We start from the raw sequence: 174,875 nt of genomic DNA on the forward strand, positions 1-174,875 counted from the left end.
GCAACCACTTCCAGAATCCATGCCGCAGTAAAAATAGCACCGAATTATTCGGGCCCTGCTATCCACGTACTCGATGCTTCCAGAAGTGTGACCGTTTGCAGTACCCTGATGAACGCAGAAACCCGCGGAGGTTATATTGATAATATCAGGCAGGAATATGATAAAGCGCGCGAAGCACATTTGAACAAACGTAACGATAAACGTTTCAAATCTATCGAAGAAGCAAGGACAGATAAGTTTACAATTGACCCTGCCCTTGTTGCACCTGCGCCTAAATTTATCGGCACCAAAACATTCGAAGATTACCCACTGGAAACTCTTGTTCCTTATATTGACTGGACTCCTTTTTTCCACACCTGGGAATTAAGAGGCAGTTATCCAAAGATATTCAACGACAAATCGGTTGGTGTAGAGGCGAAAAAATTATATGATGATGCCCGTGCACTGTTGCAAAAAATCGTTGAGGAGAAATTACTGACTGCCAAAGCGGTGATCGGCTTCTGGCCAGCACATGCCAAGGGCGATGATATTGTATTGGACGTAGAAGGTAAGCCAGTAACTATTCATACCCTGCGTCAGCAGGCGGAGAAAATGGCCGGAGAACCTTACTACGCTTTATCAGATTTTGTGGCGACCGAAGAAGACGGAGTTCAGGACTACTTTGGTGGTTTTGCCGTAACTACAGGTATTGGCTGTGATGAAATGGTTGCTGAATTTGAAGCTAACTATGACGATTACAACAGTATCATGGCAAAAGCGCTGGCAGACCGTCTTGCGGAAGCATTCGCAGAACACTTGCATGAATTAGTCCGTAAAGATTACTGGGGCTATGCAAAGGACGAGCAGTTAACAAATGAAGATCTGATCAAAGAAGAGTATGCAGGTATTCGTCCGGCACCAGGTTATCCTGCCTGTCCGGACCACACCGAAAAAGAAACCCTGTTTGAGTTATTGGGCGCAGAACAAAAAATCGGGCTTCGTTTAACAGAAAGTTTCGCGATGTACCCAACCGCAGCAGTTAGCGGGTTTTACTTCTCGCACCCTCAATCCAGATACTTCGGCCTTGGAAAAATAACCAAAGACCAGGTAGAAGAATACGCAGTCAGAAAAAACATGTCACTTGAAGATACCGAAAGATGGCTTAGCCCGAATTTAGCCTATTAACCTCACAACAAAACTTAAATGAAGATCACCGACCACGTCACCAACGCCAAGGGTAAAACCTTGTTTTCTTTTGAGCTGCTGCCGCCAGTTAAAGGAAAAAGCATCACTGATATTTATGATGCCATAGACCCTTTGATGGAATTTAACCCACCCTTTATTGATGTGACCTATCATAGAGAAGATTATATCTACAAACAACATGACAACGGTTTACTGGAAAAGGTTTCTTATCGTAAACGTCCGGGCACTGTAGCGATCTGTGCTGCGATCATGAACAAATACAAAGTAGATGCTGTTCCGCACTTAATCTGTGGTGGTTTTACCAAAGAAGAAACTGAAAATGCACTGATTGACCTTCAGTTTTTAGGAATTGATAACGTACTGGTTTTACGCGGAGACGCAAGACACGCAGATTCCACCTTTATCCCTACCCCCGGCGGCCATGCTTATGCGACTGATCTGTTAGGTCAGGTTAACGACATGAATAACGGGAAATATCTTTTTGAAGATCACTCAGCCTTCCAGACAGATTTCTGTATTGGTGTAGCCGGCTATCCGGAAAAACATTTTGAAGCCCCTAACTTAAAGGCTGACTTTAAATACCTGAAGCAAAAAGTAGATATGGGCGCAGAATTTATTGTGACCCAAATGTTTTTCGATAATGCTAAATACTGTGATTTTGTAGCGCAATGCAGAACAAATGGGATAAATGTCCCCATAATTCCCGGACTTAAACCCATTACTTCGTCTAAACAACTGATCAGTTTACCAAAAATATTCCATATCGATCTGCCCGAAGACTTGACAGAGGCCGTGCAGGAATGTAAAAATGAGAAGGACGTAAAAGAGGTAGGAATTGAATGGATGATCCAGCAGTGCAAAGAGTTAATTAAAGTTGGTGCTCCTGTACTTCATTTTTATACGATGAGTAACCCTGAACCAACGAAAAGAATTGCCCGCGCAGTTTTCTAATTTGGAGGTCAGATTCTGCTCCTGATGAATATTTGGCAGATTCTTTGTATATTTCGTTCTCTACAAAGAACGATATGAAAAGGACGACATTGATGGTACTTACAGTTATTGGCACTTTAACTTCCTGTAATGCCTTAAAGAATACGGTAGAAGCAAGTTCAGATTTATCCAAACTTGGAGGAACCTGGGAACTGAATTATATCTCAGGCCCAAGAATTGCCTTCAATGGTTTGTATCCAGGCAAAAAGCCAACCTTGGTTTTTGACCTTGCAGATAAAAAGGTAAGCGGTAACAGCAGCTGTAACTCTTTCTCAGGAAAGCTGAATGCAGATGATACGTCCATTAACTTTAACCAGCCAATGGCAGTTACAAAAATGGCCTGTCCTGGTGAAGGAGAAACTGTTTTCTTTGAAACCCTGAAAAAGGTAAACAAATACTCCATTAAAGGAGATACGATACTGAATTTTATGATGGGTGATATTGCTATCATGCGATTTAAAAAGATAAAATAAAAAAAGCCTGTTTAATTTAATTAAACAGGCTTTTTATTGCAATATAACCGTCCAGCTAACCTAGTTCGCCGTTAACAAAAACCGCTTAAAAACATCAAAGTTTACTGCCATCGCTGTCGCTGCTTTCTCTTTTTCCCGCAGTGCATTCACCTGTTCAGGAACATTGATCTGCGCGGCAATTTCAGCAGGGAATATATCCGGGAACTTACAAGGATGTGCTGTGGATAAGAATACAAAAGTATCATCAGCCGAAGCCTGTTGTTTTTGATATTCCTGTACCGCTAACCACGCAATCGCCGTATGCGGGCAAGCCACATAGTTAAACTGCTGGTAAATATCAGCGATCGCCTGAACAGTCTGCTCATCAGTATAGCGGAAACTCTTCACGATCTCTTTCACCTTCTCCCGCTCCTCATTAAATAAAGCCATAATCCTCACCCAGTTACTCGGTGCCCCCACATCCATCGCATTTGCATAAGTCTGTACAGAAGGCCTGGTTTCATAAACCCCTGTTTCCAGGAAGCGCGGAACCGTATCATTCACGTTCGTAGCCGCAATAAACTGCTTCACAGGCAAGCCCATTTTATAGGCCAGTAAACCTGCAGCAATATTTCCGAAATTACCACTGGGCACCGCAAAAACCACCTCTCTTTTGCCCTTTCTAAAGAGCTGGGCTACCGCATTAAAATAATAAAAAGTCTGTGGAATTAAACGGGCAATATTGATCGAATTCGCAGAAGTAAGCCTCATTTTATTATTCAGCTCATCATCAGCAAAAGCTTGTTTCACCAAATGCTGACAATCATCAAAAGTCCCGTCTATTTCTATTGCACGGATATTTTGCCCATTGCTGCACAACTGCAACTCCTGAATTTCACTCACTTTTCCCTTAGGATATAAAATCGTCACCCTGGTATCTGGTACACCTAAAAATCCAAGCGCTACCGCTCCGCCCGTATCCCCCGAAGTCGCCACCAAAACATCCAGTAACTGTTCATTATCTTTTAGAAAATAAGCCATTACCCTGCTCATAAACCTCGCCCCAAAATCCTTAAAAGCCAGTGAAGGGCCATGAAACAACTCTAACACATAAGTATCCTCATCCAGCGGATGCAAAGGAGCTTCAAAATTAATCGCATCGTCAATGATTGCTTTTAAATCATTTGCTGGAATATCGTCCTGCAACAAAGCAGAACTCACCTTATAAGCAATCTCGCGCAGCGTATAGCGGTCAAGATGCTGAATAAAATCCTGGTCCAGCGCAGGGATTTCCACAGGCATATATAAACCTTTATCCTGTGGCATACTATTGAAAACAGCAGATTGGAAATCTATTTTCAGGTCGTGGTTATTCGTACTGTATAATTTCATGTTCGCGTTTTTTAATCAAGTATAACCGGGCCTTTTTTATTGACCGATGATACAAATGAAAGACTGTTAATCTGAATGGATTTTAATTGTTTTTGCAATGCCTGTGTAATTAAATGTGCCGTATCCTGATCTTTGGTCAGGGCGAAAACAGAAGGTCCCGAACCGGAAATCCCGAAACTGACCGCACCCATTTCCATCGCTATACTTCTCATTTTATAGAAATCAGGGATTAAAATAGACCGCGTAGGCTCTACCAATACATCCACCATACTGCGGCCAATCAAATCATAATCATTTGTAAAAAGCCCCGTTACCAAACCCGCTACATTTCCCCATTGCTTCACCGCATCCTTCAATAAAACTTTAGAACGGATCATTTGCCGCGCATCCTTAGTCGGTACATCTACCTCCGGATAAACAATTGCCGCGCACATATCCTGCGGAAAAGGCAAGCTGATCACATCTAAAGGCTCATAACTTCTTACCAGGACAAAACCACCCAGCAAAGCAGGCGCTACATTGTCTGCATGCCCATAACCACAAGCCAGTTCCTCGCCTTTCATCGCAAAAGGAACCAGTTCTTTATTACTCAATTGATTGTCAAACAAAGTATTGATCGCAAATAACCCAGCTACTGTACTTGCTGAACTTGATCCTAAACCACTTCCGATAGGCATCTTTTTATGCAGCTCAATATCAATTCCAATATCTGTACGGTCAATATGTTTCAGGTAATCCTGCACACTCGCACTCACTGTATTTTTTGATGGGTTAAGCGGCAATCTGCCCTCATCCCCTGTAATTTTAGAGATAATTACTCCCGGCTTATCTGTAACCCGCATCACTACCTCATCACCCGGCGCATTCACAGCAAAACCTAAAACATCAAACCCGCAAACTACATTCGCTACGGTTGCCGGAGCGAAAACTTTTACTGTATTTCTCATTTCTTGCCCACATTTATGATGTCCGCAAATACACCAGCAGCAGTTACTTCTGCACCCGCACCAGGTCCTTTAATCACTAAAGGACGATCTTTGTACCGGTCAGTCGTGAAAGAAATAATATTATCACTGCCAGAAAGCATGTAAAAAGGATGGTTATCATCAACCATTTGCAGGTTAATCGTCACCTTTCCTTCTTCCAGTTTTCCGATATACCGCAATACTTTGTTTTCAGCCACCGCTTTGCTTTTCAGCTCTTCAAAGTAAGCCGCATTATTTTTAAGTTCCTGATAAAAATCATCCACACTATCCGCAGCCATACAAGCCGGAGGCAGCATACTTTCCAACTGCACATCTGCTTCTTCCAATGGATAACCCGCGTCTCTGGCCAAAATCAGCATCTTACGCATAAAATCCTTTCCATTTAAATCATCACGCGGATCTGGTTCAGTATACCCCTTATCCTGTGCCTCTTTTACGATTTCGTGGAAAAGCACGTCCTCTTTAAAATTATTAAAGATGAAAGAAATAGTACCCGAAAGAATCGCTTCAATACTAAAGATATTATCCCCGCTCAACATCAGATCTTTCAGTGTCCGGATGATCGGAAGGCCCGCACCCACATTCGTCTCATAATGAAAATCTACCCCATAGGTACGTGCAGCTGTTTTAAAAGCAGCATATTGCTCATATTCGGCAGAATTCCCAATCTTATTACAAGTAACCAGGGAAATACTTGACTCCAGTATTTCCTGGTAAAAATTAACCGGGTTGCCACTTGCCGTATTGTCTACAAAAACACAGTTTGGTAAATTCATCGCTTTCATCTGTTTGACGAAGGAAGCTAAATCTGCCTTTTCCGCATTTTTACTCAGCTCATTTTCCCAATCCGCCAGGTTCAGCGCGGTTTTGCTCAGGTACATTTCGCGTGAATTGCTGATGCCCATCACCTTTACTTCCAGGTCATTGTTCTGAGCAAGCAACGGACTTTGAACCAATAACTGGCGGAATAAAGTTTTACCAATATTTCCCGTACCCAGGCAAAATACATGCAGTGTTTTCTTCAGGTTTTCAAAGAAAGCCTCATGCACCGCATTCACAGCTTTTGACAAATCTGTTTTCGATAAAATAACTGATATATTATATTCTGAAGATCCCTGTGCAATCGCGCGCACATTGACCCCGTTTCTACCTAAAGCGTGGAACAGCTTACCAGACATACCCGGTGTATGTTTCATATTCTCCCCCACTATAGCCAGTACAGCCAATCCATTCTCCACTTCCGGATATTCCAGTTTTTTAGCCTGTAATTCCAGTTCAAATTCTTTACTGATGATGGCCAGCGCGCTTAAAGCATCCGCAGGTTTCACGGCAAAAGTGATACTATGTTCAGAAGAAGATTGCGTAATCAAAACCACGTTGATCTGCTCTCTGGATAAAAGAGAGAATAACCGGCCGCTGAAACCCGCTTTCCCTACCATTCCGCTGCCAGACAAATTCAGGATACTGATTTCATCAATAGAAGAAATCCCTTTGATTGGAAAAGTTGAAGTATTTACCCCATGACGGATATAAGTGCCCTTAAAATTTGTATTGAAAGTATTCTTAATGACAATCGGTATTTTCTTTAAAAAAGCAGGGGTCATCGTTGGCGGATAAATCACTTTTGCACCAAAATAAGAAAGCTCCATTGCCTCTGTATAACTCAGTTCTGGTAAAGAAAATGCTTTTTCCACGATCCTTGGATCAGCAGTCAGCATCCCATCCACATCAGTCCAGATTTCAATCTCTTTTGCATTCAGGGCAGAACCCCATATTGCAGCTGTAAAATCACTGCCGCCGCGTCCCAAAGTTGTGGTTCTTCCTTCGGTATTGCTGGCTATAAATCCGGTAACAAATAATAGTTTATCTCTATTCGCTTCATAAAAGTCCTGGATCAGCAATTCAGTTAAAGGCGTATTTACTTTTGCCTGTCCAAAATTACTATCAGTTTTAATCAGTTCGGCCCCGTCTGCACATTGCGCATTCGGAAAATCCTGTTTAGCAATATGACTAATCATAAAAGCAGAACAGCGCTCCCCGAAACTCAGGATTAAATCTTTGGTCTGAGGGCTTAATTCCTTTAAATGATAAACCGATTGCAAAACGTCTTCCAGCTCATTGAAGTAAATCTTCAGCCGTGTAAATACTGGATTTTGTGCAGCTGCAGGAAGCAAGGTTCTCACGACTTCGAAGTGTTTTTCTTCGATTTCTTTGAGCTCTGCGGCATACTCTTCTGCCACCTGTGCTTTTTCTGCCATTGCCAGGAGCAGATTGGTTACCCCGCTCATTGCTGAAAGTACAACTACTGGATAATCACCCTGTTCCCTTTCTTTTAGGATGCCGATCAGGGTTCGGATACCTGATGCTGACCCTACTGAAGTACCGCCGAATTTTAGAATGTTCATAGTTTTAATTGTTAATCTATTGTTTTTTATAGGTATTGGGTTAACCTGGACTCCCGGACATTTCAGCCGCGGATAAGCTCAGGCAGGTTTAGGTTCTGGTTCAAAAAAAAAGCGCCTTCCGGTTTAGAGGAAGGCGCTTTTTTATGGTTTTTTATTATTCTTATTATACCAATATACACCCGCCTCCGGCTTTCCCGGTGGTGGTAATAATAATGGATGTAAGTGTTGAATTATTTATCATATGTCCATAACAATATTGCTTCGGTATTGCTATACCCTAAAGTAAAGTTATATTTTCCTAATAAGCAAGAGAATATGAAAAAAAATTATCAGCAAATAAATAGAAAAGACTAAAATTAATTCATCACAGTCAAAAAGCACCCTCCTGTTTTTTACTTACCTTTACTGCGTAAATTATGCAAGGACTAGTAATAAAATCAACAGGGAGCTGGTATTTGGTTCATGGAGAAGATGACCGTGATTATCAATGCAGGATTAAAGGGAAATTCCGGATCAAAGGAATTCAGACCACCAATCCTGTTGCAGTTGGAGATCAGGTAGACTTCGAAATGGAGCCTAATTCTGAAAATGGAGTTATTTATAAACTTCATCCCCGGAAAAACTATATCATCAGAAAATCAATTAACTTATCAAAACAGGCGCAGATTATAGCAGCCAATATAGATGAGGCCTTTCTGGTGGTTACACTCGCCTCTCCACGTACTTCACTGGGTTTTATAGACCGCTTTTTAGTAACCGCAGAAGCTTATAGCATTCCTTCGGTATTAATCTTCAATAAACTCGACTTATACAATGAAGACGGGCTGGAAGTATTGGCAGAATATAAAAACATCTATGAAAATCTGGGTTATCCATGTTATGAAGTTTCTGCGACCGAAGGAACTAATATGCCTTTGATAGAAAGTTTATTAAAAGATAAAACAACCCTGTTTTCAGGGCACTCAGGCGTAGGAAAATCAAGTCTGATCAATGTACTGCTACCAGACCGTCATATCAAAACAGGCGAGATCTCTGAATCCAGTGATAAAGGGCAGCATACCACGACCTTTGCTGAAATGCACACCCTGCCTTTTGGTGGATACCTGATCGATAGCCCCGGCATCAGAGAACTGGGAATCTATGATATTAAACCAGAAGAACTGAGCCATTACTTCAGAGAAATGCGCGATCTGATGCACAAATGTAAATTTCACAATTGCCGTCACATCAACGAACCTAGCTGCGCCGTTTTAGATGCCGTTAAAACCGGAGAGATCGAAAGCAGCCGTTACGAAAGTTACCTGAGTATGTACCATGGCAATGAAACAAGGGCTTAAACATTCATGAGAGCAGTTATACAAAGAGTTACACAGGCCAGCTGCCAGGTAAATGAAACGATAACCGGTTCCATTGAAAACGGATTGCTCGTTTTATTAGGTATTGAAGAAGCCGACGGACAGGAAGACCTGGAATGGCTTGCTGCCAAAATATTCAATATCCGGATCTTTAGCGATGAACAAGGTCTGATGAATAAATCACTTGCAGACCTGGATGGAAATATTTTACTGATCAGTCAGTTTACCTTATTTGCAGCAACTAAAAAAGGGAACAGGCCCGGATTTACCAGAGCTGCAAGATCAGATCAGGCTATTCCGCTCTATGAGGCCATGATTAAACAACTCAGCACTTTATCGGGCAAAGCTATACAAACAGGGATTTTTGGGGCAGACATGAAAATCAATTTGGTTAATGACGGGCCGGTAACGATATTAATTGATACTAAAAACAAAGAATAAATGACGATACAGGAAGCACAGGATACCGTTGATCAATGGATCAATACTACCGGAATCCGTTATTTCAACGAATTGACCAATACGGCCATATTAATGGAAGAAGTGGGTGAAGTAGCCCGTATTATGTCACGCAAGTACGGCGAGCAATCTTTCAAGAAAAGTGATGAAGCAGTAGACCTTGGCGATGAAATGGCCGATGTCTTATTTGTGCTGATCTGCCTGGCTAACCAAACTGGTATTAACCTGACTGAAGCTATGGAGAAAAACCTGGTGAAAAAGAGTATCAGGGATGCCGACAGGCATAAAAATAATGAGAAGCTGAAATAAGCAACAGAGCCAGTTAAAACTGGCTCTTATCTTTTTATAACTGTGCTTTAATTTTCTGAGCTGCTTCCTGCAGCTCTTCCTGCGTAGGATTTAACTTCGCTTTACTAAAGTTCATATCCCCCACTGCGTTCATAGGGATCAAATGGATATGTACATGAGGTACTTCCAGACCAATAACGGCCATTCCTACTTTTACACATGGAAAAGCTTTCTTTAGCGCTACCGCTACAATCTTTGCAAATAAGGTAAGTCCGAAATAACTTTCTTCGTCCATATCAAATATATAATCAATTTCCTTTTTAGGGATTACCAGTACATGCCCCATCGTTAAAGGACTAACATCTAAAAACGCCATAAATTCTGTCGTTTCGGCTACTACATGTGCGGGAATTTCTCCGGCTACGATCTTGGAAAATATACTTGACATATAAAATGATTATCTGGTGATTTCTAATATTTCAAATTCGATTTTACCTGCAGGAACTTCAATCTCAGTTTTGTCCCCTACCGATTTACCTAATAAACCTTGTGCAATCGGAGACTTCACAGAGATCTTTCCGATTTTAAGATCAGCTTCAGTTTCCGCAACCAGCTGGTAGCTCATTGTTGCACCGTTTTTTAAGTTCTTTATTTTAACGATCGATAAAGCCAGCACTTTAGTCAGGTCTAATTTCGATTCATCAATTAATCTTGCTGATGCAAGCGTAGTTTTTAATTTAGATATTTTTGCTTCATGCAGACCTTGTGCTTCCTTAGCAGCATCGTACTCCGCATTTTCAGATAGATCGCCTTTATCTCTTGCTTCAGCTATAGCTTTAGAGATCAATTGTCTCCCTGTAGTCGTTAAGTAATGTACTTCTTCTTTTAGCTTATCCAACCCTTCCTGAGTGTAGTATGTTACCTCTGTCATAGCTTAATTTATTATTTGTAAAACCTTTAAAATACAAACAAGACTATACTGGCAATAAGCCCACATAGTCTTGCTTCAATTAAAACGAAGATAACAGGCAATTCTTACAAAAGCAAATCTTTTGATTTGAATTGTTTGCAAAGGCCTTAAAGCCCCCTTTAATATTTAGCTAATAACTTGTTTACAGGGTGAAAACGATTACTTTTGAAAATCTGCCTGAATTCAGCTATCTGGCTCAACCCTGTTTAAATTTGGAAAATAAAATTCAAACAGGTCTTAAAACAGGGGAGTAACTGAATTCAGACAGGTATTGAACGAATTATAAAAAAATATGATGCACAAAAACATTTTCAAGATAGCTACGCTATTTTTATTGGGAGCCGTTACTACGCAGGCCCAGGAACTGTACATGCCACGGAATATCAAAGCAGCGTTCGCTAACGGCACACGTGCGCTGGATGGCAAACCTGGAAAAAACTACTGGCAGAATAAAGGGAAGTACGATATGACGATCACGGTCACGCCAAATGACAAATTAGTCAAAGGAACGGAAACCATTACCTATACGAACCATAGTCCGGATACACTGAAGAAAATAACGATGAGGTTTGTTAATAACATGCACAAACCAGAAGCCCCAAGAGCAGGTTATGTCAGCAAAGACTATTTAACCACAGGACTGGACATCAGTTTATTTACGGTGGATGGCCAGAGTTACAACGTGGACAGTAAAGACTGGGGCACGACCTCAGACATTAAACTGAAAAGCGCTTTAGGCCCGGGCAAAACGGCAACTTTTAAAATCAACTGGAGTTATCCTTTGTCAAAAGTAAGCGGCAGAGAAGGCCAGATCGATAGTACTACTTTTTTCGTAGCCTATGCTTTCCCAAGAGTTTCAGTTTATGATGATTACAATGGATGGGATAAAATTCCGCATACCGACAGAACTGAATTCTATAATGATTTCAATGATTACCTGTTAACGGTGAAAGCGCCTAAAAACTACGTAGTATGGGCCACGGGCGATTTAAAAAACCCGAACGAGGTGTTACAAACTAAATTCGCAGAGAAGCTTAAAAAGTCTTATACTAGTGAAGAAGTTGTGTCTATTGCGAAGGCGCAGGAAATGGCAAATGGTGAAGTGACTAAACAGAACGAATGGAATTCATGGAAATTTTCTGCAGATCATATTACCGATGTAACCTTTGCCCTGAGCAATCATTATTTGTGGGATGCAGGAAGCGTAGTCGTGGACAAAAAAACCGGCAGAAGAACAAGTGTACAATCTGCTTATGATAGCAAGGCGGAAGATTTTTCTCATGCCGCAACCTGGACTAAACTGGCTTTAGACTGGTTTTCAAATAACTGGCCGGGTGTTCCTTACCCATTCTCAAAAATGACAGCGGTACAGGGTTTTGCGGATATGGAGTTCCCGATGATGGTGAATGACAGCAGCACACCAGATATGGAATTCAGCCAGTTTGTACTGAACCATGAAATTGCGCATACTTATTTCCCTTTTTACATGGGCACGAATGAAACCCGTTATGCACACATGGATGAAGGCTGGGCAACGACTTTAGAATACCTGATCGGTCAGCAGCAACTTGGCAAAGAGAAAGCAGATCAGAATTACAAGAAATTCAGAGTAGAAAGATGGATTAAAGACCCTTCTACAGAAGAGGATCAGCCAATTATTACTTTATCTACCCAGGTATCAGGTTCAGGTTACGGCAATAACGCTTACGTGAAGCCTTCGCTGGCTTACCTGGCTTTAAAAGATATGTTCGGGGATGTATTGTTCAAGAAATACCTGCATGCTTATATGGATCGCTGGAATGGAAAACACCCTATTCCATGGGATTTTTTCAATACGATCAATGACGTTTCCAAGCAAGACTTAAACTGGTTCTGGAACAATTGGTTCTTCAGCAATAACTATATTGATCTGGCGATTGATAAAGTAACGATCAAAGGAATGACTTATAATATCTCTATTCAAAACAATGGTGGTTTTGCAATACCTTTTGATATTAAAGTTACCTATGCAGACGGAACAACTCATGTGATACATGAAACTCCGGCTGTGTGGAAATTCAACCAGAAAGCGATTAATATTCAATTTACTGCAGACAAACCAGTGACCTCCATGGTGCTGGATGGTGGTATTTATATGGATGCTAAACCATCAGACAATAGCTGGAATAAATAAATTACTTAGCATAAAGCCCTGCTACCAGCGTAGCAGGGCTTTTTATATTTTATCTCTTTTGCTTACTTCCTGCGTCATTCTGAATGTCAGGAAACCCAGTAAAGCAGCCACCACAATGATTGCCGCCCAGATAACCCAGCCCGGAATGCCAGCTGCTTTTACCACCTTACTTTTCTCTGGTATCTTTTGATACAAAGGATTTGCAGAAATCAACTGATAATTCAGCGGTTTTAACTCCTGTTGTAAACTATCCCCAAAAAACTTCAAATCATAATCTGGCGCATTTGCTTTTGCATCCCCGAATAAAATCGCATAGTCCTGTCCTTTTTCAAGGTAACTGATCAGACTCTGACTCAGCTGATAGCCATTAACTTTATTCAACACTAAAGGTGGATTGTCGCCATTTACAATTTCAAGTTCTAAATGGTTTGTTTTAGCTGACAAGTACAGATTAGGAATCGCCGGGGTACTAATAAAAGTATCTGCAACCAATGTTTTCTCTTTTTGATGTACTGCATATACCCTGATGTTCCGTTTATAATACTTTTGTCCGGCAATTTCCAGGTGCAGTTTATTCAATTGATAAGGTACATTAAAACGTACCGTTATATAGCTTACCTGTGCACTATCCCGCTGCTGAATCAAAGGCTTTTTAAGTTGAACATAAACAGGCGGGATACTTTGCTGCCTGTAAATACCTGCCTGAAGTATCGCTACCGGTTCTTTATTTTCATTGTTAATCTGTATCCGGAGATACCGGTAAGAACTGGAAGGAAAATTCAGCTGCTGCCGATAAGTCCCATTTCCCGGCTCATCAGTAACAGCTTCTTCTAAAGATATGTTCTCTTTGATCGCATACCATTTTTTAAGATCGTCGCTCCCTGATAAGTTCACGTTTCTTTTCACAGAAGCATTGCGCAACTGTAAACTCAACTGGTTAATGGTCAGGTGAGCCGCGTTCTCCACAATAAAGGTGGTCACCGTATCTATTTCCGCCAATGCTTTTAACCTCGGAAAGGCGATGAAACTCCGCTGATCTTTAAAAACCAATTGATTTCCAAAAATATAAGGGGAAAACTGTTTCTTCTGATTCAGTATCCGGACATCACCAAGATTTGCCTGGGCACCAGCAATTAGTTCAGGGCTTAAATCAACCCTGTAAAATCCATCCGCTTCTACTTTTGGCAATACCGCCTGGTACTTGAATGTTTGCTGTGCGAATACACAGGAAACACTCAGTAAAAGGGTTAATGTTAAAAAAAACTGTTTATTCATCTTTATGGGGTTCATCTGCGGCAATAATTTTTTTAACCTTTTGGTACATAAATGAAATGATCAGCAGTATTACACCCAGGAAGAAGAATGCTGCTATTTTACCTGCAGGCGGGATATTGCTGATGTCAAATATAAATAGCTTCAGTAAAGTAAGTGCAAACAGACTTAATGAAATAATCCTGAGGGTAAGGTACTTGTAACGCATCCCCAGCCACATCATCGCAAATGATAATAATCCCCATAATACAGGAAGACCTGTTTTGATATAAATCGTCTCTACATGGCTGATTGGATTGGTAGCTGAATAAAACAACCTGTTACTGATTAAGCTGACTTCCAGACTTAAGAACAGGACAATTGAACCTGCTAAAGCCCAGGTTGCCATTTTCCTCAGCGTTTCTGGCAGTAAGGTTCTGGCGATCTGAATCAGCTTAAAGAATAACAGCCCGATAAATACCGCGCAGACCCAATGGGCTATAAAATGAAATGGCGCAATCTCCTGCTGCACAAGGATAGCTTCCTGCAGATCGAAAAATCCGACCATAAAAAACAGATAGATTACGATACAGGTGCTGATCAGGACAGTGCTTATCCTCCAGTCTAACCGGAGCGCTTCTAGTTTTTTAGCTAAGAACAGATACAGATAAAGGAATACGGAGACATATAAAATTACGTACAAACTGTTCAAAGAAGTTTGCGGGAACCGGTTGGAGAACTGATGGTTAACTTCCAGCAGTCCGCTTAAAAACAGCAGTATTATAGCTGCATATTTAATAAATACCGGATTTAGGATGTCATCCTTAGGAGTTTCTCCTTCAACCTCTGGTTTTTGATAAAGAGCGTATAACAGATAAGAACTGAGTGCAGCAAATAGTGTCGTAATAAATCCTTTGTTGATCAGTACAGGAACTGATATTTTCGAATCCCCATAAATTGTTGCCCAGTCCATGAACAGACTTAAGAGCATTAATGCCCAGATGATTTGTGAGGCCAGCTGCATTAAATAGATATGTGATTTTTTATAAAGCCAGTAAAGCAGTACGGTTTCCGCTGCCCAGAATAACGTGATATAATGACCATGCAATTGAATTGGCCCGGCAACGGATATAAAGGTGAGGGTAATCCCAATCAGCAGGTAAAGTACGTTGGTATCCACTTTTTTATTCCTGAACAGCAGGTAAGATAATAGCAGGTTGATTACCGCTAAACTTATTGCAAAAAGCCCTCTGAATTGTTCCTGGTGCATTCCTGTGAGCAGGAATAGCCCTGCACCAAAGTATAATGCTGTATTACACAACAGGATGGTAAAATCAGAGCCGATAAATGTTTTATTTTCCCTGACGTTATAGGCTACATTGATCCCAAAGAATAGCAGGTATAAAATGCTGGCGTATAAAAATCCAATCCCATAACTTGCAACTGGCATGCTGAACAGACTTGCTGAAAACATGAGTATGGTGAGTACAAAGGTTGAAACATTGAGGAAACGCCACGATTTACGGTAAGCAATCACCAGCAGCCCTGCATTCAGGATCACCAGGTAAATAAATAAACCGTGATAATTGGCGTGCCCGGTGCTCACCATTAATGGACTGGTTAAACCGCCCACTAATGCAATAACAGCCACTTCCTGCCGATCGTAGAGCAGCGAAAGGGCGACGGCAAAACAGGTTATTCCAATCAGGATAATAAAGGATGTGGTTTGATTAAACAGCTGAAACTGGTGAAAGGCGAGCGTAATGGTAAAGTATAAAACAGCGATCCCTCCGCCAACTAAAACAGAGCTGAATGCTTTGTAAGAATTACGGAGCCAGTGGGCGATGCCGATTAAGATCCCTCCACAAAGTACGCCAATACCAACGCGGCCTACCGGACCGATCCAGTTGCTGTCAATAGCAAATTTCACAAAGTAACCGATAGCGAGTACCAGTATGGCAATCCCGATTTTGTTGATTAAATTCTCTCCAATGAATTTCTCCAGATCTGGGTGTTTTTCAAAGAAGGAAAGCTCCGGTTCTGCAGGTTCGCGGTGAATAGTTTGCTGAATTGACTGAGGGGCATTTTCTTCGGCTAAAAGTTCAAAAACATTAACCTGTGTATCGTCAATAACTTCTGGTCTTGTCGTTTCTTCTGGAACAATTGCTTCCGTAGATTCTTCTTTAACGGGCTCAGGGATGGAGTCGCGTACAGGATCAGGGTTAAGATCTTTCGTAGTTTTATAGGGTGGCGGAACAAATGGAATTGCTGGTGCCTGAAATTGCGTTGTCCCCCAGTCTACCGGCCGCATTTCTTGTGGTTCTGGCTCTGCGGCTGTATTTTCTGGTGGAACATAACCGGGTCTGCTTTGCTTTAACAGCTCCTGAAATTCAAAAATCCGGTATTCAAGCCGCCCGACTCTATCGTTCAGACTGCTTTTAGTGGTGGCAATCATTATAATGATAACAACCAGTAAGATGATGTAAAGAAACTCCATGAATGATGCGTTTGTTGATAAAGATAATTTTAATTTCTGTTCGCAGGCATAAACAACGCGTAATCAGCAGAGAAATAAGTGATTGTTAAAGTTTAGTTACTATAAAAGCATGAACTATGTTCCTATAAAATACCTAAGTTTAGAAGTAAATTATTAAATAATGGAGAGTCCGGATACCTACTATGCCAGTCTATTTCAGTTGTTCAATTCCATTCACTTAATCAGCGGGGAATTTAAAGAAGCTATAATCAGTAATAGTGAAGTCATTCCTGTAAAAAAGAAAACAATATTACTTGAAGCAGGAAACCGGAGCAACAGGATTTATTTTGTTGCGAAGGGAATGGCGCGGGTATATTACCTGGATAAAGAAGGGAAAGAAACGACCACCTGGATTTTAGTGGAGAATGAATTGCTAATTTCCGTTTTTAGCTTTTTTACCGGACAACCAAGTTTTGAATATATAGAAACATTAGAAGATTGTATTCTTATCGAATTACAAAGAGAAAAAGTTGATCAATTGTATGAGCGATTTATGGAGTTCAATTTTATTGGCCGTAAGCTTACGGAGCACTATTATATCCGCAATGAAATACAAGCTAATAATCTCAGGATGTTAAGTGCAAAACAACGTTATGAGCAATTGATAACCCATCACCCAACTCTAATCAATAGAGTACCACTCGGGTATATAGCGTCTTATTTAGGTATATCACAAGAAACATTAAGCCGGATCAGAAAGTAAAGCTGATTTTTTGATAAATGTCAAAAATATATCAGGCATGACATTTTAGTTTTACTAAGTAATTAAAACTAAGATATGCCATGAAATTACAATCATTTACTTTTCGCCTCTTAATGTTTATGCTTCTTTGCACAGCATTGAATGCTTGTAAAAAAGAGCTCCCGGTATCGGTTGAAGCTCAACCAACTTCAGAGATAACTGTTCAGGATGCCAGGTCCTGGTTAAAGGACAACAAGCCTGATCTGAACTTGGGCAGTAACTGGAATAATCCTGTTATGCTCGATGTCAAAAATGGAAATAAAATATTAAAGGTTCGTCTGAACGAAACGTTGTATCAAAAGAAAACCTGGGTGTTAAGAGATGTCTTATTTCAAAGAGACTCCTTAGGGAAAATTCAGGCTGTGGGATACAAAATTTTTGTTGACACTTCCTACTTCACTAATAAAAGGGGAGCAAATCAACCTTTAGCAGATAAACGATCTTATATCAATGATGCAGATTTTACGGGTAAAGTTGTGGTTTACACATTAGATAATCAGGCTATAGCGGGATGGAAATATTTTGATGGAAAGGTTCAATCGAACTTAGTACTTAACGTTAATAGATCTGGACAGGGAGCAGTGGCAATTAAACATCCAGACGCAGAGCCAATATGTGAGGGAGGAGGCTTGGATGATGTGGTAACTTGTAATCCTACTGGTGGCGATGAGCCGGTTCCATTTGATGGTGGTCAAAACGGTCACCCTTTAAACGAAGTACCAATTGTTTCAACACCTGTTGTTCCTGCATGGACTTATTTACCGACTAATCCAGCAATTAATACTCCTCCTGGGTCAATTCCTGTGGGTAACCCATCATCAGGTGGAGGGAATAGTGGCGGTAACGGATCACCTCAAATATCTAATAGCGACATTGCAAACTCTATTCTCGTAAATGATGGAAAACCTAAAATTAGTGACATCAAAAAATACACTAAATGTTTTAATGACGGAAAAGTGGCCAAGAGTTTTACAATGACCATTTATGTTGATCAGCCAGTTGCAGGACAAGCCAATTGGGCGAGAATAACAATGCCCCAGCCAGGTGTCTCTACTAATAATCCATATGGATTACCTACAGGAATAAATTGGACGACTCCCGGAGGAAAAACTTTTGATGTAGGACATACCTTTGTTTGTTTTGAGAAAAACAATACAGACGGTACGAGTGTGAGACAAACGTTAGGATTTTATCCTGCTGGTGGTTCTCCTTATGATAGTGGTGCTATAAAAGATGATAGTGGTCATGATTATGACGTAAGTTTAAAAATCAATGTGACGTTAGACAAATTTAACTCCGCATTAAGTAAAGTTGAAAGTGATTTCAACAATGCACAATATAATCTTACTCCCAGACCAGGTTTTATTGAGTACAATTGTAGTGATGCGGCTATAAGCTGGATGAATGCAGCAGGAGCAGGTTTGTCAACATCAGGTACATACCCTTTTACTTGTACTCCCGGAGAATTTGGTCAGGCACTACGAAGTAAAAATGGCGCAACTCAAGATACTGGTTCTTCTATTATCGGTAAAGGTCCTTGCAATTAATTATATGGATTTAGTGAAAAATTGAATCATTAACTTCTCATTTACCATAAACAACTTATTTAATATAAAAATCTAATGAAAAAATTAATCTTTTTCCTAATCCTAATGAGTTTAAGTAGTCTATTTATGGGAATCTCTATAAATGGAGTAATGGGACATATCTATGATTTTGAATTTATTGGGTTTCCAAGATCAGAATTGACTTCCTCAACAAAACATTATCTTCTTATTATTTTATGGCTAATAGCCATTATAAGTCATATTTTCATATTCATGTTGCCTATTTTAATTAAGAAGCCATATTTTACTAAGGCTTTAATCTTTGCACCATTGACCTATTTCGCATTGATGGGAATTATAAATCCTGTCTACAGCCTCTTATTGGTTCCAGCATTAATCATCTGGTTAATATGTCTTTGGATCAATAAAAATTTGAATACGCAGAAGGCTCATCTTATTTGAAAAAATTTTTCTGATACTTAAATTTTACTTTCAACAGTTACGGTTGCAAGATTATTTTAGTGGCAAGGTATAGAGGGAAAAATGCTACACTTTGTCACTAAATTCAGATATGATGTAAAAAGATATTGTTAACCACCAGCAATTAGAACATAGTCTTTTATGGATAGATTTATTAATCAAAGAATATGATCAAACTATTTAGCTGGCAAACTACAATTGTTTACCCTATTAACAGCGATTTCATTTTTATTGATAACCCAGTTATACGCATTTGGCTCAGTGCTGAATGGTCAGTTTAAAGAATCCAGTGATATTGACCTGATCGTGAGTTTTGATAAGGCTAAAATTGATGATTACGCCAGTAACTATTACAAACTGAAATTTTCTCTGGAAGACGCTTTTAAGCGACCTGTCGATTTATTAGAGGAAAAGGCTTTAAAAAATCCTTATTTCAAGAAAATTGCAGAAAAATAAAGGCAACTGTTATATAGGTGAGAGCGTATAAACAAAGTCTTTAGAATTTCTCTAAAGGCTTTGTAATTTTGTTTAAACTCTTAAACCTGCTCCAGTTTATCTGCAAGCACCTCAGAAATTTTCCTGTACGAATCAAAAGTCCATCCGCCAACATGTGGGGTCAGGATAACCTTCTCAGATTCCTTCAGTTCAGTAAACCAGTCTTGTTCTGCCAATGCCGGGAACTTTTCAACTTCCAGTACATCCAGCCCTGCGCCTAATATCTTACCAGATTTAATCGCTGCCAATACCGCTTTCGTATTCACAATCTCACCTCTGGCCGTATTAATGAAAAATATGTTCTTTTTGAAATGGTACAAATATTCCTCATCCACCATTTGCCTGGTTTCCGAAGTCAGCGGAATATGTAAACTCAGCACATCACTATGTTTAACAATTTCTTCCATGCTGCATTCCTGCGCATAAGCATCAGAAAAGCCCGTTTTATACTTATCATAAGCAAGCACCTTCACCTCAAAACCCGAAAGCTTCCTGGCCATACTGCTCCCCATAAAACCATAACCGATAATCCCGACAGTTTTGCCTTTCAGCTCCCATCCACGGTTACCTTCACGATCCCAGATTCCGTTTCTGATCTCCAGATCAGCCTTGCGGTGCGTATTGATCAGAGAAAGCAACATCCCCATCGCATGCTCCCCTACTGCATCCCTGTTCCCTTCCGGTGCATTCAGCAACTTAATATTTTTCTCCTTCGCATAAGCCTCGTCGATATTATCCAACCCTGCCCCCGCTCTGGCTACAAATTTAAGCCCCGGTGCAGCTTCCATCAGCTCCCTGTCTATCTTAAACTTCGTCCGTACTGCAATACCGTCATATTCTGAAATCACCGCCAGCGTTTCTGCCCTGGTGATTAAAGGACGATCGTCTACTTCATAACCTAATTGTTCTGCCCTGCTTTTGAATACAGGATGTAAATCATCAACAATTAAAATTTTACCGTTCATCTGTCTTATAATTATAACGCCAGCTTAGTAACCAGCTGCGTAAGGGTAATAAAATCTTCTACGCTCAATTGCTCTGCTCTTTTTTCAAAATAGATGTTGTCATCCATTTTAGCCTTAGGCAATACGCCTGACAAAGCATTTCTTAACGTTTTTCTACGCTGATTAAATCCGGCTTTAACCACAATCCAGAATAATTTCTCATCGCAATCTAAAGTCACTCTCTCGTTTCTGCTCAAACGGATTACACCCGAGTTTACTTTAGGAGGTGGATTAAAAGTTCCTGGTTTTACAGAAAATAAATAATCAATATTATAATAAGCCTGGATCAGCACACTTAGAATCCCGTAATCTTTAGTCCCGCTTTTAGAAGCACAACGTTCTGCTACCTCTTTCTGGAACATCCCTACCATTTCCACTACATTTTCTCTATGTTCAAGCACCTTAAATAAGATCTGTGAAGAAATATTATACGGGAAATTACCTATGATGGCGTATTTACCGGAAAATACTTTTTTCAGGTCCATTTTCAAAAAATCCCCGTTAATTAACCTTTCGCCCATTTGCGGGTACTTATCCTTTAAAAAATTATAAGATTCCACATCAATATCGATCATAAAGGTTTCCAGGTCTTCTCTTTCCAGCAGAATGTCCGAAAGGATACCCATACCCGGCCCTACTTCAAGCACCTGACTGTATTGATCGGTATGGACAAGACCGTCTACAATTTTAGCTGCTATTTTTTTATCGGTCAAAAAATGTTGCCCTAAATGTTTTTTCGCCCTTACCAAACTCATATGATTGCTGTTATAATTTATTAATCGAAAGAAGCCGAAACTTCTAAAAGGTGCAAAATAACTAAAGTTTACGAGTTCAGCCTAATTATTAGCAATGAAGCGTTAGCTAAAAACAACTAATCAACATAGCCAGTTACCTTGCCATTCAGCCTTTATTCAACTACTCATCCATAATTACCTGCGCCTACAGCCCGAATAGCTATAATTACCCATTCTAAACAGATCGCCCTTAAAAACAGCACGTTTTCTAATGAATTTCTGTATTTTGCGCAAATTTTCATTTGAGCATGAGCAATAAAATCAAAATAGGTATCAGTATAGGTGATGTAAACGGGATAGGTTTAGAAGTGATTCTGAAAACTTTAGCCAATAACAGTATCCTGGATTACTGCACCCCTATCGTTTATGGACATACAAAAGTAGCCTCTTACCATAGAAAAGCACTGGGTTTAGGTGATTTCAGTTTCAATGTGATCAATGACGCTGAAGCCGCTAATCCTAAAAAAGCAAATATGATCAACTGCTGGGAAGAGGATGTAAAGATCGAACTCGGTGTAGCCAATGAAATTGGTGGAAAATATGCCTTGTTATCTTTAGAAAGAGCAACAGAAGACCTGATCAAAGGAAATATTGACGCTTTAGTCACTGCCCCGATCAATAAACATACCATACAAGCAGAGAATTTTAAATTCCCTGGTCATACAGAATACCTGCAGGAACGTACCGGCAGCCCTGATGTACTGATGTTTTTATTGAGTGAAGATGTTCGCGTAGGGGTAGTTACAGGTCATATTCCTGTTTCTAAAGTTGCAGAAAGTATCACGAAAGAAAGTATTGTTAAAAAACTTTTGCTGATCAATAAGAGCCTGAAAAGAGATTTCTGGATTGAGAAACCAAGAATTGCCGTATTAGGGTTAAATCCTCATGCTGGTGACAATGGTTTGCTTGGCAGTGAAGAACAGGATATTATTATGCCTGCGATTCAGGAAGCGTTTGATTCAGGTGTAATTTGCTTTGGCCCTTATCCTGCGGATGGATTTTTTGGCAAAGGTGCTTATAAACAATTCGATGCGGTACTGGCGATGTATCATGACCAGGGCTTAATCCCTTTCAAAACCATCGCTTTCGGAACTGGCGTAAACTTTACTGCAGGAATGAAATATGTACGTACCTCTCCTGATCATGGTACAGGGTTCGATATTGCCGGAAAAGACCTGGCAGATCCGTCTTCTTTTATAGAAGCACTTTTTGCTGCGACACACATTGTAAAACACAGACGTGAACAGGACGAACTGTTAAGCAACCAGTTAAGAAGCGGCGGAAAAATTATAGAAACTGCGGCAGATGTGAAGGATGATGCAAATTAACGACAATAATATTTCTAAAACATTTCAGAAGTATCAAATTAATTCATACATTTGCGGGCTAAAATTTTGTTACAATTGAAACCTTTAAAACAATTTTCGATCCCGTTTACTGGCTTAAAAATTGGCAAGCATCAATTTGATTTTGAGATTGATAACAGCTTTTTTGACGCATTTGAATACTCTTTGGTAAAAAAGGGGGATTTAAAAGTTACGGTAGAATTGGATAAACAGGAGACAATGCTGATTTTGAAAATTCGCATTGCCGGAACAATAAAGCTTGATTGTGATAAATGTTTAGCTGAATTTGATGCCCCTCTGGATATTTCAGAAAGGCAGATTGTAAAATTCGCTGAAGATGAACTGGAGAGTGATGATTTAGAAATCATCGTATTGAATAAAAAAGAAAGTAGCATTGATATTGCAGAGATTCTTTATGAATTTATCACAGTATCAGTACCCTATATAAAAATTTGTGAGCAGAACGGCAATGGTGCCAAATGCGACAAAGAGATGATTGAAAGACTGGAAAGTCTGGCTAATCCTTCTCAACAAGAAGAAAATACAACAAGTGCTGACCCGCGTTGGGAAGCATTAAAAAAATTAAAATAATAATTAAATAAATCAGCAATGGCACATCCAAAACGCAAGATCTCTAAAAGTAGAAGAGATAAAAGAAGAACACACTATAAAGCGGTAGCTCCTTCTTTATCTACTTGTCAAACTACAGGTGCAATCCACATTCCTCACCATGCATACAATGTTGACGGGAATTTGTACTACAACGGTAAACTGGTTATTGAAAACACCTCTATAGGTTAATTTTTCGGAGAAATTGTTTGTGTTTTCAGCTTCATTAAGTTTAACTTAGGCGCTTGAAAAAAAAGGCAATAATGCTTTATTCACAAACTGATTTTTTACTATGAAAATAGGTCTCGATATAATGGGCGGAGACTATGCTCCCAAAGCAAACGTTTTGGGAGCAATAGCTGCTCATGAATTACTAGCGCCAAATGAGCATTTAGTGCTAATCGGCGATACTCAGCAAATTAAGCCTTTGCTCGCTGACAGCGGGTTCAATCCCGATCACTTTGAATATGTTCATACCGAAGAGGTAATTGGTATGGGCGAACATCCCACAAGAGCAATTGCTCAAAAACCAAACTCAAGTATTTCTCTGGGTTTCTCTATGTTAAAAAAAGGAGAAATCGACGCATTTGTCGGCGCAGGTAACTCTGGCGCGATGATGGTTGGTGCTGTTTTTAGTGTAAAAACTGTTCCTGGCATTATCAGACCTTGTCTGTGCACGATCGTACCCAAACTTGACGGAGGAAGAGGTTTAATGCTGGACGTTGGCGCGAATGCTGACTGTAAGCCTGATACTCTGCTCCAATTCGGCGTTCTGGGTAGTTTATATGCTGAAAATGTGATGCAGATAAACACTCCTAAAGTCGGCCTGATCAATATTGGCGAAGAAGATGAAAAAGGAAATATGCTGAGTCTGGCCACTTTTCCACTGATGAAAGAATGTAACCTCTTTAATTTTATTGGAAATATTGAGGGACGTGATTTATTCAATGAAAAAGCAGATGTAATTGTATGTGACGGGTTTACCGGAAACATTATGCTTAAATTGGCTGAATCGTTTTACATAATGACTATCAAGAAAGGACTTAAAGATGAGTTCTTCGACAGGTTTAATTATGAAAATTACGGTGGAAGTCCGGTTCTTGGAGTAAATGCACCTGTGATCATAGGTCATGGAATCTCCTCGCCTACCGCTGTAAAAAACATGATCTTTCAAGCGAGAGACATGATTACTACAGGTCTGGTTGGAAAAATACAAGATGCATTTAAATAAAATCTGACAACAAATGAGTAAAATTCACGCTGCTATTACTGCGGTTCAAGGTTATGTTCCTGATTATATCCTTTCTAATAAAGAGTTAGAGACGATAGTTGATACAACAGATGAATGGATAACCTCACGAACGGGTATAAAAGAGCGAAGAATATTAAAAGGTGAAGGATTAGGTACCTCCGACATGGCCGTTCACGCGGTTAATGGACTTTTAAAGAAAAGAGGTATTACTGCAGAAGAAATCGACCTGATTATCTTTTGCACCACAACTCCCGACATGCCTTTCCCAGCCACTGCAAATATTTTAGCTGATAAAATCGGCGCAAAAAACGCATGGGGTTTTGATTTACAGGCTGCCTGTTCTGGATTTATCTATGGGATTTCTACTGCTTCGCAATTTATCCAGTCTGGAAAACATCAAAAGGTTTTGGTAGTGGGCGGCGACAAAATGTCGTCTATCATTGATTATACGGACAGAACAACCTGCATCATTTTTGGTGATGGCTGTGGTGCTGTATTATTGGAACCTAATGATGAAGGTAATGGGATCATTGATTCTGTTTTAAAATCGGACGGTGCCGGAAGACAATTCCTGCATCAGAAAGCGGGTGGATCTGTTAAACCAGCTTCACACGAAACGATTGACCAGAGAGAACATTTTGTTTACCAGGAAGGAAAAGCTGTCTTTAAATTTGCAGTAACCAATATGGCAGATGTAGCGGCAGAAATCATGGAACGTAACCAGCTGAATGCTGAAGATGTGAAATGGTTAGTCCCGCACCAGGCGAATAAAAGAATTATTGATGCCACGGCTTCAAGAATGGGCATAGGGGCTGAAAAAGTAATGATCAATATAGAACGTTACGGCAATACCACCAATGGAACCATCCCGCTTTGTTTGTGGGAATGGGAAGACAAACTAAAAAAAGGAGACAATATTATTCTTGCTGCTTTTGGGGGTGGATTTACCTGGGGATCAGTATATATAAAGTGGGCTTACTAAATTTTATTACAAATAAAAATATTAACTTTGAGTCTTTAAAAGACCAATATCTTTTCAACAAAATACCTAAAAATGGATATCAAACAAATTCAGGAACTCATTAAATTTGTTTCTCGTTCGGGCGTCAATGAAGTTGCAATAGAACAAAAGGACTTCAAAATTACTATCAAAACTAACCAGGCCCCAACAGTTATTACGACGACAGTTCCTGCTCAGGCAGTAGCACCTCAGGTGTTACCTTCTGCTCCGGCGGTACAACCTGTTGCTGTAACAGCGAACAACGCATCTGCTGCTGCAGAAGCTGATGATTCTAAATATATTACTGTAAAATCTCCAATGATCGGAACTTTCTACCGTTCGTCGAGCCCTGACAAACCTTCATTCGCAAATGTTGGTGATGAAATCGCTCCGGGTAAAGTTATCTGTATCATTGAGGCAATGAAATTATTCAACGAAATTGAAAGTGAAGTTTCTGGAAGAATCGTTAAAGTATTGGTTGATAACTCATCACCTGTAGAATACGACCAACCATTATTTTTAGTAGAACCTATGTAATATTTGCTTCTGGCAAATTATCATCTTATCAATTATATGTTTAAAAAAATACTAATTGCCAACAGGGGCGAAATTGCGTTGCGTATTATTCGTACCTGTAAGGAAATGGGCATTAAAACTGTGGCAGTTTATTCAACTGCTGACAGGGAAAGTCTCCATGTTCGTTTCGCGGATGAAGCTGTTTGTATAGGCCCGCCTCCGAGTAAAGATTCTTACTTAAGTATCCCTAATATTATCTCAGCTGCTGAATTAACCAATGCAGATGCGATTCATCCAGGCTACGGCTTTTTATCTGAGAACGCTAAGTTCTCTTCTGTTTGCAGAGACTACGGAATTAAGTTCATTGGTGCTACACCTGAGCAGATCAATTCTATGGGAGATAAAGCTTCCGCTAAAGAAACGATGAAAAAAGCGGGTGTACCTACTATCCCTGGTTCTCAGGGTTTGCTGGAAAGCGTAAAAGAAGGTATTGTCTTAGCGAATGAAATCGGTTACCCTGTAATTCTGAAAGCAACTGCCGGTGGTGGTGGCCGTGGAATGCGTGTGGTATGGAAAGATGAAGACTTCGAAAATGCGTGGGACAGTGCGAGACAGGAATCTGGTGCTGCTTTTGGAAATGATGGTTTATATTTAGAAAAATATATCGAAGATCCACGCCACATTGAAATCCAGATTATTGGTGATCAATATGGTAAAGCTTGTCACTTATCTGAGCGTGACTGTTCTATTCAGCGTCGTCACCAGAAATTGGTTGAAGAAGCTCCGTCTCCTTTCATGACTCCGGAATTGAGAGAACGTATGGGTGAGGCTGCAATTAAAGGGGCTACTGCTGTCTCTTATGAAGGTGCCGGAACAATCGAATTCTTAGTTGACAAACACCGTAACTTCTACTTCATGGAAATGAATACACGTATCCAGGTAGAGCATCCTGTTACAGAAGAAGTCATCAACTATGATTTAATTAAAGAACAGATTAAGGTAGCTTCTGGCGTTCCTATTTCTGGTAAAAACTATCTTCCGAACATGCACGCTATTGAATGCAGGATCAATGCGGAAGATCCGTTTAATAACTTCAGACCTTGTCCTGGAAAAATCACTAATTTCCATTCTCCGGGCGGACATGGGGTGAGGGTTGACACGCATGTTTATGCAGGTTATCAGATTCCTTCTAACTATGATTCGATGATCGCTAAACTGATCTGTGTTGCACAAACACGTGAAGAAGCAATCAGTACCATGGAGCGTGCTTTAAGTGAGTTTGTAATTGAGGGTGTAAAAACTACCATTCCTTTCCACTTGCAATTGATGAAAGATCCGAACTTCAGAGCAGGAAATTTCACCACTAAGTTCATGGAAACATTTGTTTTTTCTGAATAAATCCGAATAAAGACATCTAATTATTATATTTAAAACGTAAATACCATTCTAATAAAATAGAATGGTATTTTTGTTTTACAAATAACGTACATGAGTGATAATAAAGCGCAGGACCTTATAGGGGCCATTAAGAATAAAGGAAAGAATCTGGAGTCTGAAATGTCTTTCTTTGACCATATTGATGTATTAAGAAAACACTTGCTCAGGGCATTATTGGCGATCGTAATTTTTACTGGTTTAGCCTTTTGGTATTACGATTTCCTGTTTAACACGATTATAATGGGCCCTAAGAGTGCCAATTTCTGGACTTACCGGATGATGTGTAAGCTGGTACAGGTTTTCCCTTCACTGGGATCAGACTTTTGTATTACCGATATTAAGGGTAAAATTATCAACACGGAAATGGCGGGCCAGTTCACGTTACAGATTAATTCCTGTATCATGACGGGTATCGTTTTTGGGATTCCGTATATTCTTTTTGAACTCTGGTTATTCATCAAACCTGCCCTTCATGAGAAAGAAAGGAAGGCTGCAAGGGGATTTGTCTTCTTTGCCTCTGTATTATTTCTGATAGGTGTTTTATTCGGTTACTACATCATCTGTCCATTATCAATTAACTTCCTGACGAATTTCTCAGTGAGCCCGATGATCGAAAATACGTTCACTATTGATTCGTATTTATCCTCTGTCTCTACTTTAACAATTGGTACAGGTATTATATTTGAATTACCTGTTGTCATTTATATCCTCTCTATATTCGGTATCATGACCCCTGCATTTATGCGGGCCAGCCGGAGATATGCAATTGTAATCATCCTGATCATTGCGGCAGTAGTTACCCCTACTCCAGATATGATGACGATGCTTGTTGTAGCTTTCCCGCTATTCATTTTATATGAGTTGAGTATATTCATTTCTGCAAAAATTGAACGCAGAAAGAACAAAGAACTTTACGGTACAACTAAAGGTAACAACGCTTAAAAACATGTCCGCAAAACAAAAAATCGCCATTGGTGCTGACCACGCTGGTTTCGCTTACAAAGAGTTATTACGTGACTTTCTAAAGGATTTCCAGGTGCAGGATTTCGGGGCTTATAACGCCGGCTCTGTAGACTATCCTGATTTTGCACATCCTGTAGCTTCGGCTGTAGAAAGCGGGGAATTTCCTTTTGGGATCCTGATCTGCGGAAGTGCCAACGGAATTGCGATTGCTGCCAACAAACACCAGGGGATCAGAGCTGCGATTTGCTGGGAAAATGAAATAGCTTCCTTAGTGAGGCAGCATAACGATGCGAATATCATTTGTATCCCTGCAAGATTTGTCTCAGAAGAACTGGCTAAAGAAATGGTCATGACCTTTCTGAATACAGCATTTGAAGGCGGCAGACATGCTGCACGTGTGGCTAAAATATCCTGCTAACTGCAAGGCTTAGCTTCCTCAACAATTGGCCCGTCATGCTGTAGTATGACGGGCCAATTCTGCTTCCGGCTATGCTGTAACATAATAGTGACTCCCTGAAAAATCGGCGGAGTATCCCTAAAAGGGATAGTTAATTTCCTATATTAAGACCCTTTAAAGGTTAAAGTAATTCATCCGGAAAAATAAGAAAACAGCATAAAATTAAATAATGAACAAACACATTTTAAGTATAAGCGCGGCTTTATTGCTTTGCTTAGGTGCATGTGCACAAAGTCAAACCCCTGCTCCGAACCAAACAGCGGTAAAGTTTAGTGCAAGCATCAATAAGGCAAATGCTTACAAACATCTTTCTGTCCTTGCATCTGATGAATACGAAGGCAGGGAAACTGGTAAAAAGGGTGCCTGGATGGCAGCGGATTATATCAAAAACTATTTCAACAGTATTGGCTTAAAGGGCCCTGTTCAGGGTGATTATTTTCAGCCGATAGACATGGTCACTTATCAGCTGGGTCAGCCTGCTTTTACGATTGGCGGCCAGGCTAAAGTATACAACCGGGACTTCGTTGTTCCTGCGTCGAATGTATCGCTGGAAGGCTTTACTTTCAACACGAAAGAGGTTATTTTTGCTGGTTACGGCCTGGATACTGACGGTTACAATGACTATAAGAACATTGATGTTACTGGTAAAGTGATCCTGATCTTTGCTTCCGGCAATCCGTCGCAAAAAACAGAAGCTACTCCGGCCGACCGTGCTGCAAGAAGAAAAGCAGTGGCGGCGAAAAGAGAAAAGGTTCAATACCTGGCCAACCATAAAGCATTGGCAGTAATTCAAATAGATCCTTCACTGGATAGCTTAAATGAAGAAACAAAATTGACGTTTGCAGGTTCAGGACAGCTTACTTTGAAAAGTGAAGAGAATACGGCAAGGATGGCAAAGATGAAAAATTTTCCTACCATTAATATCAATACAGCGACTGCAAATGAACTTTTAAAGGCGGCAGGTACTACTGTGGAAGCTTTACAGCAAAAGATCAGTGCGACAGGCAAGCCGGCTTCACAGGTTATTAAAATTGAGTTATCGGGCAGTGCTAAAAAGGAAGAAGTAAAAGTAAGAGCTGAAAACGTTCTGGGTTTTCTGGAAGGATCAGATCCTGTGTTAAAGAAGGAAATTCTGGTGATCACTGGTCACTATGATCACATCGGTTTAACGACTTCGGGCACGGATAAAGTGAACAATGGTGCGGATGATGATGGTTCCGGAACTACAGGTGTATTATTGATTGCTGATGCTTTTACTAAAGCTAAAGCAGCCGGTAAAGGGCCTAAAAGAAGTATCCTGTTTATGACCGTAGTTGGAGAAGAAAAAGGGTTGTTAGGGTCTGAATGGTACTCTGAACACCCGGTATTGCCTTTAGAGAATACCATTACCAACTTAAATATTGATATGATTGGCCGTGTTGACAAAGAACATGAGAACAAGGAAGATTATATCTATATCATTGGTTCTGATATGTTAAGTTCTGAGCTGAATGCTGCCGGAATTAATGCAAATGAACAATACTTGAAAATGAACCTGGACATGAAATACAATAACAGAACTGATCCAAACCAGTTTTATTACCGTTCTGATCATTATAATTTCGCTAAACATGGTATCCCGGTCATCTTTTATTTTAACGGGGTGCATGAAGATTACCATCAGCCGGGCGATGAAGTGAGCAAGATCAAGTTTGACTTACTGGCGCGGCGTGCACAATTAGTCTATTATACGGCCTGGGACCTGGCAAACCGCCCTACCCGGCCTGCAGTAGATAAGAATGAAGACGGTACACCAAAGAAATAATTTTAAAAACCTGCATAACCTGCAGGTTTTTTCGTTTTATTAAGAGCTTGTTAATTTTAGCCCCTAAATTTAAACAGGCTCTCAAACATTTATTTATATTTGAACATGACGAAGATTGCGGAAGAGTTTTTGGTGAAGGCAGATGAGAAGGCATTTGATGTAGATCATCGTAACACAATCAACCACAACATAGGAAAGTACAATGATGCGGTTGCAAGGGGTTTAACGAAGTTTGAGAATTTAGAAAACTCAAAAAAGAAGGCGCATGTCATCAAGTGGAGAGTGATGGAAAACCTGGACAAGTTCTTACCGGAATTTGAAGCCAATTTCCAGCGCCGTGGCGGAAAAGTAATCTGGGCAAACGACGCAGAAGAAGCACAAAAAGAAATATTAAATATAATTCATAAAAGTGGTGGAAAATCGGTTATTAAATCGAAATCCATGACTACTGAAGAAATTCATCTGAATGATTTCCTGGAAAAGAACGGGATCTCTTCCTTAGAAAGCGACCTGGGCGAGTTTATCGTGCAGTTGTTAGGGCAGGCACCTTACCATATTGTAACCCCTGCCATGCACCTGACCAAGGAGGACATTGCGAAATTATTTCATGAGAAATTCGGTACTCCGATAGACTTCACCCCTGAACAGCTAACCCAAAAAGCAAGGGAACTTTTAAGGGAGAAATATCTGAGTGCAGATATAGGGATTACGGGCGGAAATTTCCTGATTGCAGATACAGGCAGCGTTGCGCTAACTGAAAACGAAGGAAATGCGCGTTTAAGTACCACCTTCCCAAAAATACATATTGCGATTGTCGGAATTGAGAAAATCATTCCTTCGATGGCAGATCTTGACCTTTTCTGGCCTTTATTGTCCAGTCATGGAACAGGTCAGAATTTAACGGTTTACAACTCTATTTTAAGCGGGCCAAGACAGGCGCATGAAACGGACGGCCCGGAAGAAATGTATGTGATCCTACTGGATAACGGACGTACAAACCTGCTGGCACAAAAAGAGCAGCGCCAGGCTTTATATTGTATCCGCTGCGGCGCTTGTCTGAATGCCTGCCCTGTTTATAAAAACATAGGTGGTCATACTTACAATACGACTTACAGCGGCCCTATTGGCTCTATTATTACGCCGCATTTACAGGGGATGAAAGATTTCAAGCACCTGAGTTATGCGTCAAGCCTTTGCGGTAAATGTTCTGAAGTTTGCCCGGTAAAGATTGATATTCATAAAATGCTGCTGCTGAACAGAAGGGACGCAGTTGAACAGCATCAAAACACAAAAACTGAAGATATTGGCTGGAAGATCTGGAATTCGGGCATGTCCACAAGAACAAAAATGGACTTGTTTGGCGGAAAGATCAAGAATTTTTTCATGAAGCTGATCTTCAAAAAAATGTGGGGCAAGTACCGTGCTATGCCGGAGGTGGCCCCAAAATCCTTCGCCAGACAGTGGGAAGAAAAATCAAAAAATAAACCGCAAACCTAACCTATATGCAATTCGACCGGAAAGAAAAAGACGATGAAACTTTGTTGTCGCTTTATAAGCGTCTGCTTTATCCCAGAATGGTCGAAGAAAAAATGCTGATCCTGCTTAGACAGGGACAAATAGGTAAATGGTTTTCTGGCATAGGTCAGGAAGCCATCGCAGTGGGCGCTGCTTTAGCGATGAATGCGGAAGAATATATCCTGCCGATGCACAGGAACCTGGGTGTCTTTACTTCCAGAGACATTCCGCTGCGTAATTTAATGGCGCAGTGGCAGGGAAAAATGACGGGTTTTACCAAAGGCAGGGACCGGTCTTTTCACTTCGGCACACAGGAATTTAAAATTATTGGGATGATTTCTCACCTTGGCCCGCAACTGGCTTTGGCTGACGGAATTGCCCTGGCCGATCTGATTGCCGGAAAAAAACAGGCTACCCTTGTTTTTACAGGAGAAGGCGCAACCAGTGAGGGTGATTTTCATGAAGCGGTCAACGTGGCTTCAGTATGGAATTTACCAGTCATCTTTCTGGTTGAGAACAATGGTTACGGCCTCTCTACCCCTATCAATGAGCAGTTCAATTGTAATGACATCGTAGACAAGGCTATTGGTTATGGTATTGAAGGCATTCAGATTGATGGAAATAATGTGCTGGAGGTTTTTGATGCGATTACTGAGATTACAAAAAATATCCGTGCCAATCCGCGGCCAGTTTTACTGGAATGCCTCACTTTCAGAATGAGGGGCCATGAAGAAGCTTCGGGTACAAAATATGTTCCGCCTCATTTGTTTGAACAGTGGGCGGAGAAAGATCCGGTTAAGAATTTCGAGCACTATCTTTTTGAACAGCGCATCTTAACGGATGAACTGCTTCAGGAAATTAAAGCAGGTTTTAAAACGGAACTGGATCAGGAAATTGAGCAGGCTTTTAAAGATGCTGACCCTGAGCCTTCTGCGGCCACAGAACTTACGGATATGTATTATCCTTACACACAACAGGTAGTCTCTCCTGCTGAACCTTCTACTGAAATCCGTTACCTGGATGCGATCAGCGATGGTCTGAGAATCGGTATGCAGCAACATCCCAACCTGGTGATTATGGGACAGGATATTGCTGAATACGGGGGAGCTTTTAAAATTACAGCAGGTTTCGTAGAAGAATTCGGTAAGGCCAGGGTCCGCAATACACCGATTTGTGAATCTGCCATTGTTGGTGCCGGGCTTGGTTTATCCATCAATGGTTATAAAGCGGTAGTAGAAATGCAGTTTGCTGATTTCGTAACCTGCGGCTTTAACCAGATCATCAATAACCTGGCGAAAACACATTACCGCTGGGGAGAAAAAGCAGATGTAGTGGTGCGGATGCCTACGGGCGCGGGAACTGGTGCAGGCCCTTTTCACTCTCAGAGTAACGAGGCCTGGTTTACCAAGACTCCGGGTCTTAAAATAGTGTATCCTGCTTTTCCTCACGATGCTAAAGGTTTATTGCTTGCAGCTATTGAAGATCCTAATCCTGTGATTTATTTTGAACATAAGCTTTTATACAGAAGTTTAAGCGGACTGGTTCCTGCTGGTCACTATACCATTGAAATTGGCAAGGCCAACTGGCTGAGAAAAGGACAGCAGTTCACGATCATTACTTATGGTCTGGGTGTCCACTGGTCGCTTTCTTATCTTTATGATCATCCTGAATTATCAGTGAACCTGATTGATTTGTGCAGTTTACAGCCCTGGGACAAGGAAACTGTTGCGGCGGCCGTAAAAGTTACAGGCCGGGTAATTATCCTTCATGAGGATACCTTAAGCAGTGGTTTTGGTGCTGAAATTGCCGCCTGGATTGGGGAACATTGTTTCTCTGCTTTAGATGCGCCTGTTATGCGCTGCGCAAGTCTGGATACTGCTATTCCGATGAGCAAAATGTTAGAGGATCAGTTTCTGGCTAAAAGCCGCCTGCATGAAACTGTTCAGAAATTGATGGCTTACTAAGGCCTTGGCACGATAATGGCCTGCTGATAACAAGACCATTACTTACCGGAGCGCGCTATGAAAACCATTTATCTACTTTGTTTAGGAGTATTACTGTTTACGCTTCCGGGTTGTCAATATTTTAAGTCAACACATCCGCAAGCTGGTTTACCTGAGGAAGGTACCACAAATATGACTGATAAATCCATCTTAAACTATAGTGCTGCAATTGACCGGACGCTGAAAGATTATAAGAAAGAATATAGCCTGATCTATTTATCGGGTGATTTATCTGTGTACGCAGAAAAGTACAGTGCGCATAACGATGGGATGTTATATAGAACTTATACCTCAAACGGGCCGATCAGCAATAATGTAAAAAGTTATTATTTCAAGAATGACAGCCTGATCCTGGTTAAAGAGCGGATTAAGCTTATGAATGAGGAAGGGAGCGTGTTTAAGGACGTGCGGACTTATATGCGGAACAACGTGATCTTTAAAATAGATAGCCGCACAGCAAGCTCCGCTGAGGCTTTACGCACTTTACCATATTTAGCTGTACAGGCCGTGGACAATAAGTTTCCTGAGGAGAATTACGCTTCGGATGTCAAGGGAATCAATGATGCGATTAACGGAACAGATAAGTTTGAAATGGTGTTTGATAATATTTCCACTTATCCCGATGCGCTTTATATCATGCTTAAGAGTAAGAGACAGCCGACTTATAAGTCCAGCATTTTAGTCAAAACTAAAGATGCTTATATCGATAGTTTACTGAATTTCCCTTCGTTATTTAAGGATGATCAATTAAATTTCAAATGGAAAATAGAGGATAATACGTCTATTTATGTACCTGTGGCAGATACAACGACTTCGGCTAAAGGACTAAATAAATAGATATTGCCGTTATCCAGGCATTCACATCTGAACCGTTTCCGGAGCTTCTCTCCTTTTTTAAACCTGCGGCCGTCTTTAATAGTGAATACTGCGTGCTGGGGGAGTTCTTCTAATCTGGAATGATCCAATGTGCCATCATACTTTTTAAGTGCCCTGGACAGGCTTAAGTCGGTACAGCTGGATGCGGAAGGGTTAGTCAAATAAGTACTGATTGCCTTTTGCAGATCTTCAGGAAAAACCTGCTGTTCCAGAAAAGGGGTCATCATCCTTTTGAAGTTGTGTTTCCATTCTCCGCCGTGTGGCTTCACCTTATTTTTATGATCGTTCCAGGTTAACAGGTGTGCAAATTCATGCACTGTAGTTACCAGAAAGGCATAACGGTTCAGGTTATTGTTGACAGAGATCTTATGTCCGAGTTCTTTAAAAGGATGCCTGTAATCACCGAGTTTGGTAGCCCTGCTTTTGGAGATCTTAAATTCACATTGAAAATAGTCGATCCATTTAGCAATTACGGGAGCCGCCTCGGGGGGCATATACTGTGCTAAAACATCAACTTTTTCCACAGCTCTAAGATAAAGAATTTACTTCAAAAACTGATAGGCGATTAAACTGGCTACATAGGCCATAGCGGTCATATATACGGTTTGAATCAGCGGCCATTTCCATGATTTCGTCTCGCGGTAAACAACTGCGACAGTACTCATACATTGCATGGCGAAGGCGTAAAACAGCATCAGAGAAAATCCCGTGGCAAAGGTAAAGATGGGCAGCCCGGTTTCCGGATTGGTCGCTTCTCTCATTTTGTCCCGTATCGTACCTGTGTTTTCTTCTCCGTTGTCAACGCTGTAAATCGTAGCCATGGTTCCTACAAAGGCTTCACGGGCGGCAAATGAGGTAATCAGTGCAATACCAATCTTCCAGTCAAAGCCTAAAGGTTTGATAACCGGCTCAATACTTCTGCCCAGAATTCCTGCGTAGGAATTTTCCAGCTTTTCAGCAGATTTATCTCTTTCCAGTGTACTGATCTGCACACTGTCTTTTTGCATTTCAATTTTAGCGTATTTCGTTTCTATCTGCTCGAATTTCTCTGACGGGCCGTAAGTTGCCATCACCCATAAAACTATGGATATGGCAATAATCACCTTACCTGCTTCAAATACGAAGGTTTTAGATTTCTCATACATGGTGAACAGTACGTTACTCCATCTTGGCATCCTGTAAACAGGCAGCTCCATAATAAAGTAAGACTTTTCTGTGGCCTTAATCATGAATTTCATCACGAAGGCTACGGTCACCGCAGCAATGATGCTGATCAGGTACATGCCCATCAGGGCTAATGCCTGCATGCTGATAAAGCCGAATAGTTTGGTATCCGGAATAATCAGGGAAATCAATAGGGTATAAACCGGAAGTCTTGCGGAGCAGCTGACCAATGGGGAAACCATGATAGTAATGATCCTGTCTTTCCAGTTTTCAATGTTCCGGGCGCTCATAATAGAAGGAACGGCACAGGCGAAACTACCGATCATCGGTACGACTGATTTTCCGCTCATTCCGAATTTACGCATGATCTTATCCATCATAAAGGTCACCCTGGCCATATACCCGGTATCCTCTAAAATGGAGATCAGTGCAAAGAGGATAGCAATCTGAGGGATAAACACAATAATCCCACCTAGTCCGGCAACCACACCGTCTAAGAGAAGGTTGGTTAACATGCCGTCGGGAAGGTATTGGTGCCCTTTTTTCGCAATCCAGCCAAATGCACCTTCGATCAGGCTCATCGGGTATTCAGACCACGAGAAAATTGCGTTAAAGATAAAGAACAGGATAAACAGGAAGATAAAGAATCCCCAGAAGCGGTTGGTTAAAACCGAATCGATCTTATCGCTGAATGCAAATTTCTTTAATGCGCCGGTGTCTTCGATCACGCCGGTTAATACGGTACTTAAATATCTGTAACGGGCAATAGTTTCTGCTGCCTGTAGTTTGGAGGATTCGAATTGGTGTGCCTTTTTAATCTGCTCAAAATTTGCGTGTTGCTGAGCGGTATAAATTTCAAGGTGCTCATGCTGATGCAGAATTTGCAGGGCGAAGTAGTCATTATCGGTCGCAAGAATGGCTTTAGCTTCATCAATGGCTGCCGCAGCGAATACATTAACGTCTGTTCCGTTTACTTGTGTCGGGATAGTGGTGGTATTGGCAATAGCTTGTTTTAATGCGTCAAGGCCAGTTTTACTTCTGGCAGAGATGGCAACAACCTGGATGCCGAGGCGTTTGGAGAGTTCATCAATATTGATATTGATTCCTTCTTTATTGGCCATATCTGTCATATTCAATGCGAGTACAACTGGAATACGTAAGTCTGCTACTTGTGAGTAGAGGAGCAGGTTCCTGCGCAGGTTAGTGGCATCGGCAACTAAGACAATAAGGTCTGGGTGGCTTGAGTTTTTTTTGTCTGCAAGTACCTGGAATACTATACTTTCGTCCCTGCTTTTTGGGTATAAGCTGTAGGTTCCTGGTAAATCGACTATTTCGGCCTGTTGTTTGGCGGAGAGTTTGCAGAAACCAGTTTTCTTATCAACGGTAATACCGGGGAAGTTACCTATCTTCTGGTTTAACCCGGTGAGTAAGTTAAATAGTGTTGATTTTCCTGTATTGGGATTACCAACTAACGCAATTTTCAGTGTAGTAGCCAAGATTGATCTAAGAGATTATAATAACAGAAGCTTCGTTTTTACGTAAACATAATTGGTATCCGGCAACACGTATTGCCATTGGATCACCTAGTGGTGCAAAACGCTCAACCTCCACAACTTCTCCAGGCAAACAGCCCATTTCCATTAATTTTACTGACATTTCTAAATCTGTAAAGGCTACGATAGTGCCACGTTCTCCTGGATTTAACTGCGAAAGGTTCATATCTTTAATTAGGCCGCAATGTAGCCTTTATCAATAATAAATCCAAATAAAGCCCCCGTTGTGACACCATTAATACATAAAAACAAAGGAAACTTATGTTCGGGCGACATTGCCTTCGCCGAAGAGGCTCGGAACGCATGCCCTTTACATTAAGTTTCCTTTGTTTTTATCCAATCCACGCTGGAGAGGTGTTATAGACGAGAAGCTTTAAAATAGTTATTTGTAGATGCCTGAGGATTGTTATTGGTTAGCACTTTAAGAATTGTTACTGGTTGGCGCGCTAAGGATTGTTATTGGTTAACGCCTTAGAGATATAATTTGTGAGTAACCTTAAGTGCCTGTTTAAGACACCTAAGGCTTATTATTTTATTGTATTGATTCAATAAGTATTAGAAGTTGTATTTAACACTGATTCTTCCATTTCTAGGTACTTCATAGATGTAAGTATAATAAGAAACTGAGGTTGCTGTTTCTTTTGCTACTTTAGTATAAGAACCTTGGGTAAACAGTTTTTTGTCCAATAAGTTACTTACTAAACCTGTGATCGAGAATTTACCCTTTACGTAGGATATACCTGCGTCGAAACGGATATAATCTGCAAATGGTGTTTGAGTAGTTCCTGATCCTGCGTAACGGTTTAATAGCATTTGGTAACCGCCGGAGAATCCAATTCCGTTAAATATGGAGTTTGCATTTCTGTAACGGTACGATAACCATCCGTTAGTGATGTGTTTAGCTGTATTGGCAAGGTAAGTTCCGGTAGCATTTTTTGCCGGATCTTTGTTCTCATCTCTGGTTACTTTTGGATCTGTGTAAGCATAGTTCAGGGTTAAGTTTAAGCCTTCTGCAACTTCACCTACCAAGTCAAATTCGATACCTTTAGATTGAACTTCACCTAATTGTACCATGAAGTTATTTGGATCTCCAAGAGGGTATGCAGGGTCAGGAGTTAACACATTTTTCTTTGTAATTTTATACATAGAGAATGTAGAATTCCATTTTCCGCCGAACCAGTCTTTCTTCAATCCGAATTCAATGTTATTACCAGTTACGGGTTTAAAAACGTCTCCGGTTGCTGATCTCGAAGCTTGTGATTGTGGAATAAAGCTCTGGTCGTATAAGGTATAAGCAGAGAAATCTTTGGTGATAGAATAACTTAAGCCTACTCTTGGGGTAACTGCATTATCTGACATTTGTGTCGCATTGGTTTTACCAACAGTTTCTGCATGGGTAAAACGACCTGCCAAGGTTAAACGTAGTTTCTCATCCAGAAAACGTAATTCGTCTTGTAAGTATACTCCTGTATAAGTAGAGTTGGTTGCATAAGTATTTGCGCCTGATCTTACCTGGATGCTTCTTGACCTGTCAAATACAGGGATGTTAGCAGCTGGTATGCCATACACAGGATTGTAAATATTAAATGTGGCACTATTAGCCAGTAGAAGATCTGGTTGTGACGTACTTGAAAAGTCACCCCAGGTTTTTAGGTTACCCATATCCAGGCCTCCTAAAACTCTGTGTACAATCTGTCCTGTTTTGAACTGGCCTTGCAAACTCAATTGTATATTTTTATTGATAGCCAATTCTTCACTGATATTCAGTCCTCTTTTCATGTCACCATTAGCGGCAATCATAGAAGGCCATATCGAATTTCCCACCAGGGAATAGTTCAAATAGGCAGCTTGTGCATTAAATGTCCAGTCCTTATTGAATTTATGGTTGAGATAAAGGGTAAGATTATGGTCATTCAGCTTATTTGGGTCTAATGAAGGATCGCCAACAAAGAAGCTGGGATCAGTATCACCAAATCCTTTCGGAGAGAATCCGTAGTTACCTAATGCTAATGCTTCTACGTGCTGGTGTGTATATTCAGCAGTAACTTTAGTATTGCTGTCAATCTGATAGCTGATTACCGGTGCAATTACATACTTATCATTGTAATTGAACTTATTGAAACTGCCTTTAGTCTGCGCAGCTACGTTTAAACGAAATAACAATTTACCATCAGCAGAAAGCTTGGTATCCAGATCTACCGCAGCACGTGCAAGATTATATCCACCAGCACTCAGACTAACAGAACTTTGATTCGTGCCCGTAGGTTTTTTAGTAACGATATTGTAAAGACCACCCGGTTCACCGTTCGCCATCATAAAGCCAGCAGGCCCTTTTACGAATTCGATCCGGTCAATTGTAGCAGCATCATCTGCAAGCGGGCCCCATGGAGTTTTTAAATTCATCCCGTTACGGAATCCTGGAATAGAGAAACCACGCATGTAAATGTTTGCGTATTGCGCATCCCAGTGCCCAACCCTTACCGCGCCACTTACGTTTCTGGTTACACCGTCTACAACATCAAAAGCCATCTGGTCTGCCATCAATTGACTCGTAACCACTTTAATGTTTTGAGGTAATTCTAATAGCTTTGTTTGTAAACGTAAAGAAGAAGATACTTTTTCTACCTTATATTTTTTATTGGTAGAAATCTGTACATCTTTCAGCTGCGACTTATTCTCATTCAGAGAGAAGTCAGCTATTACAGTTTCTTTGGTCACTGTAATTTGTTTTTCTTTAGGATAAAGGCCAATAGCAGAAACAATGATAGTATACTGTCCCGCTGGCACTTTTCTTATGGAGTAAGAACCATTCTCCTCAGTAATTGCACCGAAAGTGGTACCTTTTAACTTTACAGTTACTCCATCAGCAACTGTTCCATCCGAAGTAGTAATTCTACCCTTGATGTTTCCATTATGCTGTGCATATAGGCTTGTACTTAGAAATAAAATAAAAAATAATGAAAGTAATTGTTTTGGCATAATATTATTTAGATTGATTATAATTTCGGCGCAAAGTAAGTGGAAATTTACCATGTATTCAAAATTATTTTAAATCAGTCTAAATAATAGCTTCTTACGCAGAATATTGTCTATTCATTCAATAAATTGTTTTAGCAAAATAATTACCTGCTTAATTATCAAGCATAATCATACAAAGCGATTTATTACTTAGTAAGTCAGCTCAGTATAATCAATACTATCCATGGAGTAACCCTTCAAGCCTATCAAATAGTAACTAACAAGAGTTCTGTCATTAATAATCCTTATTTCTCCAAAAATAAATACAATTCGTGGGGATACCCCATTAAGTTCCCCAACCGGTTGGAATTAAAAAAAAACAAATATACTAATGTGAGGACATGCGTTCCGAGCCCCTTCAGGCGAAGGCAATGTCGGCCGAACATAGTATGTTTGTTTTTTTTAATATTACATATCCCCCCCACTTCTTCTACCATAACCTCTTCCACTACCCCCGCCCATACCCGGCATTGGCACATCATTCTGCATAGTTTTCCCGCCCATTCTGCTTAACGAATAAGTAAACGAGAACATATAATATCTTTTCAGCACATTATACCTTAAATCGGTAATTGTGTTATTGCTGGAAGTTCTTGAAATTCCCTGATTCTGATTCAGCGCATCATTTACAGCAACCTTAAACGTTCCCCTGTTTTTGAAAAACTGCTTACTGATATACCCATTCATGATCGTAAAATTAGTATTGTACTCCTGCCCTCTACCCGTATTCTGGAAATAATCCACATTCACCGCAAGGCGAATATTTCCAGGAAACATATAACTCACATCAATTGCCGGGTTCAGCGTATAATAAGTAGTATTTGCAGCAGGCTGAGCAGAATAAGTAGCACGGTTAACAGATCCCGCTACACTTGCAGTCAGGTCCAGTTTATCCATAGAAGAAACCAACCTGTATTTATTGGTAATCGAAAGATCATTCGTAATGTTCTGCAGAGAATTCGTGAAATTGACCCCTCTTGCATAAGTACCCCCTAAATCTATATTCAAATTCAACTTATTCTCCTTGATAATAGGTAAGCCCAGAGAAGAACCCAAAGTCCCCTGATAAACCCCATTCACATTGACAGGAACAACCGCAAGCTTACCAAAATTAGGATCAGAAGGCGCATCAATCAATCTGCTATCATTTCCAAAAGCATTAAAAGTCTGGCTGATGTTCGCAAAGATAAACAGCGAACGAAACTTTGCGAAGTCGAAATTATTATACAACACAGTCAGGTTATTCGTGAAAGAAGGCTTCAAACCTGGATTACCAATTGGAATACTCTGCGCATTCGTATTGTCAGGAATAGGCTGAATCTGAGTAATTGAAGGCTGCTGCGTATTTCCGCGGTATCTGATCACTAACCTTTTGCTCTTGCTGAATTTATAACGCAATTGCGCCGTAGGCACGATATTATAAAAATTCTGATTGATAATATTACCAGTAGTCAGATTCTCATTTCTCCTGTCCGTATTCTGTACCCCCACTCCTATATTCCAATTTAACTTCTCTGTATTCTTATTCAAACTTGCCCCAACCGCATTAGTCAGCGTCTTATTCTCATAAGTATTCGTGTAAGTCAGATCAGGTATATCATACTGAGAAGTTACCGGGTTAAAGTTATAATTGAAACGCTCACTATTGTTAAAACTATAAGTATTCTGATAATTCACCTCCAGGTTCAGTGTTTTGGAAATCGGCTCCGTATAAACCAATCTTGAAGTATTCGTGATCGAATGTGAATTCTGGTTGTTCAGCTGGTTAATCACTGAATTGCTTACAGAATCACTCTGCGTAGTTACATTGTTAATATCATTATATATTTTGGAGTCATTATCATTGATACTCGTATTGATATTCAAAGATAAAGTTCGTCCCTTTTTAGCGAACTTCTTCCTCAATAAAATATTGTTACCAATTACCGGAGACGTAGAATTGGTATTATAACCCTGCGTACCCACTGTCTGATACTTATCATAAGTATTCACATAATTAGTATGCTGAGCCAATCCCGTTTCTGTATAAGTAACACTAGGCTGTACACGGATTGACATGGTTGAATCAATCTTCGTATCTATTAAAAAGTTAAAACGGTGATTTTTACTATCCGTATTGCTCGTCAGATTCTGATTAAACAGCGTCCTGCTATCCCCTAACAAATTCTCTCTTGAACTGGTCTGCTCATTAAACAAAGAAGTCTTATTGAAAAAATAACTCGCAGTAATCTTAGTCTGGTCCGTATAAACATCAGCAAAGTTAATCCCGAAAGCATTCGTATTCGTGATCCCTTGTGGCGGAGCACCAGATGCCGCACTAAAACGACCACCGCCACCGCCTCCTCCTCCGCCACCACCATTACCCAGGCCGCCACCGCCGCCAAAGTTCTGCTTGTTGACATTGTTGAACTGGCCGATCACAGAGAACTGCTGCTCCTTATTAAACTTATTCACATTCAGGTTCACATCATAACGATCATCCGTACCATAACCAACACTTGAATTTCCGAAATAACCATTCTTCTTATCCTTTTTGGTCGTGATGTTAATAATTTTCTCCCTGTTTCCATCATCCACACCCGTAAACTGGGCCTGATCCGACAGCAAATCAATTACCTGGATCTTATCAATCATATCAGCAGGCAAATTCTTGGTCGCTAATAAAGGATCATTTCCAAAGAAATCTTTACCATCCACACGAACACGCGTAATAGTCTCTCCCTGTGCTTTGATAGAACCATCCTTGGCTACATCAACACCAGGCAACTTCTTCAGTACATCCTCCACAACAGCATTCTCCCTTACCTTATAAGCACCCGCACTATACTCTACCGTATCAGTTTTGACCACTACCGGGGTTACTACCCCTTTAATCACTACTGTATTTAAATTCAGCCCCGTATTCTCCATCGCCAGTGTCCCTAAATTGACAACAGGTGAAGCAGCAGAAACAGTAAACTCTTTATTCACATTATTTAAACCGAGATAAGCTACCGTAAGTCTGTAAGGCCCCGGAGCAAGTCCTTTGAGTACAAAAGAACCATCAGTTTCTGTATTGATCACACCAGCCACACTGGAATCTTTCAGGCTTTTGACTGCTACAGAAGCATAGTCTACAGGAAAACGGTCTTTCGCATTGACGACCTTTCCGCTAACGGAGCCGTTTTTTAATTGAGCATACGAAGAAAAGCTGAAAAGGAGGAATACAATCAGCAGGAGATTTTTAGTAAAAGTCGTCATGGAAAAAGCTTGATATTTTCAATTATATCCTTGTCTGACTCTAAGAAAGGTAAATGGTTTGTTTTTATTTATTAAAAACCGGGTAATATTTTAAATACATCCGTTTATTCAGCTTAAGGGGCTGATAAAATGTTTTAATAACAGGTAGAATACCTAAGAATTCAGCTTGTTTTTCTGCGCCGCAGGAACCGAATAGCTAACTTTCGGGCAATGGCAACCTGGTTTAAAAATACGGCAGCTGCTCAGCAGTCCTATGGCCAACAAAAACAAAATACTAGCTTTCCTTTTCATAGTTAGATTTATTTAATAACACATATGCAAATATTGCCATAAATACACCAATCATATCACTGCCAAGATCCCACCACTCCGCAGAACGGTAAGTGAAAAACTTAAACTGGATCAGCTCAATAAAACCACCTAAAGCAAAGGTGAGCATCAGGATCTTAAAGATAGTTAAGATTCCGAAATTATGTCTGCGCTGACTTTTCGTTTCACCGTAAAACAGTAAAATAGTCAGGACGAAGAAAAAACCCAGATGTACCATCTTATCAAACCCTGTAAAGAAAAAGCCTGATTCACCAACGGAATCAGGCATTTTCATGGTACAAAGAATCAAGATAAACACCGTCCATAAAAGGGCCAGGCGCTGATGTAAGAATACTTTGAATTTATTCATTTTTAAGCACCCACTAAAGCCTGGTATGCAGCAGCATCCAATAATTCAGCTACCTGGGCAGCATCACTTAAAGTTACTTTAACCATCCAGCCTTGTCCATAAGGATCAGAATTCACTAATTCCGGGCTATCGTTTAATGCAGCATTAATTTCTAATACAGTAGCAGTAACCGGCATAAATAAGTCAGATACAGTCTTAACAGCTTCAACGCTACCGAAAACCTCATCCTTACCTACTTCCTCACCTACAGTATTCACATCGATATAAACGATGTCACCTAACTCGCGTTGTGCGAAATCAGTTATACCAATAAAGGCTTCATTACCTTCAACTCTAACCCATTCGTGGTCTTTAGTGTACTTTAGTTCTGATGGAAAATTCATTTTTTATTCGATTTGATTGCTCAAAGGTAATTAATATATACTTTATACAAAACGTTAGAGCTTGTTTAAATTTAGATGATAAAATTGTTTACAGCTTATTTTTAAGCGAAACGAGTCCTATTTATTTCTGGTAGCCTTCCTACCGGAAATGAATAGGACGAAGTTGCAGCTAAAAATAAGCATAAACAAATTATCAGATGAAGTTTAAACATGCTCGTAGTTTCCCTAATTAAGTGTGATCCTCAAACTAAATCCAAAATTGCTGAATGAAGTATTGAACGATTGCGAAGTATACGGCTTGGTAATGTTCGAATCATAGAAAAGCTTAATGTTAAAACGCTGGTTCAATATATAGTCAACGCTTGGTCTGTAGGTAATATTTTTAGCACCCGAAGAAATTTCTGCCGCAGACACATCAGCCCTGTAAATCACAGTCTTGTTATCCCGGATAGAAATGTCCAGCTTGAAGTCCATATTGTTATCCATTTTCATTTGTTTGAACAAGCCAAAAGGGAACCTGAACTTCGTAGTACGATACCCCAAACCAAAGACCATATTGTTCTCCGACAACTGTGCCAGCTGACTATTCGCTAAACTCAGACCCAATAACCGCGTTCTGCCCATCTCAAAATTAGCAGTCAGGTTATTTTTCAAACGGGTATCAATTCCAATCAGTGGTGCAAATTGTTCTGCAATGGTTACCTGTGAATACTGATAGAAAGGAAGGAAATTCTGGTTGTCATCCCTGCTGCTCACGTATCCATCAGTTTCCTGGTAACGGGCCAGTGTATTAAATCCGTTCACACTATATATCGAGCGATAGGAATGTCTTAAATCAATCGACTTGAAGTAATCACCCAAAAAGTCCCACCGTGTTAACCCACCATAATTGATGCGCCAGTTTGGCAGAGGTATCTTAGGGAGAGAGTTCAAACTTACCTTAGAAGCATCCTTGCCAGTGTAGGCAGCCATGAACGCAGAGATCAGCACATCCTGTGAGTTTTTATCATACCCATCAGCAAAGCCGCCCGAGATCCCACGGGAATTCGTATTGATCCCACCTAAACGCTCAGAAATAACTGACCTGTTTGCCATAAACTGATTGAACAGCTTGGAAACTGTACTGCCTGGATTCTCAGAAAAGGCAGTTCCCAAAGAGATAAATGAAATACTATAATCACCAGTTGTAGACGGGCTCAGGTTACGGAAAGCCTGGCTGGTATTGTCATACCTGAAATTACTTGAATAATTCATCGTCCTGTTTTTATTCGCGGTCAGGGTAATCCTGAAATCGCGGAAAGGCTCAATCACACTCGTAATACTTAAGTCCTCTCTCATCGTATTGATATACAATTGAGTCTGCAGCGTATCGTGTGTAAGCCAATTATTTCTCATCGCCATGTCCCGGATGTCACGCTGACTACCGAATACAAATCCCCATCCCGGTGCTCCGGAAAACTTGTCAATTCCAAAGTAATCTGTTGTCGGTGTATAGCCGGGCAGGAATATCCCCTTGGTCTGCGTATAAGCAGCATTGATATTTTTAATACTCGTTAACAACCCAAGCAGAATTCCAGGCCCCCCGTCTGCATTTTTCGCCCGCTTTAAGAAACCGAACTTATTGTATAAACTCGTGAAGTTAAAAGTCGGATTGATCTGGATAGTCCTTGCATTCTGAATCGTATTTCCCAGGTTGATCAGCGGATCTCTCAAAGTAGAAAGCGGTTCCGTGTTCCAGGTGAAATTCGTACCATATCTTGTCGCCACATTAATCCAGTCCAGCCCCGGGATCTTATTGATCGGCAGCGCATAGGTAATATTCATGTTGTGGCTATAGTCTGTAGTACGTCCCAACCTAAGCAAATTCTGCCAGACCGTATCGCGTTTCAGCCCATTGATTCTACCCTCCGGCTCATCAATGATGGAATAATTTGTCGCATCAAAATCCAGGGTAAGTGATTTGGTCAGGTTCCACGAAATCGCATATACCCGCGTGATCAGGAAGTTTTTATTGAAAGTTGTATTAATAGGTATTGAATTTCCCGGATCATTGTTCCGCAAACTGTTCTCAGAATAATAACGGTTCACATCAACCCTGAAATTGATCGCTGTTGGCATTGGACTGATATTAATATCCTTTAAAATCGTCAGCAAGTTCGACTTGATCAGTTTATCAAATGGTCTGTAGTTCTTTGACTGTCCCGAGTAATTATAAGCAAGGGAACCGAAATAGGTTTTCTGTATAGAACTCTCATTGATAAAATCGTGGTGCAGGATCTTCGTATAAGAGTAGGTTCCGCTAAAGTTTTCTACATCCCAAAGCTTAGGCGCTTTGTTCATATTTGTCCGCTCTTTGTGGACATTGGTAAAGTTAATACTGTTACGTGTGGTATAATCCTGTGAATATTCCAGGATAGTTTTCCGCTCTTCTGCAGACGCTCCTTTTAAGGAAGTCTTCAGCTCTATATCCGGCATCCTCGGATCATACTGAGGCGTACTTACCTGCTTAGAGTAACTGATGTAAGTTGGAATCTTGATCCCCGATTTCTTAGGAAAGAACTTACCCAATTCCATACTCGATGAAATATCAAAAGAGGTATTGTCAGACCTGTTTCTTTCGCTCACTCTTTTGTCCAGTGAACCAAAACCAATAGTAGACTTACTTCCTGAAACATTAACTTCCGCAAAATCAGCCAGCTGCGCATTCATTCTTGCTGCCGCTGCCCATCCGCCACGTTCATCAAATTCAGTTAACCTCAGCTCATTAAACCAGATCTGCCCGCTTTTTTCCAGTCCGTCATCCCCGCCAGGGTTCGAAGCCAGCTTTAATGGATTTTTCACCCCAAGCATGTATACCTTAACCTGGCTCATATCAGGCTGCCCTTTAATAGTTACCGTTTTACCATCTATCACATAAGAGAAAGGTTTGGTAATATCCCAGATTGCCCCATTAGCCATGGTAGCCCGGTTACGTGCCAGTTTAATATCCTGGAACAGCGACAGTTGTATATCTATTTTATTGGCATCCGGCCAGATCGCATATGGATCGCTTGTATTCGGCTGGGTAACCACCAAAGGCTGTGAATACTCATAATAGTTATCCTGGTTATCTGATCCGATCCTGATAAACGCACTCAGGTCGCCATTGTTAACTACGGTATTTCCTAAAGCCTCCAGATGGACAAACATTTCCAACCTTTTGTAAGACCTGAAATCGTTAAGTGCAGTCTTGAAAGTTGCACGGCCATAACCATCACGCAGGTTCCGCACAATAAAAGAAAGAGATTGTTCGTTTAGTCTTGTATTGGTCCTGTAGTTATTGAAATCCAGCTCTCTTTGAATTCCCGGCGGCACAACATAAGGAATAGGGGTACGTTTTCCATTCTCCTCAATATTTACCGTACTCACCTCAATTGTTGAATTATCTGGTGTAACCGTATTGTTTAATCCAGGGTCAGTGATTAACTGTGTCCCGATATTCTGGTCGTTATATTTTCTCCACTCCCCTCTAACGAGTTGAATTTTAGCGAACCTTAAGATCGTTGTGTCCGAAAAGTTGGTCAGGAACATCCTGAAGAAACGGATCGATTTAAAATCCTGGATATTCCCTACTTTCTGCTGATAATCTGCCAAAGGAATACGGATCTGATACCAGGTAACCGGTTGTGTTTGTCCGTTGGCCAATTTCACCTGTGAAGTCACCGCATCGGTTACGTAGTTCTTTCCAACTTCCAGGTCCCCTTTACGCATCGACACTTTGTACTGGAAATACTCATCCGACTGGGTCATGTTGTTATCCCTGTTTACATCTTCCCCATCTGGCAAAGAAGTAGACGCAGAATTGTCAATTCCTAAATCTTCCAGCGATTGCTGAGAGGTCTTTGAGTTTCCATCTGTTCCGTTGTATTTCTCATAACGCTTCAGGATACCTGCATTCTCCTGATCCAGCTGCGGACCCCTGAAATACGCATAGTTATCCGAACTCGGGTCACCCTGCATTTCGCTGGCTGCTGCCGGACTTAACCGGGGAACGATCTGACTCAAAACAGGCGCAAATTTGGTCTTCTCATCGTTATCTCCTAACCCGTCTAAACCTACATCCTGTGCTTTACGTGAAGCTGGATCATTATCAAAAGCCTGCACTACGGGTTGTAACTTAGGCACTCTGCCCCAGTTCGTTTCATCGAACTTGGTCGGATCTCCATCAGGAGGCAGTCCATTCTCCAATGACTTCCTGCCGTCTTTCAGAATATCCTCAGAGATATTACCAATGTTAAAATATAAATCCCCACCTCCGGAATTCGTGTTGTAAATATTTGGGTCCATCACCCACAGTTCTATATATTCAACATTTAAAGCCTGGAAATCATTGGTTTCAATTTTCCTGAACATTCCACCCCAACGTGATTTAGGATTCATTAAATCACCATTATTGTTAAAACCAGTAGGTGTATAATTGTAAGGTCCGCGTTTAGTCGGATAAAAAGCCACATTCAGTGTTGGCAAAGAAACCGCTTGTCCTGTCGGCGTTTCTTTGAAAGGAAAAACTTCCTGCTCAATAATTTCCCTCACGAAGTGATTGGATAACTCGGTTTTGTTGTTCCTTAAGTTTGCAGGAATATTCGAGGCCGTTCTGTTATAAAATGTAGGATCAATATTATAGAAAGCAAGTCTTGCTCTATTGTACCCATAAGCAAGATCATTGGTTAACGCCGCTTCCTGAAAAAGCTGTGGCGTACCAGAAATCTGCCAGGCAACTGCACTTTTTAAATCAATCACCGAACGTGAAGCCTCAAAATCATCCAGGTAACTTGTACCGCCTTTATCCCCTAAACTATTGATGGCACTTGGATGTCCGGGAACCAGCTGGGCAAACTCTCCCGAGAAAGAGAACTTTGAAGGTGCTTTCGTAGAAATGAAAGGCAGCTTATCCACCATTTTAGTCAGGAACCGGGAAGAAGTACTGTAATTCAAATCCATTCCCCAGATGGTATTCGAGATCGGCTCTTCTCCGATATTAACTTTTGGCGTAAGCGGCTTCTCTGAAAGGTTCATGTAAGTTGCCCCTAAATTCAGCTTGTTATTCACTTTATAATCCAGCCTGGTCCCAAACAGCGAACGCTGCTGTAAACCGAATAACTCATTGTTTTCCGTTGTAATCCTGATCGCCTGACCAGAAAGTAACACCCCGGTATTGATGATACTTACTCTTCCACCCTGGTAATCCACTGTAAAATCGACACCTTCCTGCAAAGGAATAGTTCCGGAAAATACTTTCACAGATCCTTCCGGAACGTTGATGGAGTTCAGACTGAATTCTGAAGCCACCTGAGACTGATAGCCCCCTTTAATGATGTACCTGTTTTGTTTGGTAAAAAGTTGCTGCGCCACTACTTTCGTAGAGTCATACAAAGCAGTATAAGTATATTTATCAATCAGGTTCTGCTCTCCGGGGTTAAACTGTATTGCCAGATCTCTACCGAAAGGCTCAACCACCGGGAATATAATACGTCCGTTTAAAGGATCAATCGTAATATAACCTTTACTCATATTCGTAGAAAATGCCCCAAGCCCGTTGTTGCTGCCTGTCCCGCCAGTTCCTGCGGTTCCGCCAATATTACCTATAGGAGGAGGCATGGCAGAGTTAGTCGGGTTTGAAAAAGGTTTATCTTCTGCCAGGAAGTCAAATACCCCATCCGGCTTACGGTCATTCTGCTGATTTAACCTGTCCAGACCGGTTAAGTTAATCCACAGCTTGTTTGTAGTATTGACCCCTTCAGACATGACCGGTCTCTCAATACCACTATCATTATCCAAACGGAAGATGTCCAGTTTAAAATTCTGCTGACTGATCTGATAACCCCCAATAGAATAGATGTTTTTCATCATCAGGTTCCAGGTCGGAAGATTGGTTTTGGTCGTCTCGTTCTTCAGTAATTTTGCGAATAACACTTTTGGCGTATTCGGATCAAAAGGCACATCAGTAGAAAATTCACCCACCTGGTACTCTACCCCATTGTAAGTATAGCGGAAAACTACCGCCAGTACTTCATCTGAATTCAAAGCATTGTTTAACGAGATATACCCCAATTGAGAATGGAAAGTATATTCCCGGTCTGCAAGCTTACGCGCATAAGTCAGCTTGGCGTAGTTATCTGTTCCTTTGTTGGCCTGGAAGTAAGAAATTACATCATTCGAATTCGTAAACCTTGCACCCGCAGGTAATTTAGTCAACATATCGTTGGATTGTCTTATCCCCTGAAGCGCGAAGCCAGACGGTGCCTGTGAAAAAGCGGGGCCACCAGTGAACATGGCGTTATAAGGCTGATTCTCTCCAAGATCCATCAAACCTAAAATGTCCCTTGAATCTTGTGTATTTCCAGTTTTATTGGTAATCCAGACCTCCACCTTCGTGATATTTACACCCGATAACAAATTAGGTGCATTCGCCATCGCCTTATTGTAATTATCCCTGAAGAATTTGGCCAGGAAATAATGTTTGTTGGCTTCATAACTATCACCGGTTATCCGGAAATCATTGTGCTGCGCCCCATTACTGATCTGCAATTCTCTGGACTGTGATTTCTGCTGGGTAAACACAGTAGTCACATTCAGTTTCCCGAATTGCAATTGGGTCTTAATCCCGAACAGTGCCTGTGTACCCGTAATCAGCGAAGTGCTTAAGGGTAAACTTACGTTACCCGCTTCAATTTTCTTGATGATGTCATCTTCCCCGCCCGTATAATCCAGCTTGATCTGATTCTCAAAATCAAACTGCGCTTCGGTATTGTAGTTCATGTTCAGTTTCAATTTCGTTCCGATATTACCAACCAGGTCCATCTGAATCCGCTGGTTGAAATCGAAATTGCTCTGTACCCTTTGCTGTTCATTGAACAGCGGGTTTTCGTTCTTGTTTATCCGTCCTAAAAAGGTAAGCTCTGCTTCGCCCCGTGGCTGGATACTAATTTGATTGCCGCCAAATATCTTTTCAAATGCCGGGTTGTTGACTGTCAGGCTCGGAATAACACCTGTTCTTCTGATTTCATCTGCTTCTGCATTGGAAATCGTGCGCCAGTTATCTCTTTTCATTTCAGAATTGACCAGGCGCTGGTATTCCTCTATAGTCAGGAATTGAGGAGGACCAAAAAACCTCCCCCCTATTCTTTCCCTGATGATATAACGTTTATTGGCCGCATCAAACTCTACCTCTCTTTTGATATTATCTGGTTGCGGCGTAAATGAATTAAATGGCTGACGGATACCCAGACGTTGTTTTTCTTTCAGCCCAAAGTTGTTTCTGGTGGTATCCTGATAACGGTCCTCCTGATTTATCTGCGAGAAAGCTTGTTGTCCCCAAAGGGAAAAAATCAATAAAATGATTAAAGTAAAAGTGTTTCTCAAAGGCTCGAAATTTATTGTAGGTATTTTTTTATTATAAGTTCTTTAAAGCTATTTTAATCATCTGTTCAACAGTTAAATCCAGTCCGCCATTTTTGATTGCGTTATCTATTGCTTTCTCCGCTGGCGCTTTTGCAAATCCAAGCATCGTTAAGGCTGATAATGCCTCTTCTCTGACCGTATGGTTTAAAGGCGCGGCAATTAACGACCCGGTACCTTCTTTTTTCAATTTATCCTGCAGCTCTAAAACTATGCGCTGTGCACCCTTCGCGCCAATACCTTTGATACGTTGTATCAAAGGTAAATCAGCATTCACTATAGCAGTTTGAATTTCGGCTGGTGTAATAGAAGAGAGCATCATGCGCCCGGTATTCGGCCCGATACCAGAAACTGAAATCAGGTGTAAAAATAACCGGCGTTCTCCTTCATCTATAAATCCATATAAGGTATGTGCATCTTCTTTCACATGCAGCCATACATAGATTTTACAGCGCTCAGCAGTGCCCAGACTGCTATAAGTATTCAATGATATATTGATGTGGTATCCTATACCACCCGCCTCTACCACAATATAAGCAGGACATTTAAAAGTCAGTCTGCCATCAATATAATCAAACATAATATTTTATACTTTACTCGTTTTTTTTAATAATCCTGTTTTTTTAGGCTTCTCGCCTGCTTGTTTACCCTGTACATCCAATACTGCGATCGTTACCATATTCACAATTTCACGCACTGAACTTCCGAGCTGTACTACATGTACTGGTTTTTTTAAGCCTAATAATATCGGGCCTACAGCTTCCGTTTCTCCTAATTCCTGCAGCAGTTTATAGGCAATATTTCCCGACTCCAAGTTTGGGAAAATCAGCGTATTTGCCGGGCTTTCTGCTAATCTACTAAAAGGAAAGTTATCTTTTAACAAAGAATTGCTAATTGCAAAATTAGCCTGCATTTCTCCATCTACTAAAATCTCAGGATGTTTATCGTGTAATATTTTTACTGCCTGTCTTACTTTTTGAGGAACGACACCATCATTCGACCCAAAGTTAGAATAAGAAAGTAAAGCAATTCTTGGTTGTATATTAAATTTAGCTACCGCGCGCTCCAATAATAAGGTCAGATCAACCAGTTCCTGTACTGTAGGATCAACATTTACAGTGGTGTCGCCAAAGAAAACAGGCCCTTTTTTGGTCATCATCATATACATCCCTGCAACTCTGTTTACCCCGGGTGCCGTTCCGATAATCTGCAATGCCGGTTTGATCGTTGAAGCGTAGTTTCTTGTCAACCCGGAAATCATTGCATCAGCCTCTCCGAATTCTACCATCGAGGAACCAAAGTAGTTCCTGTTCCGCATTAATTTAGTGGCTTCAAAAAGCGTAACCCCTTTACGTTGTCTTTTCTGATAAAGCGATTCTGAATACCTCGCCATACGTTCAGGGTCCTGAAGAGGATCGATAATCAATACACCTTCCAGATCCAGTGCCGTTTCTGCGATAATCTGTTGAATCACCTCTTTATTTCCCAGTAAAATAGGAATAGCGATGTTCTCATCCTTCACAATTTGTGCGGCCTTTAAAATCTTATAATTATCGGCCTCGGCAAAAACAACACGTTTAGGATCAGATTTAGCTTTATTGGTGATGGCACGCATGATTGCATCATCCCCGCCAATTCTTTGTTTTAATTCTTCTGCATAAGCATCCCAGTCTGTAATGATTTTACGGGCAATACCAGAATCAATCGCTGCTTTTGCTACCGCAATCGAAACGTTGGTAATTAAACGGGAGTCCATTGGTTTTGGAATGATATACTCCTTACCAAATTTTATATTTCTTTCGTTATAAGCCATATTAACGGCTTCAGGAACAGATTTTTTAGCCAGTTCAGCAATCGCACGTACCGCTGCAATTTTCATTGGCTCGTTGATCCCTGTAGCCCTTACGTCTAATGCACCTCTGAATATATAAGGGAAACCCAATACATTGTTCACCTGGTTAGGATAATCAGAACGGCCAGTAGCCATAATTAAGTCTTTGCGGGAACCAATAGCCAGTTCATAAGCAATTTCCGGATTAGGGTTAGCCATCGCAAACACAATCGGATTGCGCGCCATTGACTTTAACATGTCTGCTGTGACACAGTCGGCCGATGACAAACCAATAAATACATCTGCATCTTTCAATGCTTCTGCAAGCGTCGAAAGGTTTCTTGCAGTTGCAAATTCAGCTTTCGTCGGATCGAGGTTTTCCCTGGTATTACGGATCACGCCCGAGCGGTCACACATCACCAGGTTTTCTTTTTTGGCCCCTAAGGAAATATACAGCCGGCTGCAGGATATAGCAGCTGCACCCGCACCGTTAACCACAATTTTAATCTTCTCTATTTTTTTCTTTTGCAGTTCGCAGGCGTTCAATAATGCTGCAGCAGAAATAATTGCCGTTCCATGCTGATCGTCGTGCATCACCGGAATGTTCATTACCTCTTTAAGACGGCGTTCAATTTCAAAACATTCTGGTGCTTTAATATCTTCCAGGTTAACACCCCCGAAAGTAGGTTCAAGCGCTTTAACGATCTTGACGAAATCGTCCACATTCGTGGTGTCGAGTTCCAGGTCAAAAACATCAATATCAGCGAATATTTTAAACAGCAAACCTTTACCTTCCATCACTGGTTTAGAGGCTTCCGGGCCAATATTACCAAGCCCCAGAACAGCTGTTCCATTACTAATTACTGCAACCAGGTTACCTTTAGCAGTGTATTTATAAACATCTTCAGTATTTTCAGCAATTCTTAAACAAGGTTCGGCTACCCCTGGGGAATAAGCCAATGCTAAGTCTCTTTGTGAATTGGTCGGTTTGGTAGGAATGACTTCTATCTTGCCCGGCCGGCCTTGTGAATGGTAATCTAATGCATCTTGCTTCCTGTTAATTTTGCTCATACGTTTGTTTTGGATAAAAGATTCAAAGTTACAATTCTTTTAATACGCACTAAAATAAAAACACATCGGTCTACATAAATTTAACGCAGGTTTAAAACTTGCGTACAAGCCATTTAAACCCGCCAAAAAGCAAAATTAAATAGGGTTAACAGTGATTTTCAAAAAAAATGCACAAAACGAATATGGAGAAATATTTTAGTAAAAAGATACCTCAACAAGGAATGAACAAAAAGAACAAAGCCGATTTTACAGCCTGTCTGTTATTCTTGATCCGGATTTTCCCTTAGCTTTATAAGAGATATATTTTTTGCCTGATCTGGCTTCAGTTTCACGGGTGTGAGCTGATTTCTGCGCAACTATTAAACGCTGCCCGGGAACGATAGTACTCCCTTTCAGTTTATTCCATACGCGCAGGTCCTGCACTTCAACATTATATTGATTAGCAATTGCAATTAAATTCTGGCCTGCACCAACTTTGTGGTATCTGACCTGGGCACTGCTCTGAGCAGCTTCTTTATGTTTTTTATGCAGTCTCCGGTCATCATTTGAGGCCAGGATAACCCGCGTACTGGTTTCTACGACATTGTTGTTCAGTACTTCATAAATACCTGCAAAATTTGCAAGGCTTACTTTGGGCACAATAATTCTCTTGGGCTGATCCTCTGACCCGTTCACTATTTTCTTTTTATACGAAGGGTTCAAAGTACACAGATCGCTTTCTTCCATCGCCAATGCTTCCGCCAGTTCTGGCAAAGAAACAAAACGGTTCACCTGTATGGTATCCGTTTTAATGGCAAACAGTGATTTCTGCGCTTTAATCTGGTGTTTATCCGGGCAGTTCATCACATAGATTGCTGCAATAAAAGCAGGCACATAATTGCGTGTTTCTTGTGGTAAAAAAGGTCTGATTGCCCAGAAATCTCTTGAATGTGCTTTCGCAATCGCCCTGTTTACATTTCCTGTTCCGCAGTTGTAAGCCGCAATAGCCAGCAACCAGTCACCTAAGTTCTTGTACGCATCCTTGAAATAAGCTGCCGCAGCGTAACTCGCCTGGATAGGATCTTTACGTTCATCCACGAAATTGTCCATGCCCAGTCCATAATCTTTGGCTGTAGAAAACATAAACTGCCATAAACCTGTTGCACCAACTCTGGAAATCGCATGTGAATTCATCGAAGATTCTATGATCGGCAAAAACTTAAGTTCCATAGGAACATCATAAGCTTTCAGTGCATTTTCAAAAATCGGGAAGTAATATTCAGAAAGGCCCAGCATTTTGCCCATCATATCTTTTCTGGCGCTGTAGATGTCGATATAACGCTGAACGGATTCATTATATGTCAACGGGATCTCTTTTTGGATAGAGTCCAGACGTTTTTTATAAGTGAAATTGTAATTGTAAAATAGCGGGTTTTCTAAAACTTCGGGTACTGCGGTGGTATCACCAGTATAAGTAGTAGAAAGGAAGCTGATCGGAGAAATAGAATCCAGCTTGTTGATCTTTTGCTGCGCGCTGCTGTTAAAAGCTGCAAGGATAAATACACAAAATGAGAGGATAAGTACATTTCTTTTCATAGGCGGTCCTTGCAATGCTGCAATTGTAATTTTTGGTTTATGATTTAGGTGGAGCTTAAATAAGTAAAACTTTTGGACAGGGAAAGTAACGCCCCTTCTTCAAAGTGTTTACCCATTAACTGTAGACTTAACGGTAAACCTAGCTTATTATTGCCCAGAGGGATAGCTATTGCCGGAACCCCTGTCAGCGAAGCCAGTACGGTAAAAATATCAGCCATATACATCACCAGCGGATCTTGTATATTTTCACCTATTTTAAATGGCGGTGTAGGTGCAACAGGTGTCAGGATCACATCAAAATCAACCAGTAAGGCTTCAATTTTATCTCTGATCAAACGTCTTACCTGCTGTGCTTTCTGGTAGTAAGCATCATAATATCCCGAGCTCAGTACAAAAGTACCCAGTAAAATCCTTCTTTTCACTTCTTCCCCAAAACCTTCAGCTCTGGATTTCTTGTATAAGCTATTCAGATTCTCTGCCTGCAGATTACGGTATCCATAATGTACCCCGTCATATCTGGAAAGGTTAGAAGAAGCTTCTGCAGCTGTTAATACATAATAAGCAGGAACCAGATAGTCGAGCAAATCGAAAGATACATACTCAATGGTATGTCCTTCTGCTTTAAACTGATCGATAGCTTGCAGAATTGCAGCTTTAATATCCGGATCAAGCGCTTCACTTTCCAGGGTTTCTTTGAGCACGGCAATCTTCTTTGGAGAAGTATCATCCAGTGCAGCCAGGTAATCCGGAACAGGTATGCGGGATACTGTACTGTCATTTTCATCAGCACCAGCGAGTACTTCTAAAAGTAAGGCCGCATCGCTGACCGAGGAAGTAATTGGCCCTACCTGATCAAAAGAAGAGGCATAGGCAATGACACCATATCTTGAAATACGTCCATAGGTTGGTTTTAATCCATAGCAACCACAAAATGCGGCAGGCTGACGGACTGAACCACCTGTATCGGTACCCAGCGCAGACAGGCACATATCGGCTTGTACAGCGACAGCAGAACCTCCCGAGGAACCACCAGCTACTCTTTCTGTATCTGCGGCATTTCGTACAGTGCCGTAATAAGATGTTTCATTGGAACCTCCCATGGCAAATTCATCACAGTTTGTTCTGCCGATGATAATTGCATCTTCCTGAAGCAGCCGTATAACGACCGTAGAAGAATAAGGAGAAATAAATCCTTCGAGCATTTTTGAAGAGGCAGTTGTGATATGATCTTTATACAGGATATTATCCTTGATACCAATCACCATGCCCGCCAGCTTACCGGCAGTACCCTTGTCTATTTTTTGCTGAACGCTGACTGCCTGCTTTTTCGCAGAATCGACAAACACCTCATTGAATACATTGAGGTGTTGCTGTGTTTCTATTTGCGTAAAATAATAGTCGAGTAAATCAGGGAGAACAAGCTTTTTTTGTGCAATAAGCGTTTGTATCTCTGATAGAGAGTTATACTTCTTCAATTATACCAGGTCTAATAAGGATTAAAAATTCAACTAAACCTATTGTGGTTTATGGGTGCTGTTGGAATCAACGTGATCATTATCTGCGCCGTCTTTACCGTCTTTGAATTCTTTAACGCCTTTACCAAGTCCACGCATTAGTTCTGGAATTTTCTTACCGCCAAAAAGCAGCAAAACAACTACCAAAATAATAATGATCTCTGGTGTACCCAGTGCTGCTAATATTGTTGTGTTTAACATGGTTATTGAGTTAAATTTTGTTTTTTTCTATTTCTGATGGTGCTGTTGATGCGTGTGTTTCTGCCGCTGGCGTTTCCGCTACAGGTGTAACATGTGTTTCCACCACAGGCGTAACGTGTGCTGCTGCAGGTGTTACATGTATTTCTGTTGCTGCAGGCGTAACATGTACTTCTGCGACAGGTGCTACGTGCGCTTCCGCTGCTACAGGTGTTTCAGCAACTGTTGCTGTAGGTGCTGACGGATCAACATGAACAGCGTTATTTGCATCATACGCTGCTGTTCCACTTACCGGGTAAGCAGCATCTGTTGCCTTGATTTCATCATCGATGTCCATCGCGTTGATATTGCGGTGAATTTCGCGTTTCACTCCTTCTGAGGCATCTTTAAAATCCCTGATTCCTTTTCCTAATCCTCTTGCGAGTTCCGGTAATTTTTTACCCCCGAATAACAACAGTACTACGGCCAGGATCAGCATAATTTCGCTGCCACCCATATTTAAAAATTCTAATACTACTCCAGTATACATATCAATTAAATTATTAGACTAACAAATATAAACATTTTTCATGCGCACCTTTTGTATTTTCTTGCAGTTCTAATGGCTTTCTAATGTCATTAAACTGATACACTAGCGATCCGCTATGAAAATGCCCCGTTAATTTATTTTGCAATCCATGCCTCAGGATTCAGTTTTGCCTGTCCCCTCATAATTTCAAAATGCAGTACCGCCCCATCAGAAGTTGTCGCTACCGTACCAATACTCTGGCGGGTTTCTACTTTTTCTCCTTTGGATACACTTGGTGATTTCAGATTCTGATAAATCGTGAAATACTCCCCATGACGTATAGCAACTACATAAATCCCCTGGATTACCGTTACAAATAACACTTCTCCACCAAATACAGCACGGACCGTAGCGCCCTCACTGGTCATAATATTTACCCCGTCATTGGTATACCCGGCCTGACCTTCAGTATGTCTTCCAAAACCTTCAGTGATCGATCCTGAAGCCACTGGCCAAGGTAAACGTCCTCTGTTGGTTTCAAATCCTGCAGATAACCTTGCTGCCTCCGGCGTTGCCGTCAGATAGTTACCACTTTTTGGTTTTGGTTTCTCTGCCGGAGCAGGTTTACTTTCTGCTTTTGCTTTCGCTGCGGCAATCCTTGCCTCTTCTTCCGCTCTTTTTCTGGCTAAAGCAATTTCCCTGTTGATCGCATTTCTGATCTCGCGGTCAATTGCTGCCTGTTGTTTTTTTCTTTTGGCTATATCCCGGCCAAATTGTTTTTCCTGTTTGCTGAACTGGTTCAGTACAGTAGCCTGTTCATTTTTATTCTTAGCCAGCTTTCCCTGCTCACTTTCCTGTTCCTTTAATAAACTGCTCTTTGCCTTTAAGCTTTTATCCAGTACTACAATTTTATAGTTCAGGTTCTTTTCAGTTCCCTGGATGTAGTCCGCTTGTTTTTTACGGTACTGTCCAAACTGCTGTAAATATTTTATTCTTTTATAAGCCTGGTTAAAATCACGTGCCGCAAAAATAAACATCATCTTATCGTATGAATTTCTATTGCGCTGTGCAAACCTGATCATTCCGGCATATTCTTTTTTAAGCTGTGCCAGCTGACCCTGCAATGAATGTACGGTGTTTTTATTCTCATGGATCTCATTGTCCAGATTTTTTATTTCTGAGTTGATAACCGTGATTTTACTTTGCATCAAGCTAATTTTCGTACTTAACGCACGTATCTCACTTAAAGTAAGCTTCTTACCCTGAGCTGCCTTATTCAGGTTTTTCTGTAAAAGTTCAATCTCACGCTGGATGGCTTCCTTCTTCCGCTTTAACTGAGAGCTGCTCTGGGCAAAGGCTGCCGGCGCAAACGCGATAAAAAGAAGAAATAAAAGTAATTTGTGTAGCTTCATTGCATCAAAAGTATAAAAAAAATTAGTTTATTATCTCAAACCTTTTAGGAAGAGTGAACGGATAATCCAGTTGAACATTGCGTTCTATTTTTGAAAAGTCAAAAGCCAGATTGGTTTTCTTAGCCCCTGACACAGAATTGATTTTAATCACCGAAGGAAATAAAGCGTCCGTTACCTGCTGATAATCCGAATAAACAACCTTCAGCGCTTTCGCTGCCCTCACCTCGTTCATATTCAGCTCACCCGTCTTCAGCAGCGTATTAAACAAGACCCTGAAGGCCAGTTCCCCCTGCGTTCCGCTGGCAGTAAACACGCCCCCGCTGGAATTCAGTTCCGCCTGATCATTTGTAAATTCGGCAATCGTATTTCCCGTCAGTATAGCTTGCAGCATTTTGAAAGTCACCTGTTTATTGGTAAAACTGTTCAAATAGCTGAAAGGCTTTTTAACCGCCAGTGACTGTAAATTGTTACGTAAAAGGACGCTATCCGGTGTAATCAATGCCCTGGCAACTTCAATTCCTGCAATGGCTGTTACGCTGGCCCATATTTTCTGATCCTTCTGAATCCTGATTGTGATGTTCACATTGTTGACGTTCCCATTCATATCCAGGTTCACTTTCCCTTTCATCGCTAAGGTATTAAAAGGAATATCTTTTCCTTTCAGCAACACCAGGTTTTCCGCCTTCTTGCGGTTAGCCACAGGCACTACGGCAGTATCCGGAGTTTTAACAATAACTTTTTTGGTCTTACACGCCAGTACAGTGCTTAACAGCAAAAGAACCAGCAGACTATTTCGTAAGGTACTTCTTCTCATTTATTTTTCGTTTTAACAGCGGCGAATCATTGCCTGCATCCCTGGATTTCTTCCATTGTATCAATGCCTCGTCCGGCGTTCCGGTATGGAATAAAATATCCCCATAATGCTCCAGATACACGCTATTTTCAGCTTCATTATGCTGAAGGGATTTCTCTATCCATGTTTTGGCCAGCTCATATTTTCCCTTTTTCAGTAAGATAAACGCGTAAGTATCCGCCACAGAAGCATCCCTTGGCAGTGCATTGGCGGCAACAGCGATCAATCCTTCTGCCTTATCCAGGTTTTCATTCCTTAACGCCAGGTAGTACGCATAATTGTTCATAATCAGAAAATTCTGCGGGTCCAGGCTTACTGCTTTCTCAAAAGCCTGATCTGCCGCCGACACTTTCCCCTGATCAATTAATATCTCTGCCTGCAACGCGGAAATCAGTGCCTGAAGCTCCTTATTTTCCCCATCCAGTGCCATCGCAGACTTAATATGTTCCAGTGCCTCTTTATTCTGATCCTCCCGGTGCAGGGCGAAGGCCATGTAATAATATAAAATAGCCTGGTTGGGATAGACCGCCAGCGCAGCTTCACCAACCCCGATCATCTGCTTATATTGTCCCATCAGAATGGAAATATTGAGTACTTTTTCCCAAACCCCATACAACTGGTCCGTCAATTTCAATGCCTTTTTATAATGCTCCAATGCAGCTGGCAAATTTCCTGTTTCATATAAAACGTCTCCATAAAGCGCCAGGAACAGCGGATCATCCTGATGTGTGCCGGCAATATTTTCTAATACTCTGGAGGCTGCCATAAATTTCTTTTGAGAGAGGAACAGCGTAGCTGCTGCCATCGCCTCGGTTGCATTTGCATTTGCAGGCGCAACCACCTCCGCCGGCCCGCCGATTATCCGCTGACGTGCTCTGGTGAGCGCTTCTGAAGGGCCAAATTTCTTTTCTACCAGTGCATAAGCGGCCAGCGCCTCCTCCTTTCTCCCGGAGATAGCAATTGCATTGGCACGGTCAAACTGGTAGCTCTGCTGTTCCGGAGCAAGCCGGATCAGCTGATCAAAAACCGGGATCAGGCGGTCCATACTCCCGGTACTCTTATAAAGCTCGGCCATCAACTTCCAGTACCACGGATTATTCTTGTCAATATTCACTGCCGTTGTGATGGCTGTTTCAGCTTCAGGCATTTTATTTTGTCTGAAGTTCAGCAAAGCGATCTCATACCAGGCAGCGGCACTACCAGCATCGATAGCTGTTATTTTCGTAAAGTTCTCATTGCTCCTTACGTAGTTCTCTTTGAGCTTATCACTCAAACCCGCAAAAAAAAGTTGTTTAATGCGTATACTATCCCTGGCCGAAACGGGCAGCCGCTGGGCAACTGACGATAGGGTCAGGAATAGCATACCGCATAAAACAACGATCCTGTTCATTTATTTAAGGTTTATTTACCTGTATGTCCATAACCACCTTCACCACGTGCAGTATCACTTAATTCTTCTGCACTTTCCCAGCTGATAGTTTCATGTTTAGAGATTACCATCTGGGCAATTCTGTCTCCATTATTCACTACAAAATCAGTATCAGAAAGATTGATCAGCAATACTTTGATCTCTCCGCGGTAATCTGCATCAATAGTTCCCGGAGAATTAACGATGCTGATCCCATGCTTATAAGCCAAACCACTGCGCGGGCGGATTTGCGCTTCATAGCCCACAGGCAATTCGATATGCAAACCTGTAGGTACCAGTGTGCGCTGCATAGGTTTGATTACGATCTCTTCCGTTACAAAAGCTCTCATGTCCATTCCTGCTGCATGAACTGTTTCATATTGAGGCAATGCCAATCCTGATTTGTTGATAATATTAATCTTCATCTTTTTCTATTTATTTAGTAGTAAAACCCTGTTAAACAGGCTTCTGTTATTTTCAATATCTATTTCCGCTACAAGCCTTGTGAATTGTTTATCTCTTGCCTAAAAGCACCTTTAGCTCATCCTTTTCCACATAGAAGATCCCTGCGAAGAACAGCACTAACAATCCATTCCCAATATAGATATTCCTGTGAAATACCCAGAAAGACAAAATCACAATAACCACTGAGCTCACCAGGTAAACCAAGATCCGTTTCAGGTTATACGGGATCGGATAATATTTCTGTCCCAGAATATAAGACATCACCATCATCACAAAATAAGCCAGCATTGAAACCCAGGCAGACCCCATATAACTATATCTTGGGATCAGTATAAAGTTAAATATGATTGTAATAATTGCTCCTGCTACTGAAAGGTACAAACCAAAACGCGTCTGATCTGACAACCTGTACCAGATAGAAAGGTTCATATAAATACCCAGGCAGACATAACCAAACAACAAGTAAGGCACAGCTGGCAGTCCTGACCAGTATTGAGCGGTATGTGCTGCGTCCCCTTTGATGAAATATTTAAGGATCTCAATATTTGCGACCAGGGCGACGAACAGCAACGAAAGTGCAATCACAAAATAATGCAGAATCGTTGCATAGGTTTTCCTTGCATTTTCATGTTTCGCATGACTAAAAAAGAACGGTTCCGCTCCCAGTCTGAAAGCTGTAATAAAAATACTTAAGAAAATTGCAATTTTACAAACCGCGCCATAAATCCCGACATCGATGTCTGCCACAGCCTTTGGCAATAATTTACTCAGTACAATCTTGTCCAGGTTCTCATTGATAATAAAAGACAAGTTGGCCACTAAAATAGGCCAGCTGTAAGAGATCATCTTCAGGAACATTTCTTTATCAAACTTAAATCTGATCTGAAGGAATTCAGGCAACAGCAATAAAAACGTAAGGATACTGGCAGCCAGGTTGGAGATAAAAACATAGCCCACCCACTGATAATGATACCAGCTCTCAAACCACGATGCCAGTGGCCAGTTGTGCTTAATAATCAGAGGGATCACAAAGATAAAGAACAGGTTTAGACCAACAAAACTCCCGATATTCAGGAATTTAATCACGCTATACCTGAACGCTTTATTATCTGCCCTGATTTTGGCAAAAGGGATCACGCAGATCGCATCTACAAATAAGATCCCCACAAAGTACTTCACATATCTTTGATAATCCAGCGCCTGCGCCTGCTCTCCATTATTGATCCAGGAGGCGATTGAATCGGCAAAAACGGAGCCTGTAATCAAAAATAGCCCTGCAATAAAGGCTATACAGATAAATGAATTGTTGTATACCGCATCCTTTTTATCCTCATGCTTATTCAGGTACCTGAAATAGGTACTTTCCATTCCGAAAGCGAGCACCGCATTGATCAGCGATGCGTAGCTGAAAAGTTTGGTCAAAATACCAAATGTGCCGGGCAGATAAGCCTTGACATAAATTGGGGTTAATATAAAATTGAGTAGTCTGGAAAGTATGGTACTTACCCCATAAACTGCCGTCTGACCTAAAAACTTCTTTAAAACTGACACCTGATCTGATTAACGGATAATAAAGCGGACTTATTTCTTAATGATCTCAAAATTACGATAGTTTTTCAGTTCGCCCGGTGTGATCTCCACCTTTTCTATCTTGGCACGGTCCGGCCCTTCATTGCACCATTCCTCAAAAATATCCAGCAAAGTATCGTCTCCTTCCGCCTCAATGTACAAACTTCCGTCCTTCTCATTCTTGATGATCCCGCGGACCCCCATCTGGTCTGCGACTACTTTCGTGGTATATCTGAACCCCACCCCCTGTACTGTTCCTGTTATTCTGATTATAATTTGCTTCATCTGTTTATATTACTTCCTTAAAACTTACTAACCCTATCTTTCTCTTTCAAAAACCCCTGCCATATCTCCTTTAAAATATCCGCAGCAGGCCTGATCTCTTTCAGTAATGCCGAAACCTGGCCAATCTCTAATTCGCCTTCCTCTAAATTGCCCTCAAACATACCTAATTTTGATCTTGCGCGTCCTAACAAGCCCCTTAATGTTTCGGCATCTGCTCCCTGCGCTTCCGCTGTTGCAATACTCAGCTCAAAAGGATTTTTCAGTAACCTGACCGGAACCAGCTTCTGCAACCTTAATTTGGTATCCCCTTCCACAGCGCCGATTACCCGCTCCTTAAAAGAAACATGTGCCGAAGACTCCTGCGCAACCGCAAAAGCAGAACCTATTTGCACGCCCTCAGCTCCCAGCGCCATAGCTGCCAGCATACTGCGCCCTGAGGAAATCCCTCCCGCTGCAATAACCGGAATACGCACTGCATCAGAAATCATCGGGATCAGACACATCGTGGTAGTTTCCTCCCTTCCATTGTGTCCGCCCGCTTCAAAGCCTTCCGCAACAACCGCATCCACTCCGCAAGCCTCAGCCTTTAAAGCGAACTTTGTGTTGGAAACCACATGCACTACCGTAATCTGTGCCGCTTTCAAAAAATCAGTCCACGCCGCCGGGTTACCTGCTGAAGTAAAAACAATCTTTACTCCCTCAGCAACCAAAATCTGCATAATCTCTTCCACATTCGGATAGATCATTGGCACATTCACTGCAAAAGGCAAAGCAGTGGCCTTTTTAATTTTCCGGATATGTTCCCTTAAAACCTCAGGGTACATAGAACCCGCCCCGATAATCCCTAAACCACCGGCATTTGAAACCGCTGCAGCAAGCTTCCAGCCACTGCACCAGATCATGCCCGCCTGGATAATCGGGTATTGAATTTTAAACAAAGCGGTAATACGATTTGACATATACTTTTCCTTAAATTATTCCTTATATTATTCTTTCGATAGAAGTTTCGGCCGTAATCAGCTCTCCCTTCAAACCCTTAATCAGATTTAGCCCCGGTTTCTTTCCCTTTTCCAAACTCCCGAACTTCGCTTCAACCCCCAGGAAAGCTGCCCCGTTCAGCGTTGCCCAGGAAAGTAATTCCTCAAAGGGAACTCCCTTTTGCGCTTGCAAAATCTTCATTTCCGCTAAAATGCTCAACTGATGATTGCTCGCTAAACTATCCGTTCCTAAAGTAATCCTTACCCCGGCCTCCCTTAACAAGTCTACATCCGGCAACCTATTCTCAATATATAAATTCGCACCCGGGCACAAACACCAATAAAGGTGCTGATGCTGTAATTGCGCAAACACGACATCTGCTCTGCTCGTCAAAGTATTGTGAACCAGCAGCGTTTTCGCATCCCCCGATAAAAACGGCAAATAACTCTGTAAAGAAGTCTTTCCTTTCGCTTCAAAAAAGCCAATATCCAGCCCAAGGAATTCATACAACTTCAGAAAATGCCCCTCTTTCGACTCAAAAAACAAATTCTCATCCAAAGTTTCCTGATTGTGAATAGAAACCGACTCATGCGCATCACCTGAAACCTTTTTAATCTCTCCAAACAACTCTGCTGAAACCGAATAAGGCGCATGAGGGACAATCGTGGCCCTCAAAGGCAAAAACTCATCCCTTGTCGCTATAGCCTTCTGAATAATCTCATCCGCTCTTACCGGATTAAAACCCATCGCCTCCACAAAAGTATGGTAGTAAATTTTGCTCTTAAGTTTTACCTCTCTGGAATAAATCTGGTTGGAAATATCGCCTGTTGCAACAATACCAAGCCTGTACATTTCCGAATCCGCGAGTTCCATCGCCTTCTGAATTTCAGCCTCAGAAGCCGCTCTCTGCTGCATCACCTGCTGTACAAACCCCGGTAATCCCGTATGTTCCGCTATTTTCCCGGCAAGGTGTGATAACTCCAAATGACAATGCGTATTCACCAAACCCGGCACCAACACCCCATCATAATATTTTATCCCCTTAATATTTAGTGCTTCTCCCTGCTCTGCAGTCCATACATCTGTAACAGTGCCATCATCACTAACAGCAACTATTCCATTCCGTAAAGGTGCAGTACTAACCGGATAAACCCATGTTGCCGACAAATAAGAACTCATATTTACAAAGTACGGTTATTCTGCCCAAACGCTAAAAAAATCCAGAGAATTTATCGCCATTAAAAACCAAACACAATAAACAAGAACCTAAACAACAACCTGTTAACACCCTGTACTGTAAAGTATTAGAAAGTCCTTGAAATGACATTGGAATGAGGTTGGAATGACTGTGGTCATTGCAAGGTCATTCCAACGTCATTCCAACCTCATCCCAAGGTCATTCCAAGGCACTATTCAACCCCTTCTCAACACCTGTTCTTGAGGGCGAGGCCATGTTTTGGGTTTTTAAACTTTGCCAGTTAACACCAGTAACAGACACTTTGTCAAGTGAAACCAAGAATACAAACTCTCTCAAACCAGCTGCAATGCGTATATCAAATTTGTAAAGCGATCAAATATTCCTCCTTGCTATCCATATTATATGTATGGAGGGACCTGGTGAAATTTCAAAAAAACAGTTGCTAATTTCGCAGCCTGTTTCATTCTTCAATGAAATCGAGCAAGAAATAGCAACTGTTTTTTTGAAATCCCATTATTTTCATAGCATATATGAGTATAAATTGATTACTTTGTAAAAAGAAATACTATTATGTCCGATTCTACCACCCGATTAAATAAATACATTAGTGAAAGCGGCATGTGCTCGCGCAGAGCAGCAGACAGATACATTGAACAGGGAAATGTGTTTATTAATGGCAGAAAGGCCAAAGTTGGCGACCAGGTTTACTTCGGTGACCTGATTACGGTAAACGGACAAACCATTGAACCAAAAGAAGTAGACAACTCTATTCTGCTTGCATTTAACAAACCCGTAGGTGTAACCAGTACTACAGAAGCTGGCGTAAAAAGCAATATTGTTGATTACGTAAACCATAGCGAGAGAGTCTTCCCAATTGGAAGACTGGACAAAGACTCCCAAGGATTGATCTTCATGACCAATAACGGAGACCTGGTTAACAAAATCCTTCGTGCCGGAAACAACCATGAAAAAGAATACCTGGTTACCGTTAATAAACCATTAACCGACCAGTTTATTACTAACATGGGAAAAGGCGTACCCGTATTAGGGGTAATGACTAAAAAATGTAAAGTAACTAAAGAAAGTCCTTTCATCTTCAAAATCACTTTAATTCAAGGTCTGAACAGACAAATCAGACGCATGTGTGAACACTTCGGATTTGAAGTTACCAAATTGGAGCGTATTCGTATTATGAATATCAACCTTAAAGGTCTTCCAGTTGGAGAATGGAGAGAATTCACTCCGGAAGAACTGACAGAAATCCATAACATGATTGCAAAATCAAGCTCTGTCGAACATGCCGCTGCAAAAAGAGTAGTTAAAAAAGCAAAAACAACTACTGTTGCACCAGAAGAAGCTAACGTAACTCCCGCAAAAGCATTCAGAGCAAGACCAGCAGGCCCATCCAAAGGAAAACCAAGACCAACAACCCCAAGAGGCGAAAGAAGCGAGCGCGGAGGAGAGAGAAGTGAAAGAGAAGAAAAACCACCAAGAGGCTCCAGAGCAAAACCGGCATCATCATTCAAAGCACCAGCTGCGACTAGTGACTGGAACAAAAGCAATGGCCCAAGCAGAAGATCAGTGAAACCAACAAAAGGAAGATCAGGATCAGCACCAGCAAAAACAAGAAGTCCAAAACGCTAAACATCAACAACTTAGCACATCATAAAATATCTTCAATTTGCATGACCCTAATTATCATTAAGGTCATGCAAATTTCATAACTTACTAAAAACAAGTAAGTTCCAATGAAAAATTGGGAGGCTTATTATTTTTAGGTAACTTTGCATCAAATGCTAGTAACAACTAAAACTGATATACGTTCTCTGAGTCTTATCCAGCTTCAGCAGCACTTTACTGAAATGAAAGAACCCGCTTACCGTGCCAAACAGGTTTACCAATGGCTATGGGAGAAATCTGCGCGTTCTTTTGAAGAAATGAGTAACCTGTCTAAAGACCTGAGAAAAAAACTGGACGAGAACTATACTATCAATGCAGTTGAGGTCAATAACACCCAATTCAGTAACGACCAAACCATTAAAAACACCTTTCGTTTATTCGACGGAAACATTGTAGAAGGCGTGCTGATTCCAATGGAAGAGCGCATGACCGCCTGTGTAAGCTCCCAGGTAGGCTGCAGTTTATCCTGTAAATTCTGTGCAACAGGCTACATGGACAGAAAACGTAACCTGAATGCCGATGAAATCTACGACCAGGTAGTTCTGATTGATCAGCAGGCCAAAAAGAATTACAATGCCCCCTTAACCAATATCGTGTATATGGGTATGGGAGAGCCTCTTTTAAACTATGCAAATGTCATGAAATCAATAGAGCGCATTACAGCTCCCGATGGATTGAACATGTCTTATAAGAGAATTACTGTCTCTACAGCAGGTATCGCTAAAATGATCAGGAAACTCGCAGACGATGGCGCTAAATTTAACCTTGCCTTATCCCTGCACGCCGCAGATGACAAGAAGAGAAACGAAATTATGCCTATCAATGAGCAAAACACTTTAAAAGTACTCGCTGAAGCCTTAAAATACTACTTCGCTAAAACAAAAAACCCTGTTACCTACGAATATATCGTCTTCAATAACTTTAACGACGAGCTTCAGGATGCTATAGATCTGGCTAAATTCTGTAAACACGTACCCTGTAAAGTGAACCTGATTGAGTACAACCCAATTCAGTTTGCAGACTTTATCAATGCAGAAGGAGATAAAATTGATGCCTTCTCCAACTATCTGAAAAGTCAGGGTGTGAATACCAATATCAGACGCAGCCGTGGTAAAGACATTGATGCTGCCTGCGGACAGCTTGCGGTAAAAAACCAGCCAGAGGAAGCCGTATAAGTTAACTAATCCCGGCAAATCAGGGGTACATTGCACAGATGTCCCTGATTCAACAAATTTTTGCTGACCTTTTCCACCTGCTCTTTCCAAAGAAGTGCAATGGCTGTGGCAACACGCTATTTAATGGAGAAAAAACGATCTGCATCAAATGCCTGCATGACCTTCCCTTTACAGATTTTCATTTATATCCTGAAAATCCTGCAGCCAGGTTATTCTGGGGCAGACTACCCATCCACCAGGTCAACGCCCTCTTATATTTTAAAAAAGGCACCAAAGTCCAGCAACTGATCCATCAATTAAAATACCAGGGCCAAACAGACATCGGCTTCCTGTTAGGTAAAATGATGGGCGAAAAAATGCTGCTATCAGAACAAAGGCCCGATTTAATCGTCCCCATCCCGCTTCATCAGAAAAAACAACGCAGCAGAGGCTATAACCAAAGTTTATCTATTGCAGAAGGAATAGCCCATATTTTACAATGCCCCATCAATACCTACCTGCTTGTAAGAAAAATCAACACCACCACACAAACAAAGAAAAGCAGGTATGAACGTTTTGAAAACTTAAAAGCCGCATTTGAACTCCAACAATCCTTTAATTTAAACAATCTCCATATCTTGCTTGTTGATGACCTCCTTACTACCGGAGCCACATTAGAAGCCTGCGGCAAGCTATTACTGGATAACGGGTTAAATAAACTCTCCATAGCCACCCTTGCTTACACCAAATAAAAAAATACGCACTCAGCATAACATTTATATTTTATGCTCGTTTATATATTCGAGAGCGTTAATTTAGATGGTAAGGGTCGATATTTTCTTCATAGAAATATCGGCCCTTTATCTTTTCAGCAATCTTCAGTCTTTTTCAAAAAAAACAATTTATCAAAAACAATATGCCAGCTTAATCGTTTATATATACGAGAGCGTTAATTTAGGAGTCGGAATTTCAGAAATGGAGTTCCGGCTCTTTTTTTGGAGGCCGGTTAAGGAGCTAATTTTGCTATTCCTTTTCGCGCGAAAGGAAACCAAACAGCAGTTGTTTAATCTCTTCGGGATTAAACGGTTTTAATACATGGCCATTCATGCCACATTCATTAAATTTATAATGGTCATTTTTAAGCGTAGAAGCAGTCAGTGCAATGATAGGAACCTGTTTATAATAAGCCCCGCTAATATCCCTGATAATCCCTGTAGTTTCGAAACCATCTATCCCCGGCATTTTAATATCCATAAAGATCAGATCAAAACTCTCGGTCATAATCTTCTCTATCGCTTCATACCCATTCACCGCAGCTTCAATTTCTAGTCCCCATTTGCTCAGAATACGCTTGGCAATTAAGATATTAATTTCATTATCATCGACAACCAATATCCTTTTACCTACAAAAACACTCATTTCCGTACTATTGCCCGGCGCGGCAGATATTTCGGCTGTTTTACTAAAGGCAATTTCAAAAGAAAACGTTGTGCCCTCTCCCTCAGTACTGTCTACAATAATATCAGAATTGAACATCTGCAGCAACTTTTTCGTAATCGCCAGTCCCAGTCCTGTACCTCCATATTTTCTGGAAATATCTGTTTTAGCCTGTGTAAAAGTCTCAAAAATATAACTCTGCTTATCTTTAGGTATACCTATCCCATTATCTGTAATCTCGAACCTGATAATCGACTCTTTTTCATTCTGTCCGGCAAGGGTCAGAATCAGCTGCACCTGTCCATTCTCCGTAAACTTAATGGCATTCCCTAAAAAGTTCATCAAGATCTGGTAAAGCCTGTTTTTATCCCCTGAAATCAGGGAAGGAATAGCAGGATCAAAAACAAGATTTAACTGATTGCCCTTCTTCCTGACATTAACTTGCAGCGAATTGATAATATCATTTGCCAGCGTTTTAAGATTGAATGGAAATACTTCCAGTTCCATCTTACCGGTTTCCATCTTTGTGAAATCAAGGATGTCGTTAATGATATGCAATAAGTTCTCCCCGGAAAATTTAAGAATATTTAAATCATCGATCTGTGAGATCTTAGGGTCATTGTCCAGTAACAAATGCGTCATGCCAATCACGGCATTCAAAGGAGTCCGGATTTCATGGCTCATCACCGAAAGAAACATTTCCTTTGCTTCACTCAGCTTTAAGGCCTGTTCTTTCGCTTCGATCATTTCTTTCTCAATCTGCTTACGCTGTGTGATGTCAGAGATCAGATCTATTTGCCGCTCTACTTTGCCCTTACTATTAATAATGGGTGTATTCGACACAGAAAGCCAGACCGTAGAGCCATTTTTCTTCTCTGCCAGTACCTCTATCGTATAAGATTGGTTGTTTTTGCTTTTATCGCGCGAGGTGGATATTAATTCCTGATCATAAAAATTAGGAGAAAGAATATTTCCTAAATGATGTCCATAGAGTTCTTCTTTCTTATAACCGGTCAGCTTTTCCAGAGATTGATTGACCCAGGTGGTAATCCCTTCATTATCCTGGATATTCACGCCCGTATTCGTTTTACTGGCTACCATGGACAGCACCTGTAATTCTTCTTCCGCTCTTTTTTTATCAGTAATATCAATGATAATCTCAACTTCGATTTCTACATTACCCCTGTCATCCAGGACTACTGTATTGTAAACGGAAAGCCAGATTTCCTTTTTATCTTTTCGATAAGCCAGCATATCAATCGTAAAAGACTGCCTTTGTTTGGTCAGTCTTCTGACTTCATCAATCAGCTCCAGATCTGTATTAGGGCCAACGATCAGATCTCCGAGCCGTTTTCCTTTGACATCCTCCAGGCAAAACCCGGTAATTTTCTCAAAAGCTGCATTTACCCAGGTCACATGATTATCTGCATCATTAATGACCACTGCATTATTTACTTTGCTGGCCACAAATGATAGTTTCATCAAATCACTTTCTACCTTTTTATTGTCGGTAATGTCTCTTCCATAGGTATACCAGCGCCTGTTTTTGGAAACCAGCGACCAGCTGATCCAGCGGATAACATCATCCCGGCCAATGACTCTGAAGTCAATATGAAGTTCTTTGTAATTATTCCCCAGCCCATCTGCTATACTTTTCATCACCCGGGGAATATCTTCCGGGTAACAAACATCTAAAAGGCCAAGTTCCATAGCTTCTGCCACAGTATAACCTAATAAACGGGTAACGGCTCCGTTCACAAACAAGACCTTACCCCTGAAGTCAAGAATACAATGGATTTCGGGAGAAACCCCTGTAATATCCAGAAGTTCCTGGCAGCGGGTCACACTGGAACGAATCTGTTCATCTTTTTTCCTCAGCACCAGGTGCACCACGACTTCCTGCGCAATTCCTTTCAGGATCTCTTTCTGACTGTCCGTAAATTGACGGGGAACCAAATCAAATACGCAGAGTGTGCCCAGTACAAAACCATTATCATCAATTAATGGAGCGCCGGCATAATACCTGATGTAGGGTTCGGAAACGACCACCGGATAATCGGTAAAGCGACTGTCTTTCAGTGTATCGCAGATTTCGAAAACTGTATTTCCCTGGATAGTATATTCGCAAAAAGACTGTTTGCGGGGAAATTCCTTTAGCTCAACGCCAACGGAAGATTTAACCCATTGCCTCTCTTTGTCTAACAGAGAAATCAAGGCAATGGGTATATTAAATATTTGCGTCGCAAGCTTCGTTAGGTTATCAAAGCTTTTTTCAACAGGGGTATCAAGGATATGATATGCGTATAAGGCACATAATCTCTCTTTTTCACTAGGTGACAATACTCCTGTATTTATTGGCATAATTGATTAACCCGTATTTTTACTTGTACAATGGAAAACCAGCAACTAATGCAGTTACTTGTTTTCTCACTTCAATCAAATGGGCATCATCCTCTGGATTAGTTAAAACCTGATCTATTAAATCAACAATTTTCTCCATGTCCTGTTCTTTGAATCCTCTGCTGCTAATTGCAGCTGTTCCTACACGGATACCAGAAGTTACAAAAGGAGATTTATCGTCAAACGGCACCATATTCTTGTTCACGGTAATATCTGCTTTTTCAAGCGCATTTTCTGCAACTTTTCCAGTTATATTTTTGTTGCGTAAGTCAATCAGCATTAAGTGATTGTCTGTACCGCCTGAAATTATACCATAACCTCTGCTCATAAAAGCTTTCGCCATAGCCTGCGCATTGGCTTGTACTTGTTTAATATAAACCAGGTATTCATCGCTCAGTGCTTCACCAAATGCAATTGCTTTTGCTGCAATAATATGTTCTAACGGACCGCCCTGAGTACCTGGAAAAACCGCCATATCCAATACAGATGACATCATCCTGGTTTCTCCTTTAGGCGTTTTAATACCAAATGGGTTTTCAAAATCTTTACCCATCATGATCAGTCCGCCACGTGGTCCGCGTAATGTTTTGTGTGTAGTTGTAGTCACAATATGGCAATGAGGAAGCGGATTTGCTAATAAGCCTCTTGCAATCAGACCTGCAGGGTGAGAAATATCGGCAAGCACAAGTGCACCGATTTTGTCAGCTACACTACGGATAAAAGCGTAATCCCATTCTCTGGAATAAGCAGATGCACCGCAGATAATTAATTTTGGACGTTCTGCTAAGGCTACTTCTTCCAGTTTTGCATAATCAATCAGTCCGTCTTCTTTTTTAACACCATAGAAGAAAGGCTTGTATAATTTACCTGAAAAATTTACCGGAGAACCGTGAGTTAAGTGTCCTCCATGAGACAGATCAAATCCAAGGATTTTGTCTCCTGGCTGTATTACAGCCAGCATCACAGCTGCATTAGCCTGTGCACCAGAGTGAGGTTGAACATTTACCCATTCCGCACCAAATAGTTTTTTCGCACGTTCAATGGCAATATTCTCTATCTCATCAACTACCTGACATCCGCCATAATAACGTTTGCCCGGTAAGCCTTCAGCATATTTGTTTGTTAATACTGAACCCGCAGCTTCCATCACCTGTTTGCTTACAAAATTCTCCGAAGCAATCAGCTCAAGGCCGTTTTCCTGACGGTCTAATTCCCTGTCAATCAAATCAAAAATTAAAGTATCTCGTTCCATTTATCAAAGTATATTTTTGTAAAAATAATCATTTTCGTTAGAATCCAATTGTTTTTTAACGGTGACGAAGCTATCATGATCTTGTATCCACTTCGTTATCAAATTTGTAAGATCATGATGGTTTCACCAGAAGCTGTTGAAATTTAGATGCTCAAATTGTTTATAGTTTATTTTTAGGTGAAACAAGTCAGATTTATGTCTGGTAGCCTTCCTACCTGACATGAATCTGGCGCAGTTGCAGCCAAAAAGAAACATAAACAAATGAGCAGATGAATTTTTAACTGCTTCAGAGAATCCAATTGTTTTTTAACGGTAACGAAGCTATCATGATCTTGTGTCCGCTTCGTCGCTAAAGCATACGGATACGACTTCATGCAAACGATTTTAAACACCTACTCAGAACATATTTGTTTTTTCAACTGTTGTAAGCCTGAACACGTATTCGTTTTGTTTTTGAAATGACTATTATTTTGCGGTTATCTTAACTAAAATCCCGTACTTTGTATATTGTTGTCTATTAAACCCTGCATGGAAAACTTCAACACTCCATTATTACCTAACATAAACTATCCTGCTGATTTAAAGCAGTATACAGAAGATGATCTGGAACAAATCAGCCAGGAATTACGTCAGTATATTATTGATACTGTCAGTGTAAATGGCGGTCATTTTTCTTCTAGTCTTGGTGTTGTAGAGCTCACTGTAGCTTTACATTACGTTTTGAACACTCCTTATGATAAATTAGTCTGGGATGTGGGCCACCAGGCGTACGGCCATAAAATTTTAACCGGAAGAAAATCTGTTTTTCATACCAACCGCCTGTTAAACGGCATCAGTGGTTTCCCGAATATCAGCGAAAGTGAATATGATACGATGGGTGTAGGTCACTCTTCTACTTCAATTTCTGCGGCATTGGGTATGGCTGTGGCTTCACAGCTGAAAGGAGAGAAAGATCGTCAGCACGTTGCCGTAATTGGCGATGGTGCAATGACTGCCGGACTTGCTTTTGAAGGACTAAACCACGCCGGAATTGAAAATTCAAACCTGCTGGTTATTCTGAATGATAACTGTATGTCTATTGATCCGAATGTTGGTGCACTTAAAGAATACCTGACCAATATCACGACTTCCAAGTCTTATAACCGTTTCAGGGATGATATTTCAAGCGTACTGATTAAACTTTCTGAGCTTGGGCCTAATGCGCATAAATTCGTTAAAAAGATAGAAAAGAGTATCAAAGGCACTTTATTGAATCAAAGCAACCTTTTTGAAGCTTTAAATTTCAGGTATTTCGGCCCTGTTGATGGTCATGACGTAAAAAAGTTAGCCGCTGTTTTGAGAGATCTTAAAGATATTCCCGGCCCTAAACTTCTGCATTGTGTAACGGTTAAAGGAAAAGGCTTCGCATTAGCGGAAAAGGATCAAACGAAATGGCATGCTCCGGGTCTTTTTGATAAGATTACCGGTGAAATTAAAAAATCAGTAAATGATAAACCACAGCCGCCAAAGTATCAGGATGTTTTCGGACATACCCTGGTTGAGCTTGCTGAGGCTAATAAAAATATTGTAGGAATTACTCCTGCCATGCCTTCAGGATCATCAATGAATATCATGATGAAAGCTATGCCTGACCGTGCATTTGATGTAGGTATTGCTGAACAGCATGCGGTTACTTTCTCTGCCGGACTGGCCACGCAAGGTATGCTGCCTTTCTGTAATATTTATTCAAGTTTTATGCAGCGTGCTTATGATCAGGTGATTCATGATGTAGCTATACAGAACTTAAACGTAGTTTTCTGTCTGGACCGAGCAGGTTTTGCCGGTAGTGATGGCGCAACCCACCATGGTGCTTATGACCTGGCTTACATGCGCTGTATTCCAAACATGACTGTTGCTGCACCCATGAATGAGGAAGAACTCAGAAACCTGATGTACACGGCACAACTGGAAAACATGGGCCCTTTTTCTATCCGTTATCCGAGAGGAAACGGGGTGATGGCAGACTGGAAACGTCCTTTCAAAGCCATTGAGGTCGGAAAAGGAAGGAAAATCTGTGATGGAGAAGAAGTAGCTATCCTGACGATCGGAAACGTCGGTAACTTCGCTGTTGAGGCTTGTAAAGAATTAAATACGGAGGGTATTCACCCTGCACATTATGATATGCGTTTTGTTAAACCTATAGATGAGGTTTTATTACATGATGTTTTTTCACGTTATAAAAAGATAATTACTGTAGAAGACGGCTGCCTGCAAGGCGGAATGGGCTCTGCAGTGCTGGAATTTATGGCTGACCATAACTACCAGGCCAATGTAATCCGTTTGGGTATTCCTGACGAGGTGGTTGACCATGGAGAACAAAATGAACTGTGGGCGATCTGCGGTTATGATAAAGCTGGTATTATAGAAACTGTTAAAAAGATTACGGTTGGCAGAACTACTGCAACAATTGCTTCTTAACTAAACTCCCTGAACGGGAATAGATAGCATAAAAAAAGCTACTCCAAAACGGAGCAGCTTTTTTTATATCCTGTTATTTGCTGTTTATTCTACAGTCACAGATTTAGCCAGATTTCTTGGCTGATCTACGTTGCAACCTCTTAACAAAGCAATGTGATAAGAAAGTAACTGTAAAGGTATAGTCGCTAATAATGGAAGGAATGCCTCACTTGCATCAGGAATTTCAATGCAGTAATCAGCCATTTTACGAACTTCAGTATCACCTTCGGTAACGATAGCCAATACAATTCCTTTTCTTGCTTTTACTTCCTGAATATTACTGATTACCTTCTCGTAAGAAGAGTTTTTGGTCGCAATAACCACTACTGGCATTTCCTCATCAATCAGTGCAATAGGACCGTGCTTCATTTCTGCCGCAGGATAACCTTCTGCATGGATATAAGAGATCTCTTTTAATTTCAATGCACCTTCTAAGGCTACAGGGAAACCGCTTCCTCTACCTAAAAACAGGCAGTTTCTTGAATCTTTAAATTTATGCGCAATCTCTTTAATCAGGTCATTGGACTCTAAAGCCTTAGTGATCTTTTCAGGGATACAGTCCAGTTCAGTTAACAGCTCCACTAATTTAGCCTGCGTTAAAGTACCTTTCTGCTGTGCCATATAAAAGGCCATCAGTGTCAGTACGGTTACTTGTGCTGTAAATGCTTTAGTAGAAGCTACGCCGATTTCAGGTCCTGCATGGGTATAAACTCCTGCATGTGTTAAACGCGGGATCGATGAACCTACTACGTTACAAACACCGAAAATAGTTGCCCCTTTTTCTTTGGCCATTTCAATCGCCGCCATAGTATCTGCCGTTTCTCCGGATTGAGAGATCGCGATCACCACATCTTTTTCTGTAATAATCGGATTTCTGTAACGGAATTCTGAAGCATATTCTACTTCTACAGGTATACGTGCATATTCTTCAATTAAATATTCACCTACTAATCCCGCATGCCATGAAGTTCCGCAAGCGACAATAATAATACGGTCAATATTCTTTAGTTTATCGGCATACTCTTTAATCCCGCCTAACTGTACTCTACCCTCATTCGGATAAATACGGCCTCTCATACAGTCTCTGATCGATCTTGCTTGTTCAAAGATCTCTTTTAACATGAAATGTTCGTAACCACCTTTTTCAAGCATTTCCAGTTTAAGCTCCAGTTCCTGGATATAGGGGGTTTGTACAACGTTGTCTAATCTTTTGATTAATAATTCATCACGTTTTAAAAATGCGATTTCATTATCATTCAGATAAATTACGTTTTTAGTGTACTCAATGATCGGTGTAGCATCCGAAGCAATAAAGTATTCTCCTGCGCCTACCCCAATAACCATCGGACTACCTTTTCTGGCTGCAATTAATTGATCTGGCTGGTCATTGTCCATGATCACGATAGCATAAGCTCCGCTAACCTGGTGTAATGCCAAACGTACTGCTTCCAATAAGTCTGTGTTTTCCTTTTTATAGATCTCCTCTACTAAATGGATCAGTACCTCTGTATCTGTATCACTGTTGAAAACGTGACCTCTTGATAACAGCTCTTCTTTCAGGGTCGCATAGTTCTCTATAATCCCATTGTGGATGATAGTTAATTTGCCATCGTTAGAAGTGTGCGGGTGTGAATTTCTGTCTGAAGGTTCACCGTGGGTTGCCCAACGGGTATGTCCCATTCCAATCGTTCCGGTTTTATCTTTTCCCTCACTGAAATTTTCAAGCTCCTGAACCTTTCCGGCTTTTTTATATAATTTTAATCCGCTTTGGTTAATCAATGCAATACCTGCACTGTCATACCCACGGTATTCTAACCTTTTTAAGCCTTTCAGCACAATTGGCCAAGCTTCTCTATAACCTATATATCCTACTATTCCACACATATTATTCTAGTATAAAGGTGTAAATCTAGTCAATTAATGATTTAATTAAAGTAAAATAAAATATACTCTCCTTCTTTTGGGACAAATGTCCGCCGCAAGGGATGCCTGAAGCTTGCTGTTTTTTTTCGGCGTTAAGCAGCATTGAAACTATATTTAATTCGTTTTAGCAAATTATAATATAACAATTGATTATCCTGGCATCAAAGTGTGGAATTTCTCTACACTAAATAAACGAACACAAAAACATAATTAACTAACTAACAGCATTTTAATACACTAAAACGTTATTGGCATTATTATGTAACCTACCTGAATACGAATCATCGTATAAAAAAAACATATTTAAAAATATAACATATGAAAAATTTAATCTTAGGTGCAGCCATCTTAGCATTTGCAGGTGTCTCAACCGTTAAAGCAAACGATATTAAAACACCAGTTACTATAGTAATGCAACAAGACAGCACCACTAAAACTCCGGTTAAAATTGAAGAATTACCTGATGCCGTAAAAGCAACATTGTCATCAGACAAATATAAAGACTGGGCTCCGATTGCAGCGTTCAAAATCACAGACGCAAGCAAAGCTGAATACTACCAGGTTGATGCTAAAAAAGGAGAAGAAACTGCTTCACTTAAAATTGGCAAAGACGGAGTTGTAGTTCAATAACCAACACACATCATGAAGAACAGAAACCTGCCTTTGAAAAAGGGTGGGTTTTTTCACGCCTGAGTTATCCACATTTCGATGTGAATAACTCCAGTAAATGGGGATAACCCTGCAACGTTCCAGCATTTCCATTATACCTGTTTAAAGAAATTCCACAGCAACATTACACTGTATTACAGGTATATATGTAATTACGGAATATTAAATAACATATCTTAACGCCGAACTAAGTTATTGACAGTTATAAACACCCTCTCCTGAATTCAAAACTTTGTTTCTGTATTTTACACAGCCGTAATTTAGGAGAACAATGACAATTTAAGATTGTTATGTCACAACAAGTTTAAATTACGCAGTTATGGAACGAGAAGAAAGTCAGCATCATCTTAAAAATTTAACAGAATTAAATACCAGTACTTATGCGGTCAGAGCCGGACAACCGAGCCTGACTAACTGGACAGTTGTAAATTCTGCCAGGCAATTTATCGGAACTGTCAGAGATCTGCTGATTGATGATCAGCCACGGGCACGTTACCTTATTCTGAACCTCACGGGAAATATATGGAATATTGAAGAACGCGAAGTTTTAATTCCTATCAGTGCCGCAGAATTGCACAGGCACACGCAAGAGGTTATGCTCCCCAACATTACTTCACAGCAAATTTCAGCTTTACCTGATTATATCCAGGGAAATGTAATCATATCCACAGATTCTGAAATATATGGCCATAAAGATACTGACCAGGCCAGCGCAGTTGCAAAAGAAGCACATGGCAGCTATCCGGAACATATCCCCTTTCAGGTGATTACAAGAGTGTATCAGGAAGAAGCTGAGGCAGAAAATGCTTTTAAATTACTGCTCAAAAGAGGCTTCTCAGAAAGCGATATTAAAATTACACCTTACAATCCGCTGAATAGCGTAACCGATATTCAGGGCAATACCAATACACAGTTTCTGGGTGATGGTTCAAGAGACGAATACATCTTAAGTCTGGCAGCAAATTCAGCACTGGATGCAGTACTTGCGCAACAACTTTTAAATAATACAATTTAGCTGGTCACCCCAAATTAATTTTAGCAGAACCAGCCTGAAAAAGGCATTACACATATATCCATAATATTAAATTTCAGCACGATACAGAAAAAACCGTCCAAAATCATATTAGCTAAACAATAAGAATTTATTATTCCAGAAAGGAATAATAATGAGTATCCAAATCAGTTTTTTCCTCACACTATGGCAAGGTGTTTGCCTGATGTGGGTTATCTCCAATGAATTTATACTCATGTCAAATCAACTTAAAGATAATATGATTAAAAACTCTGACATTAGTGCGTTGGCGACTAATTTCCGTGAATACATCACCAGAAATAAGATTGAAGAAGAAAGGGATCAGCTGATAGAGGATTTAACTTCACGTAATCAGGATCTGAATCAATTCGCTTATATCACTTCCCATAATCTGCGCGCACCTTTATCGAATTTAATAGGCTTAATTGACATCCTGGATTACGATGTGCTGGATGAATATAATAAGACCATTGTAGATATGTTCAGGGACTCCGCTTTTAAGCTGAATGAAACTATCTATGATCTGACGCAGATGCTGAGCATCAAAACTGATAAAAAACTGAATATTGAAAGTGTAAATATCTGCAGTATCTTTAAAAAAGTATGTAATTATTTCAATAAACAAATCCACAAACTGGGAATTTATATACACACTGATTTCCAATGTGAAATGGTCCCTTTCCCCAAAAGTTACCTGGAAAGTGTATTGATGAACTTAATGTCAAATTCAATGAAGTATCATGCAGATAGCAGACCGCTCAGAATTGACATCACGACCAGGCTTAACGAGGATGGAAAAGTGAGCTTGATTTTCTCTGACAATGGCATCGGAATAGATCTTCAACAGCATAGGGACAAGGTTTTTGGGTTGAATCAACGTTTTCATAGTCATGTTAACGGAAGTGGTGTGGGACTGTTTATTACCAAAACCCAGATTACCTCTATGGGCGGCAAAATTATGGTTGAAAGTGAGCTTGACAAGGGCTGTAAGTTCACTGTAACCTTCAAATAACACTCATATATGTGACATCAATATGTGTCTTTATTTTAGCGTTTTAGTACGTCTTTACTACTAGTTTTGTAGTTAACGTATCCCATAGAACATGAAAAAGACCTTACTTGTTGCCGCTATAGTACTCGCCTTCACCAGCATTTTCAACCTAAAAGCCAATGCGCAGGCTGTAAGTGGTAACGTACCACTAAGCATAGTACTCTCAGATGCCTTCTCTATCACGCTAGGTGCAACTCCTAATGTAGTTTTCACTTATGCAACAGCTGCAGATTATGCAAGCAGTAAAACAGTCTTAAAATCAAACCATTTTACAGTGGTAAGCAACAAGCCATACAGTGTTGCAGTAAAAGCTGCGACAGAGTTTAATGTAATTGCGGGCAATGCAACACCGGTATCTTTAAGTGTGGTACAGGTGAGCATAGATCCAAGTACACCAACTACTGGTGCTACCTATGCTACGCCAGCTTTAACAACAACTAACCAGGCACTGGTTACTGCAGCCTCAGCGACACTTACAACTGCTTATAACGTAAATTACTCTATTCCTACAGCCGCAGGTTTGCTTGGGAAGGTGGCGGGAACATATGCCACTAATGTTGTTTACACAGTTACACAACCTTAAAGCGTACGACATGAAAAAAATCTTACTCATTATTGCCGTATTATTAGCTATTGGTACTCTTTTCAACCTAAAAGCCAATGCGCAGACTGTAACTGGTAACGTACCGCTAAGTATCGTACTTTCGGATGCCTTCTCCATCACACTGGGTGCAACCCCGGATGTAGTTTTTACTTATTCAACAGCTGCGGATTATGCCAGCAGTAAAACAGTCGCCAAAACAAACCATTTCACCGTGGTGAGTAACAAGCCTTACAGCGTTGCCGTAAAAGCTGCAACAGAGTTTAATGTAATCGCTGGTAATGCAACGCCGGTATCTTTAAGTGTGGTGCAGGTAAGCATAGATCCAAGCACACCAACTACCGGAGCCACTTATGCTACACCTGCTTTAACAACTACTAACCAGGCACTGGTCACCACAGCATCACCAACTCTTGCAGGTACTTATAACGTAAATTATACGATTCCTACCGCCGCTGGCTTAATTGGCAAGGTAGCAGGGACCTATGCTACAAATGTTGTTTATACGGTTACACAACCTTAATCTATTTGATGAGGATACTTACTGGTTTATTCATTCTATGCCTTGTCATGACACTGCCAGACACAGTGAAGGGACAGGGCTTTTCAATTTCACCTGCCAGGATCTTCTTTACCGGAAATCCGGGAGAAACAGTCAGCCAGACAGTCACCTTTGGGAATACTTCGGCAGGTGTATTATCTTTTGTAACCAGAATACAGGATTGGAACAGAGATTCACTGGGTACAAAAATCTATTACGATAGCAATACACTGCCTTTATCCAATGCCGGCTGGCTGACACTTTCATCAAATAACGTGGCCGTACAACCGGGAGAAAATAAACAGGTCAATGTATCCATGACTATTCCTGCGAATGCGGACAAGTTAACAACGAGCATGCTCTTTTTTACGCAGGTAAAAGAACAGGAGGCACAGCAGAAAAATGTGGCCAAGGTTGGTATTAATGTTCTAATGGAGGTCGGCATACAGGTTTATTATGTCCCCAGAGGACTAAATCCGGGAGAACTTGAATTTCTCTCTTTTGATGACCGCGGGATTTATGACAATGGAAAAGCAAAAATCCGCAGGCTGGCTTTAAAAATACACAATAAAGGAAATCTGAATAAAGATGCGTTCATCCGTTTTGAATTAACGAATAAAGAAACGGGTGAGGAAATAAAGATTAAACCCGAAGTGCTGGCCATGCTGCCTGATGCCACGCAATGGGTAATGGTTGATTTACCAAAAGATTTAAAGGGGAAATTCCTCGCTGTTGCTTTGCTTGATGCTGGTTCTTCTTATGATTTGAAAGTTGCTGAAAAAGAGATTATATACCGCCCTTAGTGTTATTTTTTGCTGTTTAACGGCCGGGAATGTCAATGCGCAGTTGATCATCAATCTGCCTGCAGCCAGTATTTCAGGACAAACGAGCTACGTGGTCAATTTAAATAGTGGCTCCTCTGCTTTTTTAAGCTTAGTGACAGCAGTAAATGTCAATGCCGCCGGCACAACTTTAACGCCAACGCCCGGCACCTTACCTGCGCTTGCACTCGCCCCAAACCTGATCAATATGAAGGTAACTTCAATTGGGGGTGTAAATCTCCTTTCAGGGGCAAATCCGATTATACTTTCCAGTGTATCACAAAACATTTATTTTGTAGCAGTTGGTTTACTGAGTGGTGTTATGCTTATTGATTACACGGTTTCCCCCTTGAATGTGGCCTGGGCAGCCGGAAGTTATGCGACAACCTTAACTTTTACCGGCAGCATCACCCCGCCAACACCTACACTCACCTTAAATGTACCTGCTTATATTACCTTAAATACGCTGATCCCGGCTACAACGGCCTTGAATGTTAACTCATTTGCCATTTTCAGAAGTGTAGCAGGGGTCAGTGCAGTATCCGGCAATGATTATTTCACAACTGTACCTACCTTATTTAGTGTCAGAGCAAGCAGCGGCACCTTCACTTTTACAACCACGCAACCTTATAATCAGTTGCCGGCAGCAAATAATGTAAATTTAATGAACGGGGTTCTTTCGGGCACTTACGCGGGTTCAGCAATTAGTCTTTCCGGGAGTGATCAGTTATTGACTGCTGCGACTGGAATCCCTGTTATTGTGACGAATAAAAGCATCCTGTCTTCTGCGTTAAGCATCAGCGGAGCTAATTTGCAAAGCAATTTTGTACAAGCCGGAACTTATACGGTACCGGTAGTTTACACGGTATCCAAAACAGCATCTTCCTTTCCTGCTACTTTAGCCTCACAAACGATGAACAGCTCTGTTCAGGTCAATGTAAGCAACCTGATGGAATTGATTGTTCAGGATCCCAGTGTAACGCTCGCTGTCAGCAGCACTGCAAACTATCAGCAAGGGGTAACCACAACCAAGCCAGGCCATGTTAAAGTGAGCAGTACTGTTCCATATAATGTAACTGTGAAGGCAAGCAGCAGCGTTTTAAGCTCTTCTGGAGGTGTGCAAATACCTGTTGGGGTAATTACCATTGAAGGAATGACGGGTCAGACTGGAGTCACGCCTGTTGTGCTCTCTGCAAGCCCTCAGCCAATCATTACTTCTGCTAATCCTACGGTAGACCGGCTGCTTAATTTACAATACCGCATTCCTTCTACGCAAACCTCTAATCTGCTGAATAAAACTGCAGGAAGTTACAATACAACGGTTACCTATACTATTGTAGCGCCTTAGTTAAAATCTGCTGACGGTAACTTTCCGGCGCTGGTCGTGGTAGAGAAAGGTCAGCATGCCAACGGGAGCTCCCTGAAGGGAAACTTCTTCTTTTTCATTCTCAATGGAAAATGGCATCCCTGCAGTCTCAATATAAACGGTGTATTTATTTCTTGGCAGATAGAAACAGAAATTTCCCTGGTCATCTGTTAAGGTCTGATGAATACGGCCGTTTGGATCTGCGGCGCTGATTTTTATGCCTGCAAGTACTGGTGCTCCATCACCGTATTTTTCTGCTTTCAGCTTCAGACAGCCATTCAGGGCTTGTGTTTTTACCAATGGAATTTCCAGTTTCTTGCTTTTATCTAAAAATACAACGGTAGGGTCCTGCAAACTCCAGCCCCTGGTATTGGTCACAGAAATGGTATAGGCTTCTTTTTTCATATCCCTGAATTCTACGATCCCTTTACTGTTGGTCAGCGCGGCTTCGCCATTGATTTTCACTAATATACCAGCCACGGGTGCTTCTCCAGGATCACGCTGCCCGTTGCTGTTGTGGTCTTCATAATAAGTTAACAGCAGTTTTTTGGTGCCTGAGCTGCCCTTTGCGCCAAATTGTTTTTCTACACCGAATCTCAGTTGTCTGTTTTCGAAATATAGATTGTCCAGGTTATTCACGGTATTTGGAATCGGGTTATAGAGCTGGATGGGTTGCTTTTGCCTGGTTATGGTATATTGAAGATCACTGGTGAGTGCCCAGTTTCCTTTCAGCAGATACCTGATATTGCTGTTCACAGAATAATTATTGCTATGGGTAAAGCCGTAATAGTTATACATCCCGCCTAAACGGAAAGTCAGGTTATTTTGCAAGGCTTCAAAGTGTACGTTAGGGCCAAAAGAATATAACTGGTATTGATTAGTTCCGGTGGAAGACAGAATATCGGAAATATAGTAGGGGTTTAATTGGATGTAACTGCTGAACCCAAGAACTGGCAGGTTATAACTGGTATTAATTTTAACGGAATGAAAGGGAGCTGTCGGCCTTTCTGAGGTATTCACATAGGTATAACCGTAATCGGCTGTCATGGAAAAACTTTGTACACGCCCGCTATAAGCTATGTTCGCACTAAAACGCATCGATGAAGATCTCCAGTCTGCATTAGCGCCAAACTGATCAGTCACGGCAGAGGTAATCAAATGCTGATCAATGAAGTAAGGCCCAAAACCAATAAAGAAATTTCCAGCCCTGGTATTAAATCCCAATTCATAAATGTATAGCGCATTTTTATTAATCCCGGTATTAAAGATATTATTGAACTCGTATTGATACTTCGGACTATTGACCTGCATACTAAAGTGAGCTGCAAGGCTATTGTCGTTTTCAAATTTACGGGTCAGCCGCAGGTCTGTCAGCAACAGGCCGCGTCTTAATCCTGTAAAATACGGACTGCTGTAATAACCGCTTCCGGCAAATTGATAAGCAGTGGTATTGAACGCGTAATTCATTCCTGCAGAAACGCCTTGCTGAGCAGCAGCATTCGTTTTATTCTGCTGTTCCAGTGAATAGCCTGCTTCAAAGTCCAGGAGCTGCCCTTTGCCAATATTCACACCAGCTTTCATACTCAGCTGATTGGCATCAATACCGGTAAAAGGGTCACGGCTATGTATATAGGTAAGCCGCCGGTCACCTTTAGTGTCTGGAGTAGCGAGGTTATAGTCAACTGCCAGAATTTTTGCCCCGGGAATTGTAGTATTGAGCTGGTCATACAGCAGGAAATTATTCTGAATACCATAAACGGACAACACGCCGTTATCTTTCATTTTCAGACTCGCTTTTATACCTCTGCCGCCCAAAGAAAAGTCTATGTTCTCATATATATTACCCACTTTAACTCCCCAGCCTTTGGCCTGGTAATCTGCATAGGTGTTATAAATATTAATTCCATTCGCATTTTGCTGGTGGTACTGGTCAGCATTTAGCCGATATTCCAGGGATGCGTTATCTCCTGTTTTAACTTTACCATTCGCTTGCAATTGATAAAAGGAGGAATTACTGCTCAGACTGGCATAACGTAATGCGACAGTATTAGACAGGGTACCTGTATATGGATCTCCGCCCATACTCAGCCTTCTTGCATTGGTCACGTTAACAATCCGGATCATTTTAACAGCCAATGGGTGATTACCGGCATCTACTGCCTGAATAGTCACCGTGAAATCTGCGGGAATACGGGTGTTTATTTTATTCCTGGCCAGAAAGGGCAGCAGTTGCTGCGTACCGGGCTGCAGGGTAAGATTCATAGTCTGCCCTGTAAATTCCAGTCCGTCGGGAATACCGGAAAGGAGCAGTCTGAAGGTAATGGGCACAAAACCGTTATTTGCACAGCGTACTACAACCTGCGCCTGGTTATTGAGCTGTCCGAGGTAAACTTCATCTTCTTCTGTACCGATCGTAAGGCCGCCAACATCAGTAAGCTGAGTGCGGAACGTGGCAGATTTCTGTACCTCAATGCGCCCTTTAGAAGCGATCAGGTGAACTGTAAAGAGCTGGCTGTTGTTATTAATGGTCTGCCGGTCTGCAATATATTTCAAGGGAAAAACCCTGCTCTCTCCTGCTTTCAGCGCCACGCTGTCCGGCAAAGAGATCAGTCCTCTGGTCAGCAGCTTTTCTTTTGGGTCTTGCCGCAGAGTTACGGCTTCTTTTTCGAAATTTGTAACCTTTAATAAATTAGAGAAGGTTTCCCCGCCTTTAATATCAAGCGTATCCCGGGTGAAAGTGTATTTTACCTGAGCTGATACATTAAATCCGGCCAGACAGCAAAGCATCAAACATACTATTTTCAAATAGCCGATTTTATTCATCATCGTTCATGATAAAAAGCATATCTGCCTTGCAGGACAAGGAATACCGCCAATTGAGTTTTTATTTGAATTGAGCAAGCAGCTCACCCTTACTGTTAATATTCAGTTTCTTATAGGTTCTTTTGATATACTGACGCACAGTATCTAAGGAGATTCCATATTTATAACCTATCAATTTATAACTCAGGCCATGCTGAAGGCCTTCTACGATCTGGCGTTCTCTATAACTTAATTTAGATTGATAGTCTATGGTATACTGTACTTGCTGAATTACGTTCCGGGAGATAGATGGACTAAAAACCGATCCTCCGCGGTAAGTAGTCACAATGGTAGAAATTACGTCATCCACACAGGTGTCTTTAGTCAGATAACCCATCGCTCCTGCTTTTACACAGGCCAGCACACTGTTATGATCTTGAATATTGCTGTAAACAACAACATTGGTATTGGGAAATTTGCGGTAAATATCAGGAATGACATCAATTCCGTTGACTTCAATATCGAGCAGAGTAACATTGGGCTCCTGAGAGGGCTGGACTTTTTTACATTCCACCATTGATCCAATGTCAAGGGTTACTTTTAAATTATGCTGATGCTGATGGTTTAACATCACACGCATCATATTCCTGCTCTGCTGATTGGTATCAATAATTCCAACTTTAATCATAATTTCCCCTCCTTAGCCACATTTCGTAAATAACTTGAAATGATATGAAATAAAGTTAATAAATACTTTAACGGCTTAAGTGTTCATTCCGTTCATTCACTAACGAGGGGATAAAACAAAACAGAATCTACTTTAATGCACTGCTAATGAGCGGAATAACGTCTGAAGCATCGGCACTTAGAAAAGAGTCTCTCAGGGCCCTGCCCAGGTTTACATGCTCTTTAATACTTTCCGCTCTTAATTGATAATAAGCAGAGAATGCGGTACTTAAGTTTGGGTAATGGAGTAAACAGTGGGATAATGTTTTCGCATCCAGCATCGCATTGGTTGTACCTGCACTTGTGAATGGAAGCGCAACGTGCGCGGCATCACCGATCAGCACTACGTTCTGATGATGAAAGCTTGGCAGCAGGTCAAAATCCCTGGTATTCCAGATATAACTGGTCCGAAAGTCGTTACATTTTAAAACCTGCTGTACTGTTGCAGGAAAGTCTTTCAACAGGTTCAAACATAGTTCATGCAGCAGTTCGTGATATTGATCGGAATCACGCGGATTAATTCCTTCCGGAATGTCAGCTAACAGCGGGTCATATTGCATAAACCAAACCATTTCTGTTGCCGAGGTTGGAATAAGGCCGAAGGATAGTCCCTGGTCTTTTTGCTGAAATTTAGTAAATTTCCCTTGTAGGGCAGCAGCCAGCTCTGCGTGCTGGATAATACCAACTACCTCTTTTACTTTACCGGGCTCAAATTTCACCTCTCCGAATAACTGTTGCCGCACGATAGAATTCGCGCCATCTGCACCGATAAAAACATCGCCGTATTCGACTTCTCCATTTGAAAATGCAGCAGCAACAACCTGGTCTGCTTCATATACAAAATGAGAAAATACACGGTTGTTCCTGAGCCTGGATGCGGGCAGCAATTGATTTAAGCAGGCCAGCAGGTCTGTGCGTTTGAAGCATTGCCAGTCTTCGAGTATTTTTTCATTCACGATCAGCCCGTCAGCATCCCTGAGTATGAAGGTGTGAACAGGTTTGCCCGGAAGCGGGCAATTACTTTCAGTTGCAAGTTCATTGAGTACAGTAATGCCGTCATGGTGCATCAGAAAGGCATGTCCTCCTACGGCAGAGAAAATTTGTCTTTCATTGACACTCACGTCAATATCATGCTGATGTAAGTAAATTCCCATACATAATCCAGCGATCCCTCCGCCTAAAACGACTACTTTCATAAGTTATTCACCGTAGTTTTTATGTTATATAATGCTTGGTTGAGAATGTCTTCTGAAGTTGCAAAACTCATCCTGATAAATCCTTCTGCACCTTCTCCAAACCATTCTTTGGCACCGGGAACTACGGCAACTTTGGCCTGGTCAAGTAAAAGCTGATGAATTTCTTTACTGCTTTTTCCAGTCCCTGTAATGTTGGTAAATGCGACATAACATCCTTCGGGAGAGATACATTTAAATCCATTCGTCGAATTGAGTTCGCGAACAGTCAGATCTCTCATTTTCTGAAGGTGTACCAGGAAATCGTCTAACCAGTATCCGCAGTCATTAAGTGCTGTAGTTGCTGCAACCTGCGAAAGTATATTCGCGCCATGAATGGTAGAGCCGTGCAGGGAAACTTCAAATAAGCGATCATAATGCACCTGGTTGGAGGCCATCACTGCACCAATACGCAGGCCTGCAAGGCCGTAAGATTTACTAAAACCTGTTACGGTTATAGTCTGGTTCCGGATCTGCTCATTAAGCGCAGCTATGCTTGTATATATATTCGGGGTGTAAACAATATCACTCCATATTTCATCTGATAAAATAATCAGCCCATGTTTACAGGCGATCTCTCCTAACTGAAGTAATTCGCTTTTTTTAAAGACCTTTCCCGTCGGGTTCAATGGGTTACAAAGACAGATCATACGGGTTTTAGGCGTGATCAGGCGTTCAAGGTGAGCGAAGTCAACGGTATCAGATCCCGGAGGAATAGCAAATGGAACAGCCACTCCGCCAACTGCTTCAGTAGAATATCTGAAAAGGAAATCTACGGGATCAAAGATAATGGCTTCATCACCCGGGGAAAGGAATGCTTTACAGGTTAAGTAAATACCGAAGGCGGCACTATCGACTGGAAATATAAATCCAGGATTCGCCGGAATATTCCGTTTAACGGAATAATAATTAGCCAGGCTTTCTTTAAATTCAGGTAATCCTGCAGCAGGGCCGTAAGAAAGGTATCTATCCTGTGTAAACCTGATAATTGACTCTGCAATTTCGGGTGCACTGGGAAAGTCGGGATCTGCGGCAGTAAGCGGAATAACTCCCTCAGGCACAGTAGCCCATCTTAAGTTAAACGCTCTCTTCTTTAGAATATCCAGGTTGACAGATTGGGATTGAAACATCCTCTAAAACTATAAATTTTCTAGAATTTCCAGAAACTTTTCTTTCACTAAAGGCTTGATTATAAATTCACAAACTTCTTCTATGTTTTTTGATCTTTCCATTTCATGCGGAGAGATGGAGGAGGAGACAATATAGAGTTCGTTTCTCTTCACAAAAGAGGGATATAATTCCTGATATTCTGCTAAGAATTCCCACCCATCCATAACTGGCATATTCAGATCCAGAAAGATAACATCGGGCAGCAGTTCTTTTTTATCCTGAATTTCTTTCAGATGCGTAATCGCCTGCAGTCCGTCTGAAAAAACTTCAACTTCAACATTTTCAGAGACTTTCAGCATTGTTTTTTTTGTAAGGAATACAAAAATATCATCATCATCGATGAGGTACACTTTTTTCATTACCAATTCATATTTTGATTTACAAATTCTATTGAAAAAATAGAACCCTGGTCTGGAAAACTCTCCACCCAAATTTTACCTCCCATGGCTTCCACCTGAGTTTTCGTCATAAATAATCCAAGGCCTTTTGCGTCAGGATGGCGGTGAAATACTTTTCCAATTTTAAAGATATTGTCTTTATGTTTCACAAGGTCTATACCCAATCCATTATCCTGAACGGTCAGCACAATATTCCCCTCTTTCATTTTAGAGGCGAGATTCAAAGATAGTTGTCTTTCGGGCGACTGATATTTAATCGCATTACTGATCAGGTTATAAAAAATACTCGCCAGATATTTATGCGGATACAATACTGCAGGCGCATCTTCAAAGTCAACCCTGATTTTTGCTTTTGCTTTCTGGATCTCTACATAAAGTCCATCGAGTGCTTCCTGGAGACAGGTACTAAAATTCAGCCTGTCGAGTTTAATATCTCTGTCTAACCTGATTTGTATCGATTCAACCAGTTCATTAAATGTACTTTTCAGACTTTCTATAACAGGTTCCAGTTTTGAAACCAGCATTTTTTGTTCTTCAGCGTCTTCGGCTTCTTGTATAAACTCTGCCAGCATAGCCATATTGATTAACGGCCCGCGTAAATTATGGGAAACTACATTACAGAAATCTATCAGTTGTGTATTCTGTATAGCTAACTGTTCCATAATCAGCGTTTGCTTCTCTTCCAGAAGTTTACGTTCGGTAATGTCTATTCCAAAACCAATGACCATAATGAAGTTCCCTTTTTCATCGTGCATGGGGAACATCCTTCTTAAGAAGGTAATATTATTTCCATTCGGGTCTTTCTGGCTTTCTTCCCAGCCTATCGCCTTCCCGGTATTCTTGACTTCCAGAAACTGTGCCCTGCGCGCTTTGGCAATTTCGGGGTTACGGTTTCTGTAAGCGGCATATTCAAAGTCATCCTTTCCTATAATGAACTTTCTGTATTCTTCATTTTTAATCGCCATTGGATTAGCGAAAAGATACTTGTGGTCTGCATCAAATACCACAATATCCTGCGGAATATTATTGAGAATACTCTCATAAAATTCTTTAATACTATTATTAATTACCGGAAGTTTAAGCTGTAACAAGCTGGCTGCCTGTTGTGCAAGCAGGGCAAGGCCTTTGTGCTGTTCCTGATTTAAGGTGAGTTGTTTCGGACCGGCCACACTTAAGTGCCCGATGACCAGATTCTTATTCACAACGATGGGTATAGCAATCAAAAACGGGAATATATCATTGATAGAATTGTCTCTGGGAGTTTCAGTCAGGTCTATACCCAGTTTTGCTTTATACCATATCCGGTTTTTATCAACAAAAGTGATAGCCGAAACCGGTGCCTGTGTAATAATAGCAGCAAGTTTGACGACATTGTCAAACTCCTGTTCTTCACCAGTATCCAAAATTTCCAACACATAAAGCGCAGCAATTCTGTCAGCTTCATTCCTAAGTGATGGGATATTAATCATATGCAGGTTTCAGTCAACAATTTTGACGATACAAAGCTAGTTATTAGATTGATTCTTTTATTAAAAAGAAAAAGCCTTGTGATCATTTATCCAAGATAGAATTTTTTCTCCACATTCAATCCTGCTCTAAACTAAACAGCCGTTCTTTTTATTCACCCATTTAATAATTATGTGAATAAAGCTCGCTCATTTTGTTCATTATCTTTAAATAAATTGAGAAATTGTCAGGATGTTTGAATATTTTAGTGTTTTAAATGGTTATGAGACAAAACTTTAGGTGGCAGGAAAGACACAACGCTGAGCATATGATGGGGTACGCTGAAAAGAATAAAAACTTTCTCACGGTCATTGAAAAATGTAATGAACTAATATTTTTTACAAAAAAAAACGGTGACTTTATTCATGTTACCACCTCTGCTGAGCAACTATTCGGTTTTAGTAACGATGAGTACATGGGGTTCAACTTAACAGACACTGTACATCCTGATGAACTGAATCAGACCAGGGAAAGACTTCAGCTGGTACTTTCTTCACCCGGGGCGAACGTCAATTTGAAATTCAGAAGCCGGACCAAACAAAGTGAATACCACTGGATTGAGGGGGTAATGACTAATTTATTAGATGATAGTATGCAGGCGCTAATGTTCAGATTTAATGATATTACGGACCGGATAAATGATGAAAATGAACAGGCCTTATTGATTCAGGAGTTTACGAAGAGAAATCAGGATCTTAATCAATTCGTTTATATTATCTCTCATAACCTGAGAACGCCACTGGCTAATTTAATAGGTTTGATTAATATTCTGGAAACCGATCTGCTTGATGATTATAATAAAGGAATTGTTGAGCTGTTTAAATGTTCTACAGACAGGTTAAGTGAGACTGTTTTTGATCTTACGCATATTTTAACGCTGAAAGACAACCAGGGTGTAAAAATTACAAAGGTTAATGTGCAGAAAGTGTTTGAAAAAGTATGTCATTCGTTTAATGAACAAATTAAACAGCTTGGCGTGATACTGACCAGTAATTTTGATTGCGCGCATATACATTTCAATAAAAGTTACCTGGAAAGTATATTGATGAACCTGCTTTCCAATGCGATTAAATATCGGCTGCATAGCAGGCAGCTTGAAATAAAGGTGATGCTAACCAGGGATGAGCACCATAATTGTACACTGACCTTTTCAGACAATGGAATGGGTATTGATATGAACGCGAACAAAGACAAGCTCTTCGGCCTTCATCAGCGTTTTCATAGCCATATTACCGGGAATGGGGTAGGCCTGTTTATTACCAGGTCACAAATTACCTCTCTTGGTGGAAATATCGAAGTTCAAAGTGCAGTAAATGAAGGAACAACTTTCACGATTACCTTCAAAGGAGAAACTGCTAACTTGTTAAGCCAGAACCACCAGCTTGTCCTACAATAGACTCTATAGCCATATTTAATTTTTTTGAAGAATCATTCAGGAAGTTCAGAGTCTGCTGGGTATCCTCTCCTGGATATTTAATCAGGAATTCTGTCAGGCTCATAATATTTGCCAGCGGAGCTCTGACCAGATGACTCTGAATCCAGGCAATTTCTTTCAGGTCTTTATTTTGACGTTCGATTTTCTGAATGTAATTAATCCGTTCAGATACATCTGTTGCCAGGACCAGACGGGCTTCACGCTCTTCAAACCTGATCGTATTCGTCTCAATCTCTACCGGAAAGACTTCTTTATTCTTATTAATATGAATTAATATCCCGGAATAATCCCTGTTATTAATCATACTGGTCAGATCCATCAGTTTACTGCTTTCTGATTGCGGACGAATATCCACAATATTCATCTGAAGGAATTCTTCTTTGGTATAGCCGTATTTATTACAGGCTGCATCATTTGCGTGCAGAAACTTTCCATTCTCTATGTCAAAAACATACATCGGAACGGGGTTGGCTTCAAACGTATTCCTGAAATAACGCTCTGAGGCATCCAGTCTGGAAATCAGGTTTGCTTCTTTTTTGATAGTCTGTTCCAGGCCATTTAATACTTTACTGATTAACATGACACTGATCAAACTCACAAAAATAAGGTTACCGGAGTAAGATGCCCACAATGGTAAGTCATAACTTTGCAGCAGCGGGCTCTCAAAGAGTTTATATTGTATGACCGCCCCAAAGCCTGCACAGATCAGGACATTCAGTCCTACGAGCCAGTAAGCCGCAGGACGGGGGAAAATCATAGCAGAAAAGATAGTAATGATAATCAAATAAAGTACTCCCGGGCCTTCTGAGCCCAGAACTGCTATATAAATGATTGCCAGCACATATAGAAGAAATAATGCTAATATTTTCCTGGTGTGAATCATGATTTTCTTATTGAAAATGATAGATAATAAAGCAAATACAAAAACAACGTTAAACCATTGTACGATAGTATTGCCTGCAAAAAAACCAAAGGTAACTGAGGAGACGAATGCGACTATACTAATAACAAAACCATAGCTGATCACATTTCTAAAAAGTCGTTTCCGCCAAAAGACATGCTCCTCTTCTGAGGGGTCTGAATTCCTGAGCACGGCCTGCTCAATGAGCCGCTGCATCCTCCACCAATGTTCTTTGATTGAAAACATAGCTCTTTATCCCCAGAGATTAGCAGGATAAACACCTTCGTCCGCGAGCTTTTGTAAGGCAGCTTTGACTACCGGCGCATCCTCTTTAAAAGTTACACCAAACCATTTCGCCTGTGTAGGAATCATCTTCACAACACCTTCCCCGGATTTAATCAAAAGATCTGCAACCTCAGGTATAAGGAATTCTGCTTTTAGATCGGCTTTGGAGTTATCCAGAAATTTATAATATTCCTGTTCAGACCAGTTCACAAAATCTGGTGTGAAGCAAAAGAAATTCATACTTACCTTAGTATCCAGCGGAAGTTCCTGAACTGAATCACCTGTTTTGGTAAATGCTTTACCTTCTTTTTTAAAGATTTCTTTACGTTCAGTAATGCTGACGATCTCTTGCTGTGCATTTACATTAATCTCTCCGCGCGTAACTGATCCGTTATCACTTAATGTATTTTTCAGCTCATATCCTATACAAGCATATTTATTCACCGCGATAGCAGTAGTTAGAAAGTTATAAGCTTGCTTAAAAGCATCAAAGCCGTAAAAATCATCCGCATTAATTACTGCGAACGGACCATCCAATACGTCTTTGCAGCATAATAAAGCATGTGAGGTTCCAAAAGGTTTTGTTCTGTCTGCAGGAATGTTTCTGCCACCGTTAAAACTTTCCAGAGACTGATAGACATAATCTGTGGCAATCTTTCCACTTAATTTAGGTTCAATAACCTCTTTAAATGCAGCTGAGAATTCCTCTCTTATAATAAAGATGACCTTTCCAAATCCCGCTTTTATTGCGTCATAAATGGAATATTCCATTATTGTTTCTCCCGAAGGACCAAAAGATTCGGTTTGCTTATTACCGCCGTATCTGCTGGCCATACCAGCAGCCAGAATAACAAGAGAAGGTTTTGTTGTATTCATAGAATTTTTTATAGTTCATTATAAAATAGCAAAAGTTACTCCATCTTTTTATTCAGGGCTTAATCGCATTGATAAAATTACAATGTACCTTTGTTTGAGGCGAAAAATAACTATGATTGACAATTTTTCAAGCGATGCGGCATTCGATAGTTTGTACTCATTGAGAGCGCAGCAGCTATCTTCTATCCACTGGACTCCTATTGAAGTTGCTGTAAAGGCTGCTACTCACCTTACTGGCGGGGAAGGAAAAAATATTCTGGATATTGGAAGCGGGGTAGGTAAATTTTGCATTGTGGCTGCTCAAATTTTTCCAGCCCACATTTTTCATGGTGTTGAGCAGAGGAAAGCGTTAGTAGACGAGGCAATTATTGCCCAAAATGCAACAAAGACTACTAACGTAAATTTCATCCACGCTAATTTTAATGAGCTGAACATGGATGATTACGATCATATTTACTTTTATAATTCTTTCAGCGAAAACTTATTCCATTATAAGCCTATTGATAACCTGATTGATTGTTCTGAAGCGATCTATAATGAATACCTTTCTCAGTTTTATAATTTACTGGAAGAAAAGCCTTCAGGAACAAGAGTAGCAACTTTTCATTGCAGCAATGAGTACGTCCCTTCTTCTTATAAAAGAATACAGCATATTACCGGAGAAGCTTTAAAGCTCTGGATTAAAAGATAAGATGTGTTATTAAATGGATAGAATTTAAGATTTTACATCCAGGTCTTCGAAGATTGAGTTTTTGCTCTTGTATTCTTTGACCAGCTCTTTCATCAGGGTAACAACCTGAAGGTCATCACATCTTTTAGCATGTTCTATCAAAGCATAGATCTGAAGCTGTATTTCATCAAATGCGTATTCTCTTACTTTACCAATCATGATCTTCTCATGGTGTGTAGGCATCGTATTTTCATTATCATTCAATAACTCTTCAAATAGTTTCTCTCCTGGTCTTAGTCCTGAATATTCAATCTGAATGTCCTGATTAGGTACAAGCCCTGCCAATTGGATCATCTTTTTAGCCAGATCAACAATTTTTACAGATTTCCCCATATCAAAGATGAAGATTTCGCCTCCGTCTCCCATACAGCCTGCTTCAAGTACCAGACGGCAAGCTTCAGGGATGGTCATAAAATAACGGGTAATTTCCGGATGGGTAACCGTAACGGGCCCTCCTTTTTCAATTTGCTGTTTAAATCTTGGAATTACAGATCCGTTAGAACCTAAAACATTTCCGAAACGGGTCGTAATAAATTTAGTAATCGGTTTAATATCCAATTCATTGATATAACTTAATCCGTTACTGAAAATATGATCTTTATGGTGCAGAGAGTTATTCAGTGATTGTACATAGATTTCGGCAATCCTTTTAGATGCTCCCATTACGTTTGTAGGGTTCACTGCTTTATCTGTAGAAATCATTACGAACTTCTGAACGCCGTATTTTACAGCCTTATCAGCAATCGTTTTTGTGCCCAGTACATTGGTTTTAATGGCTTCACAAGGGTTATCTTCCATTAGCGGCACATGTTTATAGGCACCGGCATGATAAACGTAGTGAGGCTTAAAAGTACTGAATAAGTGTTCCATACGTTTTTCGTCACGTACGTCACCAATAAAAGCATGGAAGTTCTGATTCTTTGCTGTTTCAGTTAATTCCAGGTAGAGTTCGTGGAGCGCGGTTTCAGACTGATCACATAAAATGATTAACCCTACTTCAAATTTTGTCAGCTGACGGACAATTTCACTTCCAATGGAACCGGCAGCACCAGTTATTAAGATACGCTTGTTCTTAAGCTGATGACCAATCCCTTCAATATCAATATGAATAGATTTACGATCTAACAGGTCTTCGATATTAAGTTTTTTGATTTGAGTGGGTTGTAACTTTCCATCTGTCCATACATTCGGCGGCGGAATGTTCAAGACTTTAATCCCATTTTCAAGACAAACGTCTACGATCTGGTTTTTACGCTCTTTAGGAATCGTGTATGAAGCGAAGATGATTTCGTCCAGCTGATGTTCAACAATCAGATTGACCAGATCTTTAGCATCAAGAATTTTGATCCCGTCAATGGTTTTACCCATTTTACGCTGATCGTCATCTACAAATGCGATGATATTTTTATTGACATGAGGGTCATGGTCAAAGGTACGTTTAGTGGCAACACCTGCTTCACCTGCTCCATAGATCATAACCCTGATCTTATCAAGTTTTAGGTTTTTGATATAAATAAAGAAATATTTAATCAGGACACGGTAGGTGATTAATAGCAGGAAGCTTGATAAGCCATTGATAATAAGAATACTATTTGGGATTATCGCAGGATTACCGGTGGCAACGAATGCCATGTTAACAAGAAAAAATGTGCTGTTAATTACAATTACAGCATAAAGGATACGAAAAGTATCTTGAGCACTTGTATAACGGATAATTCCGGAAAAGGTCTTGACCTTTAAGAAAACCAGTGTACTGATCACAGTGGTCACCAATACATTTCTACTGAACTCTACGTAATCTAATGTAGACAGATCAAAATTTCTTTTGATTAGATAAGCCAGTGTCAACGATATAAAACATATCGTTAAATCAAGCGTAAATATTATCCATCTCGGTACTATGTTTATCTGACTGAACAAGATTCTATATTTTAATAATCCACAAATTTAATCAAAAAATCATACCAAGTTCAAATTAACTCTTTTCATTTATTAAAATAACAGAATAGATTTATCATTATTTCATTAATTAGTCTTAAAAAAAGCAAAAGATATAGCCTCAGACGTTCTTAAATTTTCCATTTTAACAAAAACACTCTTAAAAAGATAATTTTAATTTCAAGAAATATTGAATAGCAATTCTAATATATGACCTAAATAATGAACATTAATTAAACGAGTGTATATAAAATCTAAAAATCTGTATAAATATTTCTGAATGAAGACCTTAAACCGATAGTAAAAAATCTCTGTTTATCATTAAATTCATTGTTACTCTCTTTTCTGTAAGTGGCACCAAATTCCAAACGAAGATTGTTCTTTGGATTAAGCAAATAACCAAGTTTAGCATCTGCAAAGAGCAGACTTGTTTTCAGCCCATGACCGATGTTTACGCCATAATTATCAACACGGGTATTATATCCCTTATAAATGTCTTTTCCATAGTTAAGCTCATTGATATCCAAACCATAAGTTGCATAGCTTAATTGAGTTCTTATATCAAATCTCTTGTATCTGTAATTTGCAATTCCCACATATTCTGCAAAATTTGCACCATAAGGGTGTGCCAATGACTGATTATAGTGCCCATAATTTTTATAATGATCAGTAGCCGAGTAGGAATATGGTCTTACTCTGTTTGTCTCAATCTGAAGGAATAAGTTTTTAACCTTAAAAGCATCAAAGCCTTTAATACCTAATTGTCCACCTTGCTTATTTGCCCAATACCCTGTATTTGCAAATACCTCCTTAAAAGTAAACTCATTAATCATTAGCTGACCATAAGCCACATAACGATCAGCTATTTTATAACTTGCATTAAAACCAATAAGAGCTTTATCAGGTGATCCATTTGCATATTCTGTTGGACGCATAAACATTACCGGGTTCACATAGCTGAAATCAAAACCTCTCGGTCTCCACATTATATTTTCAAATAGACCCAAACTAAGTCTTTTAGTTACATTCCAGCTTAAATAATGGAATAGACCGTATTTTTTAGGGTAAGGAGTCTCATCATCAAATGGAGTATCATACATATCAATGAATTGTGCCCACATAGCCATATAACGAACATTCCCTAATGTTCCTGTAACCTTAAAGAAAGGATAATTAAAGGCATTATCTGATAATAACAAAGATCTATAGCCATCTCCAATAAAATTTTTACCGTAGCCTAGTTGGAAATTAACATATTTTGACGGAGTATAGGATAAAGTTCCTCCCGAATAAGCATAATCAAATCCACCAACTCCATATGTTTTAGCATGTCCTTGCCCGGGAACTACTTTATTCGTTGTAATATAATCAGTCAGGTATTGTGCAAATTTCCCTTGGTTTTCATAAAAATGACTCGTGAAAGCAAATTTCTTACCTATTTTCCCACCTAATTCAATCCCTCTTGTATTTAGCCATATTGTTTTACTACTTTGTTTACCAATCTGCAAATCAGGAATAAAATCAAGATAAAAAGAATAATCTTTATCATTCACCTCTACTAAATGTTCCTGAAAAATTTTCCTGAAAAGCCAATTTTTACTTTGCCAGTCTTTCTCAATAGGCATTGTGCTTTTTAATAAGCTATCTTTCCCTAAAGTATCTATATCACTTGCGATATATGGTAATAAAGCAGAATGACTACGTTTAGAGTCATTGAAGTAGATTTCTTTCCCTAATTTATTATTGAGATCATGGCCAAGCGGAAATAACTCCGATTGGGCGTTAACTTTAACAACGATGAAGGTCAGAAAAATGCAACAGGTAAATTTAAATTTGATAAAGTTCATTCAGTAAAGATATGTTATTCGGGATAATTCTTAATAGCAGAGAGATTAAAAGATACTAATGCCTAATAATCGCTTAGACCCTTCTAGAAAAAAACGCAATGCTAGAAAAGTTAATGTGCTAAAGAGCAAGAAAAGAACGATTAATAAAATAGAATTAGGCATAAAAAATATAATTATCGTATTAATAACCACCTGTATTATTGCATATAAGATAGAAACAGCTAAATGGGGTATTTTTCTTTCATTTGCCAAATACTGATAAAAATGGCTCCTATGAGCATCAAAAATATTTTCTTTACGGACTAGTCTAAAAAATATCGTTGTAACCGCATCTAATCCATATAACAGGAGAAATAATAAATAACTGAAATTTTCCGTTTTAATAATCAATTGAAGCAAAAAGAAAAGAATAATAAATGCAATACTGACACTACCAACATCACCAGCAAAGCATTTTGCTTTTTTCCTGAAATTGAAAAAGTTGAATACTACAACAGAAATAATAGATGTAATTAATAGATTTGAATTAACAAACTCCATCATATACGAATTAACATAGAGCAATGTAAAAAGAGTAATTAACGCATACGATCCGGTAATTCCATTAATTCCATCCATAAAATTAATTGCATTAATACTTCCTATAACTAGAATCAAAGTCAAAATAATCCAATATACTGGAAGATTAAAAAGATCCAACTGACTAAACATTAATGCTACACCGACGAGATGAAACAACACCCTTAACTTATTACTTACTGGCTTAATATCGTCAACAAAACTAATGAGTGAGATTATTACAAGACCTAGAAGGAAATATTTATATTCAAAGCCAAAATAAAAAGGATATAAAAACAGGCTAATAGCAAAAATAATTCCACCTCCCCTTAAAGTGATATTAATGTGAGAACTTCGATGATTAGGCTGATCAATAATATTGAATTTGTTGGCAATTCCAAAATAAATCAATTCAAGAATGAATAGTATAGAGAAAATAGCTAAAGATAAAGTTATAGTCATAAATATTTATTCGGATCTTTAAAATGTAATACTGTTTGTTTTAATCCTTCTCTTACAGAAAGAGGCATAGATTTATTAAGTACTTTAATCAACTTCTCATTACTTACCATATAACTTTCAGTCAATTTGTTTAAACGTTCAGTAGTTAATGGCAAATGTAATACAGTACCTACCCTTGCTAAAAATCTAATTAAAGGTGGTGAAATCTTCCATATTTTCGCCGTTTTATTCATAGAATAAGAAATTATATCTACTAACTCATTAGTAGATATAGCTTCGTCATCAGCAATGTGATAAACTCCTGAAGGTATATCATTTCTTGAGATCAGTTCTTTAATAACAAAACATAGATTTTCTACACTAAGAAAAGAACGTTTATTGATAAAGCCACCCAAAGGATAGGGAATGTTCTTTTCCACTACCCGATATAATAAATTTAAATTCCCCTTATTTCCGGGGCCATGTATCATACAAGGCCGCATTATAAAATAGGATTTTCCCGCAGGCAGAACTTGATTCTGAATATATTCTTCAGCCATCAATTTAGACTTGCCATAGTCAGTTTTGGGATCCGGTAAAGAACTTTCATCTAGAACACCATCAACTTCATCTGTAGCCGCTTTTACAGAACTGATAAAGATAAATTTACTAGACTCTGAAGCCAGAAAAACATCATATAGGCTTTTAGTAAGTTCAAAATTAATCCGATAATATTCTTCTGGATTAGAATTTTTTATTAAGTCGTGTGCCTTTCCAGCCAGATGTATTACCGTATTAATATCCTCTAACCTATTATCAATTATTTTATTTAGCTCATCACGATTAGTAATTGTTAAATTCAGAATATCATGTTTCTTTAAATAAGTTATTAGATTTTGTCCAACAAACCCACTTCCGCCGGTAATTAAAATATTTTCAGCTATCATTTAGTAATAATTTTATTTAAAACCCTGAAGCCAATAATTTGGCTCAGATTCTATAAATATTGATTCAAACCAGCCAATTATAGACATTTTGTGTAACAATTCATCGCTAATCTCAACAAATGGAATATTAAAAAAATCTTTATTTAAAATAGGATTCTCTCTATTAATTATCATAATATTATTAGGGTCATAAAAAGGAAATTCGGCGATTTTACTATTTGTTGTAATCAATTTCTTTCCAGCGCCCAAAGCCTCAAACGTCCTCATAGTTAACCCATTTTGTCCAGGATGGTTTATATCTAAAATAACAGAAGATTGACGATATAATTCAATAATATCTTTCGCATCCAAACTTTTAAAACTTATTTTTTTTATATCAAACCTTTGAAAAGTTTTATCAAAAAACTTTTTATACAAAAATACCAATCGCCCTTGCATATAATAATAAGCCAAACCAGTTAAATGATTGGAAATACACCACTCCATAATTTCATTTCCTATTTTGTATCTATCAGAATGAGCAGTACCTAAAAACAACACATCATAGATGGCCTTTACTCGACGCTCTTTACTCAATTCTTTATATTCATCCATAAAAAACAGAGGTCTGAAAAAAAGATCATATTTTTTAGCATCATTACTATCAAAAGTAAATCTTTTATCAAAATACTTCTGAATACTAATTGGATGAGTATGATTCGCGAAGGAATCCCATGTATAAAACAAAAAGATACAGTCAGGATGATCATTCCTAAACTCCTGTAAAAAAAACTCAGGTACAACCTCCCCTCTAATTACAAATAAATAATTATAATTAATTGTTATAGCATCTTTCAAGATTCGTCTATAATACTTATCAATTCTTTTTTGATAAAATGATCTCTTTAACCTTATAATTCCCTTTGCAAATAAAGAATTAGAAGGCCTCTCATCATAATAATCAACATTAGCGCCCAATACTCTTAGTTTATCCGCAATAATTTTTTCATAATTAAAGGTCTGAACAGACAACAACAATATCTTTTTCCCCCTTAATTTTTCTGTAATGATCATTTTAACAAACCCCTACTCTTCATTTCTTCAATTGATTTAGCGTAATTATCATTCTCTACATCCTGCTTATTCACCCAATCAGTAAATTTCTTAATACCTTGAGAAAAAGAATACTTTGGTTTAAAATTTAATTTTTCTGCAATTTTCGTCATGTCTGCAAAATTATGCCTGATATCACCTAAACGATAGTTCCCTGTAATAGTAATTGGAACTTCTACTCCATAATTTTCTACTAATGTAGTCGCGACTGTTATTACATCTATAGCTATTCCAGTTCCAACATTAAATACTTCGCCATTGGCTTCTTCTCTTTCAATCCCCAAAATTGTTGCATCAACAACATCATCAATAAATACAAAGTCTCTTGTTTCTTTACCATCCTCAAAAATATTTATACCATTACCGTTTTTAATTTGAGTAGAAAAGATTGATAAAATTCCTGTGTAAGGATTTTTCAAAGACTGGCCAGGGCCATATACATTTTGATAACGAAATGCCACAGGAAAGATCCCTAATGTGGGACAGACTGTCATTATCATCTGTTCCTGATTTTGTTTAGTAATTCCATAAACAGATGAAGGATGAATTTTAGATTCTTCATCTGTTGCCATTAATTCTAATGGAGAATCACATCCAAAATATGTCACGCTAAAATCGCCATTATTCATGCTGGCCTCAGTACGATGTTTTGGATAAACAATCCCCTTCTCTATACTTTTATATTTTCCTTCGCCATATATTGACCTTGAAGACGCTATAATAATTTTTTTTACCTGATTAGGGTTATTGGCCAATATATCTAACATGATAGCTGTCCCATTTATATTCACATCAACATACTTTTGTATTTCATACATCGATTGACCAGTACCAGTTTCTGCAGCTAAGTGTACAATTACATCTTGTCCAATCAAAGCTTTTTCCCAGTTCCGTTTAGATGTAACCGATCCATTTATAAAGTTGACTTTACCAATTATACTCCTATAAAGAGGTGACGTTTCTTGGGGATTATCACCATGAATCTGGGTAGAAAGATTATCTAAAACAGTAACGACATATCCTTTAGTAATTAATTTCAATGCTAAATTACTTCCTATAAATCCTGCTCCGCCGGTAATCAATATATTTTTCATATTATCTATTATGTTTTTTTTGTAAAAGCTTATCTCCTGATTCGATCTTTCTTACATAAGAAAGTAGGAAATTTATTAACTATGCATTTCGTATGTATAATGTTAGTATATAGACGAGATCAATTATTCAAAGTTATATTTATTTTCCTTTTTAATAGCTGCTGTAACATATACATACGCATTTTAATTTTCTTAATAAAGCTATTTGGACTCACCCCGCCGCCAGAAGAAGCATTTCCACCATGTCGTCTGTACTTTATTAGTGGTTCATTGATTAAAACTACTTTAAAGAAATATTCTCCTATAACCGCAAACCAGCAATCATAAGCACAAAGTTTATTATTAGCAGGTAAAGGGAGCGCTTTATCTAAAAGCTCACGTTTAAACGCCATACATGCTCCTACATATCTATTTCTCAGAAAAGCATTTAGAAAACCTCTCCTTGTCCCATTTAAAACAAAATGTGAGGGATATAAGTGTTTTAAGTTAGTATCCACTATCTCAGCATCACTTACAACCATATCGGCATATTCTAATGCCCTTTGCATTTTAATTACCTTATCCGGATTCCAAACATCATCCTGATCAGCGATAAATATGATACCTCCTCTAGCTTTACTAAGTGCATTTTCAAAATTCTTTGAAAATCCCAAGTTCTTACTATTTAAAAAAATTTTTATCCTTTTATCATTAAAAGATTTGACAATTTCAATGGTTCTATCTTTTGATAAATCATCAGAAACGATTACTTCATCCTCATTTCCAAGTTGTTGTAAAATTGAGCTAAGCTGGTCGAAGATGAATTTCTCTCCATTATAAGTAGCCATACAAACCGAAATATTAATCATTAGTTATAGTAAATTAAAAATGTAATTAATTAAATACACTTAATACCCAATTTTTAAGCTCTAAATGGGAAATATCGATTTTGCATTTCACGTCATTCTTAACAAATTCTAAATCAAAGTCTGGTGTATCTTCATCTATCACTCTAATACATTGTACATTATTAAAAGGTTCCAGAATTATTTGATTATTAGTCGTCAATAGTTTATTATTTAACGCAAGAGTTTCAATTGTCCTAATTGTCAAACCTAACTGATTAGGAATAGGGATATCTATGACACATTTAGATCGTTTCATTAGACCAATAATCTCATCACGTTTTAATACGTCCGATTTTAAAAAGGGGGAGCCACTATATTTCAGAAGTTTGATATACTCTCTATAATCAGCAATAATACTATTCTTAATGAAAGATTGAATTTTTCCTAAAAGACCTTTAGAAGACTCAGCATTATAGAGCCAAATAAAGGATTTAAGATTATTTATTTCTGAGTATTCTTTGATTTTACTCAGGATCACAAATCTATTCTTTGATATAAAAGATATTGAACCTATATATAGAAGATCTATATCTTTTTGAATAGACGCATCTGCCTTATACTCACTTGTATAAAATAGAGGTAAATAGCCAACTTTATCGAATTCAGCAGAATCTTTTGGATCAAAAGAATATACCGAGTCAAATAAGCTAAGTAATTTTGAATAGTCCCAAGTCTTAAATGAATCCCAAAAATATATTATTGTTTTAATATTAGGATTAAGTCCCTTAATACTTGAAATAAGATGGGGGGTTATTGTAAATCCACCTATACAAAAAAGATAATCAAATTGCCGACACTTTATACTGTTCAGGATATATTTAGCATGTCTCTTCTTACTAAAAGGCATTAATCTTCTTCTGAAAAGTCCGATAAAATCAAAATTTGATATTTCTCCATCTCCATGAAATTTATTCGGAATGAAGGTTACATTAGCGCCTTGCCTTTCCATCTCATTTAAAATTTTTGTATGGTAATCATAAAATACCTGACCAATAAAAAGCACATTTTTCCCTTTAATACTAACACTCATGTATTATTTTATTAACATTTTTAAAAAAAAATTATTTAATCAGTTCTAATATTACCTTCCTGATCTGTACTTTTCCATTTATTAGAATTAAAACAAAAACGCTTAATTATTTTAGCCGGACTACCAACTGCCACACAATAATCAGGTATATTTCTAGTAACTACTGAATTAGCACCAATGACGGAGTTTTTTCCTACACTTGCACCTAAAATACAAACGTTTTCACCAAGCCAAGCGCCTTCACCAATTATTACCGTATTCTTTTGCTGAATTACTTGCTGTAGAATTGGAATGTTAATATTTTCATAACCATGTAAATTATCTGATATATATACTTTATCAGCCGTTAATACATATTTTTCGATAATAATACTTTTTGTAGCATAAATATGATTAAAGTTACCAATGCGACAGCCATCACCAATTATTAATTCACAGATCATACTTCCGGTATGAGGTACAGCGGCTAGCCATCCTTTATATCCAATTATAACATGATTACCAATATCAATATTTTTTGCTCCTTCAATTTTCAAAATGCTTCTCAGAACAGACCTTGATTTTATACTTCTGAATATCCATTTATAGTAAAAAACATTTTTAAAAAAATCAATAAACCTAACAATCATATATTAAGAATTTAAATTTAAGCTTTCTTGCGAAACGTATCCTATACCTTTATTTTCCTGATAATAAAATAGAGAACAAATAAACATAATAAAAAAAGCGCTCAAAATTAATGGTTCAGAAGCGAGAAAGATAACAAATACTAAAAAAAGAAATTTACGCCATTTAGGTATTAATATTTGCTTGTATAAACCATATAAAATAAGCAGTCCTAATGGAATGCCAAAAGCAGTGAAAACACCTAAGATAGAATTTGTACTTGGTTTTCCCTCTTCCAACTCACTTTGAGAGAAGCGTGGATATTTTATCTGTTCTGCATTATATTTTTCAGAGGACAATCCTATTCCAAATATCGGATGACTTCTAATAATATCTAATGCAATAAATGAATCATAATATCTAACTATGTAAGACACCTCACCTCCTCCAGTCATTTTTTCCCTTATGTTCATAATAAGAATAGGAACCAATAGTAAACTAGCGAGGATCAATACAGTAATTTTCTTTAGAGATATTTTATCCTTAAAAAAATAAACACAAAAAAGAATTACCATTAATCCCAATCCAGTTGTCGAAAAAGTAGTTATAATCAAAAAACACACTAAAAATATTAATAAGGAACTCTTTTGAACGTTTTCTCTAACTAATAGAAGAATAAACAGATAAAGATTTAGAATACAGCTTAAAACGCCCGGCTCCCAAAAAAAAGATTGATTTCTATAAATATCGAATCCAGCAATATTTATATTAGCCATATAAAAAAAAATATATAGTAATGATGAAGCTTGATATCCCTCTTGGGAACCCACAGAAATAAATAATGAACGAAAGAAAAAGCCAAATATAAAATTTAGCAGCGCATGTACCACAACAAGCTTAAATATCCATTCAAGGTTTTTATAAGAAAAATATTTATTATTATTATATAAAACAAACAATGCAAAATTTACAATCAGAACTCTAATAAGATACTTAGGATATTCAACAATAGAAAGGCTAAACCCAGTAACAATCCAGTTAAAAACTAGAATAGAAGAAACAATAGAAGTTGAAATAAAGAATTTCTTTAATAATTCACGATTATATACTGGCTTAGCATAAAAAGAAAGTATTACAAAAAATAACAGACCAAGCAAAATAAATTCACCTCTAAAAAGGAAGAGATAAATGGATCCACAACTCAACAATAGGAATAGCAAAATCATTGAATTGATCCTTCCTACCATTTTGTATTTATTTTATTTTTTTTAAAATTCATTATAAGCCTATGATTTATATAAAGATTTTCTACCTATGGTAAAAAAGTAAAAAAGATAACCAATCGTAATAGAAGAATAAAATAAAACATTAACGTACGAATAGTTCACAAGTGACCCCATTTTATTAATATATAGAAATGCATATGCTGATAAGGAAATCAGTACGCTACCAATATATATACAGATCAAAGCTTTGTAGTGCAATTTTGCATTTATTAAAAAACTTATAGGATCAATTAATGTAAAAAGAATCAGACCAATAAATACTATATGAACATAATGTACTCCGTTATTATGCGACGGAAGAAGAAGATTAATAATCCATGGCATAATATATATTGTTCCCAGGCTCATTAGAATCAAGTAGCAAATTACTTCAATATAATAAACTTTAAATGTTTCTATTAAACTAAAATTATCGTTTTTCGTATTGCTCAAAGCTTTCATAAATTTAGGGAAATTCAGAGTTCCTAAAGCTCCTGGTACAATAGCGAATAATCCAACATATACAAATACCAGATAATATTCACCCAAAGCTTTAACTCCAAGGTCATAACTAATAACCCATCGCTCAACTTGAAGATTAATATAATGTAGTATACCTGTTAGAAATGGTATAAAACCTAATTTGATAGTTAACCTCAAGTAAGTTAGATTTTTCCATCTAAACGAAGCCGCAAAATCTTTATTAAAAATATACGATAGGACCACAAAGAAAACTGGTTGTAGACCTATAAGTGTTATCGCGCCATACAATGGGTACTTATTTAATACAGGAATGGCAATAAACGAGAGTAAAAGGCTAGATAAAAGAAGAATACTTAATTTATTAGTCCTACCTAAAGCTATATGCATATTAGAAATCCAATTATTCCACAACGTTACCAAACCTATAATTACTCCTCCTATCCAAAACCAATTAATAGATGTAAAACAACTTATTAAAAGTAGAACGCTACAAACTCCTATAAATAACAATAATAGATAAGAGATAACCGCATCGTTAGCCCTTCTTTGTCTCTCAATAGAGAATGAAATAAGTCTATAGCCACCATAAATTACACCAAGTTGAAGAAAACTGATTAACATTATTATTGACTGAAATAATGCTATATATCCCAATTGTTCTTTACTTAAGAGATCCATAAACAGATAACTCTTTATAAATGTAACGGCCGAATTTAACAGTATAACAGCAATGTATCCATAACGTTGAAAATATCCTTTCATTAATCCATACCTCTTTCTATGGCCATTCTAATATCAGCAATATTTTTGGCACTATATAAACCATCGTGGGGCCATGGATTTCCAACATTTTGCATAGCAATCAACTTCGCTAAATATATATGAATCGACTTTCTTTGCTTGAATTCCTTCTTTCCTCTAAGTAAATCATATATTTCTTCAAAGGTTTCGCAGTGATTAACACCATCAAAAGCATCAAAATAGATTTTACCTAAAACAATGACTGGCTTATCAAGAATCATTGCTTCAAAACCAGCAGTACTAACCAAGGTAATAACTACATCTGACCTGACAATAATCTCTTTTGATGAGACTTCTGCTTTTATAAATTTCGCGTTTGGAAATCTATTCTTAAGTTTCAGCCAAATTTTTTGGGTTAAAAATCCTGCTTGTGCTGGATGTTCTTTGACCAATAAAAATTGATCCTCTGATAAACACTTCAATAAATTCTCAACTAAAGCTAACTGATTGTCATAATATGTAGACATATAAAAAAGAGTTGCTTCCGGTTCAAAATGCATCGGATAAAATATACACTTATCATCTTTATTCAAATCATTCATATCATCATATGAACTATCTTTCAAAATGTAATTGAAATAATGTTTTATTTCTGTTATATAGTAACCAATCGCATTTCCATAACAAACTTGTCTGATAACTTTATTACCTATTTTTAGACGAATATAAATGCTGTAAAGTAGATGCTTAAATAATTCCTTAAGTCTTGAAAAATCTTTTCCCAATTTATATTCCTTTATAAATGGATTATCAATTGGTCCAGAATTCACCTTATCCATATAAGCTTGTGCATCAATCAAATCTTGTTCTGATGGAATCATGGATTGAATTTTTTCAGGCATTGAACTGTGAAAAGGATTATCATGCCAATAAAATGACTTTTTAACAGGAAAAGCGCCAAAAGCTAAATACCGTATATTTCTGACTCTTGCCTCTATATACATTATTTCAGAAATTTCTAAAGCCACAACCTCATTTATCACATAATGCGGCTGATAAGTATTATAAATGTCTCTCCAAAAAGTAACACACTTTTTAAGTATAGCAAGCCTTTCCATATGCGAATGTCCTACAATGTATCTATCAGATCCCATTGAATGATCTAGGTAAGGAAATACAATATTAGCTTCTGCCAGATCTCCATACATTTCTTCCAGACACCCAACAACTATACCACCACGACTTTCAACATTCCTTTTTTCCTTTATACTTAAGGTAACATGAATAGAATCATACTTATCAGAGACTAAAGTTGGAAAGAACTGAGACTGGTATTCTCTTGAAAAAAAAAGTACTATAGGTTTTTTATTAAAATCTCTCATATTATTACATAGTGTCTAGAAGTTAAAAGCTAAATTTCTAGGCAACTCCTTTACCTATTAAAATATACTTATTTGTGGAATCAGTCGATTTCTCAACGGGTGTGATTAGAAAATCTGTAAACTTATTGATTTGTTCAAGCCTACAGCTATCTTCAACATAGGCATCAGAAAATAGATACTCTGGATTTAATATCCATTCCCACTCGTTATTCCTTTTCCACATTTTTTTATTCCGATGTTGGTCAATCAGATAATTGAAGCTGTTTTCGCTGATACCAATCCAATTCAGAAACTTATGCAAGTGAAGTGGTTCCTTATTAGTATACTGTTTAACAAGTTCAATCCCTTCTTCTCTCGTCATTCGTCTCAAACGGATTTCTCTGGAAGCATGATCAGAAACTTTTCCGTATCCGTGCTTAATAAACTTAATATAATCATGGACATCTGAATAATTAAAGCAGTCAACATCATTATATGTATCAAAAGTTCGTGTTTGCTCATGGGATTCATAATTATACAAATGAATCATTTCTTCATGTTGTGATCTACTGTCCCATCTGATAAAATTATTCAAGTAAATTCCCCTTACGCCTATACGTTCAATTTCCTTATCATCCGGATACCTATATTGAATAATATCTTGCTCAGAAATACTATCAAATTCATCAATGAGATCCTCCGCCTCAAATCCCATCAAATCATGCTCTTTACGATATTTTCTGGTCATCTCTACTTCGTCAAGATGCGAGAACATACCTACCTGATCAATCCCCTGATGAGCTCCCCATATAATCAGAGGAATCTTAAATTTCACAGCAACTTGTACAGGATAAACAGTTTGCCCTGCCAAACAGTGCCAGTATATACTTCCTATCTTGCGTAAACTTGCTCTCGTTATTTTTTTGACAGTTTCAGGATTTACTGTTAAAGTCATGATATCACAGTCAAACTGCATTCTCAATTTAGCCAAATTACGAATACCTATATCCGTATTGTATTGCTTATTATAAGTTACCAACAGCGGATTCATACCATATACATTTTTTATCATGTGTACAATAAAGAAAGAATCCCTTGCACCACTTACTGGAATAATACAATCATAATTATTTTGGGATTTATTTTTATACTCTTTTAGAATATCTTCTAAACCCTCAGCGCGGGCATTCCAATCAAGAACATCTTTTTCTTCATGCACATTGCAGCCGCTGCAAATCCCTTTTTCATCAAAGACAATATTAAGAGGGTGATTTTCTGGATATAGGCAACGTAAACAATACTTCATATAACTTCCTTTTCTATTCTAACAAATAACATATTTTCGAGCACTTCATCAGTTTTTTTATTTAAGCGTAAATCCTTACTATAAGACGAGTCATTGTAATCTGCAAAAGTTTCTAATCTTACTTCAATGTCTTTTTTAATGATTGATTTAGTAATATTTACCGCATGTTCCGTAAAATGAAAGAAATTGGCGGCACTTGCTGCAGATACATTTGTTTTCTTAAACACATCAATGAAATCATTGGCATTCCTAGCACCACCGCAGCAAATAACTGGAACGCTTACATTATCACAAATAGAATTGATAAGATCAATATCGTACCCAAAATATGAACCATCTCTATCAACTGAATTTATAAGTATTTCTCCTGCACCTAAACCTTGGACACGTTTTGCTAACTCACCTGGGGAAATATCTAATATTTTTTGATTATAATAATCATAGACTTTATATCCTTTAACAGTATATATTCCATCTATTGAAACAACGACACACTGATCACCAAACACATGTGCAGCTTCAGAAATTATTTTGTCATCAAATAAAGCTGACTGATTCAATGAGATTTTATCAGCACCACAATGCATCAATTGTCTAATATGCTCGATTTTCTTAATACCTCCACCTACTGTCAATGGTACGTAACATTTTTTTGCAGCTTTCTTTACCATCTCGAAATCTGGATCACAATGATTTTTACTAGTACTAATATCAGTAAGTATAATCTCATCAATACCCCATTGATTCAAAAAATCGATAGCAATATCAGGTTTACCGACCGGCAGATATTTCTTAAAACCAATACTCTGAACGACTATCCCGTCCTTAACAACTAAACTAGCAGCAATTCTTTTCTTCAGCATTTTTTTATTATATTGAGTTAAAAAATCCTCTAAATAATTTCAAACCGTTGGTTTGGCTCTTTTCTGGATGAAACTGCACACCAAAAATATTGCTTTTTTGCACTGCAGCCGTTACAGCTATATCGTAATCGCAATAAGCACTTACATATTTATCCTCACAATCAAAATAATAACTATGATCAAAATAAAAGTTTGCATCAACAGGGGTTCTAATGAATAAAGGCTCCGTTTGCTTTACACTTATATTATTCCATCCAACATGAGGAACAGCAAATTCCTGACTTAATTCTAACCTTTTAACAGTACCTTCAATCCAATTCAACCCCATATGTATGCCATTTTCTTCAGAAAGTGTTGCCATTAATTGCATACCTACACAAATTCCCAGAATTGGTTTTTTAAGTACTAAAACCTGTTCATTTAATATCTTGTCAAGATTTCTATCCCTAAGATTATTGATGGATTCTTCAAATGCACCCACTCCTGGTAAAATCAATATATCAGCATTATTTATTACCTTCTCATCATCTGAAATAATGAGTTTATTATATCCCAAAGATTTAATGGCATTAGAAACAGAATATGTGTTTCCAACCCCATAATCTACAATTACAATATTATGTTTTAAACTCATAAACCTATTCCCACTTCAAATTTAGGAGCCCAATTACCCATGGCATCCCGTTCAAATAAATCCTTGTTAACTGATCTGTCTACCTTTTCCCAAAAATCAGTTTCTGTTATTCCGATATAGTCGCAAAAACTCTTAATATATTTGGGCCCACATGCCCCATCATATTTTTTTGTTAGCTCAATAGCTTCTTGGCGAGTTATTCTGCCTAAACGGATATCTTCGTTTACATAATCACTAATACGACCAAATCCAAATTTTAAATATTTGATCATCTGATTCATTCCCACCCAATCTTCATCTAAAGAAGTTATGCCTAAGGGATCTCCAATTGCACTAGGAGGTTCGTTACGTATATCTAACCCACGCAGGGCAGCAAAATTTCCATTATCTACTAAAGACCAATCTTTCCAAAAATACCCAAGAAATGTGATACGTAAATTAGCATCTTCCATTTCCTTCTCAGATGGATAATTATATTGAAGAATATCTTGTTTCTTTATTTCTTCATTTAATAACCAGGTTATATCTCCTCCCCCAAGTGTATTCATCTTCCGAAGATTATTTCCATCACTTCCGCTTTTCCCCATTACATTTAAATCTCCCAACTGTAGAGCTGAATTCTCGCCCCACCATATCAATGGGATCTGATAAGCTATAGCTAATCTTGGCACACTACTGAATAATGCCAGTTCTGTCGATTTAGCCCAATTTGTATATTCAAAAAAGCCTTTTCGCATTAACTTTTTCCAAACTTCAGGTCCTGGATTTATTGTAATACAGTCAAATCCATGTGAAATCATATTAGCCACATTATCAACACCCCTTTGAGTTATTTGTTCAGGGGGGTAGCTTAAGCTAACCAGTAAGGGATTCATTTTCAATACGTCCTTTACAAAAAAAGCCTGACGTGTACTATCTTTCCCCCCGCTAACTCCGATGATACAATCATAGCCAGAATGAGCATTTGCTTTACCAAAAGCTACTATCCCATCTAATTCTTTTCGTCTTTCGCCCCAATCAACATCTTTTAATGTCTCAAAATAATTGCACGCTGGACAAACACCCTTATTATCAAATTTGGTGCCGGGACGGGTATCTACTTGCAAACATTTTTCACAATACTTCATATCTCATTTGATAAAATCCCAAATTCCATTATATCAATGTATTTTCCTTGCTTAAAAATAGCATCCCTTCTTAATCCTTCTTGTATCATTCCTATTTTTTTTGCCAATTTTTGCATACCCAAATTTTCTGCAGAAGTACCACAATAGATACGATGCAAATTTAATATTCTAAACCCATGCTTTAAAATCAATATGGCTGCTTCCTCCATTATCCCTTTACCCCAGAATGTTTTGTCTCCGAGTAAAAAAGCAATTTCTGCATTTCTATCAATCCAACTAACATTTTGAAGGCTAATATTACCAATATGCATAGACGTTTGCTTGTCAATGACAGCTAACACAAAATCTGTTTGAGAAGAATTTATATGCGAAACATATTTAAGAAGCTTATCAGCTGTCATTGGAAATCGACCATGCGAATTGAAATATGTAATTTCAGGGTCATTTAACCAGAGTGAATAATTACCTTCCACATCTTGTTCTTTTAAAGCTCTTAGGAAAATACGATCACCTTCTATAAAAACGTCTTTATTCATTATTTTGAAAGGATATTTGAAATTTTATAAATTAAGTTATCTTCATTTGCGATTGATCCAATATTCAATCCCTCAAATGGATCATTAGTAAGACACGCTTCCAAAAATCTAATTATAGGTTTCCCCATAATATCTGCTTCTCGCAAAAGTGAAGAAAAAAAGCCAATTACTGCTATAGAAAAATATATTGATTCATTAACATCCAAATCAGTTGGCAATAGTTTAAAATTCTCATTCCCTGAAAAAATTTTCATCAACGAAGCTGTTTTTTGATTCGGGTGCATTTTCACCAAAATTAACCAATCTTTTACAAGATCCTTTGGCGCTTCTTCTACTAATTTAACTATTTTCTCTGAGGCAGAATATTCGTCAAAACCATAAATCATCTTACCATCCACATTAGAAAGTGGATCGGGAGCAAATAATATAATTTTTTTCGATTCATTGTGAACACCAATTTTCTCAAAATAATCCTTACGTGAAAGAGACGAATTCCAGTTAGCTAACCAACTGTGATACGGATTCCCAATTATTAAAAGTTTATCAATACTAATCCCTTCGTTAATCGCAATATCTCTTGCTCTCTCATCCAAAACCAAAACTTTGTCTGGTAAATTTAATGACCCTTCAGAGTTTCTAAACCGTTCAGAAATAGAAGTCCAATGATCCACAAAAGACCAGCATGTAATTCCTTTTTGTTTTGCAATTGAGACAAACCGCTGTTCTATATTTGAAGTATAAGATGTTCCAGTAAATATCAAATCAGGATTAAATTCATCCACAATTAAATTTAGCTGGCCATTAACAATTATTACTTGGTTTTTAAAATTCTTATAGAAATGATGCTCTCTGTCTGATACGGCCAAAACATTAGCCTCATCATGGCCCGCCATTAAAGACAGACAAGGTTTTGCGCCCCCTGGATCACTAAAAACAAAAAGAATCTTTCCTTTAGGCTCTGGTTTCAACACTTTTCAATTCATCTATATTGTCAAATATTTTTTGAAATGCAGAAACCACATCCAGTAAATCTTCAGTACTCATACCTGGCCGCATAAATTCATGAGTAAACAGTACTTCAAAATGCATTTTCTCTGCTATGGGGCATAATCCGGGAGTATAATTAATTGATTTTTGATCTGCAGCTGGATGATTAAAAGCCCATCCTGCTCTTTGCTGATAAATCGGCTGCAAATAAAGTGGTTTAACATAGCCCATACCAATTAGAGGTGCTGTTTCACGAAGAATGGCTGAAGGTAGTTCTGCCTTTAATGCATTTACGAATGTATCACGATCAATACCCGCTATTTCTTTATTGAATTTTATTGGATGTACATAATAAGTATGCACAGACCCCTTTTCTGGATGAGGTTGTAATTCAAGCGCGCTGAATTTGGACAAATGTTCATTTAAAAATGCAACGTTTTCCAATCTTTCAGCTAATAAATCTGGAAGTTTTGCTAGTTGCTGAATGCCAATTGCACATTCAATTTCTGTCATTCTAAAATTAAATCCGATCATATTTGTCAAATCTTCAATTCCTTTAGGACCTACAACATTTTCCGCATGATTACGAATCATTTGGCAACGGTCAATTAAATCATCATTATTAGATGTTATAACCCCTCCCTCTCCAGTATGAATATGTTTGTGATAATTTAAACTAAATATTCCCAAATCACCAATTGTTCCAACGTATTTGCCTTTATATTTTGCCATTGGTGCCTGAGCACAATCTTCAATAACAATTAGATTATGTTTTTTAGCAATAGCCATAATGAGATCCATATTAGCCGGATGCCCAAAAATATGTACTACCAGTATTGCTTTTGTACGAGATGTAATTCTTGACTCGATACTTTCAGGTGCCATACAAAAAGTAACGGGATCAATATCTGCAAAAACAGGTATACCGCCATAAAGTAATGGAGCTATAGCACTGGCTGACATCGAGTAAGGGGAAACTATTACTTCATCTCCAGGTTGAATCCCAATTGCCCCCATGGCAGTAAATAATCCGGATGTATTAGAGTTTACAGAGACTGCATGTTTAACTCCTAAAGCTTTTGCCCACTTGCTTTCAAACTCCCTTACATTTGGTCCACCCAAAAAATCATTATGATAAGCTCCTAAAAACTGAGAAAGATTCCCCGTTTCCAATACTTTCATTACAGCATCCTTTTCTTCTTGTCCTATAGTATTATACGCAGGGAAAAGAGTTGTTCTCGTAATATCTCCACCATTTATAGCTAGCTTTGCCATATTAATTATTTTTATAATTTAACATTTTTTGATTGAGTTCGACAGAATTGAGGAAATTATCCCCACTTGCAACTCTATTAATTAGATGCATAGCATAATCTGTTACAAACTTCATATAATCTTTTAAACAATTTTCTTTTCTAAGATCTGATTGTATTATAAGAGGCTGTAAAACATTTCCTTTTTCCTGAGAATTGAATACTTCAATTACATTTCCAGAATTTTTAATACTAATTTTATAATGCTTAGAATAAACATCAACTTCGAAGTGAGCGAATGAGATATTACTCAAACCCAATATATTAAAATTAATATCATTCCAGTTCGCTTGAAGTGATAAAGTAGCATCATCTTTGAAATGATCAAAGACTTTATTGTGCACTTGTATATCTGTTAAATTTATTGATGAATCAAACAAATATTCTAAAATATCAAAAGCATGACTACAATTATTAACAAATCCTCTTTGATACCTTACACTAACGTTTGTCACTGATTCATTAATTATGATTGACTGTATTAATTCTTTCAATTCCCCATATGCAGGTAAAAACCTGCGAATATAATTAACAATAATTTTTGACTGCCCCTTACTATAAATCTTCTTAATTTGCTCTAAATCAATAAGATCATTCGAAATAGGTTTTTCACAAATAATGATTTTAACATTAGCAGCAATTGCTTTTTCTATTAACTCAAAATGTGTATTAGTAGGAGTACAAATACTTACAAAATCAAATTTTGCTAAAGTACTAATATCAATTATTGGTACGATCTCACATTGATACTGGCTAGCAACCTGCACTGCAAGCTGAGCATTCAAATCATATACAAACAAATCTACTTCTGACTTTAAGCTCCAAGCTTTAACGTGAGTTTGTATTTCGCTATTATACATATCATATTGAGATCCAATATTCCCACAGCCAATAACTAAAACCTTATACATTCTTAATGTTTATCCTTTGTAAAAGAAAAGTATATTTGATTTCTGCGACCTTCCAATCTTCCTCAGTATCAATATCCTGAACTTCAGATTCTGGCATTTCAAAAGGCACCGTCCGATCAGTGAAAAGTTTTTTATGTCTCATAAAATCTTCGGTTTTCACAAAATAAAACTGGCCGCAGTCATGATAAGCAGGCTCTAAATCCTGAGATCTGGAATTCATATATTCAGGCCAGTTCATTTTTAATAAATCGTTATCAATTTTAAAAGATCTCAATATAGGAAAACCAAAACTTACAACTGGGACAACAGAGTCAGCACCGCTTTCCAAAAGCTTATTATAAGCAGTCTTCAATTTTTCTGATGTTACGAAAGGGGCCGTTGGATAAATACAGCAACAATAATTAAAATTATGACCAAGACTCTTATATTCATTCAAGACTTCAGAGATAACATTTGCAGTAGTAGCAAAATCATTGGAATTCTCCTTAGATCTCATAAAAGGCACCGTAGCTCCAAGACTAAGCGCTATCGAGGCTATATCTTCATCATCTGTAGATACCATTATTTCATCGAAACAGCCCGCTATCAAAGCAGCATCTATTGAATATTTAATTATTGGATATCCAAGAAAATCTTTTACATTTTTTCGGGGAATACGCTTACTCCCTCCGCGTGCTGTAATAATTGCAATACATTTATTCATAAGATCATCTATTAATACCTAATAAGTCCGACAACTTCTTAACAGGTATATCAGGCCGCAATTTTTTTCCGATTTCGAGGAATTTAGCACTGTTTTTTTGGATTAGACCAGGCATTATTATATATGGTGTCGATGTATTAAAAGTGAAAAACAAAGCCAATCTCCCCACTTTACATCTACTACCATAATGATAACATATCGCCGGATCCACAAAGACAGATTCGCCAGCTTTCCCATAAAAATACTCAATCTTTCCAGTACCAAGCTCTTTTGAAAAAATTTCATCATTTATTCGTCTGATTATGACCGATCGTTTCATCTTTTCGGAGTCCTTCTTACTTACAAATACAAATGGTCCCTGACTTAATTTTTCCACATCATTCAGATACATAATTGCATGGAAAGATTTACTATCACCAAAATCTTTGTGCCAGTATTGACTTTCCCTTAACTTACCATCAGTTGGATAGCTATAAAGTACCTGCAAGCTTTCAAATAAAAGTTTTCCTCCAAAATAATCCATTGCAGGATCTAGTATATCCTTAGAAAATGCAAGTTTAATAACCGGATTATCTATAGTAATATCCTCGTCAAGTATAAGATTTGTAAATGGGGCACCAGTTGGCTTAGGAATGACGCCTACTATTCTACTTTCATAAATTGCTTTTATTTCCTCTAATACACTTGAAGATATCGAAGGTCCAGCACAAAAACCCTCTCTATTTATCACTCCTGTACTTTCTAACAATGCTGGCTCAGGCTTGACAAAAGACCGCCCATTAATATTGAATAGCATTTTAAACTTACGAAGAACAACTAAATGTGCTCTTAAATAATTGATTCTATACTTTATTTCTTTTATCATATTAGGGATTTAATAATATTAACGATTTATAAATGAGAAACCCAGTCATAACTAATCTGTTCAGATATCTTTTTCGCAGGAATTCCAACGTATACACCAGGTTCGCTTATCGATTTGTTAACCAAAGACATTGATCCAATCATTACATTATCACAAATTGTAACAGGGCCTAATATAATTGAACTTGTACCGATAACAACATTATCGCCTAATTCAAATACTTTCTGCTCTTTATGCTTTTTTAAATAGAGTTCATCATTAGGAGAACGTCCACCAAATTTTACACCCGACATAATTACCACTCTACCTTTTGAAAAAACTCCGTTTCCTCCAAGCAATATTCCACTTGGATGCGTAATAGAGAGTTTATTTACATTAATAGAAAAAGACATAAGCTCGACTCCATAAATTATAAGCAAAAGACGATCCATAGTGCTACTAATAAACCTTCCTCCAATAGGCATTTTATAATAAAAAAAACGCGATACCTTTATATGTGTATTAATTTGCCACTCAATTTTAAAGATTTCTCTAAGCCCCATGCAATAATTTAATAAATGTTATAATAAATCAAAAGTGAGTGCTGTACCACGTTTAACTGCTCTGTTTATTTTTTTTCCAATCATAGTTTCAAAATATTTAGGAGCAATACCCAAGCCTGGTCTGATAATTCGAATATTGGTTTCATTTATCACATCGCCTTCCTGCATATCCTGTACAATGTAAATAGAGCGTTTAAACATTAAACTTTTCTTTTCCGCTTCCATTATACCATAATTGACTTTTCCAATAGATAAAAATGCTCTTTCAGACTCCTCAACTAACATTTTAAATTCAGAAGGTTCTAATGAAAATGCAGAATCTACTCCACCTTCAGATCTGTTTATTGTAAAATGCTTTTCAATAACCCTTGCACCAAAAGCAACAGAGGCCACAGAAACACCTATACCTAAAGTATGATCTGATAAGCCTACGTGGCAATCAAAAAGCTCAGACATATGTGGAATAGTTAAAAGGTTCGTATTTTCGGGTGTCGCAGGATATGTACTTGTACATTTTAACAATACAAGTTCTTTACATCCATTTTTTCTTAACGTACGAACTGCAATTTCTATATCTGCTAATGTTGAGATACCCGTTGACATGATAACAGGCTTACCAGTTTTAGCTACTTTTTTTAATAACGGAAGATGATTATTTTCAAAAGAAGCAATCTTATACACCGGTACATTTAATTCTTCAAGAAAATCTACTGAAGAATCATCAAATGGGGTGCTAAAACAAATCATTCCTTTTTCCTTAGCCCGATCGAATAAAGCTTTATGCCATTCCCAAGGAGTATAAGCCTCCTGATAAAGCTCATATAGATTTCTATCTTTCCATAAAGAATTAGGATCTTCTATCCTAAATTCATCATGAGAGACGTTAATAGTTAAAGTATCTGCAGTATATGTTTGCAATTTAATCGCATGCGCTCCAGTCGCTGCGGCGGCATCAATAATAGAAAGTGCCTTATCTAGAGATTGATTATGGTTACCACTCATCTCAGCGATAATGAAAGGCTTATGTTCATTACCAATAGTGATATTTTCAATTTTTATATTGTCTTTCATAATTAAGCTTTATAAAGAATATAACTAGGAATAGTTTTTATAGTTTCTTCTCTTAAATTAAAAAATCCTGCTTTTAAAAAGCTGTGGTAAGAAGATTGATTGATTTTAAATATGTATGCAATGATTGTATATCCTTTATTCTTAAGTAAAAAGTCATCTGAAGCAATTCTGATTATTTTAGCTGCATATCCTTTTTTACGATGTTCGACATCTACTGAAATACTAATTAATGCGGTCTGGCTATCAGTGATATCAATTCGAACCTGACCAATCGGTATATCTTCTTCATTTTTAAATAGGTAAAAAGAACAATGAATATTCGAAATCCCTTGTTTAAACCAATTCACATGATCATTATATGAAATTTGGAGTTGTTGGTAAGAATTTTCTCTAGTTACTGAATCATTTGCCCATTTAAAAAAGAGGTCTACATCCTGTTCAGTTGCGAATCTATGTGTTAACATCTTGAAAGCAATTTAAATTGGTTCAATATTCTTTCATTTGATTTACCATCAATAACTAAACGCTGATTCTTCATAATTTCACTAATTATATTAACCTTTGACATTCTATTAATCACAGCCGCAATTTCTCCTACCTCAATAGTATTAAAATTCCCTAGTGAAATACAGCAATTATCTTTAATTAGTTGGTCGTGAATCCCACTTTGATTCTCAGCAGTCATTCCAGTTAATAATCCAGATGTGACGCAGCATACTTCTAGTGAAATTGAACTTGAAGGGCAAATACACAAGTCAGAAATAGATATGTATTTAATCATCTCTTTGGAATTAATATTTTGAAGTAATTTTATATTAGTACCATTCTGATACGATTCAATGAGCATATTTAAATCCTCAAGATATGAATAAGCAGCACCAATAATTACAATTATATCTTTAAATAAACCAGATTGTATACAGCCTTTTAGAACTTTCATAGTAGTATTATATGGATCTGCCCCCCCCATACAAATAAAAGCAGTTTTAATTTGACTTATATTTTTTATCTTTTTAGCAGCATTTAAAAAATCCAGACGGACTATTAAGTATTTAAATCCAGTAAGAATTTTAACATGCGTCTCTCTCTTATATTTATCTATTACTGCGTCATTTCCATGATTAATAACTAGATCAGCACAAAAATCAGCATCCGCAAGATCATCAATCATAACCATTTTATATACGATGCTTTTTATATGTTTTTGATAATCAAGATCAAAATGATAACCATCAGCCACAAAAATATCACTATCACTAAGAAATTGATCCAATTCTGATAATTCCTCAGTTTTGCAAGATGAGGTTAACACTATTAATTCTCCAAAAGTTTCAATAATGATTTTAAGAGATGCATCCGGCAATGTTACTGCAAAGGCAAAAATAAAATCCTCCTTTAACATTTCTGATAATGCTATACATCGCATAATATGCCCAAGACCGATCTGTCCATTTCCATCAGCCCTAAAAATGACTCTATTTTTCGAAAAACTCATTAATACTATTAATTACATATTGCTGTTCTTCATCGTTTAATGTTGGATACATAGGAAGACTAAGACATTGTTTATAATACTCTTCAGCATCCTCCATATCTCCCTCTTTCCAACCAAACTGTCTATAATAAGGCATCAGATGCAGAGGTATATAATGAATTTGCGCGTAAATATTCTTTTCTCTAAGATAATTATATAGCCCCAACCTATCTTTAACAAGAATGATGTACAAATGATAAGCATGAGAAAATGATTCATCCTTTTTTAACTCATTTGCCTTAGAAACCACATTTTTATGCCCATCAAATGCTATATCATAATTTAAGGCGATTTCTTTTCTTCTAATTAACCCAACATCAGCTTTTTGCAACTGAGTTATTCCCAAAGCTGCCTGCATATCGGTAAGTCTGTAATTATATCCCAATTCCTGCAACTCCATGTACCAATTGGGATATTTATGAGCAGATTTATCTCCACCATTAGCAAATTCCATTGAATTTTGGAAAAGAGCACTCTGGTTAGTGATACCGTGAGTACGGTATATCAATAATGCATCATATAGTTCTTTATTATTAGTGGTTATCATCCCTCCTTCTGCTGTTGCGATATGCTTAACAGGATGAAATGAAAATATTGCTAAATCAGCATATTTTCCATTACCACAGTTTTGAATATTTCTTTTTTCATCAACAAAATAAGCACCTGGTGCATGACAAGCATCTTCTATTATCCACAAACCAAACTCATCTGCCAGCTTTCTAAGTACCTCTAGATTAACAGGCCTTCCAGCAAAGTCCACAGGAATTATACCCTTAAAAGTCCCTCTTGGTGACTTTTCAAGAAGCAATCTTACTTTTGGAATATCTATTAAAAGAGTATTTGGATCAATATCAGAAAAAACAACTTCTCCTCCGCAGTAACGGATACAGTTAGCTGAAGCTGAAAAAGTAATTGGAGTGGTAATAACTTTATCTCCTTCAGAAATCCCTATCGCTAATGCACATAAATGTAATGCTGCGGTGCCATTAGATACAGCTACAGCATATTTACACCCAATATAACTTGCAAAGTTTTTTTCAAATTCAAGAACTTTAGGTCCCTGAGTTAAAAAATCAGACTTTAACGTTTCGATAACAGCCAGAATATCATCTTCAGTAATATTCTGGCGACCATAAGGAATAATTTTTTCCATAACTAAACTACAAAATTAGGATCAACGTGTTCCTTTATTAAGGTTCTCAAGCTCTCTACGGTTTCCCACTCAGTGTTTTCACCAGAATTATATTTGAACCCCTCTACTACTTTACTTGCATTAAATGTTTTAATAAAATCTTCTATATCCCAGTTTGTGGTCTGAGGAACAATGACATAATATTTCCCTAAGTCATATGTGTAGAAGGAATCAGATTCAGTAATCATTTCTTCATGGATTTTCTCTCCAGGTCTGATTCCGATAACTTTATGTTCACATTCAGGTCCAATTGCCTTGGCAATATCTAGTATTTTGTATGATGGTATTTTAGGAACAAATATCTCTCCACCCCATGCTGTCTCTAAAGCATGCAATACCATATCAACACCACCATCCAGTGAAATGTTAAAACGAGTCATATTTTCGACTGTAATTGGCAAAACACCCTCTTTTTTTCTTTTCATAAAAAAAGGAATTACAGATCCATTAGACCCCATTACATTTCCGTATCTAACAACCGAAAATTTTATCGGATTGTTTCCTTTAATATTATTAGCAGCTACAAAAAGTTTATCTGAAGCGAGCTTTGTTGCTCCATATAAATTAATGGGTGCTGCCGCTTTATCTGTTGACAGTGCAACAACATGCTGAACTTCAGAATCCAAAGCAGCATTAATGATATTTTCAGCTCCGTTAATATTAGTTTTCACACATTCCATCGGATTATACTCCGCAATTGGGACATGCTTCATAGCAGCTGCATGAATTATATAATCGATACCCCTAAAAGCTCTTTTCAAACGATCCTGATCCCTAACATCACCTATAAAGAATCTAACCTGAGGATATTTATTTTCAGGATATTCCTGAGCCATTTCAAATTGCTTTTGCTCATCTCTTGAAAAAATCACCAATCTTTTTATATCTGGCCATTCGGCTAAAATTCTTTTGGTAAGTGCCTTTCCTAATGATCCGGTTCCTCCTGTTATGAGTATTGATTTATTATTTAACATATTATTATATCTTTTTTCTATTAATGATGTTGTTGAGATAGGTATTTATCACTTCTTAAGTCGTTAAGAATAATTTCCTGAAACCCACAGATATTTATTTATCAATTACATTCTGCAAAAATCTTTTAACAGATAAAAAAAATACCGTTAAAAATCCGAACAGTAGACTTCCCAATATTATTCCTTTAAGCTTTCCAAATTTTTCCTTCTGTAAAGGAAATATAGGTTGATCTATTACCTGTATTAAAGGTACTTCCTTTCTTAATGAGATCTTTGACAATTCTAAGTTTTTCACCAATTCGCTCAATATAGCTTTATTAGTTTCAACAGAGAATTGAGATCGCTGCACAGGGGCAACGCGCTGTAACTGCCTCGTCGGATTCAAATTAGGGGTAGCATCATTAATGGCTGCAGCTGCATATATTGAACCATTCATTGCGCTACGAACAGAGTCCACTTTCTGCTGAAGTATAAATACATTTTCCAGTGACTTTTTTGTTTTCGTCTGTACATAAAAATCATTTACTTTTTTTACAATCTGGTCATTAAAAACCTTTGCGAAAAATTCATCGGGCGCTTTAACCTCGGTTATAATAAGGCTTAATTTTTTATCTGGTTTATCAACTTTCAGATAATTTTTACTGATATCGGAGACTATAACACCTAAAATACTATCTTTTAACCGGTCTCGATGCAACATACTACTATCTAAATTTAAGGCACTAAACCGAAGTTCTTTTAATTCTGGGATTTCATTCCATTGCTCCTTGAGTCCATTGAAAGTAATATAATAATCGATTAGCAATTGTTTCCTGCCATTGCTATCTACTTCAGTCAGTAATGTTTTCTCGATCATTGTTCTGGACTTATACAATCCTAATATATTATCCCCTTGGAATATACCACTACTTCCCCCGCCAACGTCAATCCCGACCATAGAAGCAAGTCCAGCATATTGTCCCATCCCACCTCCTTTATCACCGTCTTCTAAAACAAAACTCGTTGTTGCTGTATAAATAGGTTTCTTTAAGTAGGAGTATGTGAATCCCAAAATCCCACCCAAAAGGCTTATAGAAACAATTATAATCCATTTAGATAACAAGTACTTTCGTAACTCAATAAACACGCTGATAATTTCAGCTAATGAAATATCCTCAGATTCCTTACTGTGTGTAATAATTTTCTCTTCCATACTATGCTTTTCCAAGCTTATCGCTCAATCATTTAATAACAACTTCCAGCTTAAACCTTAATCAATTACGTAAAATTAGCACTAATGCAGTAATTATACTAGAAAGCGCAGCTGAAACAGTCGCTATTCCTGCTATGCCAAATTTTTCCCTCGGTGCGCGCTTAGGAACAAAAATCTCTGCCCCTGGCTTAACCCTCGGATAATTATTAAAGAACAAGAATTTGCTTCCAGCATCCACAGAACCATTCGCATATTGAATATATGCACTTTTCTTGTTTGCGTTATATGTAAAGCCTCCAGCTCCATTAATATACTGCTTCATACTTTTATTTGGGCTATAAACGATATTTGTTGGCCTTAAAACTTCCCCGGTTACTTTAACAGTCTGCAATTGTTTAGGTACTCTAATTACATCGCCATCTTCAACCAGCAGGTCAAACTTTGAACCTGGAGTTTTTATTATTTTCTGAAGATCAATTCCTACAAGGTCACTTCCTAATATTTTAACTTCCTGAATTAGCTGCGCAGTATCCTGAACACCCGCTCCCTGTAATCTTTTCAGATTCGCCAGTTTTTGTAATTCTTCTTCCTGTTTATCAATAACATTTTTATTAGAAGAACCAGCAAGTTTTCCACTGATAAGCCTTCCATTTTTATCCCTCTGACCCTCTTCTTCTTTTTTATCAGGACCTGGTCTTTTCAACGAAGCGCCTTCAGCAAAGGAAAGAACTGTTAAACCTCCAGCCCTTTTAATCAGATCCGAAATACGCTCATCTTTTCTTGTGATAGTGTAAATGCCCGGATAAAGTACTTCGCCTTCAACTTTAACCTGTTGCTGTGTTTGGTAACCTTCAGAACTTCTGATCGATACAATATCAAATGGCTGCAGCACAAAAGTAGTATCCTGCAATTTCAAGTCTCCAGAGATACTCACATTTAAGATCTCAGCAGTTTTAGCTGAGATGGAGTTTGCATCACTATTTTTAATTCTTCTCGCAATTTCTATACGATTTGGTGTAGCACCTTCTTTAAATCCACCAGCCATTTGTATCAATGACTCTAACGTCATGCCATCAGCATAATCAAATACGCCTGGTTTCCTTACTTCACCTTTAATATCTACTTTATATTCTTCTCTTAAATCAAATATAGAAGAGATAGTAATTTTATCTTCTCTCCTCAATGAAATATCCGGATCTATACTTTTGAGAACTTTATCAACATCAAAAGATAATAATGCAAGACTATTATCCGTATTTAATCTGGAAATATATCCCCTATTCAAAAAGGCGTCCTCCTTTAGTCCATCCGCCTTTTGTATTAACTGTTTTAAAGTTAAGCCATTATCCAACTCATACTGTCCTGGACGGAATACAGCGCCCGCTATTTCAACTCTGTTAGCAAAACGATCTAAAATAGTTTCTACAACATATTTATCACCATTTAATGGGTTATACTTACTAAAATCATTTGCATTTACATCAATAATTCGTCTCTCCTTATTTGTGTTCTGTAAAACCTTAATCTTAGCAGTATAAGCCTTGTTAGAAAATCCTCCTGCAAAACTGATTACATCTTCCAATGACTCCGTATTCAGTACTTCATAAAGGGCAGGTCTTTTCACTTCACCAGACATTTCTACTCTGGTTTGATATACAGGGATATTAATCACATCCTGATCCTGCAGACGAATGTTTCCTGTTTGAATTCCCTTCAACAGGAAATTATAAACATCAATAGTAGATACTATTTTGTTATTACGAATGACTTGTATTTTTCTAAAAGATCCGTTTTCATTGGGTCCACCAGATGCGTTTAAAGCGTTAAAAACTGTTGATAAAGAAGATAAAGTATAGGATCCTGGTTTTACAACCTCTCCCAAAAGAGTAATTTTAATACTTCTTATATTACCCAGATTAATTGCAACATTAGTTCTGCCACTTTTTAGACTTGGATAAGTTCCCGACATTGCAGCCCGAATTTTAGCTGTTGCCTGTTCGATTGAAAGTCCGCCAACAGAAACTAACCCTACATATTGCAGACGAATAGTTCCGTCTGGGCTAACCTGAAGTTTATAATTTGCTTCATTATCACCTGAAAGATCAATTAAGAGCTGATCATCAGGACCAATAATATAGCTTTTAGGAGTGGCCATCCTCAAATTAGGTTCAAACCTGATATCATCATTTTTGAAAAGTTCTGCTCCAAAAATCTTTGGAATCAGATTTCCAAAAGCATCTTTTAATTCTGTTTTTGCCTGCGTAGAAAGATTACGTTTTTTATTTCTTGTTGAATCCGCACCATCATATGTCCTTGAAGAAACATCATCAGCAGAAGTTTGACTGCTTGGCTTATTTTCAGTATTACCTGATTTTCTAATTTTCTCAACCCTCAATCTTAATTTGGCTGTTTCTTCGGATTTCATACCCTGTGCAGCAGCCATCTGTTCTAACTGAGCATCGTTGTAGCCAACAGACTCTGCCCGTTGCATCAATTGTCGTATTTGCGTGTCTGATAGTTCATCGACTTTCACATCAGAATAATTAGTTTGAGCAAAAACACCCTGGCCAAAAGCAATACACAATAAAAAGACTAATGCAGCTGTAATTTTTTTAACATTCATAAGGGTAACCTGTATAATATATTTTATATCTATTCGAAGTGATTCAGCGTATTAAAACCACCCTCTTTCAAAAATTCGTCTTTTTTCATTAATTGTAAATCAGCGTGAACCATTTCTTTAACCAACATTGGCAAATCATACTTTGGTTCCCAGCCTAACTGAGTTTTAGATTTGGTAGGATCTCCTAATAACAAATCAACCTCTGTTGGCCTGAAATACTTCGGATCAACACAAACTACTGTAGTTCCTGGTTTTAAATAGAGATCATTTAAACCTAAAGACAGGACAAGATCCTGATCAATATCTATAATTACACCTTTCTCATATTCATCTTTACCACTGAATTCTATTTCGATGCCTAATTCTGCGAAGCTCATTTTAACAAAATCACGAACAGTCGTTGTAACCCCTGTAGCAATTACAAAATCTTCTGCCTTATCCTGCTGAAGAATTAACCACATGGCTTCGATATAATCTTTAGCATGTCCCCAATCCCTTTGTGCAGAAAGATTACCTAAATACAAGCATTTTTGTAAACCCAGCGCAATCTTACTTGCAGCTCTCGTAATTTTACGGGTCACAAAGGTTTCCCCCCTGAGCGGACTTTCGTGATTAAACAAAATTCCATTACAAGCAAACATACCATAAGCCTCTCTATAATTTACAGTTATCCAATAACCATAAATTTTGGCAACCGCGTAAGGTGACCTGGGATAAAATGGAGTACTTTCACTTTGAGGTACCGCTTGTACCAAACCATATAATTCAGACGTAGAAGCTTGATAAATTCTTGTCTTTTTTTCCAATCCCAGAATACGGATAGCCTCTAATAATCTTAAAGTTCCAAGACCATCAGCATTAGCAGTGTATTCCGGCATTTCGAAACTTACTTGTACATGGCTCATTGCCGCCAGATTGTAGATTTCATCCGGCTGCGTCTCCTGAATAATACGAATCAGGTTTGTAGAATCTGTAAGATCACCAAAATGCAATTTAAAATTAACCCCAAGCTCATGCTGATCCTGATATAAATGATCAATTCTATCCGTATTGAACAAAGAAGAACGTCTTTTTAGCCCATGCACAAAATACCCTTTCTTCAAAAGGAATTCTGCAAGATAGGCACCATCCTGGCCTGTAACACCGGTAATTAGAGCAACTTTCATTCGGTTAATTTTTTTTTATGTAGAGGCCAAAGATAAATGAATTATTTGATTACTGAGAAATATATCACAATAGAAACGGCCTATAAGTTTTGTATACAGAAATTTAAACTATCCCTCCAATAAGGTATTTCAAGGCCTATTATGGCTTTAATTTTAGTCTTGTCCATCACAGAATAATGCGGGCGTTTTGCTCTGGTTACAAAAGCAGAAGACAGAACAGGTAAAACAGTCATATCTACCTCTGCAAACTCAAAAACAGCCTTTGCAAAATCATACCACGAGGCAACACCCTCATTACTATAATGATAAAGGCCGTAATTTGTCTTTTCATTTTCAATGATATGAATGATGACCCTGGCCAGATCCATTGCATAAGTAGGTGTACCTACCTGATCGCAAATGACATTAAGCTCATCTCTACTCTGTGCCAGTTTTAGCATCGTTTTTACGAAATTACCAGCCTTTTCAGAATATAACCAGCTTGTTCTGATAATATAATAGGAGTCCATGATTTCCTGTATCTCCTGTTCGCCCTTTAACTTAGACAAACCATAAACATTAACAGGACTCGTGTGCATTTCCTCTTTCAAAGGAATACCAGAATTTCCATCGAAAACAAAATCTGTAGAGATATGTATTAAAGTGGTTTGATGCGTCAAACAAATTTCAGCAAGTCTTTTCACTGCAAACTCATTAATTTCGAAAGCACGATCTAAATCCTCTTCTGCCTGATCAACAGCCGTATAAGCAGCGCAATTTATACAGTATACAGGCTTATACTGTTCAAAAACACGGGCAACATCCGCTGCATTCACAAAATCCAGCTCTGCTTTCGAAAGAAAGAAATAGTTAAACGCTTGTTCTTTCCCTGAAACAACTTCATTCAGGCACTGCCCAAGTTGTCCGCTCCCGCCAATTACGATAATATTTTTTTTCATTAATTTTTATTCCCGATATGAAATTGAATACCTACTGATACTGGATTCAATAAATATTCTGTTTTATGGAATCTATTCAATGAGCGCACGTTTGCTGCATCCTGCGGTACAGACTCTTGACGCTCATAAGAATAATAGAACTCCAGGTTCGTTTCCACAAATATAGAAATTTGTTTAATAGGGTTGATTTTTATTCCCAGAACAGGTGTAATTGTAAATCCCTCTTTTGTAGCGATGATTTGATTCTGAGGCACTGCCATCGCAAGATCGGACGGAGAATTTAAAATAGGGTTTATATTGGTTGAAGTACCATCAAACTTATTTGACCTGTATCCCAAATCAAGTGCAAAGTAAGGCTGAAACTTAGTATAAGTAAAGTTCTTTTCAAAACCGACCTTAAAAGAGTAATCCTTCATTTTTCCACTTAAAACTTCACAACTTTCGCAATTATTAGAGAAATTCTCATTTCTGCTCATATAACTTCCATTTAGCCTGTAGCTGAATAAGTTATCATTAAATTTAACAATAAAACTATTAAAAGAACTATTCAAATAGCTATTTCCGGCAGTCTGATTCATAATTTTGGGCATCTGCATATAGCTATAGCCTCTTACACCAACACTGTACATATATTCACCATTCGATTGTGAATAAGCCGATGCAGAAAGTATTAAAAGGAAAAGGACGAGGTATGTTTTAATCATAGATGTAAGGGCTATTTTAGTCTAAAGTATATAATAAAATACACTTCAAAATTAAATCATCTGTATACAATAACTCGACCAATTTGGCCAATTTAATTACTATCATTTTAAATTAACTATTTAACTAAATCATATACATTCATAAATAATTTTTTTGCCCGACATCCCGGATTATTCCCCTCAGTCATCAAACAGACCAAGCACTTGTAATTATTAATAGAGCAAAAAAAGAGCAGTACGGTAAATTACCATACTGCCCTAAAAAATTTAAGCTATTAAAAATTCACTATTTCCTTAACACCTCCTCAATCCGGAAAACTTTTACCCCTTCCGGCATTTCCCATTGTAACTCTGCACCTTGTGGATAACCCAGCATGGCAACGCCAATAGGTGATAAAATTGATAAAGTATTGTTTTTCCTTTTCGCCAGCTCGGGAGCGACAAGATGATAAGTAAATTCATTGCCCGAAACCAGCTCTCTCACCTTTACACAAGTATTTACAGTGACCACGTCTTGCGGCAGCTCCCGATGCAGCACCTGCCTGGCGTAGCGAAGTTCAAGCTCCAGTTTATCTTCATTGTATTTACTCAGCTTTCTTCTTCTGAGGTGACTTTTTAACAAATCAAAAATGCCCCTGGACAAAACAATTGGCCTGGTGTCTATCTTTATTGCGGTAGTATTCATATGTGATAATCATGAGGTTATAAAAAAATAAAAAGACAATTAGCCTCAGCCTGCTATACTCAGCTGAGGCATTCTCCTCAAAGTCTTTACAACTCATTTTCAAGGAATGATTCATAATGTTCAATGCTGCATTCTATTCCAGTGGAAGCCATACCAAAGCAAGCTAAAGCCTTCATGCACTCCTGAAAGAATAAAAAATGATGAAACCATCTTATTTTTCAAATAATTCAACGAATTGTATATAAAATATAGCTACATAACCGCTAAAAAAAATTACACCTATTATTTTCAGCAGAACACAAACCGAAATGAATAAAATTTAGTTGCATAGGATAGCTTCATCACAATTATATAAAGATGAAAAACAATTTAAATCAGGTTTAGATCCTGAACCCCACACCTTGAAAAAGGCTGGGGCCTGCTAAATAAAGTCCTTGCTGCTTTTAAGAAATGAATCACCCAATCGATACTGGATAAAAAGAAAACGGCAAAACATAGCCAATGCAATACGCATTTGTAAAGCGAGTTGATTATCCGACATTCTGTTTAACCATTTAAAAGGATTCATTAATTCAAAGATAGCCCAAATGTCCGGATATAAAAAATCCTGGAAATTTACGCCGCAGCCTCACTTTATTATCTTAAGGATTAAAACAAAGTTGATCAGGCTAAAACCACTAACCCTTTTACTCCTTTAGTCAGTTATTACTTTTTCCGGGCACTTAGTCACAAAAACAATACAAATCGTCCATAATTCGTCCAATCCAAGCTCTGGCCACACATTTAGCTCAATCCATCTAATTCTTAACCACTTTGGCATGGCACGGCATTTCCGTTGGCCTTTATTTTGCAACATTTCATGTAACAAAAATTATTTTTTGATAAACACCAATTTCTTATCCCCGTTAAACTCTATAACATATGATTCAAAATATTGGAAAAAAGCTTAGAGCAATTCGCAACACGCATTGCATTAGCCAGAAAATCGTAGCCGACCAATTGGGCATATCTGTTACAGCCTACTCTAAAATAGAGACTGGAATAACTGATGTTTCTTTCTACAAAGTTCAGCAAATAGCTGATATATACGGAGTTTCAATAATAGACATGCTGCGTATAGGAGAGAAAGACTCCCAGGACGAACAGTACCCGGATGTAAAAAAACAATTAGATGAACTGAGTGAACGTTACAACGATCAACAGAAAAAAATCATTCAACTGTATGAGATCATCAGGACTCAAAAGTCAGCATCACTTTAAAGCAACACGATAAACTAGTTTCTAACCAACTCCCCATACAGCGTGTAAGGGGAAATAAATGCTCAATAAGGGAATTATTTTCCCCATACACAGAATAAATCCCCACTTTGTGTCGCTTAACGTAAAGCGGCAAATAAAAAAAGCTTCCCTTCTGATTTAAGAAGAGAAGCTTAGCTATTTGCCTTTTAGCTAACTCTGGAATCTACCGGAAATTATAACCGAATTCTCCCTGTTGACCCTATATCAGCAACAATTTCTGCTGCCTTATTTTTCGAAAATCCAATTGTTTATTCTCATACTATCCCTATTAACCAGATAAAGAAAGTTTTTATTCCGGCCGGTTTGCGTTCGTATTGACTTCTCTATGAGTCCACCATGAGTCACAGTGAGTCCACCTTTTCCCCTATAAATACGTGGACTCACTACGAGCTTTAAGCAGACCTGACATGGATTCACAAAGGAGTCACTCAGAACCAGGTCAGTCCCGTGCCAAAATAAAACCTTAAGCTACAAAAAAGCCATGCTGTTTTCCAGGCCACTCCCCTGTTCAGGAGATTAAGCAAGGAAACAGCATGGCCATTTCAGAAGAATATTTAATTTATTTCTGGTAACTTCCGAACAGCGAAACAGCTAAATCCGGATAATCAGAGATAATACCATCTACATTAAGCGCTGCCATCTTTTTCAAAGACAACTCATCATTTACAGTCCACGGTAAAACCTTCATACCTAGTGTATGCGCATCTTTTACAAATTCCTCATCTATCATTAGATAATATGGACTTATGGTATCAGGCGTAAAGCCAAGCTTGCCCAGGTTAACTTTAAAGCTGTCTTTGTTTGCAACCAGGTAAGAAAGCTTCTGTTTAGGATACTGCTTGTGTAATACGGCCAGTGGCCTGGTATCAAATGATTGTATCGTGACTTTTTTAGTGATTCCCTTAGCCTTCAGTATGTCCATCACTAATCTGGCGAATACTTCAGGAACCGGATGCGCTGTAACATCACCTTCAGCCGAACTCTTGATTTCAATATTATAAGCAACCGGTTTCAAATGATGAGCCTTTACATAAGCCTCCACACTATCAATTAATACCGCTAACAACGGCTTCACCGTTTTTAACTTCTGTTGTTTTGGAAAAGCAGCATTCACCTTTGTTCCGCCGTCATAGCTCTTGATCATCGCATAAGGCATTTTATATAACAAAAGGGATTTTTCCTCTGCCTTGGTTATTGCTGTACCATCAGGCTTTAGCATAAAATCGGCAGACATATATAAATCATGAGAGACAACAACCTGCTGGTCCTCTGAGATTACACAATCCAATTCTAATGTCCTTACTCCAAGATCTACCGCATGCAGCATGGCCGCTATAGAGTTTTCCGGCATAATTCCTCTTCCGCCACGATGGCCTTGTACATCAATTTTTTGCTGGGCAATTGCAGTAGATAAACCAAAACAACCAACGATTAAAAACAAATATTTCATATAGCGATAATTAAAAACTGTAACGAAGTCCAATCTGACATTGATAAGGATTACCTGAAGGCTTAACCACACCAGCACCATTCACTCTGTAAACAAAATTATTAGTTGTTTTATCAAATCCATCTACAGCAGGTGTAGTTGCCGTTTTAGGAATACCAAGCGAATACAAAGCCTGGGTACCCAGCGATTCATTCACGCCCCATTTCTTATTCAATAAGTTGGCTACGTTGAAAATATCACCTGATAACTCTAAAGTATGTGTTTTATATAATTTAAACTTCTTGGTTATCCTTAAATCAAAGATTCCGTAAAAGCTATTGACCCCGCCATTTCTTTCTGCCATTTGTCCGGAGTATTTCAGGATATAATCTTTCACACTCTGACTTGCATTCGGATTATCTAAAACAGCCTGCAAACCAGCACGGACATTCTGGGCAACTGCAGGATTGTTTCTGTCAAAAATAAAAGCCAGATCATTACTTCCTACAAAGTCACCATTGGTGTTACCACCCGATAATAGCGTATAACGTGTTCCACCAATACCAGAATAACGAAGACCAATACCAATTCCATGAAAGGTCGGTAAAGTTCCATACACTACAATTTTGTGGCGGAACTGGTTATCAGAGGCCGTCATTTTACTTAAATCACGCGGATCATCTTTGACCGGTAAAGATAAAGTAGCGCTATTTGCTACGTTACCATTATAAGAAGTATTATCTCTGGCATCATTCCAAGTATAGCTGAATGAAATTGCACCATCCTTAAAGTACTGGTAACTACCATCAAGCACTACTGCAAACTGGTTCACTTTACCTTTACTGTTTAATTCCAAAACACGGCCTAACTTGTCACTGATACGGCCTTGTTGCCAATCCGGAGAACTATTCTGAATGGTTCCTGCTGGTACATAAACACCCCGGTTATCCTCATTTGATAAACGGAAATAAGGATCAGCAACCATATTGCGGTCTACATACATATAATTGTGCCTTCCTAAAGTCATATAACCAGTAATACCCACTTTTAAACGGTCAGTAATAAAGCGGCTATAAGATACATTCGCCTTGTAAACTACAGGAACCTGCGCATCATTTGCATTCGCATTGATCGTGGTTAATTTATTCACACCTGGCAGGCCAAACAAATCTTGTCCAGGTGCACTGCCAGGGTTTGCGCGGTAACCAGGGAAATCTGGGCTTGGTACACTTGCCCCCCTTACATCGATCGAGGCCAGGTGATTCCCATCAAACACCATATTATTGATCGTTGCATAGTTGTTAATGTCTGAAGCGAAAATACCTGCACCAAAACGAACAAAATCCTGATGCTTATCATTGATGTCCCAGTTAAACTGCACACGTGGCTGAATTTGAAGTGTAGAAAGTGAATTATCAGTTCTTAAACCCAGTTCATCAAATACCAGCTGATTAAACTTTCCTTTAGGATAGCTGCTGTAATCCAGACGTAAACCTGCAACCATATCCAGTCCTAAAGCAAGTTTCGTTTGCATCTGACCATAAATTGCAGAATTATAAATCCCTTGTTTTACACTCGGATCAGCCAATAAAGGCACTTCCCTGGTATAACGGTAAGGAGTTCTCGATTCAAAATTATCCAATGCAGAAGTTCCTGTTTTGGCATCTTCTCTAAAATAGAAACGTCCGTTCAATTCACTTCCATAAGTTGAATGTGCGTTGGTATACATGAAGTCAACTCCAAAAGTATATTTGACCTTATCAGTATTGTAATAAAGGTTATCAACTAATTGGAATACATTATTTGTAAAACCTTCCTGGGCAAAACGGTGACCACCTAGCTGAATATCAGTTGACAGGGAGCCCGCACCGATTGAAGAAGTGACACCTTCTACCACTGCACGTGGAATATTTGCTGAAGGCAACTGATCACCAGGACCACTTAACTGGTAAGTATATAAATGCTGTGCCTTTAATTCATTGGTCAATCTCGGACTGATCGACGTACGCAGGGAAGCCAGGAAACTATTATCAACGTTCTTATCATTACCATAAGATTCATATAAATTGATAGCAGTATTATCTTCTAACCCCTGCGGATTTCTGCTGTTCGTATAATTATCACGAACCGTTAACAGGTTTTTCTCATTGATCTGCCAGTCAATACGTGCAAAAGCAGCATCAGATCCGCGTTTTTTATTGAAAGAACCAAACTGAGGTGTATTTGCTACTCCATATAACCTGCGTGAAATATCAACGAAACGGTCCAGTGTAGGCTGGTTAATTTTCAACCTTGTTTCATCTGCCGGAGACAGGATATTGGCAATTTGTAAGGGGCGGGAATCCTTTTCATGATCCCAAACCATAAAGAAGTGTAACTTATCTTTAATAATCGGGCCACTCAAAGAGAAACCATATTGATAAGTAGAAAAATCAGATTTACGTTTATTGCCATTAATATCATAAGGGCTCGACAACCAGTCTGCACGTCCGTAAGTAAATGCACTACCACTTAAGGTATTCGTTCCTGATTTGGTTACTGCGCTGATTGCACCACCACCACTTCTTCCCTGGGTTACATCATACTGGTTAGTTACGACCTTGAATTCACGCACCGCTTCTATCGAAATCGAATAAGGCGCACCACTTCTGCTGGTTGTGGAACCTGCCGAAGTTGGATTCTTAGCCGTCATCCCATCAATCGTGAAACCTGTAGATGAACCCAGCTGACCGGAAATGTTTGTGCCTTTACTTAATGGAGAAAGATCAGTCAGGGAAGCAAAATTACGCCCGTTTACCGGAAGCCTGGTAATATCTCTGGCCGAAATCGTCGTTGCTGCCCCCAAGGTTTCCGTCTTGTTTTTCATTCCCGAACCAACAATCTCTACTACAGAAAGATTATTTACAGCATCCTGCATTAAAATATCAATTCTTAAAGCATCCCCCTGATTCAGAGAGTAACCTGTTTTCTTTTGTTCACCAAAACCAATATAAGTAGCGGTAACTGTATAAGGTGTTCCAAGAGGGAGTTCTTTAAAAGTATATTCCCCTTTGGCGTTGGTTGTTGTTCTGGTTGTAAAACCTGTAGACTCATTCCGGACTTGCACGGATGCACCAGGAATAGTTTTTTTAAGGTCATCGGTTATAATGCCGGAAATAGATGCCTGAGTCGTTTGCGCTGCTAATTCGTTTTTATAAAAACAACAAAATAACAGCAAGAGTACTGTGCAGAGTAAATTTTTCATCATGTGATTTGAACTTATTTTTTCGGCAAATTTAAATGCCCTTATATTAGCCTCAGAATATGTCTGTATTAAGAAATCACACCATTAGTTAATAAAAATCAAAATCAAAGCATATCAAAATAAACTGTTCCATAAACAACACAGCCCCGAAAACCGGGGCTGTGCCATAATCAACCAATAAAAATTCTGCCTTTCTTAAAAAGCAACCGAAGTATGTACCATCAGCCGGTTTCCCGCGCGCACACTTCCTGCTGCCAGGTCCTGAGCGGCTATAGCCTGATAGTTCAGACCAAAAGACATCCTTTTGAGGTTAGCCTCCAAACCCGTTAAAATAGCCAGAGAATAACCACCAGACACATCTACCGCAAACTTCTTGCTTTCTGTATCCTTCGCTGAAGTTTCATAAAGTACACCTGCATTTGGCGCAAGGGTCAGCATTTTCGCGACCCTGATTTTATAATAAGCCAGTGCATTGGTAGTGAACTTATTCCCGTAACGATAGTCATATTTGTTGGCAGTATTGATTTTGTAATTGGTATTTACATTTACCCCGAAATCCATCAGCCGGACATCATAAGTTGCATTCAGCGTAAAATCTGTGCTCGCTGTGCCTAACTGAAAATTATTCGGAGACTCGGTCAGTACATCCCTGTCACGGGGTTCATATTTACCACTGGGAACTTTTACCCCTGCGCCAAGCCATAACGATTGCACAAGTAGTTTATCATTTATGGTATTTCTGCTGCTGAAAAGATTATAATAGCCCATCAGCGCAATATCGCCCAGTCCACTTTTCTGCCCTTTGGTTTCCACACTATTCCGTTCATTGAAATTATAAGGAACAAAATAAAGCACACGGAATTTACTGCCCAGGTTCCAGCCGCCCCAAAGCTCTGCCGACTGGTAGGTTTCATTCGTAGTCAAATAGCTTGTTTTACCTCCCGGCCCCAGGTGGGTTCGCAACGTTTTATGCTGATAACGCAAACCAATAAACCGTTTATTGAATTCAGGTAAAAGCCCCAGGTAATAACTGCCTACACCGCAACCACAAATATCACAGGCAAAAGTGCTGAAGCTACAAAGGCTGATAAAAAGTAATAAAATATATTTTTTCATAAGGAATATTATTGTTCTGCCAGATCTTTCCGGGTTACGAAATCCTTGTCATCCAGCGTTTTTAAAAAAGTAAGTAATTTGAGTTTATCGTCTGCAATTAAAGCGATCCCCAGTCTGCCATTCTGCTGCATTAAAGGATCAAGATTCGGGGTCGCCTGTACCTCCTGTGCATAATGTGTAAGCACCCCATTCAAGGTCAGGAACCTGCCATCGTGCATATAAGGAGACGTATAACCCAGGTTTCTCAGACTGGGCACTTTAAACTTATATTCATCTTCAGGATGAAGTGTCGCCATCGAACGTCCCTGGTCGTTGTTAGGCCCGATAGCCAGCCCATTATTCCGGAAAGTCCCATCAGTGAACAAAGGCTCACGATGACAACTACCACACCTTTCCTTAAAAATTGTATAGCCGGCCTGCTCATCAGGCGTAAAAACCTGTCCTTGCTCTTTACGCATCACTTGATCGTATTTCGAATTTGCACTGACACATAAAACCATAAACTGCGATAACGCTTTCATCATCCGTGCATTGGTAATCTCATCCGTCCCAAAAGCCCGGTTAAACATGGTGACGTACTTTGGCATCTGCTTTAACTTCAGCAATACATTTTCGATCTTTTCGTCCATTTCTACCGGGTTGGTAATCGGGCTGATGGGCTGCAGATCCAGATCGAAAATTCCGCCATCCCACATGAAAGTTTTATTCCAGGCCAGGTTCATAATCGGGGGAGAATTCCGGCTGCCTAAACGGTCGTCAATTCCATGGCTCACATCATGCCCGTGTTGTGTAAACCCCGACGATTGAATATGGCAGGAACCACAGGAAATGGTATTATCTCTGGATAACCGGGGCTCATAAAACAAAGCCCTGCCCAGTAAAAAACCAGCTTCCGTGAACTTATTGTTTTCCAGCTTATAAACTGGCTGGGGAAAGTTTGCAGGCTTCTGAAAACCCAGGAATGTACTGACCGCGTTCTGGATATTGCTTTCCTTTTTGCACGCATAAATAAACAGGCTGAAAGCCAGCAGCAAAAGATACAATTTCTTCATGCCCTTAATTCTCTGTATGGTCATGGTAAAACATGCTGCTGAAGTTATTCGCCACATTCACACTATAATTACTGAACATGACCTGTGGATTAGCCGCGATGCTGATATTGGTTTTACCGTTGAACATTTTCATCACATCCACCAGGAAATGAACATTACTTTCCCTGCCCCCCCTTACACGGGCTATTCCCGCGGCAGAAAGATCTACCGTAACCGTTTTGATGTTATTGAAAGTTGGTGCCGAATAACCACCGAAACCACCAATATGAAACCTGAATTTACGCACACCAGTCGGATCAACCGGAGCTTGTTCAGAAGTTCCTTCCATTTTAAAGAAAATGTACCCGCTGTTCCATCCCCAGTACATGCCATTGTCCATTCCCCCGGTTGGATCCAGTACACCAGTCCGTTTAGTAATATCCATTGTATTTCTTAAACTATCCACCCCCAAAGTAAAGGTCAGGGTCTGATAATCTCCTTCAGGAACTTTAACCTTGCAGAACTGTGAAGCCCCGTCACTTTCCTTCACCAGGAAATAACTTTCTTCCTGGGGGACGATAAATTCCTGGCCATCTTTAGTTTTGACCTTGATATTGCTGATAAAATATTGCAGCAGCTGTATAGAGAACTGCTCTCCGGAAGCATTTTTATAGGTACCAGTTTGGAGCTGCAGGTTGCGGTCACCCACTATGTTGTCAAATTGCAGACTTAAAGTCGCTTTATTAGCCGAAACAGGTTGTGCATCATTCTTTTTAGAACAAGCCGAAATTACAGTCAGCAAATAGAAAATTACTACCGCGTATTTATATATAGATTTCATAAAAATTTTAAATTAAAGTATCCGGGGCATGCCTTAAAGCATAGCCCGGCTCAGCAACTATTTTCAACAGTTACCGAGGATTAAGGACCCCGTTTAAATTCAGACGAATATTAAACAGCATCCAGCAATTAATAAGTTAATGGACAGGGCATAACCCAGCTTACCGTTTGGTACAAACAGCAGCATTTACATTAGAAGATAATATTATACGTTTCGGGGTGGGTGGAATATGGCAAATGAACGCTGCACCGTGTTTTGAGGAATACATTCTGGATAAATAAGCTTAAAAACAGGGAATTTGAACGCTATTTTCAGCGTTTCACCAGGTAAAACTTCATGGTAGCGGCTTTTCTGTTCCGCACGTTCTTGCTTTTTTTCCTTCTCTTGCGTCTGTCTTAACTTATTCATCAGATAACAATGGCCATTGCAGTGCATCCATGGGCGTGATTTATTTTCACAAAGATTTGCGGCAATAAACTGCTGATTAGCCTCAAAACCAGCGTAAACAATAAACCTGGACAGGTTTGCACCTATCAGTGTGACTAATACAAGGATTGCGATCAGACGGTTTAGCATTTAACTGCAAAGGTAAACATTATTAAAAATCTTCGTTCTTAAAAACGGAACCCTTTTTTTTGTAATATTGACTCCAAGATCAGCCATATGAATATTATTATCCGGCTTAGAGAAAAGTATGCGACCTTATTAAGAGATAAGCAAATTCCTTTAATGCAATCCAGAATCAGAATTTTAACCTTTGGATTAATCCTGATGATAGCCTTATTAACAGTCATTTGCACAAAGTCCCTGATCAGAGGAGATTATAAAACCACAGCAAGGTTAGTGGTTTCGATCAGCGCCATGTCTGGCGGACTTTACCTGATGCTGGAGAAAAAAAACTGGCAGCTGGCAGGCCATCTTTTCCTCTTATCACTTTGCAGCGTGATCTGGACAAACCTGCTGATGTATACTTTTGGTATTAACCTGGTCAGTTTACAAATCATCCTGATCATTATTTCTGCCAGCTTTTACATCCTGGGGAAAAACTGGGGCATCGTCTATTCACTGGGCAGTGTAATCCCTGTTATCGCCCACCTGCTATTAACCAGTGGTCAGAATGGAAAAATGACCGTCACCCCGCTGCAATTGAATAACAGTTCATTTATGTTGGCGCTGATTGTCAATTTCGGCATCCTGATCACTATGCACTATGAATTCTTTAAATCGTTTTTTAAAAGTAACTCTAAGGAAAGAGAATTGAATACACAATTACAATCAGCACTTAAAGAAGCACAGGAAGCGACTAAGTTAAGAGCAGATTTTCTCTCCTCTATGTCTCACGAATTACGCACCCCTTTACATGCGGTAATCGGGCTGATTAACATTTTAAGTGTAGAAAACCCAAGGAAAGATCAGGAAGAAAATCTTGCCGTACTGCGTTTCTCAGCAGAGAACCTGTTGGCGCTGATCAACGATACCCTGGACTTCAGTAAAATGAATGAAGACCAGATTACGCTGAATAAATCTCCTTTTAACCTGAGCTTGCTGCTGCAGAATATACTCGCTTCTTTCCGTCCAAAGGCAGAACAGAAGAACATTGACATCCGGTTGAATTTAGATTTCGAAAATGTTCCGCTCCATATTATTGGTGACCAGACCAGGCTTGCCCAGATTTTAAATAACCTGATTTCCAATGCCCTGAAATTCACAGATAACGGCGGACAAATAGAAATCCTGGTCGCGACCAAAAACCGGACAGCCAAACATGTCCTGCTACATTTTGCCATTAAAGATTCGGGCATTGGTATTCCAAAGAACAAACAGGAAATTATCTTTGAACCTTTTTTACAGGCGAATAACAACATTACTAAACGTTATGGAGGAACAGGTCTGGGGCTTGCTATCGTCAAAAGGCTGATTGGCCTGCATTTGAGCAAACTGATCCTGGAAAGTGAAGAAAATGTCGGTTCAGTCTTTTCTTTTGAGATTAGGTATGAGCTTGCAGCAGCGGTAGCCCCAATCGAAACTGAACAACTGGTGAGCCCGGCCATTTCTACGATCAGTAACCTGAACATCCTGATTGCAGAAGATAACATTATCAATATTATGCTGCTCAAAAAGATTCTTGACCAGTGGAATTGTAATTATTCGCTATCCAAAGACGGTAAAGAAGCCCTGGATATGGTAAAAACCGGGGGCTTTGATGTGGTGCTGATGGATATTCATATGCCTGTTATGGACGGGTTCGAAGCCTCCAGACACATCAGAGAATTACCAGACGTGAACATGTCTAAAATTAAAATTATTGCACTGACTGCCTCTAGCGATGTAGATATTCAGCAGTCCTTTAGTTTTACTTACCTGGATGATTACCTCACCAAGCCTTTCTCCTCTCAGTTGTTAAAAGAAAAACTGGAAGGCGTTGTCCAGCAATTATCCGGCAAATAACCAGCGCTCTGTTGATTACCCATAAAGTCGAAATACCTATGAAGCTTAACACACGGCATCAACTCCAGCACATTTACAGCAGACGAACAGTACAACTCTTAATCCTGATCATTTTTACGGCGATATTGATTAATGGTATATTTTTCTTTCACCTGATCCGTCAAAATAAAGACAGGCTTAGAAAAAGAGAGCAGAATGAGAAGGCCATGCTGCTCACGCGCCGCATTCTGGGTAATATGAAAGATGCCGAGATCGGGGAACGGGGTTATATCCTGACCGGCAGGAAGAAATATATCATGCCTTATACCCGGGCAATTGAGGTTGTTTCTGACAATCAAAAAAGATTAACCCATCACATCACCAAAAACTTTAAAGCGGAGAATATCAAGGATGTGATGATGCTCAACAAAGCCATTGCAGAAAAACGTACAGAGCTCGAAAGAACAATACAGCTGAAAAACGAACATAAAGACGCACAAGTACTGGAAGAGATTAACTCTGATGTGGGTGAAAATCAGATGAATAAAATCAGGGAAATCTGTAATAACCTATTAAAAGATTTTTATGACAATATACAAACTGAAGATCAGAAGGTTTCCGAAACACTGACCCGGACCAAGATCAGCCTGTTATTTTTCAGTACGATCGTCATCGTGGTAATGGCGATTATGAACTTCAAGCTAAAGAAACGCCAGAAAAAGATTACCGACCTATTTGATGCGCTGGAACAACAGAATTCAAGGCTCCTCACCCATCAGCAGGAACTGCGGAATTTAAGTGAAACCTTTTCTTCAAGGAATTCCGAACTGGAACATTTTACACACATCATTTCACATGATCTGAGGGGGCCGTTAAACAATATCCAGGCGTTGATCAGGATGCTGGAAGAACAAGATCAGGATAAAGTAAATGACCCCGTATTTAAAATGTTAAAGAATGTCTCCACCGGGTTGTTTCACAAACTGGATGACCTTATTATTTTACTGAAGCAGCAAAAAAACGGATTGTTGCTCAAAGAAATAGTTGTATTTGCCAAGCTATTGGAAGAAGTACAATCCAATCATAAGATGCAGATTGAACATTCAGGAACGGTTATCGAAGCAGACTTCGATGAAGTTGCCGAAGTCGCGTTTGCTAAAATATATATGCAAAGTATCCTGCAAAATCTGATTACCAATGCCATTAAATACCGGGACCCCCTGCGTCAGAACAAGATTTCCCTGAAGACCCGTCAAAAAGAAAACAGCGTACAGCTGATCATTACAGACAACGGAAAGGGAATCGATTTAAATAAATACGGCAGTGAGATTTTTGGTTTGTTCAAGACTTTTCATACCGAACAGGACAGCCACGGGATCGGCTTATACCTGGTCAAAAAGCAGACCATTGAAATGGGAGGGAATATTACGGTAAAAAGTGAAGCTGGTGTGGGAACAACCTTTACGATTGTCATTCCCACCAAAGCTGTATAACTATCTCCGCTGGTCTTTAAGCAGGTTAATTTTTAGATTAATCTCAAAGTCTCCCCCCGTACGCTGACGCTCTCCGGCAAGCTGACTGGTATAAAACCCCTGGATAAAAAAGTTCTCATAGTTCAGGCCCACACCAAAAGTAGAACTCTTGTCACTATGGTACATTCCCAGGAAAGAAATCAGGTTATTCTGCAATTTCAGGTTGGTCCCAATATCCCAGATATTATCAATATCCTTCGCTCCTCTGAAACTGATCTTAGGTTCCAAAGAAACCACATCCAATGTCGTTCCTATTTTATAAGACATTGCAACCAGGTAAGTTGATCCGAGAACCGTATTGGCTTCATCCTTTTTAAAGAACTTTTTAAGATTCGGTAAAGCGCCCTGTAAAGTCAGCCTTTCCGTAGTATAAGCTATTCCAAAGTCTCCATCCACATAACTTTTGCGTTGATTATACCTTGCCGCTGCCAGATCATCGGGTGTAGCAATGATACTATTTTCATCCAGACGTTCTTTCATCATACCCAGGGAAATCCCAAAATGCAGTGCATTATTTTCCAGGTTCAGTGGTAAGTGATAAGCATAAGTTCCCATCACACGGGTGCGCCCGATCAGTCCGGCTTTATCATTGTATACATTGAAACCAATCCCTACTTTATCGACTACCCGGTAATCACCACTCACCGCCATGGTAACCGGGGAGCCTGGTATTGCCCTCCATTGATTCCGGTAGCTCATATTGATATTCATGCCATCGTCCATCCCGGCAAAGGCTGGGTTACTGATATATTGATTTTCGTAGTATTGAGTTCCCAAAGGCCTTATTTGTGCGGAAACTTTTTGCAGACCAGTAAACAAGCTGATCGTCAATAAGGCTGTACACACCAATTGTTGAGGTAAAAATTTTATCATTCTTTATTTTATATTAAATATTATTCTTTCACTAGTGTAATAAAGCCGCTCTTTTGTGCTTTTCCTGAATCGATGTAAAGGATATAGTAATAAGTATCTTCGGGTAACGGATTTCCGTTAAACTGTCCGTCCCAGGTATTGTCATACCCGATTTTCGAAAAGACGACCCGTCCTTCGCGGTCAAAGATCTTCAGCTCATTATTTGGATACTGCAGTATATTTTTCACAATCCATACATCATTGACCCCATCCCCGTTAGGCGTAATCATATTATTGGCTTCAATATCTTTATACAGTACGGCACTGGTAGAAACCATACTCACGGCATTCAGATCTGAGAAAATAATGGGTTTAGTAAACAACTGTCCCACATACCGTTCCTTTTCAGAAGAGACACTTTCTTTAACCAGCGTATAATCTTTATAGTTCGTACTGGTTACTTTAGCATGTGCCAGCACCAGGTCTCTTGCTTCGTTTCCATTGAGTTCTATATCCAGGAAACTCAATGCAACTTCTCCTTCAAAGTTGATGGGTTTACTAAATCTGTACATCCGCTGAATACTATTATATCGTGGCCAGATCACAACCGCAGGACTTTGAATAACTTTCAGGTTATTCAATCCCCAGTCATTGGTCGGTACCAGAGTTAATCCATCAGTACTGAATACGGTTCCACCCTGAATAAACAAGCCGTCAGCACCTACACTTAATTGAGCTTTTAAGCGCTGGCTGCCAAACAGCAGCAGCCCCATGGCAATTGATACAATTATCTTTTTCATCTGATCTTTTGATTACTTATTTCATAGCTGCCTGCAACTGCTCTACAGTTTCAGGCTGGGCAACAATTTTATTGGTTTTCGCATCTACCAAAACCAGGGTTGGCGTAGACAATACAAAATAAGCGCTGGCTTCAGGGCTTCTGATTCCCTGTGCTGCTCTTTTATGTTTAAAAGCCGGCAGGTTAACTTTTGCTTTTTCCCAGGCCGGGATCTCCGTTTCTGTTTCATCCAGGCTAATCGCAAATACATCCATCAGCTCTCTGTTTGCCGCTTGCTGATACCAGGGATGTAATTTATCCAGCAGGTCTTTACAATGCTGGCATTCTGCCGACCAGAACAACACTAATTTGTACTTAGCTTCAGTTTTATAAGCATGAAACTGCACCGATTTACCAGAACTCAGTGTCCAGCTAAAATCGGGGGCAACAGAGCCGTTAACCAATGTTTCCATTCCTTTTAATCGCTGTTCAATTGCTTTTCTTTTAGCTGTTAAACATAAAGGATCATTCAGGTAAGGCTCCAGCATTTTAATCCCGGCGGTCATATTGAAACTTTCAAAACCGGTGTAGAAATAGTCAACCATCCAGCCGTAAACCAAAGGGTGGCCAGTACGCACTTTTTCAATTGCTCTTTTTCCTGCCAGTGTAAATAAAGAATCACGAAGCTGAACTGTCGTAGACATTGCGCCATAGATGTTCACGTATTTATCCATCCAGTCTTTAAGATCTGCTGTTTTCAGCACCAGCGGATTTTTGAAATCCATTCCGTCAAAGTAGTGTTCAATGACACTGTTCATGCGGTCAGTTTCTGTTCCTTTCCATAAAATCGGAGACACATACTGAAAAGGAAAACTACTGCTGATGAAAGTAGCTTTATGCTGTTCAATCTGTGACTTTATCCAGCTGTTATAGGTTAATCTTCTTTGTTCATATTCCTGAGTACCAAGCGTAAAAAACTTAGAATCCGGCTGGTCATAATTCATCAGGAAATTTTGCAGCAAGCCTAACTGTGCTCTTTTCTTTTCATTGTCTTTTGAAAAAGTGACGAATAAAGTATTCTCTATTTCTTCCTTTTGAAAATAAGTGCTGTCCGGATGATTCAATGCTTTAGGACGCGCCCATAATTCCAGGTTTTGCTGGTTAATGAAAATATGTCTTTCTGCCGGATAAGGGTTACTGGTTTCTTTTTCCTGGTAGTCGAAACGCAAAACAAATTCAGCAGGCAGTTCTGCTTTAGGAATTTGCAGCACTGCTATTTCGCCGTTTTTAACGACCGGTTTTTCAGCTATGGTTTTCAGAGAAGACCCTGAGATAGATTGTAAAGTAATTTTACTTTTGGACACGCCTGATAAATGTATTTTCAGACTCACATCCTGTCCTTTTGCATGGACTCCAAGCAGGCATAAAAATGCAATGGATAAAGGCCGCACTGCGTTTTTAAATTGGTTCTTGATCATTTCTATATTTATTATTTATTTCTTGTTATTTAATCTTTTAAACAGCGCAGCGGTAAGCCAACTGCTTTATCATTATAGGTTACTCTTACATTATTGAAGTAATAGCCCTGGCTGATATTCCCGTAACCTGTACTGCTCCAGTAGTTGCTGTTAACGCCTCTGATATTTAATGCGCCAGTGGCAGCCAGATCTCCGGCAGCATGGAGTTTCAATACAGAAGCATACGCATCAGCCGCAACTTTCCAGTTTTGCGGAGTGGCAATAGCTGAGATCCATTCCGTACTGGTTGGAACCCGCCAGCCCATGCCCAGCAATTGTGTACATGGGTCATTTGCAACAACCCAGCCCGAAGATTCACTAATTGAGCTAAGCCAGACGCTTGCAGGTTTACGTGTTGTTCCGTCGTGCTGATAACCTTGTAAACGGTTAAACTGCCAGTACCAGCCTGAAGAGGCTTCGGTTGCATCTTTTAAATCTGTAGCCTGCTGGTCTGCGCCCAGATTCTGGGTAATCCAGCATTTATCGACACCCGATATTTTAGTACTTACCAAACCATAAGTCACGGTTTTATCTACAGCAGATCCTTTTATTCCTGCTTTGTGAATTACCGTAAATGGCATACATACTTTAAAGCTGGTTGCAATTTCACTATAGGCTGTACCTACGCTATTGGTTGCAAATGCTTTCACATAATAGGTAGGGCCATTCTCCAAACCAGAAATTAATCCGCTGATTGTGCCTATACCATTTCCCATTGGCACCACCTGATCTGCAAGTGTTGGGTTACCAGTCGTGTTCCAGACAAAACCGCGGGCAGTTACGGTTTCACGTCCGTCAGGGTTAATGATAGCTGATGCCTTAGCCGTAGTAGCTGTTACTTCTGACAATGGCAGGACCACATTACTCACCGAAGGAATGGTAGAAGCCACCTCGTTCCGAAGACAACGAACAGGCAGTGCAGAAGCTTTATCAGACTCCAGCAGTCTCCAGCCGTAAAAAGCAGTCGCAGTTCCGTTTGCAGCTGAAGTGCTGCTCCAGTAACGGGCATCAGTACCTTTGGAAGTTAATCCTGCGGTGTTAACCAGGTAACCTGCTGTATGCAGCTTCAATAAAGAAGCATATATATCATCATTCGACCTCCAGTATTGAGGAGGGGCAATAGCTTTTGTCCATTCTGCAGCTGTTGGTAATCTCCAGCCACCGCCCAGCATTCTTACACATGGATCATTGGCAGCTAACCATTGCGGAGCTTCTATAATACTGGTTATCCAGGGCACCAAAGGATCATTCGGGGTACGGGTAGTCCCGTCATGTTTGTAACCTTGTAAACGGTTATACTGGAAGTACCAGCCTGCTGATTCTTCTGCGCCATCGTTCACTGCGGCCGCTTGCTGGTCTGCGCCAAGATTCTGCGCTATCCAGCAGCGTGCTTCTCCGGAATAGGCTGTGCTTACTGTTTTATAAGTTACCGTCTTATCTACTGGTACTCCGTTCAGTCCGGCGGTATGCGTAATGGTAAAAGGTAAACAAACTTTAAAGCTCGTCACCGTTGCACTTAAGCTTGTACCTACACTATTGGTTGCAAAGGCACGCACATAATAAACAGATTTTTCGTTCAGGTCTTTCAAACTACTGGTTATATCTCCAATACCAGTACCTAAAACAATCACCTGATCACTCATACCCGGGTTTCCGGTCGTATTCCAGACTAAACCTCTGCTGGTTATTGTAGCTCCACCGCTATTGGTCACCGTGGCATTGGCTACAGCGGCGGCAATCGTTATGCTTTCTGCCGGTACTACCACACTAGTCACCGAAGGAAGACGTTTTACAACCTCATCCTGCAGACAGCGAAGCGGCAGGCCTACGGCTTTATCATTGTAATTTATCCTGGTATTGTTATAGAAATATCCCTGGCTGATATTCCCATAACCTGTACTGCTCCAGTAGTTACTATTCGCTCCTCTGATGTTTAATGCGCCATTATTAGCCAGATCTCCGGCATTATGCAATTTTAAGAAAGAATTATAGACATCAGTATTGGTTTTCCAGTTTTGAGGAGTAGCACTTATTGACAACCATTCTGTACTGGTTGGTATCCGCCAGCCATTGCCCAGCATTTGTGTACATGGATCATTGACAGCCAGCCAGCTTGAAGATTCACTAATTGAGGTAACCCACGGTGCCATTACCGCACCTGGGGTACGGGTGGTTCCATCATGCTGATAACCTTGCAAGCGGTTAAACTGCCAGTACCAGCCTGAAGAAGCTGTTGTTGCATCGTTAACTGCTGTAGCCTGCTGGTCTGCCCCCAGGTTCCTGGTGATCCAGCATTTATCGGTACCTGATATTTTAGTACTTACCGAACCATAAATGATGGTTTTATCTACAGCAGATCCATTCAGTCCTGCTCTGTGAATTACTGTAAATGGCATACAGATTTTAAAGCTGGTTGTAGTTTCACTGTAGGCTGTACCTACGCTATTGGTTGCAAATGCTTTCACATAATAAGTAGGGCCATTCTCCAACCCAGAAATTAATCCGCTGATTTTTCCTGTTCCGGTTCCCATTGGCACCACCTGATCTGAAAGCGTCGGGTTACCTGTGGTATTCCATACAAAACCGCGGGAGGTTACAGCTGCATTCCCGTCCGGGTTAATGGTAGCAGATCCATTTGCTGTAGTTTCAGTCATGTCTGCCAATGGCAGGATCACATTACTCACTGAAGGCAAAGTAGCGATGACCTCATTACGAAGACAACGAACAGGCAAGGCTGTACCTTTATTCGCGACACTGGCAGTACCGTTAGCCAATATATTTCCAGCTCCGGAAGATACTGCCGAACTGCTCCAATAACGGGAATCAGTTCCTCTGGCACCTAAGGCATCAGTCACAATAGCACCCGCAGCATGAATTTTTAAAACAGAGTTATAGGTATCGGCACTTGATCTCCAATATTGAGTAGCAATTGCGTTCTTCCATTCTGTACCGGTAGGCATTCTCCAGCCACCACCCATCATCCTGAAACATGGATCATTAGCAGCTAACCACTGCCCAGCTTCATCTATGTTTCCAACCCACGGTGTTAAAGGATCATTTGGTGTGCGGACAGTTCCGTCATGTTTATAACCCTGCGTTCTGTTGAACTGGAAGTACCAGCCGGCACTTGCTTCTGTTCCGTCGGTCGCTGACTTAGCTTGCTGATCTGCACCAAGATTCTGAGTGATCCAGCATCTGGCTTCACCAGAAACAGTTGAACTGATTGTTTTATACGTTACTGTTTTATCTACCGGCGCTCCATTTAATCCGGCAGTATGAATAATCGTAATTGGTAAACAAACTTTAAAAGTGGCTACCGCCGGACTAAATGCAGTACCAACACTATTAGTCGCAAAGGCACGCACATAGTAAACTGCTTTTTCATCCAGTCCTCTTAGCGTACCTGCCATTTCTCCTAAACCAGTTCCGGCAGAAATTACCTGATCTCCCATTCCAGGATTTCCAGTCGTATTCCAGACCAGCCCTCTGCTGGTTACCGGACTGCTGCCAGAATTGATAACTGCTGCCAAAGCTTCGGCGGTATTAGCAGTTATAGTAGCTGAGGGAATCTCTACGTTACTTAAAGAAGGAACGCTGGTCATGCCTCCATCTTGTAAACAGCGAACTGGTAATGCTACTCCTTTATCATTATAGTTAATCCTGGTATTGTAATAAAAATAGGCCTGGGTAATATTACCATAAACCGTACTGCTCCAATAGTTGCTGTTCGCTCCTCTGACGCTCAGACCACCAATGGTGGTAAGATCTCCGGCATTATGCAGTTTTAAAATAGAATTATAGGCATCAGCATTAGTTTTCCAGTTTTGCGGAGCGCCAATAACAGCTGTCCATTCTGAAATGGTTGGAATCCGCCAGCCATTGCCCAGCAATTGCGTACATGGATCATTTGCAGCCAGCCAGCCCGTCGGCTCACTATTTGAAGATACCCATGGTGCTACAATCTGACTTGGGGTACGTGTTGTTCCATCATATTGGTAGCCTTGTAAACGGTTAAACTGGAAGTACCAGCCTGAAGAAGCCTCTGTAGCATCATTAACTGCTGTGGCCTGCTGGTCTGCACCTAAGTTTCTGGTGATCCAGCATTTATAGTCTCCTGAAATATTGGAACCTACGGTTTCATAGGTGATCTTTTTATCTGTCGGCGCACCGCTGATTCCCGCTTTGTGTATCACCGTAAGCGGTTTACAGATTTTAAAGTTTACTGCAACTGCACTATAGGCTGTGCCAACATTATTGGTGGCATAGGCCCTGACGTAATAAGCCGGTCCTTCTTCTAATCCTTCCAGCACACCGATTATTGTGTTTATATCTTTACTGACAATTACATGGTCTTCTAAGGTAGGGGTTCCGGTTGTATTCCAAACGAGTCCGCTCGCTGTTACCGGGGCACCACCATCGGAGGTAACAGCCGATGTTCCTTTTGCTGTATTCTCTGTAATTTCAGATAGTTTCACCTGTTCAACCACCGGAAGAACCGCAGCAGTAGTCACACTATCCTGCTTACCGTAAGCGGTACCTACGCTATTGGTGGCATAAGCTCTGTAATAATATTTAGTAGCTATGGCTAATGATTTTGGATTACTGGTAAAAACACCCATTCCAGCACCGTCAGCCGTCTTTAGCGAGGATGCCAGGGTAGGCTCAGGTGTTAAGGCCAGCACAAGCCCTCTGGCAGTCACCGCTGCTCCGCCGTCCTTAGTTACTTCTCCGCCTGCAGTTACTGTTGTACTTAAAATATTGGTGGCTGCTGTAGTGGTAACTGTTGGGATATTAATAGTGGTTAAACTGTCCAGGTTACCATAACTTGTCCCTATAGCATTAGTTACGTAGGCTCTGAAATAATAAAGGGTCCCGAAATTCAATCCACTGACAGTACTTCCATAGTTTGCTATTCCAGCTCCCTGGTTAGTTTTAGTCAGATCAGCTATAGTTGGGTTGTTCTTTTCACTCCAGACTACACCTTTTTGAGTAATGTCAGATCCGCCATCACCAAGGATAGTACCGCCTGAAGTAAAGGAATTTTTGGTAATTGCAGAGGCCGGGGTAGTCGTTACTTTAGCAAAATCCCTGGTGCTGAATGTAGTTGATTTCACGCTGTACCCTGTTCCGATCGCATTCTTACCGTATGCCCAGATATAATATTTAGTAGCGGGTAATAAATTGGCGGGCATTCCTGAAATGGAGGTTCCGACCGCACCAATACTTAAGTTATTTCCAACCGCAGCTGCCGGAATAACATCTTCTGTATTCCAGATAAAACCAAGATCAGTGATCGCAGATCCGCCATTAAATGATAAGCTCGCTAAGGCCGCAACACTATTCAGCTGAATATTAGAAATCGTTACCGCGCTCAGGTTAGGAACAACCGCTGCAGAGGCCAGTATAATTTCATTTCCATAAGCAGTACCCTCACTATTGGTGGCAAATGCACGTACATAATAAGTTGTTCCGGGAATCATTCCACCAAAAACATTGTCAAATATGCCTGTACCTCCAATACCGTTCACAATTTTTCCTGTGGAAGCAACTGTTGGTAAAGTAGTGGTGCCCCATACAAATCCACGGGTGACGACCGGCATTCCTCCGTCATCGGTAATTTCTGCTATACCTTTCGCTGAATAGCCGTCTATCGAAGCTATACTGGTAGTGGTTAGTGTTGGCAAGCTCACTGTATTGGTTTTAAACTGCGTCTGACTTCCGTAAGTGATGCCAACCAGATTGGTCGCATAAGCTCTCACATAATAAGTTGTATTCGGTGTTAAACCAGATAAATCTGCCGTAAATGTGCCTATACCTTTGGTCAAGTTATCTAAGGTTTTTGTAGCCAGTGAAATTGTCGGATCACTGTATCTGTCCCACACAATTCCTCTGCTTAAGATCGGCGTTCTTCCGTCATCGGTAATTTCTCCACCGCTGGTAGCTATAGTAGCACGGATATTGTTTATCGGTGAGGTCGCTGTCAGCGTTGGAGGAGCCAGTGTAATAAATGATTCTTCCAAACCATAAGCCACTCCGATTCCATTCACGGCATAAGCTCTCACATAGTAAATTGTATTCGGCAACAGCCCTGTCATTTTACCGGTAAAGTCTCCATCACCTCCCAGTGCATCCACTGTTTTTGTCAATAAGGTGTTGGTCGGGTTTTGCTGCGTACTCCAGCAGATACCACGTTTAGTGACTGTAGCACCACCATCACTGGTAATTTTTCCACCACTGGTCGCTGTTGTACCTGTTATTTCAGTCACCTTAGTGGTTAACAGAATTGGCGAAGTCGGGAATATGGTTACTGTTAACTGGTTACCGTAAGTGATCCCGGCACTGTTTTCTGCATAAGCACGCACATAATAAGCTGTACTTCTTACTAAGTCTTTCAGTTCACTGATAAAGGTATTTTGACCAGAACCATCATTTGTTCTGTTGACCGTTTCTAGTTTAGGATCAAAATCTATCTTGCTGCTCCATACAATACCTTTACTGGTAATTGCCGCTCCACCAGCTGAAGTGATAATACCGCCACTGCTTGCTGTTGTTCCGCTGGTGATCACAGGATCTGTAGTAGTTAAAGTTGGAGGGACTGCTGCTGAAACAAAACTAATTTCATTCCCGTAAGCTGTACCTAAACCATTGGTGGCATAAGCTCTGACATAGTATAAAGTGGAAGGAGCAAGGTTTTTCAGCTGACTGATAAACGTGCCTGTCCCTTTGTCAATTGTTTTAGACAGGAGTTCTGAAGTGGGGTTTGGACTGGTACTCCAGCATAAGCCCTGGACAGTTACTTTTGAACCGCCATCACTGCTGATCACCCCGCCGCTCATTGCAGATCCTTTGGCATTTTCAGAGATCTCTGTGGTGGTTAAGGTGGCATAATTTTGTGTGGTAAAGCTCAATTCGTTTCCATAACCTACGCCCACTCTGTTAGTGGCATAAGCGCGGATATAGTATTTGGCACCTGGTTGCAAGCCGGTAACCTGGCTGTTAAAGATTCCTTTTCCTGCACCACCTTCCAGCGTTCTGTGCACCGTTTCTGTCTCTGGGTTAAAGTTAGGTGTGGTACTCCACACTACCCCTCTTATGGTGGTAGGAACGCCACCTTCTTCGGTAATATTTCCACCACAGTAAACCGTTGTCCCGGTAATCAGCACAGGGTTAACAGTAGTTAATAAAGGCAGTCCCGGAGGATAAGTTGTAAAGCCAACCTGTTGCCCGTAGTCGGTACCTGCAACGTTGGTTGCATAGGCTTTTACATAATACCTGGTATCGGCCATCAGGTCTTTCAACTGACTGTCAAAGCTACCTGTACCTCCTCCATTAATGGTTTTATCCGGTGATAAAGGATTCGGTTCAAAGTTTTCTACAGTACTCCAGTAAACTCCCCGGCTGCTGATTATACCTCCGCTGGCACTGGTAACTGTACCGCCCATTAAACCTGTGGTATTCGTGATTAATCCTGGTGAATTCGTCACAATAACCGGCAATCCAATTGTGGTGAAACTGGTCACGTCTCCGTAAGAAGTTTCTGCACTATTAATTGCATAAGCCCGGACATAATAAGTTATTCCCGGTTTAAGGTTAGTCATACTAACCGCGAAAACGCCTTTATCCTGACCAGCCATGGTAATTTTATTCTTAGAGATCGTATCCGGATTGAAGTCAGGATAAACACTCCATACAATTCCCATAGTTTTCAGCGTGGTATTTCCGTTGCTGATTATATTTCCACCACCAACGGCAGTTGTTCCGGTAATCTGGCTAACTGCACTGGTGGTCACTGTTGCTGCAATGGATGGTTTGGTCACAAAGCTTTCCAGGTTTCCATAACCGTAACCTACGCCATTACGGGCATAGGCGCGTACATAGTATTGGATACCCGGGGTCAGATTAGTTATATTACTTGTATAAATACCTTTACCTGATCCTGTTTGTGTAGTGCGGTCCAGCAGGATGGATTCAGGGATAAAATCGGCCTGAGTACTCCAGATTACCCCACGGGTAGTAGATGGCATGCCGCCTTCGTCAGTAATATTCCCTCCGCTTGAAGCGGTGGTTACCGTGAGCTGGTTTGCCGCTGTAGTGCTTAATACCGGAACTGTAGCTGGGTTTGTGGTTAAACTAACCTGCTGTCCATAAGACATTCCAGTATTGGTTAAGGCATAAGCCCGGATATAATATTGCGTAGAAGGCTTCAGGTCTTTCAGGAAGCTATCAAAATTCCCTGTACCTGCCCTGTCTTCAGTTTTATCCAGTGAGCGCTCATCGGGTTCAAAGTTTTCAACCGTACTCCAGAATACTCCGCGGCCAGTAACCGGAGAACCTCCGGAATCAGAAATAGTACCTCCGGTAACGGCAGCAGTATGGGTAATGAGCGAGGGTAAAGTCGTTACAATTGTTGCTTTTCTGGTCGTGACAAAACTCAGGATATTTCCATAGGCAGTACCCGCTTTACTGACTGCATAAGCACAAACGTAATAAGTTTTACCGATGGAAAGATTGGTCAGGTTGCTCGTAAAAAGCCCTTTTCCATAACCTGTTTCTGCGGTTCTGTTCGTGAGTTCAGCAGCAGGATCGAAGTCTGGATTCAAACTCCAGATAATCCCCCTGGTTGTAACCAGGGCACCACCTTCACTACTAATATTTCCGCCGCTGATTGCTGCAGTACCTGAAATTCCAGTAATTGCCCTGGTAGTCAGCGTGGCTTTTACAGCAGGTTTTGTTTCCAGGGTTTCCTGGTTTCCATAAGCTGTACCTGCAAAATTAGTGGCAAAAGCACGTACATAATAGGTCGTAGAACCCATCAGGTCTTTAAGGTCTGCGGTAAAACTACCAGAGCCGGAACCGGCTACTACAAACTGGTCGGCGATGGTAGGTTCAGGGTTAGTGCTCCAGCAAATTCCGTTGCTCTGGATATAAGATCCGCCGTTACCCAGGATCGTGCCCCCACTGGTTGCAGAGGTACTGGTAATAGTTTGTGCGATAGGTTTCAGGGTAGTTAAGGTAGCCAGGGTAGCTGTTCTTAAAACCACCTGGTTACCAAAGGTCAGGCCAGCAGAATTTGCTGCGTATGCACGGGCATAATAAGTAGTACCGGGAGTTAACCCTGTCAATATACTTACAAAATCACCTTTAACATTCTGTACTGTTTTTTGAGTGGTTGCTGTATCTGGCTGAAAGCCGGAAAGCGTATTCCAGACTACTCCTGCCCCGGAAAGCAAGGATCCTCCGTTACTGATGACGTGTCCGCCGCTTACTGCGGTGCTTCCGGTAATGTCTGTTACTTCTATAGTGGTCAATATGGGCGAAACCGGAGGGGTTGTCGTGAAGCTGATCTCATTACCATAAGAAACGCCTGCTTTATTTATAGCATAGGCTTTTACGTAATAGGTGGTACTTCCCATTAAGTCTTTAATAGGGTCGATAAAAGTTCCGATACCTATGCCATTCTGGGTTCTCGTAGTCAGGTCAATAGTTGGGTTTCCAGTGGTATTCCATACAATTCCGCTTTTGGTAACTTTGTCGCCGCCATCACTAAAAATATCTCCTCCGCTGGTTGCGGTTATACTGGTCAGGTTAGTGGCCGGGGTAGTAATCAGTGAAGCCAGGGTAAATGTTTTAAAGCTGACTTCTTCGCCATAACCTGCCCCTGCACTGTTCACAGCATAAGCCCTGACGTAATAAGTTTTGTTGGGTAAAAGCTGGTCTAGCGTACTGGTAAATTTGTTGAGCTTTTCAGTTTGACTGGTTTTATTTCCTACAGAAAGATCGGGCGTAAATCCTGAGATCAGGCTCCAGATTACTCCATGACTGGTTACTTCTGCGCCTCCGTTATCCTTAATAGTCCCCCCTCCTTTTGCGGTAGTTCCGTCGCCGCCTTCCACTGATGAAGTGATCACATTTGGTTTTTCTGGTGGAGCGGTAGTTACGATTTGAGCTGCTCCATAACTCGTGCCTACATAATTGGTTGCATAGGCACGCAAATAATATTTGGTACTGCCCATCAGGTCTTTTAAGTCGCTGACAAAGATGCCGCTTCCCTTACCGTCTTTTGTAAAAGTTCCGTCCAGATCCGGGTTTTCTTCCGTACTCCATACCAGGCCTCTGCTAAGCACTGGCATACGGCCATCATCGGTAATATTTCCACCACTGCTGAGGGTTGTACTTTTAATCAGAATAGCGGGATTTGTAATTAAGGTGGCTAATTGCGGGGTTGTAAAACTCAGCTCCTCTCCATAACCTGTCCCCTTACTATTAGTGGCATAAGCGCGTACATAATATTTGGTTCCCGGGGTAAGTGCGTTCAGATAATTATTATAAAGACCTTTGCCGTCACCGGAAATATTTTGTGCAGTTTTAGTAGCTAAAGCAATCGTAGGCTGCGGGCTTGTGCTCCAGACCACACCACGTTTAGTGATGGCCGATACGCCGTTACTGGTAATATCGCCGCCCGTCATGGCATTGGTTCCGTTATAACTTTCCGGCGACCCGTCGATATGGCTGGCCATATCATAGTTAAAGGGTTTAATGGTACTGATTGTAGGTACAGAACTCGTTACAAAGCTGGATTCACTGCTATAGCTAATGCCTACACTGTTTTTAGCATAAGCGCGAACGTAATAAAGTGTGCCTTCCTGCAAATTATTCAGGTTACAGATAAAGGTTCCGATGTCTGTTGCGTTCACCGTAGTGGATGGGCCATAAATTATGTTCACACGATCTGTACTCCAGCTCATGCCACGTTCGGTAACCAGTTCACCCCCATTATTAATAATGGTCACTTCACTGACTGCGGACTTATCGGTAATGTCTGTAATTTTAATATTCGGCGAACTTAATACTGGCGCTGTTGCACGCGGGGTAGTAAATTGTAACAGGTTACCATAAGCGGTTCCAATCACATTCACGGCATAAGCCATCACGTAATAGGTCGTGTTTCTTAACAGGTCAATTAAACGGCTTGGAAAGATACCTACACCAGAACCGTCGAGGGTAGTGATAGCATTGGGATCATTTGCCGGGTCTGCTGTTTTACTCCAGATAATCCCTCTTTTAGTAACCGGGGCACCACCATCGCTTCTGATGTCACCACCACTATTGGCCATCACTGGTGAGAAGTTGTCAATGTCTAAAGTGATAATATCTGGCAGGGAAGCCAGCGCTGAAGTGAATGTTAAGTCCTCCCCATAGACAAGACCTGCACTGTTGATCGCATAAGCTCTCACATGGTAAACGGTATTGGCTTTGAGCCCGGACATCACTCCTGGAAAAATCCCGGTATCATTTCCAAATACTGGATTCTCTGTTTTACTGCTCAGCGTGATTTCCGGGTTAGCGGAAGTATCCCAGCAGATTCCGTAAGTGGTAATTGCGGAGCCGCCGTTATTGATAATATTAGTACCGCTGAGTGCAGAAATATTAGTGATTTTGGCAGGGATCAGGGTAGAAATTACCGGAAGACAGCTAATGTCATTCCATACGCTTCCGGTATAGTAACGAATAGCTTTAGACTGTGAATTAATGTAAATAGCTCCGGGAGAAAGACCAAGGGGTGCAGGGTTACTGCTGAGCACAGGAAGTTTAGAGATCTTCATTCCGCTGTTGGTAGAGAAGCCTGTGTTTTGCGTAAAATCACCTTTGCCGTAGAGTTTGGCAACAGACCACCAGGTAATACCATCATAGACTTTCATCGTATTCTCGATCTTCGAAAAATACACGCCTCCGGTTGCGTTTGTACCTGCGGGTTCTGCAGTCAGTGCGGATAAATAGGGTATACCAGTTTTGACTTCCAGGTAGTCTTTTACAGTCGTGGTATTGAGGTTGCTGCTACAGAATGTTTCCCAGGTTGAGCCGTTATAGATTAAGGGTTGTTTGTCAATACTACTATAGATCAGCATTCCCATTGCCGGAGCCGGTACAGCCGAAGGTGCCAAAACCGGTAAATGAGGAATTCCTCCAATTACCCTGAAATAGCCCTGTGCTGAAACGTTTGAAATTCCAACGAGCAAGAAGAAATATATAAGCTTAACAATATGTTGTAGTAGTTTATTCAAAATCTGTGTTTCTCTTTGTTTCCTGACTGATGCCTAATTCCTGTTATTGTATTTTTTTCAGAATACTGTTGATCTGCTCCTGCTGATTGTTCATCCGGATTTGCAGTTCATCTATTTGCTTTTGTTGTTCTTTTACAGCTTGAATCAGCATACCGGTGAGCTGGGTATAGTCAACTTTCAGAAAGCCGTCTTTACCTGTGGTCACCATTTCGGGATATATTTTTTGAAGTTCTTGTGCAATGACCCCAATTTTAGCTCCGGAAGCATATTTATGCTGGTCTTTGTACTTAAATTTTACGCCTCTGAGCTGATCGATTTTCTGAAGTACATTGCCTAAGGTTTCAATATTGGTTTTTAATCTGCTATCTGATGGAGTATAAAAATTTCCGTTAACCGTTACGTCTTGTCCGAAACTGGCATTACCTTGTGTATCGAAAGTCAGTCCTTTTCCATCAACACCATCATTGCTGATGGCATAAACAGAAAGCTTGATACTTTCAGTGGCTTTGTGATTACCCAGGTTATCTTTAGCATTAGCACCTGCGGAGAGTAAGCCTGCATCTACATAATTTTTAGTTGCTGCATCCTGATTTGCGGTCGGATTAACCAGGTTGGTTAATTTGAAATTACCCATAGATACATCTGCTTGTGCTGAACCGAATCCGCTCAATGGAATTACATTTTTAGGAGTAGATACGGCAATACCTGAAGCATTACCTACATAAAGGTTTTGATCGGCCAGTTTATTGTCAACCGGTACCCAGTCTTTACCATTGTAAACATATAAGCGGTTATCTGCAGTGTTATAGTAAGAATCACCTGCAACTGCTGTACCGGGAGCTGTTGGTCCTACTGGTGTTTTAGTGGTTTTTGAGTCTACATATTTCTTGGTGGCTGCTTCCTGATCAGTTGCCGGATCAGCAAGGTTAGTCAGCTTGAAGTTACCAAAAGATATATCGGCAGCAGGAACACCAAATCCGCTTAATGGAACTGCGGTTTTAGGCGTGGAAACTGGTTTACCTTCTGCATTACCGACAAACAATTGTCCGTCTTCTAATTTGTATTCAACGGCTGCCCAGTCTTTACCAGTGAACACGTATAAACGTTTTTCAACAATATTGTAGAAAAGATCACCTGCCATTGGTGTTGCGGGTGGCGTTGAGCCTATTTGCGTTCTGGATGCTTTGGTATCTACATATTTTTTAGTAACCGCATCTTTATCTGCGGTAGGCTCAGCCATATTGGTAATCTTGAAATTGCCGGTTGCATTTCCTAAAGAAACATCAGCTAACGCATCCCCGAATCCACTGATCGGAACTGCGGTTTTAGGCGTGGAAACTGCGTTACCTTTAGCGTCCCCAACATAAAGCTCTGTACTGTTTAGTTTATTATCTACAGGTACCCAGTCTTTCCCGCTATAAACGTATAAGCGGTTATCTGCAGAGTTATAGTAAGTATCACCTGCAACTGCTGTACCGGGTGCTGTTGGCCCTACTGGCGTTTTAGTGGTTTTTGAGTCTACATATTTCTTGGTTACCGCATCCTGATCTGCTGTTGGATCTGCCAGGTTAGTGATTTTAAAATTAGCTGTTCCATTCCCTATCGAAAGATCTTTTAGTGCATTTCCAAAGTCACTCAATGGAATTGCGTTTTTATTTACTGCGATTGCTTTATTGGAAGCATCACCCACAAAAATATGGTCGTCTTCTAAAACTAAAGATCCAGGGGCAGCGATCTTCTCGTCCACATATTTTTTAGTGGCTGCATCCTGATCAAACATCGGGTCTTTCAGGAAGCTGATCCCGAATTGTGTGGTTGCATCCCCCATGTAAATATTGTCTGTTGCTTTGGCAAAGCCACTGACAGGAATTACCTTTTTTGCAGTAGCTTCTGCATTTCCTGTTGCATTACCGACAAAGAAATTCCCTGTTGGCAGTGCCAGGCGGGCAGCTGGTGTTTTGAAAAGATCATCTACATATTTCTTCGTGGAAGCATCATTATCTGCTAATGGAGCCGCCAGGTTATTTAAGGCAAATCCACCGATAGATATATCAGCGGTCGCTGCTGCAAATCCACTTAAAGGGATAGTATTTTTTAATACATCTGCTGCTTTTCCTGTTAAATCTCCTACGAAAAAGTTTCCTTTTGTTAACAGGATATTCGCGGGACCTATGTTCTTTTTATCTACGTAACTTTTAGTTGCCGCATCCTGATCGGCTGCGGGATCAGACAGGCTGGTAATTTTAAAATCACCCAGTACAATATCCGCAGCAGCAGTACCAAAGCCACTTAACGGAATCGTATTTTTAGCTACAGCTGTTGCTGTGCTAATGTCATTTCCGACAAACATATTCCCTTTAGGAAGACTCAGTTTTCCCGGGTCAATGACACGGTTATCTACGTAATTTTTTGTCGCTGCATCCTGTGCTAAAGATGGATCAGCCAGGTTAATAATTTTAAAGTTAGCTCCTGCAACACCAGATCCCATAGCTACATTCGCTATGGCTTTATCAAAACCACTGATTGGGATCATATTCTTTGCTGTTGCGGTAGCTTTATTGGAAATGTTACCTACAAAAAGATTATTTAAGGGTAAGGATAAAAGACTTGGTGTAGTGAATAGTGCGTCTACATAACCTTTGGTTGTTGCATCGGCGGGTGCGGTCGGAGCTTTAAGGTTAATAATCTTGAAGTTTGAGGCACCATCACCAAAGGAAACATCGTCTGCAGGGTTTGCAAAACCACTTAAAGGAATATTTGCTTTATCAAGTTTCTCTTCGGTTACGGCAAGCTTCTCGATAATCAGTCTTCCGGCTGCACTCAGGGTGGCATCACCAGAAACCTTTACGCCGCTTGCCAGGTTAGAACTGTTTCCCATGAAGATTTGTCCGCTACGCAGGGAAAGATCAATTGGTAACCACGCAGTACCGTTATATACATAGATTTTATGATCTGAGGTATTGTAGAACAGATTTCCTTCTCTTACATATTCTGCGGATGGATCTGGATTAACAGTGCCTGAGGGTGTAGAGCCGTTAGAGGAAACTTCTACCCATTTTTTTGCATTATCCTGCACATACAGGGTATTATTGTCGGTATTAAAGTAGAGATCTCCGGGTTTGGTATTACTGGGGAATTCTGTACCGGGACCACCAGGGGTAGAAGATCCGCTGATATTTAACCATTTTCCGTTGCTGAACATGAAGAGTTTATTTTGACTGGTATCAAAGTAAACGTCACCAAATCTGGAAAGGCCGGGCAGATTGGAATTTTCACTGGGTGGAAGCCAGCTGCTGCCGTCAAAGTAATAAAACTTATTGTCCCAGTAGGATTTAATTAAATCGCCTTTCTGACCGGGCGGCGCTGTGGATACCGGAGAGGAATAGTCCATCGGAATCCCACTTTCGGAAACCTGCCCCCATCCGGAAGCAGTCAGTTTGTAAATTTTGGAATCTGTAGATAAAATAATTACATCGCCAATCTTATTGCTGGATTGCGGCAAACTTGTGCCGGAGTCATAGTTTGGGATTTTATTGTCAATAGAGATCGTTGCGGTATTAATGGCACTAACAAGAATCGCTCCCGGGGTTTCTTGTGTGATTAAAGGAAATCCTTTTCCGGTAGGACGATAAATAATCCCTTCTCCTAATTGCGGATTCGCACTTTCCAGGGCTTTAGTTTCCGCCGTAATTTCAGCCCCGTTCAAAACAAGGGACTGAATTTTATAAGAAGAACCCATGACATCAATAATCACGTCTCCTGCATTCACATCATTCGCAGTATAATTAAAGCCCGGGTCACTAAAATTTCCCTTGATGGTAAATTCCCCCTGATTTTTATATTCGACCTTAGAAATCAGGATATGGCCATTAAATTGTTTAATCATCTGAGCGTGGCCCAGCATAGAAGTAAACAACAAACTCATGCAAAAAAAGAGAAATCTACGCTTCATAATTAAAATCTAAGCATTATGTAAACACCGTTTGTACCATAGTGGGCACTGGCAAACCCGTCCATATTAAACTCTAATTGTCCGTTTGCATAATTTTCAATCGTATAGGCCCAACTTGTGGTAGACATGGAATTGACCGGATTCACAATAGGGTTAATCACAGTTACATCAGCTACCTGGATCATCGGGGCAACAACATTTTCTATCCCTGTATTGATAATATTCGTGGTCGATTTATCAAGTATTTTAAAGTAAAGTTTCGTCCCTCTTGGCCCTAAGTCTTGTGGAACGATAGAGATCTTCATGTATTCCAGGGTGACTCCATCGGGAATCACAATCGTGATTTTTTCTGCTGTTCTGTCAAAAGTTACCCCTAATCCTGTGGCACGAACGAAAACCTTGTTACCAGCATTTCCTCCCGGATGATAAACCATCACTTTACTTCCACCTCCTCCGGTTGCAGGCGCAGGAGTTACCCATTTCGCCTTTGTACCATCGTCACTCACGGTCAATACTTTTTTCGCATCTGTAGCAGTTACGATGTCATCTATTTTATCGAGTTTAATCTTGTCTGTATTTGGCATTAAACCTGCTGCCACTGCAGTTGCGGCTGGAATGATAGCAGCTTTTCCTGGTATAGTCGGGGTAATGGTTCCTTGCAGGGGTGCTGCAGTATAAGTCAGGTCAGTAGCACTGCCACCACCAGCTGCCTGAGTAACCCATTTTGCTCTTTTTCCGTCTGCGCTTACTGTTAATACTTTATTTGCATCTGTAGCGGTTACGATGTCATCTATTTTATCCAGCTTATTTTTATCTGCAGGGATCATCAGACTTGCATTTGTAATTGATCCTGCCGGGATAACAGCGGCAACACCTGTAGTGCTGGTTACCGTACCTTTAGCGGGATCAGCAGTATAACCCAGGTCTGTTTTGGTAGAAATATTTCCTGTTCCGTCAACGCTAAGTCCTGCGCCAACTTTAACCCCTCCTAAAGCAGCAGTAGTTGCAGCAGGTAGGACGTAAGCACTACCACCTCCTGAACCATTAGAAGCACTGATGATCCTGCCCTGTGCATCAACACTGATATTTGCAGAAGTATAAGTTGCAGGATTAACCCCGGTTGCAGGTAATGAGATTGTAGGATCTCCTGCAACACCGTCTGCATTAGTTATGGCCAACCCTCCACCTGTTTGAATGGCGCGGGTGGTTGCCGAACCTGTACCAGTTCTAACCACAATACCTGTCGTGGTTAATCCGGAAACTGCGGTAAGATTTGCATTTTTATCTTGTTTAGTTGCATCTGCAGTGACGGGCAGCACAATGTTCGCTGAACCGTCAAAAGCAACGCCGTTAATGGTGCTTCCCGGAACAAGCTTTCCAGCTGAAATAGCGGTAGTAGCAGTTTTCGCATTACCATCCAGTGTTCCTGTAATAGTCCCGGCTATAAAACTGCCGTTGTTATCTCTTTTAACAATCGTATTGGGTGTATTTGCACTGGTCGCAGCCAATGCAGCAATAGTTGCGGTATTGATGTTCGCAGCAGTTGAACCGCCAACAGCTTTTACAACGGGTAAATCGGCTGTACCGGCTAAATCATTAGCTAATTTCACAATACCTTTTACTGCAGTAGTTGCATCAGGAGTACCGCCTCCGGTCACTTTATTATCTACGTAATCTTTAATCGCTTTTACAGTTGGATATTTGACTGTAGATAAAGCGTCTGCAAGTACGTCACCACTTTTATTGACTTTATCTTCTTTTAAAAGTAACGCATCCGAAGTTGCTGTACTTACAGGTTTATCTATATCTTTCGTATTGTCAACGTTCCCTAAGGCTACATCTGTTTTAGTAATAGTTACTGCTCCGATTTTTCCATTTACAGATTGTACAGGAGACGCTGAAGGGGTCAGAATTTCTACCCAGTTACCGAGCGCCGAAGAAGGTAAAGTTCTTAACACATAACTTTTACTCTGATCTGTTCTGATTACGGTACTTCCAACTACTGCTCCTGTTAAATTCAGCATGCTCGCCTGGTCGCCCACAACATCAACCGATGAAAAGGCCATAGCGGGAATCTGACTTGTTGGGATTTTACCTGTTCCGTCTAAAGTTGCAACTCCATTACTGGCAGCTTTTTCTACCAGATTGATTTTACCATCGAGTACCGCTTTAGTTGCGTTACTGATAGGTTTATCTGCGTCTTTAGTATTGTCAACATTTTCCAGTCCCAGGTTTTTCTTTGCAGTACTCACATCGTTTGCTCCTGTACCGCCATTAGCGATTGCGACTACGCCTGTAACATTTGCAGCATTTCCAGGAATATTTCCAGTCACTTTACTTCCACTGATCGTCGCTATTTTAGCGTCGGTTACATTTCCATCTTTTATTTTTGCAGTTGTAATCGCATCATTTGCTATAGTAGGTGCGGAAGCTACGCCACTCAAATCACCTGCTAATTGCACTTTACCCAGAATGTTTGCGGTTGCATCTGGTACACCACCGGCTCCGATAACCGCAGCGTTTACTTTGGCATCCACATAGTTTTTAGTAGCCAGCACGCTTGGATATTTAATGTCCGAAAGCGCATCTGCATTAATGTCCGAACTTTTGTTTGTTTTATCTTCTTTTAATCCCAGGGCTAATCCGGTGGCTGTACTTATTGGCTTATCTGCATCTTTAGTGTTCTCTACTTTATCCAGATCGAGGTTCTTTTTAGCACCATCAGGACTGTTTGCTCCTGTACCGCCGTTAACTACACCTACAATTCCTGTAACATTCGCCGCATTTCCAGGGATGTTTCCAGTTACTTTATTCCCACTGATCGTAGCTATTTTAGCATCTGTTACGTTTCCGTCTTTTATTTTTGAAGTCGTGATAGCATCATTTGCCACAAGAGGCAGATCTGCTGTTCCGGTTAAATCGCCAGCTAACTGAATTTTACCTTTCGCTATTGTGGTGGCATCAGTGATATTTCCTGAACCACTTGCAGACAATACGCCATCTGCATCAATACTAAGGTTTGCACCAATTTTAATACCTCCTAAGGTAGTTGCAGAAGCCGCTGGTAAGGAATAATTGCCATTACCTAAGCCATCCAGTTTTGCTTTATCTGCCGGAGTCAGTAACCCTGATTTGGTTGTCGTCGCCTCAGGAATGTTCACTGCTAATGTCCCACCATTGATGGCAATCCCATTACCAGCAGTAATGTATTCTGGTTTACCTGCTATTGCAGTACTATTTCCTATCAGTGAATTTGGCAGCGCATCAGCCATTTTAGCCAGCGTAACCGCTTTGTCAGCTAAACTTAAGTCTGTTGTATTTCCGTCTCCGGTTAGGGTTGCGTCATGTTTAACGCCTGTCATTCCACCGCCTGTAGAAGTGGTAATCTTACCTTGTAATTCCTCTAATGCAGCTTGTACGTTGGTTGAAACCAGTGCGCCTTTTGGGGTAACAGGAACAGTAAGTGCAGTCTGGCTACCAACATTAGTTATGTTATTAATCAGGGTAAGTTGCGCATCGGTCACGTATTTTTTATCCGTTGTTTCTGCAATATCAGCAGTGGTTGCATCTTCTCCTTTAGTTACCAAACCTTTGGCATCGTAAGTTATTTTAGTTTTAGTAGCAGCAGTTATCGGCGCATTGCTGTCTATCTTTTTATTCAGTTCATTTTTAACGGCATCACTAACTGGTTTATTGAGGTCAGAAGTATTGTCCACATTTCCCAGACCTAAATTTGCTTTGGCATCGGGTGCATTATTTGCACCTGTACCGCCGTTGGTGATTGCAATAATACCGGATACATTACGTGCGGTACCGTCGATATTGCCAGTTGCATTTCCAATGTTTGGAGTCACTAAGGTTGGGGAGTCACTTAAAACAATAGCGCCTGTACCTGTTGTGGCTGCGGCAGTAATTGCTCCAGCTTTTCCTTTTAAAATACCTTCTACTGAAGTTCCCAGTGTAATGTTAGGGGTCGTTGAAGGATCTGCAACTGAGCCGGTAAATCCATTTGCCGGGGTTACCGAAACAGAGGTAACAGTACCCTGCCCTATATTACCGCCAGAACCAGAGGTTGCGTAAGTGATGCGGCCTTTTGCATCTATAGTAACATTTGCCGATTTGTATTCACCAGGAATAACTCCTGTATTGGATAGCCCCAATGGCTTGCTTAAGTTTCCCAACCCTGTAAGAGAGGCATCATGGACAACTGGCCCGCCACTACTTCCATCGCTTAATAAAGAGTAAAGATCTACCTGGCTGTTTCTTGGGCCCGATATAGATAATACCGTCCCAACTAAGCTTAAAGACTGATTCAGGTTTTCAAGACTTACTGTATTTCCGCCTTTTATAGATAAGTTACTTGCTCCATCATAGCTTAACGCTGGTATTTGCCCACCAGGGTTAACCGGTCCTGTAACCAGCTTGTCATCTACATATTTTTTAGTTACCGCATCCTGATCTTTTGTCGGTGTGGCCAGATTTGTAAGTCTGTATCCTCCTAAGGACACATTTTTAATTGGCACTCCAAATCCACTCAATGGGATATTGGTTTTATCCAGATCAATATTGCCAATGGTTCCGTCTGCAATTTTAGCTGAGGTAACAGCATTGTCTGCCAGGTCAAGGGTAAGGTCTTTCAGCACGGCTTCCTGACCGTTTCCAATCGTTATCGTCCCTCCCGACGTGACTGTTTTCCCTATTCCGGGCAAAGAATTCCCCGGGACACCGGGAATACCCTGTATACCTTGAATTCCCTGAGCTCCCGGTGCACCTGCAATTCCGGGAGCACCCTGAATACCCGGATCTCCTTTTGGACCGACCAATACTGTCCCGTTTGATGGCCAGTTTCCTGATCCTTTAGGACCATATAAAGTATTATTGCTGGTATTCAAATAAAAATCCCCGTTTGAACCTATAGCTGAAGAAGGCACAACATTTCCATTTAAGATACTATTTCCACTAGCTCCATTACCTCCTGAAGTTAACTCTGAGTTATTTACCAGCCTCTGCCACTGTCCGTTATTGTAAAAATAAAAGCCTGATGAGCTGTTAGTCTGATAGATTAGCAAACCATTGGCAGGATTATTGATATCGTTACGTTGTAAAAGCGACATCCTTGGGATAAGAAGACCTTTTGAAGTAGAAAGTATTTCAAGCTGGGCACTTGCATCAGGAACGTTAGTTCCAATTCCAACTTGCGCTTTAGCACCGAATGCAGAGAGCAATCCGATAAGCACGGCAAAATGCTTAACTTTTTTATTCATGAGCGTATTGAATTTAAAATAGTAGATTATATTTTTATAGCAAAAAGGGGAAACGAGGATAAACAGACCTACTCTTCAGCAAGAGTACACCGTTTATTCATTTCCAATTATAGGTTAGCAGTTAAATTATTAAAATTGCGAATCAGGAATCTTCTGATAATCCATACACTCAGGTGGTATGAAAACTAGGAGAGAGAGACCGTTTTTGTTATACTTTAGATGTTTTTTCATTACTGGAAATATATTTACAGGAACAATCGTTAAGCACTGAATATTTGCATTTTAACCCCATAGTTAAGGGCACTTCTGCAAAAATTTATCAATTTGGGAGCTAAGCTACCAATCCATATCTGAATTTTATTGTACAATAAGTAAAGTCATCACAGCATGACGCAAAAAATCAGCCCAACAACTTGACTATCAGTTAATTAATTTTAAATTATATTTCCAGAATAAAAACAGAATTAAACCGGAAAAAGGAATGAGGCCACTCCTTTTTTCATAAAAAAGCCGGTAAGTTGAATTGATTTCTAATTTAGAGAATTAGAAACTTTAAGTTAATTATAGGGATTACATCCACCTGCTTAAGTAAGTATTGAATGCGTCTTTATACTGTTCACCTACAGTGATACTCAATGCGCCGATGTTCAGACTATTCTTGGTCACAGAGTTCACCTTTTCCAATGACACGATATAAGAGCGGTGAACCCGCATAAATATTTTAGGAGAGAGCTTTTGTTCTAAAACTTTAAGACTGGTTAAAGTCAGTATTGCCTTGTCTGCGTTTTCCAGGTAAACCTTCACATAGTCTTTAAGCCCTTCTATATACAGGATGTCTTTAATGGCTACTCTAACCAGGTGGTATTCAACTTTTAAAAAAATATATTCTTCTTCCTGTTCTGTTTGGGCAACTGACTGCTGGGCAGGCTTCACCAGTTCCGCATAGGCCCTTCCTTTATTGGCAGCAATCAGGAATTCTTCATAATTAAATGGCTTCAGCAGATAATCCAGCGCATCGACTTTATAGCCTTCGAGTGCAAAGTTGTTAAAAGCTGTAGTGAATATTACTCTCGGACCATTACTGCCAGGCTGCCTGTCCAGAATACGGGCCAGCTGAATGCCGGTCAGATCAGGCATCTGAATATCCAGAAAGATCAGGTCTATTTCCTGTTCATGAATCATAGTCAGCGCAGTTACTCCGCTGGAGAAGCTACCTGCGAGGCGTAAAAAAGGAGTTTGTTCAATAAAACTACAAACCAGCCCCAGAGCTAAGGGTTCATCGTCTACCGCTATACAGTTCAGTATCATCAAGTATCAAAGTTAAGTGAACAATAAATTCATTGGTATCTTCAGTCTTACCGGCCGAAAAAGTGTGCTTTCCCGGGTATAATAAATCCAGTCGTCTTTTCGTATTCGTAAGCCCGATGCCTCCATAATTATCTGCAATCTCTGCGTTTTCATTAAAAACAGAGTTCCGTACTTTCATTTCAAGAATTTCCTCTTCCATACTCAGCTCAATAGCGATAACCGAAGAGGAAGTGGAGCTTACACCATGTTTAAACGCATTTTCAATATAAGGTAAAAATAACATCGGCGCGATCTGAATGTCGTTGTTAATCAGCGGGCCTTCAAAAGTTACTTTAGTGGTATCATTCAAACGAAGCTTCATGAGCTCAATATAATCGACAATAAAAGAGACTTCTTTACTGAGTGGGGTACTGCCTGCCTGGGTATCATACAAAAGATAACGCATCATCCTTGATAATTTATGCAGGGCATTACGGGATTTCTCTACATCCACATGGGTTAGCGCATAGATATTATTGAGGGTATTGAAAAAGAAGTGAGGGTTAATTTGTGCTTTTAGAAAGGATAATTCCGATCCGATACGGTCTTTTTCCAGTGCTTCCTGCAATTGTTTATTGGCTTGCCATTTTTGGATCAGGGTTACACTGGTACTGATCCCGATCACTAAAAAAGTCATCATGATCAGGAAAATATCCATCTTGTTCCCTGCTTTAGGAAGCTTGGGAATCCCTATTTTCATAAATGCCTGGTTAATCAGAAAGGGTAAATTCAGGGCATCATCCAGAGATTTTACCAGGAAACTGCTCAGCGCGGCCAATACAACTATAATCAGCAAAAAGAGAAAAGACTTATTCTTCATCAATAATTGCGGAACAAAAATATAACTGTTGACATAAAAGATAATAATGAGCAAGGCCAGCTCAAAGCTCTGCTTGATCCAGAACTGAGGAGGCACCGTAATGCTCCATGTTAATGGCATATAAAAAAGAAGGATAAAAGCAAATAGCATCCATAGTAAAAGATGGAGAAGAACGGTAATATAGGAACGGCTTTTTACTGCATTCATCTATTCAAAAATTTAATTATATTTATTAGGGCAAGATAATCAACCTATAGTAATAGGTGCAAATCTTTCCATCGTTCAGCTTTCGTTCTTTGTCGGTATGTTTTAACCAACAGTCGATTATACTTTTTTCGCCTTGTTAATTAACGTTAATTAGATCTGTTAAACCGGATTTTTAATCTCATCATATGTCACAATTAACCCTAAAGAGCATGCTCTTTTTGTTTCTTGGCTTCTCCTGCTTTCAGGGTTTCGCTCAGGATACGGCAACTAAAGATATTCCAGTGATATGGGATCTGGCTACCTGCCTTCAATATGCAAAGGAAAACAATATACAGTTAAAGACATTAAGACTATCTACAGAAAGCGCCAAACAAGACGAACTACAGTCAAAATCTGCACTGCTACCTAATCTTTCTGGTTCAGCGTCGCAATCTTTTAACCATTATAACCTGAATACCAATGGTACAACGAGTGCTATTAATTCTTCAGGTGCTTATGGCCTGGCTTCTTCCTGGACCTTATATAAAGGTGGTTATCTGAAAACTGATATTAAGCAAAAGGATCTCTGGAATTGCAACATTAAAGTTGACATTTAGTTAAGCGGCAATATTTTGTTTATTTAAGTTTTTCCCAAATTCTTCTGGGGACAAGTACCCCAGTGCAGAATGTAGTCTTTTACGGTTGTACCAAGTCTCGATATATTCAAATACGATAAGTGCTGCCTGCTCTTTGTCAGTGAACTTATGCTGATATACACACTCCGCTTTAAGTGTCTTAAAGAAGCTCTCAGCGACTGCATTATCCCAGCAATTTCCTTTCCTACTCATGCTCCTGATGATGAATGGATTTTTTTCCAGTAAACAACTGAACTCATTGCAAGCGTACTGAACTCCAC

The 174,875-nt window shown here is 39.6% G+C and carries 131 protein-coding genes (1 of these 131 only partly in view); 40 read left to right on the forward strand and 91 right to left on the reverse strand.

Going from position 1 to position 174,875, the window contains the following annotated elements; all coding sequences use genetic code 11:
- The 3 genes from metH to LY11_RS06965 form a co-directional block, all read left to right on the forward strand.
- Positions 1–1,164, forward strand: partial view of a methionine synthase gene (gene metH, locus LY11_RS06955; RefSeq protein ID WP_111632997.1) — the 3' end only. The gene continues 2,496 nt to the left of window position 1, outside the view; the window shows 1,164 of its 3,660 coding nt (coding positions 2,497–3,660); its start codon lies off the left edge, out of view; its stop codon occupies positions 1,162–1,164.
- 18 nt (positions 1,165–1,182) lie between these two features.
- Positions 1,183–2,136, forward strand: a complete 954-nt coding sequence (gene metF, locus LY11_RS06960; protein WP_111632998.1) for a methylenetetrahydrofolate reductase [NAD(P)H] — start codon at positions 1,183–1,185, stop codon at positions 2,134–2,136.
- Between the two features lie 74 nt (positions 2,137–2,210).
- Entirely contained in the window at positions 2,211–2,648 is a 438-nt protein-coding gene (locus LY11_RS06965) for an META domain-containing protein (RefSeq protein ID WP_111632999.1), read from the forward strand.
- Between the two features lie 60 nt (positions 2,649–2,708).
- Here LY11_RS06965 and thrC read toward each other — a convergent pair whose 3' ends face one another.
- From thrC to thrA, 3 genes are read right to left on the reverse strand one after another with little or no spacing between them, the layout of a single operon-like run.
- Positions 2,709–4,019 carry a threonine synthase gene (gene thrC / locus LY11_RS06970; protein ID WP_111633000.1) on the reverse strand — a complete coding sequence of 437 codons (1,311 nt, stop codon included), beginning with the start codon at positions 4,017–4,019 and terminating at the stop codon, positions 2,709–2,711.
- Between the two features lie 11 nt (positions 4,020–4,030).
- Complete coding sequence (locus tag LY11_RS06975) at positions 4,031–4,966, reverse strand: homoserine kinase (RefSeq protein WP_111633001.1); 936 nt, start codon at positions 4,964–4,966, stop codon at positions 4,031–4,033.
- Positions 4,963–7,410, reverse strand: a complete 2,448-nt coding sequence (gene thrA / locus LY11_RS06980) for a bifunctional aspartate kinase/homoserine dehydrogenase I (RefSeq protein WP_111633002.1) — start codon at positions 7,408–7,410, stop codon at positions 4,963–4,965. The genes LY11_RS06975 and thrA overlap by 4 nt, the downstream gene beginning before the upstream one ends.
- A gap of 416 nt (positions 7,411–7,826) precedes the next feature.
- On the opposite strand from thrA, the gene rsgA reads away from it, so the two are divergent.
- Genes rsgA through LY11_RS06995 form a run of 3 tightly spaced genes read left to right on the forward strand, consistent with a single transcriptional unit; the run spans position 7,827 to position 9,533 of the window.
- Complete coding sequence (gene rsgA / locus LY11_RS06985; RefSeq protein WP_111633003.1) at positions 7,827–8,747, forward strand: ribosome small subunit-dependent GTPase A; 921 nt, start codon at positions 7,827–7,829, stop codon at positions 8,745–8,747.
- A 6-nt stretch (positions 8,748–8,753) separates the two neighbouring features.
- A complete protein-coding gene (gene dtd, locus LY11_RS06990) occupies positions 8,754–9,206 on the forward strand; it encodes a D-aminoacyl-tRNA deacylase (RefSeq protein WP_111633004.1) in 453 nt (150 codons plus the stop codon).
- Positions 9,207–9,533, forward strand: a complete 327-nt coding sequence (locus LY11_RS06995; protein ID WP_068405648.1) for a nucleotide pyrophosphohydrolase — start codon at positions 9,207–9,209, stop codon at positions 9,531–9,533.
- 34 nt (positions 9,534–9,567) lie between these two features.
- On the opposite strand, the gene LY11_RS07000 is transcribed toward LY11_RS06995, so the two are convergent.
- A complete protein-coding gene (locus tag LY11_RS07000) occupies positions 9,568–9,960 on the reverse strand; it encodes an HIT family protein (protein WP_111633005.1) in 393 nt (130 codons plus the stop codon).
- A gap of 9 nt (positions 9,961–9,969) precedes the next feature.
- Entirely contained in the window at positions 9,970–10,443 is a 474-nt protein-coding gene (gene greA / locus LY11_RS07005) for a transcription elongation factor GreA (protein WP_068405640.1), read from the reverse strand.
- Between the two features lie 331 nt (positions 10,444–10,774).
- Here greA and LY11_RS07010 point away from each other — a divergent pair, with 331 nt between their 5' ends.
- Positions 10,775–12,655: a M1 family metallopeptidase gene (locus LY11_RS07010; protein WP_245952637.1), complete on the forward strand. Its 1,881-nt coding sequence runs from the start codon at positions 10,775–10,777 to the stop codon at positions 12,653–12,655.
- Positions 12,656–12,697: 42 nt separating this feature from the next.
- On the opposite strand, the gene LY11_RS07015 is transcribed toward LY11_RS07010, so the two are convergent.
- Positions 12,698–13,930, reverse strand: coding sequence for a DUF3999 family protein (locus tag LY11_RS07015; RefSeq protein ID WP_170132646.1), 1,233 nt, complete (start codon positions 13,928–13,930; stop codon positions 12,698–12,700).
- Positions 13,923–16,403, reverse strand: coding sequence for a DUF2339 domain-containing protein (locus tag LY11_RS07020; protein WP_111633007.1), 2,481 nt, complete (start codon positions 16,401–16,403; stop codon positions 13,923–13,925). Before LY11_RS07020 ends, LY11_RS07015 begins: the two co-directional genes overlap by 8 nt.
- 160 nt (positions 16,404–16,563) lie before the next feature.
- Here LY11_RS07020 and LY11_RS07025 point away from each other — a divergent pair, with 160 nt between their 5' ends.
- The 3 genes from LY11_RS07025 to LY11_RS07040 all read left to right on the forward strand — a co-directional run bounded on the left by LY11_RS07025 (position 16,564) and on the right by LY11_RS07040 (position 19,667).
- Positions 16,564–17,145, forward strand: coding sequence for a Crp/Fnr family transcriptional regulator (locus LY11_RS07025; protein WP_111633008.1), 582 nt, complete (start codon positions 16,564–16,566; stop codon positions 17,143–17,145).
- A 119-nt stretch (positions 17,146–17,264) separates the two neighbouring features.
- Positions 17,265–18,731: a hypothetical protein gene (locus LY11_RS07030; protein WP_146610808.1), complete on the forward strand. Its 1,467-nt coding sequence runs from the start codon at positions 17,265–17,267 to the stop codon at positions 18,729–18,731.
- A 678-nt stretch (positions 18,732–19,409) separates the two neighbouring features.
- Complete coding sequence (locus LY11_RS07040) at positions 19,410–19,667, forward strand: nucleotidyltransferase family protein (RefSeq protein WP_111633011.1); 258 nt, start codon at positions 19,410–19,412, stop codon at positions 19,665–19,667.
- An 80-nt stretch (positions 19,668–19,747) separates the two neighbouring features.
- Here LY11_RS07040 and LY11_RS07045 read toward each other — a convergent pair whose 3' ends face one another.
- Together LY11_RS07045 and rsmA are read right to left on the reverse strand one after the other, a co-directional pair.
- Positions 19,748–20,671, reverse strand: a complete 924-nt coding sequence (locus LY11_RS07045) for a 2-hydroxyacid dehydrogenase (protein WP_111633012.1) — start codon at positions 20,669–20,671, stop codon at positions 19,748–19,750.
- An 11-nt stretch (positions 20,672–20,682) separates the two neighbouring features.
- Complete coding sequence (rsmA, locus tag LY11_RS07050) at positions 20,683–21,465, reverse strand: 16S rRNA (adenine(1518)-N(6)/adenine(1519)-N(6))-dimethyltransferase RsmA (protein WP_111633013.1); 783 nt, start codon at positions 21,463–21,465, stop codon at positions 20,683–20,685.
- Between the two features lie 287 nt (positions 21,466–21,752).
- Between rsmA and pdxA the strand changes: the two genes are divergently transcribed.
- The 13 genes from pdxA to LY11_RS07115 all read left to right on the forward strand — a co-directional run bounded on the left by pdxA (position 21,753) and on the right by LY11_RS07115 (position 35,243).
- Positions 21,753–22,832, forward strand: coding sequence for a 4-hydroxythreonine-4-phosphate dehydrogenase PdxA (gene pdxA / locus LY11_RS07055; protein ID WP_111633014.1), 1,080 nt, complete (start codon positions 21,753–21,755; stop codon positions 22,830–22,832).
- A gap of 75 nt (positions 22,833–22,907) precedes the next feature.
- Complete coding sequence (locus tag LY11_RS07060) at positions 22,908–23,441, forward strand: YceD family protein (RefSeq protein ID WP_068405621.1); 534 nt, start codon at positions 22,908–22,910, stop codon at positions 23,439–23,441.
- Between the two features lie 18 nt (positions 23,442–23,459).
- Positions 23,460–23,651, forward strand: coding sequence for a 50S ribosomal protein L32 (rpmF, locus tag LY11_RS07065; RefSeq protein WP_068405618.1), 192 nt, complete (start codon positions 23,460–23,462; stop codon positions 23,649–23,651).
- A gap of 100 nt (positions 23,652–23,751) precedes the next feature.
- Positions 23,752–24,690, forward strand: coding sequence for a phosphate acyltransferase PlsX (gene plsX / locus LY11_RS07070; protein ID WP_111633015.1), 939 nt, complete (start codon positions 23,752–23,754; stop codon positions 24,688–24,690).
- Between the two features lie 13 nt (positions 24,691–24,703).
- Positions 24,704–25,693: a beta-ketoacyl-ACP synthase III gene (locus tag LY11_RS07075; RefSeq protein WP_068405612.1), complete on the forward strand. Its 990-nt coding sequence runs from the start codon at positions 24,704–24,706 to the stop codon at positions 25,691–25,693.
- Between the two features lie 72 nt (positions 25,694–25,765).
- On the forward strand, positions 25,766–26,248 hold the full coding sequence (gene accB / locus LY11_RS07080) for an acetyl-CoA carboxylase biotin carboxyl carrier protein (RefSeq protein WP_111633016.1): 483 nt from the start codon (positions 25,766–25,768) through the stop codon (positions 26,246–26,248).
- 36 nt (positions 26,249–26,284) lie between these two features.
- Entirely contained in the window at positions 26,285–27,625 is a 1,341-nt protein-coding gene (gene accC, locus LY11_RS07085; protein WP_068405607.1) for an acetyl-CoA carboxylase biotin carboxylase subunit, read from the forward strand.
- A 90-nt stretch (positions 27,626–27,715) separates the two neighbouring features.
- Complete coding sequence (tatC, locus tag LY11_RS07090; RefSeq protein WP_111633017.1) at positions 27,716–28,606, forward strand: twin-arginine translocase subunit TatC; 891 nt, start codon at positions 27,716–27,718, stop codon at positions 28,604–28,606.
- 4 nt (positions 28,607–28,610) lie between these two features.
- Positions 28,611–29,045 carry a ribose 5-phosphate isomerase B gene (rpiB, locus tag LY11_RS07095; RefSeq protein ID WP_111633018.1) on the forward strand — a complete coding sequence of 145 codons (435 nt, stop codon included), beginning with the start codon at positions 28,611–28,613 and terminating at the stop codon, positions 29,043–29,045.
- Between the two features lie 208 nt (positions 29,046–29,253).
- On the forward strand, positions 29,254–30,888 hold the full coding sequence (locus tag LY11_RS07100; RefSeq protein WP_111633019.1) for a M28 family peptidase: 1,635 nt from the start codon (positions 29,254–29,256) through the stop codon (positions 30,886–30,888).
- A gap of 105 nt (positions 30,889–30,993) precedes the next feature.
- Complete coding sequence (locus LY11_RS07105; protein ID WP_111633020.1) at positions 30,994–32,385, forward strand: LutB/LldF family L-lactate oxidation iron-sulfur protein; 1,392 nt, start codon at positions 30,994–30,996, stop codon at positions 32,383–32,385.
- A 5-nt stretch (positions 32,386–32,390) separates the two neighbouring features.
- Positions 32,391–34,367: an alpha-ketoacid dehydrogenase subunit alpha/beta gene (locus LY11_RS07110; protein WP_111633021.1), complete on the forward strand. Its 1,977-nt coding sequence runs from the start codon at positions 32,391–32,393 to the stop codon at positions 34,365–34,367.
- 57 nt (positions 34,368–34,424) lie between these two features.
- Positions 34,425–35,243: a hypothetical protein gene (locus LY11_RS07115; protein ID WP_111633022.1), complete on the forward strand. Its 819-nt coding sequence runs from the start codon at positions 34,425–34,427 to the stop codon at positions 35,241–35,243.
- Here LY11_RS07115 and LY11_RS07120 read toward each other — a convergent pair.
- The 22 genes from LY11_RS07120 to LY11_RS07225 all read right to left on the reverse strand — a co-directional run bounded on the left by LY11_RS07120 (position 35,192) and on the right by LY11_RS07225 (position 67,602).
- Positions 35,192–35,806, reverse strand: a complete 615-nt coding sequence (locus tag LY11_RS07120; RefSeq protein WP_245952640.1) for a SprT-like domain-containing protein — start codon at positions 35,804–35,806, stop codon at positions 35,192–35,194. The two genes, LY11_RS07115 and LY11_RS07120, sit on opposite strands and share 52 nt — an antisense overlap.
- Before the next feature lie 18 nt (positions 35,807–35,824).
- Positions 35,825–37,942: a ferrous iron transport protein B gene (feoB, locus tag LY11_RS07125; RefSeq protein WP_111633023.1), complete on the reverse strand. Its 2,118-nt coding sequence runs from the start codon at positions 37,940–37,942 to the stop codon at positions 35,825–35,827.
- 7 nt (positions 37,943–37,949) lie between these two features.
- Positions 37,950–38,165, reverse strand: a complete 216-nt coding sequence (locus tag LY11_RS07130; protein ID WP_041879861.1) for a FeoA family protein — start codon at positions 38,163–38,165, stop codon at positions 37,950–37,952.
- Between the two features lie 389 nt (positions 38,166–38,554).
- Positions 38,555–40,978 carry a TonB-dependent receptor gene (locus tag LY11_RS07135; RefSeq protein WP_170132647.1) on the reverse strand — a complete coding sequence of 808 codons (2,424 nt, stop codon included), beginning with the start codon at positions 40,976–40,978 and terminating at the stop codon, positions 38,555–38,557.
- Positions 40,979–41,425: 447 nt separating this feature from the next.
- Positions 41,426–44,257 carry an outer membrane beta-barrel family protein gene (locus LY11_RS07140; protein WP_111633025.1) on the reverse strand — a complete coding sequence of 944 codons (2,832 nt, stop codon included), beginning with the start codon at positions 44,255–44,257 and terminating at the stop codon, positions 41,426–41,428.
- A 274-nt stretch (positions 44,258–44,531) separates the two neighbouring features.
- Positions 44,532–44,936 (reverse strand): VanZ family protein, encoded by a 405-nt coding sequence (locus LY11_RS07145; protein ID WP_111633026.1) that lies wholly within the window; start codon positions 44,934–44,936, stop codon positions 44,532–44,534.
- Positions 44,937–44,938: 2 nt separating this feature from the next.
- Complete coding sequence (gcvH, locus tag LY11_RS07150; protein WP_111633027.1) at positions 44,939–45,319, reverse strand: glycine cleavage system protein GcvH; 381 nt, start codon at positions 45,317–45,319, stop codon at positions 44,939–44,941.
- A 225-nt stretch (positions 45,320–45,544) separates the two neighbouring features.
- Positions 45,545–52,720, reverse strand: coding sequence for a T9SS outer membrane translocon Sov/SprA (sov, locus tag LY11_RS07155; protein WP_111633028.1), 7,176 nt, complete (start codon positions 52,718–52,720; stop codon positions 45,545–45,547).
- 31 nt (positions 52,721–52,751) lie between these two features.
- Positions 52,752–53,336 carry a Holliday junction branch migration protein RuvA gene (gene ruvA / locus LY11_RS07160; protein ID WP_111633029.1) on the reverse strand — a complete coding sequence of 195 codons (585 nt, stop codon included), beginning with the start codon at positions 53,334–53,336 and terminating at the stop codon, positions 52,752–52,754.
- A gap of 6 nt (positions 53,337–53,342) precedes the next feature.
- Positions 53,343–55,658: an NADP-dependent malic enzyme gene (locus LY11_RS07165; protein ID WP_111633030.1), complete on the reverse strand. Its 2,316-nt coding sequence runs from the start codon at positions 55,656–55,658 to the stop codon at positions 53,343–53,345.
- A gap of 246 nt (positions 55,659–55,904) precedes the next feature.
- Positions 55,905–57,233: a lytic transglycosylase domain-containing protein gene (locus tag LY11_RS07170; RefSeq protein WP_111633031.1), complete on the reverse strand. Its 1,329-nt coding sequence runs from the start codon at positions 57,231–57,233 to the stop codon at positions 55,905–55,907.
- A gap of 44 nt (positions 57,234–57,277) precedes the next feature.
- On the reverse strand, positions 57,278–58,708 hold the full coding sequence (gatA, locus tag LY11_RS07175) for an Asp-tRNA(Asn)/Glu-tRNA(Gln) amidotransferase subunit GatA (RefSeq protein ID WP_111633032.1): 1,431 nt from the start codon (positions 58,706–58,708) through the stop codon (positions 57,278–57,280).
- Positions 58,709–58,747: 39 nt separating this feature from the next.
- A complete protein-coding gene (tatA, locus tag LY11_RS07180) occupies positions 58,748–58,948 on the reverse strand; it encodes a twin-arginine translocase TatA/TatE family subunit (protein WP_111633033.1) in 201 nt (66 codons plus the stop codon).
- Between the two features lie 10 nt (positions 58,949–58,958).
- Positions 58,959–59,474 (reverse strand): twin-arginine translocase TatA/TatE family subunit, encoded by a 516-nt coding sequence (tatA, locus tag LY11_RS27040; RefSeq protein ID WP_245952642.1) that lies wholly within the window; start codon positions 59,472–59,474, stop codon positions 58,959–58,961.
- Between the two features lie 134 nt (positions 59,475–59,608).
- Positions 59,609–60,865, reverse strand: a complete 1,257-nt coding sequence (locus tag LY11_RS07190; protein WP_111633034.1) for a murein hydrolase activator EnvC family protein — start codon at positions 60,863–60,865, stop codon at positions 59,609–59,611.
- 22 nt (positions 60,866–60,887) lie between these two features.
- Positions 60,888–61,679, reverse strand: a complete 792-nt coding sequence (locus tag LY11_RS07195) for a DUF4292 domain-containing protein (protein ID WP_111633035.1) — start codon at positions 61,677–61,679, stop codon at positions 60,888–60,890.
- Positions 61,654–63,108, reverse strand: coding sequence for a tetratricopeptide repeat protein (locus LY11_RS07200; RefSeq protein WP_111633036.1), 1,455 nt, complete (start codon positions 63,106–63,108; stop codon positions 61,654–61,656). Before LY11_RS07200 ends, LY11_RS07195 begins: the two co-directional genes overlap by 26 nt.
- 11 nt (positions 63,109–63,119) lie before the next feature.
- Positions 63,120–63,551 carry a dUTP diphosphatase gene (dut, locus tag LY11_RS07205; protein ID WP_111633037.1) on the reverse strand — a complete coding sequence of 144 codons (432 nt, stop codon included), beginning with the start codon at positions 63,549–63,551 and terminating at the stop codon, positions 63,120–63,122.
- 88 nt (positions 63,552–63,639) lie between these two features.
- Positions 63,640–65,142, reverse strand: a complete 1,503-nt coding sequence (locus LY11_RS07210; RefSeq protein ID WP_111633038.1) for a lipopolysaccharide biosynthesis protein — start codon at positions 65,140–65,142, stop codon at positions 63,640–63,642.
- Positions 65,143–65,172: 30 nt separating this feature from the next.
- On the reverse strand, positions 65,173–65,445 hold the full coding sequence (locus LY11_RS07215) for an acylphosphatase (RefSeq protein WP_068405547.1): 273 nt from the start codon (positions 65,443–65,445) through the stop codon (positions 65,173–65,175).
- A 17-nt stretch (positions 65,446–65,462) separates the two neighbouring features.
- Complete coding sequence (locus LY11_RS07220; protein ID WP_111633039.1) at positions 65,463–66,404, reverse strand: NAD(P)H-dependent flavin oxidoreductase; 942 nt, start codon at positions 66,402–66,404, stop codon at positions 65,463–65,465.
- A gap of 22 nt (positions 66,405–66,426) precedes the next feature.
- Positions 66,427–67,602 carry an amidohydrolase family protein gene (locus tag LY11_RS07225; protein WP_111633040.1) on the reverse strand — a complete coding sequence of 392 codons (1,176 nt, stop codon included), beginning with the start codon at positions 67,600–67,602 and terminating at the stop codon, positions 66,427–66,429.
- A 589-nt stretch (positions 67,603–68,191) separates the two neighbouring features.
- Between LY11_RS07225 and rluF the strand changes: the two genes are divergently transcribed.
- From rluF to LY11_RS07240, 3 genes are all read left to right on the forward strand, one after another.
- A complete protein-coding gene (gene rluF, locus LY11_RS07230; protein ID WP_211321502.1) occupies positions 68,192–69,265 on the forward strand; it encodes a 23S rRNA pseudouridine(2604) synthase RluF in 1,074 nt (357 codons plus the stop codon).
- A gap of 149 nt (positions 69,266–69,414) precedes the next feature.
- A complete protein-coding gene (gene rlmN / locus LY11_RS07235) occupies positions 69,415–70,476 on the forward strand; it encodes a 23S rRNA (adenine(2503)-C(2))-methyltransferase RlmN (RefSeq protein ID WP_111633042.1) in 1,062 nt (353 codons plus the stop codon).
- Positions 70,477–70,514: 38 nt separating this feature from the next.
- Positions 70,515–71,207 (forward strand): ComF family protein, encoded by a 693-nt coding sequence (locus LY11_RS07240; RefSeq protein ID WP_111633043.1) that lies wholly within the window; start codon positions 70,515–70,517, stop codon positions 71,205–71,207.
- A gap of 271 nt (positions 71,208–71,478) precedes the next feature.
- Here LY11_RS07240 and LY11_RS07245 read toward each other — a convergent pair whose 3' ends face one another.
- Together LY11_RS07245 and glyA are read right to left on the reverse strand one after the other, a co-directional pair.
- Positions 71,479–74,253, reverse strand: coding sequence for a PAS domain S-box protein (locus LY11_RS07245; RefSeq protein ID WP_111633044.1), 2,775 nt, complete (start codon positions 74,251–74,253; stop codon positions 71,479–71,481).
- A gap of 19 nt (positions 74,254–74,272) precedes the next feature.
- Positions 74,273–75,544, reverse strand: coding sequence for a serine hydroxymethyltransferase (gene glyA, locus LY11_RS07250; RefSeq protein ID WP_111633045.1), 1,272 nt, complete (start codon positions 75,542–75,544; stop codon positions 74,273–74,275).
- 528 nt (positions 75,545–76,072) lie between these two features.
- Here glyA and dxs point away from each other — a divergent pair.
- Positions 76,073–78,001 carry a 1-deoxy-D-xylulose-5-phosphate synthase gene (gene dxs / locus LY11_RS07255; protein ID WP_111633046.1) on the forward strand — a complete coding sequence of 643 codons (1,929 nt, stop codon included), beginning with the start codon at positions 76,073–76,075 and terminating at the stop codon, positions 77,999–78,001.
- 84 nt (positions 78,002–78,085) lie between these two features.
- On the opposite strand, the gene glmS is transcribed toward dxs, so the two are convergent.
- Positions 78,086–79,924: a glutamine--fructose-6-phosphate transaminase (isomerizing) gene (gene glmS, locus LY11_RS07260; protein WP_111633047.1), complete on the reverse strand. Its 1,839-nt coding sequence runs from the start codon at positions 79,922–79,924 to the stop codon at positions 78,086–78,088.
- A 357-nt stretch (positions 79,925–80,281) separates the two neighbouring features.
- Here glmS and LY11_RS07265 point away from each other — a divergent pair, with 357 nt between their 5' ends.
- From LY11_RS07265 to LY11_RS07295, 7 genes are all read left to right on the forward strand, one after another.
- Positions 80,282–80,593: a hypothetical protein gene (locus LY11_RS07265; RefSeq protein ID WP_111633048.1), complete on the forward strand. Its 312-nt coding sequence runs from the start codon at positions 80,282–80,284 to the stop codon at positions 80,591–80,593.
- Between the two features lie 358 nt (positions 80,594–80,951).
- Positions 80,952–81,647: a PRC-barrel domain-containing protein gene (locus tag LY11_RS07270; RefSeq protein ID WP_111633049.1), complete on the forward strand. Its 696-nt coding sequence runs from the start codon at positions 80,952–80,954 to the stop codon at positions 81,645–81,647.
- A gap of 232 nt (positions 81,648–81,879) precedes the next feature.
- Positions 81,880–82,677 (forward strand): sensor histidine kinase, encoded by a 798-nt coding sequence (locus tag LY11_RS07275; protein WP_170132648.1) that lies wholly within the window; start codon positions 81,880–81,882, stop codon positions 82,675–82,677.
- 91 nt (positions 82,678–82,768) lie between these two features.
- Complete coding sequence (locus tag LY11_RS07280) at positions 82,769–83,299, forward strand: hypothetical protein (RefSeq protein WP_111633051.1); 531 nt, start codon at positions 82,769–82,771, stop codon at positions 83,297–83,299.
- A 10-nt stretch (positions 83,300–83,309) separates the two neighbouring features.
- Complete coding sequence (locus LY11_RS07285; RefSeq protein WP_146610809.1) at positions 83,310–83,840, forward strand: hypothetical protein; 531 nt, start codon at positions 83,310–83,312, stop codon at positions 83,838–83,840.
- Between the two features lie 8 nt (positions 83,841–83,848).
- A complete protein-coding gene (locus LY11_RS07290) occupies positions 83,849–84,661 on the forward strand; it encodes a fimbrial biogenesis chaperone (RefSeq protein WP_146610810.1) in 813 nt (270 codons plus the stop codon).
- A complete protein-coding gene (locus LY11_RS07295; protein WP_111633054.1) occupies positions 84,630–86,027 on the forward strand; it encodes a hypothetical protein in 1,398 nt (465 codons plus the stop codon). Before LY11_RS07290 ends, LY11_RS07295 begins: the two co-directional genes overlap by 32 nt.
- Here the strand turns inward: LY11_RS07295 and LY11_RS07300 are convergent, their stop codons facing one another.
- From LY11_RS07300 to LY11_RS07325, 6 genes are all read right to left on the reverse strand, one after another.
- Complete coding sequence (locus LY11_RS07300) at positions 86,028–88,871, reverse strand: MSCRAMM family protein (protein WP_111633055.1); 2,844 nt, start codon at positions 88,869–88,871, stop codon at positions 86,028–86,030.
- Between the two features lie 58 nt (positions 88,872–88,929).
- Positions 88,930–89,535 (reverse strand): LuxR C-terminal-related transcriptional regulator, encoded by a 606-nt coding sequence (locus LY11_RS07305; protein ID WP_111633056.1) that lies wholly within the window; start codon positions 89,533–89,535, stop codon positions 88,930–88,932.
- A 127-nt stretch (positions 89,536–89,662) separates the two neighbouring features.
- Positions 89,663–90,769, reverse strand: a complete 1,107-nt coding sequence (locus LY11_RS07310) for an FAD-dependent oxidoreductase (protein ID WP_111633057.1) — start codon at positions 90,767–90,769, stop codon at positions 89,663–89,665.
- A complete protein-coding gene (locus LY11_RS07315; protein WP_111633058.1) occupies positions 90,766–91,935 on the reverse strand; it encodes a pyridoxal phosphate-dependent aminotransferase in 1,170 nt (389 codons plus the stop codon). The genes LY11_RS07310 and LY11_RS07315 overlap by 4 nt, the downstream gene beginning before the upstream one ends.
- A 9-nt stretch (positions 91,936–91,944) precedes the next feature.
- Positions 91,945–92,334, reverse strand: a complete 390-nt coding sequence (locus tag LY11_RS07320) for a response regulator (protein WP_111633059.1) — start codon at positions 92,332–92,334, stop codon at positions 91,945–91,947.
- On the reverse strand, positions 92,334–93,842 hold the full coding sequence (locus LY11_RS07325; protein ID WP_111633060.1) for a sensor histidine kinase: 1,509 nt from the start codon (positions 93,840–93,842) through the stop codon (positions 92,334–92,336). The genes LY11_RS07320 and LY11_RS07325 overlap by 1 nt, the downstream gene beginning before the upstream one ends.
- A 260-nt stretch (positions 93,843–94,102) precedes the next feature.
- Between LY11_RS07325 and LY11_RS07330 the strand changes: the two genes are divergently transcribed.
- Positions 94,103–95,275: a PAS domain-containing sensor histidine kinase gene (locus LY11_RS07330; protein WP_170132649.1), complete on the forward strand. Its 1,173-nt coding sequence runs from the start codon at positions 94,103–94,105 to the stop codon at positions 95,273–95,275.
- On the opposite strand, the gene LY11_RS07335 is transcribed toward LY11_RS07330, so the two are convergent.
- Entirely contained in the window at positions 95,235–96,461 is a 1,227-nt protein-coding gene (locus LY11_RS07335; RefSeq protein WP_111633062.1) for a PAS domain S-box protein, read from the reverse strand. The genes LY11_RS07330 and LY11_RS07335 overlap by 41 nt on opposite strands.
- 6 nt (positions 96,462–96,467) lie before the next feature.
- On the reverse strand, positions 96,468–97,376 hold the full coding sequence (locus LY11_RS07340) for a nucleotidyltransferase family protein (RefSeq protein ID WP_111633063.1): 909 nt from the start codon (positions 97,374–97,376) through the stop codon (positions 96,468–96,470).
- Between the two features lie 112 nt (positions 97,377–97,488).
- Between LY11_RS07340 and LY11_RS07345 the strand changes: the two genes are divergently transcribed.
- On the forward strand, positions 97,489–98,067 hold the full coding sequence (locus LY11_RS07345) for a class I SAM-dependent methyltransferase (RefSeq protein ID WP_170132650.1): 579 nt from the start codon (positions 97,489–97,491) through the stop codon (positions 98,065–98,067).
- 24 nt (positions 98,068–98,091) lie between these two features.
- On the opposite strand, the gene LY11_RS07350 is transcribed toward LY11_RS07345, so the two are convergent.
- The 34 genes from LY11_RS07350 to LY11_RS07515 all read right to left on the reverse strand — a co-directional run bounded on the left by LY11_RS07350 (position 98,092) and on the right by LY11_RS07515 (position 134,262).
- Entirely contained in the window at positions 98,092–100,026 is a 1,935-nt protein-coding gene (locus LY11_RS07350) for a polysaccharide biosynthesis protein (protein ID WP_111633065.1), read from the reverse strand.
- 272 nt (positions 100,027–100,298) lie between these two features.
- Entirely contained in the window at positions 100,299–101,891 is a 1,593-nt protein-coding gene (locus LY11_RS07355) for a hypothetical protein (protein WP_111633066.1), read from the reverse strand.
- 45 nt (positions 101,892–101,936) lie between these two features.
- Positions 101,937–102,911 (reverse strand): MraY family glycosyltransferase, encoded by a 975-nt coding sequence (locus tag LY11_RS07360; protein WP_111633067.1) that lies wholly within the window; start codon positions 102,909–102,911, stop codon positions 101,937–101,939.
- Positions 102,908–103,837, reverse strand: coding sequence for an NAD-dependent epimerase/dehydratase family protein (locus LY11_RS07365; RefSeq protein WP_111633068.1), 930 nt, complete (start codon positions 103,835–103,837; stop codon positions 102,908–102,910). Before LY11_RS07365 ends, LY11_RS07360 begins: the two co-directional genes overlap by 4 nt.
- 12 nt (positions 103,838–103,849) lie before the next feature.
- Entirely contained in the window at positions 103,850–104,890 is a 1,041-nt protein-coding gene (locus LY11_RS07370) for a CgeB family protein (RefSeq protein ID WP_111633069.1), read from the reverse strand.
- Positions 104,887–106,023 (reverse strand): NAD-dependent epimerase/dehydratase family protein, encoded by a 1,137-nt coding sequence (locus LY11_RS07375; RefSeq protein WP_111633070.1) that lies wholly within the window; start codon positions 106,021–106,023, stop codon positions 104,887–104,889. Before LY11_RS07375 ends, LY11_RS07370 begins: the two co-directional genes overlap by 4 nt.
- Before the next feature lie 119 nt (positions 106,024–106,142).
- Positions 106,143–106,850, reverse strand: a complete 708-nt coding sequence (locus LY11_RS07380; RefSeq protein WP_245952644.1) for a glycosyltransferase family 2 protein — start codon at positions 106,848–106,850, stop codon at positions 106,143–106,145.
- A gap of 46 nt (positions 106,851–106,896) precedes the next feature.
- Entirely contained in the window at positions 106,897–107,940 is a 1,044-nt protein-coding gene (locus tag LY11_RS07385) for a CgeB family protein (protein ID WP_111633072.1), read from the reverse strand.
- Between the two features lie 35 nt (positions 107,941–107,975).
- The gene (locus LY11_RS07390) at positions 107,976–108,569 is read right to left on the reverse strand and encodes an acyltransferase (protein WP_111633073.1); all 594 of its coding nucleotides are present in this window, start codon (positions 108,567–108,569) and stop codon (positions 107,976–107,978) included.
- Positions 108,570–108,572: 3 nt separating this feature from the next.
- Positions 108,573–109,793, reverse strand: a complete 1,221-nt coding sequence (locus LY11_RS07395; RefSeq protein WP_111633074.1) for an O-antigen ligase family protein — start codon at positions 109,791–109,793, stop codon at positions 108,573–108,575.
- 39 nt (positions 109,794–109,832) lie between these two features.
- On the reverse strand, positions 109,833–110,972 hold the full coding sequence (locus LY11_RS07400) for a polysaccharide biosynthesis protein (RefSeq protein WP_146610812.1): 1,140 nt from the start codon (positions 110,970–110,972) through the stop codon (positions 109,833–109,835).
- 83 nt (positions 110,973–111,055) lie between these two features.
- The gene (locus LY11_RS07405; protein WP_111633076.1) at positions 111,056–112,417 is read right to left on the reverse strand and encodes a capsular polysaccharide export protein, LipB/KpsS family; all 1,362 of its coding nucleotides are present in this window, start codon (positions 112,415–112,417) and stop codon (positions 111,056–111,058) included.
- 37 nt (positions 112,418–112,454) lie between these two features.
- Entirely contained in the window at positions 112,455–113,702 is a 1,248-nt protein-coding gene (locus LY11_RS07410) for an N-acetyl sugar amidotransferase (protein WP_111633077.1), read from the reverse strand.
- Positions 113,699–114,565: an imidazole glycerol phosphate synthase subunit HisF gene (gene hisF / locus LY11_RS07415; RefSeq protein ID WP_111633078.1), complete on the reverse strand. Its 867-nt coding sequence runs from the start codon at positions 114,563–114,565 to the stop codon at positions 113,699–113,701. Before hisF ends, LY11_RS07410 begins: the two co-directional genes overlap by 4 nt.
- 7 nt (positions 114,566–114,572) lie before the next feature.
- Positions 114,573–115,199: an imidazole glycerol phosphate synthase subunit HisH gene (gene hisH / locus LY11_RS07420; protein WP_111633079.1), complete on the reverse strand. Its 627-nt coding sequence runs from the start codon at positions 115,197–115,199 to the stop codon at positions 114,573–114,575.
- Positions 115,196–116,326 carry an N-acetyl sugar amidotransferase gene (locus LY11_RS07425; protein WP_111633080.1) on the reverse strand — a complete coding sequence of 377 codons (1,131 nt, stop codon included), beginning with the start codon at positions 116,324–116,326 and terminating at the stop codon, positions 115,196–115,198. The genes hisH and LY11_RS07425 overlap by 4 nt, the downstream gene beginning before the upstream one ends.
- Positions 116,323–116,862 (reverse strand): GNAT family N-acetyltransferase, encoded by a 540-nt coding sequence (locus tag LY11_RS07430; protein ID WP_111633081.1) that lies wholly within the window; start codon positions 116,860–116,862, stop codon positions 116,323–116,325. The genes LY11_RS07425 and LY11_RS07430 overlap by 4 nt, the downstream gene beginning before the upstream one ends.
- Positions 116,862–117,830: a hypothetical protein gene (locus tag LY11_RS07435; RefSeq protein ID WP_111633082.1), complete on the reverse strand. Its 969-nt coding sequence runs from the start codon at positions 117,828–117,830 to the stop codon at positions 116,862–116,864. Before LY11_RS07435 ends, LY11_RS07430 begins: the two co-directional genes overlap by 1 nt.
- Positions 117,814–119,124 (reverse strand): DegT/DnrJ/EryC1/StrS family aminotransferase, encoded by a 1,311-nt coding sequence (locus LY11_RS07440; RefSeq protein ID WP_111633083.1) that lies wholly within the window; start codon positions 119,122–119,124, stop codon positions 117,814–117,816. Before LY11_RS07440 ends, LY11_RS07435 begins: the two co-directional genes overlap by 17 nt.
- A 1-nt stretch (position 119,125) precedes the next feature.
- On the reverse strand, positions 119,126–120,073 hold the full coding sequence (locus tag LY11_RS07445; protein ID WP_111633084.1) for a Gfo/Idh/MocA family protein: 948 nt from the start codon (positions 120,071–120,073) through the stop codon (positions 119,126–119,128).
- The gene (gene pseF / locus LY11_RS07450; protein ID WP_111633085.1) at positions 120,066–120,776 is read right to left on the reverse strand and encodes a pseudaminic acid cytidylyltransferase; all 711 of its coding nucleotides are present in this window, start codon (positions 120,774–120,776) and stop codon (positions 120,066–120,068) included. Before pseF ends, LY11_RS07445 begins: the two co-directional genes overlap by 8 nt.
- A 4-nt stretch (positions 120,777–120,780) precedes the next feature.
- Complete coding sequence (locus LY11_RS07455) at positions 120,781–121,641, reverse strand: hypothetical protein (protein ID WP_111633086.1); 861 nt, start codon at positions 121,639–121,641, stop codon at positions 120,781–120,783.
- Between the two features lie 26 nt (positions 121,642–121,667).
- Positions 121,668–122,183 (reverse strand): LbetaH domain-containing protein, encoded by a 516-nt coding sequence (locus LY11_RS07460; protein ID WP_111633087.1) that lies wholly within the window; start codon positions 122,181–122,183, stop codon positions 121,668–121,670.
- Positions 122,184–122,201: 18 nt separating this feature from the next.
- Positions 122,202–123,254 (reverse strand): pseudaminic acid synthase, encoded by a 1,053-nt coding sequence (gene pseI / locus LY11_RS07465; protein WP_111633088.1) that lies wholly within the window; start codon positions 123,252–123,254, stop codon positions 122,202–122,204.
- Between the two features lie 2 nt (positions 123,255–123,256).
- Positions 123,257–123,718 (reverse strand): GNAT family N-acetyltransferase, encoded by a 462-nt coding sequence (locus tag LY11_RS07470; RefSeq protein ID WP_111633089.1) that lies wholly within the window; start codon positions 123,716–123,718, stop codon positions 123,257–123,259.
- The gene (gene pseG / locus LY11_RS07475) at positions 123,712–124,749 is read right to left on the reverse strand and encodes a UDP-2,4-diacetamido-2,4,6-trideoxy-beta-L-altropyranose hydrolase (protein ID WP_111633090.1); all 1,038 of its coding nucleotides are present in this window, start codon (positions 124,747–124,749) and stop codon (positions 123,712–123,714) included. The genes LY11_RS07470 and pseG overlap by 7 nt, the downstream gene beginning before the upstream one ends.
- Positions 124,730–125,941 carry a UDP-4-amino-4,6-dideoxy-N-acetyl-beta-L-altrosamine transaminase gene (gene pseC / locus LY11_RS07480; RefSeq protein ID WP_111633091.1) on the reverse strand — a complete coding sequence of 404 codons (1,212 nt, stop codon included), beginning with the start codon at positions 125,939–125,941 and terminating at the stop codon, positions 124,730–124,732. The genes pseG and pseC overlap by 20 nt, the downstream gene beginning before the upstream one ends.
- 2 nt (positions 125,942–125,943) lie before the next feature.
- Entirely contained in the window at positions 125,944–126,954 is a 1,011-nt protein-coding gene (gene pseB / locus LY11_RS07485; protein WP_111633092.1) for a UDP-N-acetylglucosamine 4,6-dehydratase (inverting), read from the reverse strand.
- 94 nt (positions 126,955–127,048) lie between these two features.
- Positions 127,049–128,146, reverse strand: coding sequence for a Wzz/FepE/Etk N-terminal domain-containing protein (locus LY11_RS07490; RefSeq protein ID WP_111633093.1), 1,098 nt, complete (start codon positions 128,144–128,146; stop codon positions 127,049–127,051).
- Between the two features lie 61 nt (positions 128,147–128,207).
- A complete protein-coding gene (locus LY11_RS07495; RefSeq protein WP_111633094.1) occupies positions 128,208–130,769 on the reverse strand; it encodes an SLBB domain-containing protein in 2,562 nt (853 codons plus the stop codon).
- A 29-nt stretch (positions 130,770–130,798) separates the two neighbouring features.
- Positions 130,799–131,935: a GDP-mannose 4,6-dehydratase gene (gmd, locus tag LY11_RS07500; RefSeq protein WP_111633095.1), complete on the reverse strand. Its 1,137-nt coding sequence runs from the start codon at positions 131,933–131,935 to the stop codon at positions 130,799–130,801.
- An 80-nt stretch (positions 131,936–132,015) separates the two neighbouring features.
- A complete protein-coding gene (gene rfbD / locus LY11_RS07505; protein WP_111633096.1) occupies positions 132,016–132,873 on the reverse strand; it encodes a dTDP-4-dehydrorhamnose reductase in 858 nt (285 codons plus the stop codon).
- Positions 132,873–133,577: a hypothetical protein gene (locus LY11_RS07510; RefSeq protein WP_111633097.1), complete on the reverse strand. Its 705-nt coding sequence runs from the start codon at positions 133,575–133,577 to the stop codon at positions 132,873–132,875. Before LY11_RS07510 ends, rfbD begins: the two co-directional genes overlap by 1 nt.
- A gap of 286 nt (positions 133,578–133,863) precedes the next feature.
- Complete coding sequence (locus LY11_RS07515; protein WP_111633098.1) at positions 133,864–134,262, reverse strand: GreA/GreB family elongation factor; 399 nt, start codon at positions 134,260–134,262, stop codon at positions 133,864–133,866.
- Between the two features lie 921 nt (positions 134,263–135,183).
- On the opposite strand from LY11_RS07515, the gene LY11_RS07520 reads away from it, so the two are divergent.
- The gene (locus LY11_RS07520) at positions 135,184–135,522 is read left to right on the forward strand and encodes a helix-turn-helix domain-containing protein (protein ID WP_111633099.1); all 339 of its coding nucleotides are present in this window, start codon (positions 135,184–135,186) and stop codon (positions 135,520–135,522) included.
- 598 nt (positions 135,523–136,120) lie between these two features.
- Here the strand turns inward: LY11_RS07520 and LY11_RS07525 are convergent.
- The 6 genes from LY11_RS07525 to LY11_RS07550 all read right to left on the reverse strand — a co-directional run bounded on the left by LY11_RS07525 (position 136,121) and on the right by LY11_RS07550 (position 143,798).
- Positions 136,121–137,011 carry a glycerophosphodiester phosphodiesterase family protein gene (locus tag LY11_RS07525; protein ID WP_111633100.1) on the reverse strand — a complete coding sequence of 297 codons (891 nt, stop codon included), beginning with the start codon at positions 137,009–137,011 and terminating at the stop codon, positions 136,121–136,123.
- A gap of 10 nt (positions 137,012–137,021) precedes the next feature.
- The gene (locus tag LY11_RS07530; RefSeq protein WP_170132651.1) at positions 137,022–140,237 is read right to left on the reverse strand and encodes a TonB-dependent receptor; all 3,216 of its coding nucleotides are present in this window, start codon (positions 140,235–140,237) and stop codon (positions 137,022–137,024) included.
- 192 nt (positions 140,238–140,429) lie between these two features.
- Entirely contained in the window at positions 140,430–141,350 is a 921-nt protein-coding gene (locus LY11_RS07535) for a transporter (RefSeq protein WP_111633101.1), read from the reverse strand.
- Positions 141,351–141,358: 8 nt separating this feature from the next.
- Positions 141,359–142,426, reverse strand: a complete 1,068-nt coding sequence (locus LY11_RS07540) for a cytochrome-c peroxidase (RefSeq protein WP_317047981.1) — start codon at positions 142,424–142,426, stop codon at positions 141,359–141,361.
- Complete coding sequence (locus LY11_RS07545; protein WP_111633102.1) at positions 142,407–143,222, reverse strand: MbnP family protein; 816 nt, start codon at positions 143,220–143,222, stop codon at positions 142,407–142,409. Before LY11_RS07545 ends, LY11_RS07540 begins: the two co-directional genes overlap by 20 nt.
- 204 nt (positions 143,223–143,426) lie before the next feature.
- Positions 143,427–143,798 carry a hypothetical protein gene (locus tag LY11_RS07550; RefSeq protein WP_111633103.1) on the reverse strand — a complete coding sequence of 124 codons (372 nt, stop codon included), beginning with the start codon at positions 143,796–143,798 and terminating at the stop codon, positions 143,427–143,429.
- An 87-nt stretch (positions 143,799–143,885) separates the two neighbouring features.
- Here LY11_RS07550 and LY11_RS07555 point away from each other — a divergent pair, with 87 nt between their 5' ends.
- A complete protein-coding gene (locus tag LY11_RS07555) occupies positions 143,886–145,670 on the forward strand; it encodes an ATP-binding protein (RefSeq protein ID WP_111633104.1) in 1,785 nt (594 codons plus the stop codon).
- Between the two features lie 38 nt (positions 145,671–145,708).
- Positions 145,709–147,142 carry a sensor histidine kinase gene (locus tag LY11_RS07560; protein ID WP_111633105.1) on the forward strand — a complete coding sequence of 478 codons (1,434 nt, stop codon included), beginning with the start codon at positions 145,709–145,711 and terminating at the stop codon, positions 147,140–147,142.
- Here the strand turns inward: LY11_RS07560 and LY11_RS07565 are convergent, their stop codons facing one another.
- From LY11_RS07565 to LY11_RS07600, 8 genes are all read right to left on the reverse strand, one after another.
- Positions 147,143–148,054: a PorP/SprF family type IX secretion system membrane protein gene (locus LY11_RS07565; RefSeq protein ID WP_111633106.1), complete on the reverse strand. Its 912-nt coding sequence runs from the start codon at positions 148,052–148,054 to the stop codon at positions 147,143–147,145.
- Positions 148,055–148,074: 20 nt separating this feature from the next.
- Positions 148,075–148,833 carry a gliding motility-associated C-terminal domain-containing protein gene (locus LY11_RS07570; protein ID WP_111633107.1) on the reverse strand — a complete coding sequence of 253 codons (759 nt, stop codon included), beginning with the start codon at positions 148,831–148,833 and terminating at the stop codon, positions 148,075–148,077.
- A 16-nt stretch (positions 148,834–148,849) separates the two neighbouring features.
- Entirely contained in the window at positions 148,850–150,289 is a 1,440-nt protein-coding gene (locus tag LY11_RS07575; protein ID WP_111633108.1) for a redoxin domain-containing protein, read from the reverse strand.
- 29 nt (positions 150,290–150,318) lie between these two features.
- On the reverse strand, positions 150,319–162,390 hold the full coding sequence (locus tag LY11_RS07580) for a fibrobacter succinogenes major paralogous domain-containing protein (RefSeq protein WP_146610813.1): 12,072 nt from the start codon (positions 162,388–162,390) through the stop codon (positions 150,319–150,321).
- Positions 162,391–162,433: 43 nt separating this feature from the next.
- Positions 162,434–166,342: a tail fiber domain-containing protein gene (locus LY11_RS07585; RefSeq protein WP_111633110.1), complete on the reverse strand. Its 3,909-nt coding sequence runs from the start codon at positions 166,340–166,342 to the stop codon at positions 162,434–162,436.
- Between the two features lie 2 nt (positions 166,343–166,344).
- The gene (locus LY11_RS07590; RefSeq protein ID WP_111633111.1) at positions 166,345–171,606 is read right to left on the reverse strand and encodes a beta strand repeat-containing protein; all 5,262 of its coding nucleotides are present in this window, start codon (positions 171,604–171,606) and stop codon (positions 166,345–166,347) included.
- A gap of 570 nt (positions 171,607–172,176) precedes the next feature.
- Complete coding sequence (locus LY11_RS07595) at positions 172,177–172,914, reverse strand: LytR/AlgR family response regulator transcription factor (protein ID WP_111633112.1); 738 nt, start codon at positions 172,912–172,914, stop codon at positions 172,177–172,179.
- Positions 172,883–173,980, reverse strand: a complete 1,098-nt coding sequence (locus LY11_RS07600) for a sensor histidine kinase (protein ID WP_111633113.1) — start codon at positions 173,978–173,980, stop codon at positions 172,883–172,885. The genes LY11_RS07595 and LY11_RS07600 overlap by 32 nt, the downstream gene beginning before the upstream one ends.
- 185 nt (positions 173,981–174,165) lie before the next feature.
- Here LY11_RS07600 and LY11_RS07605 point away from each other — a divergent pair, with 185 nt between their 5' ends.
- Positions 174,166–174,576, forward strand: coding sequence for a TolC family protein (locus LY11_RS07605; RefSeq protein WP_111633114.1), 411 nt, complete (start codon positions 174,166–174,168; stop codon positions 174,574–174,576).
- On the opposite strand, the gene LY11_RS07610 is transcribed toward LY11_RS07605, so the two are convergent.
- Positions 174,577–174,875: IS3 family transposase (locus LY11_RS07610; RefSeq protein WP_146610814.1), on the reverse strand; the 299-nt coding region annotated here is incomplete at its 5' end.

The sequence above is a fragment of the Pedobacter cryoconitis genome (assembly GCF_003259615.1).
Classification (GTDB): domain Bacteria; phylum Bacteroidota; class Bacteroidia; order Sphingobacteriales; family Sphingobacteriaceae; genus Pedobacter; species Pedobacter cryoconitis.

Coding starts and splice junctions, on each gene's coding strand:
- metF (WP_111632998.1), top strand. CDS start 1,183: ATGAAGATCACCGACCACGTCACCAACGCCAAGGGTAAAACCTTGTTT.
- LY11_RS06965 (WP_111632999.1), top strand. CDS start 2,211: ATGAAAAGGACGACATTGATGGTACTTACAGTTATTGGCACTTTAACT.
- thrC (WP_111633000.1), bottom strand. CDS start 4,019: ATGAAATTATACAGTACGAATAACCACGACCTGAAAATAGATTTCCAA.
- LY11_RS06975 (WP_111633001.1), bottom strand. CDS start 4,966: ATGAGAAATACAGTAAAAGTTTTCGCTCCGGCAACCGTAGCGAATGTA.
- thrA (WP_111633002.1), bottom strand. CDS start 7,410: ATGAACATTCTAAAATTCGGCGGTACTTCAGTAGGGTCAGCATCAGGT.
- rsgA (WP_111633003.1), top strand. CDS start 7,827: ATGCAAGGACTAGTAATAAAATCAACAGGGAGCTGGTATTTGGTTCAT.
- dtd (WP_111633004.1), top strand. CDS start 8,754: ATGAGAGCAGTTATACAAAGAGTTACACAGGCCAGCTGCCAGGTAAAT.
- LY11_RS06995 (WP_068405648.1), top strand. CDS start 9,207: ATGACGATACAGGAAGCACAGGATACCGTTGATCAATGGATCAATACT.
- LY11_RS07000 (WP_111633005.1), bottom strand. CDS start 9,960: ATGTCAAGTATATTTTCCAAGATCGTAGCCGGAGAAATTCCCGCACAT.
- greA (WP_068405640.1), bottom strand. CDS start 10,443: ATGACAGAGGTAACATACTACACTCAGGAAGGGTTGGATAAGCTAAAA.
- LY11_RS07010 (WP_245952637.1), top strand. CDS start 10,775: ATGATGCACAAAAACATTTTCAAGATAGCTACGCTATTTTTATTGGGA.
- LY11_RS07015 (WP_170132646.1), bottom strand. CDS start 13,930: ATGAATAAACAGTTTTTTTTAACATTAACCCTTTTACTGAGTGTTTCC.
- LY11_RS07020 (WP_111633007.1), bottom strand. CDS start 16,403: ATGGAGTTTCTTTACATCATCTTACTGGTTGTTATCATTATAATGATT.
- LY11_RS07025 (WP_111633008.1), top strand. CDS start 16,564: ATGGAGAGTCCGGATACCTACTATGCCAGTCTATTTCAGTTGTTCAAT.
- LY11_RS07030 (WP_146610808.1), top strand. CDS start 17,265: ATGCTTCTTTGCACAGCATTGAATGCTTGTAAAAAAGAGCTCCCGGTA.
- LY11_RS07045 (WP_111633012.1), bottom strand. CDS start 20,671: ATGAACGGTAAAATTTTAATTGTTGATGATTTACATCCTGTATTCAAA.
- rsmA (WP_111633013.1), bottom strand. CDS start 21,465: ATGAGTTTGGTAAGGGCGAAAAAACATTTAGGGCAACATTTTTTGACC.
- pdxA (WP_111633014.1), top strand. CDS start 21,753: ATGAGCAATAAAATCAAAATAGGTATCAGTATAGGTGATGTAAACGGG.
- rpmF (WP_068405618.1), top strand. CDS start 23,460: ATGGCACATCCAAAACGCAAGATCTCTAAAAGTAGAAGAGATAAAAGA.
- plsX (WP_111633015.1), top strand. CDS start 23,752: ATGAAAATAGGTCTCGATATAATGGGCGGAGACTATGCTCCCAAAGCA.
- LY11_RS07075 (WP_068405612.1), top strand. CDS start 24,704: ATGAGTAAAATTCACGCTGCTATTACTGCGGTTCAAGGTTATGTTCCT.
- accB (WP_111633016.1), top strand. CDS start 25,766: ATGGATATCAAACAAATTCAGGAACTCATTAAATTTGTTTCTCGTTCG.
- accC (WP_068405607.1), top strand. CDS start 26,285: ATGTTTAAAAAAATACTAATTGCCAACAGGGGCGAAATTGCGTTGCGT.
- tatC (WP_111633017.1), top strand. CDS start 27,716: ATGAGTGATAATAAAGCGCAGGACCTTATAGGGGCCATTAAGAATAAA.
- rpiB (WP_111633018.1), top strand. CDS start 28,611: ATGTCCGCAAAACAAAAAATCGCCATTGGTGCTGACCACGCTGGTTTC.
- LY11_RS07100 (WP_111633019.1), top strand. CDS start 29,254: ATGAACAAACACATTTTAAGTATAAGCGCGGCTTTATTGCTTTGCTTA.
- LY11_RS07105 (WP_111633020.1), top strand. CDS start 30,994: ATGACGAAGATTGCGGAAGAGTTTTTGGTGAAGGCAGATGAGAAGGCA.
- LY11_RS07110 (WP_111633021.1), top strand. CDS start 32,391: ATGCAATTCGACCGGAAAGAAAAAGACGATGAAACTTTGTTGTCGCTT.
- LY11_RS07115 (WP_111633022.1), top strand. CDS start 34,425: ATGAAAACCATTTATCTACTTTGTTTAGGAGTATTACTGTTTACGCTT.
- LY11_RS07130 (WP_041879861.1), bottom strand. CDS start 38,165: ATGAACCTTTCGCAGTTAAATCCAGGAGAACGTGGCACTATCGTAGCC.
- LY11_RS07135 (WP_170132647.1), bottom strand. CDS start 40,978: ATGCCAAAACAATTACTTTCATTATTTTTTATTTTATTTCTAAGTACA.
- LY11_RS07140 (WP_111633025.1), bottom strand. CDS start 44,257: ATGACGACTTTTACTAAAAATCTCCTGCTGATTGTATTCCTCCTTTTC.
- LY11_RS07145 (WP_111633026.1), bottom strand. CDS start 44,936: ATGAATAAATTCAAAGTATTCTTACATCAGCGCCTGGCCCTTTTATGG.
- gcvH (WP_111633027.1), bottom strand. CDS start 45,319: ATGAATTTTCCATCAGAACTAAAGTACACTAAAGACCACGAATGGGTT.
- ruvA (WP_111633029.1), bottom strand. CDS start 53,336: ATGTTTGATTATATTGATGGCAGACTGACTTTTAAATGTCCTGCTTAT.
- LY11_RS07165 (WP_111633030.1), bottom strand. CDS start 55,658: ATGAGCAAAATTAACAGGAAGCAAGATGCATTAGATTACCATTCACAA.
- LY11_RS07170 (WP_111633031.1), bottom strand. CDS start 57,233: ATGAAAAGAAATGTACTTATCCTCTCATTTTGTGTATTTATCCTTGCA.
- tatA (WP_111633033.1), bottom strand. CDS start 58,948: ATGTTAAACACAACAATATTAGCAGCACTGGGTACACCAGAGATCATT.
- tatA (WP_245952642.1), bottom strand. CDS start 59,474: ATGTATACTGGAGTAGTATTAGAATTTTTAAATATGGGTGGCAGCGAA.
- LY11_RS07190 (WP_111633034.1), bottom strand. CDS start 60,865: ATGAAGCTACACAAATTACTTTTATTTCTTCTTTTTATCGCGTTTGCG.
- LY11_RS07195 (WP_111633035.1), bottom strand. CDS start 61,679: ATGAGAAGAAGTACCTTACGAAATAGTCTGCTGGTTCTTTTGCTGTTA.
- LY11_RS07200 (WP_111633036.1), bottom strand. CDS start 63,108: ATGAACAGGATCGTTGTTTTATGCGGTATGCTATTCCTGACCCTATCG.
- dut (WP_111633037.1), bottom strand. CDS start 63,551: ATGAAGATTAATATTATCAACAAATCAGGATTGGCATTGCCTCAATAT.
- LY11_RS07215 (WP_068405547.1), bottom strand. CDS start 65,445: ATGAAGCAAATTATAATCAGAATAACAGGAACAGTACAGGGGGTGGGG.
- LY11_RS07220 (WP_111633039.1), bottom strand. CDS start 66,404: ATGTCAAATCGTATTACCGCTTTGTTTAAAATTCAATACCCGATTATC.
- LY11_RS07225 (WP_111633040.1), bottom strand. CDS start 67,602: ATGAGTTCTTATTTGTCGGCAACATGGGTTTATCCGGTTAGTACTGCA.
- rluF (WP_211321502.1), top strand. CDS start 68,192: ATGTCCGATTCTACCACCCGATTAAATAAATACATTAGTGAAAGCGGC.
- rlmN (WP_111633042.1), top strand. CDS start 69,415: ATGCTAGTAACAACTAAAACTGATATACGTTCTCTGAGTCTTATCCAG.
- LY11_RS07240 (WP_111633043.1), top strand. CDS start 70,515: ATGTCCCTGATTCAACAAATTTTTGCTGACCTTTTCCACCTGCTCTTT.
- LY11_RS07245 (WP_111633044.1), bottom strand. CDS start 74,253: ATGCCAATAAATACAGGAGTATTGTCACCTAGTGAAAAAGAGAGATTA.
- glyA (WP_111633045.1), bottom strand. CDS start 75,544: ATGGAACGAGATACTTTAATTTTTGATTTGATTGACAGGGAATTAGAC.
- dxs (WP_111633046.1), top strand. CDS start 76,073: ATGGAAAACTTCAACACTCCATTATTACCTAACATAAACTATCCTGCT.
- glmS (WP_111633047.1), bottom strand. CDS start 79,924: ATGTGTGGAATAGTAGGATATATAGGTTATAGAGAAGCTTGGCCAATT.
- LY11_RS07265 (WP_111633048.1), top strand. CDS start 80,282: ATGAAAAATTTAATCTTAGGTGCAGCCATCTTAGCATTTGCAGGTGTC.
- LY11_RS07270 (WP_111633049.1), top strand. CDS start 80,952: ATGGAACGAGAAGAAAGTCAGCATCATCTTAAAAATTTAACAGAATTA.
- LY11_RS07275 (WP_170132648.1), top strand. CDS start 81,880: ATGTCAAATCAACTTAAAGATAATATGATTAAAAACTCTGACATTAGT.
- LY11_RS07280 (WP_111633051.1), top strand. CDS start 82,769: ATGAAAAAGACCTTACTTGTTGCCGCTATAGTACTCGCCTTCACCAGC.
- LY11_RS07285 (WP_146610809.1), top strand. CDS start 83,310: ATGAAAAAAATCTTACTCATTATTGCCGTATTATTAGCTATTGGTACT.
- LY11_RS07290 (WP_146610810.1), top strand. CDS start 83,849: ATGAGGATACTTACTGGTTTATTCATTCTATGCCTTGTCATGACACTG.
- LY11_RS07300 (WP_111633055.1), bottom strand. CDS start 88,871: ATGATGAATAAAATCGGCTATTTGAAAATAGTATGTTTGATGCTTTGC.
- LY11_RS07305 (WP_111633056.1), bottom strand. CDS start 89,535: ATGATTAAAGTTGGAATTATTGATACCAATCAGCAGAGCAGGAATATG.
- LY11_RS07310 (WP_111633057.1), bottom strand. CDS start 90,769: ATGAAAGTAGTCGTTTTAGGCGGAGGGATCGCTGGATTATGTATGGGA.
- LY11_RS07315 (WP_111633058.1), bottom strand. CDS start 91,935: ATGTTTCAATCCCAATCTGTCAACCTGGATATTCTAAAGAAGAGAGCG.
- LY11_RS07320 (WP_111633059.1), bottom strand. CDS start 92,334: ATGAAAAAAGTGTACCTCATCGATGATGATGATATTTTTGTATTCCTT.
- LY11_RS07325 (WP_111633060.1), bottom strand. CDS start 93,842: ATGATTAATATCCCATCACTTAGGAATGAAGCTGACAGAATTGCTGCG.
- LY11_RS07330 (WP_170132649.1), top strand. CDS start 94,103: ATGAGACAAAACTTTAGGTGGCAGGAAAGACACAACGCTGAGCATATG.
- LY11_RS07335 (WP_111633062.1), bottom strand. CDS start 96,461: ATGTTTTCAATCAAAGAACATTGGTGGAGGATGCAGCGGCTCATTGAG.
- LY11_RS07340 (WP_111633063.1), bottom strand. CDS start 97,376: ATGAATACAACAAAACCTTCTCTTGTTATTCTGGCTGCTGGTATGGCC.
- LY11_RS07345 (WP_170132650.1), top strand. CDS start 97,489: ATGATTGACAATTTTTCAAGCGATGCGGCATTCGATAGTTTGTACTCA.
- LY11_RS07355 (WP_111633066.1), bottom strand. CDS start 101,891: ATGAACTTTATCAAATTTAAATTTACCTGTTGCATTTTTCTGACCTTC.
- LY11_RS07360 (WP_111633067.1), bottom strand. CDS start 102,911: ATGACTATAACTTTATCTTTAGCTATTTTCTCTATACTATTCATTCTT.
- LY11_RS07365 (WP_111633068.1), bottom strand. CDS start 103,837: ATGATAGCTGAAAATATTTTAATTACCGGCGGAAGTGGGTTTGTTGGA.
- LY11_RS07370 (WP_111633069.1), bottom strand. CDS start 104,890: ATGATCATTACAGAAAAATTAAGGGGGAAAAAGATATTGTTGTTGTCT.
- LY11_RS07375 (WP_111633070.1), bottom strand. CDS start 106,023: ATGAAAAATATATTGATTACCGGCGGAGCAGGATTTATAGGAAGTAAT.
- LY11_RS07380 (WP_245952644.1), bottom strand. CDS start 106,850: ATGGCTACTTATAATGGAGAGAAATTCATCTTCGACCAGCTTAGCTCA.
- LY11_RS07385 (WP_111633072.1), bottom strand. CDS start 107,940: ATGAGTGTTAGTATTAAAGGGAAAAATGTGCTTTTTATTGGTCAGGTA.
- LY11_RS07390 (WP_111633073.1), bottom strand. CDS start 108,569: ATGATTGTTAGGTTTATTGATTTTTTTAAAAATGTTTTTTACTATAAA.
- LY11_RS07395 (WP_111633074.1), bottom strand. CDS start 109,793: ATGGTAGGAAGGATCAATTCAATGATTTTGCTATTCCTATTGTTGAGT.
- LY11_RS07400 (WP_146610812.1), bottom strand. CDS start 110,972: ATGGATCTCTTAAGTAAAGAACAATTGGGATATATAGCATTATTTCAG.
- LY11_RS07405 (WP_111633076.1), bottom strand. CDS start 112,417: ATGAGAGATTTTAATAAAAAACCTATAGTACTTTTTTTTTCAAGAGAA.
- LY11_RS07410 (WP_111633077.1), bottom strand. CDS start 113,702: ATGAAGTATTGTTTACGTTGCCTATATCCAGAAAATCACCCTCTTAAT.
- hisF (WP_111633078.1), bottom strand. CDS start 114,565: ATGCTGAAGAAAAGAATTGCTGCTAGTTTAGTTGTTAAGGACGGGATA.
- hisH (WP_111633079.1), bottom strand. CDS start 115,199: ATGAGTTTAAAACATAATATTGTAATTGTAGATTATGGGGTTGGAAAC.
- LY11_RS07425 (WP_111633080.1), bottom strand. CDS start 116,326: ATGAAGTATTGTGAAAAATGTTTGCAAGTAGATACCCGTCCCGGCACC.
- LY11_RS07430 (WP_111633081.1), bottom strand. CDS start 116,862: ATGAATAAAGACGTTTTTATAGAAGGTGATCGTATTTTCCTAAGAGCT.
- LY11_RS07440 (WP_111633083.1), bottom strand. CDS start 119,124: ATGGCAAAGCTAGCTATAAATGGTGGAGATATTACGAGAACAACTCTT.
- LY11_RS07445 (WP_111633084.1), bottom strand. CDS start 120,073: ATGTATAAGGTTTTAGTTATTGGCTGTGGGAATATTGGATCTCAATAT.
- pseF (WP_111633085.1), bottom strand. CDS start 120,776: ATGAATAAATGTATTGCAATTATTACAGCACGCGGAGGGAGTAAGCGT.
- LY11_RS07455 (WP_111633086.1), bottom strand. CDS start 121,641: ATGATAAAAGAAATAAAGTATAGAATCAATTATTTAAGAGCACATTTA.
- LY11_RS07460 (WP_111633087.1), bottom strand. CDS start 122,183: ATGGGGCTTAGAGAAATCTTTAAAATTGAGTGGCAAATTAATACACAT.
- pseI (WP_111633088.1), bottom strand. CDS start 123,254: ATGAAAGACAATATAAAAATTGAAAATATCACTATTGGTAATGAACAT.
- LY11_RS07470 (WP_111633089.1), bottom strand. CDS start 123,718: ATGTTAACACATAGATTCGCAACTGAACAGGATGTAGACCTCTTTTTT.
- pseG (WP_111633090.1), bottom strand. CDS start 124,749: ATGAGTTTTTCGAAAAATAGAGTCATTTTTAGGGCTGATGGAAATGGA.
- pseC (WP_111633091.1), bottom strand. CDS start 125,941: ATGGAAAAAATTATTCCTTATGGTCGCCAGAATATTACTGAAGATGAT.
- pseB (WP_111633092.1), bottom strand. CDS start 126,954: ATGTTAAATAATAAATCAATACTCATAACAGGAGGAACCGGATCATTA.
- LY11_RS07490 (WP_111633093.1), bottom strand. CDS start 128,146: ATGGAAGAGAAAATTATTACACACAGTAAGGAATCTGAGGATATTTCA.
- LY11_RS07495 (WP_111633094.1), bottom strand. CDS start 130,769: ATGAATGTTAAAAAAATTACAGCTGCATTAGTCTTTTTATTGTGTATT.
- gmd (WP_111633095.1), bottom strand. CDS start 131,935: ATGAAAGTTGCTCTAATTACCGGTGTTACAGGCCAGGATGGTGCCTAT.
- rfbD (WP_111633096.1), bottom strand. CDS start 132,873: ATGAAAAAAAATATTATCGTAATTGGCGGGAGCGGACAACTTGGGCAG.
- LY11_RS07510 (WP_111633097.1), bottom strand. CDS start 133,577: ATGATTAAAACATACCTCGTCCTTTTCCTTTTAATACTTTCTGCATCG.
- LY11_RS07515 (WP_111633098.1), bottom strand. CDS start 134,262: ATGAATACTACCGCAATAAAGATAGACACCAGGCCAATTGTTTTGTCC.
- LY11_RS07520 (WP_111633099.1), top strand. CDS start 135,184: ATGATTCAAAATATTGGAAAAAAGCTTAGAGCAATTCGCAACACGCAT.
- LY11_RS07525 (WP_111633100.1), bottom strand. CDS start 137,011: ATGAAATATTTGTTTTTAATCGTTGGTTGTTTTGGTTTATCTACTGCA.
- LY11_RS07530 (WP_170132651.1), bottom strand. CDS start 140,237: ATGATGAAAAATTTACTCTGCACAGTACTCTTGCTGTTATTTTGTTGT.
- LY11_RS07535 (WP_111633101.1), bottom strand. CDS start 141,350: ATGAAAAAATATATTTTATTACTTTTTATCAGCCTTTGTAGCTTCAGC.
- LY11_RS07540 (WP_317047981.1), bottom strand. CDS start 142,426: ATGACCATACAGAGAATTAAGGGCATGAAGAAATTGTATCTTTTGCTG.
- LY11_RS07545 (WP_111633102.1), bottom strand. CDS start 143,222: ATGAAATCTATATATAAATACGCGGTAGTAATTTTCTATTTGCTGACT.
- LY11_RS07550 (WP_111633103.1), bottom strand. CDS start 143,798: ATGCTAAACCGTCTGATCGCAATCCTTGTATTAGTCACACTGATAGGT.
- LY11_RS07555 (WP_111633104.1), top strand. CDS start 143,886: ATGAATATTATTATCCGGCTTAGAGAAAAGTATGCGACCTTATTAAGA.
- LY11_RS07560 (WP_111633105.1), top strand. CDS start 145,709: ATGAAGCTTAACACACGGCATCAACTCCAGCACATTTACAGCAGACGA.
- LY11_RS07565 (WP_111633106.1), bottom strand. CDS start 148,054: ATGATAAAATTTTTACCTCAACAATTGGTGTGTACAGCCTTATTGACG.
- LY11_RS07570 (WP_111633107.1), bottom strand. CDS start 148,833: ATGAAAAAGATAATTGTATCAATTGCCATGGGGCTGCTGCTGTTTGGC.
- LY11_RS07575 (WP_111633108.1), bottom strand. CDS start 150,289: ATGATCAAGAACCAATTTAAAAACGCAGTGCGGCCTTTATCCATTGCA.
- LY11_RS07585 (WP_111633110.1), bottom strand. CDS start 166,342: ATGAAGCGTAGATTTCTCTTTTTTTGCATGAGTTTGTTGTTTACTTCT.
- LY11_RS07590 (WP_111633111.1), bottom strand. CDS start 171,606: ATGAATAAAAAAGTTAAGCATTTTGCCGTGCTTATCGGATTGCTCTCT.
- LY11_RS07595 (WP_111633112.1), bottom strand. CDS start 172,914: ATGATACTGAACTGTATAGCGGTAGACGATGAACCCTTAGCTCTGGGG.
- LY11_RS07600 (WP_111633113.1), bottom strand. CDS start 173,980: ATGAATGCAGTAAAAAGCCGTTCCTATATTACCGTTCTTCTCCATCTT.
- LY11_RS07605 (WP_111633114.1), top strand. CDS start 174,166: ATGTCACAATTAACCCTAAAGAGCATGCTCTTTTTGTTTCTTGGCTTC.